The sequence below is a fragment of the Mycobacterium bourgelatii genome (assembly GCF_010723575.1).
Lineage (GTDB): Bacteria > Actinomycetota > Actinomycetes > Mycobacteriales > Mycobacteriaceae > Mycobacterium > Mycobacterium bourgelatii.
In genome coordinates this window covers 3,048,453-3,279,138 of the sequence record NZ_BLKZ01000001.1, presented here as the reverse complement: position 1 = coordinate 3,279,138, position 230,686 = coordinate 3,048,453, and the positions used below count along the sequence as shown (strand labels likewise).

Here is a 230,686-nt window from a genome sequence, read left to right as displayed (position 1 = left end):
TGGGAAGCGCGCATCAAGTTTGAGTGCCTGACGGCAGGCGCCTGGCCGGCCTGGTGGTTGTCCAGTGACGCGCAGGGTGAGATCGACATCATCGAGTGGTACGGAAACGGCAAGTGGCCCTCGGCGACCACCGTGCACGCCCGCGCGAACGGCTCCGAATGGAAGACGCACAACATCGGGGTGGACAGCGGGTGGCACACCTGGCGGGTCCAATGGGACGAAGCCGGGATGCGGTTCTGGCTGGACTACAGCGACGGCGCGCAGCCCTACTTCACGGTGCCGGCCAACTCCCTGGCGGACTGGCCCTTCAACAACCCGGGCTACCAGGTGTTCCCGATCCTGAATCTGGCGGTTGCCGGCTCCGGCGGCGGTGACCCGGGCCCCGGAACCTATCCCGCCCAGATGCTGGTGGACTACGTCCGAGTCTGGTGACGCCTACCCGGCCGTGCAAACCGTAGTCAGCACGGAGTCAGATCGCGGGTGGCGGGCCCTTCCAGCACCGTGCCGTCGGGCGCGAATCGCGAGCCGTGCAGCGGGCACTCCCAAGCCTGGTCCGCGTCGTTCCAGTTCACGATGCCGCCAAGATGTGGACATACCGGCGAGACCTGCTTTTCGGTCCCGCTGATTCGGCTTCGGGCTTCCAGGTGCCACGGCGGTCCGCTGACCACGCCGCCCTCGTCCTGTTCGGGACTGCGTCGGGCAGTGCGCGTCGCCGGGGTGATCCATCCCCTCGGCAGATAGAAACCGACCTCGAGGTTGGCTTGCAGGGCAGTCGGCAGGCCGGTGATCTCATGGCGGCTCCAGCTGGCGAACGCGTCGGCCCAGTCCATGCGCCCGCCCAGGATCCGGCTGGACAACGCCAACGCGGCGGCGGGCCCGTTGGTCATCCCCCACTTGTTGAATCCCGTTGCGATGTAAATGCTTTCGCTGTTCGGCAAGATGGGGCCGACGTAGGGCAGGCTGTCGATCGGGGTGTAATCCTGCGCCGACCAGAAATGCGTCTGCTCCGCGCCTGGGTAGTGCTTACGGGTCCAGGAGGTCAGTTCCTCGAGTGCTTGCGACGGGCTTTTCTTCCGCCCGACCGTGTGTCCGGCGCCGCCGACGATCAACAATTCGCCGTCCGGGGTCGGCGCGTAGCGCACCGAACGCGTCGGCGAATCGGTGGAAAGCATCATCGGCCGGGTGATGGAGCCCGGCACTTTGAAGGCCAGGCAGTAGGACCGCGATGGCTTGACCCGGGCGAAGTACCCGCCGCGGTCCAGAATCGGAGTTCCCGTTGCGAGCACGAGCTTGTCGGCTTGAAGTTCGATCTCGCGTTGGGTCGCATCGGTGACGTACACGCGTGGGCCCTTGCCCAGCAGGGACACCCGGCGTACCCGGGTGCGCTCGACCAGGCGTCCGCCCCGCTCGAGTAATTCTGCCGCCAACGAGTCCAGAAACGGCATCGGGTCGAACTGCGCCTGATTGGCCAGCCGCACACCGCCGTGGTACGGGAACGGCACGTCGGCATCGTCGGCCCATTCGACGGGCAGTCCCGCCGCCTCGCAGGCCTTGAGTTCGATGCGTGCCGACGGAACTCCCCGTTGCGATTGGGCGTAGGTGTACGCGTCCTCGCGTTGCACGGGGATCTTGTTCGTCTCGCAGTAGTTGAGCACCCACTCCATGCCCTCGCGATTGCCTTCGACGTAAGCGCGAGCGACCTTCTTGCTGTGCTTGGCCTGGACGCTTGTCAGCTGGGTGCCCTGCAGCAGGCTCAGCTTGGCGGTGGTGTTGCCGGAGGCGCAGGCGCCGACCTTACGCGCTTCCACCACCAACACGTCTTTGCCGGCGCGCGCCAACAAGACGGCGGTCGTCAGTCCGGTGATACCGGCGCCGACGACGATGACGTCGGCCGAATGGCCGTCGTCCAGCGTGCTTGCGGTCCAGGAGGGTTCGGCCCGATTGGCCATCCACAGAGAAGTCACGTGTGGCTTGATACCCGGCACAGGCCAGCTGAAACACCGCACACCTGGTTACAGTGCGGTGCGTGGACGTCGGCGCGCTCGTTGTCAGATATGCCAGGAATTTCCGCCGCCTGCACACCGAAGCGCACTCGGTATCCTCGCCGCTCGGTGCGTGGTTGATACTGGCGCTGACTGCACCAGTAGCGCGCGGGGAGATCCGAGACGAGCTCGAAGAGGCGCTCGGAACCAATGTGAAGCGCGCCCGACGGGCGCTCGATGATCTGCTTGCCGACCCGCCCGAGGCGGTTCGGGTCGCGCTGGCGATGTGGGGCCTGGACGATTGGCCGGAGCAGTTGCCCGCCGCTGTCCAAACGGGCCCCATCCCCACCCAGGCGCAGGCGGATGCGTGGGCCCGCGACCACACCGACGGCCTGATCGATCGCTTCCCGGTCGGGGTGTCGGGCATGGCGGCGGTGTTGGCCAGCGCGTTGGCGACCCGTATCACCTGGCTGCGCCCGTACGACGTTGTCGACGCCGCCGAACTGGGCTCGCCGTGGAGTGCACAGGTTGCCGACGCCTTGACGCTGCGCGACGCCCACGGCTACCTCACCGAAGTCGCGGATCTGGGCCTCGTGGCGGTGCACACCGCCTTCAGCGGCGACTCCCTCCAAGTGACGTCGGTCATCGCGCGCGCGGACGCGCCGTCCGAGGCGGTGCTGGCCGCGGCGCACGACATCGCACGTCGGGAAGCGAACGGAAGCCCCGTACGCCGCCGGGAACTGTCCAAAATGCCTCTGGGACAGGGGGATTTCTGGACGATCACCGAGGAACGCCGGCCTGGTGGTGACCAGGTCCGGGTGGTGTTGCCGGCCTGGACGGCATCATCGGACCATGACCTGAGCGCTGATCCGCGCCTTGGTTTCGGTGCGGCGGCCCGAGCGCTCGGCGCGGCCGTGTCGCTGCCGCCCAACGTGGATGCGCGGCAATCCGCGGTGGCCCGTTACGGCCGGTTTGGCTTCGAGGCGGCGGCCGTGACCGCGGTCGCGCTGCGCGGTGCGATGCTGCCGTCGGGGCTATCGCGAACGGCCACACTGCGTTTCGGTCATCCCTACGCGGTGGTCGCCGTGGCCGGTGGGCGTCGCAGGCGCGACCCGTGGGCCGGTGTCCCCGTCTTTGCCGCGTGGGTTGGTGAGCCGGCCGAAGTGAGCGCCGTTGCGACGGGTTAGCCGTTGCGGGGCTGGCGCCATTCGTTGATCTTGCGGCCCAACGTATCTGCGGCGGTGGTGGCGGCGCGCCCCACGCCGTCGACGACGCCGCCGAGGCCGTCCCGGATGCCCCTGATCAACGGGTCGTCCGATTGGTCGAAGCCGTCCTTGTAATGGCGGGCTGCTTCGCCGAAATCATCTGTGACAGAGAACTTTCCGTCGTCCTCGCGGCGCGGGTAATCCCCCGACATGATGCGGCCGTAACCTCCGGTGTCCACCCAGCGGGTCAGCGCGGCGGCGCGCAGCACCGAGAACGGATGCGTCTGCAGCTCCAGATTGAGCAGTTTCAGCACCCCATCGACCATGTCACCGGATTTTTCGTACTCCCGCGCCTGGGCCAAGAAAGCCTCGGAGTCCAGCTTGTCGAGCCGGTTGCCGCCGGCCAGCTTCATCTCAACGCGGATCGCGGTGTCCAAGTCCTGGCTGCACAGCAGCCCGGCGCGGTCGCCGGAAAGTTCCGATTTGCGTTGCCATTCGAGTAGCGCGGCCACAATCGCGCGCAGCGCCCAACCGCCGACGGGCATGAAGCCGAATGAGCGCGCCAACCGCATCAGATGCATCATCATCGTGCGGTACACGGCGTGACCGGATAGGGCGTGACCGAGTTCGTGACCGACGACGAACCGCAGCTCGTCGTGGGTCATCAGGTCGTACAACCCGGAGGTCAGCACGATGAACGGCTGATCCATCCCGATCGTGTATGCGTTGGCGACGGGCGACTGGCTGATGAAGATCTCGGGCTTCTCCGGGGCATCCAGAACGTCAGCGCATTCGTCGAGCAGCGCGTTGATGTCGGCGAACTGCCGCGGCCCCACGCGGGCCGCGCTGGCCAGGTAAAGCAACCGATGCTGCCGTTCCTGCAACATGCCCGACAACAACTTGAGGATCTGGTCGAATCCCTTGAGTCGGCGTAGCGCCGACAACGCGGTGCGATCCGCGGGATGCTCCCAAGCACGCGAACTTATGCCGGGAAATGTGGTCCGGGTGGTGGCGGGCGGCTGAGACATGTAAACGAGTCCCCTCGATGGTCCGGTTTTCAGGATATCGGGGGATAGCCGGGCGGCCCGGCCGGTGCTCAGGCGGGGGTGTCCGCGCTCGGGCGACGCCCGCCGATGCGTGCGGCGGCACGTTGCCGACCGAGGTAGGAGGGGTGGCGCCGCATGGCCTCAAGGCGCTGCCAATCGTGTCGATGTGCCGCGATCCACTTCGGGTGTGATTGCAGATCGATCACCGTAGAGTTCGATGACTTTGCCACGATTTCAGCTCCTTCCCCCTGTGCAACGTCCGCGGACGAAACTTGACTGTCTTGACGCGTCTTCACGCTTGTCACAAAGGATGCCCAGCAAACCTGTGACCAAACCGTGTCCGAAGTTGAGAATTTGCCGTGAATTTCTCAGGGTAGGGGCGGCCAGGTTGTCGGTCATGAGGTCACAACTACGTCGCGCTCCGCCAGGTACATCAACAGGCCCTCGGTCAGCACAAGCGCCTTGTTGGCCCCGTCCAGCGCCTCGTCGAAGAAGGCGCTGCGGGCCTGCGGGTCGGCCAGGTCGACGGCGCTGCGGATCAGCTTGCAGCGCGGCGTGGCGTCGGCGAGCAGCTGCGTCTTATCCGCGAGCAACGGTGGCAGGTCCGCCTCCACCCAGGTGAAATCGGCCGGCAGATCCAGCCGGTAAGGGCGGGTGTCGAGGCCGGCCGCGAGGTTCAGCACCCGGTCGCAGCCCTGGGCGATCGCCTCGAGGATGGCGTCGTCAATAAGTTTGGTACGCGCGATCAGCCACCAGCCGTTACGAGTGGATCGCGGAACCCGGGCGACGATGGCGTGGCCCTGTTGACCCGCGAGACGTTCGGCGAACGGGTCGTTGAACAACGCGTCGGGACGTGCAGATTCGGTGGCTCGGTGCAATGCCGTCCACCGGGCCGTATCGGAAACATGCGTAATGACGTGCGCCGAATCGGACATAGCTGCGTTATAGCACCCACCTCCGACAGCGCCAGCGGTCTTCTTACGCCTGCTCGGCGTGTGTACGGTGCGGTTATGCCTGATCGAAACCGCCAGTTCCTGCTCCGTGAGCGCCCCAAGGGACGCATCGGCCCCAACACTTTCGAGCTGCACGAGGAACCGATTCCCGAGATCGGCGAGGGCGAGGCCCTGGTCCGTATCGACTGGATCTCGCTCGACCCGACCAACCGCATGTGGATCAATGACACCCCGACGTACTTACCTCCGGTGGGCATCGGCGAAGTGATGCGCGCCGGCGGAATCGGTGAGGTGATCGCTTCGAAGAACCCGCACTATTCGGTCGGCCAGATCGTGCAGGGACTGGTCGGCTGGCAGGAGTACGTGGTCGCCTCGGCCACGAACCCACTGCTGCCGGTCGAAGTCGCCGAGGGCGTCTCACCGAGTGCCTACATGGGAGCGCTCGGCATGACCGGGCTCACCGCGTGGATCGGGATGCGGGACATTGCCACGCCCAAGCCGGGCGAGACCGTGGTGGTCTCGGCGGCGGCCGGCGCGGTCGGCTCGGTCGCCGGGCAGTTGGCCAAGGCCGATGGCGCGCGCGTGGTCGGGATCGCCGGTGGCCCCGACAAGTGCGCGTTGCTCACCGAACAACTCGGCTTCGACGCCGCCGTCGACTACAAGGCCGACGACTGGCGGGCTCAACTGGCCAAGGCCACGCCCGACGGCATTGACGTCGACTTCGAGAACGTCGGCGGCGACATCATGGACGCCGTCTTCGCGCGCATCAACATCGGCGCGCGCATCGCCCTCTGCGGCCTGATCTCGGGCTACAACGCCGCCGATCCCCCGCCCGGGCCGCGTGCGTTCGGCAACCTGCTCATTCAGCGGGCTGAGCTGAAAGGCTTCATCGTGCTCGACCACTTCGGCAGGGCGCCGGAGGCGATCAGCGAGATCGCCGGCTTGATCACCGCAGGAAAGCTGACGCCGCTCGAGACGGTTGTCGAGGGCTTCGAGCAGCTGCCGACGGCGATCAACATGCTCTTCGACGGCAAGAACGTCGGCAAGCTCATGGTGAAGGTGACCTAGCCGGCGGGCGCGACGACGAGGACCACGGACCAATCCCGGGGGTCGACGCGCACCGGCACCTGAGCACCCACGGTGATCTGCGGAGCGGTCGCCAGCTCGAGCGCGACGCGCCGCGTCGCCCGATACGGGTCCTGGTCTGGCAGCTGCACATCCAGGTGTAGTTCATGCCACGGGCCCAGCGTGGTGGTTGCGACATCCTCGCGGATGCCGATAATCGTTGCGACACCCGGCAGGCCTTCGCGGGTCAGCCGCTCCCGCTCGGCGTTGAGGGCGCTGAGCTCGGCGAGGCCGTCCTTCGCCTGCCGCTTATCGGCTCGGGTAACACGTTGTCCCGCACTGGCATTACGTGCCCGCTTGAACCAACCCACGTCGACTCCTGTGCCTAGGCCGTTCACAGATCGTGAACAGTGTGGCATCTCGCGGGACAGCGGGACGGCTAGTACCGTTTCCCAGCATGTTTCGCATGACGGTGCAAGACGTGTTTGTCATTCGTGGGCGCGGGGCGGTGGCAACCGGCCAGGTCGAATACGGGGAACTCCGCGTCGGTGAAGAGGTGACGATCAACGATGGCCGCCGGGTGAAAGTCGATGCCATCGAGGCATTTCGCAAGAAGTTGGACAAGGCGGTCCCCGGCGAAACCGTCGGCCTGCTGTTCAAGAAGCTGTCGAAGGACGACATTGCGGCCGGCGATGTGCTCACCACCTCCGGCTATTTCCTGGCCTGAGGGATCAAAAGTCATGGCGAGTGATCTTGTCGGCGACGTGCCCGAAGCCACGGAACCCACCCAAGCCACCCAAGCCTCGCCGCATCTGCATCGCGCCCTCTCCAATCGCCAGATACAGCTGATAGCCATCGGCGGTGCGATCGGCACCGGTCTGTTCATGGGGTCTGGGCGCACGATCTCGCTGGCTGGCCCGGCGGTGTTGATGGTTTACGGGATCATCGGCATCTTCGTTTTCTTCGTGCTGCGCGCCATGGGCGAGCTGCTGCTGTCGAACCTGAACTACAAGTCCTTCGTCGACTGCGCCGCCGACCTGCTGGGACCCGCCGCGGGCTTCTTCGTGGGGTGGTCGTACTGGTTCGCCTGGGTCGTCACCGGCATCGCGGAAGTCGTTGCGATCACTGGGTATTCGAAATTCTGGTGGCCCGGCCTGCCGCCCTGGGTGCCAGTGGTGGTGACGGTCGCCCTAGTGCTCGCCTTCAACTTGTTCAGCGTCCGCAACTTCGGCGAGATCGAGTTCTGGTTCGCCTTGATCAAGATCGTGGCAATCCTGGGGCTGATCGTCGTGGGTGGATTCCTGGTGGCGACCAGCTTCGTTTCTCCGGATGGTGACCGCGCGACGGTCGCCAACCTCTGGAATGACAACGGTTTCTTTCCAACGGGATTCATGGGCGTGGTCAGTGGGTTTCAGATCGCGTTCTTCGCGTTCGTCGGTGTGGAGCTCGTGGGCACCGCGGCAGCCGAAACCGCCAATCCGCGCCGCACCCTCCCCCGCGCGATCAACGCGGTCCCGGTGCGGGTGGCGATCTTCTACATCGGAGCGCTGCTGGCAATCCTTGCCGTGGTGCCGTGGCGGCGGTTCACCAGCGGGCACTCTCCCTTCGTCACCATGTTCTCCCTCGTCGGGTTCGCAGCGGCGGCGTCGATCGTGAACTTCGTGGTGATCACCTCTGCCGCATCGTCGGCGAACTCGGGCGTATTCTCTACCGGCCGAATGCTTTTCGGCTTGGCCGACGAAGGTAGCGCACCGTCGATCTTCCGCAGGCTCAACCGCGGCGGCGTGCCGGCCCCGGCCCTGTTGGTGACGGCTCCCCTGTTGCTCATCGCGATACCGCTACTTTATGCGGGTGGTTCGGTGATCGGCGCCTTCACCATCATCACGACCGTCTCGTCGCTGCTGTTCATGTTCGTGTGGACGATGATCGTGGTCAGCTACTTCGCTTACCGCCGTCGCCACCCACAGCGTCATGCCGAGTCGGCGTACAAGATGCCCGGCGGCGTGGCGACGTGCTGGGCGGTGCTGGTCTTCTTCGTCTTTGTGCTCTGGACCCTGTTGACCGAACCGGAAACCGCGGTTGCGCTGGCGTGGTTTCCGCTGTGGTTCGCAGCCTTGGGCATCGGGTGGCTGATCGTCCGCCGCCGTCCCGGCCGTGCGGAACGGTACCGCCAATTCCAGGCGGAGATGAACCAGAGTTGGGATCGGTAGCCGCCCGCCCCGGCTGTACTTCTCGCAACGACGTCGCCAACGAGGCGGCGTCACACGCGAAAGGAAGACAATGAACATCGTCCCAGCCGCTGTCGAGCAGCAGATCAACCGCGTCGACCGCCAGTACAGCCTGTGGATCGGGATCAGCCTCGCCGCGACTGCGGCCTGGTCGTTTTTCCGCATCATCTGGACGCTCATCTGGTCTATGAGCTACGGCTGGTTCGTGGGTTCGCTGGCCATCAGCTTCGTGGTGTGGGGTGTGATCGGGACCGTCGCGGCGATCGGGGCCGTCGGCTTCCTCAACCGCTACTTCAAGGGGCCTGGCTCCGAGCGCGTTTGACACCTTGCAAAGCGGGAATCGGTCCGGACCTCAGTGGTCCGGACCGATTCCTTTTGCGGTTCCGCGACAAGAGACAATCGGGTGTTCTCGACGCTCACAAGGAGGTGAGTCCGCGATGCCGATGATCGATGTCACGTACGTGCGTGGTTCATTGGATGACCAGGCGATCGGCACATTGGCCGACGAGTTGGTGACGGCATTGCTGCGGGCCGAACGGGCCCCGGACACCCCCTTCATGCGGGACAACACGCTGGTCAATCTGCATGCCCTGGAGCCCGGCGCGCAGCTGGTCGGCGGCCGCGAAGCCGGACAACCGCGGTTTCGGGTCGACCTGACGGTATTCGCGGGCGCCCTGTCCAAAGAGCGCAAGGAGCAGTTGGCCGACGAGGTGCATGCCGCGGTATGCGCGGCGGCGAACATCGACCCTGTCGGTCCGCGCGCCTATCACGTGTGGACGTTGATTCACGAGGTGCCCGAGGGCAATTGGGCGGGGGCGGGCAAAGTCATCTACTACCAGCAGGTGCAAGGTTTGGTTTCCGACGATTCACCAATGAAGGGAGCAACAGATTGACCGGGGCGCAGAACCGCGTAGCGGTGGTGACGGGTGGGGCGTCGGGCATCGGTGCAGCCACCTGCCGCGAACTTGCCGAGCGCGGCCACAAAGTGGGAGTCCTGGATATCGATGGCGAGGCCGCGCGGCGGGTCACCGCAGAGTTGGAGTCGGGCGGCGCCGCCGCGCTGGGCGTCGAAGTCGACGTCACCGACCGGGCGGCCGTGGAAGCCGCGTTCGCGGAGGTGCGAATGGTGTTGGGGCCGATCGCGGTGTTGGTGACCAGCGCCGGCAAGGCGAGCTTTTGTCGGTTCACCGAGATCACCGTCGAGTCCTGGCTGAGAATCGTCGACATCAATCTGCACGGCACCTTTCACTGCTGCCAGGTGGCGCTGCCGGACATGATCGAGGCGGGCTGGGGACGCATTGTGACCATCTCGTCCTCCAGCGCGCAACGCGGATCGCCGCGGATGGCGCACTACGCGGCCTCGAAGGGGGCGGTCATCACGTTGACGAAATCGCTAGCCAGCGAGTACGCGTCGCACGGAATCACGGTCAACAGCGTGCCACCCTCCAGCATCGACACACCCATGTCGCGCCAGTCGCAGGCGGAGGGCAAGTTGGGTTCGCCCGAGCAGTTGGCCAAGCTAATCCCGATGGGCCACATGGGTTCTCCCGAAGACATCGCCGCGGCGGTCGGTTTCCTGTGTTCGGAGGAGGCCGGCTTCATCACTGGACAGGTGCTCGGGGTCAACGGTGGAGCGGTGATGTGACCAGCCGGCATCTGGCGTAATGTCACGAAGCCATGGCCGATGAGATCAAATTCGTCGACGCAAACGGGTTGAGGTTCGCCTACCTCGAAGAAGGCTCCGGGCCACTCGTGCTACTGCTGCACGGCTTTCCGGACACCGCCCACTCCTGGGACGACCTCCGGCCGCGGATCGCCGCCAAGGGATACCGGGCGGTGAGCCCGTTCATGCGGGGATACCACCCGAGCGAGGTGCCCGACCGGGATCCCGACCAGGAGACCCTAACCCGCGACCCCCTTGCGCTCATCGAAGCGCTCGGCGCCCAGGACGCCGTCGTTGTCGGGCACGACTGGGGAGCGTCCGCCGCATACGGCGCGGCCGCGCTGGAGCCGCGGCGGGTGACGAAGCTCTTCGTCATCGGCATCCCGCACCCGGCGGCGCTCAAACCGTCGCCGAAGAAGCTGTGGGGCGTGCGGCATTTCGCGGCCTATAAGCTGCCTGGTGCGCCGCAACGGTTCGCGCGCAACGACTTTGCGGCGCTTCCGGCGATCTACCAGCGATGGTCGCCGACGTGGCACCCGGACCCGAGCGAGTTCGATGCCGTTCGACAGAGTTTCGCCAATCCGGCGAGCTTGAATGCCGCGTTTGGCTACTACCGCAAGCTCTCCCCCAATCCTTCGCCGTCACTGAAGGCGCGAATCACCGTGCCGACGGTCGTCTTCGCAGGCCTCGACGACCCGATCGTCACACCCGACGATTACCGCGGCGCCGCCCGCATGTTCGAGAACGAATACACCGTCGAAGAGGTCCCGGGCGGTCACTTCATGCACCGGGAACACCCGGAGGTCTTCGCCAAACGCCTGTTGCCCTATCTCTGACGCACCAACTCGGGATGGAACTTGGCCACCATCCGCCGGATCCCGTCCCGCCAGTCGACAGTACTTGTGGGACCGACGATCTCGTGTAGCCGCGTCACATCGACCGGATTCCCGCGCAGCGCCTGCTCGCTTTCGTCGAATGTCGGCACGTGCCCGATCAGCGTGCCGATATAGGCGCACCATTCCTGGATGCTGACAATCTGGTCCCCCGCCCAGTTGACGGTAATCGCCGGAACCGACGCCGCCTCCAGCAGCTTCGGGAGGGAGGCGATGATGTCGTCCTCGTGGATCGGGTTGTAGCGGGCAGGTCCGCCGGGCGGGACGGGGATCGGGATGCCGCCCAGCATCATCTCCATGTGAAAAAACGGCCAGCCGCCGTTGTCGCCGTAGGGAACGTTGAGGCGCGCGATGGTGGTCGGCACTCCGAGGACCCGGGCCATCGTTCGGGCAACGGTCTCCCCCGCAATCTTGGAAATGGAATAGGTGGGGAACAGAAACTTGTGGTTGTCGCCCAACGCGGCGCGCTCGGTGCGCAGCTCGTCGTCCGGCGGATCGTAGACCGCCGCAGATGAGCAGTGCAGGAACGCTTTTACGCCACGGCAGTGCGCCATGAGTAGGCCAACCGACTCCGCGTTCGCACCGAGGTCCTTGTCCCACCTGCCGCTCTTGGCCACCGCGAGATTGAGCACGTAGTCGAAGTCGGACGGCAGCGCGGTGAAATCACCGGCGGCCAAGTTGACCACTTCGCACCGCACGCCGGCGCTCTCGAGATCCGCCCGGGCTTCGGGGTTGGTGAAGCGGGCGATGCCCCAAACCTCGTTGTCGGCCGCTAACGCTTTGGCGATGGGAGCGGCGACCTGTCCGGTCGCACCGGTGATCAGGATCCTCGACTCACGCATCGGCCGATGGTATGCCGCGGACTTCTGCTCATTTTGCCTACCCGCGTGATATGACCTTCGCATGGCCTCAAGCCCCGCCTTCTGGGTTTGCTGTACGGCACCACAGGAAGGCCCGCGCAGGAGGGTGATTGCCAACGTCGGCAACAACATCTCGGGCCTGTTCTTCCAGGGCACAACCTGACCCTGCCCGGCCGCCCGCCGCTCGGGGCGTCTCCTACGCTTGCGCTGGAGCCCCGTGAAGGAGGGATGTGTGCGGTGGATTGTTGACGCCATGAACGTCATCGGGAGCCGTCCGGACGGATGGTGGAAGGACCGCCACGGCGCGATGGTCGATCTGGTGGATCGGCTCGAGCGTTGGGCATCGGCTGAAGGCGACCCGAAGCACGTCACCGTCGTGCTCGAGCGGCCACCGTCCAAGGCAATCCGCTCGTCTGTGATCGAGATCGCCCATGCCCCTAAAGCCGCCGCCAACTCGGCCGACGATGAGATCGTCCGGTTGGTGCGGCAACTGGTAGAGAACGAAGCGCAACCCGACATTCGCGTCGTGACGTCGGACAAGACGTTGGCCGATCGAGTGCACGCCATGGGTGCATCCGTCTACCGCGCGGAACGCTTCCGCAACCTCATCGATCCGCCCGACACCACCGCGGGAGCGATTGATGGCGATTGACCAGACCGCCCAGACGGCGCCCAACCGGGTCTGCCAACTCGCGGGGATAGGCATCCCCATCATCCAGGCGCCGATGACCTACATCGCCGGAGCGCAACTGGCCGCGGCCGTATCCAACTCCGGCGCACTGGGCATCATCGAGACCACCTCCCAGCAAGGTCGGGCCGACCTGCAACGAGTGCGTGATCTCACCGACCGCCCCGTCGGCGCCAATATCGCGCTACTGTTCAACCGCGACCCAGGCGTCATAGACCTGTTGGTGGCCAACGGCATTCGCTTCGTCACCACTTCGGCCGGCGATCCCAGGCTGTTCACCGCGCGGCTGCACGACGCGGGCATCACCGTTTTTCATGTCGTGGGAACCCTGGCCGCAGCCAAGAAGGCCGTCGATGCCGGGGTGGATGGCCTGGTGGTCGAGGGCGTCGAAGGGGGCGGCTTCAAGAATCGGTTCGGCGCTTCAACCATGGTGCTGCTGCCGTTGGTGGCGGCCCACGTCGACGTTCCGATCGTGTCCGCCGGAGGGATCTGTGATGCCCGGTCCATGGCGGCCGCGTTGGTGCTCGGCGCGGAAGGTGTCCAGATGGGCACCCGACTGCTCGCCTCGGCGGACTCGCCGGTACACGGGAACCTGAAGCAAGCGGTAGTGCGCGCCGACGAGACCTCCACCGTCATGCTTCCGCTCGACGGCAAGCGAATGATGCGGGTGATCCGGACGCCCGCCGCCGACAAGCTCGATGAGTCAGCGTCTTTCGAGGAAGGCGGCGCGGCGTTGCAGCGTGTGCAGCGGCTCTATTTCGACGGCGACATGGACGCCAGCGTCGCGAACACCGGCCAGGTGGCCGGCCGCATCGAAGACCTGCCGCCGGCCGCCGACATCATCCAGCAGATGTGGGCCGGGTGCCGCGAAGTGCTCGGTGACACACTGGCCCGCTTCGAAGGGACACACCCTCCGGCTTAGTGGCTCGGCTCGGTCCTGATGTCGTACTCGATCGATGTGCCCGCCACCTTGGTGATGCGCCGTGTTCACTGGGGCGGGATGCCCGGGGGTGGATACACGCCGCGCAGGATCCACGGGAACCAGTCCACCGCATATTCGACCTCGTCAGTGGCGTCGTAGTGGGGGCTGGGATCGATCGGCACGTTGTCTTGCAGGGCCACCACGGGTGGTGGCCCGGACGTCCCCGGGCGTGGCTCAGGGGGCCGGTCGGATTGACCGTAAACGGCCACCACGACGGTGCGGTCCACGCTGTTTTCCGACCACACCCCGATTTGGTTGTTGGCGCAGTTGGACATGATCGCCATGTACGCGGGGTTGTAATACCACTGGTTGAGGACCTCGATCCCGCTGATCGCCACCGCTGGATTGATCGCCACGGTTTCGGCGACGTTCCCGCGGAAGCCGGCGGCATTGGCGCGGGCTTGCGGCGTGGAGCCGTCAGAACCGACGTCCCCGTCCAGGTTTCGGTTGTTCAGCACGTCCACGGCATGCCATTGCGCGGCCAGTTGCAGCTGCGGGTTGATCTTGATGTCGTTGGTGCAGCCGGCTTGATGCTGAATGGTGAAGACGTTGGCGACGACGCCGTCGTTGAGTCGCTTGTTGTCTGCCTGCGCCGTGGGCGCGGCGAGCGTCACTGTGGCCCCCGTGGCACCCGCGGCGAGGAACGCAGTCAGGGCCAGCGGTCGAGGATGCATGGCGGTCTCCCTTCTATCGACGTGCGGCAGAGTTACGCAATTGCCAGATCAGCGCCGGGCATAGTTCGTTGACGGCTTGGCTGAGCAGATAGGAGGCCTGATATTCGTCGCCGGTATTGAAGTCGGCCTTGATTTCGTCGATCAGCTGGGCATACGTGCGGCCCCGAGACAGGCTGTCGCAGAGGCTATGTCCGTAATCCAGGGCTGCATCGGCATTGGCAAAGTTGTAGCCGGGACGCATGGTGACATTGACCAGGTAGGCCACCACGTCGGCATCCGCACGTGGCATCGCCGTCATCGGCACCACACCGACCAACAGCGCAGCCGCCGCAATGGCCCCGTGAATCATTCTGCACCGCAGCGTCATTGGATCACACCGGGTCGAAATGCGATATCAGCCAACGCCCATCGACCTTGTCGAGGGTGACCCGGACGCTGGAGGCGGTGTTGGTCGGCGGGTCCTGGCCAACGGTGATCGTCTGGTTGACGAAGAGCAGCACAACCGCGTGGCTAGGCGTGGCCGATACCGGCGCGGCGCCCGGCACGGTCGCCACCGCGGAGATCTGCTTCTGTTGCGCGCCGGGTATGACCACGTCGTGTGTCAGTTGCATGTAGGCATTCAGGAAGGTGCCGGTGAGCCTGCCGCGCGCGGACTCGAGGTCCTTCACCACGGTCTCGGGGCGGTAGGACAGCAGGGCGATGGTGCCTTCGGTGGCCGCCCGCATGGCTTCGGTCCCTACGACTTCGGTTTCGCGGACGGAGGTGTCCTGCCATTTCAAGACTCCGGCAGCAGCGGCCGCGAACAGGGCCAGCGCCGGCAGCAGCCCATAGACAATCACCCTCTTCATTGCACGAACCCCACGTGGGACATCTTGACCTGGTCGCCGACCCTCTCGACGGTGATCCGCATGCGCCAGACCCGCGGAATCGGGTCGTCTTCACCGTCATTCGACGTCCGCACGGATACGGCCACCAGGGCTTGGGCTGTGTCACCGGTCTGCGACTCGAGTCCGGATTCGGAGATCGCGCCGACAGTCGTGGCCTTGGCCTGCTGCAGCACTTCGATGAATGGCGTTGACCGAGCAGCGAATTCGTTGTAGAAGTCGCCCGTCGCGCCGTCCAGAACGCGGCGGACGTCGGCGTCGGCATGTCGCCAGTCGATGGTGGTCAGGTTGAGCGCGCCCTGCCGGGCGGCCTGCAGAAACTCACTGCGCTGGGCCTGCGCCTGGTGGGCCTGCTCAACCCGAAAGCCCAGCCAACCCAACAACATCGCCATCACGATCACGACGGCGAGACCGAATGGAAGCGCCCGCCGCGGCGGCGCGGTGGTCAGCTGCCCGGGGGCAGCAGCATCGTTTGCCATGTCTTGTCCTTCGGGGCGGGTTGGGCCAGGTCGGCCTGGGTATACCGGTGGCCGTCGGGCCCGACGTAGGTGCCGGTGGCGGGGTCGTACGGGGTGACGGCGATGGGCGGCGGTGATCCGGGCGGCAAATGCGGGACATCCTGACCGGTCAGGGTGGCGTTGGGATCGCCCTTCCAATTGAAGCCGTCGTTGAGCGGCACAAAATTTTCATCGCTCTCGCACAACTTGACCGTGGGTGCCCGCTTGCCCGGTACCGTTTCGCACGGAATATTGCGTGCACCACGGACATTCAGCATCGAGTCCTGCGGCACCCGACAATACAGATCGCCGGGCGGGCGGGCCGGCGCGTCCTCGAACGTGGCCGTGCGCTGCTGCTGTGCCGGCAGGAATCCGGTGGAGCAGGGTGGCGGCAAGTTGAGATTCAGGTTGAAGCTCAGGTACTGACCCCGATACGGCTGCTTGGTGTTCAGGTTGGCCACGATGCCGGCTTGGTCGGCCGCGACGGCCATCGGAAACACCACGAGTATCTGCTCGATGTCGTTCTGATAGGTGAGGGCGACCTGTCCGACGCTGACAAGGTTGGCCAGCAGGATCGGCAAGGTGGGTTGCAGTCGTTCGATCAGTTGGGTCGTCTCACCTAACGCCGGCGGGCCATTGACGATGACGCCGGCGAGGGCATCGTCGTGGGTTTGCAACTCCCGGGTCACCGTGGCCAATTGCGCCGCCCACGCCCTGATCGCATCCGAGGTGTGATTCTGCGTATCGAGTACCGCCGGTGTGCGGTCGATCAGTGCCAGCAGTGGGTCGAGGTTCGTCCGCGCGTCGATCGCCAGGGTCGAGGTACCCGTGACCAGTCGCGACAGCTCCGGGCCGAGTCCGCCTACCGCGGTGTAGGCCTCGTCGACCACGGTCTGCAGGTTGTCGTGCGGAATCGCTTCTAGCGCCGTGTTCGTCGCGCTGAGCAACTCGTTGATGTCCGGCGGAACGGATGTGTCGGCCACCCTGATCGTGTCGCCGTCCTTCAGGGGTGGCGATGTGGCGTTGCGGGGCAACAACTCTATGTAGGTTTCCCCGATCGCGGTCTGACTGTGCACCTCTGCCTTGAGGTCCGAGGGGATGTCGATACCCGACTTGAGCGAAAGGACCGCCTCGACGCCGGTTCGGGTGAGCCGCACCGAATCCACCCGACCCACTTCGAAGCCGCGGTAGGTGACGTTGCTGGTGTCATAGAGCCCACCGCTTTCCGGCAACTCCACCGTCACCGTGTATCGGCCGACGCCGAACAGCATGGCCGGCAGCTTGACGAAGTGCAGGAAGGTGACGGCCAGCACGCCCACGGCGATGACGGTAAAGACGGTCAGCTGCAGCATGACTCGACGGGGTAGGTGCAGCATCAGGGTCCCTGGTCGAAGTGGTAGACGGAGGTCAACGGGTTGCCGGGTGTGCCTCGATAGCCTGCGGTGCAAGGGCTGGGGAACTGGCCGATGGTGCGACCCCACTGCAGCTCGAGCTGGGTCAGATGACATTCCCACCGAGTCCCGGTGAACAGGCCCTGGTCGATGCGGCTGAGTGTGAGATCGACGATCGCGGTCAGGTTGGCGTAGTCGCCGCGCTGGAAGTTCTGGAACGTCTCGTTCGGGAAGGGGAACGTGAGCAGGAGCGACAACGCTCGGGTCATGGCGGGCCCGGCATTGGCCAGTGACTCCAGCACCGGCCCGAGTTGGGTCAACTCCTGGACCAGGTTCGTCTTGCTCTTGTTGACCGAATCCACCGTCAGCGCAGTGAATTTGCTCAGCTGATCCGCCGCTTCGACCAGCTTGTCCCGCTCGTCGTTAAGCACCCCGAGTGCATCCGGGATGGTCGCGAGGGCCTGATCCAGGACCGGCTGTTGCGCGGCGAACTTGCCGACCAGACGGTTCAGGCTGTCCGCGGCGGCGATGATGTCTTCGGACTGGTCGTTGAGGTATGCGGTGAAGGTGTCCAATTGCCCGATCAGGCCGCGCAGGTCCTGCTCCCGACCACGAAACGCGGTGCTCAACGCTTCGGTGATGTCCTGCATCTGGCCCAGTCCCCCGCCATTGAGCACCAACGACAGCGCCGCCAGGGTCTGCTCGGTACTCGGGTAGGCGCTCCCGCGGGACAGCGGAATCACCGAGCCGTCACGCAACTTCCCCTGCGGCTCTTCGCCTTTAGGAGGCAAACCCAGTTCGATGTGGTAAGAGCCGAGCAGACTCGTCGTGCCGATCTTGGCGGTCGCGTTCGCGGGCAGGTCGACCTCACCGTTGAGTCGCATGCTCACCAGCGCGTGCCAACCCTGACGTTCGATCTTCGTCACATGGCCCACCGTCACGTCGGCGTATCGGACTCGCGAATTCTGTTGAATGTTGTTGACATCGGGCATCTGCGCCTGGATCACGTAGGACCCCGGACCGTTACCCTCCGTGCCCGGCAGTGGTAGTGAATTCAGGCCGCGCCAGCCACAACTGGACGTTGCGGATACCACCACGACGAGCATGAGGCCCGCCGCCGCGCGGCGCCACGGGATGCGCATCAGCCACCTCCCGGCGGAAGCATCAGGCCCTCTAGTCCGGCTGCGGGGTCGGTTTGGACGGGTGGTACGAAATCGGGCCGCATCCACTCTTCGCTGTAGGTGATCTCGTTGGGCCGGGCCTGCGCCCCGACGAAGAGGTTCTCCCCCAGCGGCGGGAAGTTGTACTGGCGGTTCTTCACGATCGGCGCCATGTACTGCACGCATAGTTTCGCGGCTTCCTCGCCGCCCAACCGGGAGGCGGCCTGAATCGCGCCGCACAGGAAAGCCAGCGGGTTGGCCATGTTGTTGCCCGCCAGCGCACCGGTAAGCGAACCGTTGGCAGGCTCGTAGATGTTGTTGAAGTTCTGCAAGACCGTCGGGCTGATGTGCAGCGTCTGTTTGATGTCGTCCAGGCTTCCGACCAGTGTGTTGGTGATCGAGGTGAGCTTGTCCGTTGCGGTGCCGATCGTTTCGCGGTTGTCGGCGACGAAGCTCTGCACATCGGCCACCACCGCGTTGAGGTCCTCGGCCGCGCGAGCGACCTTGTCCGGATCGTCGGCCAGTAACGATGACACCGAGGCCAGGTTGTGGTTCAGCTGCTCGAGCAGGTCGGCGCTGTCGTGCAGCGCTGTGACCAACGTAGACAGATTTTTCACGGTGGCGAAAATGTCGTCGCTGTGGTCACCAAGCGCCGAAACCGCCTGCGACAGTTTGATGATGGTGTCACGGATGGTGGCACCCTGCCCGCGCAAGTTGGCCGCGGCGGTGTTGACCAGTGCGCCCAGCGTGCTGACGCCACCAGGCTGGGTGGGCTTGAGTAATTCGGTCAGGCGCTGCAATTGAGTCCGCAAATCGTCCCACTCGACCGGAACCGCGGTGCGCTCCAGCGGGATGACCGCGCCGTCGGCCATGGTGGGCCCGCCGCTGTACGGCGGCGTCAGCTGGATTGCCCGGCCCGTCACCAGTTGCGGGGACAGGATCGCGGCCTTGACGTCGGCGGGCACCTTGTATCGGTGATCGACCGAGAAGGAAATCTTGGAACGCAGCGGTTCCGGTTCGATCTTGAGGATCTTGCCCACCGGCACACCGCGGATGCGAACGTCATCTCCGGCGAAAACCCCGGTGCTCCTTTCGAAGTAGGCGACCACGACAATGCGGTCCGATTCCCCCGCTGTCCGCATGGCGACAATCACCCCCGCAACGAACACCAGGGCGAGCGTTGTCGCCAGTACCGAGCGGAGACGCCGCAACTTCTGAGACATCCGGGTCACGACGGACCTCCGGGCAGCTGCGCGGGCTGTTGCGCGGGCGGCCCGGGCGGGGGGCCACCCGGCGGTGGGGCCGGCGGCTCTTGCCGATACGGATAACGCGGATCGTCCGGATTGCCGGTAATGGCATCCGGCAGGTTCAATCGCGGCTGACCGCCCTGCCCGGTCCGGGGGTAGGGAATCGGAAGCGGCGGGGTACCGGGTTGGCCGGTCGGCGGGTCCGACAGCTGCGACGGTAGCAAAGTGGCCGGATCCAAGCCGAGGTCGGAGAAGGCGGCGCTGATGAACGGCTGCACGAACTGACCCGGCAACAGGTTCACCACGTATGCCTTGAAGAAGGGACCGGAGGACAGCGATTCGCCCAGCGACATGACGTACCCGTTGAGCAGCGGGATGGCCTGCTGGATACGGTCTTTGCGGCTTTCGACGATGGCCAGCACACTGTTGAGCTTGTCCAGCGTGGGCCGCAGCTGCTCTCGGTTCTCGGCGACGAAGCCCTGTAACTGGCGGGACGCCGCCGAGATGTTGTGCCAGATCTGGTCCAGTGCGGCGCTCTGCGTTCGCAATTGCGCCAGCAGCGCGTTGGTGTCGCGCACCAGGCTGATGATCTCGTCGGTGCGCTTGGACAACACCCCGGTCGCTTTGGCCGCGTTGTCGAGCAGGTGCCGCAGTTGGCTGTCGCGTTCGTCGAGGGTCTGTGCGAGCCGGGCGACGCCCTTCATCGCATTCTGGAAGTTCGCGGGTGTATCGGCGAACGTCTGCGCCAGGGTGCCCAGCGATTCCGACAGCCGGTCGGTGTTCAATCCGCTGATCGTGGTGGCCAAATCGCCCAGCGCGTCAGGCAGTTGATACGGAGATGTGGTTCGCTCGATCGGTATGGGGCCGGCCAGTTCGCCCTCTCCCCTGGGCAGGACGTCGAGAAATTTGCTGCCCAGCAGGCCTTTGGTCTTGATCGCCACCTCGGTGCGGTCGCCCAACCGAATGTCCTTGGCAACGTTGAACCTAACCAGGACGCCGGGTCCGTCGAGTTCGATGCTGGACACCTTTCCGACCGGATAGCCCGAGACTTCGACGGTGTTGTCGGTGCGCAGGCCTCCGGCGTCGGCGAAGTAGGCGGAGACGGTCTTGCCGCGATGCAGGAAGGGCAGGTTCTGGTATTGCAGTGCGCCCGCCACCGCGGCGCCGACCAGCACGATGCCGACGGCGCCGACGACCAGTCGGTTGCGTTCGGCGAACGATTTCATTTGGGCGCACACCGCCCCGTGGCCTGCCCGGCCACCTTGATGTACACCGGCTGGCCCCCCTTGCCGTTGACCTTGAGCACGACATCGCACAGATAGAAGGCGAAGAAGTCGCCATACATGCCCTGGCGGTACAGGGCTTGGTACTTCTCGGGCAGCGTGTTGAGGAGGTTGTCCAGGTACTCGTGATCGGCCGCCGCGATCTCCGCCACCCGATCGGTCTCGCGAACCACCGTCGACAACGGTGCCCGGGCCTGCGACATCAGGTCGGCCATGGAGCCCGCGGCCGCGTTCGTGTAGGCCACCGCGTTGGAGATGTCGGCCTTGCGCTCGGCGAGTCCGTGCACAAGTTGCGCCAGGTTGGTCACCGCCTTGTCCAGCCGATCGCTTTGGCTGCCAAGCGAACCCAGCACGACGTTGAGGTTGTCGACCACCTGTCCGATCAGCTGATCCCGATCGGCCAAGGTGTGGGTCACGGCGGCGGCCTGTTGCAAGAACGACGCGATCGTCGGTCCCTGGCCCTGAAACGCCTGCAGCAGTTGCTCGCTCAGCGCATTGACCTGAACTGGGTCCAGCGCACGGAACAGCGGTTTGAAGCCGCCGATCAACGCGTCCAGGTCCAACGCCGGCTTGGTGCGCGCCAACGGAATCGTCTGGCCGGGGTTCAGGCGGGTGAGGCCGCCCGCGCCTTCCTCCAGCGCCAGATAGCGGTCGCCGAACAGGTTGTCGTACCGGATCACCGCCTGGGTGCCCTGCGTGAGAACAACCGAGTCGTCGGCGGTGAACTCCACCCGGACCGTCGCGTCCCGGTTGATCGTGATCTTCTTGACCTTGCCCACCTCGACGCCGGCGATGCGAACCAGCTTGCCCTCCCTGAGATTGGACACGTTGGTGAATTCGGCGTAGTAGGTGTTGCCTTCGCCGAACCGGACCTCCCCGAACACGGCGACCAACATGAAAGCGGTTAGCACGCATACCGTCAGGAAGATGCCGAGGCGCAAGACCACGCCCCGCAGGTTCTCCCTCATGGGTGCTCTCCTATTTGCGCGTCGGGTTCCGCGGGGGTTACCCCGGGCCACAGTGGTATCCCGCCCGGGCCGTAGAGCGGCGCTCCGTACGGCGGGCCTCCGGGATTGGGGCCGACCGCCGGCCCGGGGATGCACTGACGGATGCTGGGCGGCTTGGGTATGGCCCGGGTCACCGGGAAGTAGTCAGCCCAGCACGGATGACCCAGCCCGGGGTTGGGTCGGATGTCGAGTCCGGTCCCCCAGCCGGTGTTGGTGACGAGCTGGCGCACCGGAAAGTTTCTGCTGGCGTCGGGAAGTGAGCCGCAACTCGGCTTTCCGCCGGGACCACCCTTGGCCGCCACGATCGGCAGGTTGTCGGGAAAGACGTAGGGGTCGTTGCCCAACAACAACGCGACATCGAGTTGAAGGGTCCGGCCGTCGGCACCACCCCACGCCGAATAGCCGCCGTTGTCGAGATACCACTTCGCGCCCTGCAGAAAGCAGGTGTACTCAGGAGCGTACTTGTGCAGCAGGTTTGTCGTCGGCTCAAGGATGTTGACGGTTGCGACGAGATTGTCTCGGCTTTGCCCGAGCAGGGTGGTTCCGGAGTTGGCCAGGCCGATCACGTTGAGCAGCAGGGAATCCAGCTCTGTCGCATGGTTCACGACGGTGGTGCTGGTCGTGCTGGCGGCGTTGAGAATCGTCAGGATGTCCTCGGCGGCAGCGTCATACGTATCGCCGAACGTTTGCAACGATTGCCAGTTGTGCCGCATCGTCTCGGTGCGGGCGTTGAGGGCCTGCAGCACCTGATTGAGGTCGGTGGTCGCCTCGCCGATTCGTTCGCCCTGCCCGCGGACGGCGTCGGCCAAGGCGGTCAGCACCGCGTTGAGCTTGAGTGGGTCGATCTTGCCCAGCAGGTCGACGACGTTTTCGAAGACGGTGTTGATCTCGGTGCTGACGTTCTTGGAATGCAGGACGGTACCGGCCGAAAGCCTTGCGGCGCTTGGATCGTGCGGCATCACCAGGTCGACGAACTTGGCGCCGAAGGCGGTGGTGGCGCTGATCCGTGCCTCGACGTTGGCCGGAATGTAGGGGATCTGATCGGGGTCGATCTCCAATTGCAAACGGGCCGTGTTCTTGTCGTTGCCGATTTGGCTGACCCGGCCGACCTGCACCCCGCGCATCATCACCTTGGCGCCGGTGTCCATCACCAGACCGGAGCGGTCCGCGGTCAGCGTCACCGGCACATAGGACCGCAGGGTGCCGTTGAACGAGACCGCCGTTACCAGCACAACCGCGCCGATCACGCCGAGCAGGATCAGCGTCCACCATGCGTCGTGCAGACGGTGTCGTCCCGGCCCGCGTCTCATGTCTCAGCTCGCCAGGTGGAAGTTCGGGGACTGGCCGTAGATCGCCAGCGTCATGATGACGATCGCGATCGATGCGACGACCATCGAGGCCCGCACCGCGCGGCCGACAGCCTCGCCGACACCGGCCGGCCCACCGTGCGCGGTGTACCCGTAGTAGGTACACACCAGCATGATCATGAGCGCGACGATGACGACTTCCAGTGAAGACCAGAGCACATCCGACGGCCGTAGGAAGGTGTTGAAGTAGTGGTCATACACGCCGGATCCCTGGCCATAGATGGCGGTGGTTCCGATGCGTGCTGCCAGATACGCCGTCATGAGTCCGACGCAGAACAGTGGAACGGCAACGATGATTCCGGCCAGCACTCGGGTGCTCGCCAGATAACTGACGCTGCGAATGCCGATCACCTCGAGGGCGTCGATCTCTTCGTTGATCCGCATCGCGCCCAGCTGGGCGGTGGCGCCCGCGCCGACGGTGGCCGCCAGCGCGACCATCACCGTGCCCGGCTGAATTTCGCGGGTATTGAAAAATGCGGAGGCGAAGCCGGTGAGAGCCTCCACGCCCACCGACGCGAACTGGTTGTAGCCCTGCACCGCAACTATTGCACCGGTGGTCATGGCCAAGAAACCGACGATGACGACCGTTCCGCCGATGACCGCCAGAACCCCGGTGCCCAAACCCATTTGCGCGATAACCCGCAGCAGCTCGGTGCGGTAATTCATGACTGCGTCCGGGATGCCGGTCAGGGTGGTGACGTAGAAGCGCATCTGGGAGCCGAGCCGGTTCCATTCGCCGGTAATCGATTTCGTGATCGTCATGACTTCACCTCACGACCCCGCCTCACTGCACCATGAATGGCATGCCGACGGCGGTTACGATGATGTTGATTACGAACAACACGATGAAGGCGAACACCACGGTCTCGTTGACCGCTCTGCCGACGCCGGCCGGACCACCGCCCACCGACATGCCCTTGTAGCAGGCGATCAGCCCGGCCATCAGCCCGAACAGTGTTGCCTTGATCATCGAGATGAAGACGTCGATGGTGTGCGTGAGCGTGGTGAGACCGGTCACCCACGCACCCGCCGAGACATGCATGAGAAAGACGGAGCAGAAGAACGCGCCGATCAGTCCGGTCGCCGTGACGATCGAACTCAAGGCCAATGACACCGTCGTCGCCGCCAGCACCCGGGGGACCGCCAGCGCCTGAATTGGGTTGATACCCATGACCCGTAACGCGTCGAGCTCTTCCCGGATGGTCCGCGCGCCCAGGTCGGCACACATGGCGGTGGCGCCTGCCCCGGCGACCACCAGCACCGTCACGATGGGGGCGCTTTGGTCCACGGTGAAGATCGCGCAGCCCGTGCCGGAGAAATCCGCGGCGCCGATATCGGTGAGCAGGACATTGAACAAGAAGCCCGAAATCACCGCCCACGGGATCGTCATCAATATGCCGGGCAACGTCGACACCCGAGCCACAAACCAGCACTGAAGCAGGTATTCGCGCCACGCGAAGGGCCGCTTGAACATGCACGCGAAGGTGTCCAACGACATTGCGAAGAAGTCGCCCATCGCGCGGACGGGCTTGGCGGCTTGATCGACCACCATCACCATGACGTCGTAGACCTCACGCGGTCCCCCCGGACAGGTCGAAGCGGGCGAGTGACATCCGAGAGGGTACGCGTCGCAAGCCCAACATGTCCATAGACAATACGCCATTTCTGTGCGAACTGATCAGTAAATATCCAAGCTAATGACTACTTGGTGCCGATGATGTACCTTGCTAGTACTGCAGTACGGAGCGTGACCGGCCCCCTCACTCCGGCACCAGCTGAAGCGCCCCCGACGGGCACAGCTTGACCGCGTTGTGCACCCTGCGCTCCAGCTCGGACTGGGGATCGGCCGGCACGTCTTGAGAAGCGAGTACGACGATGCCGTTCTCGTCCTGGTCGAAGAACGCGTCGGCCGTTATCACGCACAGACCGGCCGACATGCAGATGTCGCGATCCGCCTTGACCCTCAGCGAGCGCTTCACCGGTTGAACACCTCCAGGGCGAGTGCGGAATTCGCGAAGTCTCGGAAGTGCAGCCAACGCCCGTCGCGCAGCGAAATGATGTGCGCGAACTCGGATTCCCACTCGTGTCCGGTGGCCAATCGTCGGAACTTCTGCCGACCCCAGGTGGCCAGGTCGTCACCCTGCGCGATGAACTTCCATGGCTCCATTTCGAGGACCTCGACCGTCTGCCCGACCGTCGCGAGAAACTGCAGTGCTTGGTCGATGCCGCGGTAGTCGCCGGCGTAGGGGATCCTCTCGGTGCCGTAGTAGGTGATCCGCACCTCCGGGTCGAGGTGTTGCAGCACGGTGTCGACATCACCGGCCGGCACGGCGGCGTAGATCGCTTTGGTCGCTTCGATGTTGCGCGAAACTAATTGGCTGGTCATGAGAAGTGCAGGGGCAGGCGGACATACGCGTGGGTCAACAGGCTCGCGGTCTGCTTGGTGCCGGGGTCGTCGGTCAACGTGACCGTCTGGTACCGGTCGAGCACCGCGTTGAGCACCGCCATGACCTCGAGGCGGGCCAGCGATGCGCCCAGGCAGAAATGCAGGCCGTGCCCCAGCGAGAGTTGCTGGCGGATGTTGGGCCGGTCGATGTCGAGGCGGCCAGGGTTGGGAAACACTGCGGGATCGCGATTGGCGGCTCCGAAGAAGAGGGCCACCCACTCCCCCTGGCGAATCAACTTTCCGTCGATCTCCACGTCGCGGGTGGCGATGCGGAACAGGCGCTGCGGCGGCCCGTCGAGCCGAAGTGTCTCTTCGACAAAGATATTCAGCAGTGTTCGGTCGGCGCGGACCCGCCGCTGGACTTCCGGTTCCCGGGCCAGCGCGTGCAGCAGGTTGCCGATCAAGAACGTCGTTGTTTCGCTTCCGGCGACCACCAACGTCACGCAGAATCGGACGATTTCTTCGGGGGTGAGCCGCTGCCCGTCGACCTCGGCGCGCAACAGGGCCGAGATGAGATCCTCGGCGTCTTCGATCTCTTCGCTGGTCCCGTCGGTCGCCGTGCGCTCGGCCAGGCGAGCGGTGTGCTCGGCGAGGCGCGTGGCGAAGGCCGTCACCATTTCCTCGTTGCTGGCCATGCGCTCTTCGGGCGTCAACGACGAGGAAAGCATGAACGCGTTGGCCCACCGGCGGAAGCGCACATGGTCACCGTCAGGCAAGCCGAGCAACCGGACCATGGCCCGGGTGGGGATCTCGGCGGCGAATTCCATGACTTCGATGTCGCCGTCCCCCAGGTTGGCGAGAAGCTGCGGGACGAGGTCGTTGAGCCAACCCTCGAGCCGCTTGACCCGGCGCGGAGAGAACGCCTGGCTTACCAGTTTCCGTTCCACCTCGTGGGTGGGCGGGTCGGTGTTGACCAGCATGAGGCTGGGTGCCGAAGAGGCTTCCTGAAGCGGGTCGCGCGATGAGAAGGTGGTGCTGTCCTTGGCTGCCGCCAGCACTTGGTCGTAGCGGAACAGCGCCCACGCGGTGACGGGTTCGTCGGCGCCCGGTACCGTCCCGGGCGGCCAATCCCGGTATCCCGCAACGGGAGAGATTTTGCGGAGTTCGTCGTACAACGGATACGGATTGGCGATGCCCTGGGGGGTGGTCAGAAGTTCGATCGCAGAGGCCGCGGGGAGCGCTGTGGAAGACATGTCGACCAGCCTCTTCCTGCGGCGCCGACAAAGCGATCCCCCGATGGGGAGGACTCCTGCCCCCGTACGAGAGTAATTTCGTTTTTTGGTCGCACCGCGGCCCTTGTGGGAGGACAGTGAGCATCGTGATCAATTCCGTTTCGCTGGGCACGTTGGCAGAGGGAGATCACCCAGGGTGGGCATCGAGTCCAGCCCGGGAAACCGAGGCGGCACGCCGCTACCGTGAAGCGTTCCGCGACTGCGGGGTGGACCCCACCGACGATCCGTTGGCCGTCGTCGCGGAAGCCATCGATTCCAAGGCGACTGCGGTGCGCGGCGCGTTAGAGGCACAGGGTAACGAGGATGCGCTGCTAGCGCTCGACTCGCTGCTGGACCTGTGCTCGCTGGAACGGGAGCTGATCGAAGACGACGCCAAGCGACGCACCTCCGCGCTATTGGCCGTGCAGGAGGGCTTGAGCAAGCTGCGCGCCGTCGACGATGTCGCCACGATCGTCGACCGCGCTCCGCGCGAGATGGTGGAATCGTGTGGCTTCGATCGCGCCGTGCTGTTTCGCGTGCATGAGGGTCGGATGGTCATGGAGTCCGCGTATTTCGGCGACGATGTTGAGGGCGCGGAGAAGATGGTGGCGTTCGCGCAGTCGGTTGCCCCGCCGTTAGACCACATGTTGATCGAGACGCAGATGATCCGCCGGCACGCGCCGGCGATCGTCCGCGACGCGCGCAATGATCCGCGGGTCAACCGGCCCATCGTCGATTTCTCGCTGACCCATTCCTATGTGGCGGCGCCGATCATGCCGACGGGCAAGGTGATTGGGTTTCTGCACGCGGACCGGCTCTATTCGGGGCGCATGGTCGACGAAATCGATCGCGACACGGTATGGGCATTCGCCGAAGGTTTCGGTTACGCCTACGAGCGCACGGTGCTGCTGGAGCGGATGCGCCGCCAGCACGCGGAGGTGCTTCGGGCCCTGGCGTCAGCGGACGAGGCGGCCCGCGCCCTGCAGGATGCGGATCTTGATCTGCGCAAGATCGAGCCCGTCGAGCGCAGTCCCGCGGCACGCTCGCTGGCCGAGGTGCAGACGCGAGTGATGACCATGCTGACCCGGCGCGAGGTCGAGGTGCTGCGGCTGATGGCGGCCGGCCGCACGAATCAGCAGATCGCCGACGAGCTGGTCATTTCGGCGGGGACGGTGAAATCTCACGTCAAGCGGGTGCTGCGCAAGCTGAATGCGACGAATCGCGCCGAGGCCGCCTCGGCGTATGTGCGGCTCGCCAGTGTGCCTGAAATTAGTTGAGGAATTGGGCTTTTGAGTGGGTCGGCGAAGTTTAGGTACTGCGGTGGGGGCTTAGCTCTCGTGCTCATGGCCGGCGGGCTGGTGGCGTTTGCGCCGCCGGCCAGTGCGGGCTGTCAGTACGGCGGCATCTTCATCAGCAAGTGCGACGGACCCATCGAGCCCGACGGGACTTGGCAGCGTTGCGTGGTGTACAGCGGGGTCAGCACCGTCCCCAACTACCGGCCACATGAGACGCACTGCGAACAGATGGGGCCCGACCTACATCCTTGGGGCCTTGCGTTCAACGACCCACCGACGCGCATCGACGACTGACCCGAGCATATGTCCATCGGCGCTACGAAGGCTCGTACCCTGTTAACTTGACAAACAGCACGTAATGGTGCATTTGTGCTGATTGATGTATCTTGAGACTCCGACGATAGTTCAGGAGGGGTCCTTCGCATGACCGATACCAAGGAAGCCAGCGAGAAGCTCGTCCGCGATTTCCTCGGGTCGTGGGAGGGGCGCAACCTGGAAACCATCTGCGGTGGTTTCGCCGACGATGCGGTCTACCACAACGTGCCAGTAGAGCCGATCAAAGGCATCGACGGTATCCGGGCGGTCTTCCGGGGCTTCCTGGAAGCGTTCTCCGACGCCAAGCTAGACATCGTCAGGCTGGCCGCCGAACCGGGCTTGGTGCTCGCCGAGCGCATCGACTACTTCACCATGAACGACGGGCGCAAGGTCGAGCTCCCGGTGACCGGCGTATTTGAAGTCGAGAACGGCAAGATCACCCGCTTCAGCGACTACTTCGACCTCGCCGACTTCGAGAGTCAAAGCGGACTCAAGCTGTAGGGTGCGAGGTCGATGGAGACCATGGAAACCACCGTTCAGCCCGTCCGCCGCCGGCCCAAGGATCGCAAGCAGCAGATTCTCGATCAGGCCGTGAAGTTGTTCATCGAACGCGGCTTTCACTCGGTCAAGTTGGAGGACATCGCCGAGGCGGCAGGGGTCACCGCACGTGCGCTGTATCGGCACTACGACAACAAGCAGGCTTTGCTCGCCGAGTCGATCCGCACCGGCCAGGAGCAGTATCAGAGTGCGCGTCGTCTTGACGAGGGCCAGGCGGAGCCGGCGCCGCGGCCGCTGAGTCTTGATTTGCCGGACCACATCACGGCGGCCATCGCATCACGTTCCTTGACGGTGTTGTGGCAGCGTGAGGCCCGTTACCTCAACGAGGCGGACCGCGCGGAAGTCCGGCGCCGAATCAACACGATCGTCGCGGGCATGCGCGCCAACGTTTTGTTGGAGGTGCCTGATCTGACTCCCCCGCAGTCGGAACTGCGGGCGTGGGCGGTGGCCAGCACGCTGACCGGCCTGGGTAGGCATAACCTGACCCTTCCCGCCGAAGAACTCAAAGATGTGCTGTACCAAGCGTGTATGGCCGCCGCGAGGACGGCACCGGTCGCAGAGTTGGAACCGCTCGAAGCAACGCCGGACGACGAAGCTGTGCTTTATTCCCGCTATGAAACTCTGCTGGCCGCGGGCGCGCGGCTGTTCCGGGCGCAGGGTTATCCGGCCGTCAGCACCAGCGAAATTGGCAGGGGAGCCGGAATAGCCGGCCCCGGCCTTTATCGGTCATTCCCGTCTAAGCAGGCCATCCTCGATGCGCTGATTCGCCGCCTCGACGAGTGGCGCAGCCTTGAGTGCATCCGCGCGGTGCGAGCGAATCCCGACGCCGCACAACGTCTTCAGCAGCTGGTGCACGGGCATGTCCGGCTGAGCCTGGACGCCCCGGATCTTGTCGCGGTGTCGATTACCGAACTTTCGCATGCGTCGAGCGAGGTCCGCGACGCATATCTGCGGAATCAGGCGGATCGCGACACCGTGTGGATTGAACTGATTGCCAAGTTGGTCCCGGAAACCACTGTGGCACAAGGACGGCTGCTTGTTTCGGCGGCAACCAGCTTTATCGAAGATGTCGCGCGCACATGGCATCTCACGCGCTTTACCGGAGTCGCGGATGAGATCACCGCGCTCGCACTGGCCATCCTGACCAGTCGGTCCGCAGCCGCTTCTTGACTAAAACGGCGGTGGTTTATTGCGTTCGGCGACGTGGGCGTCGTTGAGGGAGCGCTCGTAATTGATGCGTTGGGCGCGTTCGGCGGCTCGGGTGTGTCGTCGTTTGGGCATCATTACGCCGCGATCGTCGAAATCGTCCGTGGGAACGACTATCTCGGGCAATTCGGTGGTAGTGGTGTTCCACCTTGGGAAGAAGATACGACTACCGGGGTGAGTGGTGTATGTGCGTCCGTTTGGAGCGGTCCAGATCACCGTGCCATCGGGCCGTTGCGCATCATTCCAGCCCGTCCAAAAAGTTTTGAGAAGGTGGTGTTTTCTGCAGGCACATTTCAGGTTCGACGGATGCGTCGGCCCGAACGGCCAGGGCGCCGTATGGTCGATATCGCAACGAGCGGCGGGCACATCGCAGCCGGGAAAACGGCACGTCAAGTCCCGGACCCGAACGAACTCCGCCAACTTGGCCGACGGTCGGTAATGCGGCTCGGCAACGAAGTTCCCCGCGGGGCGCACCCGGCTCACTTTCGCGCCGCCGCGGATCAACTCGGCCAGCAACGGCGCGGGCACCAAACCGCCGCTGGTGATCAGCGCCGGCGCTGACCGCCGTGCCGGCACATCGGGTTGGGGATCCGGGGCCAACGCCTCGGCCAGAGTCATCTCCGGGGTGATCGGCCGCGACGGCGGTCCCTCGCCCGACATGTGCCGATCGGGTACCGCCTCGAGCGTGGACTCCTCGGCCACCACATGAACAACGACCGCGCTGGCGCGCTGGTCCTCGCCGCGGTTGGCCGCGCACTCCGCACTGCCGCAGTCGCAGGCCAGGTGTTGGGCACCGGCGGCCAGCGCACCCAGCGCGTCGGCACGGCGCTGGGCTAGCGTGCGCGAATCGCCATCGCACACGCCATGAGCCATCTTGTTCAGGCGCTCATCCAGGGCCGCGGCATCGGTGGCATAGAGCCGTCCCCACAACGCGGTGGTGTCGGCTTCGTCATTACGTTCACCGATGCAGAGATCACGACTACGGGCGCGAGCGCGGGTGTGCCGCAATGCGCCAGGGTCATGCTTGTCGATCGAGTTGTCGATGGCTTGTTCGAGTTTGGCCACCGACAATGGTCCCCAGGTGGCGGCCATCTTGGCGATGTCGGCATCGATACGTTTCAACGCCTCGAGGTCACGGACCAGGAAGCTCCGCCAGGCGATGGCTGACATCAACCGCTCGCCGATCTGCCCGGCCAAGAACAGTGCGGCCACGTTGGGCAGCCGTTTCAGTGACAGGCTCAGGTGCATCTGTCCGGAGGCCCGGCGGTGGGTCACTCCGAGAGCGGCGGCCACTTCTGCTGCCGCGCAATCCCATTCGTCGCAGGCCCAGTTGGCGTGCTCCTCGCTGGCGGTACGCCGGCGAGTCAGCTCGGCAATTGCGGACAACCGCCGGGCGGCCGCTGCTGCCTCCGCGCGGGCGCAGTCCTCGATCGCTGCGATCACCGCGGCGTCATCGAGTTGACCCAGCTCGGCCGGATCGGGCAGCGGTCTATCGAACATATGTTCGAGTATGCCACGAGGGTATGACACGATGCTGCGATCGTCCAGCCGCCTTCACCACAACGCGGCGATGGTTCCCCCGTCGGCAATCTGCGTGGTGCCGTTGATCATTGACGCGTCGTCGGACAACAGGAAAGCCACGATGCTGGCCATCTCCTCGGGCGCTGCCATGCGGCCTTGCAAACGGGCGATCAACTGACGTGCGCCGCCCTCACCGAGACTTTCGTCGAACATCGTCATCGCCGTCTGCTGCATGGGAGTGTCGACGAACGCGGGTAGCAGCGCATTGGAGCGCACACCGGAGGCGCGCAGTTCCGCCGCGGTGACCCGGCTCAGGTGGCTGATTCCCGCCTTGGACATCCCGTATGCCGAACTGCCCGCCACCCCGATATGGCCGGCCAGCGAGGACATGTTGACGATCGCTCCCCCACCGCGCTCGATCATCCTGGGGGCCGCGTGCTTGGTGCACAGCCACGCGCCCCGCAGGTTGATCGCGATGATGCGATCGAAGTCTTCGACCGTCGTGTCGGTCAGCGAAGCGAAATGGACCACACCGGCATTGGCGACGAGCTTGTCCACGCCGCCGAACTCCGCGACGCAGGCCTCGACCATGGCGATCACCTGCGCCTCGTCGCTGACATCGACCCTATGACCCACGGCGCCGGAACCGATCTTCAGTGCGGCCGCGTCGGCAGCGGCACCGTCGATGTCAGCGCAGAGGACGTTGCACCCCTCGGCGACGAGTCGCTCGGCCACGGCGAAGCCGATGCCCGCGCCGGCCCCGGTCACGATGGCGGCCTTTCCGGCTAGGTCGCGATGCGTCATCCTGCTGCCGCCAAGGTCGAAATGCCCTGCTCGCGAATGCCTCCGAACATCACCAGACCGAATCCCGGCGCGTCTTCAGACAACTTGATCGCATACACGCCGAGGTCACGCAGAATCCAGGCCACGGTCTCCGACATCGTGTCGGCGGGGGCATCGTTGGATGTCAACAGGCCGCAGGCGCGGGGTGGACCGGACGGACGCAAGTAGACCACCACGCCGCTGCCCTGGGCCGACATCCTGGCCAATGCGCCATTGAGTTCGCCGCCGCAACGGCATGCCTTGGAGCCGAACACATCCCCCGTCAGACACTCCACGTGCACATGCAGCGGCACGGGTACTCCGGCATCGACCGTGCCAACTATCGCGACCAAATGTTCGCCGCCGTCGTGCACATCGCGGAAGCCGATGACCCGGGAGTCGCCGGCCCAGGTCGGCAGGATGGCCTCGGCCAACCGAACCACCTGTGGCTCGGTCCGGCGCCGGTACGCCACCAGCTCACCGATCGACACCACGGGCAGTCCGTGTTCGACGGCGAACTCGACGAGTTCGGTGCCGCGGGCTATCTGCGTGGGTCTGCGCCGCGAGACGATCTCGGCCAGCGCGGCGGCCTGCCCGCGTCCGGCCATGCGCGCGAGGTCGATTGCCGCCTCGGCCGGTTCCTGGCACGCGAGCACACCCTCGCCGTCGGCGCGCACTGGCAGGACATGCCCCGGCCGGTGAAAGTCGGTAGCGACGCTGTCGGCCGAGGCGAGCGCAGCGATCGTGCGGGCCCGGTCGCGTGCCGAGATCCCGGTGCCGGTCCCGCGGACGTCGACCGAGACGCAGTGCGCGGTGTCGCGGTGACTCATGGGGGGGAGGTTCAGCCGTTCGCATTCCGAAACCGGCAGCGCGGCACGGACATACCCCGAGGAGTGACGGACCATGAAAGCCAGCAGCCCTGGGGTCGCGGCGTCGGCCGCACAGACGAGATAACCGTCCCCTTCGGATCCGTTGCTGAGTACGACGGGTTGACCGTTAGCGACGGCCGTGATCGCCCGGCACACCCGCACATCCGTCGTTTTCATCTGGGATCTCCGGCATCGACGAGCCGACGGAATCGGCTGTTGTGGAAGACGAGTGGCGGTGTGTCCGGACTTGCCTCCAGGGCGCAGATCTCGAGTAGCGCGATCAGGTGATCGCCCGCAGGCACCTCGGCGTGCAGCCGGCATTGCAACCAGGCGCTCGCCTCCTGGATGACCACGCCGCCGCCCGGCAGCTCCGTCCAGGACACGCCGGCGAACCGGTCGCCGCGCTTGCGTGACAAGCTCATGCAGGCGTGATGGTGTCCTTCGGCGAGCACGCTGAGGCCCAGTCGCGAGCTGAGCCGCAATTGCGGCCAGGTCGTCGAGATGTTCTGGATACAGACCGATACCAACGGCGGGTCAAGCGAGACCGGTATGAACGAGCTCGCCGCCATTCCAACGGGTTCGCTGTCGGCCACTGCGCAGATCGCGATCACCCCGGACGGGAAACAGCCGAACGCCCTTCGTAATTGGGCCTCATCAAACCGGTGGTCAAGGCGGTTGTCGACGGACGAAGTCACTTGCGCAACCCGTCAAGGAATTCGAGCAACACCGCGTTGGTCTCCTCGGGCGCCTCCTGCTGAATCCAGTGTCCGACGTCGGCGACCATGTGCGTGCCGCGGTAGTCCGTCATGACCTCGTCCGCACGCTCGACGGCCTCCGCGCCCCAGGTGGTTCCGACGTCGTACTGGCCGCCGATGAACAGCGCCGGCGGAGTGAGCGGCTTGCCTTCCTGGTCGGCCAGGTCGTGCCAGTCGTTGTCGATGTTGTGGTAGAAGCTCAACGGACCGCCGAACCCGGAACGCTCGAATTCGTTTGTGTAGAAGTCGAGGTCGTCGTCGGTGAACCAGGACGGCATCGTCTCGGGATAGACGAAGGCGTCCTTGAGTCGCGCGCCTTCGGCCATGCAGAGTGGGCCCGCGCGGATCACGTCGATGGGGTCCATGGCGGCCAGATCGACCCCCGCATCGACGGCCGCCTTGGTGGCCGCCATCATTCCCTCACCCGCGACCGTGTACGTCAGCCCGAGCAGCCAGCCGCGGACGTCTTCTTCGATCTCGGCGATGATGCCGTCCTGCGCGGAGAAGTAGTCCTGATACCAGACTCGGCCCTCGCCGGCGAGTTCCAAGTGGTAGTCGTTGGGCCGGTGTTCACCGAACGGGCAGCCCGGCAAGCCGATTACGCCGCGGGCGGCGAACGGAACGCTGATGCCGACCACGCCGGCACAACGGTCCGGGTGCAGCCAGGCGAAGGTCCACGCCACCGGCGCACCCCAGTCGTGACCGACGACAAAGGCCTTGTCCGCGCCGTAGGCGTCTAGGACGCCGACCACATCACCCACCAGTTCCTTGATGCGGTAGGCGGTTTGAACGCGGTACTTCGATGACCGACCGTAGCCGCGTTGGTCGATGGCCACCACCCGGTAACCGGCCTCGGCCAGTGCGGGAATCTGGTGGCGCCACGAATACCAGGACTCCGGAAAACCGTGCAGCAGCACCACCAGCGGCGCCTCGGGTCCCGAGGGACCGTCCTCCACCGCGTGGATGCGGGTACCCCGGCAGTTCAGCATTCGATGAGTCTGTGCCATCTTTCGGTTTCTCCTAAGCGTCGACAAGTTGATTGGCCGGCGGGGCGGGGACCTCACGGTTCGCGTAGTTGCGGGCGATCAATGTCTTCTCACCCGACATCCTGGTGCGCGCCCACTTGCCCAGTACGCGGCTGGCGATGCCGGGTTTCATCAGCGCCAGAGGGGATTTGACCAGATGGACCACCGCGAGGAACTCACGATAGGCGTCAACATCGTCGTGCACCAACTCCAGCAGGCGGTCCATGTACCAGGTGAGCACCCGAAAGTAGAAGGGCCGCTTCTTGTCGACGTCCTTCATCCAGTCGAACCGCAGGTTCTGCTCGCGGATGACGAACCAGGCGGTGTCGGCCATCTTCGAGATGGTGCGGTAGTACCGCCGCGGCAGATTCGGATGCCCGGGACCGTACTTGGCCAGCAGTAGCTGCATTTCGCGAACTTCCTTGAGCGCCAGACTCATTCCCAGTCCTGACACCGGGTCGGCGCTGGTGTAGGCGTCGCCCACGGCCAGCAGCGCGCGCGGCAGATTGCGCTTCTTTTCGTAGTGCAACCGAAGCATGTTGGGATACCGGAAGTTGTAGATCGGCGACGCCGGCTCCAGTCCGTCGATGTTCTCTCCGATCACCGGTGACGGCATCAGATTGGCGAACTCGCGGAACTCCTTTGCCGTTCGGGGCGGCGAATAGCAGTTGTAGGCAACCAACGAGGTGGACAGGACGGTGCGTGAGCTGTCGGTGTAGTACTGCGCGGCATAGGTGTCCTCGAAGGGACGGTAGGCGTAACAGATCACCATCACCTTGTCCTGCCACTGCCGTTCCGGCGGAACCCGGTGCTGCATGGTGGAGTAGAAGCAGTTGATGATGTCCTGTTCGACTTCGGGAGCCCCGACCCCGATGCGCTCCAAAAACTCTGGAACACGGGTGTTCTTGCCCGAGGCGTCGACGACGAACTCGGCGGGAATCACTTCTGGCTCGTCGCCGCCCCGGTCGACGGCGACGCCGACGACGGTGTTGTTGTTGCGGTCGAAGATCAGGTCGGTGACCTCGGACTCGTAGCGGAAATCGATGCGCGGCTCGTCATCCAACCGACGGCGCACACACCACTCGAGCAATGGCCGTCCCGCGCAGATGATCTCGATATCACTGGTGCCAGGCTTCTTCCAGGTCCCGCCAAGACGAATCCGGTACTGAGCGGCCATGTCAACCTTGAAGGCGCCCTCGCGCACCATGTCGTCGACGATGCCCGGAAAGAATCGCTCCAACTCGATCTGTCCCGCGATGAGCAGGTGATGCAGGTGCCAGCCCTGCGCCGCGCCCGGCCTGCCTTCCCGCCGGCGGTGGGGGTCGTCCTTCTCCAGCACGATGACCCGTTCGAACGTTTCACTGCAGACCTTGGCCGCGGCGATGCCGGCAATGCTGCCCCCGATGACCACCGCGGTGCCGCGCCCGCGGCGACGCACTTCGGCGATTTCGGGTTCGGTGTACTCCTTGTGGACGGGCTTGGTCCGTCGCGTCGCGCCGCTGGCGACGAACTTCTCGTAGTACAGACCGACCCGATGGAAGCCGTTGTTTTCTAACCAGGTTCGGGTGGCTTCGACCATGGCGGCGGGTCCGCACAGGTAAACGTCGGCGTCACCGCCGGCCAGCATCCGTTCGTCGAGCAGGTCGGTGACCAGACCCGTGCGGCCATCCCAGTCCGGCGCCGGATTCGCGACGATGACGTGGACCTCCAGCTGGGGAATGCGACGCCGCAGTGCCTTGAGTTCGTCGAGCTTGCAGAGGTCGTCGGGCGAGGTCACTCCGTAGAGCAGGTAGACGGGTTGACGGGCATCAGCATCCAGGCTTTCGGCCATCGCCAAAATCGCCGACAAGCCGGTACCACCCGCGACCAGGATCACCGGCCGCACCACGGGACGCAGATAGAAGTTGCCCTTGCTGCATCGCAGCGCGATGTGGTCACCGGGCTTTGCGCGATCGCGGAGGTAATTGGACATCACCCCGTCGGGCAGCAGTCGAACAATGAACTCCAACTCGGAGCGTCCGTCGGCAGGATGTGCGTAGGAGTAGTTGCGCCAGGTGGTGGTGCCGGGCACCTGCAGCTGGGCGAACTGGCCCGCCTTGTAGTTCAGAGTGCCCGCCATGCCTGAGATATCCACCCGCAGCAGCGCTGTCGTGGGCGACACCAGATCGACCCCGCTCACCACGCCGTCGCCGGTGATTAACAGCGCGGCGTTGTCGTCGGCCGGATATTGAAGTTCGATCCGGCAATCGCTGTCGGCGAATGTCTGGCAGGTCAGGATTTTTCGTGCCGCGCGCTCCACGTCGGACAGGCCCTCGGTGCGGCCCATCGTGTACTTGCCGCTGGTGCAGGTGGCCACACAGGTGCCGCATATCCCGCTTTGGCATTCGTTGACGATGGCGACGCCGTGCTCCTCGGCGGCGTCCAGGACTGTCTGGTCCGGCCGCACCGGCATCGCTTTGTGCGTGCCGTCCGAGTAGCCGACAGTGACTTGACGATCCATTTTCGCTGCCCCTAAACGGCCACGGTGACGGGCTTCTTGGCGATCCGGGCATTGAGTCTGGGCATGACCTCCTCGGCCAACAGCCGCAGTGACTCCTTCCATGGTCCCGGGTTGTCGGAGTAGTCGAACCCGAGGATCAGTAGATGGCCGAATCCGCCGACCTGATCGTAGGTCGCTTCGAGCTTGTCGACCACCGTCTCCACCGAGCCCACCACAAAGGTGTTCTCGGCGAGGTATTCCGCCGTCACGTCCTCGTCGGGCACCGTCGGATTGTGCTTGTAGAACTTCGTCATGCCGAACATCCGGAACGTCGGCAGCACGTACTCACGCATGGCGCGGCCCATCGTTCCGTCGACGGCATAGCGGAATGCCTGTTCGTCGGTCTCGGCTACGAATACCTCACGTACCAAACGCCAATCGTTGCGGTCCGGCGTGCGGCCGCTGCGTTCGGCGCCTTCCAGTACCGCATCCCAGTGCGTGGCAACGTATTCGGCGTTGAGGTCCAAACTCATTGGGATATAACCCCGTTCGCCGGCCAGCTTCAGCGTGTCCGAGCCGGCGCTGAAACCGGTGACGCCGATGGGTGGGTGGGGCTTCTGGAACGGCTTGATGTGGCGTTTCATCAGCCCTTCGAACATCGGCGCAATTCCGTTGGCGTTCCAGTACTTCCCGCGATGCTCCCAGGGCTCGTCCTCGGTCCAGATGCGCAGCATGATCTCGAGCGCTTCCCGGGTCATGTCCCGATGCTCGCCGTTCTTGCCGTCCACGTCGTAGAGCGCCCAGTCCCCCGGGATGCCGCTGGCGCCCACTCCGAGCATGAAGCGGCCCTGGGCCAGATGGTCGAAATAGGCCACCCGATGGGCCAATTCGACCGGGTGGTGGTAGGGCAACAAGTGGGCACCCGGCGCGAGCTTGATGTTTTTCGTGCGAAGCAGCGCCTGCGCCAACAACAGGTCGGGGGCGCAGATCGGTTCCCAGGGCACGGTGAAGTGTTCGCCCACCCATGCTTCGACGTAACCGAGCTGGTCGGCCAGTTCGATCATGTCCAGGTCCCACTGTGTCGCGTCATAGAGGGTGCGCTCCGGCGGATGTGCCGGCATGAGGAATATTCCGATCTCCATCGTTCACCCTTCGTGGTTGGGGCCGCGGCGTCTTCGGTAGGTACATGACAGTACTAGCAAGATACTTTACTGCACACAAGACCCTTTTTGCATGGGTTTTTGCGTGAATGTTCGAGAACAAGTCGCGTATCGGCTATGGACATGTTGGTCATCCGCCGCGTAATCTCGCACAGGTCACTTGTTCTGCGCGCAGTGAGCACCGACAAGGAGCTGCCATGAACGTCGCCCTGCCGACTCCAAACGGGAGTCCGCTCGATCGCCGGTCGGACGGGGAGCGCTCCTTGCCGCGCTTCGACTTCATCGGATACGAGACGATCGACGACGGCCGCATCGCCGCGATCACCCTCAACAGGCCCAAGCAACGCAACGCCCAGACCCGCGGAATGCTGGTGGAACTTGGCACGGCCTTCGAGCTCGCCGAGGCCGACGACGTCGTCCGGGTGGTGATCCTGCGGGCGGCCGGCCCCGCCTTCTCGGCCGGCCACGACCTCGGGTCCGCCGACGACGTCCGGGAGCGTTCGCCCGGCCCCGGACAGCACCCGACTTACCAGTGCAATGGGGGGACCTATGGCGGAGTCGAGTCGCGCAACCGCCAGGAGTGGCACTACTACTTCGAGAACACGAAGAGGTGGCGCGACCTGCGCAAGATCACCATCGCCCAGGTGCACGGGACGGTGCTTTCGGCAGGCCTGATGCTGGCCTGGTGCTGCGATCTGATCGTGGCCAGCGAGGACGCCGTCTTCGCCGACGTCGTCGGAACACGGCTCGGCATGTGCGGCGTCGAGTACTTCGGCCACCCCTGGGAGTTCGGTCCGCGCAAATCCAAAGAACTGCTGCTCACCGGCGACTGCATAGGCGCCGACGAGGCACACGCGCTGGGCATGGTGAGCAAGGTGTTTCCGCTTGACGAACTATCCAACAGCACAATCGAATTCGCCCGCCGCATCGCCAAGGTGCCTACCATGGCCGCCCTGCTGATCAAGGAATCGGTGAACCAGACGGTCGACGCGATGGGATTCAATACCGCGTTGGACGGTTGCTTCAAGATTCACCAGCTCAACCACGCGCATTGGGCCGAGGTCACCGGCGGGAAGCTGTCGTACGGAACGGTCGAGTACGGCCTCGACGACTGGCGCGCAGCACCGGAGATCCTGCCGGCGAACAAGCATCGGCCCTGACCCTGGGGGCGCGGCGTGGATATCACCTACCCCCCCGAAGCGGAGTCGTTCCGCGACCGGATCCGCGCGTTTCTGGCCGAGCACCTGCCGCCCGGCTGGTCGGGTCCCGGCGCACTGGCGCCAGCCGACCGGGAAGCGTTCGCGGCGCAGTGGCGGCAATCGCTGGTGGCGGCCGGATTGGTCGCCGTGTCTTGGCCGAAGGAATACGGCGGCGGTGGTCTCTCCCCTATCGAGCAGGTGGTACTGGCCGAGGAGTTCGCCCGGGCCGGCGCGCCGGAGCGGGAGGAAAACGACCTGCTGGGCATAGACCTGTTGGGCAACGCCTTGATCGCGCTTGGGACCGAGGAGCAGAAGCGGCATTTCCTGCCACGCATCCTCAGCGGTGAAGATCGTTGGTGTCAAGGCTTTTCCGAGCCCGAGGCGGGTTCGGATCTGGCCTCCGTGCGTACCCGGGCGGTCTTGGACGAGGACGAGTGGGTGATCAACGGCCAGAAGATCTGGACATCGGCGGGGGCGACGGCGAACTGGATCTTTCTGCTGGTGCGAACGGATCCGAGCGCGCCCAAACATCAGGGCCTGTCGTTTCTACTGGTGCCCATGGACCAGCCCGGAGTGGTGGTTCGGCCGATCGTCAACGCCGCCGGGCACTCGCTGTTCTGCGAGGTGTTCCTGACCGATGCGCGGACCAAGACCGACCACATCATCGGCGAGCCCGGTGACGGCTGGTCCACCGCGATGACGGTGCTCGGCTTCGAACGCGCCTCACAGCTCACCACCGCGGCCATCGATTTCGGCCGCGACCTGGACCGGTTGTGCGAACTGGCCCGCAGGCGCGGGTTGAACACCGACCCGCTCATTCGAGATCGGTTGGCGTGGTGCTATTCCCGGGTTCAGATCATGCGATACCGGGGCTACCGCGGCCTCACCCTGTCCCTGAACGGACAGCTGCCCGGCGCCGAGGCGGCGATCACCAAGGTCATCTGGAGCGAATACTTCCGCCGCTATACCGAGCTCGCGGCGGAGATCCTGGGCCTCGAGGCGATCTGCCCGTCGGGACCGGGAAACGGCGGAGCGCGGGTGGCTCCGGAGGCGGGTACCGCGAACTCCCCCGCTTGCTGGATCGACGAACTGCTCTACGCGCGCGCCGCGACGATCTATGCCGGTAGCTCGCAGATACAGCGCAACGTGATAGGCGAACGACTGCTGGGGTTGCCGAAGGAGCCGTCCTTGGCCGGGAAGCGATGACATGGACTTCCAATACAGCGCCGAACAAGATGCTCTCCGGGCTTCATTGCGCGGCTTCTTGCATAGCGGGGACGGTCAGGAAAACAGGCTGTGGCGGCGGCTGTGCTACGAGCTCGAGTTGCCCGGATTGCATGTGCCCCCGGAGTACGGCGGAGTGGGGGCGACCCTCGTCGAAACCGCCATCGCGTTCGAGGAGTTCGGCCGGGTGCTGTCGCCGGTTCCGTTCGCGGCCACGATGTTTGCCATAGAGGCGATCCTGCGCACGGGCGATGAGGAGCAGTGCAAGACACTGCTGGCCGGCCTGCTCAGCGGGGAGCAAATCGGAACGCTCGCGTGGTGTGGCGGTGACTTCTCGACAACGAATGTGCGCGCCGAACGCCGCGATGGCCGCACGGTGCTGACCGGCCACTGCACCCCGGTGCTGCACGGTCACGTTGCCGACGTCTTCGTGGTGCCCGCAGCGGCGGATGGCGCGGTGCGCCTGCATGTCGTGGCGGCCGCCGCGGCGGGAGTCACGGTGACGCCGTTGAACTCGTTCGACGCCACCCGTCCGGTCGCCGCGCTGCAACTGCTTCAGACTCCGGCCGAGGTATTAGCCGCGGGCTCCGCTGACGACATCGAACGCGTCCTCGACGCGGCCCGAGTGCTGCTGGCCGCCGAGATGCTCGGCGGAGCGGAGGCGTGTCTGGACATGGCCGTGGAATATGCCCGCAGCCGACGGCAATTCGACCGTCCGATCGGTTCGTTCCAGGCGGTCAAACACGCCTGCGCCGACATGCTGATCGAGGTGGACGCGACCCGGGCCACCGTCATGTACGCAGCCATGAACGCCGTCGACGACCGCGAACTCGCTGTCACCGCGCCCCTGGCGAAGGCCCAGGCGGCGGACACCTTCGCCTTATGCGCCGGCTCGGCCATTCAGGTGCACGGTGGTATCGCGTTCACCTGGGAGCACGACCTGCATCGCTACTTCCGCCGGGCCAAGAGCGCCGAAGCGATGTTCGGCAGTAGCGCCCAGCACCGCGCCCTACTGGCCGACCGCGTCGGTCTTTGACCGCGAGCGGTCGGAACGTCAGGCGTTCGCCGCGGCCAGGGCGGCGTCGTAGTCCGGCTCTTGTGCGATCTCCGGCACGAGCTCGGTGTAGGCGACGTTCCCGTCGGCGCCGATCACCACGATCGCCCGCGCCAATAGCCCGGCCATCGGTCCGTCGGCGATGGTGACCCCGTAGGCCTCGCCAAAGCTGTCCCGGAACGCCGACGCGGTGGTCACGTTTTCGATGCCCTCCGCGCCGCAGAAGCGCTTCTGGGCGAACGGCAGATCCTTCGATACACACAGCACGGTGCCACCACTGGCGGCGGCGCGCTCATTGAAGGTGCGCACGCTCGTCGCACACACTGGCGTGTCGACGGACGGGAAGATGTTCAGCAGCAAGGGCTTTCCCTGGAACTGATCGCTGCTCACCGACCCGAGATCCGCTCCGGTCAGGGTGAAACTCGGGGCCGGAGAGCCGACCTCGGGTAGCTCGCCGACGGTGTTGATCGGGTTCCCACGCAGGGTTATCTGTGCCATGGGCACAGTCTGCCAAGGCCGCTGAGGCGGCGTTTACCCGGGCTAAGCCGGGCCAGGGCGCCGCTGTGTCCTGATTTGTGGGGTACATGTCATAGACGCCACGATCTGCGGTGGCCAAGATGGGATGTATGCCCCGCAAAGTGGTCATCGTCGGCTTCCCGGGCGTGCAGTCGCTCGACATCGTGGGGCCCTATGACGTGTTCACCGGCGCATCGATGCTGACGAACAGCGGATACGACGTGCTGGTGGGCTCCCTGGACGGTCAGCCCATCACGACCCCAACCGGCCTGGCGTTCGTGTCGACGCCGTTGCCCGATCCGAGTGACGTCACAGACTGCATTGACACCGTCATCGTGCCGGGCGGCGCCGGGGTCGACGCCGCGCGGACCGATGCGGAGCTCCTGGCCTGGATCAAGGCTGTTGCCGACACCGCGCGACGCGTCGTGACGGTCTGCACGGGCGCATTCCTGGCGGCGGAGGCGGGGCTGCTGGACGGCTGCCGGGTAACCACGCACTGGGCATTCGCCGATCGGTTGGCTCGTGAGTTTCCGGGCGTCGACGTCAATCCGGACCCGATCTTCATGCGCAGTTCCGAGAAGGTCTGGACCGCCGCCGGCGTCACCTCGGGTATCGATCTCGCGCTGTCACTGATCGAAGACGACCATGGCACCGAAGTCGCGCAAACGGTCGCCCGTTGGCTCGTCCTGTACCTGCGCCGCCCCGGCGGCCAGACGCAGTTCGCCGCGCCGGTGTGGATGCCCCGGGCCAAGCGCCCGTCGATCCGCGAGGTTCAGGAAGCGATCGAGGCGCAACCGGGTGGATCACACAGCATCGAGGAACTGGCTCAGCGGGCGGCCATGAGTCCGCGGCACTTCACCCGGGTGTTCACCGAAGAGGTCGGTGAGGCGCCGGGCCAATACGTCGAGCGCATCCGCACCGAGGCCGCGCGCCGGCAGTTGGAGGAGACCGACGACACCGTGGTGGCGATCGCCGCTCGGTGTGGCTTCGGCACCGCAGAAACCATGCGGCGCAATTTCATTCGCCGGGTCGGCATCTCGCCGGACCAGTACCGCAAAGCTTTTGCTTGACAACTAAGGAGATGACATGACCCAGATCGCGTTTGTGGCATACCCGGGCTTTACCGCGTTGGACATGATCGGCCCCTACGAGGTGTTGCGGAATCTGCCGCAGACCGAGGTGCGTTTCGTCTGGCACGAGGCCGGACCGGTCACCGCCGACTCCGGCGTTCTGGTCATTGGCGCCACGCACTCGCTGGCCGAAACTCCCTCGCCCGACGTGATTGTCGTGCCGGGCGGACCGGGAACGCCGGTGGCCGCGCGGGACGAGAAGTTGCTGGAATGGCTGCGCCAGGCCCACAAGACCGCCACCTGGACGGCCTCGGTGTGCTCTGGCTCGTTGATCCTGGCGTCCGCGGGCCTGCTGCAGGACCGCCGTGCGACGTCGCACTGGATCAGTCTTCCCGCGCTGAAGGCGTTCGGCGTCACGCCCGTAGGCGACGAACGAATTGTGCACCAGGACAATGTCATTACCAGCGCGGGCGTGTCCGCGGGGATTGACCTCGGGCTGTGGTTGGCCGGCCGGCTCGGTGGTGAAGGCCGCGCCAAGGCCATTCAGCTGATGCTCGAGTACGACCCACAGCCACCGTTCGACTCTGGCCACATGTCGAAGGCTTCCGCCACCACCAAAGCGGCGGCGACCGCGTTGCTGTCCAAGGACAATGCGACACCGGCCGCGCTCAAGGCAGGAACGTTGTTGGCCTGGGAACGGGCGCTGCACGCGGTGCGGTCTCGTCGGCGCAGGCGGGTTTTGGAGCGCGTCTGATCAGGCGCGTCTGATCACCCTTTCGGTTCGAGAAACTTCGTCGAGGCCAGTCGGCCACCGGCTTCCAGCCAGGCGCCGACAACACCCGGCGCATCGCGGTTCGGGTTGTAAATGTCCTCCTCGCTGGAGAACAAGCCGTCCCCGGCGTAGACCAGCCTGGTCCAGTTCGGAAACCAGAACGGCTCTCCGTTGGGGTCGGTCGGGTGGTCGAGCAAGTTCTTGATCATCATCACCACGGCGTCGTTGTCTTCGTCGTAGGCGATCCATTCGGACGGAAATCGCATGTGCGGGAAGGGGGCCATCACCGCCACGATCCACTCACGGACCGCCTCGCGCCCGTGGAAGACCCCGTAGTGGTGTTCGGTGTAGACGACATCCTCGGTGAACAAATCCGCAAAGGGACTCCAGTCGCCGGAGGCTGAGCACCCCTCGGCGACGGCGGTGTAGTGCCTGACGGCTTCCTCGATCTCTGCCTTGGTGAACTTGCCCATAGCGGACACACTAGAACGCGTGGGCGTATTGAAGCTGTTCGACTTGCATGGCAAAACGGCGCTGATCACCGGAGCGTCCACCGGGATCGGCAAGCGGGTGGCGCTGGCGTACGCGGAGGCTGGGGCGCAAGTTGCCATTGCGGCAAGGCATTTCGATGTCTTGCAGAAGGTCGCCGACGAGATCGCCGCGGCCGGCGGCACCGCCTTGCCCATCGCTTGCGATGTGACTGATCCGGACCAGGTGACCGGCATGGTGGACAAGGTCATCGCCGAGTTGGGAGGAATTGACATCGCCGTCGCCAACGCCGGCATCCTCGAACTCGCACCGCTGTTGGACATGTCGCTCGAGGATTTCCAACGCATTCAGGACACCAACGTCACCGGGGTGTTCCTCACCGCGCAGGCGGCGGCCAGGGCGATGGTCGCGCAGGGTCGGGGTGGATCCATCATCACCACGGCCTCCATGTCCGGACACATCATCAACGTCTCCCAACCGATGGGCCACTACTGCGCGTCCAAGGCCGCGGTGATTCAGCTGACCAAGGCTTTGGCACTGGAAATGGCTCCGCACAACATCCGGGTGAACAGCGTCAGCCCGGGCTACATCCTCACCGAGTTGGTCGAGCCGCTGTCCGAGCTTCATGCGCTGTGGAAACCCAAGATTCCGCTCGGCCGCATCGGTCGCCCCGAAGAACTCACCGGCCTATACCTCTATTTGGCGAGCGAGGCCTCCAGTTACATGACGGGTTCCGACATTGTGATCGACGGTGGATACACCGTTCCCTGAGCCGGGCGAGGCCCGATTCAGTTGCGCGGCCTGCGGCGGGCTAGCGGGTCGCGTCAAGTTCCTCACCCCCGCCGATGAGGTGGCCGAGGATGCGGGGCCCGCTCTGCAGGCTTTGGCCGAGCTCGATGTGATGTATCGGCCGATGCGGCAGGCCGCGCTGCTGGTGGAGACTTTCTTCGGAGTCGCCACCAATCCCGTCTCGAGCGAGCGCGTGGAGTGGATAACGTACGCGATCGCAGACGGGGACGCAGCGGCGCTATACCGAATGGGCTACGCGTACGCGCCTTTTCACTGTCCGGAGTGTGCGGCGTGTTACTGCGGCGAGCATTGGGATTGGCGGGAATTCGACGACGGGCCGTTCAGTGGCGTTGAAGGCAGTTGCCCCGACGGGCACTTTCACGTGCTCTCCTATTGAACGATGCAGGGGCGTCCGAACTGGGTGCGGACGCCGGGCGAGAAGAGGGCACGCAGCCGGTCGCCGGCGGGCCGTACTCCGGCCGCCTGGACCAGTTCGTCGTGCAGTTCGACGATTTCGGTGGCCTGCAGCGGCCATTCGTCGTGCACGTTCGGGAGCCACCAGGTGCGGCCGCCCTTGCGGGTGTGCGCGCCCCAGCGTGCGGTGAGCCAAACTTCAAGCGGGGTGGGTTCGATCACGTCGCCGACGGCGACCGTCACCCGGTTGCGCAGTCCGCGCTGGGGCCAGCGTCGCACGCTGTGATACGTAATTTGGTTGCCGGAGCGTGTTATTCGCATTTTCGCCCAGGTGTAGGGAACGCCGAGCCCGATCCGGGTTACCGGCACCACCGCCAGGCGAGCGGTTTCCAGCGATCGGAACAGCACCCCGTGCCGTCCGGCGTCGTCGATCGAGTACAGCCGCACGTTGGTTTCATGGAATGACCCGAGATAGGGAAGCGGCAGCGCCGCACCCAGTTTGGTGGTCATGGTGAACGGCACCAGTCCCACGTAGGTCAGCCCGTCGGCGAAGACATCGGGACGGGTCCCCGGCGGGTATAGGTGCGCGATGCTGTCCGGCGTTACCGGCCAATGGATGAAGGTCAGGTCGCGCCAGAATTGGTCGAAGGTGACCGGCCGAACCAACGGTGGCGGTGTGATCGGGTAACCCGCCAACTCGTGGATCTGGTGGGGTTCGTCAGGAGACGGTGTGGCAGTCACCGGACCATGGTGACAGTCGCCCGCCGAACGTGGGGGCGATGTCCCGAATTTCGACGATTTTGGTGCACGAGACCCGACCCGCGCTCGCCGACCGCGTCGAGCGTGCGGCGTATGGCCCGAGTTTCGAAGTTGTCGGTGCACAGGCGACACGCTCGGCGTGCACGACACCTGACCCGCGAACCCGAGACCTGGCCCGCGACTAGTGCACCCCGAGAGTGCCGCTCAGGTATTCGGCGCGGCAGGCCACCCGGGCCAGCTTGCCGCTGGTGGTGCGAGGGATGCCGCCGGCGGGCAGGAAGCGGACGTCGGCGACCGGCAGTCCATGGCGATTCGACACTGCCGCGCGGATCGCGTCGATAGCGGGCGCGGGATCGGCGCGGCTGGTGCCCGTGGCCCGTTCGGCGATCACCACCAGGCCTTCCGGCGCCGCGAACGCCGTCACGTATCCACGTCGCACCATCGGCGATGCCTCCGCAACGGTGGCCTCGATGTCTTGCGGGTAGTGGTTCTTGCCGTCGATGGTGATGAGGTCGGCGATCCGGCCAGTGACATACAGCTCGCCGTCGAGATATACGGCGAGATCGCCGGTCCGCAGCCAATTCCCGTCGATCTTGGCGCCATCGACGTGGCTGCCCTCGGGCAGCGTCGAGGTCAGTTTCGCGCCGAACGTCAGCTGCGTCTCGTCGGGCCGTCCCCAGTAACCTCTTCCGACGTTGTCGCCCTGCAACCAGGGTTCGCCGACCCGACCGTCCGGCAACTCGGCACCGGTCTCGGGATCCACGATCACCGCCGAAAGACTGCGGGCTACCTGGCCACATGACACCTGCCCAACGGCATTCGGGTGGTCGGCCGCAACCTGCACCGCCTCCCCCGCGCCCAGCCGCTCCCGGTCCAGATAGATGACCGACGTCTCGGCGTCAGGGGCAATGGTGGCGATCATCAGCGTCGCCTCGGCGATGCCGTACGACGGCTTGAATGCCGTGCGCGGTAATCCGTACGGCGCGAACGCCTTGTTGAACATGTTGACCGCGTTGATGCTGACCGGTTCGGAGCCGATGATCAGCACCACGTTGTTCAGGTTGATGTCATCACCGTCGGCAGGCAGTCCACGCTGAGCCGCCCACTCGTAGGCGAAGTTCGGGGCCGCGGTGACGACGCGTCCGGTCCGGCATTCGTCAGACAACGCCTGGATCCACCGCTGCGGCCGGCGCACAAATGCGGTGGGTGACATCAGCGTGGTGTGGCCGCCGTAGACCGTCGGAAAGCCGATCATCGACAGACCCATGTCGTGGTAGAGGGGTAACCAACTGACGCCGTGGGTGTTTCGGTTCATCAGGTCGATCGACAGGATCATCTGCGCCAGATTCGTCGCGACCGCTCGGTGGGTGATCTCCACGCCGATAGGGGGTCGCGTTGCGCCGGAGGTGTACTGCAGGTACGCAACGGCGTCGACGTCCAGATGGACCGGATTGAACCGCTCTTCGGCCGAATCCGGGACGTCGTCGATGAGGAGGACGCGCGGCGTCGGCAGGCCGGTGAGAGTACTCAGGAAGTTTTCGATGGAGGCCTTGGCAGCCGTGGTGGTGAGAACGGCGGTCGGTCGCGAGTCGCGCAGCGCCGTTTCGAGACGTTCGGCGTGGCCGGGAAGTTCCGGGGCGAACAGCGGCACCGCGACGGTGCCCGCTTTGATCGCGGCGTAGTGGCCGACAACCCAGTCGATGCTCTGCGGCGCCAGGATCGCAACGCGGTCTCCTGGGCCGGCGATCTGCTGCACGTGCGCTGTGACGGCGCGCAGGCGGACGCCGAACTGGGCCCAGGTGACGTCGAGAGCACGTGCGTCGCCCGCGCCGGTGTGGTCCAGGAAGCGGTACGCGATCTCGTTCCCGACGTGCCTGATGTTGCGGTCGATCAGCGAGATCAGCGTGGTCTCCGGGGGCAACACGATGTTGCCGTCGGCGTCTAAACAATCCTCGATGCGCAGCAGGCCGTCATACACCACCGACCTCGACTCGGCACCGCCTTCCATAACCGCAGTCTATAAATGACCGATCCCCCGTCGGCGCAAGCGTGGTGTGGTGCCAGCCACGCTTGCGGTCTTTCCCAAGGAGCAAGCGTGAACGCAGGCGAGCATCCGGTCACGACCCGCGAGGCCGCGCTGGCCCGGGTGTTCGCCTACCGTCAACGCGGACGTAGCAGGCCGGTGCCGGTTCGTGCCTTGGTGGTCGTCCTCGGCGGTGTGTTGCTGGCCGCGTCCTTCCCGCTGATCGTGCTGCTGCCGGAACTAGGCGTCCCAATGGTCCTGGTCGCGTTTCGTCTGCTGGCGGTCGAGGCGGATTGGGCGGCGCGTGCGTACGCATGGACCGACTGGCGCTTCAGCCAATTGCTGGCTTGGTTTCATCGCCAAACGCGGGCGACCCGGTGGGCAATCATGGCGGTGCTGGTGCTGCTGGTCGTCGCGCTGGTGTGGGTGCTGATCTACGAGCTGTAGCGAGACGGGTCCAACGACGGCTACGACGCGGGCTCGTGCTGGGCAGCTTCGCTATAGGAGGCACCGAGGTGTGGCACCTCCAGCGGCCCTTCCCGGCGAGCGGTCGCGATGGCGCTGCTCAGCAGCGGAGCGAGCCCGGCGAACGAACCCATGTCGAGCAACATCAGCGTCAGCAGGCGGTTGTGCACGTACGCGATCGAGCTGCCGGTGCCCGGATCGGCCCAGCCGAGAGTCCCGCCGAGCCCGATGTGACCGTACCCGGGCAACAGCCCCGGCACCGGTGACGACTGGTAACCCTGGTGGTAGGTGAATGGGATCCCCAGGTTCAGATCGGGGGTGAGGTCGGGTTCTCCCTTGAGCTCGCGCACCAGATCCGACGACAGCAGCCGCGTTCCCTCAATGGAGCCGTCGTTGGCGATGGCGCCGTACAGCTTGGCCAGGCCGCGTGCGGTCACGACACCGTTCACGGCCGGAACCTCTCCGTCGAGGAACGGCATTTCCCCCTGCAGCATCGACATGATGCCCGGGAAGTACATGGATGCCAGCAGGCCGGTGGACGTCAGCCCGATCACCTTGGGTGCGACGAAGTCCAGCAGCGGGGTCGGGATATTCGCTTGCGGCATAAGCGTTTGCGCCGCCGTGGTGGGCACGTCAGCCGGCGGACGGCCCAGGTGCAGGCCGCCGGTGTCCAGCGGCTGCGCGAGCTCTTCGCGGAACAGCTGCCGCATGCCTTTGCCGGTCACCGCCCGGGCCAGCCCCGACAGCAGCCAGCCGTAGGTGATGGCGTGGTAGGCGGTCTTTCCGTGCGAACTGTCCAGGGGCAGCTGGGCCAACCGTTCCTCCATCTGAAGGTGGTCCAGCACATTGTTTTTCCGCACCCCCTTGAGGTGCGATAGCCCACTGCGGTGCCGCAGGACGTCGCTGATGGTGATCTCGGACTTGCCGTTGGCGCCGAATTCAGGCCAATAGTCGGCGACCGGTGCGTCGTAGGACAGCAATCCGCGATCGACCAGCCGATGGATTACGGTCGCGGCCAGCCCTTTGGTCGCGGAAAACACCATGGCGCCGGTGTCTGCGGTCCAGGGCACCTTGCCGCGTCGGTCCGCATAGCCCGTCCACACGTCGACAACCTGCACGCCGTCGATATAGACCGACAGCGCGCCGCCGCCCAACTTGCGGGTGGGGAACAACGCGACGAGCGCGCGGACCACATTCGCGAAGCGTGAATCGCAGGCACCCTGCGCGCCGGAGGGGAGGCCGTTATCGGGAGTGAGGACGGAAGCCTTCGCCATACCGTGCATGATTGCAGGCCGAGGTGCGCCCAGCCTAGGAGAACCCGCGATTTCTATGTCTGAACGCGACCAATTGCCTCGCTCACGGCTCCGGGATCCTGTTTGTCGACGTTGCAGCTGACGGTGACCGAGGTGCGCCGGTCGCTGCTGACTCGAATGTCGGTGACGAACCCGGCCCAGGGACCGTCGTGCTTGAGCACGCCGTGGCCACCCGAATATCCCAGCGCCATAGCGGTCGGCGACCAGCAGAGTTAGGTTTCGACCGAGCCTGCCAAGTGGTGCATTGAGAAACTGCGGTCCGCCCACGTTGCCGGTCCGGTAGTTGTCGCCCCACCGCAACAGCTGCGTGGGGGTGGTTTGGATGCCGCCGTCACCATCCTGCGCTCGCGGCACCGGCGGCAATGGCGGCAACGGCGGGACGGGCGGAGAAGGTACCGGTACCGGCGGGCTGGGCGGCCAGGTGTGGGTAATCGGTGCGTATGGCCGGAACGGCTTGCCTCGCTAGCAGTCCGCGCTAGTAGTCGGCACGGGCCGCACGAATTGCTTTAGGGCTCAGCGGTAATCCGCTGATCGATCGTCCGAACGCAATAGTTGACCCTGTCGCCGAACGGTTCGGGTCGGCCTGGGGTTCGGCGAGCATAAGTCCGGTACCGCCGCGTTCAACCGCAGGCGACACCGAACGGCTTTCATTGGCCCGCCGCGTTGGCGGTAGGGTACGCGGCAGGACAAATCCAGGCAGTTCAAGCCAGTCAGATCGGGAGTCGGGCATGTCGGGTCGGAAATACACGTTCGAGGTCAACAAGACCAGTACTGCGCCTGCGTCAACGCTGTTCCGGCTTGTCGCAGACGGCGGTAACTGGGCTTCCTGGGCTAAGCCGATCGTCGCTCAGTCGAGTTGGGTGCGCCAGGGTGATCCAGCCCCCGGCGGTGTCGGGGCCATCCGGAAATTGGGAATGTGGCCGGTGTTCGTGCAGGAAGAGACCATCGAGTACGAGCAGGACCGTCGTCACGTCTACAAGCTGGTTGGTCCGAGAACGCCCGTCAACGATTACGTCGGCGAGGTAGTCCTCACGCCAAATGCCTCCGGGGGCACCGACATTCGCTGGAGTGGCTCGTTCACCGAGAAAATTCGTGGGACGGGAAAGGCCGCGCGGGCGGCGATGGGTGGTTCGGTGAAGTTCTTCGCGGGTCAGCTGGTGAAGGAGGCTGAGCGCCAGGCGGGCGCCCAGTCGGGCGGCTGAAGCTAGATTCACCTTCCTGTGCAACGGTTTTCGTGGGTGTTGGCCCAAACGGAGCGGCTACCGGGAATTGACCTCGTCCTGATACTTCTTGGTCATATGCTCGATGGCCTGCAACTGCGTCTGGGCGAGGTCGTCGCGAACCTGGCCAGCCCGCGCGGCGGCGTCGATAGTGGGCTGTGCCAGACCCTGGAAATGCGGAATCACCTCTACGGCAAATAGTTCGGCGGATCGACGGGTGGCTGCGGGATTCGCCCATTCATGGCCCATCTGCAGCATGCAGCCGAAGCCCCCGGACTGGTCCCACAGTCGTTGCACCTGCTCGCGCGCCCGCTCCGGTGTGCCGATGACCCCAGTTCCGTTTTCGTTGATGATGTCGATCATCTCGTCGAGTTGGTCACCCGGCATGGTCATCTGCGGGAAGGCCGCGACTTTCTGGAAGTAGCGGAACCAGGGTTCGATGCCGAATTTGACGTCCGCGCGGGCCTGTTCGTCGGTCTCGGCGATGTGGAAGGGCGCGACCAAGCTCCAGTTCCTTCGGTCGACCGTCGTGCCGTGGGCCGCGGCGCGTTCCTCGACGATCCCCCAGTGATACGCCAACGCGTCGAATCCCTCGATAAGCAGCGTCGCCCCGATGGACAGCAGGCCGATGCCGTGTTTACCGGCCAGTCGCGCGCCGGTCGGTGAGGCCACCGCGGCGACCGCCAGCGGGATCCCGTCCTCGGAATATGGAGCGAGTTGCAGTTGCGCGTCGATGAGTTGGTGCGTCGCGGTTTTCGCCGTGACCGTCTCGCCGGCGAGGAGACGCACGACGATGTCGAGGTTGGTCTCCAACAACTCGCGGGTGTCGGTGGGGGTCAGTCCGATCATCGCCGAATCGGTGGGCAATGAACCGGGGCCCACGCCGCCGATGATGCGACCGTGCGTGAGGTGATCGAGCAACATCAATCGGTCCGCCACCCACAACGGGTTGTGGTAGGCCAGCGAGATAACCCCGGTGCCGAATTTGATCCGCTTGGCCCGCTCGGCGGCGGCAGCGATGAAAACCTCTGGCGAGCTGATGATTTCGCTGCCCGCCGAGTGATGCTCGCCGATCCACGCTTCATCGAAACCAAGGGCGTCGAGATGTTCGATGAACTCCAGATCGCGCTGTAGGGCCAGCGTCGGATTGGTGCCTGCGCGATGGAATGGGGCGATGAAGTACCCGAACCTGAGCTTGGCCATATGGGGCTCCTTCCGGCCGCGTGATGGGCTTGACCGAACGATAGTCCCCGTATTCAGAGCCGACGGGGCCAGGACGGCGGTAACACCGTCCTGACCCCGTCGGCCGTCAGAATCTAACGAGCGCTAGATCACGGGAAGCCGCCGCAGAGGTTGCCGACGCAACCGCCGCCGCCACCCGGTCCGCCACCGCCACCGCCGACGCCGGGAATGGTGCCGCCTCCGCCGCCCGGTCCGCCGCCACCGGTGGGACCGCCCGGAACGCCGCCGCCCCCACCGTCTGGGCCACCGCCGCCGGTGGGACCGCCGGGCACGCCGCCGCCGCCTCCGCCGGGTCCGCCGCCACCGGTTGGGCCTCCCGGTGATGTTTCGGTGCCGGGCGCGCCGGGGGGCGCGGTGGTCGTCACGGCGGAGCTGGGTGTCGTTGTCGATGGCGTCGTGCTGCTGCTCGGTGACTTGTCGTCGCCACCGCCACAAGCGACGGCCATGACCAGCATTGCGCCGCCACCGAAGACTGCAAACGCCCTCCTGGCTTCGGATCTCATCAGACTTCCCTACTCTCTAACTCTTCTCTCACGGCCACATCGGTCTCGAGCACTGGTCCGCATACCCCGTTTTGGGGGGTGGAAACCGGGCGGGACTTGGTGCGAGCAGCGTTATGCGGCAAATTGTTTGTTTATTTCGTCGGGCAAGCTCAACTTATTCGCATAGCGGCAAAAAGGAAAAATTGTTTTTGGCCGGAACTGCTGCACTTTCGCCAGGCTCAGAACGGGTGATGGATGCTCTTTTCGCCACAGAAGAGTTCTGCAGCACCGCCTACCGTCAGTCGCAGACTGACACCCAAAGACACTGGTAGAGGCTAGCCTTGAGGTGACTGGCCGCTGTATCTGCAATTGACAAGCATCACCGAATCGGCGTCCTAACGCGCGAATGTAAAGCAAGTTGGCATTGGCGCGATTTATTATCACAAGTTGATAACATCCGACATTTTTTCCAATAAATTGTCGATTTATGCGGATGTCTCCTTGTACGTTGTCCGCAACGAGATCAGCTTAGCGGCGACCGATGGCCATTGCCTTCTCCGGTGTCGTTATGTCAGTGGCGTGAGCACCAGAGAGAGGTGTAGGCCGATGAACTTTGCAGTGTTGCCCCCGGAGATCAACTCGGCGCTGATTCTTGCGGGAGCGGGATCGGAGCCGATGCTCGCCGCCGCGGCGGCCTGGGACGGGCTCAACACCGAACTGGCCTCGGCCGCTTCATCTTTCGGATCTGTCATATCCGGTGTCGTCGGCAGTTCGTGGCAGGGCGCTTCGTCGGCCGCGATGACGGCAGCCGCCACCCCCTACCTGCAGTGGCTTACCGCCGCAGCGGCGCAGGCGGCCGAGGCAGCCGCGCGGGCGGGGGCCATGGCGGCAGAGTTCGACGCTGTGCGGTTGGCGATGGTGCAGCCGGCGTTGGTGGCGGCTAACCGGTCCGACCTGCTGTCGCTGGTGTTCTCGAACATCTTCGGTCAGAACACTCCGGCGATCGCTGCGATGGAGGCCGCCTATGAAGAGATGTGGGCTATCGACGTGTCGGCGATGGCCGCTTACCACGCCGGGGCTTCGTCGATCGCGGCGGCGCTGACGCCTTTCGCTCAGCCGCTGCAAGGTCTAGCCGGACTGGCGGGGCAGGTGGCGGCCGCGCCGGCGGCGGCCGTCGCCGCCGTTACGACGGCGGCCGGCGAAGTCCCGCTCGTGGCAGGCGAGGTCACGACCAACATCAACTTGGGCCTGGCAAACGCTGGATTAGGAAATCTAGGCAACGGAAACGTTGGCAATCTCAATCTGGCCAGTGGGAATCTCGGCAGCTACAACCTTGGGCCTGGAAACCTCGGCAGCTACAACGTTGGCTTTGGAAACCTGGGTAGCAACAACTTCGGATTCGGCAACCTCGGCGGCAACAACATCGGCTTCGCCAACGTAGGTCCTGGACTGACGGCAGCGCTCAACAACTTTGGCTTCGGCAACACCGGCAGCAACAACATCGGCATTGGAAACTCGGGCAACGGCAACATTGGGTTCGGCAACACGGGCGACGGGAACGTCGGCTTCGGGCTCACCGGCAATGGTTTGCAAGGTTTCGGCGGCTGGAACTCGGGAACCGGCAACATTGGCTTGTTCAACTCGGGTACCGGCAATGTCGGCATCGGCAACTCGGGCACCGGAAACTTCGGCTTGTTCAACTCCGGCACCAGCTACAACACCGGCATCGGCAACGCCGGCGAAGCCAACACCGGATTCTTCAACACCGGCATCGCGAACACCGGCATCGGAAACATCGGTAACTTCAACACCGGCAGCTTCAACCTGGGTAGCTTCAACACCGGTAGCGCCAACATCGGAAACTCCAACACCGGCGGCTTCAACCCTGGCGATCTCAACACGGGCTGGGGCAACACCGGAAACGTGAACACTGGTGCGTTCAACACCGGCAACTACAACAATGGCATGTTCTGGCGAGGTGAGTACCAGGGCCTGGTCGGCTTCTCCGGCACCCTGACCATTCCTGCGGCCGGTTTGGACCTCAACGGCATGGGCACCGTTGGTCCTATCAACATCCCACCGCTTCATGTCCCTGAGATAGGGCTGGGCATTAACAGCAATGGTGCCCTAGCCTCGATTTTTCGTCGAGGGTGATTTCGGTCGGACTTGGCGATGGGGTGCGTGGTGTCTGGGGTTTGTGTGGTTTAGGGCGTGTTGGGGTTGTCCCGTGTCGCCGGGTTGGCGGGCTTTCCCAGGGCCGGTGGTCTTTCGTGCTCGGTTGGTCAGCTGGGTTGTCGGTCAACCGAAGGCGGTGCGGATGTGTTGCCATGCGGTGGCGATGGCTGCGGCCCATCGCCAGGTGGCGTCGATGCGTAGTCGGGTTCGGCGGGCGCCGCGGGTGATGCGGGCTGCGACGTGCAGGACTCGGTAGCGGAAGGTAGCGATCTCGGCACGGGTCAGGCCGGGGTGGCCGGTGAATCCGATGAGCTGGCACCAGGTGACCAGATCGGCTGCGGCCAAGACGATTTCCAGCCAGGCGGCGTTGGCGTCGAATGCCTGACACGGCAGGTTGCGCAGGCCGGTGGCTTTGAGTTCGCGGATGCGGTCTTCGACGCGGGCGTGTTGGCGGTGGCGTAGTTCCAGACCTGCCACCTGGCCGGCGACCACACCGGGCGGTGTGTCGGTGATGAACGCGGTGACCCGCATCCCGTCGGCGTCGGTGAACCGCAACTGCGCACCCGGATGGGGCCTTTCCTTGCGCAGGATCAGCCGGGTCCCCGCCGCCACGATGACAGGTTGACCAGGTTGGTGGCCTCGGCGACCCAGGCGCCCTCGCGGATACCACCGTCGGTGTCGATCGCCGGATACCAGCACTGCCCGATGTTGAGAGTGTCCACAGCGTCCTGCACCCGCCAATCCACGGGTAGCCGAAGGAGAACCCCACGCCGCGGCGCGGCAGGCGTCGGCGAAGTCGTGGGTGGCCCCGGCGGTGTCGCAGCGCACCAGCACCGCCGGCTTGTCGGGGTCGTCGCGATGATCGGGGTCCGGCCGCCATCGCGCCGGCAGGCCGCCAGTGCCTGCGCTAGACACTGACGTGGTCAGCTGCGGTGTTGGAGCCCGCGCCACCGGGGCGCAGTAGGCCGCCAGCGCTTCCCCGCCGGCGATCTCGGGGCGGTCCACGAAGGCCAGCAGCGGGTGGTGACCGTAGGTCTTTCCAGGTCGCCCTGCCTTCTCCTTGTTATCGGAATGATCGAGGACCAGGGTGGCGTCGATGTCGATGTGCAACCAGCCACCCGGTGCGGGGCGGCGCCGGCGGCCCAGGGCTGCGCGGGCCGCAGCCCGGGCGGCACGCACCCGCGGTAGGTGCGAAGCATCGATGCGCTCATCGATTAGCCGCCACATCGTGGTCGTGGAGGCTTTGGCACCCAGGACATGCTCACGGTCGCCGCACAGTTGTCCGACCGCGTCGATGCAGTCCGCCCCATCGGCGACCGCGGCAGCCAGATCAGCGAACACCTCCCCGGGCGCATACACCCACGGGCCCCGGTAGGTATCTGCCAACGCGGCGGTGACCTGCGCCGATAACCCGCTGCGGTCCGCGAGCTCACGCACCATGGCCATCCCGGCATGCGACACGACACCATAACCGTCGGCGGAAACTTTCACCCGCGACCCGACCGCGATATTCTTCACCTGCGAGGTGCCTTCCCGCTGGAACGACTGAACCCTAGAGAAGTCCAATTATTCCTTGCAGGACAGGCACTTTCGCATATCTACACCCCGAAACTCACAACGTTTCACGAAAAATCCGGGCTAGTCGGCGCGATCAGTATCCCGCCGATCACGTTGCCCGAGATCGGTCTGGGCATCAGCAGTTCCGGTGCGGTCGTCGGACCCATCACCATCCCGTCGATCAACGTGCCTCAGATCGGCTTGGGTATCAACAGTTCCGGCGCCCTGGTCGGCGAGATCACCATCCCGTCGATCAACGTGCCCCAGATCGGTCTGGGTATCAACAGTTCCGGCGCCCTAGTCGGCGAGATCACCATCCCGTCGATCAACGTGCCCCAGATCAACTTGGGTATCAACAGCGCTGGCGCTCTGGTCGGGCCCATCGCCGTGCCGCCGATCACTATTCCTCAGTTCGGCCTGCAGCTATCCGGCAATCAGGCCGAATTCGTGATTCCCCTCAACACAATTCCGGTAGACACACTCGGCCTCCCCGGCTACATCGGCCCCCTCAACATCGAGGCGTATATCACGCCCACCGTGACCGGAAACCTCGGCGGTGTCACGGTGTTCCCGAATGGATACTCGATCGCGCCGATCCCGCTGAGCATCAACCTCAGCGGCGGCCTCGGGCCCTTCACGGTCTTCCCGAACAATTACTCGCTGAATCCGATCCCGTTGGGCATCAACGTGGGTGGCAGCCTCGGCCCCGTCACCATCTTCCCGAACAACTACTCGTTGGGTCCCATCCCATTGGGTATCAATGTGGGCGGCAGTCTTGGCCCGTTAACAGTGTTCCCGAATGGTTACTCACTCGGGCCGATTTCGCTGGGTATCAACGTCGGCGGCGGCCTGGGGCCGGTCACCCTCTTCCCGAACGGCTATTCGCTTGGTCCGATTCCCCTGGGAATCAACGTGGGTGGCAGTCTCGGACCCCTCACCCTCTTTCCGGATGGTTTCAGCCTCCCGCCAATCCCGTTAGGTCTGCACGCCTTCGGCGGAGTCGGCCCCATCAATATTCCGATCGACATTGCGCCGGGCACCCCGGGGTTCGGAAACTCGACAACTACGCCGTCTTCGGGCTTCTTCAACAGCGGTACGGGCGGCTCGTCGGGCTTCGGAAACTTCGGCGCGGGCAGCTCGGGATTCTGGAATGTTGCCGAGAATCTGGGCAACTCGGGCTACTTCAACGTCGGTTCGCTGGTATCGGGCATGTCGAACTTCGGCAATACGGTCTCGGGCCTTTACAACACCAGCACACTGGGCGTGGCGACAGCGGCGTTCAATTCCGGGATCAGTAACACCGGCGACCACCTCGCAGGCTTCCTGCGCAATGCTGCCGGCGACACAGCTCTCAACCTCGGCTTTGCGAACGACGGCAACATGAACCTGGGCGCTGCGAACGTCGGCGACTTCAACTTCGGCTTCGGGAACGTCGGCAACACCAACTTCGGCGGCGGCAATATCGGCTTCGGCGGTATCGGTTTCGGTAACTTCGGCGACAACAACGTCGGCTTCGGCAACCTGGGCAGCAACAACTTTGGCTTCGGCAACACCGGTCCGGGGATGACAGCGGGGCTGCAGAACATCGGTCTCGGGAACATCGGCAACGGAAACATCGGCTTCGGCAACACGGGTAATGGAAATATCGGGATCGGCCTGACCGGCGACAACCAAGTCGGTTTCGGCGGCCTCAACTCTGGCGTCGGCAACATCGGCTTCGGCAACTCCGGTGATGGCAACATCGGCTTTTTCAACTCGGGCACCGGAAACTTCGGCATCGGCAACTCCGGCAACTACAACCACGGCTTAGGCAACGTGGGCGACGCCAATACCGGCTGGTTCAATCTCGGTAGCGTCAACACGGGCATGGCCAATGTGGGCAGCCACAACACCGGAAACTTCAATGTCGGCAACGTCAACACGGGGGACTTCAATCCAGGTGATACAAACACCGGCTTCCTGAACCCCGGTGACATCAATACCGGGTTCGCCAACACCGGCGACGTCAACACTGGCGCCCTGAACACGGGCAACTTCAGCAACGGCATGTTCTGGCGAGGCGATTATCAGGGGCTGATGGGCTTCTCGGGCACCCTGACCATCCCCGAAATCCCGCTGGGCCTGCACGTGCACGGCGGTCTCGGCGCGATTACCGTGCCCGACATCACTATTCCGGCGATTCCGTTGAATCTGTTGGCGGCCGGTGGTCTTGGCCCGATTGTCGTGCCCGACATCACTATTCCGGCGATTCCGTTGAACTTGTTGGCGGCCGGTGGTCTTGGCCCGATTGTCGTGCCCGACATCACTATTCCGGCGATTCCGTTGAACTTGTTGGCGGCCGGTGGCATTGGCCCCATTAATGTGCCGAACGTTCCCATTCCGGCGATTCCGCTGAACTTGGTGGCCGCGGGCGGGATCGGCCCCATCAACGTTCCGAATGTCCCGATCCCCGCTATCCCGGTCAATCTGACCGCGGCCGGTGGTCTCGGTCCCATCAGGTTCCCGACCGTCAATGTTCCGGCCATCCCGGTCGACGTGGCCTTTAGTGCGCCGATCAGAATTCATATCGACGAATTCCCCTACTCGCTCACGCTGATCATCGCTGGCACCATCGGCCCGGTCAATTCCGTTGTGTCAACTTTGTCTCTCGGATTGTCGGGCGGCACGCGCGCGTTCAACATTCCGGGCTTCAACATCGGGAGTGTCGGTTTGGACATCCCGTTGAGCGGTACTACCAATCCGTTCACCATCGGTGGTTTCAATGTTGGTGAGATCGGTTTAAACATCCCGTTGAGCGGTAGCACGAATCCGTTCACCATCGGTGGTTTCAATGTTGGTGAGATCGGTTTGAACATCCCGTTGAGCGGTAGCACGAATCCGTTCACCATCGGTGGCTTCAACATTCCCGAGATCGGTCTGAGCATCCCGTTGAGCGGTAGCACGAATCCGTTCACCATCGGTGGCTTCAGCGTCCCCGAGATCGGTCTGAACATCCCGTTGAGCGGTAGCACGAATCCGGTCACGATCCCTGGCTTCAGCATCGACCTGTTCCCACTCGACATCGACCTCGACGGTGGCTTGGGCCCGATCAATATTCCGATCACCATCGCGGGTGCTCCGGGCTTCGGAAATGCCACTGCCGCACCGTCTTCGGGCTTCTTCAACAGCGGCGCGGGCGGCACTTCGGGCTACGGAAACGTTGGCGCGGCCATTTCTGGCTTCTACAACCAGGTGCCGGAGAATTTGTTCGGTGCGGTATCGGGCTACTACAACGTCGGCCAATTCGTTTCGGGCATGCAGAACTTCGGCAACGCCATCTCGGGCCTGGCCAATACGACCTCGGTTGGGCTCATGGCGTCGGCGTTGAACTCGGGTGTCCGCAATATCGGGTCAAAGCTCTCCGGCTTCTTCACCAGCGGCACTGGGCTGTAACGAGCTCGAGCCTGCTCGAGCTGCCCGCGCAACCTGCAATGCGTCTTCGCCAGATCGCCGCCCTCAGAACACGTCGGGCCAGTCAGTGCCTCTCGAATGGCTGCCGGCGCTAGGCGTCGAGGCCGGTCAGTCGCTGCGGATAGGCGCAACGCGATTCCCGCAACTGTGGGCCCGGGTCTGTGGGCGGCGGTGCGTTTACCCTGCTTTGCCGGCAGAGCCAACGACACCGTTCGCGCCATTGAACCCGGTGGCGCCGGCAGCGCCCGTCGCGCCACTGACGCCGACTGGGCTGCCGAAATAAACGCCTGGGGCCCCGCCATTTCCACCGGCGCCGCCGCTACCGCCAAAGCCGCCGAGACCGGCTTCGCCGCCAGCTCCGGCAGCACCGCCGCCGCCGGCAATTCCGCCGTTGGGGCCCAAGCCGCCGTCGCCACCGGCGCCGCCGTTGCCGCCGGTGCCGCCAGTGCCGCCCATCCCGCCATTACCGCCATTGCCGCCGTTACCGCCTGTCGTGCCGCCGCCGTTGCCGCCGTTGCCGCCGTTGCCGCCTGCCGCCCCGAACCCGCCGGAACCGCCGGCACCACCTGCGCCGGCGTCGCCGCCGACAGCACTACCGCCGCCATTTCCGGCATTACCGCCGGCGCCGCCGGTACCGCCGTCCCCTCCGGCGCCGGCACCATAGCCCTGACCGTCACTGAGCGAAGCTCCCTTACCGCCAGCACCGCCGTGACCGCCGTGGCCTCCGGCCAGAACCCCAGATTCGTTGAACGGGGGAACGGCCGCGTTGCCGCCGTTGCCGCCCGTGCCGCCGTTGCCTCCGCCGGCTCCGCCGGCACCGCCGTTGCCGCCGTTTGCGACGACATTGGTCCCTGTGCTCAGCCCCTTCGCATTGGGTGCCGCGTTGTGCCCGCCGTTGCCGCCGTTGCCGCCGTTGCCGCCGTACCCGCCGACACCGCCGTGGCCGCCGTGGCCGGCTTTGGCGTATTCGCCGTTTGAGGCATTCCCGCCCCAGCCGCCGTTCCCGCCAGGTGCTCGGAACCCGCCGTTGCCGCCGTTGCCACCGTTTCCTGCCCTCGCGTCGGTGCCCACTTCGCCGAAGGTGGACCATCCGCCGTTGCCGCCGTTGCCCCCGGCCTGGCCGGTAGTACCGCCGTTAGTGCCATTTCCACCGTTTCCGGCCAATCCCCTGGGGTCGCCGAAGGGGCCCAGGAAGTGGACAGTTTGCCCATCGCCGCCGTTCGAGGCCTGTGAGCTGAATATCTGACCTGGGTTGGATCCGTTGCCGCCGTTGCCGCCGTTGCCGGCGTTGCCGCCAGCCCCACCGCTGCCTGCGTCGCCAACGCTGCCGACCTTGGCTCCGTCGCCCCCGGCGGCGCCACCAGCACCGCCGTTACCGCCGTTTCCGCCGGCGCCGCCGTTGCCTCCCTTTCCGCCCGTCGCGGCGTTGCCGACGCCGTTGACGCCGGTGCCCCCATTTCCGCCGGTGCCGCCATTGCCGGCGGCTCCGCCCTGCCCGCCGTCACCGCCACCGGTGCCGCCCAGAACGGCTGGCGCACCGCCCGCACCGCCGGTGCCACCATCGCCGCCACGACCTCCGTTGCTGCCACTAACCCCCGTGCCAGCGGCGCCGTTGACACCAGTGCCGCCGTTGCCACCGGTGCCGCCACTCCCGCCGGCGCCGCCGGCACCGACCGCGCCCGACTGGCCGCCGACCGAAAGGGCGGTGCCGCCGAGGCCGGCTTTGCCGCCCGCGCCGCCGGTACCGCCGGTGCCGCCATTGGCGCTGGCGCCGCCCTTGCCGCCGGTACCCCCTTCGCCGCCGTCTCCGCCGGAGCCGCCGTTACCGGCGATGAACCCACCTTGACCGCCGGTACCCCCGTCCCCGCCCTTGCCGCCAGCGCCGGCGACGGTGCCGGCAACACCGCTTCCGGCGCCGTCCGTTCCGACGCCACCTTTGCCGCCGGTGCCGCCATTCCCACCATTTCCGCCTGCGCCCATCGAGCCGGACTTGCCGCCAACCGCTTGGGCGGCGCCGCCGAGGCCCCCTGAGCCGCCGACTCCGCCAGCCCCGCCGTCTCCGCCGGTTGCGCTGGCAGGACCACCGGCTCCGCCCTTGCCGCCATTACCTGCGCGACCACCGCTGCCGCCGTCACCGCCGTCACCAGAGCTCGTGCCGCCAAGCCCGCCCGCGCCGCCGTTGCCACCAGCGCCCCCGATACCGCCTGCGGTGCCGTTTTGGCCGTTCAGCGTCCCGCTGGTGCCTGCTACGCCCGCGGCGCCGTTTCCGCCGTTCCCGCCGGTGCCGCCGTTGCCGTACTCACCGCCGTTTCCGCCCGTGCCGCCGTCGCCGCCAGCTTGGCCGGCAATAACGGCATTGGCACCGTTGCCGCCGGTGCCGCCGTTGCCGCCGGTGCCCCTGGCGCCTTGTGTGCCGTTCGCGCCGTTCGCGGCGCCGCTGTTGCCTAGACCGCCCGTGCCGCCGGTTCCGCCGTTGCCGGGTGTCGCGCCCTTGCCGCCTGCGCCGCCCTTGCCGGAGCCGCCGCCGTCGAAGGTGCCTACGCCGCCGGTCCCTCCGTTACCGGCGACGCCGCCGCTGCCGCCGTTGCCTGCGGCACCGCCAACACCCCCAGCGCCGTTGCCCGATATGCCGGTGCCGGGGGCGCCGCCTGCTCCGCCGTTGCCGCCGGTGCCGCCGGCGCCACCGTTACTGCCGTCGCCGCCGGCCAAGCCCAAGCCGCCGGTGTCGCCCTTTGCGCCGGCACCGCCGATGCCGCCGGCGCCGCCCGTGCCGCCGGCCCCGCCATTGCCCCCAAAGCCCGAGAGTGACCCGCCTTTGCCGCCGGTGCCACCTTCTCCGCCGGCGCCGCCGGTGCCGCCGGTGCCTCCGACCTGGCTGGCGTCGGGAGCATTCGCTCCTTGTTGACCCGTACCGCCTGCGCCGCCCGTGCCGCCGTTGCCGCCGTTGCCAACCGGCCCGGCGTCGCCTCCGTTGCCGCCTTTGCCCCCAGTACCACCTGCGGTGGTGGCGGCGGCGCCGTTGCCGCCGTTGCCGCCGTTGCCGCCGCTGCCCATGGCGCCCTGTTTGCCGTCCGCACCGGGCGCTCCGGAGCCGTTGCCTGCACCGCCGGTGCCGCCACTTCCACCGGCGCCGGGTGTTCCACCTTTGCCGCCGGTGCCTCCAGTTCCCGATCCCCCGCCGTCGAAGGTGCCTACGCCACCGGTTCCACCGGTGCCCGCGTTCCCACCGGTGCCGCCGTTGCCGGCGGCACCGCCGGCGCCGCCGGCGCCGAAGCCTGAGGCGCCATTGCCGGCGGCGCCACCCACACCGCCGTTACCGCCGGCGCCGCCAGCGCCGCCGTTGCTTCCGTCGCCGCCGGCCAGGCCCAAGCCGCCCGTGATGCCTTTGGCGCCTGCGCCCCCGAAGCCGCCGAGGCCGCCGAGGCCGCCGGCCCCGCCGTTGCCCCCCACGCCGGAAATCCAGCCGCCTTGACCGCCGTTGCCGCCGGTTCCGCCGGTTCCGCCGGTTCCACCCGTGCCGCCGTTTTGGCTGGGGTCGGGTGCGTTGGCGCCCTGACTGCCGGTGCCACCGGTGCCACCGGTGCCACCGGTGCCGCCGTTGCCAACTGGACCGGCGTTGCCGCCGTTGCCGCCGGTGCCTCCCTTGCCGCCGAAGGTGATCGCCGCGGCACCGGCCCCGCCGGTGCCACCATTGCCGCCCGTTCCTTGCGCACCGGTCGCGCCGTCCGCGCCCTGCGCGCCTCCAGTGCCGCCACCGGCACCGCCCTGCCCGCCGGCTCCGCCGGAGCCGACCACCCCGCCCTGCCCGCCATCGCCGCCGGTGCCGGTGCCCCCGCCAGCAAAGGTGCCCAGGCCGCCGGCCCCGCCATTGCCAGCACTCCCACCAAACCCGCCGTTCCCCCCGGCTCCACCCGCGCCGTGGGTTCCGTTGCCCGACGCGCCGGTTCCTGCGGCGCCGCCCTTGCCGCCAGCGCCGCCCGCACCGCCGGCTCCGCCATTGCTGCCGGTTCCGCCGTTCAGACCAAGGCCACCGTCGGTTCCGTTGGCACCGTTACCGCCGAAACCACCGAGGCCGCCTTTGCCGCCGTCTCCGCCGCTTCCACCGAAACCGAAGGTCGCGCCACCGTTTCCGCCGGCGCCGCCTGCTCCGCCAGTACCGCCGACCCCGCCCGCAGTGCCGTTCTGGCTTGGGTTGGCCGCGTTGGTACCTTGCGCGCCGACGAACCCGTTACCTCCCGCGCCGCCGTGACCGCCATTGCCTACCGACCCGCCATTGCCGCCCTTGCCGCCGTTACCGCCGGCGCCGCCGGCAACTGTTGCGGATGCCCCTGTGCCGCCCACCCCGCCATGGCCGCCGGCTTGGACGGTGCTGCCTGCCGCACCGTTGGCACCATCCGCCCCGGCCTGGCTGCCAGTCCCGCCACCCGCGCCGCCGGCGCCGAAGGCACCGCCGATGCCGCGGGCGCCGCCGTTCCCTCCGTCGCCACCGTCGCCGGCGACTCCGCCGCTCACAACGCCGTTGCCGCCGGCTCCGCCGTCGCCGGGCGCGCCACCCACGCCGCCGTTGCCACCGGCACCGCCTTTGCCACCTTTGCCCGTTCCGAGAGGATCGCCGCCGACGCCACCGGCTCCGCCCGCGCCGCCGTGTCCGCCGCTACCACCGTCCTGACCGGTGAGGCCTGCCCCTCCGGCAGCGCCAGTGACGCCGGCGGTACCCGCGCCGCCGTGGCCGCCGGCTCCGCCGGCCCCGCCGTCGCCAGAGGTCGTCCCGCCAGTGCCGCCAGCTCCACCAGCCCCGCCGGCCCCGCCCGCGTTGCCGTTAGCGCCTGGGGCACCGACGGCGGCCCCGGCCTGGCCGTTACCGCCCGCGCCGCCGGCACCGCCGTTGCCGACGGACCCGCCTGCACCGCCGTTGCCACCTTTACCGCCGGCGCCCCCGGCAGTGGTTGCATGGGCGCCGGCACCGCCAGCACCGCCGTTGCCCCCGCTACCAGGTGTAATGCCCGCTGTGCCGTTGGCGCCTGCGTTGGGACCGACACCGCCGCCCGAACCTGCTGCGCCGCCGGCACCGGCGTTGCCTCCAGCACCGCCCGCACCGCCGTCGCCCGCGACACCGCCGACCACCACGCCGTTTCCGCCAGCTCCGCCGTCGCCAGGTGCACCGCCTGCACCGCCGTTGCCGCCTGTCCCACCGATACCCTTGCCGAGCGCGACACCACCTGACCCGCCGGCTCCACCGTCACCGCCGTGTCCGCCGAAACCGCCGACCAAACCGGCTGCCCCCATCACACCGGAGCTGCCGCTCGCACCGGCACCGCCCACCCCGCCGGCGCCTCCGTCCCCGGAGATCGCGCCGCCATTGCCGCCGGTGCCACCTGCGCCGCCGTTGCCGCCTGTGTTGCCGTTTGCTCCTGGGGCGCTGACCGTGGCGCCGGCCATGCCGTTGCCACCGGCGCCACCGGCGCCGCCTGTGCCGACCGAGCCGGCATCACCACCGTGACCCCCGGCACCGCCGTGACCACCGGCGGTTGTCGCGTGGGCGCCCGCGCCACCGGCGCCGCCATTGCCGCCGGTGGTGGGCGTGAAGCCTGTCGCGCCAGCGGGAGCACCGGCGCCGCCGCCCGCACCACCGGCACCACCGATGCCGGCGTTACCACCCTTGCCGCCATCGCCGCCGTTGCCTGCGATTCCCCCGACGACCACGCCCTGCCCTCCGGCGCCGCCGGTACCCGCTGCCCCGCCGGCCCCGCCGGCGCCGCCGGCACCCGCGGTTCCTGCCTGACTGAACAGGGCACCACCTGCGCCGGGCGCCCCGCCCACGCCGCCGGTTCCGCCGTTCGCGCCGTCGCCGCCAGCGCCCCCGGTCAGGCCAGGGTTACCGAAGGCGCCGTGGCCGCCCGAGCCGCCAGCACCACCGAGTCCGCCGGCCCCGCCGTCACCGCCGTTGCCGAACACAATTCCGCCCCGACCCCCGGCTCCGCCGTTGCCGGCGACACCTCCGGCGGTGCCATTGGTGCCGTCTGCGCCCGGAGCCGCGCCGTCCACGCCGTCGATACCGGACATGCCCGTACCGCCGATGCCACCGGTGCCGCCGGCTCCGACGAAGCCCGCGTCCCCACCGGCGCCTCCAGCGCCACCTTGGACGCCACCGGTGCCACCAATGCCGCCCACCCCGCCGTTGCCGTATAAGAGTCCGCCGTTGCCGCCGGCCCCGCCGGTACCTCCAATGCCCGTCGCTGAGAATCCACCCGCGCCACCGGGCCCACCCGTGCCAAGCAGCGGTGAGACGCCACCAGCGCCGCCGGCACCGCCGGTGCCCGAAACTGAGGATCCACCAGCCCCGCCTGAGCCGCCGAAGCCAAACAGTCCGCCGGGGCCACCGGCGCCACCTGCGCCTCCCGTTCCGGTTGTTGCGGCGCCACCTGCCCCGCCGGCCCCGCCAACGCCGAACAACCCGGCTGCCCCGCCGTTGCCACCGGTTTGTCCGGCAGCGCCGGATCCCCCAGCGCCGCCATTGCCGAACAGGATGCCGCCGGCGCCGCCATTGGCGCCGGTGCCGGGCGCCCCGTCGGCGCCATTACCAATCAGAGGACGCCCCAACAACGCCTGGGTGGGCGCATTGATCACGTCGAGCACCTGCTCGGTCAGCGCGACGTTGATGGATTCGGCGGTTGAGTACTGGCTCGCCGTAGTTGTCAGGGACCGTACGAACTGGGAGTGATACGCCGCTGCCTCGGCGGCGAAACTCTGGTAGCTCTGGGCGTGCGCCCCGAATACCGCCGCGATCGCTGCCGAGACCTCGTCGGCGGCCGCCGACACCACTTGTGTCGTGGACAGCGCCGCAGCACTGTTGGCTGCCCTGATCGCCGAACCGATGTTCCCCAGATCCGAAGCCACAGTTGCCAGGGTCTCCGGTGCAGCGATCACAAACGACATGGCACTCAACCCTGCTTTCTGGCGAGCGAAGGGACATCCGACGCTATTTGCTGTCGGCAGGGATTATTGCGCATTAATGGCACATTGAGTTCTCTGTTATAAAACTGTTATCTCCCGAAAGAGTTATGCACACCATTTTTACAAAAGGAATGTAATGGTGTCTGAAATATTGTCATGTCCAATCTTTTTGCATGCGGACCGGCAAGCCGCCGTGAGGCGCCCGTTGTCGGTTGTGATTCGTGGGACGCGGCGTCCAGGAGTCGGCAGGGTTTGTGCTCGTGTCGCCAGGTGCTACCCATGAATCGTTGGAGCATGAGGACGAAACCGGTGGTCAAAGCGGGGTGTCTGATGACTGCCCGCTTTGGCGGCTGGCTATTGACTACAGGCGCACGGCCCGGTCGACAGTAACTCGCGATAGCAAAGAAGTGATGCGGACGCACTCCGACGGGACAGTGGCCGTGCGGGGAGTCCGCAGCGGGCGGACCGAAATGCCGCTGCCAGAGTGCGCGTGTCAATGCCAATCAAATCAAAATGTGGCGGTGCGGTCTATAGGTAGCGCAGAGCGACCAGGCAAGGTCTTAAATGAGGCGAACGTCAATTTCCTCTACTGGATCGGCTAATTCGCTGATCGTGCTATCCAATTTTGGAATGTGACTGGTGGACTGGGAGACGGTGGCGGTGGCGGTTGCGGCGGCACGGGCCGCGCGTGCCGGGCACAGCCGGTGAAGCCGCGAATGGAAGCGGCGGCGCCCAAGAAGACGGTGCGGCGCCTAGGAGCCGTCGGTGTGCCGAGCCCTAGGCGCCGCGCAGCCTGCCTACCCCTCCTTGGTGATCAACTTGCGCAGTGCCACCCGATCCGGCTTGAGCAGTTCCTCGATCCGCGGCTGGTTGACCTCCGCGACGATGATCTCGCCGACCTCCTGGTAGACCTCGCTGAAGATGCCGTGCGACTTCATCTTCTCGGTCTGGTACTGGTTGTCTTCGGTCGGTGTCACGTAGATGACCGCGTCGGCCTTGAACCGGTTTACCAGCCACAGGTGGATCAAGGTCATCAGTCGCTTCTGCCGCAGCTTCTCGGCGAAGGTGTTCTGGTCGCGCACCTGAAGGATGCTGCGGCCATGCCGGTCCTTGATGGGATCGACCACGACATTGGCCAGCTGCTCGTCGCCGTCGCCGTAGATGCCCAGTTCCAGCACGTCCGAGCCGGCGCGCCGAGGCCGCAGGGTCACCCGCAGCTTCTCGCCGAGCTGGTAGTGCTCGCTCCACAGCGCCAGCCACTCCTCCAGCAGCTTCTTGGGCACCTCGGTCTGCACCAGGTGTTGATGCTGGGTGGACCCCTTGCCCATGGCCTTGGTGGTCGCAGTCCGTCCCGAGGACGCGGCCAGTGCGGCGTCGCTGCGCGGCCCGCCGACCAGGGTCTGCGGGGTGCGGTACGGCGATTCGACCAGCCGCATCTTGCGCTGCAGCCGGGCCAGCGCCAGCATGCCGTCCTGCCGCAGGTTGGTCGCGAACTCCTCGGCGGCGACGCCGTCGATCTGGTGTCCGCCGTAGGTGATGAAGTTGAAGACGAAGCCCATCTTGCCGAGCTCGATGGGGAACTGCTTCATCTCCTCATCGGTCATGCCGGTGGTGTCCCAGTTGAACGACGGCGAAAGGTTGTAGGCCAGCATCTGGTCCGGGTACACGGCGTGAATCGCGTCGGCGAACTGTTTCGCGTCGGCCAGATCGGCCGTCTTGGTCTCCATCCAGAGGATGTCGGCGAACGGCGCCGCAGCCAGCGACTTCGCGATCGCGTACGGGATGCCGCCGCGGACCTGGTAGTAGCCCTCGGGGGTTTTCGCCAGCTCGCAATCCCAACCCGGGTCCACGCCCAATTCCTTGGCCTTCGCCCGCGCATCGTAGAGCGAAGCCCGTTGAGCGAAAGCGCGCCACTCGTCGGGGCTCATGGTCGCGGGTTCGTCTTCGCGCTCACCGAATTCGAGTACTTCCGCAACTGCCTCGCCATACGTCATGACGCCGGCGTCGTCTTCCCAGGCGGCCACGAACCGCGACTCAACCTGGTCGTAGAGGTCGTCGACCGACTGCGCCCCGCCCTCGCGCCACGTGTTGACCGCGTCGGCGATCAAGCCTGCGATGCCCTGGCGTTCCAGCCACGCGTTGGCGGTCGCGTACTCGCCCTCGCTGAGTGCGTAGAGCAGATGACCGTTGAGTTCCTTGATGCCCGACTCGTAGAAGCGCCGCATCATCGCCAGGAAGCAAGCCTTGTAGGACGGGACCTTCAGGTTGGTGGCACCCAGCAGGAACGGCTGGTCGCGTTCGTCGGCACGACTGTCGATCAGGTTGGCAGCCTCGGCATCGGTACGCGCGACGATGATGCCGGGCACCCGCATGACGTCAAGCTGGAACCGGGCGGCGTTGAGGCGCTTGATCTGTTCGTCGGACGGCACCAGCACCTTGCCGCCCTGGTGGCCACACTTCTTGGTACCCGGGCGCTGGTCCTCGATGTGGTAGCCCGGAACCCCGACCTCGACGAAGCGGCGAATCAGGTTGCGCACGTGCGGATCACCGCCGTGGCCGGTGTCGGCGTCGGCGATGATGAACGGCCGAAAGTCGTACTTCGTCGCGGTGGCGCGCTGCTTTTCGCTCATCTGCAGGCGTAGGTACTCCTGGTTGCGGTCGGCGGTCAGCAGGGCACGCACCAGTACCGCGGCGTCGTCGGGAACCTGGCTCAGGGGGTAGCTGGCGAGGTCGGGTCCCGGGTCTTCAGTGGTGGAACCCTTGGCGGAGGTCGCCCAACCGCCGAGGTAGATCGCCTCGATGCCCATCCGCTTCATGCTCACGGCCTGCCCGGGCGAATAAGGCCCGAACGTCGTGATGCTCTTCTTCTCGGCGAAGAGTTCACGCAGCCGCTCGTAGAAGGCCTTGGCGGCCTCTCGTGCCACGGTGTAGTCGGTGGGGATGGTGCCCCGCTGCTCTACGACCTGACGAGCTGTGTAGAGCCGGGTGATCCCGGAAAAGCGTTCGCTTTCCATGTATCGCTGCGTGGCAGCGACTTCGTCCTCGAACGGTGAATGGACTTCAATGTCCGTTTCCGCGATGGCCATTGCCTTGCGCTCCTGTTCCAGCTCTGCAGCCCCGATTTCCCCTGACGGACCGAGTGTATCCCCAACGGAGTGATCTAAATCACCCGCCGACGCCGGGGCCTGTCCGACGCCGGCGTCCGCGGCTGAGCCGTTGTCGCCTACCGCGTTGAATTCGCCTCAAAAGAGTGCCCGCGCAGGGCGAGTAATCTCACTCACGTGCAAGCCCAGATCCGCTTCGACCGCTGGTATCTCGCCATAGCCGCGCCGCTCGGCATCGGCCCGAGGAACAGCGAACTGCGAATCGAGTCGGGGCGTCTGCACGTCAAAATGGGCTGGGCCTTCACCGCCGACATCCCGTTGAGCTCGATCAAGCGCGCCGTGAAGTCGGACACCCGGGTGTTCGAAGCGGGGGTGCACGGTCGGAAATCCCGTTGGCTCGTCAACGGGTCGCGGAAAGGCTTGGTGGAATTGACGATCGAGCCGCCCGCCCCGGCCAAAGTGCTGCGCAGGTCGGTGACGGTAGGCACCCTGATCCTCAGTGTCACCGATCCCGACGAGTTCGTTGCCGCATGTGCCGCTGCCAGTGCCAGTGACGTGTAACTAACAGGCTGCGCGTTCTCTCAACCACTCTCGCTGGCGACGGATGAAGGCTGCGTCGACCACTTGGCCGTGTCCGGGCACGTAGACGGCGTCGGGACCGCCGATCTGCAGCAGTCGGTCCAGGGTCGCGGGCCAGGCCATCAGGTCGGAGTCGTCGTCGAGGTAGGGATCTGCGGACTCCTCAACCAGGTCTCCGGTGAACAACACGACTTGGTCGCCCGCCCGAATGGGCGGTACGGCAACCACCAGGTCCGACCGAGTGTGTCCGTGGCCGGGATGGGCGACCGTGACGGCCCTGTCGCCGAGGTCGATGACGGCATCGGAAACCGCATGCTGAGGGCGTCGCAACGCCGCAATCGCGCGATCGATCTCCGCCGCATCCGCCCCGTAGCTGAGCGCGTGCTGACGCAGGTGATCGGTCGCCGACGTCAGATAGTCGACAACCTCCGGTGCGCAGTAGATCTCGGCGTGGCGAAACCTGCCGGAACCCAAGACGTGATCAAAGTGCTTGTGTGTCAACACGACATGTGTCACAGCACAATCAGCGATCTCGCGCACGTCCGCCTCGATGGCCGCCGTCTCGATGAGGGTGGTGCCGCTGTCTACCAGCAGCGCCCCGGCGCGGCCGCACACCAGTCCGACGGTCACGTCGCAGAACGCCAGCCGGCAGCGATAGACGCTGTCAGCCAATCGTTCCCAATCGAAGTGCACCAAGTAACGCTAACTCAATTTCGTCGCAGCACTGCGGCGCCGTACCACTGGCAGGCAAGCAGTGCGAGTTCGACATCAAGCCGGTCGTCGAGCGGTCGGCCGCGTCGCGAGACCGCCTGTTCCACAAGGCGGTTGAACGCGGTGAAGCTCAGTCCGAGATCCCGCGCGGCGGCGGGATAACCCGAGTCCGCGCGCAGAAATATGTGCAGTACTCGGCGCAGGCGGGCGTCATCGTCAGTTTCGGACGCCAGTGGCCCCAGAACATCGGCGACCCATTCGCGGATCTCCTGCACATTGCTGCCGAGCAGCGCCGAGGCCAACAGGCCGGAATCCGTTGCCGCGACCACCGCTGGCGGTGCGAGGTTGCGCGCTCGTGCGGCCGCCCGCACCCGTTGCGCCTGCCGATGCGACCGGCGGAATCCCTCCATCCCGGAGCCCACCGCCCCCATCGCGACTCCCGGCGCATCTGGGCGCGCACCGGCGTAGTCGCGGACCTTCGTCACGACGTCGCCCGGGGCGTCGCGGTACGGCAACCACACCCAAGCACTCGTCCGGTCCGCGGCGACGCATAGCGGAGTGTCCGACGCCCCGACCGCGGCGGCCAGATCGGCGGTGAACCGCCGGAGTCGGGCGAACTCGTCGGACCGGGCATCGGTCTCGGCTCGCCAGATGATCAGGGCGAGATGGTGCCATCGCAGCGGATAGCGGATTGCCTCGGCAGCGACGTCGGTATCAACGGGTGGATGGTCGTCGAGTATGCCGCGAACCCACGCCGTTCGGACGTTGCTTTGCTGCACCAGCCGATGTTGGTGTTCCTCGGCGTAGGCGGCGACGAATTGTTCGGCTGCCCAGTCGACGTACTCGAGCAGCACCGTGGTGAGCCGCTCAATGACGGCAACCCTGGTCTCCGGCTCCATGGAGATGTTGTGGAGTTCGCCGAAGATCACCTCGGTCAATTGGCGTTGCCCGAGCCGGTACGCGCGCACCAAGGCGGTGACCGGAACATCGTGTTGCGCAAGGAGTCTGCCGAATTCGAGTGTGACGAGGGGCAAATCGGCTGCTGTGGCAGGCGTTCCGGCGAGCAGCACGGCCGCGATGGTCTCAAGATTCCCTGCGATGCTGGCCGCCATGGATTCGGCAACGTCGGCGTCAGCGGGGAGTTCGGTGATCGCCTCTTCGATCGCGGCGCGGAGGGTGTCGCCTATCGTGTCCACCCGCTGGTGGAGTCGTTGGGCAACGACGGCGACGTATTTATCGACATCGTGCTTCGGTGCCACGTGTAGAAGGTAAATGTCCGGGGGCCAGTCGGGTAGGGCTGGGTACACAGTGCCCGGTTTTCATGCGATCCTGGCTGCCAGCAAGCCATGCCTCAAAGGAGAAGCAATGCGCGCAGTAGTTATCACCAAGCATGGCGGCCCCTCGGTCTTACAGGTGCAGCAGCGGCCCGATCCTCCGCCGCCCGGTCCCGGTCAACTACGGATCGCCGTGCGCGCCGCGGGTGTGAATTTCGCCGACCACCTGGCCCGGGTCGGCCTTTATCCCGATGCGCCGAAGCTTCCGGCTGTGGTCGGCTACGAAGTCGCGGGCACCGTCGAAGCCGTAGGCGATGGCGTGGACGCCAGTCGGGTGGGCGAACGGGTCCTGGCCGGAACACGATTCGGGGGTTATTCGGAGATCGTCAACGTCACCGCCGGCGACGCGGTGAAATTGCCCGACGCGATGAGTTTCGAGCAGGGTGCCGCCGTCCCGGTCAATTACGCGACGGCATGGGCGGCGTTGCATGGCTACGGGTCTCTGCGCGCGGGCGAGCGGGTACTGATTCACGCCGCGGCCGGTGGAGTCGGCATCGCGGCTATTCAGTTCGCGAAGGCAGCGGGTGCCGTCATACATGGGACCGCTTCGCCCGGAAAGCATTCGAAGCTGGCCGAGTTCGGCGTCGACCGCGCGATCGACTACCGCCGTGACGGTTGGTGGAAGGGCCTCGAACCGTACGACCTGGTGCTCGACGCGCTGGGCGGCACCTCGCTGCGCCGGTCCTACGATCTGCTGCGGCCGGGCGGACGCCTTGTCGGCTACGGGATCTCGAATTTACAGGAGGGTGAGAAGCGCTCATTGCGCCGCGCGGCGCCTCACGCGCTGGCGATGCTGCGTGGATTCAACCTGATTGACCAACTCTCGGAATCGAAAACGGTCATCGGCCTGAACATGCTGAGATTGTGGGACGACCGAGGCACGCTGGAGCCGTGGATCACGCCACTGGCCAAGGCGCTCAATGACGGCACGCTGACGCCGATTATCCATGCGGCGGTTCCGTTCGCCGAAGCCCCCGAGGCCCATCGGATCCTCGCCGCCCGGGAAAACATCGGCAAGGTCGTGCTGGTCCCCTGAGCAGGCCCGCGCGGGGTTTATTGACGGCGGCATTGGCTATCTATCCGGGCATGGCCGTCACCGAATCCCGCGACATTGTCATCGAGGCAACTCCCGAAGAAATCCTGGATGTGTTGTTCGACCTCGAGTCGTTGCCTGAGTGGTCATCGACGCATCGCAAAATCGAGATACTCGAGCGTGACGAGGACGGGCGTCCCACCAAGTCTCGGCAGGTCGTCAAGGTCGCGGGGGTCAGTGACGAGCAGGTGCTGGCTTACTCGGTTCACGAGGACGGGGTGAGTTGGGAGCTTGTCAGCGCCAAACAGCAGCGCGCCCAGACTGCCCGATACACACTGACCCCAGACGGCGACTCCACTCGGGTCCACTTCACGCTAACTGTCGACCTCAGCGTGCCGCTGCCCGGATTCCTGATCAAAAGGGGCGCCAAAGGGCTGATGGATACCGCCACCAACGCCTTGCGCAAGAGGGTGCTCGAAGTCAAGAAATCGGCCGGCTGAGGCTCAGCTCAGCTCTGGTCAGCTCTGGTCAGCTCTGGTCAGCTCTGGTCAGCTCTGGTCGTCGAGAACCTGGTAGGCGGCGTTATAGCCGGGTGTGAACGTGATGCCCGGACCACCATGACATCCCGCGCCGCCAAGGTAGAGGCCGTCGATCGGAATCGGCATGTCGAGAAATCCTTTGGGTCCAGGGCGGTTGGGGCCCATGAGATCCGGATGCAGTAGCCCGTGGCAGAAGTCACCGCCGGGTGCGGCGAACATGGACTGCATGTGATAGGGCGCAAACGTGATGTGGCGGATGAGAATGTCTTTGAAGTTCGGTGCCAGCCGGGTGATCTTGTCGATAACGCGTTGTGCCATATCCTTTTTGAGCTGGCCGTGTTGGTCGCGGCTGGCTTCGACCGGAAAGGCGTAGGCGTACGCGCTGGCGGCGTGTTTCCCGGGCGGCGCCATGCCGGGGTCGTGCACCGACGGGATTTGCATGCCCATCGAGGGGTTCTCCGGTATCAGTCCCCGACGGGCCGTTTCCCATTGCAGTTGTTGTTCTTCCGGAGAACCGAAGAGCCGATCGACTGTTGCATGCCCGCCTCGTTAAGGAATTCATATGGCGGGGCGAACTCGGGCAGCCCGTCGAGGGCAAAGTGGATCTGCACGAACGAAGCACGGTGATCGCGACCCGAAATTCGCGAAACCAGTTCGGCTGGAACGTGATCGGGCGCAATGAGCTCGGTCAGGGTGAGATCGGGTGACAGGTTGGACACCACGATCGGTGCGCTGATGGTCGACCCGTCACGCAGCCTTACCCCGGTTACCGCGCCGTGGTCCACCAAGATTTGCTCGACTTTGGCGCGGAACCGAATCTCGCCGCCGTGCGAGACGAACAACTCGCGTAGGTGCTCGGTGAGTGCCCCGATTCCTCCCTTGAGCTTGGTCATCATCGCGGTGTGGTCATCCGGAACCGCCAGCGCGAAGGCGAGGCAGGTGGCGCTACCGGGCGTATAAGGTCCGCGGTAGGTGGAGTTGACGGCCAGGAAGGCGAGCATCCCGCGCATTACGGCGTGCTTTTCCTTATCTGGAAGGTATCGGTCGATCACGTCCATCGCCGAACCGAACAGCATCTCGTGAATCGCCCGGCGTTCGGCGTCATTGGCGGCACAGGCATACATCTCGTCTAGCGTCTTGGGTGGCTTGCGTACATCGAAGCGGCCCAGGGCTTTTGCCGGTCCCTGACTCCAGGCGATCAGTTCGGCCATGCCGGTGACGGCCTCGAACCCGTGCTTCTCGCCGAGGTGGGTCATCAGCCGCAGCGGATCGCGATAGAAGATCATTGCTTCTTCGTCGTGTTCGCCGATGTTGGTCGACATCACGTCGGGTTCCACGGTGGGCAACGTGTCCAGACCGAGGTCTTTGGTGATTTGGCTGGCCGTCGGGAATTGCACCGAGCCCGCAATCTCATACCGGTAGCCGTCGATCAATTCGACGGTCGCCGCCATGCCGCCCGCGTAGCTGTTGGCCTCCAGGCACAACGTGCGCAGGCCGGCACGCTGCAAGATTGCCGCCGCGGTCAGCCCGTTGTGCCCGGCTCCCACGACGATCGCGTCATAGTCCGTCATCCGTCCCACGATATGTCAGTACTGACATGATTGGAAGGCGTGCGTGTGCCGCGCGGTCGGCGGCGGCGTCGAAAATTCCGTCTGGAGCAGAAATTGGCTAGTCGTGATTCGCAAGCGGAAAAGGTAAATGTGAAATTTTTGATGCAAATACGGGTTTCTGGGTGGAGTATTTCCTGATGGATCACCAAGACCCGGAGCAACGCATCGCCGAACTCGAACAGCTGGCCGAGCGGCCGCGGTATGCGCCACCGCCGCAGGCGGGCTCGGGACACCCGATAGTGCTGCGCCGATTTGAGGCGTCGCTCCCATTTTGGGGTTCTAAATGGAACGGCCAAAAGGCCATGTGGCTTGGGTACGCGGGGCTGGCGCTGTTCTTTGTGCCCATGTTCATCATCAGCGCGCAAGCGGCGCAGTCGGACTCGCAGATTTACGAGATAGTCGGCGCTACCGTCCGCCCCCTGTTCTTATTGCTCGCGCTGCTTGTCTCGGGTGGCATGGCGTACTCGTACTGGAAGCGTCAACGATCGAAGATCATCATCGATGTCACGAGCGACGGTCTGCTGGTTAGTAGCAGGCCGGGAGAGGTCTTCTTGTTCCGCCATGCGCAGCTGGGCCCGTGGTCGTTCTGGCAGTCGATGGGTAGCGCGCTTCACCTGCAGTGTGGGCCCAACCGCTTTGTCCTTGGCGGACGGGACCACCGCCTTTCGGGCGGAAGCACGGTAGCCCCTACGAAGGACGTTGACGCGTGGATATGGGCGACCGAGTTCGACGAGCTCCTCGCCACCGCCGGCCTCCGCGAAGAGTCCGGAACAGCGGAATTTGCGTCGGACCAGCAGGGGGTCAATGCTCCGGAATCGGGCGGACGGACTCGTTGTGCGTTGTTTCCAAACCCCGAGATGGTATCCGTGCAGCCCTTCTGGGCCCCCTGGCGAGTGTCGCGGATGGCAAAGTCTTTCATGTCACCCAACCAACCGAGCCTGGCTGTTGACTTGGGGCCAAACGAGATGCGCGTGGTTGACCTGACCACGAATGAAGTTCAAGCCTCAGCCTGGCTGACGCAGGTAACCGTGGTGCCGGAGTTCTATCTACTGTTGCGCCCGTTCATCTTCATGTGGTTCTACCGGTTCTTTCCGTACGCCTACCTGAAAAACCTGCAGTGGACCTCACCGGTACTGGTGGTGTACCTGCCCGGGTTGGCGCCGTTGAGCATCGGTTGTCGCGACTATTCCGGCAAAGATCACTTATTCCTGCTTACCGATGTCATCGTGAATCGGTTTTCGTGACGCGACAAGGTGCCGATGCGCATCAATCGGCCTGCGGATTGGTCGGTTTCGGGGGCGGATTGGCTGCTTCTCGTCGAGACGTTCGGCTTGCGACAGTACCTGGAAGACACGACGGAACAAGGGTGGCGCTGAGCGCTGTACCACCCCCGTCAAGAGCCAGTACTGACACCACAGCTGGGATAGCATCAGTGCGTCATGACCGCACCCAAGCCGACCAACCGGCATGAACTGCGTCGCCGATCCACCCATGAGGCGCTTCGCCAGGCGGCGCTGAAATGCTTTGCCGCCAAGGGATTTGTCAACGTGACCGTCACGGAGTTGGCGCAGCAGGCCGGTGTCACCGAGCGGACCTTCTTTCGGCATTTCCCGACCAAAGAGGCGGTGCTCTTTCAGGACTACGAAACGCAGTTGGAGTGGTTAGCCGAGGCCCTTGCCCAGCGGCCGGCATCCGAGCCATTGTTTGATGCCGTCTTGGCCAGCGTCGCCGCGTTCCCGCACGACATCGAGGTGGTGCGTCAGGCGGCGACTGCCCGATCGGAGTTGATCACGGCCGAGCGCATTGCCGGCCACCTGCGCGTGGTGCAGGCCTCGTTCGCGGAGGTGCTGACGGAGTTCGTCCGGAAGCGGCATTCGGATCTGCCGAATATCGCCCTGGCCGCCGAAGTCGCGGGGTCCACCCTCGCCGCGGCTCTCGTTGTGGCGGTTGAGCATTGGGGCCGCAACGGATGCACCGACGACCTCGGCGAGCTTGTCGCCGTGAGCCTCGATCTGGTGCGGTCCGGTTTGGCGCCGCTGGCCGTCGCTCCGGTGCGGGAATAACTTCGGGCCTTCCACCGATATCAGCGGACATAGGTATGACCGCTCCGAAGGAACTCATATGAAGACCCGGCTCACCGAAACTCTCGGGATTGAACTTCCGGTGCTGCTTGCCCCGATGGCGATGATTTCCGGGGGTCGGCTCGCCGCAGAGGTGACCCGAGCCGGCGGCTTGGGATTGATCGGCGCCGGCTACGGCGACGCGAAATGGCTGCAGCGGGAGGTCGACCTGGCCGAGGGCGCCCGCGTGGGAGTCGGGTTCATCACCTGGAGCCTGGCGCAAAATCCCGGGCTGCTCGACACGGCATTGGCGCGGCGACCTGCCGCGGTCATGCTGTCCTTTGGCGATCTCGAACCCTTCGCCTCTCCCATCCGCGCTGCTGGTGTGCCGCTGATCGCTCAGGTGCAGACCCTTGACCAAGCGGGCCGCGCCCTGGACGCCGGGGCGGACATTCTGGTGGCTCAGGGCGGTGAAGCCGGGGGCCACGGTATGGGTGGCCGCTCGACCTTCACGTTCGTGCCCGACCTGGCCGACTACGTCGCCGCACGGTCGGCAGAGACGCCGGTGGTGGCTGCCGGCGGGGTCGCCGACGGCCGCGGCGTGGCGGCCGCACTGGTGCTGGGCGCGGACGGCGTCCTCGTCGGCACGCGGTTGTGGGCCAGCTCGGAAGCGTTGGTGTCGCCGGTAGCCCAGCGACGCGGCATTGCTGCCAGCGGCGACGATACGCTCCGCACTCGTGTCTATGACGTTGCCCGCCAGCTGGATTGGCCAGACGAATATGACGTGCGTGCGCTGCGCAACTCGTTCCTCGAGACATGGCATGGCCACGATGCCGAACTGGCGGCGCAGCGACAAGAGGTGATCGGCCGCTATGAAAAGGCCGTCGCCGCAGAGGACTTCAACGTCGCAGCGGTCTTGGTGGGCGAGGCGGTAGGACTCGTCCACGACGTTCGTCCCGCAGCCGAGCTCGTCCGTGAGATGGTTCGGGACGCCCGACGCATCCTCAACCGATAGGGGCTAAGCGTTGTTGGTGATCAGTGCCGCGATCCGAAGACGGTTGACCTTGCCGGTCTCGCTATAGGGAATGGCGTCGACGATCGCCAATCGCTCGGGTGCCTTGAAATAGGCGATCCGTTGCCTGCAATGGGATCGCAACTCCTCCAAAGTCACTGGTGCATTGGCCACTACCGCCGCTCCCACCCGCTGGCCCATCTCCTCGTCGGCGATGCCCGCTACCGCGACATCACTGACCGCCGGATGGGAACGCAACGCCTCTTCCACCTCGATCGGGCCGAACTTCTCTCCCCCGCGGTTGATGGTGTCTTTCAATCGGCCGCTCGGATAGATGTAGCCGTCCGCGTCGCGGCGGCCGAGGTCGCCCGTCTGCAACCAGTCCCCGTTCTGGGCAATGCGCACCCACAATTCGCCCACCTGGTCCACCCCGACGTCTCGGCCGGTGGCCGGATCGACCACCCGCACCTCCACGCCGGCTAATGGCCGTCCCACCGATCCGGCCCGGGCCGGATCGTGATGATCTTCGGGTAGCAGCGTGGTGTATGCACCGAGCGTCTCGGTCTGGCCGAATACGTTGGCAAAAGCGACATTTGGCAGCGCCGCCATCGCCCGTTGCACCAGCGTGGTGGGCGCGGCGGCGGCGCCGTAGGCTATGGCCCTCAGCGACGAGAGATCTGTGCGGGCAAAATCGGGGTGGTCCAGGATCCGTTGCAGCATGGTCGGCACCAAGAACATCCCCATCACCCGATGCTCGGACACCAGCCGCAACCACTCCCCTGCGTCAAATCGCTTCTGTACCACCGTCGTATTGCCCGAGTACAAGCTGCCCAGCATGCCGAGAGCGCCGCCGACATGGAAGTACGGGACACACATCATGCCTACCGATGGCGGCGTGTTCACGTGGAATGGCAGCGACATTCGCCCCATCCGCGTGCTGAGCTGTCCGCTGGTCATGGCGACCGTCTTGGGCAGGCCGGTCGTGCCGCTGGTGAACAAGATGAGCGCATCTCGATCGGCGGCGTCGGCGACGGGGTCCACGGCGTCGTTCGCGGCCGAAATCCGCTGGTCACTCAGGAGGTCTGCGGCCGACACGACGGTAGCTGCGCCCGCGTCGCGGACTCGGTCGATAGACGTCTCTCCCGCCACCGCGACGTCGACGCATCCGGCGTTGGCCAGCAACGCTCGCAACTCCGGCGGGGTCAGCGCGGGGTTCATCAGCGCCGCAACGGCGCCGATACGTGCCGCGGCCAATGTGGCGGCGATCGACAGGACGCTGCCGCCGTCGACAACCGCGACGCGGGCTCCGGGCGCAACCCCGCACCCGGCCAACCCCGCTGCGCACTGTCGGACCGCGGCGCCCAGTTCGCCGTAACTGACGGACGCCCCGTCGACGATCAGTGCGATGCGGTCGGGATCGTCGGCAGCGGCGTTGTCGATGATCGTGCCGATATTCATAAGGGACTTAATAACAGGCCCAACTGCGACCCGAACGCAGGCCTAGTACAAGGGTGACCATGCGGAGGTCCGCAACAGCCGACTGGTCCACTGGTCACGCAGGTCCAGGGCATCATGCAGCCACGTGCCGGGCGCCCGGTATTCGGGTGCGATATGGGTGCGGAGCAATTCGAGCAGCGCCTCCGGTCGGTGAATGCGCTGCATCAGGCTCACTTCGCGACGCTGGTGACTGCCCAGGGCCGGCTGAAATGCGGCCTGCATGGTCAGCATGGACTTCGGCCGTTCTAGGCTTCGCGCGTAGACCTCGCCGCAGCGGTCGATGTACTCCTCGAACTTGTCCTGGTAGGGCCACATGGTGTCTTCCATGTACAGGCTCAGTTCGTGTTCCCGTCCGTCGACCGGCACCTCGTCGAACGAAATCTCCTGCAACGGCGACCACGGCAGCGGAATCAGAAGCTTGGCCTCGACCTCGTGCCGATACTCGTCGACACGGCGAGTCCACTTGTGTAGATCACCGTTTTGAACTCGCCGCACAAGGCGCTCCCACGCGGCGCCGTTCTGGATGGCCGTGATGGTGACGACCGTATAAGCCGGGCCACTGCCCTGGGCGTGGTCGGCGTACCAGAGCAACCGCGCGTCGTTGTCTTCGGCTAGTTTGGGCATCCAGCCCTCGCGGAAGGCGGCCTCGAAGTCATCCTCGGCGCGTCCACGCACCTTGTGTACTTCGTGCATGAAGAACACGCCGAGAAACCTCCCCCACAGGGCCCACACAGAACGTTGCGCCGATGCATGCCGTATGCACTAGACGAGCATCATAACATTCCCGTTGTACACGTGTAAGACAGAAATGCTACCAAAGGTACGATTTTAGGGCATGTCAAATAACCCTGGACGGGGCAGTTGAGGTTTGATTTCCGCAATCGCGGCTTTCTAAACCTGGCGACAGGACTGACGCAGCGGGTGCTGGCGCGGTCCCGTGCTACAAGCGCTACAGAAGTCCGGCCAGCAATGCCAGCGCGCCGGCGCCCACGGTCAAAAGGCCAGCGAGAACTGTTAATGACCCGAACGCCGCTCTCCGTTCAGATTGCTTTGCATCGTCATCGACGGCGATCACGGTGAGACTGCTCGGGATACGGCGAAAGACATCCGACCACTTCACTCGGGCGGCAGCGCGCTTAACCCCGGTCCTGTCATCTGGCGTCTGACGCTCCGGCGCGACTCCGGTGGCATTGGCGTAGAGCACAAACCCGATCGCGAACACCACCACGCCCACCACGACGAGCAGCGCACCTAGAATCAGCAGCTTCATGTTGCATCCTCCCCTGCCAGTGCCCACTCTTGGTCGGGGCGTTGGCCTGGCGTTTTATCTGGATTCCCCGTTGAGTTGACCCAGAAACGACTACCAGCGTCGGCGGTGCCAATCGTTAGCGCGAGTAAACTGCTGGTCATGCGCTTTGAGGCCAACAGGTATTTGGTGCCGCGGTGTGCCACCGCAGTGCTGCTGGTTGCCGGATGGGTCGCTTCAGCCGGCGTCGCCGCCGCGGATCCCACCCCATCGCCGGCCCCCTCTCCTGCGCCCGCGCCGAAGACCACCATCGACCACGACGGCACTTTCCTGGTCGGCACCGATATCGCGCCCGGCGTCTACAGCTCGGCTGGTCCCGTCGGCAACGGCACCTGCTACTGGAAGCGACTCGCCAACCCCGATGGCGCGCTCATCGACAATGCTCTGACCAAGAAGCCGCAGGTGGTGCGTATCGAGCCCACCGACAAGGCGTTCAAGACGGACGGTTGCCAGCCCTGGCAGAGCACCCCTGACGCCGAGGTACCGAACGCACTTCCGGGGCCGGTGGCCGGTGGTCAACTGCAGATCAACCTCGGCACCCTCAACGGGTTGCTCGGCCCTAATGGAATGCAGGTACCGCAGCCCTAACGGTGGCTAGTCCCTAATTGTGGGCAGCACAGTGCACCCGATCGTCGTCATCGGCGCCGGAGTCAGCGGGCTGACGTCGGCCCTGTGTCTGGCCGAGGAGGGTTGGCCGGTACGGGTATGGACGGCCGCCTTGCCGTTGCAGACCACTTCGGTGGTGGCAGGGGCGGTTTGGCGCCCACGTGCGCTCGAACCCGTCGACAAGACATTGGCGTGGGGGTTGGAGTCACTGCGCGAATTCCGCGAGCTGGCCCGCGATCCCACCTCTGGTGTGCGCATGGCACCGGCTCTGAGCGTCTATGACCCGACCGACGACCTCCCCGAGTCCCGGGGCGACGAGCTGATCCCCGACTTGCGGCCCGCTACCATTTCCGAGCTGCCATCGGGCTTCGGTGCCGGTGCTCATGCCACGCTGCCGATGATCGACATGCCGCGGTATCTCGACTACTTGACGAGACGGCTGACCGCGTCGGGGTGCGATATCGAGATCCAACCGGTGCGCTCACTAGCGCAGGCAGTCGAGGTCGCGCCGATTGTGGTCAACTGTGCTGGGCTAGGTGCCCGGGAATTGGTGGGCGACAAGACAATTCAGCCAGCCTTCGGCCAACACATAGTCCTCGCCAATCCCGGTTTGACGCAATTGTTCGTGGAACTCACCAGCCGTCCGGCGTGGACTTGCTACTTTCCGCACCCGAGCCGGGTGGTTTGTGGGGGTATCAGTATTCCGGGGCGTTGGGACACCACTGCAATTCCCGAGGTATCCGAGCGGATCCTGCGCGACTGTTACCGGATCGAACCCCGTCTGGCCCAAGCGACGGTGATCGAAACGATCACCGGGCTGCGACCCGATCGGCCGTCGGTGCGGGTTGAGCGTGAAGACATCGGGTCGGCGCGCTGCATTCACAACTATGGGCACGGCGGCGACGGCGTGACCCTGTCATGGGGATGTGCGCGAGAGGTGGTGCGACTCGTCAGCGCTGACAGCTGAGCGTGTGGAGGCTCAGTGCCCGTGGGGGGCGACGGACAATGCGTTCTCGACCGAGGAGTACAGGGGCAGGATGCGACGCAGCCCGCACGCGGCAATCGTGCGCGCCACGATCGGCTGGCCGGCGACCAGGCGCAGACTCACCCCGCGACGGCGACAGCGGACCGCCTCCTGGGCGAGCACGGCGTAAGCACACGAACCCATGAATTCGAGTTCACGAAGGTCGATGATGAACGGGCCCGGCGCGATGGCAATGGCGGCACTTCTGCTGACCAGTCGCCGCCAGACGTTCTCATTGCTGGCATCGATGTCGCCGCCGACCTGAACAACCACCGCTGAGCCTGTGCACTCGGTGACCGCACGCAGCCCGCTGTGCGGCTCGCTGACGTGCGAACTCAGCCGCGCGCTCGCAGGACCGGGCAATGATCCAACAGCGACATTGTTCATTCTGCAGTGTCCCGTCGTCGTGTTCAGTTGGGCAATGCCGCCGGCGTCGGATGCGTAAAGTGATCGTCGTCATACCGAAAGAACTGCCTGTCTTGACGGCTGTAGCAGGCAGTCGTAGTAAGCATATGTGCAACACGCCTGACAACATAGGATGTCGCAAACGAAAATTTTTGCTGGAATCCACGAGGCATTTTTGGGCTGAGCGGCGCTACTGCGGCGCTAGGACTCCCAAAGTCCGACGACGGCGGAGAGTAGAACGGCCTAGCGTCTGGTGAGTATCGACTACACGCGGCAAGACCACATCGTCACGATCAATATCAAACGGCCAGAAACTCGCAATTCACTTAATATGCAACATTTCCGGGATCTGGCTCAGGCGTGGGTGACTAACGCACTTCGCGCTTGACGCGGCGCGTCACCAGCGACAGCAGCCAACTCACCAGCGACAACAGGATCGCGGCCCAGATCGCGGTCCACCAGAAGTGGTCGATCTCGAGGCCCCAATGGGTGGTCTTCTCGGTGATCTGCGCCGTGATCCAGAGCATGAACGCATTGACGACGACGTGGAACAGTCCGAGAGTCAGGATGTACAGCGGGATTGACAGGAACTGCACGATCGGCTTGATGATCGCGTTGACCAGACCAAAGAGCACCGCAACGACGAAGATGATCCCGACCCGCTGCAACGTCGTCTCGCCCCCGACAAAGCGGAGGCCCGACACGAACTGCGTGACTACCCATAGCGCAAACCCGGTTAATGCCGCACGCACCAAGAAACCCGTCATGCGCAGATCCTGCCACGCGCGCCGATTCAATTCAGCTTGTAGAACTGCTGTGCATTGCGGCCACCGATCTTTTCGCGCGCCTCTTCGCTGATGTCTGGCCGCGTGCGCAAATGCCTGGTGCTCTCCGGCCACTCGCCATCCCAGTGCGGGTAATCACTGGCGAACATGATGAATTCGGCCCCGAGCACGTCGATCACGCCCGGCAGGATCGGTTCCTCGGGCTCGCACGTCACGTAGATGTTGCCGTCCCGCAAGTATTCGTGCGGGTCGCGGCGCCAGCCGCGCTCAATCCAGTCGCCGCGCTTCTCGTAGTGCTCGTGCAGTCGGTCGATGAAGAACGGGACCCAGCCCGCGCCCGCTTCGAGGAAGGCCACCCGCAATTGGGGGTGGCGCTCAAAGACGCCACCGGATACCAGTGCCGTCATCGCCGTCATCTGGTCGAAGGGAAAGCTGATGCAATGCACCTGGATGTAGTTGGTGAAGCGATCGACCCCGATCTTCGGCAGGTGGATGCCGGGGGCGCCGTGGATGCCCAGCGGCATGTCGAGTTCCACCGCCGCGGAATAGAAGGGATCGAGATCGGGGTGGTCGAGGTTGCGGGTCTTGAGCGCCGGCGGGACCAGAATTGCCACGAGGCCGAGTTCCTTGGCCTCGGTCATGATGTCGATTGCCGATTGGCCATGTTCGATCGGGGTCACGCCGACGCCACGTAACCGGCCGTTCGTGGGTGCGCAGAAGTCCGCGATCCACTCGTTGTAGAGGCGTGCGAATCCCGCGGCGACCTCCGGGGTCTCGATGCTGGGTACGCACAACCCGAGGCTGGGATAGAGCACCATTGTGTCGATGTGATCGCGGTCCGCGTCGGCGAGTACCCCCTCGGCGGTAGCGCAATTGAGCCCTTGTGCCTTGGTCAAACCATGCTCGGGCGGGCAGCCGGCACCGGGACCTCGATCCTCCGGATAGCTGCGTCCTTCGATGATCAACCGGGGCCGTTGGCCGTTACTCAGTCTGACGTGATCCGGCCAGCGTTTCAGCGCTTCCATGGCGAACGTGGGGTTTTCGGCGACATGTCCATCGGCGTCGATGATGCGCATATCTTCGGAACTTACTCTTGGGGGCGCGCCGGACTCGCGATCCAGCGCTCAGTACTGCACGATGCTCACGTGACACGACAGAAGCTGACCAGCGACCAGCGCAACTCGTTCCTCGCGGCGTTCCTGGGCTGGTCGATGGACGCCTTCGACTTCTTCATCGTGGTGCTCGTCTATGCCGATATCGCAGAGACTTTCCACCGCAGCAGGACTGAGGTCGCCTTCTTGACGACGGCCACCTTGGCGATGCGACCGGTGGGTGCGTTGCTGTTCGGGCTGTGGGCCGACCGGGTGGGACGCCGACTCCCGCTGATGGTCGACGTGATGTTCTATTCGGTGGTCGGGTTCCTGTGTGCGTTCGCGCCCAACTTCACCGTGCTGGTGATCTTGCGCTTGCTGTATGGCATTGGTATGGGCGGAGAGTGGGGTTTGGGCGCCGCACTGGCCATGGAAAAAGTGCCCGTCGAGCGGCGCGGCTTTTTCTCCGGCCTGCTGCAGGAGGGCTATTCGTTCGGCTATCTGCTGGCCACCGTCGCATCGTTGGTGGTGATGGATTGGCTGGGGCTGTCGTGGCGGTGGCTGTTCGGTCTGTCCATCATTCCGGCGTTCGTGAGTCTGATCATCCGTTACCGGGTGGAGGAGTCGGAAGTCTGGGAAGCCGCGCAGGACCGAATGCGACTGACCAAGACCAGAATCCGCGACGTGTTGCGCGAGGGCGCGATCATCCGCAGGTTCATCTACCTGGTCTTGTTGATGACGGCGTTCAACTGGATGAGCCACGGCACCCAGGACGTCTACCCGACGTTCCTGAAAGCCACCACCGAGCAAGGTGCCGGGCTGTCCAGCACGACCGCGCGGTGGATCGTGGTGATTTACAACGTCGGTGCCATCATCGGCGGATTGGTATTCGGGTCGCTGTCGCAGCGATACAGCCGGCGCTACACCATCATTTTCTGCGCGTTGTTGGCACTGCCGATCGTGCCGCTGTTTGCCTTTTCACGTACCGCGGCGATGTTGTGCCTGGGCTCGTTCCTGATGCAGGTGTGCGTGCAGGGGGCTTGGGGTGTGATCCCCGCGCATCTGACCGAGATGTCGCCGGATGCGATACGTGGGTTGTATCCGGGCGTGACTTACCAACTCGGCAACTTGTTGGCGGCGTTCAATTTACCGATTCAGGAATACCTGGCCGAGACGCACGGTTACCCCTTCGCGTTGGCGGCGACGATTGTGCCCACGTTGCTCGTCGTTGCGTTCTTGACCCTTATTGGCAAAGACGCCACCGGAATTCGCTTCGGCACTGCCGAAAGTTCTTTCCTCGCAGAGAAAGTGGTGTGAGGACGGGCTATCCGCTATCGCCGGCGAGGGTGCGACGCAGCAGATGCATCGCCACCGTTGTGGAGCGCTCGCGGATGTCGGACCGGTTCCCGGGCAACCGCAGGGTGCGGGTGACGGTAGTGCCGTCACCCAACTTCACGGTGAAACAGACTGTGCCGACCGGCTTTTCCTCGGTTCCGCCGCCGGGTCCGGCGATTCCGGTGATCGCTACGGCGGTGTCGGCGCCGAAGCGCTGCAGGGCGCCGGCGGCCATGGCTTCCGCTACCGTCTCCGACACGGCACCGTGTGTCTCGATGAGGGCGGGGTCGACACCGAGTAGCTCCTGTTTCGCTTGGTTGGAGTAGCTCACCACGCCGCCCATCACGTAGTCGGATGACCCGGGGCGGTCGGTCAGCCGCGCCGCCAGCAGGCCCGCGGTGCAGGATTCCGCCGTTGCGATTTTTCGGTCGGTGAGCAGCTGGGCGACGATGTCGTCCACCTGTGCACCGTCTTCCGAGAAGACCTGATCTCCGTGCTTGTCGCGCAGCAGTTGCGTCAGTTGGGCGTAGACGTCGGCGGCGTCGGGCTCGTAGCGCGTCACCATTTCGATCTCGGCGCGCCGCAGACAGGTGGTGATTTCCAGTGCCTCAAAACCCGGTATGGAAGCCTCTGCGCCGCGCAATGTCTCGGCGAGCCCGGACTCGGGCAGCCCGAACATCCGGATGGTGTCCTGTCGGTAGACCGTTCGGCCGGCAATCGCTTCCTGGGCCGCAGGTGTTTGAATAGCCTTGTGCCACATGGGTTGTAGCTCGCGCGGTGGGCCGGGTAGCACCATGACGGCGGGCTTGCCGGGCACGACCACGCCCGGCGCGGTGCCGACCGGATCGATGACCTGCGAGCCCGCGGGGATGACGGCCTGCTTGCGGTTGGCGGCGCGGATCGACTCGAAGTTCCCCGGGTCGAAGGCTGGATTGCGTCCCATCAACTTCTTGAGGATGTTGGCGATCCTGAGCTCGAGCTCCTCATCCAGTACCAGGTCGCGCCCGCAGAAGCGGGCCACCACCTCGACGGTCATGTCGTCGGCCGTCGGCCCCAGGCCGCCGCTGGTGATGATCAGGTCCACGCCCTGGTCGGCCATGAACCGCAACTGCGCTTCGATGTCGGCGGGCCGGTCGCCGCAGATGGTGATGTGGGCCAGTTCGATGCCGAGTTCGAGGAGCCTGTCGGCGATCCAAGGGCCATTGCGGTCCTGAACTCGTCCGGTCAGGACTTCGGTTCCGGTCACCACGATGCCTGCGCGTGCGCTCACCGGCACGAGCCTAACTACTGGGGTTGGTGGGTGTGGGGTCGGGACCTGGCACCTCGCGCCGTCAGCCCGGCGGCGTCAACAACCACAGGAGTCACATGCGTACCGTGAGCGGGTTACCAGGCTATTGCGGAATTTAATAGCGCGGGCGCTAGCACGGGCGCGCTGTCACCAGGGCCACAGTGGGATGTCGAATTCGGCGATCTTGGTGCTCGGCAGGTAGATGCTGGGGATGGTCAGCGCGGGTGTGGTGAAGCCGCCCACCCCGACCGCGGGGATCGTAAACGGTGGAGTGGTGATCGCTGGGACGCCGATCTGCGGAAGGGTGAAGCTCCCCAGTTCGATCGGCGGGATGGTAAGCGATGGCGTAGTGATGGGCGGGATGCCGATCTGCGGAAGGCCGAAGCTCCCCAGTCCGATTGAGGGCATCGTGAAGGACGGCGTAGTGATGGCCGGGGTGGTGATCTGCGGGAGGGTGAACCCACCGAACCCGATCGACGGAAGGGTGAACGGCGACGACGTGGTTCCTGGGATGTTGATCTGCGGAAGGGCAAACCCGCCGAATCCGATCGGGTCGATCGTGAATGGCGGAATCGTGATCGGCGGCGTGCTGATCGCCGGAAGGGTGACGCCGCTCGCGCCGATTGGATCGATCGTGATCGGCGGCGTGGTGATCGGCGGGGTGCTGATCTGCGGAAGAGTAAAGCCGCTCAGGGCGATCGGGTCGATTGTGATCGGCGGCGTGGTGATCGCCGGCGTGGTGATCTCGGGAAGGGTAAAGCCCGCGGCGCCGATGGCGGGGATGGTGACGGCGGGAGTGGTCAAACCGGGGAGGCTGAACCCATTGACGGTGAAAGATGGGATGTTCACGCCGATGCCGGCGATGGTGCCGGGGCCGACAAGTGCGTACGCGGGAGGTCCGCCGGTGGCGGAGTCTTGTTGGTAGCCCCCGCCGATTTGGGGGTATAGGCCGATAATGGTCGTTTGGAAATTAACGAGGTTATTGGGAATACGAATGATGAGGTCCGGCGAGTAAATCTGAGGCAGCGTCACTGTGACATTGCCAATGCTTATTGGGGGTGTCGCAAACGCGCCGGTAGATATATTTCCGATCGTCAGTGACGGAATGGTCAGCTGGGGCAAGTGGAAACCACCCAGCGTGGTACCTGGGGGGATCGTCAGCGACGGAATCCCGATCGGCGGGATGGTCAGCCGCGGCAACTCAAACGAATCTAGCGTGATTCCGCCGGGGATTGTCAGCGACGCAATTTCGATCGGCGGGATGCTCAGTCGCGGCAGTTCGAATGAACCCAGGGTGGTACCGGCGGGAATGCTCAGCGACGGAATGGCGATCGGTGGAGTGCTGAGCCGCGGCAGGTCGAACGCGCCCACGGTGATGCCGGCCGGCGTGGTCGTGGCTGGAATCGATAGTGCTGGCAACGTGATCGGTGGGAGGCCGAACGCACCAACCGTGATGCCCGCCGGCGTGGTCGCCGCCGGAATCGTCAACCCCGACACCGTGATCGCGCCCAGGCCGAACTCGCCTACCGTAATGCCCGCGGGTGTCGTTGCCGCCGGAATCGTCAACCCCGGCAACGTGATCGGCCCAAGGCCGAACCCGCCCACGGTGATATCCGCGGGTGTCGTCGCGGCCGGAATCGTCAGCCCCGGCAGGGTGATTGGACCAAGGGCGAACTCAGGCACCGTGATTGCGGGGATGTGTAACGGCGGCAGCGTCAGATCCGGGGTGATGATCGCAATGTGCAGGCTGCCTTGGCTGAACACGCTGCCGGTGTTGAGGATCCCGGTGTTGCCTATTCCGACATCGAACAGACCGGTGTTGGCTTGTCCGGAGTTGGCGATGCCGAAATTTCCGGAACCGGAGTTGAAGATGCCGACGTTGTTGGTGCCGGAGTTGAACAGGCCGATGTTGCCGCTGCCGGAGTTCAGTGCGCCGAGGCCGAATTCCTCGATACCACTGGGGCCGAGAACGATGTAGGACTCGCCGAAGCCGATGCGGTTGTCGCCGGTCAGGCCGAAACCGATATTGCCATTGCCGGTATTGGCGAACCCGAGGTTGAAGTCGCCGAGGTTGGCGGCGCCGACGTTGTTGGTGCCCCAGTTGCCGAGGCCGAGGTTGCCGGTGCCGAGGTTGCCGGCGCCGATGTTGATGGCGTTGAGGCTCAGGCCGCTGGTCAGTGCTGCCGGTGAGAGGGCGATGTTGGCCAGGCCCGAGACGGCGTTGCCGAGGTTGGCGAAGCCGGAGAATTGTCCGCCGGCGTTGTTGGATCCTGAGCCGCCGAACAGGCCGGTGATGTTGGTGTTGAACCATCCGGATAGTCCGGTGCCGTAGTTGCCGAATCCGGAGTTTCCGCCGGGGCCGGAGTTGAAGAAGCCCGAGGATGGGGTGTCGCTGGTGTTGAGGTAGCCCGGTCCGCCGGGCAGGGCGAAGCCGGCGATGGTGGTGCTGGGCAAGAAGATGCTCGGTACCGCCAACGGCGGAGTGTTGAAGGTGCCCAATCCAATTGGGGGCACCGTGAATTCCGGTGTGGTGATCGCCGGGATGCCGATCTGGGGCAGGGTGAACGCACCCAATCCGACCGAGGGGATGGTGAATGCCGGGGTGGTGATCTCCGGGATGCCGATCTGCGGCAACGTGAACGCACCCAACCCGATCGAAGGGATGGTCAACGCTGAAGTGGTGATCTCGGGGTAACTGATCTGGGGCAGCGTGAACCCACCCACCTCAATCGAGGGGATGGTCAGCGGCGGCGTCGTGATTGCGGGGACGCTGACTTGCGGCAGGCTGAACCCGGCCGCGCCGATCGGGTCGATGGGGATTGATGGTGTCGTGATCGGCGGGGTGGTGATCTGGGGCAGGCTGAACCCGGCCAGCTCGATCGGGTCAATGGTGATTGACGGTGTTGTGATCGGCGGGGTGGTGATCTGGGGCAGGCTGAACCCGGCCAACCCGATCGGGTCGATGGTGATCGGCGGCGTCGTGATCGCCGGCGTGGTGATCTGGGGCAGTGCAAACCCGGCGACGCCGATGGAGGGAAGGGTGATGGCGGGGGTGGTGAGCCCCGGGAGGCTGAACCCACCAATCGTGAAGGGCGCGATACTGACACCGAGGCCACTAATCGTCATCGGACGCAATTGGATGAAGGCGTCGGGACCGCCAGAGTTCGGCGCACCGTGATCGCCGGCTGGGGCGGTGCTACTGATGACTCCCCCACCGATTTGCGGGTAGTGCGGCACACCTGTTTGCAAATTCGGAATGTTGTTCGGGAGGAATGCAACAAATGGTGCGTAAATTTGGGGCGTAGTTATAGTCAGGCTGGGAATATTTATGGCGGGCGTGGTAAAGGCACCGGTGGTGATATTCCCGATTGTCAGTGACGGGATGGTGATTTGGGGCAGGTTGAAGGCGCCGATGGTGGTGCCGGCGGGGATGGTGATCGGTGGGATGGCGATCGGTGGGATGGTCAGCCGGGGCAGGTCGAATGACCCCAGGGTGATGCCGGCCGGAATCGTCAGGGACGGGATTTCGATCGACGGAATCGTCAACCGCGGCAGGTCAAACGCGCCCAGGTTGATCCCGGCGGGGATGGTCAGCGACGGAATCTGCAGCGACGGAATCGTCAACCGCGGCAAGTCGAACGCACCCAAGGTGATGCCGGCCGGTGTGGTGGACGCCGGAATCGACAAGGACGGCAACGTGATTGGCGGCAATCCGAACGCACCAACCGTGACGCCGGCTGGTGTGGTTCCGGCTGGGATGGTCAGTGCTGGCAGGGTGAGTGGTGGTAAGCCGAATTCGTTGATGGTGATGCCGGCGGGGGTGGTGGTGGCGGGGATGGTCAGTGGGGGCAGTGTCAGTGCTGGTAGGGCGAAGCCGTCGATGGTGATGCCGGCGGGGGTGGTGGTGGCTGGGATGGTCAGGGAGGGCAGGGTCAGGGTGGGCAGGGTGAACCCGGGCACTGTGATGGAGGGGATTTCCAGCGGTGGCAGGGTGAGATCTGGTGTGGTGAGGGCGAAGTGCAGGTTGCCTTGGCCTACGCCGCTGTGCAGGATGCCGTTGTTGAGGTCGCCGGTGTTGAACAGGCCGTTGTTCATGTCGCCGGCGTTGAACAGTCCGGTGTTGATGTTGCCGGTGTTGAAGTAGCCGGTGTTGGTGTTGCCGCTGTTGAAGCTGCCGGTGTTGGACGAGCCGGGGTTGAAGCTGCCCATGTTGAAGTTGCCGGTGTTGAGGATTCCGGTGTTGGCGGTGCCGACGTCGAAGGCGCCGGTGTTGAGGGATCCGGCGTTGAACAGGCCGGTGTTGGCTTGTCCGGAGTTGGCGATGCCGAAGTTTCCCGTTCCGGAGTTGAAAAAGCCGACGTTGTTGGTGCCGGAGTTGAACAGGCCGATGTTGCCGCTGCCGGAGTTCAGTGCGCCGAGGCCGTATTCCTCGACGCCGTTGGGGCCCAGAACGATGTAGGTTTCGCCGAAGCCGATGCGGTTGTCGCCGGTGAGGCCGAAGCCGATGTTGGCGTTGCCGGTGTTGGCCAGTCCCAGGTTGTGGTTTCCGGCGTTGCCCAGGCCGAGGTTGAAGTCGCCGAGGTTGGCGGCGCCGATGTTGTTGGTGCCCCAGTTGCCGAGGCCGAGGTTGCCGGTGCCGAGGTTGCCGGCGCCGATGTTGATGGCGTTGAGGCTTAGGCCGCTGGTCAGTGCTGCCGGTGAGAGGGCGATGTTGGCCAGGCCCGAGACGGCGTTGCCGAGGTTGGCGAAGCCGGAGAATTGTCCGCCGGCGTTGTTGGATCCTGAGCCGCCGAACAGGCCGGTGATGTTGGTGTTGAACCATCCGGATAGTCCGGTGCCGTAGTTGCCGAATCCGGAGTTTCCGCCGGGGCCGGAGTTGAAGAAGCCCGAGGATGGGGTGTCGCTGGTGTTGAGGTAGCCCGGTCCGCCGGGCAGGGCGAAGCCGGCGATGGTGGTGCTGGGCAAGAAGATGCTCGGTACCGCCAACGGCGGAGTGTTGAAGGTGCCCAATCCAATTGGGGGCACCGTGAATTCCGGTGTGGTGATCGCCGGGATGCCGATCTGGGGCAGGGTGAACGCGCCCAATCCGACCGAGGGGATGGTGAATGCCGGGGTGGTGATCTCCGGGATGCCGATCTGCGGCAACGTGAACGCACCCAACCCGATCGAAGGGATGGTCAACGCTGAAGTGGTGATCTCGGGGTAACTGATCTGGGGAAGCGTGAACCCGGCCGCCCCGATCGGGTCGATGGTGATCGGCGGCGTCGTGATCGCCGGGGTGGCGATAGGCGGCAGGCTAAACCCGGCCAGCGCGATCGGGTCGATGGTGATTGATGGTGTGGTGATCGGCGGGGTGGTGATCTGGGGCAGGCTGAACCCGGCCAGCTCGATCGGGTCGATGGTGATCGGCGGCGTTGTGATCGGCGGGGTGGTGATCTGGGGCAGCGCGAAACTAGCCGCACCAATCGGATCGATCGTGATCGGCGGCGTCGTAATCGCAGCAAGGCTGAGTTCCGGCAACGCAAAACCGGGCACCGCGATCGACGGAATGGTAATCGCAGGAGTAGTCAACGCCGGAAGGCTAAACCCACCGACCGGGAATGGTGGGACATAGAAGCCCAGTCCACTGATGGTCAGCGGGCCAAAGTCGAGGTAGGCGGGAGGACCGCCGGCGCCAGGTGTGTTCTTCCCAGGGTCGCCGTTAATGACTCCACCGCCGATTTGTGGCCATACGCCGGCGGCCTGCGATTGCAGTAAGGAGAAGTTATTGGGCAGGAACGCAACAAATTCCGCATGAATCTTGGGCAGCGATACGGTCAGGTTCCCCGGGCCTATTGCGGGTGTTGTGAAGGTGCCGGTGGTGATATTCCCGATTGTCAGTGAGGGGATGGTGATTTGGGGCAGGTTGAAGGCGCCGATGGTGGTGCCGGCGGGGATGGTGATCGGTGGGATGGCGATCGGTGGGATGGTCAGCCGGGGCAGGTCGAATGACCCCAGGGTGATGCCGGCCGGAATCGTCAGGGACGGGATTTCGATCGACGGAATCGTCAACCGCGGCAGGTCAAACGCGCCCAGGTTGATCCCGGCGGGGATGGTCAGCGACGGAATCTGCAGCGACGGAATCGTCAACCGCGGCAAGTCGAACGCACCCAGGTTGATCCCGGCCGGAATAGTCAGCGGCGGAATTTCAATCGACGGAATGCTCAACCGGGGCAAATCAAAGGCACCGAGACCGAGGCCGGCTGGTGTGGTTCCGGCTGGGATGGTCAGTGCTGGCAGGGTGAGTGGTGGTAAGCCGAATTCGTTGATGGTGATGCCGGCGGGGGTGGTGGTGGCGGGGATGGTCAGTGGGGGCAGTGTCAGTGCTGGTAGGGCGAAGCCGTCGATGGTGATGCCGGCGGGGGTGGTGGTGGCTGGGATGGTCAGGGAGGGCAGGGTCAGGGTGGGCAGGGTGAACCCGGGCACTGTGATGGAGGGGATTTCCAGCGGTGGCAGGGTGAGATCTGGTGTGGTGAGGGCGAAGTGCAGGTTGCCTTGGCCTACGCCGCTGTGCAGGATGCCGTTGTTGAGGTCGCCGGTGTTGAACAGGCCGTTGTTCATGTCGCCGGCGTTGAACAGTCCGGTGTTGATGTTGCCGGTGTTGAAGTAGCCGGTGTTGGTGTTGCCGCTGTTGAAGCTGCCGGTGTTGGACGAGCCGGGGTTGAAGCTGCCCATGTTGAAGTTGCCGGTGTTGAGGATTCCGGTGTTGGCGGTGCCGACGTCGAAGGCGCCGGTGTTGAGGGATCCGGCGTTGAACAGGCCGGTGTTGGCTTGTCCGGAGTTGGCGATGCCGAAGTTTCCCGTTCCGGAGTTGAAGATGCCGACGTTGTTGGTGCCGGAGTTGAACAGGCCGATGTTGCCGCTGCCGGAGTTCAGTGCGCCGAGGCCGTATTCCTCGATGCCGTTGGGGCCCAAAACGATGTAGGTTTCGCCGAAGCCGATGCGGTTGTCGCCGGTGAGGCCGAAGCCGATGTTGGCGTTGCCGGTGTTGGCCAGTCCCAGGTTGTGGTTTCCGGCGTTGCCCAGGCCGAGGTTGAAGTCGCCGAGGTTGGCGGCGCCGATGTTGTTGGTGCCCCAGTTGCCGAGGCCGAGGTTGCCGGTGCCGAGGTTGCCGGCGCCGATGTTGATGGCGTTGAGGCTTAGGCCGCTGGTCAGTGCTGCCGGTGAGAGGGCGATGTTGGCCAGGCCCGAGACGGCGTTGCCGAGGTTGGCGAAGCCGGAGAATTGTCCGCCGGCGTTGTTGGATCCTGAGCCGCCGAACAGGCCGGTGATGTTGGTGTTGAACCATCCGGATAGTCCGGTGCCGTAGTTGCCGAATCCGGAGTTTCCGCCGGGGCCGGAGTTGAAGAAGCCCGAGGATGGGGTGTCGCTGGTGTTGAGGTAGCCCGGTCCGCCGGGCAGGGCGAAGCCGGCGATGGTGGTGCTGGGCAAGAAGATGCTCGGTACCGCCAACGGCGGAGTGTTGAAGGTGCCCAATCCAATTGGGGGCACCGTGAATTCCGGTGTGGTGATCGCCGGGATGCCGATCTGGGGCAGGGTGAACGCGCCCAATCCGACCGAGGGGATGGTGAATGCCGGGGTGGTGATCTCCGGGATGCCGATCTGCGGCAACGTGAACGCACCCAACCCGATCGAAGGGATGGTCAACGCTGAAGTGGTGATCTCGGGGTAACTGATCTGGGGAAGCGTGAACCCGGCCGCCCCGATCGGGTCGATGGTGATCGGCGGCGTCGTGATCGCCGGGGTGGCGATAGGCGGCAGGCTAAACCCGGCCAGCGCGATCGGGTCGATGGTGATTGATGGTGTGGTGATCGGCGGGGTGGTGATCTGGGGCAGGCTGAACCCGGCCAGCTCGATCGGGTCGATGGTGATCGGCGGCGTTGTGATCGGCGGGGTGGTGATCTGGGGCAGCGCGAAACTAGCCGCACCAATCGGATCGATCGTGATCGGCGGCGTCGTAATCGCAGCAAGGCTGAGTTCCGGCAACGCAAAACCGGGCACCGCGATCGACGGAATGGTAATCGCAGGAGTAGTCAACGCCGGAAGACCAAACCCACCAATCGGCATCGATGGGAGGTCCAAGCCGATACCACTAATGGTCAGCGGGCCCAATTGGAGGTAGGCGGGAGGACCGCCGGCCGGACGCCCCTGATTTGTTTGTGGATTGACGACCCCCCCTCCAATTTGGGGGTATACACCAGCATTGCCTGTTGATGCGAAAGTCACGTTCGAGGGAAGAAATGCTACGAATTCTACCTTTATGCTGGGTAGAGTTATGCTCAAATCCCCGGTATTAATGTGGGGAGTTGTAAACGAACCGGTGGTGATATTCCCGATTGTCAGTGACGGGATGGTGATTTGGGGCAGGTTGAAGGCGCCGATGGTGGTGCCGGCGGGGATGGTGATCGGTGGGATGGCGATCGGTGGGATGGTCAGCCGGGGCAGGTCGAATGACCCCAGGGTGATGCCGGCCGGAATCGTCAGGGACGGGATTTCGATCGACGGAATCGTCAACCGCGGCAGGTCAAACGCGCCCAGGTTGATCCCGGCGGGGATGGTCAGCGACGGAATCTGCAGCGACGGAATCGTCAACCGCGGCAAGTCGAACGCACCCAGGTTGATCCCGGCCGGAATAGTCAGCGGCGGAATTTCAATCGACGGAATGCTCAACCGGGGCAAATCAAAGGCACCGAGACCGAGGCCGGCTGGTGTGGTTCCGGCTGGGATGGTCAGTGCTGGCAGGGTGAGTGGTGGTAAGCCGAATTCGTTGATGGTGATGCCGGCGGGTGTGGTGGTGGCGGGGATGGTCAGTGGGGGCAGTGTCAGTGCTGGTAGGGCGAAGCCGTCGATGGTGATGCCGGCGGGGGTGGTGGTGGCTGGGATGGTCAGGGAGGGCAGGGTCAGGGTGGGCAGGGTGAACCCGGGCACTGTGATGGAGGGGATTTCCAGCGGTGGCAGGGTGAGATCTGGTGTGGTGAGGGCGAAGTGCAGGTTGCCTTGGCCTACGCCGTTGTGCAGGATGCCGTTGTTGAGGTCGCCGGTGTTGAACAGGCCGTTGTTCATGTCGCCGGCGTTGAACAGTCCGGTGTTGATGTTGCCGGTGTTGAAGTAGCCGGTGTTGGTGTTGCCGCTGTTGAAGCTGCCGGTGTTGGACGAGCCGGGGTTGAAGCTGCCCATGTTGAAGTTGCCGGTGTTGAGGATTCCGGTGTTGGCGGTGCCGACGTCGAAGGCGCCGGTGTTGAGGGATCCGGCGTTGAACAGGCCGGTGTTGGCTTGTCCGGAGTTGGCGATGCCGAAGTTTCCCGTTCCGGAGTTGAAGATGCCGACGTTGTTGGTGCCGGAGTTGAACAGGCCGATGTTGCCGCTGCCGGAGTTCAGTGCGCCGAGGCCGTATTCCTCGACGCCGTTGGGGCCCAGAACGATGTAGGTTTCGCCGAAGCCGATGCGGTTGTCGCCGGTGAGGCCGAAGCCGATGTTGGCGTTGCCGGTGTTGGCCAGTCCCAGGTTGTGGTTTCCGGCGTTGCCCAGGCCGAGGTTGAAGTCGCCGAGGTTGGCGGCGCCGATGTTGTTGGTGCCCCAGTTGCCGAGGCCGAGGTTGCCGGTGCCGAGGTTGCCGGCGCCGATGTTGATGGCGTTGAGGCTCAGGCCGCTGGTCAGTGCTGCCGGTGAGAGGGCGATGTTGGCCAGGCCCGAGACGGCGTTGCCGAGGTTGGCGAAGCCGGAGAATTGTCCGCCGGCGTTGTTGGATCCTGAGCCGCCGAACAGGCCGGTGATGTTGGTGTTGAACCATCCGGATAGTCCGGTGCCGTAGTTGCCGAATCCGGAGTTTCCGCCGGGGCCGGAGTTGAAGAAGCCCGAGGATGGGGTGTCGCTGGTGTTGAGGTAGCCCGGTCCGCCGGGCAGGGCGAAGCCGGCGATGGTGGTGCTGGGCAAGAAGATGCTCGGTACCGCCAACGGCGGAGTGTTGAAGGTGCCCAATCCAATTGGGGGCACCGTGAATTCCGGTGTGGTGATCGCCGGGATGCCGATCTGGGGCAGGGTGAACGCACCCAATCCGACCGAGGGGATGGTGAATGCCGGGGTGGTGATCTCCGGGATGCCGATCTGCGGCAACGTGAACGCACCCAACCCGACCGTCGGAAGGGCGAACGCCGGAACGGTGATAGCGGGCGTCCTAATTTCCGGAAGCGCAAAAGCATCCAATCCGATGGGGTCGATGGTGATCGGCGGCGTCGTGATCGCCGGGGTGGCGATAGGCGGCAGGCTGAACCCGGCCAGCGCGATCGGGTCGATGGTGATGGATGGCGTGGTGATCGGCGGGGTGGTGATCTGGGGCAGGCTGAACCCGGCCGCACTGATCGGGTCGATCGTGATCGGAGGCGTCGTGATCGGCGGGGTGGTGATCTGCGGCAGCGCGAAACTAACCGCGCCAATCGGATCGATCGTGATCGGTGGCGTCGTAATCGCAGGAATGTCGAGTTGTGGCAAGACAAAACCGGGCACCGCGATCGACGGAATGGTAATCGCAGGAGTAGTCAACGCCGGAAGACCAAACCCACCAATCGGCATCGATGGGAGGTCCAAGCCGATACCACTAATGGTCAGCGGGCCCAATTGGAGGTAGGCGGGAGGACCGCCGGCCGGACGCCCCTGATTTGTTTGTGGATTGACGACCCCCCCTCCAATTTGGGGGTATACACCAGCATTGCCTGTTGATGCGAAAGTCACGTTCGAGGGAAGAAATGCTACGAATTCTACCTTTATGCTGGGTAGAGTTATGCTCAAATCCCCGGTATTAATGTGGGGAGTTGTAAACGAACCGGTGGTGATATTCCCGATTGTCAGTGACGGGATGGTGATTTGGGGCAGGTTGAAGGCGCCGATGGTGGTGCCGGCGGGGATGGTGATTGGTGGGATGGCGATGGGTGGGATGGTTAGCCGGGGCAGGTCGAACGACCCCAGGGTGATGCCGGCCGGAATCGTCAGGGACGGAATTTCGATCGACGGAATCGTCAACCGCGGCAGGTCGAACGCGCCCAGGTTGATCCCGGCGGGGATGGTCAGCGACGGAATCTGCAGCGACGGAATCGTCAACCGCGGCAGATCGAACGCACCCAGGTTGATCCCGGCCGGAATAGTCAGCGGCGGAATTTCAATCGACGGAATGCCCAACCGCGGCAAATCGAAGGCGCCCAGGTTGATACCGGCGGGGATCGTGAGTGACGGAATTGACAACGACGGCGTGGTAATGGGACCCAGGCCGAACCCGCTTACCGCGATGTCGGCGGGTGTGGTGGTGGCGGGGATGGTCAGTGGGGGCAGTGTCAGTGCTGGTAGGGCGAAGCCGTCGATGGTGATGCCGGCGGGGGTGGTGGTGGCTGGGATGGTCAGGGAGGGCAGGGTCAGGGTGGGCAGGGTGAACCCGGGCACTGTGATGGAGGGGATTTCCAGCGGTGGCAGGGTGAGATCTGGTGTGGTGAGGGCGAAGTGCAGGTTGCCTTGGCCTACGCCGTTGTGCAGGATGCCGTTGTTGAGGTCGCCGGTGTTGAACAGGCCGTTGTTCATGTCGCCGGCGTTGAACAGTCCGGTGTTGATGTTGCCGGTGTTGAAGTAGCCGGTGTTGGTGTTGCCGCTGTTGAAGCTGCCGGTGTTGGACGAGCCGGGGTTGAAGCTGCCCATGTTGAAGTTGCCGGTGTTGAGGATTCCGGTGTTGGCGGTGCCGACGTCGAAGGCGCCGGTGTTGAGGGATCCGGCGTTGAACAGGCCGGTGTTGGCTTGTCCGGAGTTGGCGATGCCGAAGTTTCCCGTTCCGGAGTTGAAGATGCCGACGTTGTTGGTGCCGGAGTTGAACAGGCCGATGTTGCCGCTGCCGGAGTTCAGTGCGCCGAGGCCGTATTCCTCGATGCCGTTGGGGCCCAGAACGATGTAGGTTTCGCCGAAGCCGATGCGGTTGCTGCCGGTGAGGCCGAAGCCGATGTTGGCGTTGCCGGTGTTGGCCAGTCCCAGGTTGTGGTTTCCGGCGTTGCCCAGGCCGAGGTTGAAGTCGCCGAGGTTGGCGGCGCCGATGTTGTTGGTGCCCCAGTTGCCCCAGCCGACGTTGGCGTTACCTAGATTGCCGCCACCGAAGTTCATCGACCCCACATTCGCGTTGCCGATGTTGCCGCCACCCAAATTGGCCAGTCCCAGGCTTAGCTGGCTCAACGAGGCGGGTGACAATGCGGTGCTGACCAGGCCCGATACCGCAGTGCCCAGGCTGACAACAGCGGGAGGCGGACCGCCGGTGGTTGGCGCGTCCGGCCCCGGAATGTTCGAGTTGTACCAACCCGACAGGCCAGTCCCGTAGTTCGCGAACCCGGAATTGCCCCCGCCTCCGGCATTGAAGAATCCGGAGGACGGCGCGCCGCTGGTATTGAAGAAGCCTGGACCCCCGGGCAAGGCAAAGCCGGCGATTGTAGTGCTCGGCAGGAAGATGCTCGGTACCACCAACGGCGGAGTATTGAAGGTGCCCAATCCAATTGGGGGCACCGTGAATTCCGGTGTGGTGATCGCCGGAATGCCGATCTGCGGCAGGGTGAACGCACCCAAACCGATTCCAGGGATGGTGAGTGGCGGCGTTGTAATTGCCGGAATGCCGATCTGCGGCAGGGTAAACCCACCCAGTCCGATCGACGAGATCGCCAACGGTGGTGTGGTGATCGCCGGCGTCACAATCTCGGGCAGGCTGAACCCACCCAACCCGATCGGACCGACTGTGATCGGCGGCGTCGTAATCGGCGGGATGGTGATCTGCGGAAGGACGAAGCCGTTGGCACCGATCGCGTCGATGGTGATCGGCGGTGTTGTGATCGGCGGGGTGGTGATCTGCGGGAGGCTGAACCCGCCCAATGCGATTGGGTCGATGGTGATGGGAGGCGTGGTGACCGCAGGTGTCGTGATCTGCGGCAACGCGAACCCGGCCGCACCAATCGGGTCGATGGCGATCGGCGGTGTCGTGATAGCCGGCGTGCTGATTTGGGGCAAGTCGAAGCCCGCGACCTGAATCGGAGGAACGGTGATGGTGGGCGTCGTCAAGGCGGGAAGGCCGAACCCCGAGATCGTCAGCGGGGGGACGTTCAGACCTATACCGCTGATGGTGGCGGGCCCGATGATCAGGTACGCGGGAGGCCCGCCGGAGTTCGGACCGCTGCCCGGGGTGGTAACCCCGCCACCGAACTGAGGCCAGACTCCCGGTATGCCGGTCGTCAACCAAAATGCACTGTTGGGGATGAACAACACCAACGGTATGGGCGCCGACGCCGGCAGTGTTACCGAGATATTGGAGAGGTTTAGTGGTGGAGTAGTAAATGAGCCGGTAGAAATGCTGGGGATATGTATGGGCGGAATGGTAATTTGCGGCAGGCTGAACGCGCCTAGTTTTATCCCGGCGGGTATCGTAAGCGACGGAATGCTGAACGCCGGAATGCTCAGTCGGGGTAGGTCGAATGAATTTAGCGCGATACCAGCGGGAATCGTCAGTGAAGGAATATCGATCGACGGAATCGTCAATCGTGGCAGCTCAAAGGCGCCCAGGTTGACACCCGCGGGAATTGTCAGCGATGGAATGGTGATCGGCGGGATACTCAACCGAGGCAAATCGAACGCGCCCACGCTGATGCCCGCGGGCGACATGAGTGCCGGTGTCGACATCGACGGCAACGTGATAGGCGGCAGATCGAATGCGCCAATATTGATGCCGGAAGGGATCGTAAGCGGCGGAATGGTGAACGACGGCACCGTAATCGCCGGCAGATCGAATCCGCTGACCGTGATGCCAGCGGGTGTGGTCGCACCGGGGATGGTTAACGAGGGCAACGTGATTGGCGGCAGGCTGAATCCGCTGACCGTGATGCCAGCGGGTGTGGTCGCAGCGGGAATTGTCAACGAGGGCAGCGTGATCGGGGGCAGGCTGAACCCGGGTACCTCGATCGGCGGGATGTGTAGGGGCGGCAGCGTGAGATCCGGCGTGGTGACCGCAAAGTGCAGGTTGCCTTGGCCCACTCCCCCGTAGAACAACCCATTGTTCAGACTGCCGGTGTTGAACAATCCATTGTTCATGTCACCGAAGTTGAAAGCGCCGGTGTTGATATTGCCGGCGTTAAACCAGCCAGTGTTGGTGTTGCCGGAGTTGAAGCCGCCGGTGTTGAACCAGCCCGGGTTGAGGTTGCCGACGTTGAAGCTTCCGGCGTTGAACAAGCCGGTGTTACCCAGACCCGAGTTCCCGATGCCGAAGTTTCCGGATCCGGAGTTGAAGAACCCGACGTTGTTGGTGCCCGAGTTGAACAGGCCGATATTGCCCTGGCCGGAGTTCAGCCCGCCCAAACCGAATTGGCCGATACCCGAACCGTTGAGGACGAGATAGGCGTCGCCGAAACCGATTCGATTGGTGCCGGTGAGTCCGATGCCGATGTTGCCACTGCCGGTGTTACCCAACCCCACGTTGTTGGCACCCGCATTCCCGATGCCGACATTGAAGTCGCCCAGGTTGGCCAAACCGACGTTACCGCTACCTAAATTGCCGACACCCAGGTTGATGGCGCCTGGGCTGGGGACAGCTGCGTTCGCGGGGCTCGCGCTACCCGCTAGGGCCGCCAGATGCTGTAACGGCTGGGTAAACGGTGTCAATGCCGAAACAATCTGCGACATCCCGCCGTGATAGCCGAACATCGCCGCCACGTCCTGCGCCCACATCAGCTCATACGCGGCCTCGGTGGCCGCGATCGCATGGACGTTCTGCCCGAACAGGTTTGAGATGACCAGCGATTGCAGCTGACCGCGGTTTGCCGCAATAATTGCCGGATTCACCGTCGCGGCGAGCGTCGCCTCGAAGACTGCCGCTGCCATCCGAGCCTGGCCGGCCGCCAGTTCGGCCTGAGCACCCGCTGTACCCAGCCACCCCGCGTATTCGACCGCTGCCGCGGTCATTGCCGCCGCGGCCGGGCCCTGCCACGAACTGCCAGCCAGTCCAGAGGTTACTGACCCGAAAGACGTTGCTGCAGAGGCTAATTCGGTGGCCAGCGCGTCCCAGGCCGCCGCGGCCGCGAGCATTGGCGCCGACCCCGCACCGGAGAGAATCCGGAGCGAGTTGATCTCGGGTGGTAGTACCAGGAAATTCATCTGGCGATAGCCCTAGCCTCGACCGATCTCAAAATATGGAGGTCATGCCGTCGGCGCCCGGAGCTCCGGGAGCGCCGGAACCACCCTTGGTGCCGTCAGGGTCTCCCTTGCCGGGGTTACCACCCGTACTGGCAGAGCCGGCCGCGCCGCCGCTGCCGCCGGCGCTCCCGCCGTCGTTGCCGTTGCCGCCGTTGCCGCCGTTGCCGCCGTTGCCGCCGGTGCCGCCGTTGCCGCCGCTGCCGCCGCCGATCGCGTCGCCGGCGTTACCGCCCTCGTTGCCTTGGCCGCCGTTGCCACCGTTACCGCCCCGCGCGTAGCCGCTGCCGCCGACGCCTCCGTCTCCGCCGCTGCCCCCGGTGCCACCGTCACCGCCGTTGCCACCGCCTGTGGCGGTACCGCCTGTACCGGCGCGGTTACCTAGACCGCCGTTACCGCCGTTACCGCCATCACGAGTGCTGCTGCCGCCGCCGGCGCCGCCGGTGCCGCCCTTTCCGCCGGTACCACTGGCGCCGCCGTTGCCGCCGTCCGTCGCGTGCCCGCCACCGCCGGAGCCTCCACCGACGCCGCCATTACCGCCGTGAGCGCCGTCCTGCCCCAACGCGCCGAAGCCACCCGCCCCGCCGGTGCCGCCGGTGCCGCCGTTGCCGCCGGTGCCCGCGTTCCCGCCGCCCGAGGCGTTACCGCCGACGCCGCCGTTTCCGCCCATACCGCCGGTACCACCATTGGTAGGCGCTGAGCCGAAGTCTTTGCCATTGATGCCAGCGCCGCCTGTGCCGCCCATTCCTCCGGCGCCCCCGGTGCCGCCGTTGCCGCCATCTACCGCGTCGCCGCCCTTACCGCCGATGCCACCTGTCCCGCCCGGTCCGGAGGTCTGATTCGTGGCATCGCCGCCGGTCCCGCCCATGCCGCCGGCACCGCCCGTCCCGCCGTTGCCGCCGCCGACGCCGCCGATACCGGCGCCGCCCGCACCGCCAGACCCGCCGTCGCCACCGGTGCCAGCGGGGGCGATCGTGGCGTTGTGCAACGCGTCAGCCCCCTTGCCGCCGGCGCCGCCCGTGCCGCCCGTGCCGCCGGTCCCGTTGCCGCCGACGATGCCGGTGCCGCCCACGCCGATGCCGGCGTTGCCCCCGACGCCTGCAGCGCCGCCGGCACCGCCATCGCCGCCGTTACCACCGGCGAAATAGGTGATGGTTTGGCCCTCGACTTTCAATAGGTAGCCGTCGCCGCCAGCACCTCCGGCGCCGCCAGAACCACCGTTGCCGCCGACGCCGCCATCGCCGTTAGTGCCGTCGATAGCGAAGTTGCTGCCGCCGGTGCCGCCAGTACCACCGGTGCCGCCCTGACCGCCGTTGACCCCATTGCCTCCAGGTCCGGGGTCTTGGGTGGGCGTGCCTCCAGGAGCGCCCGAGCCGCCGGTACCACCGGTGCCCCCGGCGCCACCGTTGCCAGCTTTGCCGCCAAAACCTGCGACGTTATTGCCGCCGTCGCCGCCGGTACCACCGGCGCCGCCGGCGAGGCCCCTGATCGTGTCGCCTTCGCCACCGCTACCGCCAGTGCCGCCGTTTCCGCCGACGCCGTTGGTGCCGTTCTTGCCAGCGGCGCCCGCACCTTGACCGGCGAGACCATTGACGCCGGAGTCACCGCCGTTTCCTCCCTTGGCGCCGGCAATGCCGATGCCGTCGAATCCGTCCACGAAGGAGCCGGCGCCGCCGTTTCCGCCTTGGCCGCCGGTGCCGCCGGTGCCGCCGGTTCCGCCGTTGCCGTTGGTTCCGCCAGCAATGCTGTCGCCGCCGTAGCCGCCGGAGCCGCCTGCTCCGGCGTTGCCGCCCAAGCCGCCCGCCTTATTAACGGCGCCGTGTCCGCCGGCACCGCCATCTCCGCCAGTACCACCAGTGCCACCGGTGCCCGCCGACCCGCTGAGCAGGCCGTTGTTACCGCCGTTGCCGCCGGCGCCACCGACACCACCTTGGCCACCGTGCCCGCCTGGGTCGTAAATCCCGCCCGCAAGGCCAGCGCCACCGTTGCCGCCTTTGCCGCCGGCACCGCCGTTGCCGGCCGTGCCGCCGGCGTAGCCACCGAGGTTGTTACCGCCGTTGCCGCCGTTGCCGCCCAAGCCGCCGCTCTTACCACCCGCGGCACTCGCCAAGCCGGTAGCGCCGTTGCCGCCCTTCCCGCCGTTGCCGCCAATGCCGTTGAGCCCGTTGCCTCCGGTGCCGGGAAGCCCGCCGGTGCCGCCGGCACCACCGACCCCAGCGTCGCCTCCGTTGCCGCCAGCGCCGCCGTTAGCTGCGATCCCGTCGTTGCCAACGACGCCATCGCCACCGACAGCACCGTCACCGCCATTACCGCCGGTGCCACCGAAACCGTTGGCTCCGCTGGCAATGCTGTTGCCCGCATTACCCCCAGTGCCACCGGTGCCGCCCTGGCCACCGGTTCCGCCATGAGGGGTTTCGCCGGACTTCGTCGTGCCAATCGCACCGGGGCCGCCCGCGCCGCCGGTGCCTCCAACTCCCCCATTACCGGCCGCGCCACCGAGGCCTTCGCGGACGCCGTCACCGAGATTATTGCCGCCGTCACCGCCCCTGCCGCCGGCGCCGCCGGCGTTGCCCCTGAGCGTGTCGCCCACGCCGCCATTGCCGCCCTTGCCCCCGTCGCCGGCGAGGCCGTTAAGGCCGTCGCTAGACACGACGCCGCCTGCACCGGCGAGACCTCCGACGCCTGAGTCGCCACCGTTCCCGCCGCGGCCGCCAGGAAGGCCGTCTTGTATCGAGCCGTCGCCGCCGTTACCGCCGGCGCCGCCATGACCGCCGTTGCCGCCTGTGCCCCCCGCGCCGTTCACGCCATTGACAGCGGCGTTAGCGCCGCCGTTGCCGCCAGCGCCGCCGGCCCCGCCGTTGCCACCGTCGGTGGCCGCTTGATTGACCACGCCGCTGCCGCCGTTGCCGCCCGCGCCGCCCTTGCCTCCGGAGCCGCCCGCGCCGCCCGAACCCCCGCCGAAGCCCCCGGAATTTTCGCCGCCGTTCCCGCCAGCGCCTCCGACGCCGCCGTTTGTCCCGTTGCTCTTGGCACTCGCAACCCCAGCAACGCCGTCGCCGCCCTTCCCGCCATTGCCTCCGGTGCCGCCGATGCCGTTGAACCCATTGGCGCCAGCGCCGCCGGAGCCGCTACCGGCGGCACCGCCGTGGCCGGAGGCGCCGCCGTTGCCGCCTGCACCGCCACTCGCGCCGTTGCCCCCTGCCGTGGGGCCGGCGTCGCCGCCGTCGCCGCCCGTGCCGCCGTTACCGCCGACGCCGCCGTTGCCATTCCTGCCATCAATGGCGAAGTTGGCCCCTCCGGCGCCACCCATGCCGCCTTTACCGCCGTTGCCGCCGGCTTGGCCCGCCACGTTGGGATTGATGCCATTAAGGCCATCACCACCCCGGCCACCGCCGCCACCGGCACCGCCGGCACCACCAGTGCCGGCCGAGCCCCCCACGCCGCCGATGTTTGCGCCGCCGGCACCCCCGTTGCCCCCGGTACCGCCGTCCATGCCTCTGAGCGTGTCGCCCAATCCGCCGGTCCCGCCAGCCCCGCCAGCACCGCCGTTACCGTTGCTACCGACGGATCCAGCCTTCCCGGCGCCACTGCCTGCATTGCCACCCACGCCGGAGACGCCGCCGACGCCGCCATTACCCCCGCTCAACGCCTCTATCACGGAGGCGTTGCCGGCATCGCCCCCGCGACCCCCGGCGCCGCCGGTGCCACCTGTGCCTCCGCTGCCGTTGGTCCCCCATGCTTCGCTGCCGCCGCCGCTGCCGCCAACGCCGCCGGCGCCGCCGGTCCCGCCGTTGCCGCCAGCTTGGTTGAGGTCGCCGTCGACACCGGCGCCGCCGAGACCGCCGCTGCCGCCGTTGCCGCCCCGGCCGCCCGCGCCGCCGCTGAAGCCGCCGAGGTTGGCGCCGCCGTTGCCGCCTGCACCACCTTGTCCACCGGTCGTTCCGCCGGAGATCATCGTGGCGCCCTGCCCGCCGGTGCCGCCGTTGCCTCCCGTGCCGCCGGTGCCGTTATCGCCGTTGCTGCCACCGGTGCCACCCGAGCCTGCGATGCCACCAGTGCCGGCGGCACCACCGTCGCCGCCGTTGCCGCCGGCTCGGCCATTTTGGCCAGCCGTCGCATTGCCAGCATTGCCGCCCGCACCCCCCGCACCGCCGTTGCCGCCGGTGCCGCCGTTGCCGTTGAATCCGCCCTGAGCGTCACCACCTTTGCCGCCGGTTCCGCCGCCACCGCCACGACCGCCAGCGCCGCCGGCTTGGTTAGCGGCCCCTTCGGCGCCGGCCCCGCCGACGCCACCCGCGCCACCGGTGCCACCGTCGCCGCCTATCCCGACGTTCCCCGTCTTCGGGGTGCCGACAGTGCCGCCCGATCCGGCGGCCCCGCCCACGCCTGCGGCTCCACCGTTACCGCCGTTACCCCCGGTCCCGCCATCAAAACCGGTAGATCCGGCGCCTCCAGTGCCGCCTTGCCCACCCTTACCGCCTCGGCCACCGCTGCCGCCGTCGCCGCTCGTGCCACCCGCGAAACTGTTGCCGCCTTGCCCGCCCGCACCGCCTTGCCCGCCGGCACCGCCCTGCCCCCCGCTCCCACCGTTTTGGAACGGATCACCGTTCTTGCCTGAAATACCTACGCTGCCGTTACCCCCATTGCCGCCGGCGCCTCCGGCACCACCGGTACCCGCAACTCCAACCTCACCGCCCTGTCCGCCGGTCCCAGCCGACCCGCCAGCTCCTGCGTGACCACCGGCACCGCCGGTGCCGCCCTGGCCGCCGTTGCTGCCGAAGCCCACGCCGTTACCGCCGTCACCACCGGTGCCGCCCCTGCCGCCGGTGCCGCCGGTGCCGCCGTCGCCGTTCTTGCCGCTACCGCCGCTGTTGCCGCCCTGACCGCCCTGGCCACCGGCGCCGCCCGCATGGCCTTGGTTGCCCTGGTTGCCGGGGCTGCCGGTGGTGCCGATGCCGCCGTCGCCGCCGGTCCCACCCTTGCCGCCTCGGCCGCCATCGCCGAAGCCGCCGTCGCCTCCGCCGGTGCCGAACTGACCGCTTGCGCCCCCCGCCCCGGCGTCGCCGCCAGCGCCGCCGAGGCCACCGGCACCTCCGTCGACGCCTAGGCCGGCGCCGGAACCGCCATTGCCGCCCTGCCCGCCCGTGCCGCCGTTACCGCCCAGGCCGCCCTTGCCGTTGGTGCCGCCGACGCCGCTGTTACCGCCGGCGCCGCCCTGACCGCCGGCGCCGCCCGACCGTCCTATGCCGCCTTCTTTGCCCGCGCTGCCGGTGGTACCGATGCCGCCGGCGCCGCCGGTCCCACCGGTTCCGCCGTCGCCTCCGTCGCCGAAGACGCCACTGACGCCGCCGCTGCCGCCTGTGCCGGCGGCACCGCCGGCCCCGGCGTTGCCACCGGCGCCGCCATTACCGCCCTGGCCGCCATCAGCGCCATAACCGACTCCGGTACCGCCGTCGCCGCCCCTGCCGCCGGCGCCGCCGCTGCCGCCCTGGCCGCCGTCGCCATTTATGCCGCCGGCAACCGTGCTGCCGCCGGCGCCGCCCTTTCCACCTGCGCCCCCCGCAAAGCCCGTCTTGCCGGCGAAGCCGCCGTTGGCGCCGTTGGCACCCGCATCACCGTTGCCGCCGTTGCCGCCGGCACCGCCGGCGCCACCGTTCCCCGCATTCCCGGCGACGCCGCCGGTGCCGCCGGTCCCGGCCAGGCCGACGTTGCCGGCGTTGCCGCCCGCGCCGCCATCGCCGCCAGCACCCCCGGCCACACCAAAGCCGACGCCATTGCCCCCGGCTCCGCCGGCGCCACCGGCACCGCCACTACCTGCGTTTCCGCCGTCGCCGTTGGTTCCGCCGTTGCCGCTGCCGCCAGCGCCGCCGTTGCCGCCGGCACCGCCCGCATAGCCGTTGGTCCCCTTGCTTCCCGCGAAGCCGGAAGCCCCCTTGTCTCCATGGCCGCCGTCGCCGCCGTGACCACCATGTCCGCCGGCGCCGGACTGAGCGGTCACGGTGCCGCCGCCGCCAAGTCCGTTGGTGCCGTCTACGCCGCCCTTGCCAGCGGCGCCGCCGACGCCACCGTCGCCGCCGGCCCCGCCCGCCACGCTGAAGCCGACACCGGAACCACCGGCGCCGCCCTTACCCCCGGCACCGCCATTGCCGCCGGCGCCGCCGGTGCCGAAGTTGCCGCCGGCGCTGCTTCCGCCGGCGCCGCCCTGCCCGCCGGCGCCGCCCGCATGGCCGGTACCGCCCTTGCCTCCGACGACGCCGGCGGAGCCGACATCACCGGCACCTCCGTTGCCGCCTTGGCCACCATTGCCGCCGTCACCGGCCGCACCGGCGCTGCCACCGACGCTGCCGCCGGTGCCAGCTAGACCGCCCACGCCGGCGTTGCCGCCACTGCCACCGGTGCCGCCGGCGCCGCCCGATTTGCCCAGGCCGACCCCGGATGCGCCGCTGCCACCCGTGCCGCCATTGCCGCCGTGACCGCCGGCACCTCCGGACCCACTAGTGCCACCAGCACCGCTATTACCCCCAGCGCCCCCGGTGCCACCCTGCCCGCCGGCACGACCCGTGCCACCCTGTCCTCCGGCTACCCCCGTCGCGCCGGTGTCGCCGTCGCCACCGTTGCCGCCCTGACCCCCGTTGCCGCCCGTGCCGAACACACCGGTGGTCCCGCCGGAGCCCCCAGTGCCAGCGTTTCCACCGGCGCCCGCGTTGCCGCCCTGACCCCCGCTGCCACCTTGGCCGCCATCGACGCCGAAGCCGACGCCGCTACCACCGTTACCGCCTTGGCCACCGGCGCCGCCCTTACCACCGGCGCCACCGCTGCCGTTGGTTCCACCAAGGCCGCTGTTGCCACCGGCGCCGCCCTGCCCGCCGGCGCCGCCGGCGAATCCGGTCGCACCTTTGCCGCCGGGCGCCGCGACAGCGCCGTTGGCGCCACTGTCGCCGCCGTTGCCGCCCTGACCACCGGTGCCACCGGTGCCCGCGACCCCCGCGGCACCACCACTGCCTCCGGTACCGGCCTGTCCGCCTACCCCTGCTTGGCCCCCGCCGGTGCCGCCCTGACCACCGGCCACCCCTAGGCCGACGCCGGAGCCACCGTTGCCGCCGGTTCCTCCGGTACCGCCCTTACCGCCCGCACCGCCGGCGCCGTTGGTTCCGCCAAGACCACTGTTTCCCCCGGCGCCACCAGCGCCGCCCTGGCCACCCGCGTGGCCGGTGCCGCCGGTGTTGGTGCCCGCGCTCGCGTGGGCGCCGACGTCGCCGGCGCCGCCCGTGCCGCCCTGACCGCCGGTGCCGCCGATGCCCGCGGCCCCCGCCGCGCCACCGCTGCCGCCGGTGCCGGCCTGACCGCCTACCCCTGCTTGGCCCCCGGTACCGCCGGTGCCGCCCTGCCCGCCGGCCACACCCAGGCCGAAGCCGGACCCGCCGGTGCCGCCGCTGCCGCCGGTCCCGCCTTGACCACCTGCGCCGCCGATGCCGTTGATGCCGCCGGCGCCCTTGCCGCCCGCGCCACCGGTGCCGCCTTGGCCGCCCGCGTAGCCGGTGCCGCCGATATTGGTGCCGGGTGCGGCGTCGGCGCCGTTGTCGCCGGCGCCGCCCACGCCGCCCACGCCGCCGGTACCGCCGACGCCCGCGGTCCCAGCACTGCCACCCGTGCCGCCGGTACCGGCTTGTCCGGCGGTGCCGGCCTGGCCGCCAGCGCCGCCGGTGCCGCCCTGACCCCCAGCCACACCCAGACCCAGACCAGATCCGCCGGCCCCGCCCTTGCCGCCGGTACCGCCCTGCCCCCCGGCGCCGCCGTTGCCGTTGACACCGCCCGCGCTGTTACCGCCGGCGCCACCGGTCCCACCCTGGCCGCCCGCGTAGCCGGTGCCGCCGATGTTGTTGCCAGGCGCGGCGTCGCTGCCGACGTCACCTGCGCCGCCTATGCCGCCCGTGCCGCCATTCCCGCCGACGCCCGCTGCCCCAGTAGTGCTACCGGCGCCACCGAGACCAGCCTGGCCGCCGGCCCCGCCCTTGCCGCCCTGACCGCCGGCAGCGGCATGACCAACGCCGGACGCCCCGGCGCCGCCCGTCCCACCGGTCCCACCTTGGCCGCCTTGGCCGCCGGCGCCGGTGACGACGCCGGCCCCGCCAGCGCCGCCCATACCGCCAGCGCCACCCGCGAAGCCGGTGCCGCCGATGCCGCCGTCGACACCGAAGATGCCGGCCGCGCCGTTGTCACCGGCGCCGCCCGTGCCGCCGATGCCGCCAGCGCCGCCGACGCCTGCACTGCCCGCCGGGCCCACCGGCGCCAACGGTCCGCCCGCGCCACCGGCACCACCGGCGCCGCCTTGGCCACCGACGCCACCAGTGCCGCCCTGGCCACCGGCGATACCCAAACCGACACCCGAACCGCCGTCACCGCCCTGACCGCCGATGCCCCCGGCGCCGCCGGCGCCGCCCGCGCCGGCCTGTCCGAACAACGAGGTGTTGGCGCCGCCGGCGCCGCCGGCTCCACCGTTGCCGCCCGCGGCGCCCGTTACGCCCTGGCCCCCATTGATGCCAGCCGCCCCAATTCCCCCGGCCCCGCCGACCCCACCCGCACCGCCAGGTCCAGCGGTGCCGAATAGGCCGTTGCTACCGCCGACCCCACCGGCACCCCCGTCACCACCGGCGAGGCCGGGCGCGCCGGCGCCGCCGGTTCCACCTACACCGCCCGCGCCACCGAATCCGGTGATCCATCCACCGGCCCCACCCGCCCCGCCGGTGCCACCGGCTTGTCCCGCCGCGCCGACACCGCCGGCCCCACCCGCACCGCCATTGCCGAACAGCCCCGCGGCACCGCCCGCCCCACCGGGCCCGGCGGGGGTCGTAGCGGTACCCGCCACGCCCGATCCACCGTTGCCGCCGTTCCCCCACAACAAGCCACCGGCCCCGCCGTTCTGCCCCGTGCCCGGAGCGCCGTTCACACCGTCGCCGATCAGCGGGCGGCCCAGCAGGAGTTGAGTAGGTGCATTCACGACACCAAGCACGCTCTGTTGCAACACCTGGAAGGCGTCCGCCTCGGCGGCCGCATACGAACCCGCCGCTCCGGTCAAGGCCTGGGCGAACCGTTCGTGGTATGCGATGGCCTGCGCGGAGATCCGCTGATATTCGCTGGCTTGGCCACCGAACAATGCCGCGATCGCCGCCGACACCTCGTCCGCTGCCGCGGGCAGCAGCTGCGTCGTAGCGGCTGCCGCTGCCGCGTTGGCGGCTTTGATCGTCGAACCGAGGCTGGTCAGGTCTCCGGCCGCCGAAGCTGTCAGGTCGGGAGCTATGACCAAATACGACATGAGCCTGCTTCCTTTACCTCGGGCGATTTTCGTCCGTCATAACGGCTCGGCGAACGTATCGGGTCGACAGAGTACGGGCACTCTACAACAATTTTGGCCGGATGTTTACGTAGACGAAAATAACTTATTCAGATTCCGCAATAAGGTTGAGAGGCGACATCGTTTGCGCGAACACTTGTTCACGCGGCTCCACCAGTTGGCTTGACACTTCCTGGCGTCCCAGCGTCACTTCAGCAAGACGGGCCGTGACGTGAATCGAATTAGACTCGGTTGCAAGAGGTTTCAATGTATGCACATGGGGGGTGTCAAATTTTCGAGAACGCGCTAGTTAAGGCAGACATGATCGATTGAATCCAAACCAAAGACAAATGACCACTGGTCATTAACTGAGACTCTCGATGTAAAGTAAATATACAGAGGCCGGTTATGGTCTCGCGATTATTGGAACTGAGTTATGTCGGGTTGCCCAATTGAGATAGCTACGGCGCACGTCGTGAGACCAGAAACCCGGTGTCCGTCCGGAACAATATTGTTGCTTCGTGTGTGGTCGATGTGAACTACCGTTGGCGGCGCCGCAGTCTTCCACTGTTGTCGTGACCTGACACGTTGTTGTCAGACGGCGAGCCGGCTGATGGGTGGTTTTCCGCCGAGAGCGGAGTGGCCTCGTCGAGTGTTGTAGTGGTGTAGGAATTGGTCAAGACCTCGTGTGCGCAGGCTGTTGGATGACCAGGCGCTGGCGTAGGCCCATTCGGTGAGCAGGGTTCGGTTAAAGCGCTCTACTTTGCCGTTGGTCCAGGGGCGGCCGGGTCTGATGAATCGGCGTTTGAGCTGCCAGGCTGAGCACACCCAGCCCCAGTTTGTGCCGCACCGGTAAACCAGGGCGTTGTCGGTAAGAAGGCGCCGCACGCGCACACCGTGAGCGGCGAACCAGGCCAGTGCCCGGTGCAGGAATCCGGCGCAGGTCAGGTCCTTTTCGTCGGGCAACACTTCGCTGTAAGCCAACCGTGTGTAGTCATCGATGGCGGTGTGGACGTAGTCATAGCCGATCTTGGTTTTCTTGTTGCGGTTGGTAACCGAGACTGCGGCATCACGCCCGTGCAGGCGCCACCCGCCACCGACAGGGATGCGGCCAAGCTTTTTGACGTCGACATGGATCAAGGATCCGGGTGTGCGGTGTTCGTAGCGGTTGGCGCTGCGCCGCGAGGATCGCACCGCTTCACCCGTGATCGGGTCGATGGCAGAAAGGTGGGGCACCTGATGGCGTGCCAGGATCCGTCCGACCGTTGATGGATTGAGACCTAGTTCGGCGGCCAGCACCACAGCCCCGCGCTTGTGGCGGCGCCGGGCTGCAAGCACGTTCTGCTCGACTTGCGCGCTGGTGCGCTGGGGCATCCGGATCGGGCGCGAGGACCGGTCGGCCAACGCCGCGTCGCCGCCCTCGGCGTACCGGCGCAACCACTTGTACACCGTTGACCGCGAAATACCCAGCTGTTCAGCCACATGCGCGGGCGGCCAACCAGCAGCGACACGCTCGACGATCAGCCGACGAGCGAACAGGTTGGTACGGGCGTTAGCGTGAGACACGAGGACCTCCTATGGGTGAATGCAGACACATCCACTCCGTCAGGAGGTCCTCCCCATTTCAAGCAGGCACGCCGTCAACAACCTCCCGGGTCACGCCAACAGTCGCTGCGCCAGCGGCGGCAATAGCGATCGGGCCTTAAGTGCTGGGACTACCCTCTTGGCCCGGTATGCCCGGGTCGGTAAGTCCTCCGCGCTGGCCTGGGCTACCGGGCTGGCCTGGTTGCCCGGGTTGGCCTGGTTGCCCGGGTTGGCCTGGCTGACCGGGCTGACCGGGCTGTCCTGGTTGCCCCGGCTGGCCGCCGGGGCCGCCCTCGCCGCCACGGCCCGGCTCTCCGCCGGCGCCACCGGGGCCACCCGCTCCCCCGTCGCCACCACGGCCGCCGTCACCACCGCGACCGCCTGCGCCGCCTCTACCGCCTGCGCCGCCGGCACCACCCGCGCCTCCGGCGCCACCTCGACCGCCGGCACCGCCTTGGCCGCCTTGCCCGCCCGGTGCGCCCGCGCCGCCGTTGGAAGCTGGGTCGTCTGTTTGCGCCATCGGTCTGCCTCCTAGTGAGCCGCGGCTTTGCGCGCTTGACGCCAAGCTACCCCATGCTACGACGAGCCCGGCAGCCGGCCGCTGGAGGCGACCAGCAGACCGATCAGTGCGGGTGACAATGAGTCGATGATCGCTTTGGAAGTCCTGCAGGCAGACGTCACCAAACTTGAGGTCGATGCCGTCGCCAACGCCGCGAACACCCAACTTCGGCACGGCGGCGGAGTCGCTGCGGCAATCTCCCGGGCCGGTGGGCCGGCCGTGCAACGGGAGTCGCACGAGAAGGCTCCGATCGAGCTCGGCGAAGCGGTGGAGACCACCGCCGGTGACATGCCGGCACGCTACGTAATCCACGCGGCGACGATGGAGCTGGGCGGGCCTACCTCGGCCGAGATCATCACCCGGGCAACCTGCTCGACGCTCCGCAAGGCAGATGACCTCGGTTGCCGGTCGCTCGCGCTGGTGGCGTTCGGGACGGGGGTGGGCGGCTTCCCGTTGCAGGACGCGGCGCGACTCATGGTCGACGCGGTCCGCCAGCACCAGCCGACATCCCTCGAGCGTGTCGTCTTCGCGGTCCACGGCGACGCCGCCGAAGAAGCTTTTGCGGCCGCCGTGCGGGCCTAATCGTCGTCGGGCCGGCCATGCGGCGGGTGCCTCGAACCCCGGCCGTGGGCCGCTGTGATGACTCGCTCGAGCACGTTGCCAGGGAGCCGTTCGAGAACGCGTCAACCAACTCACCCGCTGCGCGAATGCCAGATGGGGGACAAAAAAGTACGGTCGATAAGCCTTACCGTCTATTCCTCAAGTCCCAAACGGCGGCTCGCCCTGCGCCAAGACTGCTTGCCGTGCCAGGGTGATTTCGCCTAGACGATGTTGCCGGGGGCGCCAGGACTGCCTGGGTTAGCACCGCCGGACCCCGCGGGGCCTCCGCCGCCAGGCGTCGGAATGCCTGATGGAGCGTGAGCGTTGCCGCCGTTGCCGCCGCTTCCTCCGTTATTAGTGTTGCCAGTGCCGCCGCCGCCGTTGCCGCCGGTGGCATTACCACTAGAGGCGGACGCGGAGCCCCCGCCGCCGCCGTTGCCCCCGTCGGTGTTGCCGTTGCCGCCATTGCCTCCGCTGCTGCCGAATGCGCTTCCGGTTCCAAAGTTTTGTGCCTGGCCGCCGTTGCCTCCGTTGCCCCCTATGTTGCCGTCTCTCCCCGGCGTCGCCATGCCGCCAAAGGCGTCTCCGGTTCCGTAGGTGATAGCGGTACCGCCATTGCCGCCGCGGCCCCCGTTGCCGATCGTGGCGGGTCCGGCGGCGAGCCCCCCAGTGCCGCCGACCACGTTAGCCGTGTACGTCGCGATCTGGACTTCCACCGTGCCACCGCCTCCGCCGTCCCCACCGTTGAAGCCGGTGCCGCCGTTGCCGCCGCTGGCGCCGACCGGCACGAATTTCGAGGTGCTGGCGCTGCCGATGGTTAGCTGGCCGCCATTGCCGCCGTTGCCGCCGCGGAAGCTGCCGCCCACGCCGCCGTCGCCCCCGTTACCGGCCATGATCGCCCCAGTGCCGTCGGTGAATGCGGCACCTCCGGTGCCGCCATTCCCGCCCTGGACGGTACCGCTCCCGCCACTCCCGCCCCTACCGGCGGTGACGGTACCCGATGATGCGGTGTTGTGGATCGATGCGGCGCCACCGTTGCCGCCGGTTCCTCCGTTATTGCCGCCGGCGGCGCCGTCGGCTCCATGGCTGCCGGTGGCGTTTCCGGTTCCCCAGTTCTGTGCTTCCCCACCGTGGCCGCCGTTTCCGGCAGTGCCGCCCCCGGTCCCGCCGACCCCCGGTGCGCCGCCAAACGCGTCTCCCGTTCCGAACGTCCTCCCCAGGCCTCCGGCTCCCCCGTTCCCGCCGTTACCAGTCGTGCCGACCCCGCCCAGTCCCCCTTTGCCGCCGGTAGCGTTGACGCCAGACGCGTTGGCTGCGTTGGTACCGATATTCACCTCGCCTCCGTTTCCGCCAAACCCTCCGTTGACGCCGTTCCCGCCGTCGCCGCCGGCGGCGCCAACCGGAACGAAGGTCGATGCGCTATTGGTGATCGTTAGATTCCCGCCCCAGCCGCCATTGCCACCGCGGTTGCCGCCGTCGCCGCCCCTACCGCCGGCGCCGGCGGTGATGGGGCCGGTCCCAGTGGTAGTGGCGTTCCCGCCGTTGCCGCCGTCACCGCTGTTGCCGGTGCCGCTGCCGCTGCCTCCGGCGCCGCCGGCGCCGCCGTTGCCGCCTTGGGAACCGCCGTCGCCGCCCCTGCCGCCATTGCCGCCACTTCCGTTGCCAGCGACCGAGCCGTTGCCGCCATGCCCACCGAGGCCGCCATTTCCGTACAGACCGCCACCGCCGCCGTTGCCACCGTTGCCGCCGTTGCCGGAGCCGTCAGTGCTGGCGTCGTAGCCGGCGCCACCGGTGCCTCCGGTGCCGCCCTGCGATATTGCGCCCGCAACACCGCTCGGGGCACCGGAGTTGCCGTTGCCTCCCGCGCCCACCGCACCCGGATTGCCGGCATTGCCGCCGGCGCCGCCGTTGCGATTCATGGCGTCGCCAGCGGCGCCGGCGCCACCGTCGCCGCCCGGCCCGGCGTCGCCACCAGTGCCACCGGCGCCACCGGCGCCATTGGTGCCTGCTTGGCCGAATAACAGGCCACCTTTGCCGCCGGGCCCGCCCGCGCCGCCGTCGCCGCCAGCGCCGCCGTTGCCCCCGGTGCCGCCGACGTTGCCCGCTGCGCCCGCGGATACTCCGGCGGCGCCGGTGCCACCGGTTCCGCCGATGCCGCCGACGCCTCCAACACCTCCGGCACCACCGGGTCCACCCGATCCGAAAAGCAGCCCACCGTTACCGCCGGCCCCACCATTTCCACCTTGGCCGCCGGTCCCGCCGGGCCCGCCAGCACCGCCTCCGAGAGCGCCCGTATTGCCAGCCGTTCCAGTCAGTCCGGCCCCGCCGGCCCCTCCCGCACCACCGTTGCCCCACAGCCCGGCGTCACCGCCGCGGCCGCCGGGCTGACCGGCCGCACCCGATCCGCCGTTGCCGCCGTTGCCCCACAAGATCCCACCCGCACCGCCGTTTTGGCCCGTGCCTGGTGCGCCGTTGGTGCCGTCACCTATCAGTGGGCGTCCCAGCAGCAGGTTGGTGGGTGCGTTGATTACGCCCAGCACGGCATCGACGAGCGCCTGCAGCGGGTTGGCGCTGGCCGCCTCGGCGGCGACATAGGCGGCTCCGCCGGCGCTCAACGCCTGGACAAACTCGGCTTGAAAGGTCGCCGCCTGCGCGCTCAATGCCTGGAACTGCTGACCGTGGCGGGAGAAAAGTGCCGCAATCGCCGCCGACACCTCATCCGCAGCCGCGACGGCCACGGTGGTGGTGGAGTTTGCGGCCGCGGAGTTGGCCGCACTCAACGACCTGCAAATGCCTGCTACATCCGCGGCTGCCGCCGACAACAGGTCTGGTGTTGCGATTACGTACGACATGGCTGTCCTCCCAGGGTGGGCGCCCGATCGCCCGTCGAGATTCTGAGATGGTCGAGCACAGCGTATGCACATTCCGGGCAAAAGATATGCATATTCAGAAACCTTTACGCTGACGCTAATTTACGCCTCTGACGTGGGCAAACAGTAAATTGACAAATCCACGCCGCGAATTACCAATGTGCAAATTTTTCGAATCAGACAGGGTCGCGGCAACGCCGCCGACACCGCCATGCAGACGCGGGCCTAATCGCCAGACAGGTACCGCTCGACGGACGCGACCTTCTGGGTCATCGCGTCGGTGACCCCCGTTCGCCAGTCCGCCTTGATGACGGTGCTGACCCGCGGCGCCCGCGCGGCCACGGCTTCCACCGCGCGCTGCACGACGGCCATCACTTCATCCCAGGTGTCACCTTCGATCGTGGTGAACATCGAGTCCGTCTTGTTGGGTAGGCCAGACTCGCGAACCACCCGGACGGCCTCGGCGACGATTTCGCCGACACCCTCCCCCACCCCCAGCGGAGTCACCGAAAACGCAACCAGCACCGACATGCATCTACTGTGGCATGGCAGCATCGAGGGCCATGCGGGTTCTGGTGCAACGGGTCTCATCGGCGGCGGTGACCGTGGACGGTCAGATGGTAGGCAGCATTCGGCCGGACGGGCAGGGTTTGCTGGCGTTGGTCGGCGTAACCCATAGTGACGGGACCGAGAAGGCGCAGCGCCTTGCCGAAAAGCTTTGGAATTTGCGGATTCTCACCGACGAGAAATCCGCTGCCGACGTCGACGCGCCGATTCTGGTGGTCAGTCAGTTCACCTTGTATGCCGATACCGTCAAGGGCCGTCGTCCGTCCTGGAATGCCGCGGCGCCGGCCGCGGTCGCCGAGCCGTTGGTGACGGCATTCGCGGAGGCACTGCGCGGCCTGGGCGCGCACGTGGAGACCGGGGTCTTCGGCGCGCACATGCATGTCGAACTGGTCAACGACGGGCCGGTGACCATCATGCTGGAACTCTGAGCCGGGCCGACAAGCGAAACCGCGACGGGTACTTTCGCCGGTATGACGGCATCTGAATTTGGTTCACTGCGTTCCGACGACGACCAGTGGGACATTGTCAGCAGTGTGGGGTACACGGCGCTGCTGGTGGCGGGATGGCGCGCAGTGCACGCCCTGAGCCGGCAACCCCTGGTCGTCGACGAATACGCGGAGACCTTCATCAGGGCATCCGGGGACCCGTATCTGACGGGACTGCTGGACAATCCCGGACAATCTGAGGACGAGACCACCTTCCCAAAGCTGTACGGGGTGCAAACCCGCTTCTTCGACGACTTCTTCATCTCGGCGGGTGAAGCCGGCATCCGGCAAGCCGTGATCGTCGCGGCCGGTCTGGACTCCCGGGCCTATCGCCTTGATTGGTCTTCGGACACAGTGGTTTTCGAAGTTGACCTGCCGAAAGTTCTGGAGTTCAAGACACGGGTACTCGACGAACATGGCGCCCGCCCGAAGGCTCACCGCACTGAGGTGGCGGCGGATCTACGCACCGATTGGCCAACGCCGTTGCGGCAGGCCGGTTTCGACCCGCAAGCGCCGAGCGCCTGGTCGGTCGAGGGGATATTGCCGTATCTGAACGACGAGGCGCAGACCGCTCTGTTCACCCGCATCAGCGACCTGTCGGCGCCGGCTAGCCGACTCGCCATTGGTGCGTTGGGATCGCGGCTGGACCACGAGCAGCTTTCGGCTCTCGAAGCCAATCACCCCGGTGTCGATATGTCCGGCGACGTGGACTTCTCGGCCTTGACCTACGAGACCAAGACCGACCCGGCCGAGTGGCTGGCCGGGCACGGATGGACGGTCGATCCGGTTCGCACCAATCCAGAGCTGCAGCTTGGCTATGGGTTGACGCCCTCCGACGTCGACCGCAAGCTCGATGACTTCATGCGCTCGCAGTACGTCAACGCATCTCGGTGAACGCCGGGTTGACGTGTCGGCGGTAGTAGCGTCGCCCGTGCAAACGCTGGTAGTGCCACACCGCCGCGGGCAGGGCACCGCGCGGGTGTAGCCAGAAACCCTTGGGAACATTGGCGATTGGCGGTTGGCGCCCGGTCTCCACATCGGCGACGACGACGCCTTCCCCGGTGGTGTGATCGCGGGAGGCCAGCACGGCGCCGTCGGCGGCGACGATCATCGCCCCGCCCTCGAATCGGCCGTCGTACCCCAGTGGCAGCCACGGCATGCGGCAGCGCAATGGCCCCGAGTGCGCAGCGTGCAGGACGGGTGCCCCAACGTAGGTGGCGAACGATGCGGCGGCCCGCCATGCGGTTGCCGCATTGCGCGTCTCCAACCGCTCGAAGACGGGGCCAGGCCACCAGCGCGGAATCGACCACCAGCCCGAACCGGTCATTGCGAGGTCGATGCGCCCGCGCAGGCGGCGCACCGTTTGGGTGCGCATCAATTCCCAGCACACGGCCGCACCCACGGTGAGTTCGCCGGCATTGATCACCCCGTCGTCGTGTCCGCCCACGTAGAAAGCGTTCTCCCACATCGTGGGGAGGTCTTTGTCGTGACGGCCGACGACGCCGTCCGCGGTGACGAGCAGGTAGGCGTTGCGGACGTCGCAATCGGCGTCCCGGATCAGCAACGAGCCGCCGATCATGACGCCGTGGCGCTGGGCCAGATTCTGCAACAGCTCGGTGGCCTTGCCATCCGGCGGGAGCGCGGCATGGGCGAGCTCGGGCCAGAAGCCGACGCCGGTGGTGAAGAACTCCGGCAATGCGATCGTCTGCGCACCTTCGGCCACGGCATGCTCAACCAGCCGCTCGGCAATGGCCAGGTTGGCATCCACGTCCGCGGGCACGGCTTCGAGCTGAATTGCGGCACAACGCATGGAAACCATGCTGCCACGCTCAGGGTGTCAGCAGAACCTTCACGTCGTCACCGGACCTCGCATTTGCGGTGGCGTAGCCTTTGGGCGCGTCATCCAAAGACATTGTCGCGGTGAAGATTCCGTCCACATTGAGCCGACCCGACTGCAGCAGCGGGATCAACTCCGGCCACGTCCGTTGCACCGGCGCTGTGGTCATGCGCAGTGTAATGCTGCGCATCAGGCACGACAGGGCGGGCAGCGGAAAGGGCTGCAAGTCGTGGACACCGACAACAGAGACCGTACCGCCGGGGCGCACCGCGTTGAGCGCGTCGTTCAGTGAGGCGTCCGTTGCAACGGCATCGATCACCGAGTCGGCACCCCGGCCGCCGGTGGCCGCCAGGATGGCCTCGGCCGCTGGTGCCTTGATCGGTGTGGCGCCCCAGTCGGCCGCACGCTGCAAGCGTCCCTCGACCCGGTCCACCGCGAAAACCGTTGCGGCGCCCTGCATGAACGCACTCCGCAGCGAGCACAGGCCCACAGCTCCCAGGCCCACCACCGCCACCGTGCCGCCGTACGGGATGTCGGCGCGCTGGGCGGCGGCCCATCCGGTGGCAAGGTTGTCGGTCAAGAGCAGTGCCTGCTCGGTGTTGATGCCCTCGGGGATCTTGCGGAGCAGAAAGTCGGCGGCCGGTACGGCAAGCAGATCCGCCTGGGCCCCGCCGAGCGCGCCGGAGCCGAAAATCTGCAGACCCGAATAGCACATGACCGGGTCGTCGGTCGCGCAGCCCGGACAGGCCCCGCAGCCGGCCACCGAGGAAACCAGCACCGAGTCGCCCACCGAGACGCTTTGCACCTGCGCTCCGACCTCGACCACCGTCCCGACGGCCTCATGACCGAGTGCCACCGATTCGGCGAACGGATACTCGCCTTCGTAGAAGTGGAGATCGGATCCGCAAATGCCGGCCGCGGTCACCTCGATGATCGCTCCGCCCGGGCCGGGCAGCACCGGATCCGGGCGTGTCTCGACCTGAATGTTGCCGGGTCCGTCGATGACTACCGCGCGCATGTCGGCAAACTCACTTTCGTTGTCGCAGAATGAAGTTGGACCAATCGGGGGTACGCACCGCCGACCAGTAATCGGGCAGGCGCCAGGGGCTTACGGTGTGGATCTCGCCGTCGGGGTTCTTGAAATACGAATGTTTGACTGCGGGATGCGACCACACCATCTGCTTGATCTCGGCCTGCGTCCGTTGGTGCCACTCTTCGGCGGCATCGGAGGTCGGTTCCAGAGAATGCATGCCCTCCCCCGCCAAGCGCTCCAAACACAGATTTATATAACGCATCTGCAGCTCGGACTGGAAGATCAGGCTGCCGCCATGGGCAAGGTGAGTTCCAGGCCCGTAGAGCAGGAATAGGTTGGGGAACTCGGGAACCGTGACACCCAGGTAGGCATACGGACGCCGTCCCCACTTGTCACGCAGATCAATTCCGTTGCGGCCGGTGATCTTCAGCGGCCACAAGACATCGGTGTGCCGAAAGCCGGTGGCGTAGACGATGACGTCGACGTCGTGGGCCGAGCCGTCTTCGGTGACAACGCCGTGCGGGGTGATCCGCTGAATCGGGGTGCGCACCAACTCGACGTTGTCGCGTTGCAGCGTCTGCAACCAGCTGCCGTTGTCTTGTAGTGTTCGTTTGCCGGTAGCCGGGTAGTCGGGCATGACCTTGCCCAACAATTCGTCGTCGTTGACCTGGCTGGTGATCCACTGGCTGAACATCATGCGGGCCACGGCATTGATGTCACTGACCGCGTAGTCCGGGTCGGCGTAGTTCGGGTCGGCCCGCGCGGCGTCGAGCCCTTTGTCGGCGCCCGGCCACAGCAGTAGGAACCGGTACCACCGCCCGTAGAACGGCAGGTGCGGCATCGCCCAACGCACGCCGTCTCCGACCCGGTCGTGGTACATCGGATTCGGGAACATCCACTGAGCGGTGCGCTGGAACACGGTGAGGTGCTCGACGTGCGGCGCGATCGCGGGTGCGATCTGAAAGCCGCTGGCGCCGGCCCCGATCAGTGCTACGCGCTTGCCGGTCAGGTCGACGCTGTGATCCCAGGCTGCAGAGTGAAATGCGGGCCCGGAAAAGGTGTCCGCGCCGTCGAATTCGGGGATGTGCGGCCGATTCAACTGACCGACGGCCGTGACGACAGCCCGGGCAAGCACGGTGCTCACCTGGCCGTCGGCCGAGCGCAACGAAACCCGCCAGACACCGTTGTCGTCGTCCCATGCCGCGGCGAGGACCTCGGTGTTCCACCGCACTCGCTCGGCCAGGCCGTGCTTGTCCATGACGCGGGTGAAGTAGTCCTGCAGCTCGGGTTGTTCGGCGAAGAAGTGCGTCCAGTCGTTGTTGGGTTCGAAGCTGTAGCAGTAGAAATGATTGGCCACATCGACGCGGGCACCGGGATAGCGGTTCTCCCACCAGGTTCCGCCGGGCCCGGCATTCTTCTCCACGATGGTGAAGGGAATGTTGGCTTGTTTCAACCGGATTCCGGCCAGAATCCCGGACTCACCGCAGCCGATCACCAGTACCGGGAACTCCGCCGCTTTCTCGGCGGGCAGTGCCGCCGGACGTCGCGGGTCGGCCCCCTCGAGATCCATCTCTTCCAGAAGCAGCGACAGGTATTCGTCAGGCACGTGTTCGCAGGCGGCCCAATCCATCATCTCCCGGATGAGCTCGATGCTCAGCGGCGCAGGCTCGGGGCAGCCTCGGTCCCGGTAGTCGGCGATGACCTTGAGCGCCTCTGCCCGGGCGCGGGCCTTGTCCTCCTCTGACATGAAGCCTTGGACTTCGTTGAGGAACAGCCCCATCGGTTTGAAGTCCTGGATGAATCGGCGGTCGCCGGTGATGTGTACCAGTGACAGAAGCAGCGTCGGGACACTGACGTCTTCCAGGGCTGCGGCGATCTCGGAGTCGGGCGTGGTGAACGGCAGACCGGAGTAAGGGCTGCGCATCGGGCCGATCCTTTCCACCCACTGTCCAATTACGCTACCGACGGTTCGGTAATTGACCGCGGCGCTCACGCTACCCCTGGCGACCTCACGACGTCTAGTCCCGACGCTAGAACCTGTTCTAACTTCAGCCACATCTGCGCTTTTCGGCGGAAGTATGGCCAAAAATGGGCTTCGTGGCCGCACTACTCACCGCCTGCAGTGGCTTCCTGCTTGCCGTTTTATGGATGGACCTCATGTTCGACGTCCAGGCATTGCGCCGTCGCAATAGGGCGCAGGAACTCCCCGAGTCCGTGCTGGCCTCTATCGCCGGCTATTACCACCGTGCAACCACAACCTCGCAACCGATGGGCAGGTTGATCGCGGTAGTGATGCTGATCTTGTTGGGCGCGCTCGGGTTTCAAGCCTTTCGCGGGCACGAACCCGCGTGGGTGCTATGGACGTCGGTCGTGCTGGCGTGCCTGCCCATCGGCTTGGCGCTCACGCGCACCGTCCCCCGTGCGGTCCGGCTCGGCCACCGCGCCGACACCGCTGCCGATCAAAGCCGCCTGGCGCGCGCCGTCGGCCGCGACCACCTCATCTGCGCGTGTTGCATGCTGGCGTTGCTGGTCCTGTGGACGGCCCGCAGCCTGGCAGTATGACCTGTCTGTGATAGTCCTTAGTTGCACGACGGTCGACCTTGCTGGCCAAGTCGCCGACGGCCGTACTAAACTAGAACAGGTTTCAGTTTTCGTGGCTGGTTAAGGTTTCCCAGGAGCAGACATGCACACCGCGCTATGCGACAAACTCGGCATCGAGTTTCCCATTTTCGCTTTCACCCACTGCCGTGACGTGGTCGTGGCGGTGAGCAAAGCCGGTGGTTTCGGCGTGCTCGGCGCCGTCGGGTTCACTCCCGAGCAACTGGAGATCGAACTCAAGTGGATCGACGAGAACATCGGCGACCACCCCTACGGCGTCGACATAGTCATCCCGAACAAGTACGAGGGGATGGACTCGCACCAGTCGGCTGAGGAACTTGCCAACACCTTGCGGTCGATGGTGCCGCAGGAACACCTGGACTTCGCGAAGAAGATCCTCGCCGACCATGGCGTTCCGGTCGAGGACAGCGACTCCGACAGCCTGCAGTTGCTGGGCTGGACCGAAGCGACGGCCACCCCGCAGGTGGAAGTGGCGCTCCAGCACCCGAAGGTGACGATGATCGCCAACGCGCTGGGCACTCCCCCGGCGGACATGATCAAGCACATTCACGATGAGGGCCGAATCGTGGCCGCGTTGTGTGGTTCTCCTCGTCAGGCACGCAAGCACGCCGACGCCGGGGTCGACATCATCATCGCCCAGGGTGGCGAGGCCGGCGGGCACTGCGGTGAAGTGGGCTCGATCGTGTTGTGGCCCCAGGTCGTCAAGGAGGTGGCCCCCATTCCGGTCCTGGGTGCAGGCGGGATTGGCAGCGGCCAGCAGATCGCCGCTGCGCTGGCGCTTGGCTGCCAGGGCGCCTGGACCGGCTCCCAGTGGCTGATGGTCGAGGAGTCTTCGAACACCCCTGTTCAGCAGGCCGCGTACATAAAGGCCGACAGCCGCGACACCGTCCGCAGCCGCTCGTTCACCGGCAAGCCGGCCCGGATGCTGCGTAACGACTGGACCGAGGCGTGGGAGCAGCCCGACAACCCGAAGCCGCTCGGCATGCCGCTGCAATACATGGTTTCCGGCATGGCAGTGCGCGCCACCAACCGCTACCCGAACGAATCCGTCGACGTGGCGTTCAACCCGGTCGGCCAGGTGGTCGGTCAGTTCCAGAAGGTGGAAAAGTCTGCCGCCGTGATCGAGCGCTGGGTGCAGGAGTACCTGGAGGCGACCGGCCGGTTGAACGAGCTCAATGAGGCGGCCGGCGTTTAACGACCGCGTTCTCTAGTCGGCGCCTAAGTCGTCGATGTCGTCATCGCGGCCGGTGACGGCCTCTTTGACCCGTTCGACGGCGTAGGTGCCGATCTCGATGGAGTTCTGGACGATGCCGCTGGCGCCTCCGGCGATGTCGCCGCGGATGATGTGGCTGGCGTTTTCGACGATGTCGGAAGCCTTTTCGACCGTGTTGGTAGCGATGTCGCGGAGCGCGTCGACGGCGTCCTTGGGTTCAAAACCCATCAGGTTCTCCTGTTCGTTGGCGAATTCTGGATAAGACTCTAGACGCAGCGAATGCGCCCGACAGGAGTCGCGCTCAGTAGTTGACCAGGGTTCGCCAGTAGTCTTCCGGGATTTCGCTGCCCGACCGCAATACCCGCGCCAGTCCGGCGGCCATTGCGATTCCGAGCAGGCCGAGCCAAAGCCCCGCCAGGCCGATGAGCCACCACAGCACAGTGGTGACGGTTGGCCACGGCGACAACACGGCAAGTACCGGGGCGAAGAAGAACCCGAGTCCGATATACCAGGCCGAGCCGGCCCGGTCAGACACCAGCACGAAGCGCAGCCACCGTGGGATCGGTGATTCGACGGACTGGCCTTGGCGCTTCATCCGATGCTGCTCCTACGGTTCAGGCGGGAAGAATCCTGCGCCGGTGAACCACCCTTCCTGCCAGCCCTGAGCTCCCAGGCAGAGCATGGGCAGGCCGGCCGGTGATTGCGCCGCAGATTGCGGCCCCGGGCAGGGCGCGCCGATCTGCTGGACGCCGTACAGCGGGTAGGAAATCACCCAGTAACCGGTTGTGGCGGGCGGGAACTGGTTCGGCGGCGGGAAGTGGCACGCTTCGGCCTGGCCGCTGGGACCGCGACCGAAAATGAACCGCTCGTAGTTATCGCATGGGGCGCCCAGCGAGGCGTCGTAGTTCATCCCCGGTACGTCGCCGGGCCAGCGCCCGTTGTCGGCTCCGGCGACCGGCGCTACACCGAGCGCCGCGCCCGTGAGCGCAGCGGCTGCGAGCAATTCGCGAATCATGCACACCCCTTCATCACCGGTCAGTTCGGTAAAAGCATATCCATTGTGACCGGGCCCACAACACCGGTAGCAGCAAGCCGGACCGGGCCGAAAAGCGCAGCTGACGACGCACGTCGCCGGGGTCGGTAGCCGGGATCCGTGGTCGAGCGGCTGCGGCCAGGCTGTCGAACTCCTCGGTTGAACACGTTGCAGTCCAGGTAGAGCGATCTTGGTGGGAACCTTCCCAACCGTGGTGTAGCAATGGTTTATTGGCTCTAGATCCCCACTAACGGAACTCGCATCGAGGAGGGGCCGTGTCGATCGTGAACTCAGGTGCCGAGCAGACGACCAAGCCAGGTCCGAACCTGCCTCCGGGCTTCGACTTCACCGACCCGGACATCCACGCCGAGCGCCTGCCCGTCGAAGAGCTTGCCGAGTTGCGCCGAACCGCTCCCATCTGGTGGAACGAGCAGCCAATCGGGGTCGGCGGTTTCGACGACGGCGGGTTCTGGGTGGTCACCAAGCACAAGGACGTCAAAGAGATATCGCGGCGCAGCGACGTCTTCTCCAGTCTGGAGAAGACCGCCCTGCCGCGCTACAAGGACGGCACGGTCGGCGAGCAGATCGAGCGGGGCAAGTTCGTTCTGCTCAACCAGGACGCGCCACACCACACCCGACTGCGCAAGATCATCTCCCGCGGCTTCACACCGCGAGCCGTCGAGCGCCTCCGCGACGAGCTGGCGCAGCGGGCTCGCCGCATCGTCGAGGGCGCCGCGGCACAAGGGTCGGGCGACTTCGTCGAGCAGGTGTCCTGCGAACTTCCCCTACAGGCAATCGCGGGGCTACTGGGCGTGCCGCAGGAAGACCGGATGAAGCTGTTCCACTGGTCCAACCAGATGGTGGGCGACCAGGATCCGGAATTCGCCAGCAACGACGCCATGACCGCTTCGGTCGAACTCATCATGTACGCCATGCAGATGGCAGCCGATCGGGCGCAGAACCCGGGCGAAGACATCGTCACCAAACTGGTCCAAGCCGACGTCGACGGACACAAACTCTCCGACGACGAGTTCGGCTTCTTCGTCATCCTGCTGGCGGTCGCGGGCAACGAGACCACCCGCAACTCCATCACGCAAGGCATGATGGCCTTCACCGACTTCCCCGACCAGTGGGAGCTGTACAAGAAGGAACGGCCCGCGACCACCGCCGACGAGATCGTGCGATGGGCGACACCGGTCACGTCGTTCCAACGCACCGCCCTCGAGGATTACGAATTGTCAGGGGTGCGAATCAAGAAGGGCCAGCGCGTCGTGATGGTCTACCGCTCGGCCAACTTCGACGAAGAGGTGTTCGAGGATCCCTTCCGCTTCAACATCCTGCGTGATCCCAACCCGCACGTCGGATTTGGCGGTACCGGTGCGCACTACTGCATCGGTGCCAATCTGGCCCGGATGACGATCGACCTGATGTTCAACGCCATCGCCGACGTCATGCCGGACCTGGAACCGATCGGCAAACCCGAGCGCCTGCGGTCGGGCTGGCTCAACGGAATCAAGCACTGGCAGGTCAACTACCACGCTGACGGAGCGAAATGCCCTGTCGCCCATTAAGCTTTGGCGATGGCCACTCATCGAGCATTCCACGTACCGTCCGCCGGCGCCCCGTTGGAGCCGGCTGAGGTCGACACGACGCCACCGGGTCGCGACGAGGTGCGCATAGCGGTAACGGCGTGCGGCGTCTGCGGCACCGACAATCACCTTGCCAACGGCGGGTTCCCGAACATGTCGTGGCCAGTGACGCTGGGACACGAAATTGCCGGAACCGTAGCCGAACTCGGCGAGGGTGTCGAGGATTTCGCGGTCGGTGACCGGGTCGCATTGGGGTGGTTCGGCGGGCACTGTAACAGTTGCGACCAATGCCGCAAGGGGGTCTTCATCCACTGCGCGAACATGAAGGTCCCGAGCTGGCAGTACCCGGGCGGCTACGCCGAATCCGTTGTCGCACCGGCCAATGCGCTGGCACGGATACCGGCTGAGCTTTCCGACGTCGAGGCGGCCCCGATGGGGTGTGCGGGCGTCACCACGTACAACGCGTTGCGCCACACCCGGGCGTTGCCTGGCGACCGGGTCGCTGTTCTCGGGGTTGGCGGTCTGGGTCACCTCGGGGTGCAGTTCTCCCGAGCCATGGGCTTCGAGACCATCGCGATCGCGCGCGGTGCCGCCAAGGCCGAGGATGCCCGCAAGCTGGGCGCCCACCATTACATCGACTCGACCAGTGGCGACGTCTCCGCAGCGCTGAGTGCCCTGGGCGGTGTCAGCGTCGTGCTGGCCACCGCCGGAAACTCGGCGGCCATGGGCGACACGGTGGGAGGCATACTGCCGCAAGGCGAACTCGTCGTCATCGGTGTCAGCCCGGACCCGCTTCCGATCAGTCCGGCCCAGCTGATCATGGGCGGTCTGACCGTCACCGGGCACCCCTCCGGTACGGCGAAAGATGTTGAAGACACAATGCAATTCGCCGTCTTGTCGGGCGTTAGGGCGTGGATCGAAGAGCTGCCGTTGTCGCAGGCGCCCGACGGTTATGCGGCGATGCAGCAGGGACGGGCACACTACCGGACCGTCCTCACGGTCTGAAGTAACGTCGACGCGTGACCGACCTGTGGACCCTGGACGCCTCTGATGGCGAGTTAACCGTTCGGACGGGGGTGACCGGACCGGCCGCACGAATGGGCCATCGGCTCACCATCCTGATGACCCGCTGGCAAGCGACGGCGACATGGGTGGACGGCACTCCCACCGCTGCGGAGCTTGCGGTAGAGGTGGATTCGATGGAGGTCCAGAGTGGCGAGGGTGGCGTCAAAGTGCTGTCCGGACCCGAGAAGTCGCTAGTGCGCTCGAATGCGCTGCGGTCGCTGAACGCCGGACGGTTTCCCGAAATCCGCTTTGTCGCGGATGCCGTCGACGAGACAGAGGGCGGCTACCGATTGACCGGCGTCCTGAGCATCCGGGGCAAGTCGCGTGAACACGTAATCGACTTGCGCACAGAGGATTTGGGCGAATCGTGGCGCATGTCGGCGGCGTCCACCGTCCGTCAGTCCGACTACGGCATCAAGCCCTATTCGATGATGATGGGCGCCATGCAAGTGGCCGACGAGGTGACTGTGTCCTTTGAAGCGGTACGGGCCAAGACCGCCGACTACTCGGGAGGGCTCTCGGTCAAGTCGCCCTGAGTCCCCGGGATGTGGTCGAGCACCCTGGTCAACTGGAGCGGGTTGTTTGGATCCGTTTGCGACAACACGCCGCTCGGCTGTTCGTCCGGAGCCGGCTCCTCGGCCTGCTCATCGGCGGCGAGGCGGATCGGTTCCTGCGTTACCGGGGGCTGGGACACAGCTGCTGGAACCGGCGACGGCTCGGCATGCTGGGGCGCCGGAGGCGGTGTGGACGCCACGGCCTCCGCGACGGGAGGCTTGGGCTCGTGCGCCCGGTGGTCAGCGGGCCCGCTATCTCTCTCGGGGAACAGCTGCAAGCCGATCGCCAGCGACACCGACGCCACGAAGGTCACCGCGGCGGCGGCCAGCGTCGTCGCGGCGCCGGCGTAGGTCAGCGAACGGGACCGCGCGGGCTCGACCACGGGCTCGACGGTGTTGGCCGCCAGGCCCTCGTCGGTGAACTCGGTGCTCTGAGCCGCGGCCAATGCGGCGCCCCGGGCGATCGTCACTTGGGCCATGGTTTGCGCAAAGACGGGAACCGGCAGCGCCTTTTCCAATTGCCAGGAGAATTCGGCGACGTCGTCATCGGAACCCACCACCACGACGCCCGCCGGGCGCCATGCGCTTCGGTCGAACATCCCAGTGAGCCAGGAGCTCAAACCGTCGAATCCCCCGCGCACATGCTTAACCGCCGTCTGGACAGCTCCGTCATGGGTGTCGACCATTGCCACGGTCGCCCAATCCTGTTCGAGAATGCACACCGCGGTGCGCTCGTAGCCGATGACGGGAGCTATGGCCTGGGCCAGGGTCTCGACGGCATCGAGCATCCGAACCGGCACGACGTTGTCGAAACCGGCGTCGGTCAATGCCTCAAGTAGTAGCGCGGCCTGGGCTGCTGCTTCGTCGTTCCACGTCACGCCGACGACACGGAGCCGGTGGCCGGACTCGGCGGCCACCGCGCTGGCCCGCAAGACCTCCGCCGCGACCTGCTCTGCGGTGCTTACGGCCCGAACGCCGCCGCCTGCGTCGAGTGCTATCTCCTGATGGTCAACGATGGTGCCGTCCGCGCCATGTCCTTCAGCGAGAACCCACCCGAGGGCCGTCGGCGTTACTGATAGCCCTAGTACCGTATCCAAATTTCGCACCTCTATCGGTCCCAGACCTCCGACGCCCTCCTGCTAGCGCCAACGCACACCAAAGACTCTGGGTGCGGTGGTGCATGCGCGCGGGAACGGCTCAGATCGTCCTGGATGGTCCGGGATGAGTTTCGTGTCCACCGGCTTGCTTCGTGCAGAGCCTACGCGTCGGCGCGAGCTCAAACTAGACCGGTGTACAAAATCACAGGACGCCGATTCGCCGTCCTGCCCGCTGTCCTTCCCATGCCTTCCCTGCAGCCGCCCGCCTAAAGTCCCGGACCGGGCGGGCGTAAAGTCGCGACCGAATGGCCGGCGTTGGTTGAGAAAAGTTGCTGTCGGAACGACGACTTTGATTAGTTGCACTTACAAATTGCCGGCGGTGCGCTTGGCCGCACTCTGCTTTCAAGTACATAACGCGTGCATAACACCGGCGTGTGTGTCGTTTCTCCGCTGACGTGGGGGGATATAAACGAATCCGGTATTACCGGCACGGTCCGCATAGCACAGTTGCGGTACCCGTGGCGGTAACCGATACAAAACCGAAATGGGTTTGCGTCCACATCGACATATGGCCTACTCACACGGTAAGTTCTGCCGAGAGCACGACCACTTAAGGATAAAAGGGGCACTTGTATGACAGACGTGAGCGGGAAGATACGGGCTTGGGGACGCCGGCTTCTAGTCGGCGCGGCTGCGGCCGCCACCCTTCCTGGCCTGGTCGGACTCGCCGGCGGAACGGCGACCTCGGGAGCATTTTCCCGGCCAGGATTGCCGGTTGAGTACCTGCAGGTGCCGTCGGCGTCAATGGGCCGCAGTATTAAGGTCCAATTCCAGAGCGGCGGCGACAATTCACCGGCCGTTTACCTACTCGACGGATTGCGCGCTCAGGAGGACTACAACGGCTGGGACATTAATACTCCCGCCTTCGAGTGGTACTACCAGTCCGGGCTGTCGGTCGTCATGCCTGTCGGCGGGCAATCCAGCTTCTACAGCGACTGGTACAGCCCGGCTTGCGGTAAGGCCGGCTGCAGCACGTACAAGTGGGAGACCTTCCTGACCAGCGAGCTGCCCGCCTATCTGGCGAGCAATAGGAGCGTCAAGCCGACCGGCAGCGCCGCGGTGGGTATTTCCATGGCCGGTTCGTCTGCGCTGATCCTGGCTGTCTACCACCCCGCCCAGTTCGTCTACGCCGGGTCGCTGTCGGCCCTGTTGGACCCGTCGCAGGGCATGGGCCCGTCGTTGATCGGTCTGGCCATGGGTGACGCCGGTGGCTACAAGGCCTCCGACATGTGGGGACCGTCGAGTGACCCCGCGTGGCAGCGCAACGACCCGTCGCTGCACATTCCGGAGCTGGTCGGCAACAACACCCGCCTGTGGGTGTACTGCGGCAACGGCAAGCCCTCGGAGCTGGGTGGCGCCAACCTGCCCGCCGAGTTCCTGGAGAACTTCGTGCGTAGCAGCAACATCAAGTTCCAGGACGCCTACAACGCGGCCGGCGGCCACAACGCCGTGTTCAACTTCCAGAACGACGGCACGCACAGCTGGGAGTACTGGGGCGCACAGCTCAACGCCATGAAGGGTGACCTGCAGGGCGCGCTCGGAGCTCGCGCCTGACGGCACCTCTACTACTAGCGCTACTGCGCTTGACGGCCCTGCCGTCAAGCGCAGTAGCCGTTTAGGGGGTGAGCGCGCGTATTCGCGTCGCTTGTTTGGCGTTGAGACTGCGCTGAGGGCGGGGTGTTCTCGTACTTCGTCGCCCTACGCGCAGTCTCAACGCGGGGCCTGGGCGTATTCGTGTTGAGTCTGCGCTTTGGGCGGGGTGTTCTCGTACTTCGTCGCCCTACGCGCAATGTCAACGCTCAAGGGGGTGGGGGCGCGTCAGCCCAGCTGGCCGGTGATGTTGATCCAGGTGGTGGCGTCGTTGCGGTGATCGTTGACGTTGCGGCACTGACCGTAGAGGCGCAGGACGCCCATACTCGTGTCGTCGCGATCGGTTTGCAGGATCGCCGTGACGGAGTCCTTGGTCAACTTCGCCAGTCGGTCGTCGTCGGCTGCCATGCCTTCGGTCCAGCCGTGGGCGACCAGCGCGGTCTTCACCTTCGGGAAGTAGTCTTCCGCCCGTACGCCGGTCGGCAGCGCGAAGGTCAGATAGATCGCCCCTTGGTACGGCGGTTCGTCACGGTTCTTGCACGACATCAACTGGTAGCCGGCGTTCGTCGTCTGCAGGCCCGCTGCCGCGACGATCTGCCTGGCCGGTTCGACGACTTCGGTCCGGCTCTGCTCGTCGGAGACCGGGTTGAGGGGATGGTCGAGCCGGTCATCCTGCGAACGAACTTCGTCAGCCCAGAGGAAAGCCCCGCCGAACACCAGCGAGACGCCGAGAGCAATGGCGATCAACGGCCGGGTCCACGGCGACCGCCGCCAGTCGGCCCGTTCGCGCTCGGTTGCCGTTCCGTCAGACGGTACTGAAGCCATTGTGGGCCAACGGCTTTCACTGCGTCGTCCAGGCCGCGGTTGACTTTCATGCACAGTGCACGTAACTTTCGTACTGAGTGTTTGTAAGTTCTAGTCGAAGGATAGCTGACATGCCGCAGGTCGCCTTGAAGCAAGCAACCATCGCCTACCGAGAGGTCGGACCCGCGGATTCAGCGTACCCGCCGGTGCTGTTCGTTCACGGCATTCTCGTCGACGAACGTTTGTGGACTAAAGTCGCGGAACAGCTTGGCCGACAAGGATTTCGCTGCATCCTGCCGACCTGGCCGCTGGGCTCGCACACCATTCCCGTCGACCAGGACGCCGACCTGTCTCCGCGCGGCGTCGCCGACATGATCCATGAGTTCATGGTCGCCCTCGACCTTTCCGACGTGACGCTGGTGGGCAACGACACGGGTGGCGGCCTGTGCCAGTTCGTCATCGACGCCCACCCCGAGCGCGTTGGCCGGTTGGTGCTGACCAACTGCGACGCATTCGACAAGTTTCCACCGTTCCCCTTCATGGTCGTCTTCGCGACGCTCCGGAGCCCGAAATCCATCGGCGCCTTATTCACGCTCATGCGGTCACAAGCGTTGCGCCACTCCCCTCTGGGCTTCGGTCTGTTGGTCAGCCGTCCGGATCCTGAACTCACGGCGTCGTGGGTCGAGCCTTGCGCCAAAGACGTTCGCATCCGGCGCAATCTCGCAAAGCTGCTACGGCATGTGGCGGCCACCGATCTGACTGATGTGTCGACGCGCTTCCCGCAGTTCGACAAGCCGGTCACCCTGGTGTGGGGCATGCGTGACCGTTGCTTCAAGCCGGCGTTGGGTAAGCGGATGGCCGCGTTGTTCCCGAACTCGACGATGATCGAAGTTCCGTCAGCGAAGACGTTCGTGGCTCTGGACGAGCCGTCCGCGGTCGTCGACGCCATCGCGAGGGTCGGCGCGAACCGCCGCTGACCACTACCATTGCCGCCATCTGCAGTCCACTCTCTGCCTTCGTCGCCGGCGCCGTGATGGCTTCCTTGGCGGTCGGCACGGTCGCCACCGGGGTCGCGACGCCCGCGCGAGCCGACAGCCCGCTGCGCGCGTTGGTCGACGCCGCCGCGGAGCGGTTGGAGGTCGCGGACCCGGTAGCCGCCTTCAAGTGGAGCACGCAGGGCGCCATCGAGGATCCAGCCCGCGTCGAGCAGGAACTCAGCGAACTGGGCCAGCGTGCGGCCGCCGAGCAGCTCGACCCGGACTACGTCACCCGGGTCTTCCGCGACCAGATCAGCGCCACCGAAGCAATCGAGTACAGCCGGTTCGCGGAATGGAAGCTCGATGCGGGCGCGACGGCGCCCGCGGCGCCCCCGGATCTGACGGCATCCCGGGCCGCGATCGACACCTTGAACACTAAGATTTTGTCTCAGATTGCGGCCAACTGGAGTTTGCTGGACTCGCCGTCCTGCGCCACGGAGCTTCAGCACGCGAGCGCCGAGATCATCCGTGCCCGTCACTTCGACAACCTCTATCAACGTGCTCTGACCACCGCGACCAGGTCGTACTGCAGGAACCTGCCGGGCGCCTGAATCCCCCGAACTACCGCGGTTTGCGCATATCTCGGCACGGTAGATAATCAATTTCATAATTTTCTCTAGCGGGTAACGCTTTGGCTACAGCCGGCGAAATGTCCGGCATGACACACATCGCAAAGCCCCTCATCAAGATCGCCACAGCCGCCGGTTTCGTCGCCGCGGGATTGACTCTCTCCACCGGCGTCTCACACGCTCACGGAGGCATGAACTGGGAAGCCGTCGCGCAGTGCGAGTCCGGCGGCAACTGGCAAGCCAACACCGGCAACGGGCACTACGGCGGCCTGCAGTTCAAGCAGTCGACATGGGAAGCGCACGGCGGCGTCGGCAACCCCGCGCACGCCTCTAAGCAGCAACAAATCGCCGTCGCCAACCGAGTGCTGGCCACTCAGGGGCCGGGCGCATGGCCGAAATGCGGCAAGGCCGGCGGCCTGGCACCGACGGCCGGGCAACCGCAGAAACCGCTGGTTCAGCTCGAGCAGGCCGTCGTCGGCATCATCAACTTATTCACGCCCAAACAATAAATATCGTTCCAGAGGCTGGTTTCGTTACAGTGAGCATGTTTGGATCCTCTTATGGAGGGTTCAGCAACAGTTCATATGGCGGCACCAGCGGACAAGATCTGGGAATTAATCGCCGATATTCGAAATACCGGAAAGTTCTCACCGGAAACGTTCGAGGCCGAGTGGCTCGGCGATGCGACCGGCCCTGAGCTCGGCGCCCGCTTTCGCGGGCACGTGCGACGCAACGAGATCGGACCGGTCTACTGGACCACCTGCGAGGTGACGGCGTGCGAACCGGGACGTGAGTTCGGGTTTGCTGTGCTGCTAGGCGACCGGACGGTCAACAACTGGCACTACCGGTTGGAGCCGTCCGGTGACGGCACCGATGTGACCGAGTCATTTCGGCTCACACCGTCGCCGTTGAACAAGGTCTACTACGTGCTGGGAGGTTTCCTCAGGAAACGACGCAACATACGTGACATGACGAAGACGTTGCACCGCATCAAAGCCGTGGTCGAAGCAGGCTGAGGGGCGGCTCGGTCACACGATGAAAACGATATTCATCACAGGTGCGGGCAGCGGGATGGGCCGTGAGGGCGCCAAGCTCTTTCACGGTAAGGGTTGGCGAGTCGGCGCCGTCGACCGTAATGAGGCCAGTCTGGAGTCGCTGAGAACCGAACTCGGCGTCCGGCTGTGGACCCGTGCGGTCGACGTCACGGACAAGGTGGCGCTGGACGCCGCGCTCGCCGACTTCTGCGCCGACAACCCCGGCGGCGGGCTCGACATGATGTGGAACAACGCCGGCATCGGTCAAGGCGGCTGGTTCGAGGACGTTCCGTACGAGGACGCGATGCGTGTGGTCGACGTGAACTTCAAGGCGGTACTCAACGGGGCTTACGCCGCGCTGCCCTACCTAAAGAAGGCACCCGGCAGCTTGATGTTCTCGACGTCGTCATCCTCGGGCACCTATGGCATGCCGCGGATTGCCGTCTACTCGGCGACCAAGCATGCCGTCAAAGGGCTGACCGAAGCGCTCAGCGTGGAATGGGATCGCCACGGGATACGCGTCGCCGACGTGCTGCCCGGCCTGATCGACACCGCGATCCTGACGTCGACGCCTCAGCACTCCGCGGAGGGTGTCGCGAAGCTGACCCCCGACCAGTTGCGCGCCGCCGCGCCCAAAAAGGGGATGTTTCGGCTGATGCCTGCAAGCAGCGTTGCCGAGGCCGCATGGCAGGCCTACCAGCACCCGAAGCGGTTGCACTGGTACGTGCCCAAGAGCATTCGGTGGATCGACAGGCTCAAGGGCATCAGCCCGGAGTTCGTTCGCAGCCGAATTCTCACATCAATTCCCGACATCGGCGCCAAACGGCAGTAATGTTTCGGGCACGACGCGCACGACACTCACGACACTCACGACATACACGCCGGTAATGGAGGTGGCTGGTGCGGAACCGGTTGGTCACGGTGGCAGGGACTGCTCTGTTGGTGGTCGTGGGAGTTTCGGCCTGCGGGTCCGAGATGACGGTGCCCCGCAATGCCGCACGGGTCACCGTCGACGGCGTCACTCACACCGCTCGTCCGCCCGCATGCAGCCAAATCACGTCCTATCGGACCATCGACATCCGTGACCACGACGGCGACATCCAAGCGGTGGTGCTGATCAGCGGTCAGCGGGTTATTCCGCAGTTCGTCAAGCTCCGCAACGTCGACGGGTTCAACGGCAGTGCCTGGGAGGGCGGCGTGGGCGAGATGGAGGCCAAGTACGCCAACGGCGAGTACACGATCAGCGGGAGTGCCTACGGCATCAACAGCAAGAACAATCCCAACAAGGTCGTGAATACGGACTTCAAAATCGTCGCTGAGTGCTGAACCGGCGTCGTCGCCGCGCCGTACCTAGTCTGGGTATCACTAGTCCGTATAGGGGTCCGTCTTGCGGGCACATCGATGGAGGCGCGGTGAGAGAAAGACTGCACTGGTTTTCCATGCATGGCGTGGTCCGCGGCATGGCGGCGATCGGCAGGCGCCGCGGTGACCTACAGGCGCGGTTGATCACCGACCCGAAGATCGCCGCAGATCCGGTCCCCTTCTACGACGAGGTGCGTCGGCATGGCCCGCTCGTGCGCGCGCGGGTGAACTACCTAACCGCCGATCATCGGTTGGCGCATGAAGTTCTGCGATCGGACGACTTCATGGTCATTTCGCAGGGCCAGAATCTGCCGGCACCAATGCGGTGGCTGGAGCGAGTCACCCGAAAGGATCAACTGCACCCTTTACAGGCACCGTCGCTGCTGGCCGTCGAACCGCCCGACCACACGCGTTATCGCAGGACGGTGTCGGCGGTATTCACCTCGCGGGCGGTTGCGGCGCTGCGCGACCGGGTCGAGGAGACCGCGATCAGTCTGTTGGACCGGCTCAGTGAGGAGTCGGGGGTGGTCGACGTCGTCGGACGGTATTGCTCGCAGCTGCCGGTCACGGTGATCAGCGACATCCTCGGCGTTCCGAACTATGACCGTCGCCGCGTCCTGGAATTCGGCGAACTGGGCGCACCGAGTTTGGATATTGGTGTGCCCTATCGCCAGTACCAGCGTGTGCAACTGGGGGTCACCGGGTTCAACGACTGGTTGAAAGCTCACCTGGAGCAACTGCGACGAAACCCGGGCGACGACCTGATGAGTCAGTTGATCCACGCGGCCGAAAGTGGGGATCCGGAGACGCATCTCGACGACGAAGAACTGCGGGCGATTGCCGGACTGGTGCTGGCCGCCGGCTTTGAAACGACAGTTAACTTGCTGGGCAACGGAATTCGGATGTTACTGGACGCGCCGGAGCATCTCGAGACGCTGCGACAGCGTCCGGAGCTCTGGCCCAATGCGGTCGAGGAAATCCTGCGGTTGGACTCGCCCGTTCAGATCAGCGCCCGGGTGGCCCGCAAAGACCTTGAGCTGGCGGGCATGCCGGTGAAACGCGGCGAACTCATCGTGATCTATCTGGCGGCAGCCAACCGCGATCCCGCGGTGTTCCCCGATCCGCACCGCTTCGATATCGAACGGCCCAATGCCGGAAGGCATCTGGCATTCTCCACTGGGCGCCACTTCTGTCTGGGGGCGGCGCTCGCCCGCGCCGAGGGCGAGGTCGGGCTGCGCACCTTCTTCGAACGGTTCCCCGACGTGCGGCAGGCCGGCGCGGGAAGCAGGCGCGACACCCGGGTGCTGCGCGGCTGGTCGTCACTGCCGGTGATCCTGGGCCCGGCACGCTCGCTCGCCACCCAATAGCGTCGCCGAGTGCGGCGAGCAGACGCAAAATTGGCCAAAAATGCTGCAAAATAGGCAATTTTGCGTCTGCTCGCGGGCGCTCGGGGTTAGACCTCGACCCGCGAGCCCATGACCACCGTGCGATTCAACGGTAGCCGAAAGTATTCGGCGGCGTCGGCGGTGATGTATGAGGTGGCAATGAACAGCCGCTTGCGCCAGGCCGCCATCGTCGGCTCCGACCCGGTGGTCAGTTCGAGCTTCGACAGGTAGTAGGACGCGCCGTCGATGGCGATCTTGCCCTCTGTCTCGTCCGGTTCGAGCAGACGCAGCGTCGCCGGGACGTTCGGCGTCTCCATGTAGCCGAAATACGCGGTCAGATGGATGATTCCATCCCGCACGTAGCCCAGCGCATCGACTTCGGTTCGTTCGGCGTCGGGTACCCGCGGCACCGGTAGCGTTTGAATCGCCATTATGACCACGTGGTCGTGCAACACGTGGTTGTGCTCGACGTTGGCGCGCATCGCCAGCGGCGCGGTTTCCTTACCGCGATCAAGGAATACCGCCGTGCCGGGAACCCGTGCGTAGGGTGGCTCATGATCCGCGAGGCTGTCGACGAATTCGCGTAGCGGACCTTCGGCTTCTTTCCGTGCGTGGGTGACGATTTCGCGTCCACGCTGCCAGGTGGTCATGACCGTGAACGCGGCGAGCCCGATGAGCAGAGGCAGCCACGCGCCGTGTACCAGTTTCGTCAGGTTGGCCGCGAAGAACATCAGATCGACCGACAAGAGCAGGATGGCGCCCGGCACGATCAACCACAGCGGTGCGTGCCAGCAGGTGCGCGCGTAGAAGAGGAACAGCGACGTGGTGATCGTGATCGTGCCCGTGACCGCCATGCCGAAAGCGAATGCCAGCGCCGCCGAGCTGCGGAAGGCGAACACCAAGGTGAGTACCGCTACCGCCAACATGCCGTTGATCCACGGCACATAGATCTGGCCAATCCGCGATGCTGAAGTGTGGGCGATCCGCAATCGCGGCAGATAGCCGAGCTGAGCCGCTTGGGACGCCACCGAGAATGCCCCGGTGATGACGGCCTGCGACGCGATGACGGTGGCGGCGGTGGCCAGCAGGACCATGGGCAGGCGCGCCCATCCAGGGGTGAGCAGGAAGAACGGCGCATTGACCGCGCTGGCATTGCTCAGCACCAGCGCTCCCTGGCCGAAGTAACTGAGGACGCACCCGGGCAACACCAGTGCCAGCCAACCGATGGCGATCGCGCGATGACCGAAGTGGCCCATGTCGGCGTACAGCGCCTCGGCGCCGGTGATTGCGAGCACGATGGCGGCGAGGGAAAAGAACGCGTAATGGAAGTGGCCGATCAGGAATTCCCCCGCATACAGCGGCGATAGCGCCTTGAGGATGGCCGGATTATCAGCGATCGCCTTCACCCCGAGGGCGCCGAGCACGGTGAACCAGGCGATCATGACCGGCCCGAAGAAACGCCCAACGGTGGCCGTGCCCCGCCGTTGCACCGAAAAGAGGGTGACGATGATGACCGCGGTGATCGGCACGATCCACGTCTCCATATGCGGCTGGATCACCTTGACGCCCTCGACCGCCGAGAGCACCGAGATCGCCGGGGTGATCATGCTGTCGCCGAAAAACAAAGCAGCGCCGAAGATCCCTAACACGCTCAGTGCTTTGGCGGTACGCCGTTTGGCTGCGCCGCGTTCCTTCGCCCAGCGTCCAACAAGGGTGATCAACGCCATGATGCCGCCCTCGCCGTGGTTGTCGGCGCGCATCACCAGGCTTACGTAGGTCAGGGTTACGACGAGCATCACCGACCAGAAGATCAACGAAACCACGCCGTAGACGTTTTCCGTGCTGATCGGAACTGGATGCGGGTCCTTGGGGTTGAACACCGTCTGGATGGTGTAGATCGGGCTGGTGCCGATGTCGCCGAATACGACACCTAGCCCAGATTTTTCGTGAAATGCCTCGAGAAACGGGGTGTAGATAAGCGAAAGTGCCTGTCCTGCAAGGGATAATTGGACTTGTCTACGGTTCAATCGGTCCCAAGGGAAGGCACTTCGCGAGTGAAGAATATCGCGCTAGCATCGCGGGTGAAAGTGTCTGCTGACGGGCATGGTGTCGTGTCGCACGCCGGGATGGGCATGCTGCGCGAGCTCGCGGACCGCACGGGTTGTCGGCGCAGGTCACCGCCGCGTTGGCCGACACGTACCGGGGCCCGTGGGTGTATGCGCCCGGGGACGTGTTCGCCGATCTGGCGGCCGCGGTCGCCGACGGCGCGGACTGCATCGACGCAGTTGGTCAACTGTGCGGCGATCGTGAGCATGTGTTCGGCGCGAAGGCGTCGACGACCACTATGTGGCGGTTGATCGATCAGCGCATCGATGCCGCACACCTGCCGGGGGTGCGCACAGCGCGGGCTCGGGCGCGGGCGGCGGCCTGGGCGGCCGGAGCCGCCCCCACCCAGGGGTGGCTGCACATCGACATCGACGCCACCCTGGTGATCGATCACTCCGACAACAAGACCGGCGCTGCGGCGACCTGGAAGAAAACCTATGGTCATCACCCGCTGCTGGCGTTTCTGGACCGCCCGGACATCGCCGGCGGGGAGGCCCTGGCCGGGCTGCTGCGCAACGGTAACGCCGGCTCCAACACCGCCTCCGATCACGTCATCGTCCTCGAGCAGGCGCTGGCCGCCCTGCCGCGGCGATACCAGCCCGACCCCGCCCATCCCGAGGATCCCGACAACCCGAAGCTGCTGGTGCGCTGCGACACCGCCGGGTCCACCCACCGCTTCGCCCAGGCGTGCCGCAGGCTGGGGGTGGGGTTCTCCTTCGGCTACCCCGTCGATTGGCGGGTCCAAGACGCCGTGGACACCCTGACCCTCGCCGATGTCTGGGACCCGGCCATCGACACCGACGGCGGTATCCGCGAGGGCGCCTGGGTCGCCGAGGCCACCGGTCTGGTCAACCTGTCCTCATGGCCGGCCGGAACCCGGCTGATCCTGCGCAAAGAACGCCCCCACCCCGGGGCCCAGCTGCGGTTCACCGACGCCGACGGCATGCGCGTGACCGCGTTCATCACCGACACCGCACCCGGGGTCATCCCTGGTCAAGTCGCCGGATTGGAGTTGCGGCACCGCCAGCACGCCCGCATCGAGGACCGCATCCGCGAACTAAAGGCCACCGGGCTGCGCAACTTTCCGTGCCACTCGTTTTGGTCCAACGCCGCCTGGCTGGAAATCATCCTGGCCGCCACCGATCTGGTCACCTGGGCCCGGCTGATCGGCTTTCACGACCACCCCGGCCTGGCCCGCATCGAGATCACCACATTCCGCTACCGGATCCTGCACATCGCCGCCCGCATCACCCACGGCGCACGCCAACAACGGCTACGCCTCGATGCCACCTGGCGATGGGCCGCAGCCATCGCGACCGCCTGGCAACACATCCGCACCGCCTTCGGATAACACCCCGGCGACCACCACCCAACCGACCACGAAAGACCACCGGCCCCAGGAAAGCCCGCCCCGCCCGGCGACACGGGACAACTCTCCACGCCACCACACCGAAAATGCCTACCCAACAACACCATTCAGCGCCAGAACGGCTCAATCATCAATTCGATGCAAAATCGAGGCTAGTGCCCCGATCACGATCGCGGGGCGTAGCTTCTGGGGACTTGTCTGCACGGCGGCTGCCCTCGATTCGTGACGCGGCGGTCTCTTCGTACTGTGCCACGGGGTAGGCGACTGGTTGACACCCGCGCCGCAACGGGGTGTCATTGCGCGGTGACGGAAGATTCGACGCGCTCGGCTCGGGATACGGTACTTGGCCTCTGGCAGGCACTTTCGCGACGGGATTGGGACGCACTCAAGACGTTCCTGTCCGATGACTGCCTCTACGTCGACATGCCGGTGCCGGCGGTGGCGGCACGCGGACCGGAAGACATCGTCAAGCGGCTCAAGATCGGACTCGCACCGCTGGCCGGTTACGAGAACCACAGCGGTCTGCTGATCGCCGACGGCGAAGACGTCATGTACGAGCACTCCGAGACGTGGACGTTCGAAACGGGCGAGCAGGGCGTGTTGAGGTTCGTCACGGTGCACAAGGTCGCCGACGGCAAGGTGACGCTGTGGAAGGACTATTGGGACATGAACAGCCTGGTCGCCTTCGCGCCGCCGGGCCATTTCGAGGCCTTGGCCAACGCGGACACCAGTTGGATCTTCGACGCGACGGGCCTGGTCTGAAAACTCGCGCTCGGGACGCGCCGCCAAGGCCCGGATCCATAACCGGTCCATAACCTTTGGGGCTCAGCCGTAATCGGTGCGATTCATCCTTCGATCATGGCCTTGAGGCCCTTGAGGGTTTCGGACAGCGTTCGGCCCACCTGGCGCACGGCGATCCGGTCGGCGATATACCCGAAGATGCCCCCCGGCGCCTGGTACGACAGCCGGAACGTGACCTTCGTCTGGCCTTCGGCGCCGTCACGCAGCCGGATTCGGCCCCGCAGGTTGATTCCGGTTAGGCCCACCCAGGCCAGGTCGCGGCGCTCGTCGAACTCGACGACCTCGATCAGACCACCGACGGGCACCGAGCCGATCTTCCAATGGACGGTGTAGCGGCCGCCGAGGCCGCTTTCCTCGTTGGCGGATTCCCAGCGCGCCAGGTTGGCCATGAACGACGGGTAGTTGTCGGGGTCGCTGACGATCTTCCACACCGCGTCGCGGTCGGCGTCGATGATGCACCGGCGTTGGACGCGCATCAGCCCAGCACCGGAAAGCGTCGTTCGGCGGCGAGGCGGTCGACACCGCCTTGCAGGCTGGCCATCACCTTGTCGTGCACGGCCTGATCATCACCGTCGGGGTCGATTGGCTCCTGCACCTCGATCACGATCTTGGTCGGCAGCGGTATGTGCCCGGCCAGGTCGCTGATGTTCAGGCCCCACGGGAGCGCCAGCGATATCGGTACACTCTTGAGCCGCAACAACTTATCCGCCATCAGCAGCTTGGCCAGCCATTGCCCGCGGTTGAGGAACAACGCGCTTTCCTGACCGCCGACGGCGGCGACGGGAACGATCGGCACGCCGGCTTCGCGGGCCAGTTTCACATAACCCATGCGCCCACCGAAATCGACCTTGTGACGTTCCCACGAGGGCCGAAAGACTTCGTAGTCACCGCCGGGGTACACCAGCAGCGCCGCCCCGGACTCCAGCGCCAATTGGGCATTTTCGTGATTGGCCGCGACGGTGCCGAATTTGCGCAGCCAGCCCAGCGGCGGTGCCGAGACGACCAGGTTGTGGGCCAGCTGGTAGAAGGGTCGCTCCACGCCGAAGTAGGAACAGAACGCAAGGGTGAACACGAAGGTGTCGGGCGGCACGTTGCCGCCGCTGTGGTTGCCGACAAGTAGCACGGGTCCCTCGGGGGGGGATCCGGTCGAGGCCACGCACGTCGGCCCGGAAGTACAGCGACGCAATCAGCCAGGTGAACGGCAGCTGGTCGCGGATGTAGTCAGGATCCCGCTGGTCGAGGTCCGCCTTGGGGACCCGCGACACCACCTGTTTGCGGGTCCAGTCCATTACATTCCCCAAGGCCCCCATCGTGTGTCCTGTCTTGTCCTGTCCCCCGCAGCCGTTCGCCAAGCTGGTAGACGCGGGCGGAGTTGCCGTACGCAATAAGGTCGACTACCCGGATTGCGTCGCTTTCACACCAATCGCCGTTGTCCACGAATTCGCGCAGCACGCGGTACATTCCGTGACGCCACAGGGCCGCCCCCAGGAAGTGCAGCTCCGCCGGCCCGAACCCGTCGGACGAGTACAGGATCTTGCGGAAGGGTGCCAGCTCCAGCAGTCGGCCGATGAACGCCGGTGATCGAGCGCCTAGGTGGTTCACGCTCAAGCCGCCGTCGACGTAGACGTTGTTGAAAGCCTGTGCGAGATAACCGGCTTCGCGTTCATAGGGGTAGCAGTGCAGCAACACGACGGGGGTGTCGCCGGACTGCCGAAGAAAGTCGAGCAGGTACAGCGGATTGGCCTTGTGCAGATCGCAGTCGCGGTCACCGAAGCCGACGTGAAACTGCAGCGGTTTGTCCAGCCGCAACGCCCGATGCAGGCCGAAGCGAAGCAGTACCCGGTCGTCCAACCGTTTACCGCCCCGGTCGCGCCACCGCGCGGCGGCCTCGGCCACTTGAGCCGGTGAGGGGTCGGACAGATCACCGTCGAAGCCACCCCGGTAGGCCAGAATCGACTTGGTGCCGACGGCGGTCGCGGCGCGCCGATGCAGGATTTCCTCGAATGCGGAGGCGTAGTCGCCGGGAGCCTCGGCGGCTTGTTCGGCGACCTGTTCGAGCCGCACCACCTCGTGCGTCCGGTTCCCGGACAGCGCGGAGAGCTCATCCAGGTCGGTCATGGCGGTGTCGTCACAGATTCCGGTGTCCACCAGCCAGTCGCTCACCCCTGCCGCCGTCAGGAACAGCTGGGCCAACTTGGCCTCGCTGTACTGACTGCGCCGCTCCCAATAGGCCTGCGGCTCGACGTGTCTGGGCAGCCCGAGGATTGGCGCGCAGTAGGCGCGCACGGCGAAGCCGAGCTGGGAGTCGAACCCGGAATCGAAGTCGGCCAGCGGTTGGGTGTTGGCCTCGTTGAGGGCGTTCTCGAACTGGCGCCGATCCCCTGCGGCGAGCCGACAGCCGTGGACGTGCTGATCGACCAACGCCACGTCATGGAGGTGCTGGGCTAAATCCGGCAACGCAGCCAACGGTCAAAGGCTCCAGGCCATGCGGAATTTGTCGGCCAGCTGCTCGGGAGAAAGGTCGGCGTAGCGGTCGTGCTCCATACGCCGAACCGACACGACGAGGTCGACCACCGCATCGCCCAGGATTTCCCGCATCAGCGCGGAATCATCCAGTGCTGCAATCACGTCGGCTTGAGCCTCGGGGAGCAGCGTGGTCCCGGCATTGGCGCGATCAGCGTCGGACAGCTTCGCCGGATCGATCGTGGTCTCCGGAGGCAGCACCGCCCGGCGCCGGATTCCCTCCAGCGCCAGCCCGAGGATCGCCGCCGATGCCAGGTACGGGTTGGCCGACGGGTCGATCACCTTGACTTCGATGTTGCCGCCATACTGGGAACCCGTGCCGCCTCTGATGAAACGCACTGCGGCCTCTCGGTTTTCGGTGCCCCAGCAGACATAGGCCCCGGCCCAATTGCCCGGGAGCATGCGCAACCCGGACACTATTGACCCGCAGAGGATGCCCTGGGCCTGGTGCAGTCCGCTCAGCACGCCCGCCACCGCCGCCTCCCCGACCGTCGTCATGCCGCCGGCGTCGTCGGAAAACAACCGCTCCTCCGGGGTGGTCAGCGAGAAGTGCTGGTGGGCTCCGGATCCGACGCCGTCGGCGAAGGGCGCCGGCGACAGGCTCACGCGCATTCCATGGCGACGGGCGGCGCGGCTGATGATGATCTTGGTGAGCACCAGCTGGTCGGCCGCAGCTAGCGGGGGCAGCGGCGCCAGGGAGATTTCGAACTGGTTGACCCCGTATTCCGGGTGGAATTGCTCGATCGTGACCCCGGCCGTGGTGGCCGTCGAGATGACGTCCCGCACGAAGGCTTCGTGCTCGAGGACACCGGCGAGTCCGTACTGTGCCCACATTATCGAGGGCAAACGGGATCCGTCCGGCGCGACGAGTAGAAACTCGAGCTCATGGCCGATGACGGCATCGATGCCGGCCTCGGTGAGCGCGGTTTCGACGCGGCGCAGCGTGCCGCGGCTGCACGCGGGCACGGGTGTGCCGTCCTGATAGAAGAATGACGCCGGGGCCCACGCCAGGCCCTCTCCGACGATGCGCAGTGCGGACAGATCGATGCGCAGACGCTGGTCGCCGACCACCCCGACGTCGTCGGTGAAAGCGATACCGCTCTGATCGATGGCGAAGGCATGCCAAGAAGGGCTGGCCCCCAGGCCCGGTTTGGCGAAGGTGTTGGTGCGCCGGATGGGCACCGTCTTGGCCTGGGTGAGTCCGGCCGGATTCACGACGGTGCCGATGACAGTGTCGACGCCCTCGGCTTCCAGTTGCGCTATCGCCGCGGCCGCAAGCGGTGTGGCTGGCATGGCAGCGATTCTCCCTGAGGCTCGATCGCTGGCCCGGCCGCTATGCGCGGCTGGGCAGGGTCAGCTTGCAGGCCTGACCGATGTCGAGGGTCCGCAGGACGCGGCCCATGCCCACCCACAGCGCGCAGGACAGCGCCAGGTCGGCGAGCAACTCCTCGGAGAAGTGTTCGTTGATGCGCGTCCAGAAGTCTTCGTCGTCGCGCAGCCCCTTGTGGTCGGTGGCGAACCGGTACGCGAATTCGGCGGCCAGCCGCTCTTGGTCGCTGTAGCCGGACCAGGTGCGCCACTCGGTTGCGTGGTCGTACAGCTCCTCGTCCACGCCCGCGGCGGGCCCGTCGGCGTCGCGGGTGTTGACGCAGACGATGCATTCGTTCTCGTTGGCGATCACCGCGCGGGCGAGTTCACGCGTGCGCAGCGGCAGCCGGTTTTCGCTGTACACCGCCCGGCTGAAATTGGCGAGCGCGCCGCCGAGTTGAGGGGATTTCAAGACCCAGCTGGCGACATCGTCGTCAGCAAACGCTCCGATTCGGCTCATGGGCGAGATGCTACGCCCGCCCCGAAGACGCCGACGAGCTAAGTCCGCAAAGTTTCCGTCGCAACGGCCTTCGGTAGGACTTTCGTCGGAGTGTCGTCGCCCCAATCACGTTGCGTCAGAACACGGTAGGCGACGCGCTGCAGCGCGGCTTCGACGTCGCGCCGATCGGGGCGGCCGGCGAACTCCGGTGATCTGGCCAGCTTGTCGATGATCCAGTTCAGCAGCAGCGAGTAGACGTAATCGACCTGCGCCTTCCCGGCCGGGGTCAGCCACATCCGGTCCCCGTCGCGGCGCACGTAGCCGGACGCGACCAGCCGGGCGAAGGTGGGTTCGAGCACCTCGAACGGCACCCGCAGGTGTTCGCTGATGTCGGTGAGCCGGGCGGTTCCAAAGAACTGGCCGTAGCGATTGACGCGCAGCACTCCCCAGAGCCCGGCGACGTCCAGCCGGCAGTCGGGCCGCATCGCGATGCTGCGCAGGCGAACTCCGGGATCGCCGCGCAGCATGCGCGCGATCGCGTTCTCCAGCAACCGTTCCGGAGTCTCGGAGGACGGCATGCCGAACCCGTCACCCAGATCTATTGCGCTGTTGTGGATTTCCCGCAGCGGCACCTCGCGCAGGAGCAGTGCCAGCACGAAACCCAGCACGGCGACCGGAGCCGCCCAGAGAAAGACCTGGGAGAGCGATTCGGCGTAGGCCGCAACGATCGGGCCGGAGACCGAGTCGGGCTGGCGGTGCAACGCTCCCGGAGAACTGACCGCGTCGGCGGAGACACCGGTGGCCGCTATCGCGCGGTCGAGCCTGCTGTCGAGAAAGTTCACGAACAGCGAGCCGAAGATGGCCGCGCCGAACGAACTGCCGATCGTGCGGAAGAACGTCACCCCCGAGGTGGCCACGCCCAGATCTTCGAAGTTCGACGTGTTCTGCACGATCAGGACCAGCACCTGCATGGACAGGCCGATGCCGGCACCCAGGATGAACAGGTAGAGCGACTGCAGCACCGCCGAGGTCGAGGCGTCCATCCGTGACATCAGCAGAAATGCGAACGCCATCAACGCCGTTCCGGTGACCGGAAAGATCTTGTACCGGCCGGTCCGGCCCACCAGGGTGCCGCTACCGGTCGACGTGATCAGCATGCCGACCACCATCGGAAGGGTGCGCAAGCCCGACGTCGTGGCCGAGACACCGTTGACGTACTGCATGTACGTCGGCAGGAAGGTCATGGCGCCCAGCATCGCGAAGCCCACGACGAAGGAGAGCACGCAGCACACGGTGAAAACCGGGCTGCCGAACAGCCGGGTCGGCAAGATCGGTTGGCTGACGCGAGTTTCCACCCATGCGAACAGGCCCAGCGTGAGAGCCGAGCCGACGAACAGTCCGATGATCGTCGGCGAACTCCACGCGTATCGGGTGCCGCCCCAGCTGGTGGCCAGGGTCAGCGCGGAAGCGCCGAGGCCGATGAGCACGATCCCGACGTAGTCGATGACCGGCTTGGTGGTCGCGGTCAGCGCCGGGATGGCCGCCGCGGCAACGCATATGACGATCACCGAAACCGGCACGTTGATCCAGAAGGCCCAACGCCAGGTCAGGTAGTCGGTGAAGTAGCCGCCGAGCAGCGGGCCGACGACCGTGGTCACGCCGAACACGCCGCCGAGAATTCCCTGGTAGCGGCCCCGTTCGCGGAGCGGGACGACTTCACCGATCAGCGCGCTCGCCGTGACGGTGATCCCGCCCCCGCCGACGCCCTGCAGGGCACGCGACGCCACCAGCATGGTCATCGAATGCGCAAGCCCGCACAGCACCGATCCCGCAATGAAAAACAGGACCGCGGCCTGAAATACGCGCTTGCGGCCGAATACGTCGCCGAGTTTGCCGGCGAGCGCGGTAGTGACCGTTGACGCCAGCAGGTAGCTGGTGACCACCCAGGATTGGTGACCGGCGTCGCCGAGATCGGCGACGATGGTCGGCAGCGCCGTCGCAACGATCGTCTGATCCAACGCCGCGAGCAGCATTCCGAGCACGATCGCCAGGAAGATGAAATTCCGCCGCTGCGGGCTGATCAGCGCGCTGGGAGCCAGGTCTGCGTCTGGGGTAGCAAGGGTCACGTCGGGTTAGCAGTCTAGACGGGACGCACGCCGTCGCCGGCGTGCGCCGTCAACGGGCTCGCGCTGAGGCGGGTCCATCTCGTGATGAGGCTGCGCTTTGGGCGGTCGCTACTCGGTCTTTGTCGCCCTAGGCGCAGTCTCAACGCCGCGGTGGTGGGGCGGCGATCAGGATGGCGGCCGCGAAACGCACTGGGCCGAGTAGAGCTCCTCGCCCAGCTTGTCCATCAGCTCCAGCTGAGTCTCCAGGTAGTCGATGTGCGATTCCTCGTCGGCCACGATTCCCTCAAGCAGGGTGGCGCTGGTGCTGTCCTGCTTTTCGCGGCACATGATGATGCCGGGTTTCAGGCGGTCGAGTACCTCGTATTCGATGGCCAGATCCGCTTCGAACTGTTCCCGCAGCGTCTGTCCGATGCGTACCGAGAAGAGCCGCTGGTAGTTGGGCAATCCATCGAGCAACAAAATCCGATCGGTGATCGCCTCGGCATGCCGCATCTCGTCGAAAGACTCCTCGCGGGTCTTCTTGGCAAGCTCGGTGAAACCCCAGTTGTCCTGCATCTTCGAGTGCAGAAAATACTGGTTGATAGCGGTGAGCTCGCTGGTCAGCTGTTCGTTAAGTAGCCGCAAAACATCCGGATCACCTTGCATGATCCCTCCTACGGTGTGAAGTTGTCTGACCGCAGCAGGTGAGCCGGGCTGGAGCGCACCATGCTGGGTTACCGCGGCACTGTTGCGTGCCGAATCCAAATTTAGTGCAGTAATGGCGGGACAGCCCAGCCTTACTTGCTGGTCGGCGCGCCATCCATACGGAAATTGGCGCCGCGCTGTGACGAACTTAGGTTAGCGTCCACTAACCTACTTAGGTTAGACTCCGCTAATATGCGGCCTATGAGCGTGCGTCCGGCGGGGAGTCCCTGATGTACGTCTGCCTGTGCGTCGGTGCCACAAGCCAGACGGTTTGTGACGCTGTCGCTCGTGGCGCGTCGACCTCCAAAGAAATTGCCGCCGCGTGCGGCGCGGGTTCGGACTGCGGCCGTTGTCGACGGACGCTGCGGGCGATCATCGCTGCCGCCGCCAACCAACTTGATGCCGCTTCGGCGCACTAGATCCTTCCGACTGGCCTCGATTCAGCGGTTCAGCGCTGCCGGTTACTGAATTCCGATAGCGCCGCGGCGTTGGCCTGCGCGCCCATCAACTCGGCGAAGTGGGCGTTTTCTCGCTCGGTGGCGGCGGCGATACCAGGACGAATGGGTTCCATCATCGTGTGCTTGACTGCCATCAGGCTCGAGATAGGTTGTGCGGCAATAATTTCAGCGTGGCGGCGGGCCTCGGGCAGTAGCTCCTCGGGAGCGCAGACTCGCCATACCAGGCCCATGCGCAACGCCTCCTGCGCGTCGATCCACTCCGAGGACAGCAACATCCAGGCGGCGTTCTGCCGTCCGACCAGCCGCGGTAGGAGATACGACGACGCCGCTTCGGGCGCCACCCCGAGGCTGGTGAACGGGCATTTCAGCCGGGCCGTCGACGACATGAACGCAAGGTCGGCGTAGCCCAGGATGGTGGCGCCGATCCCCAGGCCCACACCGTTGACGGCGCAGATGAACGGCTTGGGGAACCTGGCGAGCGCGTCGACGAGGCCGCGGAACCCGTATTTGCCTTCGGCGAAGTTCGGGTCGGTGATGCGGGCCTGCATCTCGGTCAGGTCGGTACCGGCGCTGAACCCGCGACCGCTGCCGGTCAACAGCACCACCGCGACGTCCGGATCGTCGGCGGCGTCCAACAGCGCCTGTGTGGTGGCGTCGTACAGGGCTTCGTTGAAGGCGTTGAGCGCCTCGGGCCGGTTCAGCGTCAGGGTGCGCACGCGGTTTTCGTCATCGATGAGCAGCGTCACAGCATGCAACCTACCGTTGCGTCTGCGGGCCGCGGTCAGCCGTTGCTGTACGCCCGGGTGGGCGCGATCAGCACCACGGCACGACGCTCGGCGGACATGACCCGGTCGTACTCGTCCCAGTCGTCGTGGGTGCCGCCGGCCGCGGTGAAGACCTCGCGCAGTAGCAGCCGCAACTGGTCGGGGTCGGACAGCCACGGCTGGGCGTCGTCGGGCCCGACCAGTTCGGCGCGGCCTTCGACGGTCGCCCACTGCCAGCCCTTGCGAAACGTGACGGCGAGTTGCGGGCGTGCGCGCAGATTGGCGAGCTTGACCTTGCCGTAAGTGGTGAATCCCAGCACCGGTTGGCCGCCGTCGGGATGCGGCACCAGCCCGACGTTGACCAGCGAAGCCTGCACGGTGCCGTCGGCGCGCACGGTGGACACGACGGCTAGTCCGTTCTCGCCCGAGGCCAGCGCCACGGCTTCGTCGAGTGTTGTCATTAGGGGTCCTCGCTCAGCTGAATGGGTGCTTGAACACGTAACGGCTGGTCGGCACGGTGTCGATGTTCTCGTTCGCGCCGAATGCAGTTGTGCTGGCGACCATCCGGCCGATCCGGTCTTGCAGGTCGCCGTCGTCAGCGGCCCCGAAGAAGGCCTTGATGTCGGAGACCGCCTCGATGGGGAACAACTCCTCGACAATGCCGGCGATTCCCGGTGCATCCGGGGTGAGGGCTCGTACCACCCAATTCTGGGTATAGCCGAACGTCGACTGCGTATCGATGGCCACCTGCGTGTGGTTGAGCTGCCAACGGTCCAGCCAGGTCGCCTGGTCCAGTTCCGCGGGCCGGCGCAGCAACGCGATGTTCGCTAAGCCGGTTGTGCGCGAGCCAATTTCAAGCGGTGCGGGCAGGGGTACCGACTCGGTCACCAGATACGCGGCGAACCGCTCGCATTCGCCGGCGAGCAGGCGCAGCGCGGCGGCCGTCTGTTCGCCGTAGCACTGCTGTGTCCACAGGCTGACCACGGCTGCCACCGGCGGATCGAGCGTCGTCAGTGTCATCAGCGAGTGGCGCACCGCGCTGTCGCGGACGTTCACCGTCAGCCCGGGCACGCCCGCCGCCAACAGCGCCTCGGCGACCGGCCCCCGCTGCCGGGCGCACCACTCGTCGTCGGCATCTGCCCGCCGGAGCACGGCGATCACCTTTTCCATAGGGCTGAACCTACCGCCGCCGGAAAACGGCACCGTTATGTGACGAGGTACCGCTACGTGACGAGCCGTACCTGCTGTTCGCTGCTGATCAGTTCCCCGATGATCTCGGCGAGCCGCCGGTAGGCCTCCTCGCGGCCACTGGAAGACCGAAACACCAGCCCGATTCGGCGGCCCGGACGAGGTGGCGCGAAATGGGCCAGTCCGACACCGCTACGTGCGGTTTCCACCGCCACCGCGCTTTCGGGTATCAGCGTGACGCCCAACCCGCCGCTCACGCACTGGACGGCGGTCGCCAGCGAAGCCGCGCGGGTGTCGGCGAGTTCGGCCCGCACGCCGGCCTTCTGGCACACCTCCAAGGCCTGATCGCGTAGGCAATGACCCTCGTCGAGCAACAGCAGTGGCAGCTCGGACAACACCGCCGACGGCACCCGACGCTTCCCCGCCAGCGGATGCCCGGGCGGCAGGGTCAGCACGAAATCCTCTTCATAGATCGGCACTTCCCTTATCCCGGGGGTATCGGCCGGCAATGCGATCAAGGCCGCGTCCAGCGCCCCGTCCCGCAGGAACGCGAGCAGACGTTCGGTCTGGTCTTCGATCACGCGCACCGTCAGCTCGGGGAGGCGCCGCCGCAGGCCGGCCAACACCGTCGGCAGCACGTAAGGCGCCACGGTGGGGATGAGGCCCAACCGGACGGTCCCCTGCAGCGGGTCGGACACCCCTGCGGCGGCGGCGGTGAATGACTCGGCGGCATCGAGCACCGCACGGGCGAGGGGCAGCAGTTGCGTCCCTTCGGCGGTCGCCTGGACACGGCGGGTAGATCGCTCCACGAGCTGGGTCCCGAGGCCCGATTCCAGCGTCGCCAATGCCTGCGACAGGGTCGACTGGCTTACCCCGAGACTTGTTGCCGCACCGCCGAAATGCTGCTTCTCCGCGACTGCGACGAAGGCGCGCAGTCCGGCCAGGGTGGGTTGAAAAGTCTTATCGGTCATACCTATCAGTGTAGTGCCATAAATCACCTTTACTTCTCGGCAAATTAACGGCACTATGGGTGGTACAAACCTAATCTTGAATGAATCCAGTAAAGGAGAGCCATGTCACTGTTGACCATCGGCGACCAGTTCCCCGCCTACAACCTGACCGCACTGATCGGTGGTGACCTGTCCAAGGTCGACGCCAAGGAGCCGGGCGACTACTTCACCACCATCTCCAGCGACGACTACGAGGGTAAGTGGCGGGTCATCTTCTTCTGGCCGAAGGACTTCACCTTCGTTTGCCCGACGGAGATTGCGGCTTTCGGCAAGCTTAATGACGAATTCGAAGACCGCGACACCCAGGTTCTCGGTGTCTCGATCGACAGTGAGTTCGTCCACTTCCAGTGGCGAGTGCAGCACGAGGACCTGAAAAGGCTGCCGTTCCCGATGCTTTCGGACATCAAGCGCGAGCTTGTTACCGCGACCGGCGTGCTCAACAAGGACGGCGTGGCGGACCGAGTGACGTTTATCGTCGACCCGAACAACGAGATTCAATTCGTTTCGGCGACCGCGGGTTCCGTGGGCCGCAACGTGGACGAGGTGCTGCGCGTGCTGGACGCACTGCAGTCCGACGAGTTGTGCGCGTGCAACTGGCGCAAGGGTGACCCGACGCTGAACGCCGGCGAACTGCTCAAGGCTTCGGCGTAGCTGTCGCTAGTGCCGGAGCCGTCGTTAGGACTGGAGAAGACATGAGTGTAGAAAATCTCAAGACAGCATTGCCGGAGTACGCGAAGGACCTCAAGCTCAACTTGGGGTCCATCACCCGCAGCACTGTCCTCAACGAGGAGCAACTGTGGGGCACCCTGCTCGCCAGTGCCGCGGCAACTCGAAACGCCCAGGTGCTCAGCGAAATCGGTGCCGAAGCGGCGGACAACCTGTCCGCCGAGGCGTATCAGGCGGCGCTGGCGGCGGCCTCCATCATGGCGATGAACAACGTGTTCTACCGCGGTCGCGGCTTCCTCGAGGGCAAATACGACGACCTCCGGCCCGGTTTGCGGATGAACGTCATCGCCAATCCGGGTGTGAACAAGGCCAATTTCGAGCTCTGGTCCTTCGCCGTGTCCTCGATCAACGGCTGTTCGCACTGCATGGTGGCCCACGAGCACGCGTTGCGTGAAGCGGGCGTCGAACGCGAGGCCGTGCTGGAAGCGTTGAAGGCCGCGGCCATCGTTTCTGGCGTGGCGCAAGCGATCACTGCTGCAGAGATCCTGGCGCCCGTAGGCTAACGTTCGCTTGGTGAACCGCGTCGTGGCCGGGGTCGGTCCGTCCTGGGTAGAGCACGCGATCTGGTGGCAGGTGTATCCACTGGGTTTCGTCGGTGTTTTTCCCTCGGATGAACCACCCGATCCCGGCCAACACCGGCTCCGTCGGATCGTCGACTGGTTTGACCACGCGATCGAGCTCGGGGTCTCGGGCATTGCGCTCGGCCCGATCTTTGCCTCGCGCACACACGGTTACGACACCACCGACCATTACCGCATCGACCCACGCCTCGGTGATGCCGCCGACTTCGACCACTTGGTCGAGGAGGCGCATCGCCGGGGCTTACGGGTATTGCTGGACGGTGTGTTCAACCACGTCGGCCTGGACTTCGAACGGCGGGAAGGCTGGTTGAGTGGGGGCACATTCGAGGGCCACGGCGAGCTCCTCACCCTCAACCACGACAACCCCGAGGTGGCCGACTACGTTGTCGACGTCATGTCGCACTGGCTGGGGCGCGGTGCAGATGGTTGGCGCCTGGACGCGGCCTACGCCGTCCCGCAACACTTCTGGGCCACCGTTCTGCCCCGGGTGCGGCAGCGGCATCCGGACGCCTGGTTCGTCGGCGAGCTGATTCACGGCGACTACGCGGTCATCGTGGAGGCCACCCGGTTCGACTCGGCCACCCAATACGAGTTGTGGAAAGCGATCTGGAGCAGCCTCAACGACGGGAACTTCTTCGAGCTGGACTGGGCGCTGCAGCGGCACAACGACTTTCTGCGCTCCTTTGCGCCGCTGACCTTCGTCGGAAACCACGACGTCACCCGGATCGCGAGCCGGCTCGACCATCCCGCGCACCTGGCGCACGCGCTGGTGCTGTTACTGACAGTGGGCGGCGTTCCCAGCGTGTACGCGGGCGACGAGTTCGGGTTTCGCGGTGTCAAGGAAGAGCGGTACGGCGGCGACGACGCGGTGCGTCCGGAATTCGGGTCTCCCCCACTACCTTTAGATGACCGCGGCGCGGATATTTTGGAGCTGCATCGGTACCTCATCGGCCTTCGTCGCCGGCACCCGTGGCTGCACGGTGCGTCAACCCGCGCGCTCAAGTTGGAAAACCGCAGTTACGTCTACCAGAGCCAATCAGGGACCGACTCCTTGGTGGTGGCGCTGAACATCGATGACAAGCCGTTGCATTTGACCGGCGCTGATCTGGGCACGACCCAGGTCGAGGTAATCGCCGGATCGACCGCGCCGCCGCAAGAGGTGGTGGACGAGGTGGTGGTCGAGTCTCAGGGCTGGCGAATATTGCGTCCTATCTGAGCGCCTATCTGAACGTGAGCCGGGCCACGGTGCGTCGGTCTTCTCCCCCGCCGTAGTACTTGGCGAGGACCGCGCGAAAGTCCTCGTTGTCGTCGGTGGCGCGGGAGAACAGGGTCATCGAGGATGCGAGCTTGAGGTCGTCGGGCGCGCCCATGATTTCGACGATCGAGCGGCCCTGTACCTGGTTGACCAGCCGCGCGCATTCGTGCAGCCGCGGTCCGAGCACCTCGTGCTCGAGATACGCGCGAGCCTCCTCGAGCGAGGAGATGCCGTAGTGCTCCGCCATCGTGCTACTACCCAGCCCGCGCAGCTGCGGGAAGACGAACCACATCCAGTGCGTGCGCTTTCGTCCGGCGCGCAACTCATCCAACACCTGGTGGTAAACCCGCGATTGCGCGTCCACGAATCGCTTCAGGTTGAAGGGGTCATCCGTCGATTCCATATCACCTCCATCTCACCACAGGTCCGCACTGGTTAGATCAGCTGATGGCGGTCGAACGACGGATACCCCGGGTCCGCGACCTGGCGCCACTGGTGCGGTTGAAGCGGCCCGAATTCAATCGAACCAAGCGGCGTCTGGATGCCGCGCTGACCATCGAGGATCTGCGTCGCATCGCCCAACGCCGCACCCCCAAGGCGGCCTTCGACTACACCGACGGTGCCGCCGAGGACGAGCTGTCGCTGCAACGCGCCCGACAAGCGTTCCGCGACATCGAGTTTCACCCCACGATCCTGCGCGACGTCACCAATATCACTGCGGGGTGGAATGTCCTGGGCCAGCCCGTGGTGATGCCGTTCGGCATCGCGCCGACGGGGTTCACCCGCTTGATGCACACCGAAGGTGAGATCGCCGGAGCGCGGGCGGCCGCGGCCGCCGGGATTCCGTTCTCCTTGTCCACCCTGGCGACCAGCTCGATCGAAGATGTCGTCGCGGCGGCTCCGCAGGGCCGCAAATGGTTCCAGCTCTACATGTGGCGCGATCGGGAACGCTCGATGGAGCTGGTGCAGCGTGCGGCCGACGCCGGTTTCGACACGCTTCTGGTGACCGTCGACGTCCCCGTGGCCGGTGCGCGGTTGCGCGATGTCCGCAACGGGATGACGATTCCGCCGGCGCTGACCCTGCGTACCGTGCTCGACGCGGTGCCGCATCCGCACTGGTGGTTCGATCTGCTGACCACCGAACCGCTGTCGTTCGCCTCGCTCGATCGCTGGTCGGGCACCGTCGGCGAATACCTGAACACGGTGTTCGATCCCAGCGTCACCTTCGACGACCTGGTGTGGATCAAGTCGCGCTGGCCGGGCAAGCTCGTCGTCAAGGGAATCCAGACGCTGGACGACGCTCGCGCGGTGGTGGATCGCGGTGTCGAGGGCATCGTCTTGTCGAATCACGGTGGCCGACAACTCGATCGAGCCCCGGTGCCCTTTCACCTGCTGCCATTGGTAGCGCGGGAACTCGGCAAGGACACCGAGATCCTCATCGACACCGGCATCATGTCCGGCGCCGACATCGTCGCGGCCATCGCGCTGGGAGCGCGCTGCACCCTGATTGGGCGCGCCTACCTGTACGGGTTGATGGCCGGCGGCGAAGCCGGGGTCAGGCGCGCGATCGCGATCCTCGAGAGCGGCATCACCCGCACGATGGCACTGCTCGGCGTCACCTGTCTGCAGGAGTTGTCGCCCAAGCACGTCACGCAATTGCGTCGGCTGGGACCCGTCGAGACGTAATCACCAGCGGCGGAAAGACTTCGGCGCAGTTCCAACGCTCTTGGTGAACATTGTCGAAAAGGCCGCGGGAGTGTCATAGCCCAGTGTGGCGGCTACCTGCGTGACGGTGCTTCCCGTGGCGAGCAGGCGAATGGCGTGCCGGACACAGGCCCGCTGCCGCCACTGTTGGAAGGTCAGGCCCGTTTCGGCTCGGAAGATTCGGTTGAAGGTCCGGGTGCTGACGCCGAGCGCCTTCGCCCACTGCGTTGGTATCTCCTGGATGCTGGGCGCCGACGCGAACCGCTGGCATTGGCCCCGTAGATCGTCTCGATGGGGCATCGGTAGTTCGAACGGCAGCGCCGTCAGGGATTGAATCTCGTGCAGGATCAGCTCGACCAATGCGCCGTCGCGGCCATGGCGGTCGTACTCGGCCGGCAGTTCCACCGCGGCGAGAAGCAGCGCCCGCAGCAGCGGCGCTACGTCGACCACTTGGCACCTGTTCGGAAACCACGGCACAGCCAAGGGTTCGATATAGAGGCTGCGCGTGCTGACGTCGTCCATCAGCACTTGGTGGTCGACGCCCGGGGGGATCAACACCGCCCGGTGCGTCGGCACCGTCCAGCTCGCCCCTGCAGTGTCGACCAGCATGATCCCGGTCGCGGCGTAGAGGAACTGCGCGCGGCGATGCCGGTGAAATTTCAACAGGTAATGCGGCGGATAGTCCGTCCCGATCGCCAGCACCGGACGATCGACGGCGTCGACATCGGCCAGCGCAACGTTCCGCACTGCTAAACGATAGCGATCAGTGGCGCAAAATCAATGCTTTATGACGGAATAAAGATTGTGCGCCACATGGGTGGAAACCTACCGTGACCAGCGTGGCCGGTTTCGTTGTCATGCTTGTCGCCGTCGGATTTGTTACCGGGCTCACTACGGTGCTTTTCGGTTTCGGCGGCGGCTTTGTCACGGTGCCCGCGGTGTACGCCGCGGTGGGCGGGTCCGCAGGCGGTGTCGACGCAATGCACGTTGCCGTTGCCACTTCTACCGCGATCATGGTGGTCAATGCGTCATCGGCGACCGTCGCCAGCGCCCGGCAGGGGCGTCTTCGCAGCGAATACCTCTGGCCCATAGTGGCTTTCATCGCACTAGGTGCGGCGCTGGGTGCGGTCGCGGCCAACTGGGCGCCCGAGAAACTGCTGCGCATTTTGTTCGTCGTTTACATTGCCGCGACCCTTATCGACAGCATTGTCCGGAAGGGATTTCTCGGCACGCGGGATGGCACCCAGGATGAAAAGCCGCTCCCGGCAGCAACGTCAACTTTCGGTGGCATCGGAATCGGCGCTGTGGCAGGAGTTCTCGGTGTCGGCGGGAGTGTTATCACGGTTCCGCTGTTGCGGCGAAGGGGCGTTGCCATGGCCGACGCCACCGCAATGGCAAATCCGATGAGCGTGCCCGTCGCTGTCACCGCGACGGTCGTCTACGCCATTGCGAATCCGGAGATGTCCCAGGCGGGCCAGATCGGCTATGTCAGCGTGGTCGCCGCGGCGGCCCTTCTGGCTGGGTCGGTGCCGACCATCGCGCTCACCAAGCGAGTTCTCGCCGGATGCATGTCGGATCGAGTCCACGCCATTGCCTATCTGGTCCTGCTGGCAGTGGTCTTGATTGCGATGTTGGTCACCTAGACACCCGCGAGCAGGCACAAAAGTCCCCGATTCCGCCGGTATCCAGCGGTTTTGCGGCTGCTCGGCGGGTCGGGTGGGGTGCGGGAACAAATGCGGGCGATCCAGGGTTGAGCCGAACAGACTTAACTTTTGGAGGATCAAATGGCTGATGCCATATCAGTGCCCGTGCTGTTCGTCACCGACACCATCGTGCTGCCCGGAATGGTCGTGCCGATCGAGCTCGACGACGCAGCACAGGCGGCGATCGACGCCGCTCGGGCCAGCGATTCGGGGCAATTGCTGATCGCGCCCCGGCTCGAGGACCGCTACCCCACCTACGGTGTGCTGGCAAAGATCGTGCAGGTCGGTCGGATCGCCGGCGGTGGCATGGCCGCCGTCGTGCGAGGCGAGCGGCGTGCGCACATCGGTTCCGGGGCAACCGGACCGGGCGCCGCGTTGTGGGTCGAGGTGACCGAAGTCCCGCAAGCCGAAATCACCGACGAGGTCAAGTCGCTGGCCGCCGAATACAAGAAGCTGCTGCTGGCGATGCTGCAGCGCCGTGAGGCCTGGCAGATCATCGACTACGTCAACAGCCTGACCGACCCGTCGGCGCTGGCCGACACGTCGGGATACGCGTCGTACCTGAGCGGTGTGCAGAAGCGGCAGCTGCTGGAAACCGCCGATGTCGCCGAACGGCTGCGCATCCTGATCAAGTGGACCGGCGATCACCTGGCCGAAGTCGAGGTCAACGACAAGATCGCCGAAGAGGTGCGCGAGGGCATGGAGAAGACGCAGAAGGAGTTCCTGCTGCGTCAACAGCTGGCCGCCATCCGCAAGGAGTTGGGCGAGGGCGAACCCGACGGGTCTGACGACTACCGGGCCCGCGTGGAGGCCGCCGACCTTCCCGAAAAGGTGCGCGAGGCCGCCCTGCGTGAGGTGAGCAAGCTGGAACGGGCCAGCGACCAGAGTCCGGAGAGCGGCTGGATCCGCACCTGGCTGGACACGGTGCTGGACCTGCCGTGGAACACCAAGACCGAGGATTCGACGGACCTGGCGGCGGCGCGGGCCATCCTCGACGCCGACCACCACGGGCTGCAGGACGTCAAGGACCGCATCGTCGAGTACCTTGCCGTGCGCGCCCGGCGGGCACAGCGCGGGCTGCAGATCGTCGGCGGTCGTGGGTCGGGTGCGGTGATGGTGCTGGCCGGTCCCCCAGGCGTCGGTAAGACATCGCTGGGTGAGAGTGTCGCCCGGGCGCTGGGCCGCAAGTTCGTGCGCGTCGCGTTGGGCGGGGTGCGCGACGAGGCCGAGATCCGCGGGCACCGGCGCACCTACGTCGGCGCGCTACCGGGCCGCATCGTGCGCGCCATCGGCGAAGCGGGATCGATGAATCCCGTTGTGCTGCTTGACGAAATCGACAAGGTCGGTTCGGACTACCGGGGTGACCCGAGCGCCGCGCTGCTCGAGGTGCTCGACCCGGCGCAGAACCACACGTTCCGCGACCACTACCTGGATCTGGACCTCGACCTGTCCGACGTGGTGTTCCTGGCCACCGCCAACGTGGTCGAGAACATTCCGTCCGCCCTGCTGGACCGCATGGAGTTGGTGGAGATCGACGGCTACACCGAGGACGACAAGGTGGCCATCGCACGTGACTACCTGCTGCCGCGGCAACGGGAGCGGGCGGCGTTGACCGAAGAGGACGTCACCGTCACCGAGGCGGCGCTGCGCAAGATCGCCGCCGACTACACCCGCGAGCCGGGTGTGCGGCAGTTCGAGCGGTTGCTGGCGAAGGCGTTACGCAAAGTCACCACCAAGCTGGCCGAGAACAGCGAGCCGGTGACGATCGACGAGCCCGACCTGGTCAGCTACCTGGGCCGGCCACGGTTCACGCCCGAGTCTGCCGAGCGCACGGCGGTGCCCGGTGTGGCCACGGGCCTGGCCGTCACCGGAATGGGCGGGGACGTCCTCTACATCGAGGCCAACGCCACCGACGGTGAGTCAGGGCTGCAACTAACCGGTCAGCTCGGTGACGTGATGAAGGAGTCGGCGCAGATCGCGCTGTCCTACGTGCGCTCGCACGCCGCGCAGTTGGGCGTCGATCCCGTGGCGTTGGACCGGCGAATCCACCTACACGTGCCGGCCGGCGCGGTGCCCAAGGACGGCCCGTCCGCCGGTGTCACGATGGTGACGGCCCTGGTGTCCATGGCGACCGGACGGCGGGTCCGTGCGGACGTCGGCATGACCGGTGAGGTCACGCTGAACGGCCGGGTGCTGCCCATCGGCGGCGTCAAGCAGAAGCTGCTGGCGGCCCAGCGGGCCGGATTGACCACGGTGTTCATTCCGGCGCGCAACGAGCCGGACCTGGATGACGTGCCCGCCGAGGTGCTGGACGCCTTGGACGTCAAGCCGATGACCGATGTGGCCGACATCGTCACCCAGGCGCTGGAGCCGGTGTCGGAAGGCGCGACGGTCGCCGCATAGTTCCTGCTCAGAATGTCGCGGACACGGCTCGGCGGCGCGGCGGTCTAAAACGACGCGCGGTCGGTTGTTTTCGGCTCGCGCCGACCGGGTAACCAAGGCGTGTCAGGGGGTCATCGCGCTCGATGAGGGCGTATTCGGGCAACAAGTCAATGGGACTGGTCAACCGGTCTGTGCGACAAGGAGTTCAAGGATGACACTGAAGAAATTTGCGGCAGGAGCGGCGATGGCCGGCGGTTTCGCGCTCGGCGCGTTCGGGCTGGGTGCCGGTGTGGCACAAGCAGATCCGAACATACCGGGTATTCCCGGACCGGTTTGTCCCGGTGGGCCGGGTGTGAACTGCAATGGGCCAGGCACCCCACTTCCGCCCGGCCAACACGGGTTCCCACCGCCTGGGCATTACAACGACCCGGTTAGCTACGGACTGCCCGCCACCTGGGTCGCGCCCAACACCAACGTTGCGTTGCCCGTCGTCTTCAACCCCTCCGTAGGGGCCTGGGGCGTCTTCACGCCCGACGGTGTTTTCGTCGCCATCACGACGTAGCGATAGGACCGTAGCGGTAACAAGGACAGCCGCCTCCACACCGGGGGCGGCTGTCCTTTGATCTTCAGCTATGCCGTGATAATCCGCAGGATGCTGGGGATCGGCAAGTTCCCCGCCGACCTGCGTGCCGAGCTCCAACCCGAGGGCGTGATCCACCTCGCCGACTTCGTTCCGGTCACCTTCCGGTTCAGCGGTTCGGTGCCGGGCAAGGTGTCCACCGCGGGAATGGGTGTTGCGCATTGTGGGCGTCCCGGTCCCGCGGCCCGCGTAAGCCGAACCGCATAACCCTGGCCGATACGGCACAATCGGGTGATGGCCGAATTCAAGGATTTGAAAAGACGTTTCGTTCATCGCGTCCAGCGCAACGTGGTCAACCCGCTTGGCCGGCGCGGGCCGGGCGTCCTGCTCGAAACCATTGGGCGCAAGTCGGGTCTGCCCCGCCGTACCGCCGTCGGGGGCAAGGTGATCGACGGCCAGTTTTGGATGGTTTCCGAGCACGGCGAGCACTCGGACTACGTCTACAACATCAAGGCCAACCCGAGGGTTCGGGTACGTATCGGCGGCCAATGGCGCACCGGAACCGCGCATCTGTTGCCCGACGACGACCCGTGGCAGCGGATGCGGAGTCTGCCTCGCTTCAACAACCTGGGCGTGCGGACCATGGGCACCGATCTACTGACCATCCGGGTCGATCTGGACTGACATAGCGGCATGGCCTACGACACCGATCTCGCCAACCGCATTCGTGAACTGCTCGCCCAGGAATCGGGCGTCGAAGAGAAGCAGATGTTCGGCGGGTTGGCGTTTCTCATCGGTGGCCACATGGCCGTTGTCGTCAGCGGTCAGGGCGGGCTGATGGTGCGGGTGCCACCGGCCGACGCCGACAAGCTGCTCGCCCGCGCTCATGTCAGCCCGATGGTGATGAGGGGTCGGGAAATGCGCGGCTGGCTGCGCGTCACGGCCGAGGGGGTACGCACCAAACGTCAGCTGCAAAGCTGGGTCTCGCGCGGCGTCACCTTCGTACACGGCCTGCCGCCCAAGTAAGGCATGTGGTTTGTCCCGGCACGGCACGGGTACGCGGCGCAGTATGGACAAGCCCGATCCGGTGCAGCTTTCGACCGTGGTGCGGATTTCGTCGGACGGCGGCCTGCTCCGGCAGGTAACCGGGTAATCCGGCGGTGACCATCCGGATCGGCACCTCAGGCTGGTCGTACAACCACTGGACCGACGTGCTCTACCGGTCGGGTACACCGGCGTCGCGCCGCTTGCTCCGCTACGCAGAAGTCTTCGACACTGTGGAACTGAACGCCAGCTTCTACCGATGGCCCAAAGATGCCACGTTCGCGGGTTGGCGCGACAAGGTGCCGGACGGGTTCACCATGTCGGTCAAAGCCCACCGCGGACTGACGCACTACCGGCGGTTGGCGTCGCCGGAGCCCTGGATCGAGCGATTCCAACGGTGCTGGCAGGTGCTGGGCAATCGGGCCGGGGTGTTGTTGGTCCAACTGCATCCCGAGCATGCCCGCGACGACGAGCGACTCGACTCGTTCCTGGCCACCGTGCCGGCGCCGATCCGGGTGGCGGTCGAACTGCGCCACCCGTCCTGGGATGACCCCGCGGTGTACGAGGTCCTGGAGAAACATCGGGCCGCTTACGTCGTGATGAGTGGTGCCAACCTTGCCTGCGTGCTGCGGGCTACCACCGATCTGGTGTACGTGCGGATGCACGGCCCGGAGCCGGCCTCCATGTATACGGGCTCATACACTCTCGACGACTTGCGTTGGTGGGTGGAGCGGATCACCGAGTGGGACCACCAGGGTCGGGATGTGTGGATGTATTTCAACAACGACCTGGGTGGGCACGCGGTCCGTAATGCGTTGACGTTGCGGGAAATTCTGGGTATGCCTGGGCGAGAGTAGGCTCGCGAATATGACCAGTTCGACAACGTTTGTCGTAGTCGGTGGTGGTCTCGCGGGGGCGAAAGCGGTAGAAGCGCTGCGGGACAACGACTTCGACGGTCAGATAATCCTGTTCGCCGACGAGAAGCACCCGCCGTACGAACGTCCTCCGCTGTCCAAGGAATACCTGGCCGGCAAGAAGGCGCTCAGCGATTTCACCGTGCACGAGTCGGCCTGGTACGTCGAGCATCGCGTGGATTTGCGGCTCAACACACGAGTGACAGCGCTGGATCCGGCCGCCCACTCGGTGCGCCTGGCCGATGACACCGCCGTGCACTACGACAAGCTGCTGCTGGCGACGGGCTCGGCCTCCCGCCGTCCGCCGATCCCGGGTTCCGACGCCGCCGGCGTCTACTACCTGCGCACCTACGACGACGCCGAAGCGCTCGATTCCGCTCTGGTGCCCGGATCTTCGTTGGCGGTGGTGGGCGCCGGATGGATCGGACTGGAGGTGGCCGCCGGCGCTCGTCAGCGAGGTCTCGATGTGACAGTCGTCGAAGCCGCCAAACAGCCGCTGCTGGCCGCACTCGGCGAAACGGTCGGTGCGGTGTTCGCCGACCTGCACCGTGAACACGGAGTTGACTTGCGACTGCAGGCGCAAGTCGAGGAGATCACGATCACGGATGGCAAGGCGACCGGGCTGCGTTTGGCCGACGGGTCAACCGTGGACGCTGATGCCGTCCTGGTGGCCGTTGGCGCCAAACCCAACATCGACCTGACCGAGCGGGCAGGGTTGTCCACCGGGGACGGCGGCGTGCTGGTCGACGCCTCGCTGCGGACCAGTGATCCCGACATCTACGCCGTCGGCGACATCGCGGCCGCCGAGCATCCTTTGTACGAGACCAGAATTCGCACCGAGCACTGGGCCAATGCGCTCAAGCAGCCCGCCGTCGCGGTGGCCGGAATGCTGGGCGAACCAGGAGAATACGGCGAACTGCCCTACTTCTTCACCGACCAGTACGACCTCGGGATGGAATACGCCGGCCACGCGCCGAGTTTCGAGCGCGTGGTGTTTCGCGGCGACGTGGCCGGCCGCGAGTTCGTCGCGTTCTGGCTTGATGGCGGCAACCGCGTGCTGGCCGGGATGAACGTCAATGTGTGGGATGTGCTCGACGAGATCAAGGACCTTATCCGGTCGAAGCGCCCGCTCGATGGAGCCTAGATGCCCCCGCGAGCAGACGCAAACTCGTACGCGCAAAGCAACTTTCATGCAACTTTGCGTCTGCTCGCGGGGTTAGGCGGTCGCGCCGCCGGCGGGGCTCCAGCTGGTGTGAATGATGTCCGGTGGGCCCTGTGCCTGTAGGCGCTCCCGCTCGGCCCGACGGCGCTTGATGCGCAGCCGGGCATCGGCCGGCATCGTCACCAGCTCATCGCAAGTCAAGTAGTACACGTCGTCGACAACATCGATCAGATCGGCATCGACACGGCGAGAACCCAGTTCCCGCAAAGCAATTCGAAATTCATGGGTAAACCGCAGGGTGGTGTCGTGGGCCAGTTCGCGGGAGTTGCGGGCACTGGCGGCCAGCCGTTGGCTCAAGGTAGGCGGCTGTGCTGGCTCGGCCGGTGCCTCGGCAGCCTCGGCGGCGACCACCAACAACGCCGACGGGTCGTCGCCGAACGTCGGATTGGCCAGCTCGGCTTCCCCGCGGCCGCGATGGGCGAGCGCACCGAGGGCGGTGTCGAGGGCGGCTGCCGCGGTCGGTGACAGGGCACGGACGCTTGCCACGTTTCCTGTGGCGGCCAGCGCGCGCAGTGGCGGGTCGCTGCGCAGCGCCGCGGCCAACGCGGCGATCTCGGACTCGACGCGGTGACTGTCCATGATCACGTCAATGCCTGACACGCCGGCGGCGGCGCGAGTGTGCTCCAGCGTCGCGGCGGTGACGCCGGTGTCGATGACCCATAGCCCGGTGAGCATCCAGCCCTGGTGAATTCGGTCCCGCAGCAAGCGAATTCGAACCTCGAGGCTACTGTCCGGCAGCGCGGCCACCTGTTGGGCGTCGAGGTGTTCGGCCGCGGCGGCGGCGACATAGGTTTCGGTGTCTGCGCGCAAGTGGCGCAGCAGGGCCAGCGACCGCGCCGTCACCACCGCCTTGGCGACCGACCCGATCGGTTTACCCGCACGTTGCGGGGAGCCGAACGGCAGCAGGTCACCGACGGGCGGCTGACCGGCAAAGGCGCGTTCTGTGACGGCATGTTCGTCCCAGCCGGGCAGCTGACTGGCCGCGACGATGTTGGCCGACACCCCGACGTAGGGCCGGTGACCGAACACCGCGATGGCTCTGTTCGCCCACTCGTCTGCGACTACGTCCCCGAGGGCTAGCACTCGCCCCATCTCGCGCCCGGCGGCGCGCAATCCGTTGAGCTGAACGTCCAACGTGATCGGGGTCAGCGGTCCGGGAAGCGCCGCCGAGAGGCTGGTCGCACTGAACACCGGGAATCGTGGGTCGATTCGGTCGTCGAATTCGCCCTCCAGGCCATCCGGCGCCGCGCTGTTCAACGGCGCGCCGTCGGCGGGTTCCCCCCGCGGGACGGGCTCGACCGGAATCGCCAGTTCGCGCGAGGCGCTGACCGCGCCCGCGGGATCGAGCTTGCGCCCGATCAGTCCGCGACCAGTGTCGACAATCGCGTCGACTGCCTGCCACCCATATTCGAATCCCCAATCCTCTTGGGCGGCAGTGATATTCATCGTCGGTATCAGCTGATCCCAGCTGCGCACATGATGGGTGCGCAGCCGCGGGTCCGCCGATCGGAGGATCCGCCATGCGGTGACGATGTTGGTCGTGTCCGGGGTCGCCAGCTCAACGACACCGGTGCGGTCACTTCCGAGCGCGAACACCAGGAAGCGCACCAGGTCGTCGAGGTGCAGCACCCGCATCGGCGCCGCCGAGACTTTGCTATGCATCAGCGTTGCCACCGTCCGGCAGACCATCCAGTCGAGCTGGCGACCGACCGGCGGTGCCACCCGAACGACCAGGCTCGGTGCCCAACTGGTCGACACCAACCCTTCGGCCTGGCGGTACAGGTCGGACTGTCCCGCGGCCTGGGACACGAACAGCAGGCGGGCGCCCGCCCGTGCGGCCGCGTTGGCCACGTGCGCGACCCCGTTGATGCCTGCGCCCCCCGGCGCCGTCGCGTCGACCGGGGCGAGGTGGATCACCGCGTCGGCGTCGGCGGAGATTTCGTACAGCACGGGGTGGTGCAGCGGAGCGCAAACGAAATCAACGTCGGGAGGCAGGCTGTCGTGGGGGTACTCCCCTATCCCGCTGACGCTGTGCCCGGAAGCAAGCAACTGGCGCGAGACCATTCGCCCCACTGTCCCCGCAGCGTCGGTAACCAGGATGTGCACCCGGCGCCACCTCTCCCAACGTCTTACTTCCGACAATAGGCACGTCGGCGGGGCTGCGCGACCGTTGGGTGTAGAACGTGTCCCGAACTGTAACCGTTATGCGGCCAGTTTGCCTGCTCAGGCGCGTACGCGGGCTACTGCAGGACCGCGCTGCCGTCGGCGGCTACGGCGACCTTGGCCCCGGCAATGTCTTCGCGGACCGTCGCGGCGGCGGCCTCGGGATCGGTGATCACGGCCAGGGCGCGGGAGTCGTCGGCCGTGCGGACAGCCAGGAAGGCCTTTTCCGGGTTGCCATCCCGATCGAAGGGTGTGGTCCACGATTCGACGGTGCCGACACCCTCCCAGTCGACCAATCCCTTCCGGGTGGGCTCCCGGTCCACCTCGGGCTGGACGTCTTCCCAGCGGAACTGCGACGGGGGCTCGGTGCTGTAGACGCCGAAGCTGTGCTTGGTCAGGAAGCCGCCGTTCGCGGTGATCAGGCCACGTCGTCCGGGATTGGCAACCAGCAACTCGGCCATGGTGGCGATCGAATGCGTGACGTAGTTGCTCCACGGGCCGCCGGCGAAGGTCAGGCCGCCGGTGACGGTGAGCGGCCGAACGGGATCGTCGAGGGCCAGGCCGAGTTCGGCCGCGGCAACCTGAACCGCGGACGGAAAGCATGAGTACAGGTCGACGTAGTCGACGTCGTCTATGCCCAGGCCGGCCAGCTCCAACGCGCGTGCGCCCCCGATCCGGATAGCCGTCGAGCGATGCAGTTCGTCGCGCTCCGCGATGGCCGAGGTGTCGTGGGCGTCGGTGCCGGTCTGCGGGTAAACCCAGTGTTCCTCGGGAACCTGCAGCCGCCTCGCCTCTCCAACCGAAGTCAGGATCAACGCGGCACCTTGGTCAACCATGTTGTTCGAGTTCATCAACTTGGTGTAGGGCCAACTGATCATCCGGTTCTGCGCACTGGGCTGCCGGATCTCCTCAGCGGTGACCGGCTGGCGAATCCACGCGTTCGGATTGTCGGCCGCCACGGCGCTGAACCGCGCCCACAGCTCGGCGACCCGCTTGCTGTGGCTCTCGACGGACTCACCGTTCGCGATGCGCAACGACTGCTCGAACAACGGGTAGACGAAGGCCGGCCGATCCAGCTTGATCTTGATCTCGGCGTCGCCGGCCATCGGGACGTCCGTGTCGGCGATTTCGGGCATCGGGACCGAGTTGTCCTGCTGCGTCCACTCCAGCCTGGCGCCGAGTTTCTTCAGTCCGGTCCGGGTGCGCCACGTTTCTGCGCCGGCTATCAGCACCACACCGGCTCGTCCCTGTTGAATGTCCAGGCATGCCTTGTTGACCAGCGTCTGCGGGGTGTTGCCGCCGACGCTGCTGTAGCTCGCCTTGAATTCGCTGAGGTTGAGCCGCTCGCCGAGCAGCTGTCCGGGGTTGCGGTAGTGCGCCGACAGGATGTTCACCACGCGGATGTCGTTGACGGCCTCGAGCACGCGAGCACCGGCCGATTCGACGGCCTTCTGTGTCGCGGCGACCATGAGGTCGACGGGCTCGACCGATCGGCTTTCGGGGTCTATCGCGTCGCGGTGATTGACCTGGCCGTAGGCGATCAATACGGGTGTTCTGGGGTCTACGGTCATGTATCAAACATAGCGTGTCTATGAATACCGGTGGGCGGACGGGTCGTGCCGGGGCCTGACTGGGACTCAGGCCGGCCCTACGCGGTAGATCGACTTCAGCGTCCGGTAGGCCTCCAGGCCCTCCGGCCCCAGCTCGCGACCTATTCCGCTGCCCTTGACCCCACCGAACGGTGCCCGCATGTCTAGTTGGTAGTCGTTGACGCCGATGGTCCCCGTCCGCACGGCCCGCGCGACGTTCGTGGCGCGCTCGGTGTCGGAGGACCAGACGGTGCCGGCCAGACCGAAATCACTGTCGTTGGCCAGGGCGATCGCCTCGTCGTCGGTGTCGTAGGGGCTGACAGTGAGCACCGGCCCGAAGATCTCCTCCCGCGCCAGGCGGTCGGAGTTGGCGACATCGGCGAACACCGTCGGGGCGACGAACCAGCCTTTGGGCCGGTCCTTGGGCACCGACCCACCCGCGACCAGTCGCGCGCCACTGTTCTTGCCGATGTCGATGTAGCCCAGCACCCGCTCGCGCTGCCGCGAACTGACCAGCGGACCGATCTCGGTCGACGGGTCCAGCGGGTCACCGACCGCCATGCCGTCGGCCAATGCCGCCACCGCGTCGACGACTTCGTCGTAGCGGGATCTGGGCGCCAACACCCGCGAACTCAGGTGGCAGGTCTGCCCGTTGTTGACGAACGACGCGGCCCGCAACCCTCGCAGCGTCGCCTCCAGGTCCGCGTCGTCGAGAATGATCGCCGCCGATTTGCCGCCCAGCTCCAGGGTGACCGGGCGCATCAACCGGCCGCAGATCTCGGCGACGATCCGGCCGGTCGCCGTCGAGCCGGTGAAGGCGACCTTGTCGACGCCGGGATGGGCCACCAGGTACGCGCCGACGGCCGGGCCGCCGGACACCACGTTCAGCACTCCGGGCGGCAGCCCCGCCTCGACGGCAGCCTCGGCGAAAATCAAGGCGTCCAAAGCGGTTTCGGGTGAGGACTTGAGAACCACGGTGCAACCGGCGGCCAGCGCGGGTGCGACTTTCATGGCGGCCAGTGCCTGCGGATAGTTCCACGGGATGATCGCGGCCACCACCCCGATGGCCTCGCGGCGCACGATCGTGTGCCCGGTCATGCTCGGCCGGATCTCCTCGGTCGGGAGCTCGGTGACCAGTTGGGCGTAGTAGCGGAACAGCGCCGGCGGGAACGAGCCGTTGGCGCCGCGGGACAGCGAGATCGGCATGCCGTTCTCCCGGCTCACCAGCTCACTGGTCGGCCGGGCGCGCGACTTGAGCGCGTCGGCCATCGCCGTCAGGAGCCCGGCGCGGTGCTCCGGCGAACTGGACTGCCAGTCGAGCAGGGCGGACCGGGCCGCGGCGACGGCGTGGTCGATGTCGGTTTCGCTGACGACGGCGCCAGATCCGAGCGGCTCACCGGTCGCCGCCTCCACAACGGGTTCGGCGCTGTCGGTGGTGTGGAACTGGCCATCGACGAAAAACCGTGCCGGCGAAGACGTCATTCGAAAATGCTAGGCGCTGTCCGTCGGCGCGAACAGTGCGCCGCAGCTGCCGGACTACGCTCGTGACAGCCTCAATTCAGCGGCAAGAATTCAGCGGCAAATGATCGGGGGGATCCAACGTGACCACGGTGCAGAAGGTTACGACCTTTCTGATGTTCGAGGGCAAAGCCGAAGAGGCGATGCGGTTCTACACGTCGTTGTTCGCGGACTCGGAGATCCGGTCGATCGCGCGATACGGCCCGGGTGACGCGGGACCCGAGGGGACGGTCCAGCACGCGACGTTCGTGTTGGCCGGCCAGGAGTTCATGTGCATCGACAGCCCGGCCGCGCACGGTTTCACCTTCACCCCGTCGATGTCGCTGTATGTGCAGTGCGATTCGGACGCCGAGATTGAGCGGTTGTTCGACGCGCTGGGTGCCGGCGGGGAGGTCTTGATGCCGCTGGATGCCTACCCCTTCAGCGCCAAGTTCGGCTGGGTCAACGACGCGTTCGGGGTCTCTTGGCAGCTGAACTTCGGTGACCTCAGCCTCGCCGACGGGCAGGGCAAGCAATAGCATCCTGGGTTCGGCGGCGCCGAAGTTGTACCCGGCGGCAAAGGCATCAGGGTTGTCCACCAACGCTCGGGCAGCTTGTCGTCGCGATCGTGCCACCGCCTAATCTCTGGTGGGGCTTGTCGAAGTGGAAGGCGGATCAATGGCGGACACGGAATCCATCGGCGTCAAGGTGCGGGGCAAGGTCGTCGTCATCACCGGTGGCGCGAGGGGAATCGGATTGGCCACCGCGACCGCTCTGCACAAGCTGGGAGCCAAGGTGGCCATCGGTGACGTCGACGAGGCGACGGTCAAGGAGGCCGGCGCCGACCTCGGTCTCGACGTCTACGGCAAGCTCGATGTCACCGACCGCGACTCGTTCTCGGATTTCCTCGACCAGGTCGAGCGCCAACTCGGACCGATCGACGTGCTGGTCAACAACGCCGGCATCATGCCCGTCGGCCGCATCGTCGACGAACCGGACGCGGTCACCCGGCGCATCCTCGACATCAACGTCTACGGGGTGATCCTCGGCAGCAAGCTGGCGGCTCAGCGGATGGTCCCGCGGAGGCGGGGCCACGTCATCAACATCGCCTCGCTCGCCGGTGAGATGCACATCGTCGGGCTGGCCACCTACTGCGCCAGTAAGCACGCCGTGCTCGGGTTCACCGATTCGGCGCGGCTCGAGTACCGCTCGGCCGGTGTGCACTTCTCGTCGGTGTTGCCCACGTTCGTCAACACCGAGCTCACCGCGGGCACCGCCGGCATCAAGGGATTCAAGAACGCCGAACCCGAGGACATCGCCAACGCGGTCATCGGCCTCATTGCCGAGCCTAAACCGCGCGTGCGGGTGACCAAAGCGGCAGGCGTGGCGGTGGTCATGCAGAAGTTCATGCCGCGCATCGTCCGAGAAGCCCTCAACCGCTCGGCCGGCGGCGATCACGTCTTCACCGACGACGTCGACGTGGAGAAGCGCAGGGCGTACGAAGCCCGGGCCCGCGGCGAAGAATAAGCGTGGCGTAAGCCCGGTTGAGCACGCCGTTAACCGGCGACAAGCACAATCGGCTAGATGCGCCCAACATCTGAGCCACCCACCATCCTCTCCGACGACGAACTGGCCCTGATCGACGCGTATTGGCGCGCCGCCAACTATCTGTCGGTCGGGCAGATCTACCTGTTGGACAACCCCCTGCTGACCGAACCGCTGGCGCCCGAGCACGTCAAACCCAGGCTGTTGGGACACTGGGGCACCACCCCGGGGCTCAATCTCCTCTACGCCCACCTCAACCGGATCATCCGCAACCGCGACGCCAACGTCATCTACATCACCGGACCCGGCCACGGTGGCCCCGGTCTGGTCGCCAACGCCTACCTCGAGGGCACCTACAGCGAGATCTACACCGGCGTCGGTGAAAACACCGACGGGCTGCGCAAACTGTTTCGCCAGTTCTCCTTCCCGGGCGGAATTCCCAGCCACGTCGCCGCGCAGACTCCGGGTTCCATCCACGAGGGCGGTGAGCTGGGGTACGCGCTGGTGCACGCCTTTGGTGCGGCTTTCGACAACCCCGACCTGGTGGTGGCCTGCGTGATCGGCGACGGCGAGGCCGAGACCGGACCGTTGGCGGCCAGCTGGCACTCCAACAAATTCCTCAACCCCGCCGTCGACGGCGCCGTATTGCCAATCCTGCACCTCAACGGCTACAAGATCGCCAATCCGACGGTGCTGGCGCGGATCCCGGAAACCGAGCTCGAGTCGTTGCTGCGCGGCTACGGGTACCGTCCGATCACCGTGGCCGGCGAGGACCCGACCAGCGTGCACCAGCAGCTGGCCGCGGCCCTCGACGACGCGTTCGACGACATCGCCGCGATTCAACAAGCCGCCCGCTCCGGCGAGCAGACCGACCGGCCGGTGTGGCCGATGATCGTGTTACGCACCCCCAAGGGCTGGACCGGCCCCAAGACGGTCGACGGCGAGCGGGTCGAAGGCAACTGGCGCTCACACCAGGTTCCCCTGGCCGGGACGCGCGACAACAAAGAGCATCGTGCCCAGCTCGAGGAGTGGCTGCGCAGCTACCGGCCCGAGGAGTTGTTCGACGAGAACGGCGCACTGCGCGCCGAACTTAAAGCCGCTGCACCCCAAGGTGATCGGCGGATGAGCGCCAATCCGCACGCCAATGGCGGAGTGTTGCTGCGCGAACTGGACCTGCCCGACTTCCGTGACTACGCGGTCCCGGTGGAGCGCCCGGCCGCGGAGACCCACGAAGCCACCCGCGTCCTGGGCACCTATCTGCGCGACGTGATCATCCGCAACCCCGACCGCTTTCGGCTGATGGGCCCGGACGAGACCGCCTCCAACCGGCTGAGCCCGGTCTTCGAAAAGACCGACAAGGTGTGGCTCTCTGAAACCGGGCCCGACGACGACCATCTGGCACCGGACGGCCGCGTGATGGAGGTGCTGTCCGAGCACCTGTGCCAGGGCTGGTTGGAGGGCTATTTGCTGACCGGGCGGCACGGCCTGTTCAACTGCTACGAGGCGTTCGTGCACATCGTCGACTCGATGTTCAACCAGCACGCGAAATGGTTGTCCACGAGCCGCGAATTGCCCTGGCGACTGCCCATCGCCTCACTCAACTATCTGCTGAGCTCTCACGTGTGGCGCCAGGACCACAATGGCGCCTCGCATCAGGACCCGGGCTTCATCGATCTGGTGGCCAACAAGCGTGCCGAGGTGGTGCGCGTCTACCTCCCGCCGGACGGCAACACGCTGCTGTCGGTGACGGACCATTGCCTGCGCAGCCGCGACTACGTCAACGTCATCGTCGCCGGCAAGCAGCCCGCGCTGTCCTACCTGTCGATGGACGACGCTATCCTGCATTGCACACGCGGCTTGGGCATCTGGCCGTGGGCCAGCACCGCTGGGGCGGTAGGCGATCCCGACGTGGTGTTGGCCTGCGCCGGCGACATTCCGACCCTGGAGACGCTGGCTGCCGCCGGCATCCTGCGGCGCGAACTGCCGGACCTCAAGGTACGGGTGATCAACATCGTCGACCTGATGCGGCTGCAGCCGCCCTCCGAACATCCACATGGCTTGCCGGACAGCGAATTCGACGCGTTGTTCACCCGCGACAAGCCGGTCATCTTCGCCTACCACGGCTATCCGTGGCTCATCCACCGGCTGACCTATCGACGCACCAATCACGCCCAGCTGCATGTGCGCGGCTTCAAGGAGCGCGGGACGACGACAACACCCTTCGACATGGTGATGCTCAACGACCTGGATCGCTTCCATCTCGTCATCGACGTCATCGACCGTGTCGACGGCCTCGTCGGCCGCGCCGCGGGATTGCGTCAGCGGATGGTCGACGCGCGCTTGTCGGCTCGTCAGTACACCCGTGAGCACGGCGAGGACGACCCGGCGATTTCCGGTTGGGCCTGGGAGGGCTCGGGCTCGGACGGGTGAGGGCTAGCTCCCGTCGTCGGCGCTAGCCTGTGCCAGTGACGAAAGTGTTGTCGGTCAACGTGGCTGCCGGCCGGTCGAATCCCGATCCGCGCGCCAAGTCGAAGCTGACCGGCATCGACAAGGTCCCGGTAACCGAGCCCGTCCTGGTGCGCGCCCCCGGGTCCATGCGCGGGGGCCTGGGCAGCGGGCTCGTCGGCGACACGATTGGTAACCGGAAACTGCACGGCGGCGACGACCAGGCGGTCTACGCATACGCGCGGGAAGATCTCGATGCGTGGGAAGCTCGCCTGCAGCGCACCCTCACCAACGGAATGTTCGGCGAAAACCTGACCACCGTCGGCATCGATGTGACGAACGCGCGCATCGGAGAGCGCTGGCGCGTCGGCACCGACGGACTATTGCTGGAAGTCTCCGCCCCCAGGACCCCGTGCCGGACGTTCGCGGCGTTCCTGGATCTGAGTCACTGGATCAAGACCTTCACCCAGGCCGAAGAACCCGGTGCCTACCTTCGCGTCATCTCGCCAGGTACGCTCCGCGCCGGCGACGCGATCACCGTCGAGTACCGCCCGGACCATGACGTGACCAGTCGGCTGGCTTTTCGCGCCCGGATGACGCAACCGGACTTGCTGCCCGAGTTGCTCGTCGCCGACGCGCTCTCCGCCGAACTCCAGGCCTACGCGCGCCGTCGGCTCACAACGAAGTAAGAATGCCGCCCGCCGACCGCCGGTAGAATCGCCACGATGTCTGTCGAAGCCTTGGAAACTGCCCCACCGCCGCTGCGCCTGGAACGGTACCGGCTTTATGTCGACATCGCCGTCGTCGTGGCGGTGCTGGTGTTGACCAACCTGGTGGCGCACTTCACCACCCCGTGGGCGAACATCGCCACCGTTCCTGCGGCCGCCGTGGGTCTGGTGATTTTGCTCCGCTACCGCGGTCTGGACTGGGCCGAACTGGGCTTGGGCCGGGAACACTGGAAAGCCGGGGTGGGCTATGCCCTGGCCGCCGTGGGTGTCGTGATGTCGGTGATCGCGATCGGGGTACTCCTGCCGATCACCCGCCCGATGTTCCTCAACAACCACTACGCCACGGTGTCGGGCGCGCTGATCGCCTCGATGGTGATCATCCCGCTGCAGACCGTCATCCCCGAAGAGTTGGCGTTTCGTGGAGTGCTTCATGGCGCGCTGGAGCGCGCCTGGGGATTTCGCGGCGTCGCGATGGCGGGCTCGCTCTTGTTCGGCCTCTGGCACATCGCGACGTCGTTGGGCCTGACGAGCAACAACATCGGCTTCACCCGGCTGTTCGGTGGCGGCGTCGTGGGAATGATCTCGGGAGTGGCGCTGGCCGTGGTGGCCACCGGTGCCGCGGGGTTCATCTTCAGCTGGCTGCGCCGCCGCAGTGGCAGCATCATCGCCCCGATCGCCCTGCACTGGTCGCTGAATGGAATGGGCGCGCTGGCCGCCGCGCTGGTGTGGCAGCTGTCGACCTGAGCCTTACACCAGCAGTACCGCGGCCCCGGCGACCCGGCCGGAACTGAGATCGGTCAGCGCGCGATCGGCTTCCGCCAGCGGATATTCCGGCGTGGTGACTTCTACGTGGTGCTCGGCAACGAAGTCGAGAAAGGCGCGCGCGTCTGCCCGGGTGTTCGACGTGACCGACCGAACCTGGCGCTCCTGGAAGAGGTGCCGCTGGTAGTTGAGCGTCGGTATGTCGGTGAGATGAATCCCTGCGATCGACAGAGTGCCGCCGCGGTCGAGGGCTTCGAGCGCGGGCAACACGAGATCGCCGACCGGGGCGAACAGGATCGCGGCGTCCAACGGCACCGGCGGCGGGTCGGTGGCCCCTTGCGCCGACGCCGCGCCGAGCTGCAGCGCCAACTCCCGGGCCCGGGCTCCGCGCGTCATGACGTGCACCTCCGCGCCCTGCGCCAGTGCGACCTGGGCGGTCAGGTGGGCACTGCCGCCGAATCCATATATGCCTAACCGACCGCCGGGGGGTAACTCGGCGCGCAGCAGGGAGCGGTAACCGATGATCCCCGCGCACAACAGCGGAGCCAACTCGCTGTCGGTGTAGCCGCTGGGCAGACGATGTGCGAAAGCCGCAGGGACCGTGGCGAACTCGGCGTATCCGCCGTCGGCGTCCCAGCCGGTATAGCGGGACTCCGGGCACAGGTTCTCGTCGCCCCGACGGCAGTACTTGCATACCCCGCAGGTGTGGCGAAGCCAGGCGATGCCGACGCGGTCGCCGACGTTGAACTCGCCGTTCACGTCGGCGCCCACCTCGAGGACTTCGCCGACCACCTCATGCCCAGGAATCACTCGCGCCCGGTGCACGGGGAGGTCGCCCTCGGTCACGTGCAGGTCGGTGCGGCAAACGCCGCAGGCGCGCACGGCGACCAATAGCTCGGACGGCTCAGGCTGTGGAACCTCGACGGTGACGCGCTCCAGCGGGTGGGTGTGTACCGGTCCCGGCTGGCGCACCTGCCACGCCGTCATCGTCGTGGGAATCGCCTCACCGGCCATCACCACATAATGCCGCGATGACCGGTGAGGGATCTACAGGATTAGGCCTTTCGCACCTTGCCGACGATCCACAGCAGGATCACCGAGCCCAGGATCGCGGTGAACAAGGTGAACCACCAACCGCCCGACGCGGTGTCGACGAAGAAGCTGAGCAAAAAGCCGCCGATCAACGCACCGACGATCCCGATCACGATGTTCATCACCAGGCCGGATCCGCCGCCCTTGACGATCTTGCCGGCGATCCAGCCCGCGATCGCACCGATGATGATGTACCCGATCCATCCGACGCTGGTCAACGTAGTTGAGCGGGCGAGGAATTCGGTAGCTGCCATGACGTACACCGGTGTCTCCTTACAAATCACTGGCAAAGCCCAGCCCAAATAAGCCAGGCCGTGATTTTGGTATACGCCCGTTGGGTAACGAATTGGGTGACGAATTGGCGGCGTTAGCGAATGACCGTCACCACCAACGTGTCAGGCCGGTTGGGTCCCCTGTGGCACCTGCGCCGGGGCGGGGGCTACTCCCCCGGCCGGAGCCTGGCCCGGGACCGGAGCGGGTGCCGGCGCGGCCGGCGCGCCCGGCTCAGCTGGTGCGACCTGGCCCGGTGCTGGCGCCTGGCCCGGTGCTGGCGCCGGTGCCGGTGCTGGGGCCGGCGCCGGTGGGGGTACCTGCCCGGGCACCGGCTCACCCGGCGCCGGCGCGGCCGCCGGAGGCGCCCAGGGACGGATCGACTCGGCCAGAATCTTGGCCGCGTTCTTGTCGATCGGGTTGTTGGCCGTCCCGAGCCACACCACAAACCAGCGCTGCGGAGGCTGGCCGTTCGGAGTGTCCGGAGAGCCGATGACACCGGTCCAGATCTGGCCGTTTGGCTTTGACGGGTCGCTGAACTTGACCTCGTAGTACGACGCGCTGCCGGTCAACCCGTTCGCGTTGAGCGGGACCGTTTCCTGGTTGACCCGGGTGCCGGGATAGGGCATGAAGAACTCACCCATGTCCGAGCCCAACCGGACTGCTGCCTTCGGGTTGGTGGATTCGGCGCTGGCGTACAGCTTGGCGTCCAACCGGCCGAGCACGATGCGCGTGTCGTTGGCGACGGGCGCCGGCTGTCCGGGCGCCGGCGGTTCGCCCAGCGACTTGCTGAGCAGCGCCGACCCGTAGTCCAGGTGCGATGCGTCCGACTCGACCCAACCCGGGGGTAGCACGAAGCTGAACCCGCCGACGGGGTTGTCAATGCGCCCGAGGTTGGGATCGACGGGCGGTGGTGCATTCGGGTCGGCCGGCGGCGGTACCGCATTCGGATCAGCCGGCGGAGCGGGGGGCGCAGGGTTGCCGGGCGCCGGTGGGGCCGGATTGTTCGCGGGCGCCGGGGCCGGCGCTGCCGGCGCTCCTGGTGCGGGTGGTGCTGGCGCTGCTGGTGCGGGTGATGCCGGATTGGGCGGCGGCACCGGCTCCGGGTCCGCGCTGGACGTCGCCGGCAACGCGATGGTGACGGCACTGGCACTGCTCACCGCGGCCAGGGCCAGCGTTGCCCAGAAGCCCTTGCGGCGCGTCGCTTCGTACCGTGTTGAAGTCGAGTCCACCTCATGCATGGCGACGAACCTACCGTGTTACAGCCGTGAAGCAAGGAAGCCCTGCCTGAACTTAGGGCGAGTTTTTCAGCGCGGCGCCGGATGCAGTGTCACTTCGTGCGCCTTGACGCTCAACCAGACGTTGGTCCCGGGCGTCAGCCGTAGCTCTGTCGCGGCGTCCACCGTCACCGTCGCCGCAACGCCCGGCGCGCCGCCGGGCTGTTCCGGGCCGCGAATCCGGACGTCGGGACCGCGGGAATCCAGCTCGGCGATCGTCACCTCGACCGTGTTGCGCGGGCTCCCGTGCGGTCTTTCGCGATAGACCGCCACCGCGGCCGGCGCAAACACCGCGACCGCGCGTTGGCCGGGCGTGAGCTCGTGGGTCGTGGTCCCGTGCCAAGCCTGCCCATCCTCGGTTCGCAGTGTGCCGTCCGGACCTATTGTTCCGCTGACGAGGTTGACACCCGCGATGCGGGCGCCGAAATGACTGCGCGGAGCGGCGAGCACGTCGGCCGCCGCGCCGATCTCGACGATTTTCCCGGATTCCATCACCATGACCCGATCGGCCAGGGCGAACACATCCAGCAGATCGTGCGTGATCAGCACCGCCGCGCAGCCGCTCTTGGTGACAACGCCGCGCAGCACGCCGCGGATGCCCGCGGCCGCCGCCACGTCCAACCCGGTCAGCGGCTCGTCCAGCAGCAACACCTCGGGTTCGGCCGCTAACGCTCGCGCGATGGCGACCCGTTGGGCCTGACCGCCGGAAAGCTGCCGCGGCTTACGCTCGGCCAACTGGTCCGCATTCATCTCGCGCAGCCAGCGCAGTGCCGTGGCCTTGTTCGCGGCGCGGCTGGAGCGCAACTCGCGGAACGGCTTTCGGCGGCTGCGTGGCCCGAAGGCGACGTTGGCGGCCGCGGTCAGGTGCGGAAACAGCAGCGGGTTCTGTAACAGCAGCCCGACGCGGCGGTCGTGTGTCGGGACGTGTACGCCGGTCGCGGTGTCAGTCAGTGTTCGGTCATCCAGCCGCACCATGCCCGTGTCGGGACGGACCAAGCCGGCGATGACATGCAGGGCCGTCGACTTGCCTGCGCCGTTGGGTCCGAGGACGGCGAGCACCTCGCCCGGCGACACCGAGAACTCCACATCGACGTTTCGGTCTGCGACGACCGCGCGCAGCTGCAACTCCCCCATGGCCGACTACCTCGTGTCGCTTCCGGTCAGCCTGCGGGCACCCAGCCCGAGCACCACCACCGCCGCTACCACGACGAGCAGCAGTGACAACGCCACCGCCGCGTTCGGGTCGTTGACCCGTTGCACGTAGATCTCCAGCGGAAGGGTCTGGGTCACCCCCTTCCGAGAGCCTGCGAACGTCAACGTGGCACCGAATTCGCCCAGGGAGCGGGCGAAGGCAAGCACCGCGCCGGAGATCAACCCGGGCAACAACAGACGCAGCGTGACCCGCCACCAGATCGTGCTGGGACGGGCCCCGAGGGTGGCGGCCACTACCTCGTAGTCGGCTCCCGCGGTGCGGGCGGCTCCCTCGAGTGAGATCACCAGGAAGGGTAACGACACGAATGTCTGGGCCAACACGACGGCCGTCGTGCTGAAGGCGATGGTGAAACCGGCGGCTTCCAAGTACTGCCCGACCAATCCGAACCGCCCGAACGCGTAGAGCAGCGCGATGCCGCCGACCACCGGCGGAAGCACGAGAGGCAACAGGATCAGCGGGCGCAGCAGCCGAATTGTCCGAGCCCGGCTGCGCGCCAAGACCAGGGCCATGGGCACACCGAGCACGATGCACAGCGCGGTGCTCGCGGACGCCGTTTGAACGCTGAGCAGCAGCGCCGCCTTCGAATCGTCACTGGTGATCAGTGACCAGAAATGCGGCCAATCGACCTTGACCGCGATCGCGACCAGCGGCAGCGCCACGAAGACCAACCCGACCAAGGCCGGCAGGTAAACCCAGCGGGGCAGATCGGTAGGCCGGTGCACGGACGGGGCGTCAGGGCTTGCCGAAGCCGAACTGGTCCAGGATCTGCCGGCCTGTCTCGTTGGTGACGGTGGTCAGGAACCTGTGCGCCAACTCGGCTTCGGGCGCGTTCTTCAGCACTGCGATGGGATAGACATTCACGGCGTCGGCCGCTTCGGGGAACTTCACCGTCGTCACCTTGTCGCCGGCGCTGAGCGCGTCGGTCACGTAGACCAGCCCCGCGTCGGCCTGACCGGTCGTGACCTTGTTCAGCACGTCGATCACGCTGTGTTCCTCGCTCACCGGGTTGAGGTGGACGCCGGTGGCGGCCTCGATGCGCCGGGTGGCCGATCCGCATGGCACCTTCGGCTGGCACACCACCACGGTCAGCCCCGGCTGCGCGAGATCGGCGAACGAACCGACCGGCTTGGGGATTCCCGGCGCAGTGACGATGACGAGCGTGTTGGAGGCGAACTTGGTCGGATCGTCGGCGAGCAACCCGGCCTTCGCGACGGTGTCCATCTGGGCGGTGTCGGCCGAGGCGAAGACGTCCGCGGTCGCGCCTTGGGTCAGTTGAGTCGCCAGCTCAGACGAGCCCGCGAAGCTGAACTCGACGCTGACGCCGGGATTGTCCGTCTGAAACAGGTCGCCGATTTTGGTGAACGCGGCCTTAAGGGAAGCGGCCGCGAACACCACGATGTGATGGCCCCCGGCCGGGGGATCCGAATCGCATGCGGCCACGGCCGCTAGCAGGCTTGCGGCCAGCACATTCGCTAGGAAACGGGTTCCGTGCCCCGTGCGACGCATGGGTAGAACTTAGCCCGATGGCGATGTCGTGGTCTGCAAAGCGGCTGTCTACTTGCCGTCGCGCCCATTACCGCGCGGGTCAACACATGCCAGTCGAATAGTTACGGAAATCATCCGCGCGTCGCGGTGCACGGAGTTTCGTTGTCTAGCTACTGTCCAGTAACATGTACCGGGAGTCGACGCCCATTCCACGTACGCAGTGGTGAACGCCGGTCTGGGTTCAACGTTGAAATCGAGGAGGTCATGGCCATGGAGGTGCTGGTCACCGGTGCGGACACCGATCTGGGCCGCACAGTAGCCGAAGGCTTCCGCGACGCCGGTCACAAGGTGACCCTCGTGGGTGCACGTCGTGGCGATCTCGAGATCGTCGCCAAAGAACTCGACGCGGACGCGATCGTCTGCGACACCACCGACCCTGCCAGCCTCAAAGAGGTCCGTGGTCTGTTTCCCCACCACCTAGACACCATCGTCCATGTGCCGGCCCCGGTGTGGGACGCCGGCGATCCGCGCACCCATTCCCTTGCCGACACCGCCAAGGCTTGGCGCCAAGCGCTGGACACCACGCTGCTGTCGGCGGTGCTGACCGTGCAGAGCGTCGGTGACCACTTGCGCTCCGGCGGGTCGATCATCACCGTGGTGCCGGAGAATCCGGCCCCGGGCAGCGCAGACGCCGCCGTCAAGGCCGCCCTGTCCAACTGGATCAGCGGGCAGGCCGAGGTTTACGGCACCCGCGGCATCACCGTCAACGCGGTCGCTTGCGGGCGCAGTGCACAGCCCGGGTACGAAGGCCTTTCCCGCACACCGGCTTCCGTCGCGGCGGAGATCGCGCGCCTGTCGTTGTTCCTCACCACTTCCGCGGCTCGCCACATCACCGGGCAGACGATGCACGTCAGTCACGGCGCGCTGGCCCAGTTCGCCTGATCCGCTAGCGCAGTCACGGGATAGCAAGCTGTAGGGGCCACCGTTACGGTGGATCCGTGGCTATCAAGCTCGGATTCCAGATTCCCAAGTTCTCCTACGGAACCGGCGTGGAAAAGATGTTCCCGTCGGTGGTCGCTCAGGCGAAAGAGGCCGAAGAGGCCGGGTACGACGCGCTTTTCGTGATGGACCACTTCTACCAACTGCCGATGCTGGGACCGCCGGAAGACCCGATGCTCGAGGCGTACACCGCCCTCGGCGCGCTCGCGACCGCGACCGAGCGGCTGCAGTTGGGCACGTTGGTGACCGGCAACACCTACCGCAACCCGGCGCTGCTCGCCAAGGTCGTCACCACCCTGGATGTGGTCAGCGCCGGTCGCGCGATCCTGGGCATCGGGGCCGGGTGGTACGAACTCGAACACCGCCAATTGGGTTTCGAATTCGGGACTTTCACCGACCGGTTCAACCGGCTCGAGGAGGCGTTGCAGATCTTGCAGCCCATGATCCGGGGCGAGCGCGTCACCTTCTCCGGTGACTGGTACACCACCGAATCGGCCATGGCCGAGCCGCGCTACCGCGACCACATCCCCATCTTGATCGGCGGCGGCGGCGAGAAGAAGACGTTCGCCATCGCGGCTCGCTGCGCCGACCATCTCAATATCGTTGCGGCGCTGGACGAACTGCCGCGAAAGGTGGATGCGTTGGCCGCCCGGCTCGACGAGGCCGGTCGGGAGCGCTCGACGCTGGAGACCAGCCTGATGCTGACGGTGATGATCGACGAAAAGCTCAATCCGGACCACCTGCCCGAGCGGGTGAGCGGCCGAATGGTGGCCGGCAGTCCCGAACGCGTGGCCGACCAGGTCAAAGCGAAGATCATCGACGCCGGCGTGGACGGCGTGATCCTGAACCTGTCGCCGCACGGCTTCGTTCCCGGGCTCATCACAACTGCCGCCGAGGCGCTGCGACCGGTACTAGCGGCGTAGATCACACCTGCTCACCAGGGAAAACGCTGTGGGTGTGGCTGAATACACACGCTGTCAGCTGGGTTTGGCCGATTGTGTTGACTAGCGTTGTAGCTAACAACAGTTCCGCTTCAAGGAGACCTCGTCAGGAGCAGCCGACCCATGAACCCGCAGCCAGAAAGCACAGCTGAACCGCGTCGTCGGCATCAGGTTGTCATTATCGGCTCGGGCTTTGGCGGGCTGAACGCGGCAAAGAAACTCAAGCGGGCCGACGTTGACATCAAGTTGATCGCCCGCACCACACATCACCTGTTCCAGCCGCTGCTGTACCAGGTAGCGACCGGCATCATCTCCGAAGGCGAGATTGCCCCGCCGACCCGCGTCGTGCTGCGCAAGCAACGCAACGTTCAGGTCCTGCTGGGCAACGTCACCCACATCAATCTGGCCAATAAGACCGTCGTGTCGGAACTGCTTGGCCACACCTACGAAACTCCCTACGACACACTGATTGTCGCCGCCGGCGCCGGGCAGTCCTACTTCGGCAACGACCATTTCGCCGAGTTCGCGCCGGGCATGAAGTCCATTGACGACGCGCTGGAACTGCGGGGCCGCATCCTGAGCGCATTCGAGCAGGCCGAAAGGTCCAGCGATCCCGAACGGCGAGCCAAACTGTTGACCTTCACAGTGGTCGGAGCCGGCCCCACCGGCGTCGAAATGGCCGGGCAGATAGCGGAATTGGCCGAACACACCTTGAAGGGCGCATTCCGGCACATCGACTCGACCAAGGCGCGGGTGATCCTGCTCGACGCTGCTCCCGCCGTGCTGCCGCCGATGGGTGAGAAGCTCGGCGAGCGCGCTGCCGCACGGCTGAAGAAGCTCGGCGTGGAGATCCAGCTGAACGCGATGGTGGTTGACGTGGACCGCAACGGCCTCACCGTCAAAGACCCGGACGGCACCATCCGTCGCATCGAATCGGCCTGCAAGGTCTGGTCCGCGGGGGTCCAGGCCAGCCGGCTGGGCCGGGACCTGGCCGAGCAGTGCGACGTCGAACTCGACCGCGCGGGTCGGGTCCGGGTGCTGCCCGACCTGTCGCTACCGGGTCATCCGAACGTCTATGTGGTCGGCGACATGGCTGCCGTCGACGGTGTGCCGGGCGTGGCGCAGGGAGCCATCCAAGGTGCCAAGTACGTGGCCAACAACATCAAGGCCGAACTTGCCGGCGCTGACCCGGCCGAACGCGAGCCGTTCCAGTACTTCGACAAGGGCTCGATGGCCACCGTGTCGCGGTTCTCTGCCGTCGCCAAGATCGGTCCGCTGGAATTCAGCGGATTCATCGCCTGGCTGATCTGGCTGGTGCTGCACCTGGTCTACCTGATCGGGTTCAAGACGAAGATCACCACGCTGCTGTCGTGGACCGTCACCTTCCTGAGCACCAGGCGCGGGCAGCTGACCATCACCGACCAGCAGGCATTCGCACGAACGCGACTAGAACAGCTGGCCGAACTGGCGGCCGAGGCACGCGGCCAGGCCGCTGTCGAGAAAGTGGCCAGTTAGCCGGATCGCGGCTCGAGGTTCTGCAGCCTGACCTGCCCCCGCGCGACCAACCTGTCGTTGTCGTTGGTGATCGTGACCAACCAGAGCTGTTGGCGTCGACCCCGGTGTATCGGCTCGGCCTTGCCGTAGATCGTGCCGGACCGAACGGACCGTAAGAAGTCGGTGTTGTTGTTGACGCCGACCACGTCACCCGCACCGTAGGTCGCGTTGTACCAGGTAAAGGCGGCCACACTGGCCATGCTTTCCACCATCGAGCAGTAGACCCCGCCGTGCAGCAGGCCCATCGGTTGATGCAGTTGCGGCTTGACCTCGATTTGCGCGCGGGCCAAATCCGGGCTCAGCTCGGTGAACTGCAGGCCAACTAGCGAATCGAAGGACGCAACGTATGCCGGGTCGATCGGCTGGGGGAACTCGGGCGGCTGTGACACGCCCTTGTGTCTACACCAATCGAGTAGGGGGCCGGGTTGACCGGCCCCCTCTCACACCACCGGACGTGCGGGCCTCGCATCCGGCGGTTCGCTAGGTCGTGTGGAATCTGGCCCAGGCGTGGTGAAACGTGATGAGGCCCTGCCGGTCCCAGTATCGGTTGGGCAGTGCCCGCGTCAGGACGGGTGAGCCCGCGATTCGCCAGTAGCCGCGGCTGCTCATGCCCCATTGCCAGGCCAGGTCGGCCCGGATCCCGAGTGCACGCAGGTTCGCGACCTTGGTGCGGACGCGTTTCCATTCCTTCCAGCGGATTTGGCGCAGTCGACGGCGGAACCACTCATCCAGATCCCGGAACTTGCGGGGTGTGTCCGCTAGGCGGAAGTACCCCATCCAGCCCCGGACGTATTGGTTCAGCCGCATGATGCGGTACTCCATGGCCACACTCCACCGCCGCGACGTCAACGACCGGATGCGGGCTTTGGCCCGCTGCCACGCCTTGGGCGCGACCCGGATCTTGACCCCGGAGGTAGTGAAGAAGAACCCGAACCCCAGCAACACAGCTGTCGTCGCCGGGGCGATCGAGGACTTGGCCTGGTTCACCCTCAACTTCAACCGCTGCTCCAGCAGCCGAGTGCCCTGTTCGAGCACCCGCTCGGCCGCCCGCTTCGATTTCACAAAGACCCGGATATCGTCGGCGTAGCGGACAAACCGGTGCCCACGCGCCCAGAACTCCTGATCGAAATCGTCGAGCATGATGTTCGACAACAGCGGCGATAACGGCGACCCCTGTGGGTCCCCTGGCTCACCGCCTGCCGCACCCCATCGGCCATGATCCCCGCCTCCAAATAGCGGCGGATCAGCTTCAGCAACCGTTTGTCGTTCACTTTCCGCGCAACCCGGGCCATCAGCACGTCGTGGTTGACCCGATCGAAGAACGCATCCAGGTCCACCTCGACCACCCACCGATACCCCTGCTCGATCACCAACCTGGCGACCTTCACAGCGTCGTGGGCGCTTTTGCCCGGCCGGAACCCATACGAGACCGGCACAAACCCCGGATCAAAGACCGGGGTCAGCACTGCGCGATCGCCTGCTGGATCAACCGATCCAGCACCGTCGGCACCCCCAACTTCCGTTGCCCGCCATCAGGTTTGGGAATCATCACCTGACGCACCGGCATCGGACGGTACGTGCCCGCATCCAACGCCTCCCGCACTCCGGCCCAGTTGTCCCGGCACCAGTTACGCAACTCCTGCGCGCTGACACCATCGACACCGGCCGCACCGCGATTGCGTTCGACACGTCCCAACGCGACAGCCAGATTCGCGGGCGCGAACACCTGCTCCCACAAATCCTGGCCACCCCTGACACCCTCGGCAGCACCCGCCGAGACACCGCTACGCACAGACAAGGGCACTTCCGGATTCACCAGTCCCTCCACATCATCTGCCCCACCGCCGGTGGGTTGGCTGCGATCACCGCGACATCCACGAGAAGCACCACTTCGAAACATCAATTCCCAACGTTCAGCCCTTCCCGGCACATCTGATTCCCGCCGGTACTACGGCCTCTGCTGACTTCTGCCCCGTCAGCGCCGCCCTCACGAACGACGCCGCTCCGGCGCACAGCACCGACGCACCAGGACAGATCTCCCCAGATAAGAACATCCACTTTCACCCTGCCGCCGCCGCATTTACACACCGGCCGCTTCGGTGGAACGGGCTTCACCATCTGTTGCTGGCTCACCCCAACCGGCATGCCTTCTATACGGTTCGTGTCCCTCGGTGCAGGGCTTCGTCTCCGGCTTCCTTCCCACCCCACCTCACGGTGACGCAGTTGCCATCGACTCGGAGTTAAACCACCTTCTCCTCCAGAGGACTCACACCTCCTAGCGAATGCCCATGCTGGGCGTACAACAGGCGAGCCCCGTGCACACTGCACGGGGCTCGCCGATCGAGTAGACCGGGGGTCACTGCAGCCCTCAGGACGCTCCGGCGGTCATGTTCGCTCGACCGAGTTCAGCATAGGCAAGGCTGCCCTAATTTAGCAAGGGTCTTGAGGGTAGGGTTATCTCGTGTCACGCCTGGCGGCACAGGGGGAACCTTGCTATGACGACCGTCACAAGGCCGCCTCGCAACGCTCTTACCTGCATTTCGGGGAACTGGGACGCGCTTGCTTACGACAGTAAGTAGTAAGCGGGAGTACGCTGGACTCAATGCTATTGAGCAGATGGAGTTGAAAGAGCTATGGCCAAACTGACGCGCCTGGGGGATCTGGAACGCGCCGTGATGGACCACCTGTGGTCCACCCCGGAACCTCAGACCGTCCGCCAGGTACACGAAGCGTTGTCGGCGCAACGCGACCTCGCATACACGACCGTGATGACCGTCCTGCAACGGTTGGCCAAGAAGAACCTGGTCTCCCAGATCCGGGACGACCGCGCCCACCGCTACGCCCCCGTGCATGGGCGCGACGAACTCGTTGCCGGCCTGATGGTCGACGCGCTGGCGCAGGCCGAGGACCCCGGCGGTAGGCAGGCCGCCTTGGTGCATTTTGTCGAGCGAGTTGGCGCCGACGAGGCTGATGCGCTAAGACGAGCACTTGCTGAACTAGAAGCAACCAACCGCAATTCATCATCTGCTGGACCTCCAGCGGAGGACTAAGGGAGACTAAGCAGCGTGTCCGCGCTGGCCTTCACCATCCTCGCGGTGCTGCTGGCCGGTCCGGCTCCGGCCTTGTTAGCACGAGCGACGTGGCCGTTGCGCGCGCCGCGGGCCGCGATGGTGCTGTGGCAGGCCATCGCCTTGGCCGCCGCCCTCTCGACATTCAGTGCCGGTATCGCACTGGCCAGTCGGCTGCTGATGCCCGGCCCGGACGGGCACCACACGGCCGGAATCGTCGGTGACGCGGGACGGCTCGGCTGGCCCCTATGGGTCGCTTACATCGCGGTCTTCGCGCTCACGGTGCTGGTGGGTGTCCGACTCGCGGTGGCGCTGGTGCGGGTCGCCATTGCCACGCGGCGGCGGCGCGCCCATCACCGCATGGTGGTCGACCTCGTCGGCGTCGGGCACGAAGTGCCCCTCCTTCATCCCTGCTGCAACAGCCGTGACCTGCGGGTCCTGGAGGTGCCGCAACCTCTTGCCTATTGTCTGCCCGGCGTACGTAGCCGGGTGGTGGTCAGCGAAGGCACGCTGACGACGCTGTCCGATGCCGAGGTTACGGCCATCCTCACCCACGAGCGCGCGCACCTGCGCGCCCGCCACGACCTCGTCTTGGAGGCTTTCACCGCACTGCATGCCGCCTTCCCTCGCCTGGTACGCAGCGCCAATGCGCTGGGCGCGGTGCAGCTCCTCGTGGAACTCCTGGCCGACGACGCCGCCGTCCGCGCGACCGGGCGCACTCCACTGGCCCGCGCCCTGGTCGCCTGCGCGTCCGGTCGAGCGCCCTCGGGCGCCCTGGCCGCGGGCGGAACCAGCACGGTGCTGCGGGTGCGGCGGCTGTCCGGCAAGGGCAACAGCCTGCTGCTGTCGGTAATGGCGTATCTGGCCGCGGCCGCGGTACTGGTAGTGCCCACGATCGCGTTGGCCGTACCGTGGCTGACGGAACTGCAGCGGCTGTTCAGCCTCTGATCGGGAAGCAACTCCGTTGGAGCGCGCTCACGCCCTGTGCCACAGTGTTCTCGTTGTCCCCGTAGATCCCGTCAACCCCGCTGTTGAAGTCAGCGTTGAGATGCCCAACTGAGAGGCAGGACATGAGTTCGTCGGATTCGAAGACTGCGACCGCCCAGATCGGCGTCACCGGCCTGGCCGTGATGGGTTCCAACCTCGCCCGAAACTTCGCCCGGCACGGCTACACCGTCGCGTTGCACAACCGGTCCGTCGCCAGGACCGACGCGCTGCTCAACGAGCACGGCTCCGAGGGCAACTTCGTACGCAGCGAGACGATTCCGGAATTCCTTGCGGCACTGGAAAAGCCGCGCCGGGTCATCATCATGGTCAAGGCCGGCGATCCCACCGACGCCGTCATCAACGAACTCGCCGATGCCATGGAAGAGGGCGACATCATCATCGACGGCGGCAACGCCCTCTACACCGACACCATCCGACGCGAGAAGGCGATGCGCGAGCGTGGCCTGCACTTCGTCGGCGCCGGAATTTCCGGCGGCGAGGAAGGCGCCCTCAACGGCCCGTCGATCATGCCGGGCGGGCCGGCCGAGTCCTACAAGTCGCTCGGCCCGCTGCTCGAGGAGATCTCCGCCCACGTCGACGGCGTGCCGTGCTGCACGCACATCGGGCCGGACGGCTCGGGGCACTTCGTCAAGATGGTCCACAACGGCATCGAGTACTCCGACATGCAGCTCATCGGCGAGGCGTACCAATTGCTGCGTGATGGCCTGGGCATGAGCGCACCGGAAATCGCCGACGTTTTTGCCGAATGGAACAAGGGCGACCTGGACAGCTACCTGGTCGAAATCACTGCCGAAGTGCTCCGCCAGACCGACGCCAAGACCGGCAAGCCCCTGGTCGACGTCATCCTGGACGAAGCCGAACAAAAGGGAACGGGCCGTTGGACCGTCAAGTCGGCCCTGGATCTGGGCGTGCCGGTCACCGGTATCGCCGAGGCAGTGTTCGCGCGGGCGCTGTCCGGCTCCGTCGCGCAGCGCAAGGCGACCATCGGCCTGGCCTCGGGCAAGTTGGGCGACAAACCGACCGACCGCAAGACGTTTACCGAGGACGTCCGTCAGGCGTTGTACGCCTCCAAGATCGTCGCCTACGCGCAGGGCTTCAACCACATTCAGGCGGGTAGCGCCGAATTCAACTGGGACATCACCCCGGGCGATCTCGCGACCATCTGGCGCGGCGGGTGCATCATCCGGGCCAAATTCCTCAACCGCATCAAGGAAGCATTCGACGCCGAACCCGATTTGGCCAGCCTGATCGCGGCGCCGTACTTCCGCAGCGCCGTCGAAGCGGCGATCGACAGTTGGCGTCGCGTGGTGTCCACGGGAGCGCAACTGGGTATCCCCACCCCTGGCTTTTCTTCCGCCTTGTCCTACTACGACGCGCTGCGAACCGAACGGTTGCCGGCGGCCCTCACTCAGGCCCAGCGTGACTTCTTCGGGGCGCACACCTACGGGCGGATCGACGAGCCGGGCAAGTTCCACACGTTATGGAGCGGCGACCGAAGCGAGGTCTCGGCCTGACAAGCCTGACAATGGGTGGGAGACGACCCTGATATCCCCCGACAACAGTGTGAGCGTGCAGCGCAGATGAGGTTTCTGGACGGGCATCGGCCCGGGTTCGACCTGACGTACAACGACGTGTTCATCGTGCCGAACCGATCCGAGGTCGCGTCGCGCTTCGACGTCGACCTGTCCACGGCCGACGGGTCCGGCACCACCATTCCGGTGGTGGTCGCGAACATGACGGCAGTGGCGGGGCGGCGGATGGCCGAGACGGTTGCCCGCCGCGGCGGCATCGTGATCCTGCCGCAGGATCTGCCCATCCCGGCGGTGCAGCAGACCGTGGAGTTCGTCAAGAGCCGCGACCTGGTGCTCGACACCCCGGTCATGCTGGCCCCCGACGACTCGGTATCCGACGCGATCGCGCTGATCCACAAGCGGGCCCACGGCGCCGCGGTGGTGGTGTTCGAAGGTCGCCCGATCGGGTTGGTGCGGGAATCGGCCTGCGTCGGCGTCGACCGCTTCAGCCGGGTGCGCGATATCGCCATGACGGACTTCGTGACCGCGCCGGTAGGCACCGAACCCCGCAAGATCTTCGACCTGCTCGAGCATGCGCCCATCGACGTCGCGGTGGTCACCGCCGCCGACGGCACACTGGCCGGGGTGCTCACTCGAACCGGGGCGGTTCGCACCGGGATATACACGCCCGCCACCGACAGCAAGGGTCGGCTGCGGATCGGCGCGGCCGTCGGCATCACCGGCGACGTGGGCGCCAGGGCGCAGGCGCTGGTCGAAGCCGGAGTTGACGTGTTGGTCATCGACACCGCGCACGGACACCAGGTGCGCACTCTGGAGGCGATCCAGACCGTCGCATCGCTCGGCCTGGGTGTGCCACTGGCCGCGGGCAATGTGGTGTCGGCTGAGGGGACGAGGGATCTCATCGAAGCCGGGGCGAACATCGTGAAGGTCGGGGTGGGCCCCGGCGCGATGTGCACGACCCGGATGATGACCGGCGTCGGCCGCCCGCAGTTTTCCTCTGTACTCGAATGTGCTTCGGCCGCACGCGAACTCGGTGGCCATGTGTGGGCGGACGGCGGCATCCGGCATCCCCGTGATGTCGCCTTGGCGCTGGCGGCGGGCGCGTCGAACGTGATGATCGGCTCGTGGTTCGCCGGCACCTACGAGTCGCCCGGTGACCTGATGCGCGATCGCAACGACCAGCCGTTCAAGGAGAGCTACGGCATGGCCTCCAAGCGTGCCGTGGTGGCGCGAACCACCGCCGACAGCCCCTTCGACCGGGCCCGCAAGGCGTTGTTCGAAGAAGGGATCTCCAGTTCGCGGATGGACCTCGATCCGGACCGCGGCGGGGTCGAGGACCTGATCGACCACATCTGCTCCGGCGTGCGCAGCACATGCACCTACGTCGGCGCCTCGAATCTGGCGGAGCTACACGAGCGCGCCGTCGTCGGGGTGCAGACGACGGCCGGATTCGCCGAAGGTCATCCCCTGCCTGCTGGCTGGTGACGAAGTCGTCGCAAACCCCTTCGGTAGCATGAAACCTTCCAAATCCCGCGGTAACGCGCGCGCGGGCTTTAGAGAAAGGGATGACGTGCCGCAGGCACCCGCCGAGGCCCTGAGTTTGCGGGGGGCTTCCGGGGTGGACCCCCACGGTGAGCAGCCATCCGCACCAGTCCCCCACAGATCGCGATATCCGCACGCATGAACCACTCCAGCACCGTGGTCAGCGTGCTGGCCATCTTGGCCCTCACCTTTGGCACCGCGGTGTTCGTCGCGGCGGAATTCTCGCTGACCGCCCTGGACCGCAGCACGGTCGAGGCCAATGCACGAGAAGGCTCGGGTCGGGACCGCTTCATCCGACGTGCCCACCGCAGGTTGTCGTTTCAACTTTCCGGTGCTCAGGTAGGCATCTCGGTCACCACGCTGGCTACCGGCTACCTGACCGAACCGTTGGTGGCCGCAGTACCGCACCTAGGGCTGAGTGCAATTGGAATATCGGATCGGCTCGCCGAAGCGATCACGACGTTCCTCACGCTGGCGATCGTGACCTCGCTGTCGATGGTGTTCGGTGAGCTCGTTCCCAAGTACCTCGCGGTCGCGCGCCCATTGCCGACCGCCCGCGCCGTCGTGCTGCCGCAGTGGATGTTCTCCCTGCTCTTCACGCCGGTTATTCATATGACGAACGGTACGGCGAACTGGATCTTGCGGCGGTTGGGCACCGAGCCGGCCGAGCAATTGCGATCGGCGCGTAGCCCACAAGAGTTGGTGTCGCTGGTGCGCCGATCCGCCCGTAGCGGTTCCCTGGATGACGCGACGGCGTCGCTGATGCACCGGTCGCTGCAATTCGGCGCTCGCACGGCTGAGGAACTGATGACGCCGCGCTCCAAGATCGTCGCGCTGCAGACTGACGACACCGTCGCCGACCTGGTCGCAGCGGTTGCCGCCACCGGGCATTCACGGTTCCCGCTCGTGCGTGGTGACCTCGACGAGACGGTCGGCATGGTGCACGTCAAACAGGCCCTCAAAGTTCCGCCTGCCGAGCGCGAGCGCATGCCGTTGACACGCCTCGCAACGAAGGCGACGGTCGTGCCGTCCACGCTCGACGGTGACGCGGTCCTGGCGGAGATCCGGTCCGACCAACTCCAGATCGCGATGGTGGTCGATGAATACGGCGGGACCGCGGGCCTGGTCACCCTCGAGGACTTGGTGGAGGAAATCGTCGGCGACGTCCGAGACGAGCACGACGATGCGACGCCGGACGTGGTGGTGGCTGGCGGCGGATGGCGGGTTTCGGGGCTGCTGCGCATCGACGAGGTAGCCAACGCAACCGGGTACCGCGCCCCCGAGGGCCCTTACGAAACGATCGGCGGGCTGGTGCTGCGCGAACTCGGCCACATCCCCGTCCCCGGCGAACAGGTAATGCTGCCCACTTTCGACCCGGACAGCCTGCCCGACGAGTCGGTGCGCTGGCAGGCCACCGTGGTGCAGATGGACGGCCACCGCATCGACTTGCTTGAGCTCACCCAGCAGCAGGATGAGGAGGAACCGGCCGATGGGTGACTGGTTGGCGGTAATTCTGGCGGTGGTGTTGATCGGGGCCAACGCGTTTCTGGTCGGCGCGGAGTTCTCACTCATCGCGGCGCGCCGTGACCGACTCGAGGCGCTGGCCGAGCAGGGCAAGGCGCGCGCTCGCACGGTTATCCGGGCGGGCGAGCGTCTTTCCCTCATGCTCACCGGTGCTCAGTTGGGGATCACGGTCGCCTCGATCCTGCTCGGGCGCGTCGGCGAGCCGGCGATCGCCCACCTGCTCGATCCGGTGTTGGACCTGGTCGGCATTCCTCCGGCACTGTTGCATCCGCTGTCGTTTGTGGTGGCGCTCGGGATTGTGGTGATCCTGCACGTGCTGCTGGGCGAGATGGTGCCGAAGAATATCGCCATCGCCGGCCCGGAGAAGGCGGCAATGCTGCTGATCCCGCCCTATCTGGTCTACATGCGCGCGGCCGGCCCGTTCATCGCGCTGTATGACAACTCCGCAAAGCTGATCCTCCGGGTTTGTGGGGTAGAGCCCAAAGACGAGCTCGACAGCGCCGTTTCCACGGCCGAACTCTCCGAGATGATTGCCGAATCGGTGTCCGAGGGCTTGCTCGACAGCGAGGAGCACACACGGTTGACGCGGGCCCTGCGGGTTCGTACCCGGCTGGTCGCGGATGTCGCCGTGCCGCTGACCAACATCCGGTCCATCCCGGTAAGTGCGCCCGGCGCCGGTCCGACGATCGGCGCCGTGGAAGAGGCCCTGGCGCAGACCAACTTCTCTCGGTTCCCCGTGGTGGACATCGACGGCGCTTATCTCGGGTATCTGCACATCAAGGACATGTTGGCCCTCGGTGATGATCCAAACGCGGTGATCGACCTGTCCGTGGTGCGGCCACTGCCGCGACTTCCGAGGTCACTGGGACTCGTCGACGCACTTTCGCGCATGCGACGCACCAACAGTCATCTAGCCCTGGTGACGGAGGACGCGCCAGCCGGGGCCGATACCACCTCCAAGACCCCTGGGACCGCCACCGGAAATGTCGTGGCCATGGTCGCGTTGGAGGACCTGGTAGAGGACTTGGTCGGCGCAATGCACGACGGGCAGTCCCCAGCCTGAACTCGGCAGCCCGTATGATCTTCTGGGCCGTTTTCATGGCCGACAGCCCCATGGCATCGCAACGAGTTGCCAGCGGCCTTACGGCGGTGTCCCCAGCCGCGTCGCGGCGACCCCTGGGCGCGCCGTGACCTGCTGTTGCAGGTCGGCCGGATAGGCTCGTCACGCTGCCGTCGGTAGGCTGAGGACGTAGCCAGTGGGGGCAGCAGCGGAGGCCGTACCAGGCCATAAACGGAGGAGAACCATGACTGAACGGGTTGCGACGGGCAACTTGCGCGTCGCGCGGGTGCTGTACGACTTTGTCAACAACGAGGCGCTGCCGGGCACCAACATCGACCCGGACAGCTTCTGGGCCGGCGTCGACAAGGTAGTCACCGACTTAACTCCGCAGAACCAGGCGCTGCTGAACATCCGCGACGAACTCCAGGCCCAAATCGACAAGTGGCACCGGCACCATGTGCTCGACACCTTCGACCCGGACGCCTACCGTCAACTCCTCACCGACATCGGCTACCTGCAACCTGAGCCCGACGACTTCACCATCACCACGTCGGGCGTGGACGACGAAATCACCACGACCGCGGGTCCGCAGCTGGTGGTGCCGATACTGAACGCGCGGTTCGCGCTGAATGCGGCCAACGCACGCTGGGGCTCCCTCTACGACGCCCTCTACGGCACCGACGTCATTCCCGAGGATGACGGCGCCGAGAAGGGCTCGAGCTACAACAAGGTCCGCGGCGACAAGGTGATCGCCTACGCCCGCAACTTCCTCGACCAGAGCGTGCCGTTGGCGTCCGGTTCCTGGGCGGATGCGACGGGTCTGAGCATCGTTGACGGCCAACTGCAGATCGCACTCGATGCCGAATCCACGGGACTGGCCAGCCCGGAGAAGTTCGTCGGGTACACCGGTGAGCTCGGCGCCTCCTCGTGGTCGGTGCTGCTGGTCAACCACGGGCTGCACATCGAGATCCTCATCGATCCGCAGTCCGAGGTTGGTGCCACCGACCGCGCCGGCATCAAGGACGTGATCCTGGAATCGGCGATCACCACGATCATGGACTTCGAGGACTCGGTCACCGCCGTCGACGCCGACGACAAGGTTCTCGGCTACCGCAACTGGCTCGGACTCAACAAGGGCGACCTGTCCGAGGAAGTCCTGAAGAACGGCAAGACCTTCATCCGGGTGCTCAACGCCGACCGCACCTACACCAAGCCGGACGGCGGCGAGCTGACCCTGCCCGGCCGCAGCCTGCTGTTCGTCCGCAACGTGGGTCACCTGATGACCAACGACGCGATCGTCGTCGCCGGCGGCGACGGCGAGGAGACAGAGGTGTTCGAAGGCATCATGGATGCCCTCTTCACCAGCCTGATCGCCATCCACGGCCTGCGCGGCGGCTCGGACAACGACGGGGCGAACGGGCCCTACGTCAACAGCCGCACCGGATCCATCTACATCGTCAAGCCCAAGATGCACGGGCCCGCCGAGGTGGCCTTCACCTGCGAGCTGTTCAGCCGGGTCGAGGACGTCCTCGGGTTGCCGCAGGGCACCCTCAAGGTCGGGATCATGGACGAGGAGCGCCGCACCACGGTCAACCTCAAGGCCTGCATCAAGGCCGCCGCGGACCGCGTCGTGTTCATCAACACCGGCTTCCTGGACCGCACCGGCGACGAGATGCACACCTCCATGGAGGCCGGTCCGATGATCCGCAAGGGTGCGATGAAGAACACCACGTGGATCAAGGCATACGAGGACGCCAACGTCGACGTCGGGCTGGCCGCCGGCTTCTCCGGCAAAGCGCAGATCGGCAAGGGCATGTGGGCCATGACCGAATTGATGGCCGACATGGTCGAGCAGAAGATCGGCCAGCCAAAGGCCGGCGCCACCACGGCGTGGGTGCCCTCGCCTACCGCGGCCACCCTGCACGCGATGCACTACCACCAGGTCGACGTGTTCGCCGTGCAGCGGGAGCTCGAAGGCAAGAAGCGCACCACCATCGACGAGTTGCTGACGATCCCGCTGGCCAAGGATCTGGCCTGGGCGCCCGAAGAGATCCGCGAGGAGGTCGACAACAACTGTCAGTCGATCTTGGGCTACGTGGTGCGCTGGGTGGAACAGGGCATCGGCTGTTCGAAGGTGCCCGACATCCACAACGTCGCGCTCATGGAAGACCGCGCCACCTTGCGCATCTCCAGCCAGTTGCTGGCCAACTGGCTGCGGCACGGCGTGATCACCAGTGAGGACGTTCGGGCCAGCCTGGAGCGGATGGCGCCGCTGGTGGACAAGCAGAACGAGGGTGACCCCAACTACCGCCCGATGGCGCCCAACTTCGACGACAGCATCGCGTTCCTGGCCGCGCAGGAGTTGATCCTTTCCGGCGGCCAGCAGCCCAACGGATACACCGAGCCGATCCTGCACCGCCGCCGTCGTGAATTTAAGGCACGCGCCCGTGCGTGATCTGCCCTTGACGGGCGGCAGCCCCGACAGGATCCCGAGGAGAGGACGCATCCGCCGGTATGGGTAGGCACAGCAAGCCCGACCCTGACGACGATCCGGTTGACGAGGAATCTGCGGAACCTGCGGAGCCGGGCTCCGACTTCGCCGACGATCCGGGCGGCGGCAGGCACGAGACTGGCGACGGGGACGGTGGCTACCGCTGGGAATTCCCGTCGGCTTCGTCGGCTCCGTCGGACGAAGCGCCGAGCGATTATGCGCGCGCCGACGATGCCGGATACGGGGATTACTCCAGCGACTATCCGAGTGACTATTCCAGCGATTACGCGAGCGACGAACCGCGATACTCGGATTCCGAGACCGACGACTACCCCGACTTCGGAACGCAGCCGGAGAGCCCGGAGGCGACAGGCGCCGAGCCGCCACCACCGCCCCCGCCCCTCTACCAGGCCGCTGGCCAACGCGAACCCGGCGGCTGGCAGGGCGGTCACCGCAGCGCCGGCGGACGACGGGGAGTAAGCATCGGCGTCATCGTCGCCCTCGTCCTGGTCGTGGTGGTGGTGGGCACCGTGATCGTGTGGCGCTTCGTCGGTGACGCCTTGTCTCATCGGTCCAGCAACCCGGCCGCGCACTGCGTGGGCGGCAAGGACAGCGTGGCCGTGATCGCCGACCCGTCCATCGTCGAGCAGGTGAAGAATCTCGCCGACGGCTACAACGCCACCGCGGGCCCGGTCGGCGACAAATGTGTGTCGGTGACGGTCAAGTCGGCCGACTCCGACGCCGTGTTGAGCGGCTTCGCCGGCCAATGGCCCTCCGAGCTGGGCAACCAACCCGGATTGTGGATCCCCGGCAGCTCGATCTCTGCCGCACGGCTCAGCGCAGCGGCCGGTCAGAAGACCATCAGCGACAGCCGTTCCCTGGTGACGTCGCCGGTGGTGTTGGCGATCCGCCCAGAGTTGCAGCAGGCCTTGTCCAAACAGAACTGGGCCGCGCTGCCCGGCCTGCAAACGAAACCGGATTCGCTGGCCGGGTTGAACCTCGGCCCCTGGGGGTCGCTGCGACTGGCGGTGCCGCTGGCCGGCAACGGCGACGCCGCGTTCCTGGCCGGCGAGGCCATCGCGGCCGCCTCAGCGCCCGACGGCGCGCCACCGACCGCTGGCAGCGGCGCGGTGCGCAGCTTGGTGAGCGGGCAACCCAAGCTCGCCAACGACTCCCTCGACGAAGCGATGAACGCGCTGCTCAAGCCCGGCAAAGACGATGCCGCAGCCGGCCCCGTGCACGCGGTGATCACCACCGAGCAGCAGCTCTTCCAGCGCGGCCAGGCAGTGCCCGATGCCAAGACCAAGCTGGCGTCGTGGCTTCCGCCGGGACCCGTCGCGCTGGCCGACTATCCGACCGTCCTGCTCAGCGGTTCGTGGTTGTCCCAAGAGCAGGCGACCGCGGCCAGCGCGTTCTCCAGGTACCTGCGCAAGCCCGATCAGCTCGCGAACCTGGCCAAAGCCGGCTTCCGCGTGAGCGGGGTGAAGCCGCCGAGCAGCTCAGTCGTCAATTTCCCGGACCTGCCCAAGACGCTGTCGGTCGGTGACGACGAAACCCGCGCCACCCTCGCCGACACCATCGCCACGCCGTCAAAGGGAGTGGCCGCAACCATCATGCTCGACCAGTCGATGCCCACCGATGAAGGCGGCAAGAGCCGGTTGGCCAATGTCATTGCGGCGCTTGTCAATCAGATCAAGGCGGCGCCGCCCGATGCGATCATCGGGCTGTGGACGTTCGACGGCCATGAGGGGCGGTCCGAGGTCGCGGCCGGGCCGCTTCCGGATCAGGTCAACGGCCAGCCGCGGTCGGCGGCCCTGCTGGCGGCGCTGGACAAACAGTATTCGTCCGACGGGGGCGCGGTGTCGTTCACCACGCTGCGGCTGATCTACCAGGAAGCGCTGGCCAATTACCGTGCCGGAAAAGACAATTCGATCCTGGTGATCACCGCCGGGCCGCATACCGACCGGACCCTGGATGGGCCGGGGTTGCAGGAGTTCATCCGCAGCAGCCAGGACCCGGCGAAGCCGGTCGCGGTCAACGTGATCGACTTCGGCGCCGACCCGGACCGCGCGACCTGGGAGGCGGTGGCCAAGCTCAGCGGCGGCAGGTACCAGAACCTGGCCACGTCGGCGTCCCCTGAGCTCGCCTCGGCGGTCAGCAGCTTCTTGAGCTGATCGGCTGGCTCCGATGGCAAACAGCGGCTCGGATGCGGCCTGGTACGCCACGTCGGACTCCGGACGCGCATCCTTGCGACGTCGCGGTATGCGTTATTCGTCGTGCTATGTGACGATGCGCGACGGGGTCCGGATCGCCATCGACGTCTACCTGCCCGCGGATCTGGCAAGCGGACAGCGGCTGCCCGCGATCCTGCACCAGACCCGCTACTACCGGTCCATGCAGTGGCGCCAGCCGATGCGAAAGCTCCTCGGTGGCAAGCCATTCCAACACATCACGGCGGACAGGCGGCGCCGGCGGCGGTTCGTGGCCGCGGGCTACGCCTGGGTCGACGTCGACGTGCGCGGGTCGGGTGCGTCGTTCGGGGCGCGGGAGTCCGAATGGTCCCCGGACGAAATTCGGGACGGCGCCGAAGTCGTCGACTGGATCGTGCGCCAGCCATGGTGCGACGGAAGGGTCGCTGGGCTGGGGAACTCCTACGACGGCACGGCAGCGGAGTTCCTGATGGTCAACCAGCATCCCGCGGTGAAGGTGATCGCCCCCTGTTTTGCGCTCTTCGACGTCTACACCGACATCGCGTTTCCCGGCGGCATCCACGCCACCTGGTTCACCGAAACGTGGGGCCGCTACAACGAGGCCATGGACCGCGACGCCCTGCACGAGGTGGTCGGGTGGTGGGCGAAAATTCCGGTGACCGGTGTGCAGCCGGTGCACGACGATCGTGACCGCTCCCTGCGGGCACAAGCCATCGCCGCCCATCGCGGCAACTACGACGTCCACAAGTTCGCGACGTCGCTCACCTTCCGTGACGACGCCGCCGCCACGGGGCACACCATCGATTTGATCAGTCCGCACCACTATTGGCGCGACATCGCGGCGACGGGCGCACCCATCTACAACTACAGCGGCTGGTTCGACGGCGGGTACGGGCATGCCGCGATAAAGCGGTTTCTCACCGTCCCCACCCCGGGCAGCCGCCTGATCCTGGGGCCGTGGAACCACACCGGCGGCTGGCACGTCGATCCGGTGCGCGGGCTGCGTAAGCCCGCCTTCGATCACGACGGCGAACTCCTGCGGTTCTTCGACCATCACCTCAAAGGCGTCGACACCGGCATCGGTTCCGAACCCCCCGTGCACTACTTCACCATGGTCGAGGACCGCTGGAAGTCGGCCGACACCTGGCCGCCGCCGGCCACCACGCGGACCTACTACCTGGCCGAGGCGCAGCAACTCGTGCTGGAACCACCCGAATCCCAGGGCGACGAAGCCGCCGACGAATACTCGGTCGATCCGACCGCGTCCACGGGTCAGCACTCCCGCTGGCAATCGCAGGTGGGCATCGGTGGGCACGTGCGCTATCCCGACCGCGACGTCCAGGACGCCAAGCTGCTGACCTACACCTCCGCGCCGCTCAACGGTCCCCTCGAAGTGACCGGGCATCCGCTGATCACGCTGTTCTTGAGGTCCACGGCGAGTGACGGCACGTTCTTCGTCTATCTGGAAGACGTCGACCCACGCAGCCGGGTCACCTATATCACCGAAGGGCAGCTGCGCGCGGTGCATCGTCGGCTCAGCGACGCGCCGCCGCCGTATCGCCAGCCGGTCCCCTACCGAACATTCACGCGCGGCGACGCGCGGCCGCTCGTTGACGGCGAGATCGCCGAGCTGACGTTCGATCTGCTGCCGACGTCGTACCTATTCCGCGCTGGGCACCGAATCCGCGTCGCGATCGCCGGCACCGACGCCCACCATTTCGCGATCCTTCCGGGAGGACCGCCGACCGTGCGTGTCTACCGCAGCGCGCTGCATGCCTCCCGGATCGATCTTCCGGTGATCGAGGTCTGAGACCCGCGTCGGTCGGGGTCAGGCGAATGCCTCCACCGGCGGGCACGAGCAGACCAGATTGCGGTCACCGTAAGCCCCGTCGATGCGCCGCACCGGCGGCCAGACCTTGGGCCGGAAGGTCTTGCCCAGCGGATAGGCGGCCTCTTCCCGGGTGTAGGGGTGGTTCCACTCGGCCACCAGCAGGCACTCCGCGGTGTGGGGGGCGTTGCGCAGCGGGTTGTCGTCGGCGGGCCAAACGCCGGCCCCAACCTTGTCGATTTCGGCGCGGATGCCGATCATCGCTTCGCAGAATGCGTCGACCTCGGCCAGGCTTTCGCTTTCGGTCGGTTCCACCATCAGTGTGCCGGCCACCGGAAAGCTCATGGTCGGTGCGTGAAACCCGTAGTCCGCCAACCTCTTTGCGACGTCGTCGACGGTCACGCCGGTCGACTTGGTGATGCCGCGCAGGTCCAGGATGCACTCGTGGGCCACCATCCCGTTTTCCCCGGTGTAGAGCACGGGGAAGTACTCGTCGAGGCGGCGCGCGATGTAGTTGGCCGACGCGATCGCCGTCAGGGAGGCCGCCCGCAGGCCGTCTCCCCCCATCATCCTGATGTAGGCCCAGCTGATCGGCAGGATCGAGGCCGAGCCGTACGGCGCCGCCGACACCGGACGCCCGTTCGGCAACTCGGGAGCGTGGGGGTGACCCGGCAGGAACGGGGCCAGGTGTGATCGCACCGCGACCGGTCCGACGCCGGGCCCGCCGCCGCCGTGCGGGATGCAGAACGTCTTGTGCAGGTTCAGGTGGCTCACGTCGCCGCCGAACTTGCCCGGTCGGGCCAGGCCGACCAGCGCGTTGAGGTTGGCGCCGTCGACATAGACCTGCCCGCCGGCGTCGTGCACGGCCGCGCAGATGTCGGCGATGTCGTGCTCGTACACACCGTGGGTGGACGGGTAGGTGATCATCAGCGCCGACAACCGCTCGGCATGTTCGCTGACCTTGGCGCGCAGATCGTCAAGGTTCACGTCACCGTTGTCGTGGCAGGCCACGACGACAACCCGCATTCCGGCCAGCGCGGCCGAGGCGGCGTTGGTCCCGTGCGCACTCGACGGGATCAGGCAGATGTCGCGGTGCGGCTCTCCCCTGCTGGCGTGGTATTCGTGGATCGCCAACAGGCCCGCGTACTCCCCCTGCGAGCCGGCGTTGGGCTGCAGCGAGACGGCGTCGTATCCGGTGATGTGCACCAGCCAGGACTCCAAGTCGGCGATGAGACGGCGCAATCCGGGCGTGTCCGCGGCGGGCGCGAAGGGATGCTGGCGCCCGAACTCCGGCCAGGTGATGGCCTCCATCTCGGCGGCGGCGTTGAGTTTCATCGTGCACGAGCCCAGCGGGATCATGCTGCGGTCCAACGCGATGTCCTTGTCGGACAACTCGCGCAGGTACCGCATCATCGACGTCTCGCTGTGGTAGCGGGTGAACGCGGGATGGGTCAGGAATTCCGACGTCCGCGTCGCAATGTCGACGGGCGTGGGATCGGTGGCGGTGACGCCGAACGCGTCCAGAACCGCCGCCACATGGGCGTCGGTGGTGGCTTCGTCACAGGCGACCGACACGTGATCGGCATCGACGCGCCATAGGTTGATGCCCTGCGCCTTGGCGGCGGCCAGCACCTCGTCGGCGCGGCCCGGCACCCGGGCCAGGACGGTGTCGAAGTACTTGTCGTGCACCAACTCTGTGTTGGGCGCGGAGGCCAGGGCGGCACCGATGGTTTCGGCATGAGAATGCACGCGCCGCGCGATGGCCTTCAGTCCGTCGGCGCCGTGGTAGCTGGCGTACATCGCCGCCATCACCGCCAGCAAGACCTGCGCGGTGCAGATGTTGCTGGTCGCCTTGTCCCGGCGGATGTGCTGTTCGCGGGTCTGCAGGGCCAGCCGATACGCCGGTGTCCCGTCGGCGTCCAGGGAAACGCCGACCAGCCGACCCGGCAGCTGGCGGGCGTGCTTGGCGTGCACGGCCAGGTATCCGGCATGGGGGCCACCGAAACCCGTTGGCACGCCGAACCGTTGCGTGGTGCCGAACACGACGTCAGCGCCGATCTCGCCCGGCGGTGTGATCAGCGTCAGCGCCAACAGGTCGGCGCCGATGGCCACCAGGGCACCGCGCTCGTGGGCCTGCTGCACCAGGGCCGACCAGTCCGTGATCCGGCCGCTGGCGCCGGGCAGCTGGGCGATCACGCCGAAGAATTCTCCGTCGGGCAACCCGTCACGAAGGTCCGCGGTGACGATCTCGATGCCCAACGGCTTGGCCCGGGTCTCCAAAATCGCGGCGGTCTGGGTGAATACGTCGACATCCACGGCCAGTCGGCGGGTCGAGCCGCGCACGGCGCGGTGCATCAGGGTCATGGCCTCGGCAGCCGCGGTGCCCTCGTCCAGCATCGACGCGTTGGCGATCTCGAGGCCGGTGAGGTCGGTGATCATGGTCTGGAAGTTCAGCAGCGCTTCCAGCCGGCCCTGGCTGATCTCGGGCTGGTACGGGGTGTAAGCGGTGTACCAGGCCGGATTTTCCATGATGTTGCGCACCAGCACGGGCGGGGTGAGGGTGTCGTAGTAGCCCTGACCGATCATCGACACGGCCACCGTGTTGGACTCGGCCAAGGCGCGCAACTCGGCGAGCGCCTCGGCCTCACTGGCGGCCGGCGGCAGCTGGTCCAGGCCTGGGGCCGCTCCGGCGTCGGTCAGCTTGTCGAGGATGCCCGTTGGGACCGCCTTGCCGGCGAGCTCGTCGAGCGAGTCAACTCCGATGACCGCGAGCATGGTTTCGATGGCCTGGCCGTCCAGGCCGATGTGGCGCTCCGCGAACTGTTTCGACAACGTGTACTCCTGACACAGGAAGAGGGATCAGCGGCCCTCCCCCTCTGTCTTCACCCGAGCACCGGGCGCCTGAGAGATTCGGCGCCCCGAGTCACGCGGGTGCCTTTCCCCATCGGCGGGCGGGACCCGTATCGGGTCGCCGCCGCTTTCCAGAGGCATCGTTGTCCAGCGCGGTCCGGGTGCCTGAGAGGTTGACGGAGAGGTATTGCTCCTTCGGCGTCCGTGGCTGGCGGCCACGAAACTCTCCCGCGCAAGTGCGATGCGTTGTCTAGTTTACTCGGCCGCGAGCTCTCGGCGCGCGCCGTAGCAGGCTGAGCCGGTCTACTAGCCGATCTTGCGGTCGCGGTGCTTGCGACGCGAAGCCAGTTCGTCCTCCGGGGCGGCTATCGACTCCCCGCCGTCGGCCCGCTCACCGGGGAAGTCGGCGATCACGCCGGTCAGCTCGCGCATCGCGCCCGAGACGGCGATGCCGAACACACCCTGGCCGCCCTGCAACAGGTCGACGACCTCTTCGGCGGAGGTGCACTCGTACACGCTGGTGCCGTCGGAGAACAAGGTGATGTTGGCCAGGTCTTGTACGCCCCGCTGCCGCAGGTGGTCGACCGCAACCCGGATGTTGTGCAACGAGATCCCGGTGTCCAGCAACCGCTTGACGATCTTGAGGACCAGGATGTCCTTGAACGAATAAAGACGTTGGCTGCCGGAGCCGGCCGCGCTGCGAATCGACGGGACAACCAGCGAAGTCCGCGCCCAGTAGTCCAACTGGCGGTAGGTGATGCCGGCGATCTGGCAGGCGCTGGGCCCGCGGTAACCCACCAACTCGTCGGGCACGGAATCGTCGGGGAACAGTCCGGGCTGCACTGCGTCGGTCACCCTGCTGGGTGTGCCGCTGCCACCACCGGGGGCGGCGGCCGCGTCGTCAGCAAGGTCAAGCTGTCCTTGACGTGGCTGCTCGCTCACGGTGCTTCCTCTCGCCGATCGCGCTCTCGTCTAGCTGCGTCACTGGCCGTCCCAACGACCTCGCTTCTCAGGCCCGAGTGCTTGAGAGCATACGCCGTTAGGTTGCCGCCGTAATCCCGGTGATCATCCAACCGTCATCAAAGTATGGCCGCCGCGACCGAAAGCGGGCGCTAAGCGCAAGGCGTGTCGAGGGTCCAGCCTGTGAGATGAGACTCATCCGTAACTTGAGGGTCACTGGACCCATCCGCAACCGTTCGCCGGGTTCGGTGGCTCGCCGGCTAACTAGGTGGCCTTGAAGTCGTCGGGCGAGACGCTGTCGAGAAATTCCTTGAATTTCTCCACCTCGTCCTCCCGCACGGCGCTGCTCTCTTGTTCGTCGGCCTCGTCGGGGATGAGCAGACCGGCCTGGGCCAGTACGGCTTCCTCGACGTAAATCGGCACCCCGACGCGCAGCGCGATCGCCACGGAGTCGGATGGACGTGCGGACACCTTGATGTTGCGGTCGAAGATCAGATCCGCGTAGAAGGTGCCCTCCTGCAGGTCCACGATGCGCACCTCCTTGAGCGAATGCCCAAGGGCTGCAATGACATCCCTGATCAGGTCGTGCGTCAGTGGCCGGGGTGGCTCCACGCCCTGTTGCTCCAGGGCGATCGCTGCGGCCTCCGACTGTCCGATCCAGATCGGTAGGTACCGGTCACCGTTTGTCTCGCGCAGCAACAGCACCGGCTGGTTCTGGGGCTGCTCGACACGAATGCCGACAACACGTACTTCGCCCATCTGCGCCTGCCCTCCGCACATGCCGCCATGTCCGATTTTCACTCAGCACGGCGGCGCGGTGTACCCCAAATCTTCACCGCGTCGCCGACACCAAGCTGTCGATCGAAGTCTAGTCCTCAGCGCTGCAGAAGGTCGCGAACGGCCGATTTGATCAAGGAAGTGTGCAATGTGATAGCGAGCGCGGCAACTTCGCGAGCCAAGTCATCAGCACGGTCACGGGCGCCGGCCTTGTCGGCCTTGACCATCGGGCCGGCGATTTGGGCGATCAGGTCCGACTGACGGTCGGCAGCCGACCGGAAGGCGCGCAGATGCCTGGGCTCGACACCGTATTCCGAGAGCGCGCGGGCACATTGGAGGATCACGACCGTGTGTTCGTCGAAGAAGCCGCCCGGCCCCGTGGTGATCACCCCGGCTCGGAGCAACGCTGTCAGCAGGTCGTCGTCCACCTGGGCGCGTTCCAGCAGGTCTTCGCGACTGAGCCGGATGGCAGTGGACGAGACGGCACCCGCGTCCGCCCCGGCGCTGTCCGCGTCGTCGGTTATCGGCACCAATCTTGGTACGCCGTAAGGAGACGCAGACGGTGGCAACTCGCCGTCCGGCTGGGCGTCAAGCTGGGCCCGGATCACCTTGAGCGGCAGGTAATGATCCCGCTGCGCGGTGAGAATGAAGCGCAGCCGGGCGCAGTCGTATGCGGTGAACCGGCGGTAGCCCGATGCGGCACGCTGTGGCGTGACCAGCCCCTCAGCCTCCAAGAATCGAATCTTGGAGATTGTGACGTCGGGAAAATCCGGTCGCAGCAGTTCCAAGACCGCCCCGATCGACATCCCGGCGACTGCGGGACTATCGGGTGCGCTCACTGGCCTGCGGTGCCCCCGTCGTCGTCGCCCTTGGGCCCGGTCAAGAACACCAGGCGGAACTTGCCGATCTGGACCTCGTCGCCGTTGGCCAGCACGGCCGAATCCACCGGCTCGCGGTTGGCGTAGGTGCCGTTGAGGCTGCCGACGTCCACAACGCTGAACTCGCCGCTCTCCAGCCGGAATTCGGCGTGCCGACGGCTCACGGTGACATCGTCGAGGAAGATGTCGCTGTCGGGATGGCGGCCGGCCGAGGTGACGGCTTGGTCGAGCAGGAATCGGGACCCGGCGTTCGGCCCGCGTTTGACGACCAACAGGGCCGAGCCCGCGGGAAGTCCCTCCACTCCCGAAACGGCACTCTCGGTACCCGCCTGCGCAGGAGCGTCCAGTTCATTGAGGAAGTCGGCGCGGAAGACGGACGTCGTCTCCACAGTGACTTCGTCAGAGGTCTGGTCGTTGTCTGTCACCCGCTGCTCCTCACTGGCCGCTGTGGCGTTCGCTCACCGGGCCATTCGGCCGACTTGCTGACTTCTCGTACTTCCACGTGCTTGTGACGCTAGACCGTACCGGGCACAGCCTGCGACGTGCTCACCACTTGCAGGATCGTAAGCCCGATAGCCTAGCTTCTCCTACCCGCGCTTCCTTCGGTGCTTCGCGATACTTTCGGACCTTAGCAATCGTCATTCGGTCAGCGTTCCGCGGTAGGCCTCCGCGTCGAGCAGCTCCGCGATGGCGGACTCCAGTCCGGCCGCTTCCGGGCCGTCGACCTGTACGTCTACCAGCCAGCCGGCGCTGTACGGGTCGGAGTTCACCAGTTGCGGGTTACCTTCCAGGTCGCCGTTGACCGCAGCGATCGTTCCCGATAGCGGCGCAAAGAGATCCGACACCGACTTGGTCGACTCCACCTCGCCGAAGGCTTCCCCTGCGGTCACCTTGGTGCCCACATCGGGCAACTGCACGAACACCACGTCACCCAGGGCCGACTGCGCGAAATCAGTGATCCCGATCCGCACCGTGTCTTCTGAGGTGCGCCGAACCCACTCGTGTTCGGCGGTGTAGTGCAGATCCGGCGGGATATCGCTCACGGTGCTCCTCAGGCTGATCGGTTCACTTGACGGGCTGAGCGTATTGGTGCGGTTTTGGTTGCCGCAAGGTGGTGACGTCGACACGGTCGGCTTGCTGCACCGACATCCGCCCACCGACGCGTTTGATGCTGTCCTCGGCGCCACCGGGTATGTGCATTGCCGCGGCCAGGGTCGGCGGATCACCAATGGCCAGAATCGAATACGGCGGGGACAGCGACTTGGAGTCGATGATCAGTGCCCCCGGCGACCCGACCACCCAGGTGTCGACTCCCACCCGCACCGACTGCTGTCCGTCATTGATTTCGATGGCTTCGGCGCCGGCGGCCCGCAGTTCGTTGATCACATCCAGCATCGCTTCGGCCGACACCCCGGGGCCTGGGTCGTCGATTTTCACCGTGACGCCCGGCCCAGTGGCGCCCACTGCGCCCACCAGAATGGACAGAGCCGCGAGTTTGGCCTGCGCCCGTTCGATTGCGGCTTGGTCGTTGTTGCCGGATGTCTGAAGCTCGTTGAGGGTGTTTTGCAGTTCGGCGACTTCCGCATTCAGCGTCGCCTCGCGCTGCCGCAATGAATCCAGCAGCACCAACAGATCTGCGGGACGGGCCGTTTCCAGCGAGTCACCGGAGTCGTTCTGACGGACCTGGGTGACGATCGCGACGCCCAAAACCAGACACAGCAACACCGCCAGCGCTCCGAACACCAGGCGTGAGCGACCACCCCGTGACGGTTCCGTCCGCCCGGTGCCTTTGGCGCGGCGGAACGGATTGATTCTGGGACGGGCCCGCTCGGCGGGCAGTTCGTGACGGCCATGGCGCCCGCCGCGGTGAGCCGCGGGCTCGGCAGCCGGCTGGTTCTGTTGTGCCGCGGTGCGATCGGGTTCGTTGGCGCCGCCCGCGTGCCCGTCAACGTCCTGGCTCACGCTGGTCTCACCTCCCTCATGGGTGAAAGGGCGCCCCTCCTCTTCATCGTCCTCACTGCGTCACGCTCCGAACAACCGGCGCCGCAACGCGGCGGCGTTGCCGAAGATGCGGATGCCCAGGACGACGACGATCGCGGTGGACAACTGGGTGCCCACCCCCAATTGGTCGCCGACGTAGACGATCAGCGCCGCCACGAAGACGTTGAAAACGAACGAGACCACGAACACCTTTGGATCGAAGATCTTCTCCAGGTAGGCCCGCAGTCCGCCGAACACCGCGTCGAGCGCGGCGACCACCGCAATCGGCAGGTAGGGCTGGATTACCTCGGGCACGCTGGGGTGGAACACCAGGCCCAGCACGATGCCAATGGCAAGCGCCGCGATTCCGATCATGCCGGTCGGATCTCTCTCACCAGGATTTCCTCCACTAGGAACCAATCTTCTTCGCGAACTTGACATCCCGCACCGTTGCGGCCGGCAGCGTCAGTGCATCACTGGTGGTCACGCTGACCCCCACGCCGTAGGAGACTTCCAGCAGCCGCAGTCGCCGCAGCCCCGGGCTGTCGTCGAAGACGTCCTTCATCGCATTCGGCGGGCCAATCGCGACGATCGTGTATGGGCTGCTGGCCGGATTGTTGTCCACCAGGATCGATCCCCCGGCCTGCCGAATCGTCACGTTCGGCCCGATCCGGGCGCCGTCGACTGCGATCGCTTCGGCCCCGCTGGCCCACAACGAATTGACGACGAGTTGCAAGTCGCGGTCGAGGATGATCTGACGGCTGCCGCTCACCCGCTGTTTGGATGCGTCGGACAGATTGGGTCCAACGCCCGGGTCGGTCACCGTCACCGTCAAGCCGGGGCCGATGATGCGGCTGCTGGCCGCGGCTCGGCTCATCCCGTCCAGCTGCCGGAGCAAACGTTGGCCCTCGATGTCGTCGGCCAGCGCGATTCGTTGCACATCATCGACCTTCGCCGAAAGGACGCTGCGTTGCTGCGCCAGCTTGGCGGCGGCGGCATTGGTCGACCGCACGCTCGCCGCGAGCAGGTGCTGGGCATTGCGCACGCCGGGAGCAACTGAACGGGCTTGCGCCACGGCGGCGGCGAATACCGCGGCGACCAGGGTCGCGGCCAGCGCCTGCCACAGCCAGCCGGTCACGCGGCTGCCCGGAGTCTGGGGTGTGTCCGACTCTTGCCGTTTGGCGGCCGCCGCGGCGTACCCGGGATCGAGGTGCTCCGACAGCAGGGCGCGCAGCAGCGACGGCACCGGGATGTGTTTCGGCCTGGCCGTGACGCGGGCGCTGTAGCCGGCGTTGGGGTCGTAGCCGCCGAGCAGCCGATCCGGTTCAGCCATGCTCACCCGCGTTGGGGGCCGACGGCGGGGTTCGCGGCTTTGTCCGCTTGACGTTGGGCATCTCGCGCATCACCAGTGCCATCTGCACCAGGTAGAGCACGAACGCCCACAGGTACATGTAGAGGCCCCAGATCAGGAATGCCCAGCCGAACCACCCCACGATCCGGCTCCACAGCGCGTCCCCCTGCCCCAGCAGCACCAATGGAAAGCCGGCCATGAGGGCGAACGTCGCGGCCTTGCCTATGTAGGTGACAGGTAGGGCGGTCAGCCCGCGCGTCCATAGCAGCGGCAGGGTCAGCGCCAGCAGGCCGTCGCGGGCCAGCAAGGTGATGATGAACCACCAGGGCGCGATGCCGCTGATCCCGAACACGATGGGGACGGTGACCATGTACAGACGGTCGACCGCAGGATCCAGCAGCGTGCCCAACTTTGACGACTGGTTCAGCAGCCTGGCGATCTTGCCGTCCGCATAATCCGATACCCCGCTGAACATCAGAATCGCCACCGCCCAACCCGTGGCGTGCTCGACGAGCATCAGGTAGATGAACACCGGGATCAGCACGAGGCGCGCGATGCTCAGCACATTGGGCACCGTCAGCACCCGGTTCTGTGCGAGCACAGGCTCCATGAGCGGTGACATTAGCCCGACGACGATGCGGTCCGCACAGCGGACTGTTGAGGAGTTGGGCAATCTGGCCGAGCCCGACGACGATGCGGTCCGCACAGCGGACTGAGGTGGAGCCGGGCAATACTCAGCGACTCAGCGGAATACGCCGGGCAGGCTCAACGTCGAAAGTGTGTCGTCGGCCAGCGGGTTGTCGTTGACCATGTAGGTCCACGTCGAGGTCGGCCGGGCCAGCTTGGAAAGATCCAGGCCAGGTTCCTCTTCGAGGATGTTGGCCGTCTCGAAGGTTTGTTGGGCCGCCTCGATGGCGTCCGCGGCCAGCGATGCGAACGCGTCGACCGCCAGCCGGTGGAATTCGTCGAGCGGGTTCTGTCGACCCAACGCACGCAGATGGATGCTCTCGCGGATGTCGGCCAGGTAGGCCAAGTGGTCGGCCCAGCCCCGGTCGAGGTGGTAGAGCATGATCAGCCGGCAGATCTTTTCCAGGCGCTTCTCCGCTGCGGCCTCGTCCTCTTCCTTCGACAGGACCTCGAGGAGCTTCTTGTACCGCTTGGGCGCCAGGTCTTCGAGCTCTTCGCGGGCCGTTGGGGTACGCAGCAGCGTGTTTCGGCGATCGACGATGATGGCGCGCTGCTGGGCGATCAACTGGTTGTAGCGCCACGTGTTGGCGTGTACGTCCAGCAACCGGCCCTCGGCGACGCGCTGCGCATGGTCGAGCAGGCCGCTGGTCTTGGGGCTGATGATCCGCCCGTCCTCGTCGGTTTCGGTGGGGAGCTTGTTGGGGTCGAGGTTGGCCGCGACGACGTCGTCTTCCCAGCTGGAGAAGAACACCGACGATCCGGGGTCGCCCTGGCGTCCGGCCCGGCCACGCAACTGGTTGTCCAACCGCTCGGTGTTATGCCGGCCGGTGCCCACCACGTGCAGTCCACCCAGTTCGGCGACCCGGTCGTGATCGGCCTCGTCCGAACCGCCCAGCCGGATGTCGGTGCCCCGACCGGCCATCTGCGTGGACACCGTGACCGCCCCGTACTTACCGGCCTCGGCGATGACCTGCGCCTCTTCGGCGTCGTTCTTCGCGTTGAGCACCACCGCCGGCACTCCGCGCCGCAGCAAGCGCTCGTGCAGCTCTTCGGATTCGGCGACGTCGCGGGTGCCGACCAGCACCGGTTGCCCGGTCTCGTGGACCTCGACGATGTGATCCACGATCGCGTCGTTCTTGGCGGCTGCGGTGATGTAGACCCGGTCGGACTCGTCCTCACGGATGTTGGGGGTGTTCGGCGGTATCGGTGAGACACCCAGCTTGTAGAACTGGCGCAGCTGTTCACCGGCGGCCAACGCGGTGCCGGTCATCCCGCACACCGTCGCGTAGCGGTTGATCAGCGCCTGCACCGTGATCGTGTCGAGCACCTCGCCGGTCTCGGTAGTTTCGATGCCCTCCTTTGCCTCGACCGCGGCCTGCAAACCGTCCGGCCAGCGCTGCAGCTGGGCGATGCGGCCCCGCGAGGCGTTGATCAGTTGCACCGCACCGTCGCGGACGATGTAATGCACGTCGCGCTGCAGCAGCACATGGGCATGCAACGCGACATTGACCTCTGTCAGCGTGGTGCCGACGTGTTCCTCGGAGTACAGATCGATGCCGCCCAGCGCCTTTTCGACCTTGCGGGCGCCGGCTTCGGTCAGGTGGACATTGCGGTTGTCGGAGTCCGTGTCGAAATCCTCCCCTGGGGTCAACTGACCGACCAGCTTGATGATCTCGAGCCGCGGCGTCTCCCGGTGCGTGGTCCCGGCCAGCACCAGCGGCACCAGCGCCTCGTCGACCAAGACGGAGTCCGCTTCGTCGATGAGCGCGACGTCCGGTTTGGGTGACACCAGGTCGTCGACGTCTGTGACGAGCTGATCACGCAGGACGTCGAACCCGATCTCGTTCACCGAGGCGTAGGTGACGTTGCAGTTGTACGCCGCCTTGCGGTCCTCACTCGTCGACTCCGCGGTGATCCAGCCGACCGTCAGTCCCAGCGCCTCGATCAGCGGGCCCATCCACTCCGCGTCGCGGCGGGCCAGGTAGTCGTTGATGGTGACGACGTGCACGTGCCGACCCGCCAGCGCATAGCCCGCGGCTGCGATCGCCCCGGCAAGGGTCTTGCCCTCGCCGGTGGCCATTTCGATGACGTCGCCGGCCAGCATGCGCAGGGCGCCGAGTAGCTGCACGTCGAACGGCCGCAGCCCGGTTGTCCGCTCGGCCGCCTCTCGGGCGATGGCGAGGAACTGGGGAATGTCGGAGGAGTTCGCGAGATCGTCGAGGTTGAGCAGTCCCGCCGCCTTGCGCAGCTTCTCGTCGCTGAGGTCGGCGGCCTCTTTGTCGTACTCGGCCGAGGCGGTGACCTCGGCCATCGAGCGGTTCCGGTTCTTTTCCGTGCTGGCGCCGAGGAGTCGCCAGAATCGACTACTCAGGCGGCCGGTTTGAGCGCGAGTGGTCTTAGAAGGCACAGCCCAACGGTACGCGAACCGAAACGGGCGCGAGCGTGCGCGTTTGTCCGCGACACGCCGAACGGCGGGGTACCAACACGCACGCTCGCGGGACAGATCGGCGCGGACCGGCGCGGAACTCAGGCCAAGTTGGATCGGCGCGGATAAGCGACGCTGGGATCGGTGAGCACGTTGACGACGGACGGTATGCCGCTGGCGAAGGCGCGTTCCAGCGCGGGCCGCAACTCGGCCGGGGCCGACACCAACTCGCCGTGCCCACCCAGGGCGCGCACCACCTCGTCGTAGCGGGTCCCCGGGCGCAGTTCGGCCACCACGGAGTAGCCGTACAGCGCCTCCATGGGGTGTTTCTCCAAGCCCCAGATGCCGTTGTTGCCGATCACCGACACGACGGGCACGCCGTGTCGTATCAGCGTGTCCCATTCCATGCCGCTGAACCCGAAGGCGCCGTCGCCCTGCAGCAACACCACTTGGCGGTCGGGTCGCGCCAGCTTGGCGGCCAGGGCGTAGCCGGGACCGGAGCCGAGACAACCGAACGGTCCGCTGTCCAGCCAGCAGCCCGGCTGATAGCTGTCGATCACACGGCCGGCGTAGGACCCGAAATCCCCCGCGTCGATGACGACAACCGCGTCGCGGTCCAGCATCGGCGCCAGTTCGGCGTACACGCGCATCGGGTGCAGCGGGATCCGATCCTCGGCGAGCTCGGCCTTCTCCAGGTCGCGTGCCGCGCGCTCGGCCGTCCGAAGCTCTGCGATCCAGTTCTCATGGTCGGTGGGGCGGGTGCCGGCCAGCGTCGACAGCACGGCGCTCAGGTCCCCGTAGAGGCCAGCCGCTATCGGGCGCGGATGTTGGCGTTCAGGTTGGACGCGGTCCGCCACCACCAGCTGCGTGTCCGGTCCGAAAACCCCGCCGAAGCCGAGGCGGAAATCCATTGGCACACCGACGATCAGCGCGACATCGGCTTCCTTCAACGCCTTGGACCGGGCCCGGGAAAAGGCCAGCGGGTGGTCGGCGGGGACGACGCCGCGCGCCATGCCGTTCATCAGCACCGGGATCCGAAGCTCCTCGGCAAGCCGCAGCAGCGCGGCCTCGGCATGCCCCCACCAAACGTTGGTACCGGCCATGATCACCGGCCGTTGAGCCGACGCCAGCAACTCGGCGGCCTGGTCCAGCGCGGCGCCGTCCGGCGTGGGTGAGGCGGGCGCCTCGCTCAGGGCGCCGGGCTGGCCGTCGTCTTGGGCCATGGAGAACACGTGGTCCATCGGGAAATCGACGAAGGCGACGCCCGACGGCGCTCCAACCGCCGCCCGCAAAGCCTCGTCGACCAGCCGGCCGGCGTCCTCGCCCGACTGTGCCGTGGCGGCAAAGCGAGCCAGCGGTGCCACGAATGGCACGTGATCGATCTCCTGCAGCGAACCCATGCCCCAGCGCTGGGCCGGGGCCCGGCCGCCCAGCACCACCAGCGGCGACTGGTTCTGCTGCGCCGCTGCCATCGCGCTCATTCCGTTGGTGACGCCGGGACCCGCCGTCAGCGCGGCCACGCCCGGCACCCTGGTCACCTTCGACCAGCCCTCGGCGGCAAAGGCTGCGGTCTGTTCGTGACGGGTATCGATCAGCCGGATGTGCTCGTCCCGGCAGCCGTCGTACAGGGAGAACAAGTGCCCGCCCGAAAGCGTGAAAACCGTGTCGATGCCGCTCGCCTTGAGCCGACGGGCGATGAGCCGGCCGGCGTGAATGGTCGTCGGAGCGTCGATGCTCATGGTGGGCAGCTTAATCACACCGCCGTTGCCCGCCGCACCGCCGAGCCGCTGACCCGGTCGGTGCCTTCAGCGAATTGCGTTGCACTGCAGAGGGTTAAGCCGATCAGCTGAGCTATCCGCGGTTGCTCGCGACACAGAGTTGGACCCTTAGCCACGCTTGCGGCCGATGCGCGGGGTACCTTGCCGGAATGAATCCGGACATGTTCATCTCCACGCGGGACTGGGGCAGCGAACTCTGGAATTCGCTGGAGTGGCTCGCTCAGGCGTGGGCTATCGCGGCGGTGAGCACCATGGTCATCCTGGTGCTGATCCACCGATTCACCACTTGGGGCAAACAGTTCTGGCGTGTCACCAGTGGCTACTTCCTGGGCCGCGAGAGCATTCCGGTCTGGATCTGGCTTGGGGTGCTGCTGCTGTCGGTGGTCGCGGGAGTTCGCATCGATGTGCTGCTCTCCTACCAGGGCCGCGACATGATGAACAGCTTTCAAGCGGTTGCAGCGGGCCTGGGCAACCACGACGAGGCCGTCCGAAATTCCGGGAAAGTCGGCTTCTGGTTCTCCATCGGCATTTTCAGCATCCTGGCCACCATCCATGTCGCACGCATCATGCTCGATCTGTTCCTGATGCAGCGGTTCATGCTGAGGTGGCGCGCCTGGTTGACCGATCGGCTCACCGACGACTGGCTCGACGGCAAGGCTTACTACCGGGCCCGCTTCATCGACGACACGATCGACAACCCTGACCAGCGCATCCAGACCGACGTCGACATCTTCACCACCGGCGTCGGTCCATTGCCGAATACCCCGGGCAACTACACCAAGACCACACTGCTGTTCGGCGGGATCGAAGCCATCACCTCGATGATTTCGTTTACCGGGATTCTGTGGGGCCTATCCGGCACGCTCACCCTGCCCGTCATCGGCCTCTCACTACCGCGGGCAATGTTCTGGATCTTGTTGACCTACGTGCTGCTCGCCACCATTTTTGCGTTCTGGATCGGCCGACCAATCATCTGGCTGGCCTTCAACAACGAAAAATTCAACGCCGCATTCCGGTATGCGCTGGTGCGGCTGCGTGATGCCTCAGAGGCCGTCGCGTTCTACCGCGGCGAACTGGCTGAGCGCACCGGGTTGCGGCGGCTGTTCGAGCCGGTCGTTTCCAACTACAAGCGCTACATCAACCGGATGATCGGGTTCTACGGCTGGAACGTCTCGGTGAGCCAGATCATCACGGTGGTGCCGTTCATCCTCCAGTTCCCGCGGTTTCTGGCCGGCGAGATCAAACTTGGCGCCATGTCGCAGTCCGCGTCGGCGTTCGGCAGTATCCAGGCCGGGCTGTCGTTCTTCCGGAACGCCTACGACTCGTTCGCCGGCTACCGGGCCGCAATCATCCGTCTGCACGGCCTCGTCGTCGCCAACGAAGAAGGCAGAGCGCTGCCCGAAGTCACCACGAACCCGGGTATCGATGGAGCTGTCGTGCTCGACGATGTCGAGGTCCGCACCCCGGACGGACGGCAGCTCATCAGACCGCTGGACATGCGCCTCGAGGTCGGTGACACCCTGGTGGTCACCGGTCCGTCCGGTAGCGGCAAGACCACCCTGCTGCGCAGCCTGGCCGAGCTGTGGCCGTTCTGCTCCGGGACGCTGACCCGCCCGTGCGGCCCCAACGAGACGATGTTCCTCTCCCAGATGCCGTACGTGCCGCTCGGCGATCTGCGTGCGGTGGTGTCGTACCCGGCGAAAGAAAACACGATCGACGACGACACCTTGAGAAGCACACTGCGAAAGGTCGCGCTCCCCCATCTGGTCGACCGGTTGGACGATGTGCTCGACTGGGCGAAGGTCCTCTCCCCCGGCGAGCAACAGCGGATCGCGTTCGCGCGCATACTCTTAACGCGCCCCAAGGTCATCTTCTTCGACGAGTCGACCTCCGCGCTCGACGAGGGTCTCGAGTTCATGCTTTATTCACTCGTCCGCACGGAGCTGCCGGACACCATCCTGGTCAGTGTGAGCCACCGCAGCACCGTCGAGCAGCACCACACTCACGAACTCCACCTGCTCGGAGACGGCGAGTGGCGGCTGGGCAGGCTGGAGAAAGAACCCGCGCAGGTCTAGGTCGCTTTGGCCGCAGCCTTGGCCGCCGCGTGCGATCCGGCGCGGCGGCCGAAGAACGACCCCTCCCCCAACTGCGTGCCGCTGGCGTACCCCTTGCCGTCCTGAGCGAGGTTGGAAGCACATGCCCCGGCGGCGTACAGTCCCGGCACCACCGACCCGTCCTCGCGCAGCACTTCGCCATCCAGCGACACCCTCAGGCCGCCAAGGGTGAATCCCGAGTACATTGCCCGCCCCAGCGAGAGGTCGAACACCGCCCATGGCCCTTTGTCCTGTGCCGCAACGTATTCCGGCTGTTTGTGAAAGTCGGGGTCCTCGCCTCTGGCGGCGAACTCGTTGTAGCGGTCCAACGTGGCCGCGACGTTTCCGGCGGGAATGTCCAGTGCGGTTTCCAATTCGGCGATCGTCTCGTAGCCATCGAGGAAGCGGATGAGTGGCATCTCAGGCATCTGCATGTGTGCTTCGTCGACGATCAGGTAAGCCGTTTGGTCCGGCTGCTCCAACACGAAAGCCGAAGTGCGCGAATGGTAGGAGTCTTCGGCGACGAAGCGCTTGCCTTCCTTGTTGACGATCACCCCGGTCAGCAGGATTTCTGGTGGATAGGCCGCCGCGGTGATGAACAACTCGTCCATGTTTTCGGTGGCCCCACCCGCCGATAGCCCCAGTCGGATGCCCAGCCCGTCGTCGTTGGGGTTCCCCAAGATGTAGGGGGCCACCAGACCGTGGTGTTTGGTGCGTCGCGGTTGACCCAATGCGGGGGTGTGCTCGGCGACCATTTCGGGGTTCATCGCGAAGCCCCCCGCCGCGATGACGACCGACTTCGCCTTGACCGCTCCGGTCTCGGAGAAGTGTTTCCAGGACGCACCGGCCACCGCCCCGGCGTCGTCCAGGATGAGGTTGGTTACGCCCGTCTCGTAGCGGATCGCTACCCCGAGTTCATCGGCGCGTTTGACCAGCAGATCGATGACCATCGCCGCTCCGCCCAGTTCGCCTGGTACGGGGACGGAGTGCCCGCGGGGAGCCGGCTTCGCCTGCTCACAAAAGGGCCACACCTTTTCGTTGCCGGTGTAGCTCAACCCCTCGGTGCCGGGCGGCACGACCACCTTGCCGGGGTAGAAGCTGCGCTCGAACTGAAAGCCCAGTGCCTCAAGCCAATTGAAGTGCTCGACGCTGCCTTCACAGTAGGCGCGAATCTTGGCGTGGTCGGGTTGTCGGGAAACCGCGACGAGGTACTTGTACATCTCTTCCGGCGTGTCGTCGTGACCCGTCGCCTGCTGGACCGCCGTTCCGCCACCGAGGTAAAAGTGCCCGCCGGCAAGCGAAGTCGTGCCGCCCGCCGCGCCGCCGCGTTCCAAGACCAGCACCCGCGCACCCGCCGCGGCGGCGCTGACCGCGGCGCAGCCGCCGCCGATGCCGAATCCCACCACCAGCACGTCGACCTCGTCCGACCAGGACGTCACCGTGTCGGCATGGATTGTGGCTGGGATTTCGGTGCTCACCGTTGCTCCTGTTTGATGTAGTCGTAAAAAGTCCGCATTTGTGGTGACACGTAAGCGAATTCGAGGTATGGCACCCCGGCTGCTGGGGCGGCCACGTAGCCGAAGTGCATCCCGCCCGGCATCACGCCCTGCTGGACGACGGGGGCGCCGTTAGCAGCCACTTCGGCCAGGGCCGCGTCGAAGCCATTGAGGCTGTCCGCCTCGACGCAGATGTGGTGCAGCCCGGATCCGTGGTCGCGCAGAAAGTCACTATAGATATTCTCGCCGCGAATCGGCTCGATCAGCTCCAACTGCGTGTCCCCGAGGTAGCTCAGCGAGATGTGGGCAAAGAAATCTGCGGGCTCGCCGTGGTAGCTGCAGGTGTCGGGAGCGAAATGCACATCGGGTATCCGCACCCACTTTCGGACGCCTAGCAGGGCGGTAAGCGTTTTTTCGGTGGCATCGAGGTCGGGCGTCACCCAGGCGATCTGCGTTGGCGACTGAACGGGAAGGTTCATCGTCTCGCAGAATAGCCGAGCCGAGAACTTTGCCGCCAGGGAGCGTCGGAGCTGCTAAACATCCGGCTGAACACGTTCTAATTTCGGTTTTGCCGCAGCGTTATCGCACCGGAGACGGGTCGTCAGCGCTCCCCAGCATGTCGATTAGGAACCGCACCTGGGTATCGAACACAGCCGCCGGGTTGGTGAGGGTGTCGGCACCGTATTGGCCGAAAACCTCGAGGCTGACCGCACCCAGCACACCCGCCCAGAGTGTGAAGCACTTGGCCATCACCCGATCGTCGCCTGGGAATCCGAACTCCTTGCGAATCCGTTCGAAGTCCGACGACATCGGTTGTGGCGCAATGTCGTCGGTCAACATGATCTCTCCGGTGGTAATCCCGGCCGCGACCGCGTCGAGAAGCGCCGCCACGACGCGGGTGCCAACGCCGACGGTGCGCTCCGGCGGAGCGTGATACCCGGGCACCGGGCTGCCGTAGAGCAAAGCCCACCGAGCCGGGTGCGCGACCGCCCATTGACGGACCGCGTGTGCGATCGCGAGGACGTCGTCGCCCCACCAACCCACGGCCGTGGCGTCGCGGGCCCGGTCCACCGCATCGGCCAGCTCGGAGTAGGCGTCGACCAACAGTAAGGTCAGCAACTCGTCCCTACTGGACACGTAGCGGTACACCGCCGATGACACCATGCCCAGATCACGGGCGATCGCCCGCAGCGACAGGCCGGCGGCGCCGTGCTCGACCAGTTGCTGTCGACCGAGTTCGATGATTCTCGCCTCGACCTGCTCTCGCGAGTCCTGGCGCTTGCCCATCCGGGAAGTCTGGCACAACCGAGAACGCTGCTCTTGACTATCGGCCAACCCCGTGGGAGCGTGTCTGTAGAACCGAGAGCACTGCTCTCTGAACGCTGACTGGGATGAGGACACAATGGCCACGCGCTACGAGAAGCCGAACGGGATGGCACGGGCAGCGAACACGGTGATCCGCTACCTCGCCGAACGCGGAATCAGCGTGGCGGGTACGCGAGCGCTGCGGGTGCGGGGCCGCAAGACGGGGCAGATGCGCGCGGTGGTGATCAACCTGTTGACCGTCGACGGCGTGGACTATGTCGTCTCACCGAGAGGCGAGACGCAATGGGCACGCAACGTCAGGGCCGCGGGTGTCGTCGAGCTGGGTCCCCGCCGCCCCGCCTTCCGTAGCGACACACCGTCTACTCCCACCGCGATCCACGAAGTCGCCGATGACGACAAACCCGAACTCCTGAAGCGCTACCTGGCCAGGTGGTATTGGCAGGTCAAGGGCTACGTGTTGGGTTTGACACCGGCGTCCACCGATGACGAGTTGCGTGCCGCGGCGCCCCTGATCCCGGTCTTCGCGCTGGCGGGCTAGCCCCGGCTAGCCCCGGACCGAAATTCCGAGATCCTCGCGCATCTGCTCGGAGGCGGCCTGCCACGAAACGGCGGCGGGCAGGTCCCCCCAGACGCTGTTGAAGATCCCGATGAGCTCTGCGGGGCCCCCGCCCGCGAGATACACCGGCCCGCCGGAGTCACCTTTCTGACTCGCCACGCCGCCGGTCATGGTGAACCACCCGTTGTTGGCGCTCACGACCGTTCCGCAGGTTTCACCGGTGCTGATGCCGAAATGGCAAACCGGCTGACCGGGTGCCGGCACCAGACCCGGCCTCGATACCACGGGACGCCCACCCGGCAAGATGTTGTTCACCGCCACGTTGTCGGCCAGTGCGATCGCCTCATAGTCATCGATCGCTTCGTCGGTTGCCACGGTCGAGCCGCTGGGAGTGCTATCCCGGAAAGCCGCCAGGTGCCCTATCACGTTGCCGTCCCGGTCGGTGACGGGTCCGTCGCCACGGCAATGCCCCGCGGTAAACGCCATCCGCAGCCCGGGGTCCACGTAGGCCAACGTGCAGACGTGGGTGTCCTGATGGATCTCCATGCCCGGGAACACCAGGGCAGGATCGGCACGGGCGATCGTCGGGGAAACTCCGGCTACCAGTGCCGCGGCGCCAATCACGGCGGCACCTGCGCGCATTGCCAAGCGGCGCACTCTGAACTCCGATCGTCGAGGTCGGTTCGGCGCCGACCACACGTCTTGGTTTTTCGCGCCGAGAACGCTTGACGTTACCCCGAGGTGACCAGTGGGGTCTTATCGTCGGTTGCGGCGGTGACGCGCGGTTGCCAGCCCGGCGGCCCGAAGACGTAGCCCAGCCGATCCCGCAGCCGCTTCGCGCGCCGGAAGTCGCGGGCAATAGCCACGTATTCGTACGTCTGCAACTTCCAGATGTTGAAGGTGTCGACCTGTTTGGTCAGCCCGTAGTGCGGCCGGAAGACCTCCGGCTGGAAGCTGCCGAACAGCCGGTCCCAGATGATCACGATGCCGCCGTAGTTCTTGTCCAGGTAGATCTTGTCCATCCCGTGGTGCACCCGGTGGTGGGACGGCGTGTTGAAGACGAACTCGAACCAGCGCGGCAGCTTGTCGATCCGTTCGGTGTGGATCCAGAACTGATAGATCAGGTTCAGCGACCAGCTGAAGAAGATCATCCAGGGCGGCAGGCCCAAGAGCGGCAGCGGAAGCCACATCAGGATTTTGACGCTGTCGTTCCACTTCTGCCGCAACGCGGTGGCGAAGTTGAAGTATTGGCTCGAGTGGTGCGCTTGGTGGGTGGCCCACAGCAACCGAATGCGGTGGGCGCCGCGGTGGTAGGCGTAGTAGATCAGGTCGACACCCAAGATCGCGATGACCCACGTGTACCACTGGCCGGCCGAGAGGTGCCAGGGCGCGACATAGACGTACAACGCGGCGTAGCCGAGTAGGGCCAACGTCTTCCACACAGCGGTGGTGAATATCGAAACGAACCCCATGGAGACGCTCGTGATGGAGTCACGGGCCCAGTGCGCCCCGGCGGCCGGCCGTGGGGCGCCGGTCTCTGGTTCTTCGATGCTTTCGAGCTTGCGTGCCGCTAGCCATTCAAGGGTCAACAGGAGCAGAAAAAACGGGATGGCGAAGAACACCGGGTCCCGCATGGGTTCGGGCAGCATGGCTAAGAAGCCTGGATAAACGACATCCACAACAGACAGATTACGACTCGCCGTACCCCTCCGGTGACCATCGGTCGCATTTGGGGGTCTGGGCGGTACAGACTGAGGAGCGCTATGGACCGCAGAATGTTCCGCCTCGGTGTCAGCCATAAACTCCTGCGCTCGACCGGCATGCGCAACCGGCTTTTTCCGGCCGCCAAGCTGGAGCTGTGGGCCGCACAACCGCGATTGCCCTATTGCGGCCAGCCGTCGGCCCGGGTCCGGAAGAAGGTCGAAGTAACCCGCGGGGACGTCAACGGGCGGCCCGTTTACCAGGTTCGGCCCCGTCTTCTCAACGGCGACCGGCCCAACGGACACCTGCTCTACCTGCACGGCGGGGCCTATGTGCTGGACCTGATGCCGCACTTCCATTGGCCGGCCATCGCCAAGCTGGCCATCATCACCGGTCGCACGATGACCGTGCCGATCTATCCGATCGCCCCCGAGCACACCTATCGCGAAGTTTTCCCGTTCCTGCTGCAGGTGTATCGCGAGCTGCTCGAGACGCACGATCCGGAGTCCATGGCCGTCATCGGTGACTCTGCGGGGGGCGGGATGGCCTTTGCGCTTTGCCACGCGCTGCGCGACGCGGGCCTCCCGCAACCGTCCGACGCCGTCCTGCTTTCGCCCTGGATGCACGTCGGCCTGCCCGATCCGGACGTGCCCGCCGTCGCCAAGATCGATCCGTTCCTCAACCTCGACGACTTGCGCGCGGCGGGCCTCCGGTACGCCGGCGGCGACCCCCTGGACACCCCGTTGGTCAGCCCGAGCATGGGGCCACTGGAAGGTCTGCCCCGGCTGACGATATTCACCGGCACCCATGACGTGCTCAACCCCGACACCCGGGCCTTCCGCAAGCGGGCGCTGGACGAAGGGCTCGACATCGGCTGGTATGAGCGCGAAGGCGCTCTGCACGTGTGGATGTACCTGCCCACGCGCAGCGCCGGAGAAGCCCTCACGCAGATTCGCGAGGTTCTGCATTGACCCAAGTGGTCGTGATCGGTTCCGGTTTCGCGGGGCTGTGGGCGGCACTGGGCGCCGCGCGACGGCTCGACGAGCTCGCGGTGCCGGCGGGCACGGTCGATATCACGGTGCTGAGCGCCAAGCCGTTCCACGACATCCGCGTTCGCAATTACGAGGCCGACTTGAGCGTCTGTCGCATCCCGCTGTCCGACCTGCTCGACCCCGTCGGCGTGCGGCACGTCACCGCAGAGGTGACCGCCATCGACGTCGACGGACGACGCGTCACCACCTCCGCCGGTACGACATGCGGCTACGACCGGCTGGTGCTCGCCTCGGGCAGCCGAGTCGTCAAACCCGACCTGCCGGGACTGCGGGAGTTCGGCTTCGACGTCGACACCTACGAGGGTGCGGAGCGATTGCGCCAGCATCTGCAGGGTTTGGCCCAGGGGGCGTCGGTGGCCACCGTGGTGGTGGTGGGCGCGGGTCTGACCGGGATCGAGACGGCCTGCGAGTTGCCGGAGCGATTGCGCGAGTTGGGGCTCACTCCACGAGTGGTGCTGGTTGACCACCATCCGTGGGTCGGTTCCGATATGGGCGCCTCGGCCCGGCCCGTCATCGAAGAAGCCCTGTCCGACAACGGTGTTGAAGTCAGGACCGGAGTGAGTGTTACCGGGTTGGGACGCGACTTTGTGACGCTGTCGTCGGGCGAGCAACTCGAAGCGGCGACCGTGGTGTGGTGCGCGGGCATGCGGGCCAGCCCCTTGACCGAGCAGCTGCCGGTGACCCGCGACCGGCTCGGCCGGGTTGCGGTGGACGACGAGTTGCGCGTCGTCGGTGTGCCCGCGATGTTCGCCGCCGGCGACGTGGCCGCCGCCCGCATGGACGACGAACACCTTTCGGTGATGTCGTGCCAGCACGGCAGGCCGATGGGCCGCTACGCCGGCTACAACGTCATCAGTGACCTGTTCGGCGAGCCGCTGTTGTCGCTTCGGATCCCCTGGTATGTAACGGTTCTCGATCTGGGACCGGCCGGTGCGGTGTACACCGAAGGGTGGGACCGAACCGTTGTGTCGCGCGGCGCGACGGCCAAAGCCACCAAGCGGACCATCAACACTGCGCGGATCTACCCGCCGCTGACCAAAGACCGCGCGGATCTGCTGGCCGCGGCCGCCCCCGACCTGCAAGACCGGCCCTGAGTCCCGGTGCCGTCACTCCACTTGCGCCTGTTCACCCGCGTACCAGTGGACCGCGAAAATCCCCGGCTGCAAAGATAATTCGGCGACCAGCCGCTCCAGTTTGGCCGGCGTGTGGCCGTCCATCAGCAGGTGGGCGGTCAACGTGACCTCGTCGCCCTCGTCATCCCGGCTGGTATGGATGCCGCGCAGGATGATGTCGTTGTTGCTGGTGTGCTGAACAACTTGCGCGCGTGCGTATTTCGCGGACTTCCGGCGGCACACCACCTGGACCCGATAGGGCTGCAGCCCTTCGTCCTCGTCGGCGCTGTTATCGCGATCGATGAGCCGGCCCAAGGGTCGCCCGAACAGGTGGATGATGACGACGACGGCGGTGCCGATCGCGGTGAACACCAAATGCCCCGATGCCGCCAACACGCCAACCGCCGCCGAACACCACAGGGTGGCAGCGGTGTTGAGACCGCGGACGTTTGCTCCCTCGCGCAGGATCACCCCGCCTCCCAGGAAGCCGACCCCGGACACCACATACGACGCGACCCTGGTTGGGCTGCTGTCCTCGGTGGACACCGCGTAGAGCACGAACAACGTCGCGCCGGCGGCGACCAGGGCGTTGGTGCGCAGCCCGGCCATCCGGGCCCGCCACTGCCGCTCGATGCCAATGAGCGCGCCGCAGCCCACGCCGACACCGAGTCGGAGCGCGAAATCGGCGACGCTCAGCGTAGACACCGGCCCACCCGCTCTCTCGATCGACAAACCAACACGTCAGCCAATCAGATCAGGGTGAACACCGGATAGAGCGCAGGCGACCGGGATCCGCTAGAAGTAGCCGCCCTCCGGCTGGCCCAGATGCTCGGGGCAGTAGGTGTTCGACGCGATGGCCGTGAACAGCGCCGCGCCGTCCAACGTCAGCGCGGGATTCTGCTTCTTCACGTCGGTCAGCACCTGCAAGCCGGTTTCGCCGTTGCGCATCAACCCGCACACCGCCTGGGCGGAGACGACGGCTGCTGCGGGGTCGGGAACCGTGATGCCGGCGTTGGCAAGCGCGTTGATGAACGCCGAGTCCTGGGCGGGGTCGGCGTGCGCCGGTGCCGCGCAACCGATGAACGCGACGGCGGCAGCAAGGGCAAGCGGCAGTCTCATGTCCCGCCCAGTTGCGCGTCGGGCAAGGTCACCTTGGGCTTGTCCTTGTTGGATACGTGCACGGCGTGAATGCCCGGCTCCTTGGACAATTTTTCGAGCAGTGCGTCCAGGCCCGCCTTGTCGACGTTCCAGTGTTTGACCGAGTCGGGTTCCTTCTGCAGCTTTGCGATGACTTCGTCCAACTTGACCGGTTCGACGGGACCTTTCCCGCCGTTGGCGCGGGCGCGTGCACCGCTACCGCTGAGTATCTGCGCGGCGGCGCCGCCGATGGCACCCCCGGTCATGCTGCCCATCGCCATCTGGTTGACCAGGTCGGCGGAGACCCCCGCCGAGGGCGCCGCGGCCAGACTGGTGGCCGGCAACGCGGTGGAGGCCATCCTGATCGCGGGCGTTGCCGTGGCCCAGCTAGGCGGCACGGACAACTTTCCCACCACGTTGGCCGCGCCCACGCTCGCCGTCGTCGCGCTGCCCAGGCCTTGTACGTGCGACGCCATCCCCAAGCCCGCTCCCAGCGCCGACTTCGGGATGTCCTCGAGCGGCGGCTTCCAGAACAGCTTGAATTCGGTCATGGCGAGGTTGGGGATGCTCATGATGTCGTTGGCGACGGTGCTGAACCGGCCGATGTCGGCGAAGATCCCGAAGAAGTTTTCCCACGTCTGAGCGGCCAACGGTGTCCCGGTGAGGGCATTGAGCAGTTGGCCCATGGCTTGCATGTAGGCGGTGCCGCCGCTGCCGAGCGCCTCGAAGACCGCCAGGACGATGTCGAACGGGAACACCGGCGCCGCCGTCGGAGCGGCCGTCGCGGCCGCTGTTGCCGCCGTCGTGGCCGCGGTGCCGGCGGACAGGCCGCTGGCCTGCCCGATCGCGGCCTGCTGGGCGGCGACTCCGGACTCGTTCGTGATTTGCGGCGGTTCCGTGTACGGCGTCAGCCTGGCCGCGGCGGCCGACGAGCCGGTGTAAGTGAGCATCGCCGACGTGTCCTGGGCCCACATTTCCCCGTACTGCGCCTCCAGGGCGGCGATCGCGGCAGTATTCTGACCGAACAGGTTGGTTGCCACCAGCGACGCCAACTCGCTGCGATTGATAGCGATTGCCTGCGGTGGCACCACCGCGGCGAAAGCGGCCTCGTAGGCGCTCACCGCGGCCTGAGCCTGCTCCGCTGCCGCCTTGGCCTGCGCCGCGGTCGCGGACATCCACGCCACATACGGCACGACGGCCGCCGCCATCGCCGCCGACGAAGGACCTATCCACTCTTCATTGGCCAACCCGTCGACGATCAGCCCGTACGAGGCGGCCGTCGATTGCAGTTCGGCGGCCAGGGCGTCCCACGCCGTCGCCGCCGCGATCATCGGGCCCGCGCCCGGCCCCATGTACATCAGCCCGGAGGTGATCTCCGGGGGCCGCAAAGCAAAAATCATAATTCCGGCCTTCCTGCCGCGTCTGCTGTAAAGGCCACCGGTCAGTCCGCCGGTATCACGATGATGGTCGCCGTCGCGGCCTCCTCGCCAGCTGCCGCCGCCGCGCCTCCCACAACGCCGGCCGACCCGTTGCTGACGGTGCGCACGCTGGCCCCAGCCAGCGCTTGTCCGGCGAGACTGGCCATGGCCATTTCGCCGAACATGCCGCCTTCGGCTGCTGCAGGCATGGCCGCGAGCGCCTCTGGTGTCGCACTCGGCAGCACGGATGTCATCGTCCTTAGCACCGGAGCGGCCTGCACCCAGCCCTGCGGCACCGACAGCGATCCGACCAGCGTGGAATTCCCCATGGCCCCGGCGGCCCCCGCAGCTCCCGGCGTTATGGCTGCCACGTAACCTCCGCGCAGCGGCGACAGGCCGGCAACGGGCTTCCCGCCGGTGCTGAGCAGGGTAGCCACCCCCGGCGCGTTCTGCGACAGGCCGAGGATCTGCCCGGCGAACAGCCACCACCCGCCGAACAGCACGAACGGGATGATCGGCGCGTACGCGCCGGTGATGGCGGCGAAGAAGGGACGAATGCCGACGATAAAGGGGTTGAGAGCCTCGATCGCATTGCCGATCGGCGTCGTTGCCGCGGGTGCCGCGGCCGCCGCGGGTCCCACATTGGCCAGCGCATTGGGGATAGCGGTCATCACCTGGCTGAGCTGCGACTGAATCTCCGAGGCGCCGACGGCCTCGGCAACCGTCGCGGATTGCCCGCCTATGCCGGCCGGGTCGGTGGTCTCCGGGGGCTGCTCGAACGGCGTCAGCTCGGTGGCGGCCGCCGACGAGCCCGCGTAGCCGTACATGGCCGCGGCGTCTTGGGCCCACATCTCCGCGTACTCCGCTTCGGTGGCGGCGATCGCCGCGGTGTTCTGCCCGAAAATATTGGTGGCAACGAGCGCCATGAGCAGGGCGCGGTTGGCCGCGACGGCCGGCGGCGGCACCGTCGCCGCGAATGCGGTCTCGTACGCGGCAGCGGCGAGTTTGGCCTGCGCGGCGGCCTGCTCCGCCCGTGCCGCGGTCTCGGTCATCCACGCCACATACGGCGTAGCCGCGGTCGCCATCGCTGTCGCCGCCGGCCCGTGCCACGTGCCGACAGTGACGCCCTGAATCGTCGCGCCATACGAGGCCGCATTCGAGTGCAGTTCTGCGGCCAACGCGTCCCAGGCAGCCGCCGCCGCCAACATCGGCCCAGATCCCGCCCCCGTATACATCCGTCCAGAATTTATTTCCGGCGGTAATGCCCCGAAGTCCATCCAATACCTCCGGTCCCCTTGGTGCCAGCCATGGTAGCCATGCGGTTACCCATCTAGCCGCAGGTCTGGCCGACCTCATACAAAACTCACGAGGTCTGCTAATGGTTCTCCGCATAGCTCCACGTATTCTGCGCAACCGGTTCCGCGCATCGCCTCGCAGCCAATTGCTATCGCAGGCTCTTTCCTGGAATGCGCAGACTCGCCGGGCTGCCAGGGCGAAATATTGGGGCCGAAATACTCGTGTTGGGGCTAAGCGATGGCGATAGCTGGCGTCCCGGGGGGGTTACCAAAGCGCGAGGAATGCTGCCGCAAGGGGTCACACAGCAAATTGCCGCGCCGAGTAGCGACTTCTGTTGTCAGAAACAGACCGCGTGGCGGCTATTTTGAATTCGATTATGTCGCCGGAGCTGCGACTCGGGGTCTAATGGGCAGCCTTCGACAGCGACTGACCCCAGGTAGCATCCGGGGTCTAGGTCGACGGGGCGACCCGTCGCGCCAGCTTGGGTCAGTTTTTCGAAAGATGTTGCGGGCAGTAGTATTTCGACGAAAGAACGGCGAATTCGGCGGCGGCGTCCATGTTGAAGGCGGGGTTGTGAGTCTGCACGTCGTGGACCAACTCCAGCCCGGATTCGCCGCTGTTCAAACAGGTGCACACTGCTTTCGCCGACCCGATCGCTTGCGCGGGGTTGCGGTAGCCGATGTCGGCGTGCTGCAGCGCGGCGAGGAAGCCCGCG

Annotated in this window: 193 protein-coding genes, 7 pseudogenes and 2 riboswitches (2 of these 202 only partly in view); of the genes and pseudogenes, 88 read left to right on the top strand and 112 right to left on the bottom strand. The window is 65.9% G+C overall.

All coding sequences use genetic code 11. The features are described from left to right. Positions 1 to 432, top strand: the 3' portion of a protein-coding gene (locus G6N68_RS14225) for a glycoside hydrolase family 16 protein (protein ID WP_163713260.1). The gene continues 411 nt to the left of window position 1, outside the view; only the last 432 of its 843 coding nucleotides appear in the window; its start codon lies off the left edge, out of view; its stop codon occupies positions 430 to 432. 26 nt (positions 433 to 458) lie between these two features. Here G6N68_RS14225 and G6N68_RS14220 read toward each other — a convergent pair whose 3' ends face one another. Then, positions 459 to 1,964: an FAD-dependent oxidoreductase gene (locus G6N68_RS14220; RefSeq protein WP_371871580.1), complete on the bottom strand. Its 1,506-nt coding sequence runs from the start codon at positions 1,962 to 1,964 to the stop codon at positions 459 to 461. A 62-nt stretch (positions 1,965 to 2,026) separates the two neighbouring features. On the opposite strand from G6N68_RS14220, the gene G6N68_RS14215 reads away from it, so the two are divergent. Continuing rightward, the gene (locus G6N68_RS14215; protein ID WP_163713257.1) at positions 2,027 to 3,169 is read left to right on the top strand and encodes a serpin family protein; all 1,143 of its coding nucleotides are present in this window, start codon (positions 2,027 to 2,029) and stop codon (positions 3,167 to 3,169) included. On the opposite strand, the gene G6N68_RS14210 is transcribed toward G6N68_RS14215, so the two are convergent. The 3 genes and pseudogenes from G6N68_RS14210 to G6N68_RS14200 all read right to left on the bottom strand — a co-directional run. Continuing rightward, entirely contained in the window at positions 3,166 to 4,215 is a 1,050-nt protein-coding gene (locus G6N68_RS14210) for a M48 family metallopeptidase (RefSeq protein ID WP_163713253.1), read from the bottom strand. The genes G6N68_RS14215 and G6N68_RS14210 overlap by 4 nt on opposite strands. A gap of 68 nt (positions 4,216 to 4,283) precedes the next feature. Further along, entirely contained in the window at positions 4,284 to 4,463 is a 180-nt protein-coding gene (locus G6N68_RS14205) for a hypothetical protein (RefSeq protein WP_163713249.1), read from the bottom strand. A gap of 168 nt (positions 4,464 to 4,631) precedes the next feature. Continuing rightward, positions 4,632 to 5,168, bottom strand: a pseudogene (locus G6N68_RS14200) (class I SAM-dependent methyltransferase); the annotation flags it as partial. Positions 5,169 to 5,243: 75 nt separating this feature from the next. Here G6N68_RS14200 and G6N68_RS14195 point away from each other — a divergent pair. Then, positions 5,244 to 6,254 (top strand): NADP-dependent oxidoreductase, encoded by a 1,011-nt coding sequence (locus tag G6N68_RS14195; RefSeq protein WP_163713246.1) that lies wholly within the window; start codon positions 5,244 to 5,246, stop codon positions 6,252 to 6,254. Here the strand turns inward: G6N68_RS14195 and G6N68_RS14190 are convergent. Further along, positions 6,251 to 6,622, bottom strand: a complete 372-nt coding sequence (locus G6N68_RS14190) for a hypothetical protein (protein WP_163713243.1) — start codon at positions 6,620 to 6,622, stop codon at positions 6,251 to 6,253. The two genes, G6N68_RS14195 and G6N68_RS14190, sit on opposite strands and share 4 nt — an antisense overlap. Positions 6,623 to 6,708: 86 nt before the next feature. On the opposite strand from G6N68_RS14190, the gene G6N68_RS14185 reads away from it, so the two are divergent. From G6N68_RS14185 to G6N68_RS14160, 6 genes are all read left to right on the top strand, one after another. Continuing rightward, on the top strand, positions 6,709 to 6,978 hold the full coding sequence (locus G6N68_RS14185; protein ID WP_163713240.1) for an EF-Tu/IF-2/RF-3 family GTPase: 270 nt from the start codon (positions 6,709 to 6,711) through the stop codon (positions 6,976 to 6,978). Positions 6,979 to 6,991: 13 nt separating this feature from the next. Further along, complete coding sequence (locus tag G6N68_RS14180; RefSeq protein ID WP_163713236.1) at positions 6,992 to 8,461, top strand: amino acid permease; 1,470 nt, start codon at positions 6,992 to 6,994, stop codon at positions 8,459 to 8,461. Positions 8,462 to 8,531: 70 nt separating this feature from the next. Then, the gene (locus G6N68_RS14175) at positions 8,532 to 8,801 is read left to right on the top strand and encodes a hypothetical protein (RefSeq protein ID WP_163713234.1); all 270 of its coding nucleotides are present in this window, start codon (positions 8,532 to 8,534) and stop codon (positions 8,799 to 8,801) included. A gap of 115 nt (positions 8,802 to 8,916) precedes the next feature. Beyond that, positions 8,917 to 9,372, top strand: a complete 456-nt coding sequence (locus tag G6N68_RS30820) for a tautomerase family protein (protein WP_163713229.1) — start codon at positions 8,917 to 8,919, stop codon at positions 9,370 to 9,372. After that, positions 9,369 to 10,124 (top strand): SDR family NAD(P)-dependent oxidoreductase, encoded by a 756-nt coding sequence (locus tag G6N68_RS14165; RefSeq protein ID WP_163713227.1) that lies wholly within the window; start codon positions 9,369 to 9,371, stop codon positions 10,122 to 10,124. Before G6N68_RS30820 ends, G6N68_RS14165 begins: the two co-directional genes overlap by 4 nt. A gap of 32 nt (positions 10,125 to 10,156) precedes the next feature. Next, complete coding sequence (locus G6N68_RS14160; protein ID WP_163713225.1) at positions 10,157 to 10,978, top strand: alpha/beta fold hydrolase; 822 nt, start codon at positions 10,157 to 10,159, stop codon at positions 10,976 to 10,978. Here G6N68_RS14160 and G6N68_RS14155 read toward each other — a convergent pair. After that, a complete protein-coding gene (locus tag G6N68_RS14155; protein WP_163713222.1) occupies positions 10,969 to 11,877 on the bottom strand; it encodes an NAD-dependent epimerase/dehydratase family protein in 909 nt (302 codons plus the stop codon). The genes G6N68_RS14160 and G6N68_RS14155 overlap by 10 nt on opposite strands. A 250-nt stretch (positions 11,878 to 12,127) precedes the next feature. Between G6N68_RS14155 and G6N68_RS14150 the strand changes: the two genes are divergently transcribed. Together G6N68_RS14150 and G6N68_RS14145 are read left to right on the top strand one after the other, a co-directional pair. After that, the gene (locus tag G6N68_RS14150) at positions 12,128 to 12,547 is read left to right on the top strand and encodes an NYN domain-containing protein (protein WP_163713220.1); all 420 of its coding nucleotides are present in this window, start codon (positions 12,128 to 12,130) and stop codon (positions 12,545 to 12,547) included. After that, entirely contained in the window at positions 12,537 to 13,505 is a 969-nt protein-coding gene (locus G6N68_RS14145) for an NAD(P)H-dependent flavin oxidoreductase (protein ID WP_163713216.1), read from the top strand. The genes G6N68_RS14150 and G6N68_RS14145 overlap by 11 nt, the downstream gene beginning before the upstream one ends. A 65-nt stretch (positions 13,506 to 13,570) precedes the next feature. On the opposite strand, the gene G6N68_RS14140 is transcribed toward G6N68_RS14145, so the two are convergent. The 15 genes from G6N68_RS14140 to G6N68_RS14070 all read right to left on the bottom strand — a co-directional run bounded on the left by G6N68_RS14140 (position 13,571) and on the right by G6N68_RS14070 (position 26,714). Continuing rightward, positions 13,571 to 14,239, bottom strand: coding sequence for a CAP domain-containing protein (locus tag G6N68_RS14140; RefSeq protein WP_240355465.1), 669 nt, complete (start codon positions 14,237 to 14,239; stop codon positions 13,571 to 13,573). A 13-nt stretch (positions 14,240 to 14,252) separates the two neighbouring features. Continuing rightward, a complete protein-coding gene (locus tag G6N68_RS14135) occupies positions 14,253 to 14,588 on the bottom strand; it encodes a DUF732 domain-containing protein (RefSeq protein WP_371871578.1) in 336 nt (111 codons plus the stop codon). 22 nt (positions 14,589 to 14,610) lie between these two features. Further along, complete coding sequence (locus G6N68_RS14130; protein ID WP_163713208.1) at positions 14,611 to 15,087, bottom strand: hypothetical protein; 477 nt, start codon at positions 15,085 to 15,087, stop codon at positions 14,611 to 14,613. After that, positions 15,084 to 15,602 carry an Rv1363c family protein gene (locus tag G6N68_RS14125; RefSeq protein WP_240355464.1) on the bottom strand — a complete coding sequence of 173 codons (519 nt, stop codon included), beginning with the start codon at positions 15,600 to 15,602 and terminating at the stop codon, positions 15,084 to 15,086. The genes G6N68_RS14130 and G6N68_RS14125 overlap by 4 nt, the downstream gene beginning before the upstream one ends. Next, positions 15,569 to 16,996 (bottom strand): MCE family protein, encoded by a 1,428-nt coding sequence (locus G6N68_RS14120; RefSeq protein WP_163713206.1) that lies wholly within the window; start codon positions 16,994 to 16,996, stop codon positions 15,569 to 15,571. The genes G6N68_RS14125 and G6N68_RS14120 overlap by 34 nt, the downstream gene beginning before the upstream one ends. Beyond that, on the bottom strand, positions 16,996 to 18,153 hold the full coding sequence (locus tag G6N68_RS14115; protein WP_163713203.1) for a virulence factor Mce family protein: 1,158 nt from the start codon (positions 18,151 to 18,153) through the stop codon (positions 16,996 to 16,998). The genes G6N68_RS14120 and G6N68_RS14115 overlap by 1 nt, the downstream gene beginning before the upstream one ends. Beyond that, a complete protein-coding gene (locus G6N68_RS14110) occupies positions 18,153 to 19,394 on the bottom strand; it encodes a virulence factor Mce family protein (RefSeq protein ID WP_163718577.1) in 1,242 nt (413 codons plus the stop codon). The genes G6N68_RS14115 and G6N68_RS14110 overlap by 1 nt, the downstream gene beginning before the upstream one ends. A gap of 5 nt (positions 19,395 to 19,399) precedes the next feature. Continuing rightward, the gene (locus tag G6N68_RS14105; RefSeq protein WP_163713200.1) at positions 19,400 to 20,644 is read right to left on the bottom strand and encodes a virulence factor Mce family protein; all 1,245 of its coding nucleotides are present in this window, start codon (positions 20,642 to 20,644) and stop codon (positions 19,400 to 19,402) included. After that, positions 20,641 to 21,669 carry a virulence factor Mce family protein gene (locus G6N68_RS14100; protein WP_163713197.1) on the bottom strand — a complete coding sequence of 343 codons (1,029 nt, stop codon included), beginning with the start codon at positions 21,667 to 21,669 and terminating at the stop codon, positions 20,641 to 20,643. Before G6N68_RS14100 ends, G6N68_RS14105 begins: the two co-directional genes overlap by 4 nt. Next, positions 21,666 to 23,018: an MCE family protein gene (locus G6N68_RS14095; RefSeq protein WP_163713194.1), complete on the bottom strand. Its 1,353-nt coding sequence runs from the start codon at positions 23,016 to 23,018 to the stop codon at positions 21,666 to 21,668. The genes G6N68_RS14100 and G6N68_RS14095 overlap by 4 nt, the downstream gene beginning before the upstream one ends. 3 nt (positions 23,019 to 23,021) lie before the next feature. Beyond that, entirely contained in the window at positions 23,022 to 23,837 is an 816-nt protein-coding gene (locus G6N68_RS14090) for an ABC transporter permease (RefSeq protein ID WP_163713191.1), read from the bottom strand. Positions 23,838 to 23,859: 22 nt separating this feature from the next. Next, positions 23,860 to 24,633 carry an MlaE family ABC transporter permease gene (locus tag G6N68_RS14085; RefSeq protein ID WP_163713188.1) on the bottom strand — a complete coding sequence of 258 codons (774 nt, stop codon included), beginning with the start codon at positions 24,631 to 24,633 and terminating at the stop codon, positions 23,860 to 23,862. A 202-nt stretch (positions 24,634 to 24,835) separates the two neighbouring features. After that, positions 24,836 to 25,042 carry a ferredoxin gene (locus tag G6N68_RS14080; RefSeq protein ID WP_163718575.1) on the bottom strand — a complete coding sequence of 69 codons (207 nt, stop codon included), beginning with the start codon at positions 25,040 to 25,042 and terminating at the stop codon, positions 24,836 to 24,838. An 8-nt stretch (positions 25,043 to 25,050) separates the two neighbouring features. After that, positions 25,051 to 25,461, bottom strand: coding sequence for a nuclear transport factor 2 family protein (locus G6N68_RS14075; protein WP_163713184.1), 411 nt, complete (start codon positions 25,459 to 25,461; stop codon positions 25,051 to 25,053). Then, the gene (locus G6N68_RS14070; RefSeq protein ID WP_163713181.1) at positions 25,458 to 26,714 is read right to left on the bottom strand and encodes a cytochrome P450; all 1,257 of its coding nucleotides are present in this window, start codon (positions 26,712 to 26,714) and stop codon (positions 25,458 to 25,460) included. The genes G6N68_RS14075 and G6N68_RS14070 overlap by 4 nt, the downstream gene beginning before the upstream one ends. A gap of 116 nt (positions 26,715 to 26,830) precedes the next feature. Between G6N68_RS14070 and G6N68_RS14065 the strand changes: the two genes are divergently transcribed. From G6N68_RS14065 to G6N68_RS14050, 4 genes are all read left to right on the top strand, one after another. Then, positions 26,831 to 28,009: a LuxR C-terminal-related transcriptional regulator gene (locus tag G6N68_RS14065; RefSeq protein ID WP_163713178.1), complete on the top strand. Its 1,179-nt coding sequence runs from the start codon at positions 26,831 to 26,833 to the stop codon at positions 28,007 to 28,009. A 66-nt stretch (positions 28,010 to 28,075) separates the two neighbouring features. Next, positions 28,076 to 28,321 (top strand): CDGP domain-containing protein, encoded by a 246-nt coding sequence (locus G6N68_RS14060; protein ID WP_163713175.1) that lies wholly within the window; start codon positions 28,076 to 28,078, stop codon positions 28,319 to 28,321. A gap of 129 nt (positions 28,322 to 28,450) precedes the next feature. Next, positions 28,451 to 28,843 carry a limonene-1,2-epoxide hydrolase family protein gene (locus G6N68_RS14055; RefSeq protein WP_163713172.1) on the top strand — a complete coding sequence of 131 codons (393 nt, stop codon included), beginning with the start codon at positions 28,451 to 28,453 and terminating at the stop codon, positions 28,841 to 28,843. Positions 28,844 to 28,864: 21 nt separating this feature from the next. Next, the gene (locus tag G6N68_RS14050) at positions 28,865 to 30,070 is read left to right on the top strand and encodes a TetR/AcrR family transcriptional regulator (protein WP_163718573.1); all 1,206 of its coding nucleotides are present in this window, start codon (positions 28,865 to 28,867) and stop codon (positions 30,068 to 30,070) included. Here G6N68_RS14050 and G6N68_RS14045 read toward each other — a convergent pair whose 3' ends face one another. Genes G6N68_RS14045 through G6N68_RS14015 form a run of 7 tightly spaced genes read right to left on the bottom strand, consistent with a single transcriptional unit; the run spans position 30,071 to position 38,719 of the window. After that, positions 30,071 to 31,606 (bottom strand): HNH endonuclease signature motif containing protein, encoded by a 1,536-nt coding sequence (locus tag G6N68_RS14045; RefSeq protein WP_163713169.1) that lies wholly within the window; start codon positions 31,604 to 31,606, stop codon positions 30,071 to 30,073. It abuts the gene before it with no gap. Positions 31,607 to 31,660: 54 nt separating this feature from the next. After that, entirely contained in the window at positions 31,661 to 32,431 is a 771-nt protein-coding gene (locus G6N68_RS14040; protein WP_163713166.1) for an SDR family oxidoreductase, read from the bottom strand. After that, a complete protein-coding gene (locus tag G6N68_RS14035) occupies positions 32,428 to 33,495 on the bottom strand; it encodes a 3,4-dihydroxy-2-butanone-4-phosphate synthase (protein ID WP_163713162.1) in 1,068 nt (355 codons plus the stop codon). The genes G6N68_RS14040 and G6N68_RS14035 overlap by 4 nt, the downstream gene beginning before the upstream one ends. Next, on the bottom strand, positions 33,492 to 34,013 hold the full coding sequence (locus tag G6N68_RS14030; RefSeq protein WP_163713159.1) for a flavin reductase family protein: 522 nt from the start codon (positions 34,011 to 34,013) through the stop codon (positions 33,492 to 33,494). Before G6N68_RS14030 ends, G6N68_RS14035 begins: the two co-directional genes overlap by 4 nt. After that, entirely contained in the window at positions 34,010 to 35,080 is a 1,071-nt protein-coding gene (locus G6N68_RS14025) for an alpha/beta fold hydrolase (protein WP_163713156.1), read from the bottom strand. Before G6N68_RS14025 ends, G6N68_RS14030 begins: the two co-directional genes overlap by 4 nt. A 13-nt stretch (positions 35,081 to 35,093) precedes the next feature. Further along, positions 35,094 to 37,598, bottom strand: coding sequence for an FAD-binding oxidoreductase (locus G6N68_RS14020; protein ID WP_163713153.1), 2,505 nt, complete (start codon positions 37,596 to 37,598; stop codon positions 35,094 to 35,096). Positions 37,599 to 37,609: 11 nt separating this feature from the next. Then, positions 37,610 to 38,719 (bottom strand): LLM class flavin-dependent oxidoreductase, encoded by a 1,110-nt coding sequence (locus G6N68_RS14015; protein WP_163713150.1) that lies wholly within the window; start codon positions 38,717 to 38,719, stop codon positions 37,610 to 37,612. 215 nt (positions 38,720 to 38,934) lie between these two features. Between G6N68_RS14015 and G6N68_RS14010 the strand changes: the two genes are divergently transcribed. From G6N68_RS14010 to G6N68_RS14000, 3 genes are read left to right on the top strand one after another with little or no spacing between them, the layout of a single operon-like run. Beyond that, on the top strand, positions 38,935 to 39,897 hold the full coding sequence (locus G6N68_RS14010) for an enoyl-CoA hydratase (protein WP_163713147.1): 963 nt from the start codon (positions 38,935 to 38,937) through the stop codon (positions 39,895 to 39,897). A 15-nt stretch (positions 39,898 to 39,912) separates the two neighbouring features. After that, positions 39,913 to 41,142, top strand: coding sequence for an acyl-CoA dehydrogenase (locus tag G6N68_RS14005; protein ID WP_163713144.1), 1,230 nt, complete (start codon positions 39,913 to 39,915; stop codon positions 41,140 to 41,142). Between the two features lies 1 nt (position 41,143). Next, the gene (locus G6N68_RS14000; protein WP_163713139.1) at positions 41,144 to 42,196 is read left to right on the top strand and encodes an acyl-CoA dehydrogenase family protein; all 1,053 of its coding nucleotides are present in this window, start codon (positions 41,144 to 41,146) and stop codon (positions 42,194 to 42,196) included. Positions 42,197 to 42,214: 18 nt separating this feature from the next. Here G6N68_RS14000 and tpx read toward each other — a convergent pair whose 3' ends face one another. Further along, positions 42,215 to 42,712 carry a thiol peroxidase gene (tpx, locus tag G6N68_RS13995; protein WP_163713136.1) on the bottom strand — a complete coding sequence of 166 codons (498 nt, stop codon included), beginning with the start codon at positions 42,710 to 42,712 and terminating at the stop codon, positions 42,215 to 42,217. A gap of 128 nt (positions 42,713 to 42,840) precedes the next feature. On the opposite strand from tpx, the gene G6N68_RS13990 reads away from it, so the two are divergent. Then, positions 42,841 to 43,800 (top strand): GlxA family transcriptional regulator, encoded by a 960-nt coding sequence (locus G6N68_RS13990; protein WP_163713112.1) that lies wholly within the window; start codon positions 42,841 to 42,843, stop codon positions 43,798 to 43,800. Between the two features lie 16 nt (positions 43,801 to 43,816). After that, complete coding sequence (locus G6N68_RS13985) at positions 43,817 to 44,554, top strand: DJ-1/PfpI family protein (RefSeq protein ID WP_163713110.1); 738 nt, start codon at positions 43,817 to 43,819, stop codon at positions 44,552 to 44,554. A gap of 14 nt (positions 44,555 to 44,568) precedes the next feature. Here the strand turns inward: G6N68_RS13985 and G6N68_RS13980 are convergent, their stop codons facing one another. Then, complete coding sequence (locus G6N68_RS13980) at positions 44,569 to 45,045, bottom strand: nuclear transport factor 2 family protein (RefSeq protein ID WP_163713107.1); 477 nt, start codon at positions 45,043 to 45,045, stop codon at positions 44,569 to 44,571. A gap of 19 nt (positions 45,046 to 45,064) precedes the next feature. On the opposite strand from G6N68_RS13980, the gene G6N68_RS13975 reads away from it, so the two are divergent. Both G6N68_RS13975 and G6N68_RS13970 read left to right on the top strand, forming a co-directional pair. Then, entirely contained in the window at positions 45,065 to 45,832 is a 768-nt protein-coding gene (locus tag G6N68_RS13975; protein ID WP_163713105.1) for an SDR family oxidoreductase, read from the top strand. After that, positions 45,813 to 46,247, top strand: a complete 435-nt coding sequence (locus G6N68_RS13970) for a hypothetical protein (RefSeq protein WP_163713102.1) — start codon at positions 45,813 to 45,815, stop codon at positions 46,245 to 46,247. Before G6N68_RS13975 ends, G6N68_RS13970 begins: the two co-directional genes overlap by 20 nt. Here the strand turns inward: G6N68_RS13970 and G6N68_RS13965 are convergent. After that, on the bottom strand, positions 46,241 to 47,005 hold the full coding sequence (locus tag G6N68_RS13965) for a YqjF family protein (protein WP_240355463.1): 765 nt from the start codon (positions 47,003 to 47,005) through the stop codon (positions 46,241 to 46,243). The genes G6N68_RS13970 and G6N68_RS13965 overlap by 7 nt on opposite strands. 199 nt (positions 47,006 to 47,204) lie before the next feature. Beyond that, positions 47,205 to 49,031: a fatty acyl-AMP ligase gene (locus G6N68_RS13960; RefSeq protein WP_163713099.1), complete on the bottom strand. Its 1,827-nt coding sequence runs from the start codon at positions 49,029 to 49,031 to the stop codon at positions 47,205 to 47,207. Positions 49,032 to 49,118: 87 nt separating this feature from the next. Here G6N68_RS13960 and G6N68_RS13955 point away from each other — a divergent pair, with 87 nt between their 5' ends. Beyond that, positions 49,119 to 49,493 carry a hypothetical protein gene (locus G6N68_RS13955; protein WP_163713097.1) on the top strand — a complete coding sequence of 125 codons (375 nt, stop codon included), beginning with the start codon at positions 49,119 to 49,121 and terminating at the stop codon, positions 49,491 to 49,493. A gap of 20 nt (positions 49,494 to 49,513) precedes the next feature. Here the strand turns inward: G6N68_RS13955 and lipL are convergent, their stop codons facing one another. Both lipL and G6N68_RS13945 read right to left on the bottom strand, forming a co-directional pair. Then, positions 49,514 to 50,785 carry an esterase/beta-lactamase LipL gene (gene lipL / locus G6N68_RS13950; protein WP_205351333.1) on the bottom strand — a complete coding sequence of 424 codons (1,272 nt, stop codon included), beginning with the start codon at positions 50,783 to 50,785 and terminating at the stop codon, positions 49,514 to 49,516. A gap of 53 nt (positions 50,786 to 50,838) precedes the next feature. Further along, a complete protein-coding gene (locus tag G6N68_RS13945; protein WP_163706418.1) occupies positions 50,839 to 51,015 on the bottom strand; it encodes a hypothetical protein in 177 nt (58 codons plus the stop codon). Positions 51,016 to 51,146: 131 nt separating this feature from the next. Here G6N68_RS13945 and G6N68_RS13940 point away from each other — a divergent pair, with 131 nt between their 5' ends. Both G6N68_RS13940 and G6N68_RS13935 read left to right on the top strand, forming a co-directional pair. Then, complete coding sequence (locus G6N68_RS13940; RefSeq protein WP_163706416.1) at positions 51,147 to 51,290, top strand: hypothetical protein; 144 nt, start codon at positions 51,147 to 51,149, stop codon at positions 51,288 to 51,290. Between the two features lie 262 nt (positions 51,291 to 51,552). Then, the gene (locus G6N68_RS13935) at positions 51,553 to 52,026 is read left to right on the top strand and encodes an SRPBCC family protein (RefSeq protein ID WP_163713094.1); all 474 of its coding nucleotides are present in this window, start codon (positions 51,553 to 51,555) and stop codon (positions 52,024 to 52,026) included. A 57-nt stretch (positions 52,027 to 52,083) separates the two neighbouring features. Here G6N68_RS13935 and G6N68_RS13930 read toward each other — a convergent pair whose 3' ends face one another. Continuing rightward, positions 52,084 to 53,247 carry an LLM class flavin-dependent oxidoreductase gene (locus G6N68_RS13930; protein WP_163713091.1) on the bottom strand — a complete coding sequence of 388 codons (1,164 nt, stop codon included), beginning with the start codon at positions 53,245 to 53,247 and terminating at the stop codon, positions 52,084 to 52,086. A 128-nt stretch (positions 53,248 to 53,375) separates the two neighbouring features. Beyond that, positions 53,376 to 53,789 (bottom strand): hypothetical protein, encoded by a 414-nt coding sequence (locus G6N68_RS13925; protein ID WP_163713089.1) that lies wholly within the window; start codon positions 53,787 to 53,789, stop codon positions 53,376 to 53,378. Positions 53,790 to 54,374: 585 nt separating this feature from the next. On the opposite strand from G6N68_RS13925, the pseudogene G6N68_RS13920 reads away from it, so the two are divergent. Then, a pseudogene (locus G6N68_RS13920) lies at positions 54,375 to 55,898 on the top strand (PPE family protein); the annotation flags it as partial. A gap of 168 nt (positions 55,899 to 56,066) precedes the next feature. Here G6N68_RS13920 and G6N68_RS13915 read toward each other — a convergent pair. Further along, a complete protein-coding gene (locus tag G6N68_RS13915; RefSeq protein WP_240355462.1) occupies positions 56,067 to 57,461 on the bottom strand; it encodes an IS1380 family transposase in 1,395 nt (464 codons plus the stop codon). A 120-nt stretch (positions 57,462 to 57,581) separates the two neighbouring features. Between G6N68_RS13915 and G6N68_RS13910 the strand changes: the two are divergent. Continuing rightward, a pseudogene (locus tag G6N68_RS13910) lies at positions 57,582 to 60,932 on the top strand (PPE family protein); the annotation flags it as partial. A gap of 195 nt (positions 60,933 to 61,127) precedes the next feature. Here the strand turns inward: G6N68_RS13910 and G6N68_RS13905 are convergent. Together G6N68_RS13905 and aceA are read right to left on the bottom strand one after the other, a co-directional pair. After that, positions 61,128 to 67,886, bottom strand: a complete 6,759-nt coding sequence (locus G6N68_RS13905; protein WP_163713083.1) for a PE family protein — start codon at positions 67,884 to 67,886, stop codon at positions 61,128 to 61,130. 815 nt (positions 67,887 to 68,701) lie between these two features. Beyond that, a complete protein-coding gene (gene aceA / locus G6N68_RS13900) occupies positions 68,702 to 70,990 on the bottom strand; it encodes an isocitrate lyase ICL2 (RefSeq protein WP_163713079.1) in 2,289 nt (762 codons plus the stop codon). Between the two features lie 195 nt (positions 70,991 to 71,185). On the opposite strand from aceA, the gene G6N68_RS13895 reads away from it, so the two are divergent. Then, positions 71,186 to 71,569: a hypothetical protein gene (locus G6N68_RS13895; RefSeq protein ID WP_163713076.1), complete on the top strand. Its 384-nt coding sequence runs from the start codon at positions 71,186 to 71,188 to the stop codon at positions 71,567 to 71,569. On the opposite strand, the gene G6N68_RS13890 is transcribed toward G6N68_RS13895, so the two are convergent. Both G6N68_RS13890 and G6N68_RS13885 read right to left on the bottom strand, forming a co-directional pair. Next, positions 71,570 to 72,280, bottom strand: a complete 711-nt coding sequence (locus G6N68_RS13890) for an MBL fold metallo-hydrolase (protein WP_163713071.1) — start codon at positions 72,278 to 72,280, stop codon at positions 71,570 to 71,572. A 14-nt stretch (positions 72,281 to 72,294) separates the two neighbouring features. Next, positions 72,295 to 73,557 (bottom strand): RsbRD N-terminal domain-containing protein, encoded by a 1,263-nt coding sequence (locus G6N68_RS13885; protein ID WP_163713068.1) that lies wholly within the window; start codon positions 73,555 to 73,557, stop codon positions 72,295 to 72,297. 106 nt (positions 73,558 to 73,663) lie between these two features. Between G6N68_RS13885 and G6N68_RS13880 the strand changes: the two genes are divergently transcribed. Continuing rightward, entirely contained in the window at positions 73,664 to 74,668 is a 1,005-nt protein-coding gene (locus tag G6N68_RS13880) for a synaptic vesicle VAT-1 family membrane protein (RefSeq protein WP_163713065.1), read from the top strand. Positions 74,669 to 74,718: 50 nt separating this feature from the next. Beyond that, the gene (locus G6N68_RS13875; protein ID WP_163713062.1) at positions 74,719 to 75,165 is read left to right on the top strand and encodes an SRPBCC family protein; all 447 of its coding nucleotides are present in this window, start codon (positions 74,719 to 74,721) and stop codon (positions 75,163 to 75,165) included. 48 nt (positions 75,166 to 75,213) lie between these two features. Here the strand turns inward: G6N68_RS13875 and G6N68_RS13870 are convergent. Further along, positions 75,214 to 76,775, bottom strand: a pseudogene (locus G6N68_RS13870) (phytoene desaturase family protein). Between the two features lie 176 nt (positions 76,776 to 76,951). On the opposite strand from G6N68_RS13870, the gene G6N68_RS13865 reads away from it, so the two are divergent. The 3 genes from G6N68_RS13865 (at position 76,952) to G6N68_RS13855 (ending at position 79,889) form a co-directional block, all read left to right on the top strand. Then, positions 76,952 to 78,058, top strand: coding sequence for a hypothetical protein (locus G6N68_RS13865; RefSeq protein ID WP_163713059.1), 1,107 nt, complete (start codon positions 76,952 to 76,954; stop codon positions 78,056 to 78,058). A gap of 195 nt (positions 78,059 to 78,253) precedes the next feature. Continuing rightward, positions 78,254 to 78,877 carry a TetR/AcrR family transcriptional regulator gene (locus G6N68_RS13860; protein ID WP_163713056.1) on the top strand — a complete coding sequence of 208 codons (624 nt, stop codon included), beginning with the start codon at positions 78,254 to 78,256 and terminating at the stop codon, positions 78,875 to 78,877. Positions 78,878 to 78,935: 58 nt separating this feature from the next. Next, positions 78,936 to 79,889 (top strand): NAD(P)H-dependent flavin oxidoreductase, encoded by a 954-nt coding sequence (locus tag G6N68_RS13855; RefSeq protein ID WP_163713053.1) that lies wholly within the window; start codon positions 78,936 to 78,938, stop codon positions 79,887 to 79,889. A gap of 3 nt (positions 79,890 to 79,892) precedes the next feature. Here the strand turns inward: G6N68_RS13855 and G6N68_RS13850 are convergent, their stop codons facing one another. The 3 genes from G6N68_RS13850 to G6N68_RS13840 form a co-directional block, all read right to left on the bottom strand. Next, positions 79,893 to 81,344: a class I adenylate-forming enzyme family protein gene (locus G6N68_RS13850; protein WP_163713051.1), complete on the bottom strand. Its 1,452-nt coding sequence runs from the start codon at positions 81,342 to 81,344 to the stop codon at positions 79,893 to 79,895. Positions 81,345 to 81,386: 42 nt separating this feature from the next. Further along, positions 81,387 to 82,076, bottom strand: a complete 690-nt coding sequence (locus G6N68_RS13845) for a hypothetical protein (protein ID WP_240355745.1) — start codon at positions 82,074 to 82,076, stop codon at positions 81,387 to 81,389. Positions 82,077 to 82,332: 256 nt separating this feature from the next. Then, positions 82,333 to 82,653 carry a hypothetical protein gene (locus G6N68_RS13840; RefSeq protein WP_163713044.1) on the bottom strand — a complete coding sequence of 107 codons (321 nt, stop codon included), beginning with the start codon at positions 82,651 to 82,653 and terminating at the stop codon, positions 82,333 to 82,335. A 138-nt stretch (positions 82,654 to 82,791) separates the two neighbouring features. On the opposite strand from G6N68_RS13840, the gene G6N68_RS13835 reads away from it, so the two are divergent. After that, positions 82,792 to 83,277 carry an Rv1352/Rv1906c domain-containing protein gene (locus G6N68_RS13835; RefSeq protein ID WP_163713042.1) on the top strand — a complete coding sequence of 162 codons (486 nt, stop codon included), beginning with the start codon at positions 82,792 to 82,794 and terminating at the stop codon, positions 83,275 to 83,277. Between the two features lie 19 nt (positions 83,278 to 83,296). After that, positions 83,297 to 84,262 carry an FAD-dependent oxidoreductase gene (locus G6N68_RS13830; RefSeq protein WP_163713038.1) on the top strand — a complete coding sequence of 322 codons (966 nt, stop codon included), beginning with the start codon at positions 83,297 to 83,299 and terminating at the stop codon, positions 84,260 to 84,262. A 12-nt stretch (positions 84,263 to 84,274) separates the two neighbouring features. Here the strand turns inward: G6N68_RS13830 and G6N68_RS13825 are convergent, their stop codons facing one another. The 3 genes from G6N68_RS13825 to G6N68_RS13815 all read right to left on the bottom strand — a co-directional run bounded on the left by G6N68_RS13825 (position 84,275) and on the right by G6N68_RS13815 (position 86,585). Then, the gene (locus tag G6N68_RS13825; protein ID WP_163713035.1) at positions 84,275 to 84,706 is read right to left on the bottom strand and encodes an anti-sigma factor antagonist; all 432 of its coding nucleotides are present in this window, start codon (positions 84,704 to 84,706) and stop codon (positions 84,275 to 84,277) included. A 386-nt stretch (positions 84,707 to 85,092) separates the two neighbouring features. Beyond that, entirely contained in the window at positions 85,093 to 85,491 is a 399-nt protein-coding gene (locus tag G6N68_RS13820) for a phage holin family protein (RefSeq protein ID WP_163713031.1), read from the bottom strand. Between the two features lie 26 nt (positions 85,492 to 85,517). After that, complete coding sequence (locus G6N68_RS13815; protein ID WP_163713028.1) at positions 85,518 to 86,585, bottom strand: amidohydrolase family protein; 1,068 nt, start codon at positions 86,583 to 86,585, stop codon at positions 85,518 to 85,520. A 135-nt stretch (positions 86,586 to 86,720) separates the two neighbouring features. Between G6N68_RS13815 and G6N68_RS13810 the strand changes: the two genes are divergently transcribed. Further along, a complete protein-coding gene (locus G6N68_RS13810) occupies positions 86,721 to 87,917 on the top strand; it encodes an MFS transporter (protein ID WP_371871697.1) in 1,197 nt (398 codons plus the stop codon). A gap of 7 nt (positions 87,918 to 87,924) precedes the next feature. On the opposite strand, the gene G6N68_RS13805 is transcribed toward G6N68_RS13810, so the two are convergent. The 5 genes from G6N68_RS13805 to G6N68_RS31505 all read right to left on the bottom strand — a co-directional run bounded on the left by G6N68_RS13805 (position 87,925) and on the right by G6N68_RS31505 (position 115,816). After that, entirely contained in the window at positions 87,925 to 89,205 is a 1,281-nt protein-coding gene (locus G6N68_RS13805; protein ID WP_460688071.1) for a competence/damage-inducible protein A, read from the bottom strand. Between the two features lie 165 nt (positions 89,206 to 89,370). After that, entirely contained in the window at positions 89,371 to 104,415 is a 15,045-nt protein-coding gene (locus G6N68_RS30815; protein WP_240355461.1) for a PPE domain-containing protein, read from the bottom strand. A gap of 28 nt (positions 104,416 to 104,443) precedes the next feature. Then, a complete protein-coding gene (locus G6N68_RS13775) occupies positions 104,444 to 113,764 on the bottom strand; it encodes a PE family protein (RefSeq protein WP_163713021.1) in 9,321 nt (3,106 codons plus the stop codon). A gap of 612 nt (positions 113,765 to 114,376) precedes the next feature. After that, a complete protein-coding gene (locus G6N68_RS13770) occupies positions 114,377 to 115,348 on the bottom strand; it encodes an IS481 family transposase (protein WP_163713018.1) in 972 nt (323 codons plus the stop codon). 90 nt (positions 115,349 to 115,438) lie between these two features. Further along, positions 115,439 to 115,816 (bottom strand): hypothetical protein, encoded by a 378-nt coding sequence (locus G6N68_RS31505; protein ID WP_205351331.1) that lies wholly within the window; start codon positions 115,814 to 115,816, stop codon positions 115,439 to 115,441. Between the two features lie 196 nt (positions 115,817 to 116,012). On the opposite strand from G6N68_RS31505, the gene G6N68_RS13760 reads away from it, so the two are divergent. Continuing rightward, entirely contained in the window at positions 116,013 to 116,507 is a 495-nt protein-coding gene (locus G6N68_RS13760) for a macro domain-containing protein (protein WP_205351330.1), read from the top strand. Between the two features lie 239 nt (positions 116,508 to 116,746). On the opposite strand, the gene G6N68_RS30805 is transcribed toward G6N68_RS13760, so the two are convergent. After that, positions 116,747 to 119,377, bottom strand: coding sequence for a PE family protein (locus tag G6N68_RS30805; RefSeq protein ID WP_240355460.1), 2,631 nt, complete (start codon positions 119,375 to 119,377; stop codon positions 116,747 to 116,749). 243 nt (positions 119,378 to 119,620) lie between these two features. Next, the gene (locus G6N68_RS13750; RefSeq protein WP_163713015.1) at positions 119,621 to 119,926 is read right to left on the bottom strand and encodes an MTH1187 family thiamine-binding protein; all 306 of its coding nucleotides are present in this window, start codon (positions 119,924 to 119,926) and stop codon (positions 119,621 to 119,623) included. Between the two features lie 32 nt (positions 119,927 to 119,958). Here G6N68_RS13750 and dtd point away from each other — a divergent pair, with 32 nt between their 5' ends. Both dtd and G6N68_RS13740 read left to right on the top strand, forming a co-directional pair. Further along, entirely contained in the window at positions 119,959 to 120,390 is a 432-nt protein-coding gene (dtd, locus tag G6N68_RS13745; RefSeq protein ID WP_163718564.1) for a D-aminoacyl-tRNA deacylase, read from the top strand. Between the two features lie 42 nt (positions 120,391 to 120,432). Further along, complete coding sequence (locus G6N68_RS13740) at positions 120,433 to 121,341, top strand: class I SAM-dependent methyltransferase (protein WP_163713012.1); 909 nt, start codon at positions 120,433 to 120,435, stop codon at positions 121,339 to 121,341. Here the strand turns inward: G6N68_RS13740 and G6N68_RS13735 are convergent. From G6N68_RS13735 to G6N68_RS13725, 3 genes are read right to left on the bottom strand one after another with little or no spacing between them, the layout of a single operon-like run. After that, positions 121,325 to 122,257, bottom strand: a complete 933-nt coding sequence (locus tag G6N68_RS13735; RefSeq protein ID WP_371871577.1) for a carbon-nitrogen hydrolase family protein — start codon at positions 122,255 to 122,257, stop codon at positions 121,325 to 121,327. The two genes, G6N68_RS13740 and G6N68_RS13735, sit on opposite strands and share 17 nt — an antisense overlap. Positions 122,258 to 122,276: 19 nt before the next feature. After that, positions 122,277 to 123,302, bottom strand: a complete 1,026-nt coding sequence (locus tag G6N68_RS13730) for an alcohol dehydrogenase catalytic domain-containing protein (protein WP_163713006.1) — start codon at positions 123,300 to 123,302, stop codon at positions 122,277 to 122,279. A 10-nt stretch (positions 123,303 to 123,312) separates the two neighbouring features. After that, complete coding sequence (locus G6N68_RS13725) at positions 123,313 to 125,241, bottom strand: flavin-containing monooxygenase (protein WP_163713001.1); 1,929 nt, start codon at positions 125,239 to 125,241, stop codon at positions 123,313 to 123,315. Positions 125,242 to 125,414: 173 nt separating this feature from the next. On the opposite strand from G6N68_RS13725, the gene G6N68_RS13720 reads away from it, so the two are divergent. After that, positions 125,415 to 125,879, top strand: coding sequence for a hypothetical protein (locus G6N68_RS13720; RefSeq protein ID WP_163718563.1), 465 nt, complete (start codon positions 125,415 to 125,417; stop codon positions 125,877 to 125,879). Positions 125,880 to 126,000: 121 nt separating this feature from the next. After that, positions 126,001 to 127,131: a nitronate monooxygenase gene (locus G6N68_RS13715; protein WP_163712998.1), complete on the top strand. Its 1,131-nt coding sequence runs from the start codon at positions 126,001 to 126,003 to the stop codon at positions 127,129 to 127,131. A 12-nt stretch (positions 127,132 to 127,143) separates the two neighbouring features. On the opposite strand, the gene G6N68_RS13710 is transcribed toward G6N68_RS13715, so the two are convergent. The 3 genes from G6N68_RS13710 to G6N68_RS13700 form a co-directional block, all read right to left on the bottom strand. After that, a complete protein-coding gene (locus G6N68_RS13710) occupies positions 127,144 to 127,377 on the bottom strand; it encodes an Rv1893 family protein (RefSeq protein WP_163712996.1) in 234 nt (77 codons plus the stop codon). A 73-nt stretch (positions 127,378 to 127,450) separates the two neighbouring features. Beyond that, on the bottom strand, positions 127,451 to 127,744 hold the full coding sequence (locus tag G6N68_RS13705) for a hypothetical protein (protein WP_163712993.1): 294 nt from the start codon (positions 127,742 to 127,744) through the stop codon (positions 127,451 to 127,453). Between the two features lie 12 nt (positions 127,745 to 127,756). Further along, positions 127,757 to 128,164: a hypothetical protein gene (locus tag G6N68_RS13700; RefSeq protein ID WP_163712991.1), complete on the bottom strand. Its 408-nt coding sequence runs from the start codon at positions 128,162 to 128,164 to the stop codon at positions 127,757 to 127,759. 302 nt (positions 128,165 to 128,466) lie between these two features. On the opposite strand from G6N68_RS13700, the gene G6N68_RS13695 reads away from it, so the two are divergent. From G6N68_RS13695 to G6N68_RS13685, 3 genes are read left to right on the top strand one after another with little or no spacing between them, the layout of a single operon-like run. Next, positions 128,467 to 129,753: a cytochrome P450 gene (locus G6N68_RS13695; protein ID WP_205351478.1), complete on the top strand. Its 1,287-nt coding sequence runs from the start codon at positions 128,467 to 128,469 to the stop codon at positions 129,751 to 129,753. A 9-nt stretch (positions 129,754 to 129,762) separates the two neighbouring features. After that, positions 129,763 to 130,776 carry an alcohol dehydrogenase catalytic domain-containing protein gene (locus G6N68_RS13690; protein ID WP_163712982.1) on the top strand — a complete coding sequence of 338 codons (1,014 nt, stop codon included), beginning with the start codon at positions 129,763 to 129,765 and terminating at the stop codon, positions 130,774 to 130,776. Positions 130,777 to 130,799: 23 nt separating this feature from the next. Next, positions 130,800 to 131,372 (top strand): YceI family protein, encoded by a 573-nt coding sequence (locus G6N68_RS13685; RefSeq protein ID WP_276068855.1) that lies wholly within the window; start codon positions 130,800 to 130,802, stop codon positions 131,370 to 131,372. On the opposite strand, the gene G6N68_RS13680 is transcribed toward G6N68_RS13685, so the two are convergent. Continuing rightward, complete coding sequence (locus G6N68_RS13680) at positions 131,339 to 132,487, bottom strand: DUF7159 family protein (protein ID WP_163712976.1); 1,149 nt, start codon at positions 132,485 to 132,487, stop codon at positions 131,339 to 131,341. The genes G6N68_RS13685 and G6N68_RS13680 overlap by 34 nt on opposite strands. 633 nt (positions 132,488 to 133,120) lie before the next feature. On the opposite strand from G6N68_RS13680, the gene ag85B reads away from it, so the two are divergent. Continuing rightward, positions 133,121 to 134,101: a diacylglycerol acyltransferase/mycolyltransferase Ag85B gene (gene ag85B, locus G6N68_RS13675; RefSeq protein WP_163712972.1), complete on the top strand. Its 981-nt coding sequence runs from the start codon at positions 133,121 to 133,123 to the stop codon at positions 134,099 to 134,101. 264 nt (positions 134,102 to 134,365) lie between these two features. Here the strand turns inward: ag85B and G6N68_RS13670 are convergent, their stop codons facing one another. Continuing rightward, positions 134,366 to 134,962, bottom strand: a complete 597-nt coding sequence (locus G6N68_RS13670) for a lipoprotein LppJ family protein (protein ID WP_205351329.1) — start codon at positions 134,960 to 134,962, stop codon at positions 134,366 to 134,368. Between the two features lie 110 nt (positions 134,963 to 135,072). Here G6N68_RS13670 and G6N68_RS13665 point away from each other — a divergent pair, with 110 nt between their 5' ends. The 7 genes from G6N68_RS13665 to G6N68_RS13635 all read left to right on the top strand — a co-directional run bounded on the left by G6N68_RS13665 (position 135,073) and on the right by G6N68_RS13635 (position 140,310). After that, complete coding sequence (locus G6N68_RS13665) at positions 135,073 to 135,918, top strand: alpha/beta fold hydrolase (RefSeq protein WP_163712969.1); 846 nt, start codon at positions 135,073 to 135,075, stop codon at positions 135,916 to 135,918. A 56-nt stretch (positions 135,919 to 135,974) separates the two neighbouring features. Beyond that, positions 135,975 to 136,529, top strand: a complete 555-nt coding sequence (locus G6N68_RS13660) for a chorismate mutase (protein WP_163712965.1) — start codon at positions 135,975 to 135,977, stop codon at positions 136,527 to 136,529. A gap of 98 nt (positions 136,530 to 136,627) precedes the next feature. Next, positions 136,628 to 137,056: a transglycosylase family protein gene (locus G6N68_RS13655; protein ID WP_240355459.1), complete on the top strand. Its 429-nt coding sequence runs from the start codon at positions 136,628 to 136,630 to the stop codon at positions 137,054 to 137,056. Between the two features lie 51 nt (positions 137,057 to 137,107). Further along, positions 137,108 to 137,563, top strand: coding sequence for an SRPBCC family protein (locus G6N68_RS13650; RefSeq protein WP_163712959.1), 456 nt, complete (start codon positions 137,108 to 137,110; stop codon positions 137,561 to 137,563). A 19-nt stretch (positions 137,564 to 137,582) separates the two neighbouring features. Further along, positions 137,583 to 138,413, top strand: coding sequence for an SDR family oxidoreductase (locus tag G6N68_RS13645; RefSeq protein ID WP_163712956.1), 831 nt, complete (start codon positions 137,583 to 137,585; stop codon positions 138,411 to 138,413). 68 nt (positions 138,414 to 138,481) lie between these two features. Further along, entirely contained in the window at positions 138,482 to 138,907 is a 426-nt protein-coding gene (locus G6N68_RS13640; RefSeq protein WP_163712953.1) for a lipoprotein LpqH, read from the top strand. Between the two features lie 86 nt (positions 138,908 to 138,993). Further along, entirely contained in the window at positions 138,994 to 140,310 is a 1,317-nt protein-coding gene (locus tag G6N68_RS13635; RefSeq protein ID WP_163712950.1) for a cytochrome P450, read from the top strand. 86 nt (positions 140,311 to 140,396) lie between these two features. Here the strand turns inward: G6N68_RS13635 and G6N68_RS13630 are convergent, their stop codons facing one another. After that, positions 140,397 to 142,304, bottom strand: coding sequence for a potassium transporter Kup (locus G6N68_RS13630; RefSeq protein WP_205351477.1), 1,908 nt, complete (start codon positions 142,302 to 142,304; stop codon positions 140,397 to 140,399). A 78-nt stretch (positions 142,305 to 142,382) separates the two neighbouring features. On the opposite strand from G6N68_RS13630, the pseudogene G6N68_RS13625 reads away from it, so the two are divergent. Together G6N68_RS13625 and G6N68_RS13620 are read left to right on the top strand one after the other, a co-directional pair. After that, positions 142,383 to 143,785: pseudogene (locus G6N68_RS13625) on the top strand (IS1380 family transposase). A gap of 321 nt (positions 143,786 to 144,106) precedes the next feature. After that, on the top strand, positions 144,107 to 144,565 hold the full coding sequence (locus G6N68_RS13620) for a nuclear transport factor 2 family protein (RefSeq protein ID WP_163712943.1): 459 nt from the start codon (positions 144,107 to 144,109) through the stop codon (positions 144,563 to 144,565). An 83-nt stretch (positions 144,566 to 144,648) separates the two neighbouring features. Here the strand turns inward: G6N68_RS13620 and G6N68_RS13615 are convergent, their stop codons facing one another. From G6N68_RS13615 to bfr, 7 genes and pseudogenes are all read right to left on the bottom strand, one after another. Then, complete coding sequence (locus G6N68_RS13615) at positions 144,649 to 145,080, bottom strand: SRPBCC family protein (protein WP_163712938.1); 432 nt, start codon at positions 145,078 to 145,080, stop codon at positions 144,649 to 144,651. Continuing rightward, positions 145,080 to 145,914, bottom strand: a pseudogene (locus G6N68_RS13610) (lysophospholipid acyltransferase family protein). The gene G6N68_RS13615 and the pseudogene G6N68_RS13610 overlap by 1 nt, the downstream one beginning before the upstream one ends. A gap of 31 nt (positions 145,915 to 145,945) precedes the next feature. Further along, a pseudogene (locus G6N68_RS13605) lies at positions 145,946 to 147,070 on the bottom strand (amidohydrolase family protein); the annotation flags it as partial. A gap of 3 nt (positions 147,071 to 147,073) precedes the next feature. Beyond that, a complete protein-coding gene (locus G6N68_RS13600) occupies positions 147,074 to 148,420 on the bottom strand; it encodes a type I glutamate--ammonia ligase (RefSeq protein WP_163712932.1) in 1,347 nt (448 codons plus the stop codon). Positions 148,421 to 148,460: 40 nt separating this feature from the next. Then, entirely contained in the window at positions 148,461 to 148,955 is a 495-nt protein-coding gene (locus G6N68_RS13595; RefSeq protein ID WP_163712930.1) for a carboxymuconolactone decarboxylase family protein, read from the bottom strand. A 38-nt stretch (positions 148,956 to 148,993) separates the two neighbouring features. Further along, complete coding sequence (locus G6N68_RS13590) at positions 148,994 to 151,060, bottom strand: MDR family MFS transporter (protein ID WP_163712927.1); 2,067 nt, start codon at positions 151,058 to 151,060, stop codon at positions 148,994 to 148,996. A 165-nt stretch (positions 151,061 to 151,225) separates the two neighbouring features. Next, positions 151,226 to 151,705, bottom strand: coding sequence for a bacterioferritin (gene bfr, locus G6N68_RS13585; protein WP_163712924.1), 480 nt, complete (start codon positions 151,703 to 151,705; stop codon positions 151,226 to 151,228). 269 nt (positions 151,706 to 151,974) lie between these two features. Here bfr and G6N68_RS13580 point away from each other — a divergent pair, with 269 nt between their 5' ends. After that, positions 151,975 to 152,163: a (2Fe-2S)-binding protein gene (locus G6N68_RS13580; RefSeq protein WP_163712898.1), complete on the top strand. Its 189-nt coding sequence runs from the start codon at positions 151,975 to 151,977 to the stop codon at positions 152,161 to 152,163. Between the two features lie 29 nt (positions 152,164 to 152,192). Here G6N68_RS13580 and G6N68_RS13575 read toward each other — a convergent pair whose 3' ends face one another. From G6N68_RS13575 to G6N68_RS13560, 4 genes are read right to left on the bottom strand one after another with little or no spacing between them, the layout of a single operon-like run. Next, positions 152,193 to 152,948: an enoyl-CoA hydratase/isomerase family protein gene (locus G6N68_RS13575; protein WP_163712894.1), complete on the bottom strand. Its 756-nt coding sequence runs from the start codon at positions 152,946 to 152,948 to the stop codon at positions 152,193 to 152,195. Between the two features lie 35 nt (positions 152,949 to 152,983). Then, positions 152,984 to 153,427: a TIGR03618 family F420-dependent PPOX class oxidoreductase gene (locus tag G6N68_RS13570; protein WP_163712890.1), complete on the bottom strand. Its 444-nt coding sequence runs from the start codon at positions 153,425 to 153,427 to the stop codon at positions 152,984 to 152,986. Between the two features lie 13 nt (positions 153,428 to 153,440). Further along, the gene (locus G6N68_RS13565; RefSeq protein WP_163712887.1) at positions 153,441 to 154,136 is read right to left on the bottom strand and encodes an EthD domain-containing protein; all 696 of its coding nucleotides are present in this window, start codon (positions 154,134 to 154,136) and stop codon (positions 153,441 to 153,443) included. Positions 154,137 to 154,189: 53 nt separating this feature from the next. Beyond that, entirely contained in the window at positions 154,190 to 155,125 is a 936-nt protein-coding gene (locus G6N68_RS13560) for a hydrogen peroxide-inducible genes activator (RefSeq protein WP_163712884.1), read from the bottom strand. Between the two features lie 102 nt (positions 155,126 to 155,227). On the opposite strand from G6N68_RS13560, the gene G6N68_RS13555 reads away from it, so the two are divergent. Genes G6N68_RS13555 through G6N68_RS13545 form a run of 3 tightly spaced genes read left to right on the top strand, consistent with a single transcriptional unit; the run spans position 155,228 to position 157,687 of the window. Further along, positions 155,228 to 155,815: a peroxiredoxin gene (locus G6N68_RS13555; protein ID WP_163712881.1), complete on the top strand. Its 588-nt coding sequence runs from the start codon at positions 155,228 to 155,230 to the stop codon at positions 155,813 to 155,815. Between the two features lie 41 nt (positions 155,816 to 155,856). Beyond that, positions 155,857 to 156,393 carry an alkyl hydroperoxide reductase gene (locus G6N68_RS13550; RefSeq protein ID WP_163712878.1) on the top strand — a complete coding sequence of 179 codons (537 nt, stop codon included), beginning with the start codon at positions 155,857 to 155,859 and terminating at the stop codon, positions 156,391 to 156,393. A 10-nt stretch (positions 156,394 to 156,403) separates the two neighbouring features. Further along, entirely contained in the window at positions 156,404 to 157,687 is a 1,284-nt protein-coding gene (locus G6N68_RS13545) for an alpha-amylase family glycosyl hydrolase (protein WP_371871575.1), read from the top strand. Positions 157,688 to 157,691: 4 nt separating this feature from the next. On the opposite strand, the gene G6N68_RS13540 is transcribed toward G6N68_RS13545, so the two are convergent. Further along, complete coding sequence (locus tag G6N68_RS13540; protein WP_163712874.1) at positions 157,692 to 158,129, bottom strand: DUF1810 domain-containing protein; 438 nt, start codon at positions 158,127 to 158,129, stop codon at positions 157,692 to 157,694. Between the two features lie 44 nt (positions 158,130 to 158,173). Between G6N68_RS13540 and G6N68_RS13535 the strand changes: the two genes are divergently transcribed. Further along, positions 158,174 to 159,412 (top strand): alpha-hydroxy acid oxidase, encoded by a 1,239-nt coding sequence (locus G6N68_RS13535; RefSeq protein ID WP_163712871.1) that lies wholly within the window; start codon positions 158,174 to 158,176, stop codon positions 159,410 to 159,412. Here the strand turns inward: G6N68_RS13535 and G6N68_RS13530 are convergent, their stop codons facing one another. After that, positions 159,413 to 160,177 carry an AraC family transcriptional regulator gene (locus tag G6N68_RS13530; RefSeq protein WP_163712868.1) on the bottom strand — a complete coding sequence of 255 codons (765 nt, stop codon included), beginning with the start codon at positions 160,175 to 160,177 and terminating at the stop codon, positions 159,413 to 159,415. It lies immediately after the preceding gene. Positions 160,178 to 160,269: 92 nt separating this feature from the next. Between G6N68_RS13530 and G6N68_RS13525 the strand changes: the two genes are divergently transcribed. The 8 genes from G6N68_RS13525 to G6N68_RS13490 all read left to right on the top strand — a co-directional run bounded on the left by G6N68_RS13525 (position 160,270) and on the right by G6N68_RS13490 (position 167,197). Further along, the gene (locus G6N68_RS13525) at positions 160,270 to 161,073 is read left to right on the top strand and encodes a sulfite exporter TauE/SafE family protein (RefSeq protein WP_240355458.1); all 804 of its coding nucleotides are present in this window, start codon (positions 160,270 to 160,272) and stop codon (positions 161,071 to 161,073) included. Between the two features lie 141 nt (positions 161,074 to 161,214). Beyond that, on the top strand, positions 161,215 to 163,536 hold the full coding sequence (lon, locus tag G6N68_RS13520; RefSeq protein ID WP_163712865.1) for an endopeptidase La: 2,322 nt from the start codon (positions 161,215 to 161,217) through the stop codon (positions 163,534 to 163,536). A 190-nt stretch (positions 163,537 to 163,726) separates the two neighbouring features. Next, positions 163,727 to 164,077: a hypothetical protein gene (locus tag G6N68_RS13515; protein WP_163712862.1), complete on the top strand. Its 351-nt coding sequence runs from the start codon at positions 163,727 to 163,729 to the stop codon at positions 164,075 to 164,077. A 90-nt stretch (positions 164,078 to 164,167) separates the two neighbouring features. Continuing rightward, entirely contained in the window at positions 164,168 to 164,362 is a 195-nt protein-coding gene (locus tag G6N68_RS13510) for a hypothetical protein (protein WP_163712860.1), read from the top strand. Between the two features lie 27 nt (positions 164,363 to 164,389). After that, complete coding sequence (locus G6N68_RS13505) at positions 164,390 to 164,779, top strand: nitroreductase family deazaflavin-dependent oxidoreductase (RefSeq protein WP_163712857.1); 390 nt, start codon at positions 164,390 to 164,392, stop codon at positions 164,777 to 164,779. Positions 164,780 to 164,788: 9 nt separating this feature from the next. Further along, entirely contained in the window at positions 164,789 to 165,121 is a 333-nt protein-coding gene (locus G6N68_RS13500) for a TfoX/Sxy family protein (protein WP_163712854.1), read from the top strand. Between the two features lie 134 nt (positions 165,122 to 165,255). Next, positions 165,256 to 165,996, top strand: a complete 741-nt coding sequence (locus G6N68_RS13495; RefSeq protein ID WP_163712851.1) for a DUF72 domain-containing protein — start codon at positions 165,256 to 165,258, stop codon at positions 165,994 to 165,996. A 10-nt stretch (positions 165,997 to 166,006) separates the two neighbouring features. Further along, a complete protein-coding gene (locus G6N68_RS13490; RefSeq protein ID WP_163712848.1) occupies positions 166,007 to 167,197 on the top strand; it encodes an NAD(P)/FAD-dependent oxidoreductase in 1,191 nt (396 codons plus the stop codon). Between the two features lie 72 nt (positions 167,198 to 167,269). Here the strand turns inward: G6N68_RS13490 and G6N68_RS13485 are convergent, their stop codons facing one another. From G6N68_RS13485 to G6N68_RS13475, 3 genes are all read right to left on the bottom strand, one after another. After that, positions 167,270 to 169,381: a Rossmann-fold NAD(P)-binding domain-containing protein gene (locus tag G6N68_RS13485; protein WP_163712846.1), complete on the bottom strand. Its 2,112-nt coding sequence runs from the start codon at positions 169,379 to 169,381 to the stop codon at positions 167,270 to 167,272. Between the two features lie 134 nt (positions 169,382 to 169,515). After that, positions 169,516 to 171,009 carry an acetyl-CoA acetyltransferase gene (locus G6N68_RS13480; RefSeq protein ID WP_163712844.1) on the bottom strand — a complete coding sequence of 498 codons (1,494 nt, stop codon included), beginning with the start codon at positions 171,007 to 171,009 and terminating at the stop codon, positions 169,516 to 169,518. Positions 171,010 to 171,075: 66 nt separating this feature from the next. Further along, a complete protein-coding gene (locus G6N68_RS13475) occupies positions 171,076 to 172,509 on the bottom strand; it encodes an aldehyde dehydrogenase (RefSeq protein ID WP_163712841.1) in 1,434 nt (477 codons plus the stop codon). Positions 172,510 to 172,628: 119 nt separating this feature from the next. On the opposite strand from G6N68_RS13475, the gene G6N68_RS13470 reads away from it, so the two are divergent. The 5 genes from G6N68_RS13470 (at position 172,629) to G6N68_RS13450 (ending at position 177,986) form a co-directional block, all read left to right on the top strand. Next, a complete protein-coding gene (locus tag G6N68_RS13470; protein ID WP_240355457.1) occupies positions 172,629 to 173,063 on the top strand; it encodes a VOC family protein in 435 nt (144 codons plus the stop codon). A 139-nt stretch (positions 173,064 to 173,202) separates the two neighbouring features. Further along, positions 173,203 to 174,051, top strand: a complete 849-nt coding sequence (locus G6N68_RS13465; protein WP_163712838.1) for an SDR family oxidoreductase — start codon at positions 173,203 to 173,205, stop codon at positions 174,049 to 174,051. A gap of 57 nt (positions 174,052 to 174,108) precedes the next feature. Continuing rightward, the gene (locus tag G6N68_RS13460) at positions 174,109 to 176,499 is read left to right on the top strand and encodes a phosphoketolase family protein (RefSeq protein ID WP_163712835.1); all 2,391 of its coding nucleotides are present in this window, start codon (positions 174,109 to 174,111) and stop codon (positions 176,497 to 176,499) included. 44 nt (positions 176,500 to 176,543) lie between these two features. Next, the gene (locus G6N68_RS13455; protein ID WP_163718552.1) at positions 176,544 to 177,203 is read left to right on the top strand and encodes an MOSC domain-containing protein; all 660 of its coding nucleotides are present in this window, start codon (positions 176,544 to 176,546) and stop codon (positions 177,201 to 177,203) included. 36 nt (positions 177,204 to 177,239) lie between these two features. Next, positions 177,240 to 177,986, top strand: coding sequence for a CPBP family intramembrane glutamic endopeptidase (locus tag G6N68_RS13450; protein WP_163712832.1), 747 nt, complete (start codon positions 177,240 to 177,242; stop codon positions 177,984 to 177,986). Between the two features lie 3 nt (positions 177,987 to 177,989). Here G6N68_RS13450 and G6N68_RS13445 read toward each other — a convergent pair whose 3' ends face one another. From G6N68_RS13445 to modA, 6 genes are all read right to left on the bottom strand, one after another. After that, complete coding sequence (locus G6N68_RS13445; RefSeq protein ID WP_205351328.1) at positions 177,990 to 179,018, bottom strand: zinc-binding alcohol dehydrogenase family protein; 1,029 nt, start codon at positions 179,016 to 179,018, stop codon at positions 177,990 to 177,992. Between the two features lie 41 nt (positions 179,019 to 179,059). Continuing rightward, positions 179,060 to 179,359, bottom strand: a complete 300-nt coding sequence (locus G6N68_RS13440) for a GlsB/YeaQ/YmgE family stress response membrane protein (RefSeq protein ID WP_163712830.1) — start codon at positions 179,357 to 179,359, stop codon at positions 179,060 to 179,062. Positions 179,360 to 179,491: 132 nt separating this feature from the next. Beyond that, positions 179,492 to 180,607 carry an alanine and proline-rich secreted protein Apa gene (locus G6N68_RS13435; RefSeq protein WP_163712826.1) on the bottom strand — a complete coding sequence of 372 codons (1,116 nt, stop codon included), beginning with the start codon at positions 180,605 to 180,607 and terminating at the stop codon, positions 179,492 to 179,494. Positions 180,608 to 180,673: 66 nt separating this feature from the next. Further along, positions 180,674 to 181,777 carry a sulfate/molybdate ABC transporter ATP-binding protein gene (locus G6N68_RS13430; protein ID WP_163712822.1) on the bottom strand — a complete coding sequence of 368 codons (1,104 nt, stop codon included), beginning with the start codon at positions 181,775 to 181,777 and terminating at the stop codon, positions 180,674 to 180,676. 6 nt (positions 181,778 to 181,783) lie between these two features. After that, positions 181,784 to 182,578: an ABC transporter permease gene (locus G6N68_RS13425; RefSeq protein ID WP_163712820.1), complete on the bottom strand. Its 795-nt coding sequence runs from the start codon at positions 182,576 to 182,578 to the stop codon at positions 181,784 to 181,786. A 10-nt stretch (positions 182,579 to 182,588) separates the two neighbouring features. Then, positions 182,589 to 183,362, bottom strand: a complete 774-nt coding sequence (gene modA, locus G6N68_RS13420) for a molybdate ABC transporter substrate-binding protein (RefSeq protein ID WP_163712817.1) — start codon at positions 183,360 to 183,362, stop codon at positions 182,589 to 182,591. Between the two features lie 243 nt (positions 183,363 to 183,605). Here modA and G6N68_RS13415 point away from each other — a divergent pair, with 243 nt between their 5' ends. The 3 genes from G6N68_RS13415 to G6N68_RS13405 all read left to right on the top strand — a co-directional run bounded on the left by G6N68_RS13415 (position 183,606) and on the right by G6N68_RS13405 (position 186,796). Next, positions 183,606 to 184,283: an SDR family oxidoreductase gene (locus G6N68_RS13415; protein WP_163712814.1), complete on the top strand. Its 678-nt coding sequence runs from the start codon at positions 183,606 to 183,608 to the stop codon at positions 184,281 to 184,283. Positions 184,284 to 184,339: 56 nt separating this feature from the next. After that, complete coding sequence (locus tag G6N68_RS13410; RefSeq protein ID WP_163712813.1) at positions 184,340 to 185,263, top strand: LLM class F420-dependent oxidoreductase; 924 nt, start codon at positions 184,340 to 184,342, stop codon at positions 185,261 to 185,263. Between the two features lie 141 nt (positions 185,264 to 185,404). Then, the gene (locus G6N68_RS13405) at positions 185,405 to 186,796 is read left to right on the top strand and encodes an NAD(P)/FAD-dependent oxidoreductase (RefSeq protein WP_163712810.1); all 1,392 of its coding nucleotides are present in this window, start codon (positions 185,405 to 185,407) and stop codon (positions 186,794 to 186,796) included. Here the strand turns inward: G6N68_RS13405 and G6N68_RS13400 are convergent. The 4 genes from G6N68_RS13400 to G6N68_RS30150 form a co-directional block, all read right to left on the bottom strand. Then, positions 186,793 to 187,224, bottom strand: coding sequence for a PaaI family thioesterase (locus G6N68_RS13400; RefSeq protein ID WP_163712807.1), 432 nt, complete (start codon positions 187,222 to 187,224; stop codon positions 186,793 to 186,795). The two genes, G6N68_RS13405 and G6N68_RS13400, sit on opposite strands and share 4 nt — an antisense overlap. Positions 187,225 to 187,315: 91 nt before the next feature. Further along, the gene (locus tag G6N68_RS31500) at positions 187,316 to 187,975 is read right to left on the bottom strand and encodes a group II intron maturase-specific domain-containing protein (RefSeq protein WP_275899973.1); all 660 of its coding nucleotides are present in this window, start codon (positions 187,973 to 187,975) and stop codon (positions 187,316 to 187,318) included. Next, positions 187,894 to 188,301 carry a reverse transcriptase domain-containing protein gene (locus G6N68_RS30155; RefSeq protein WP_205351326.1) on the bottom strand — a complete coding sequence of 136 codons (408 nt, stop codon included), beginning with the start codon at positions 188,299 to 188,301 and terminating at the stop codon, positions 187,894 to 187,896. The genes G6N68_RS31500 and G6N68_RS30155 overlap by 82 nt, the downstream gene beginning before the upstream one ends. Continuing rightward, positions 188,295 to 188,651, bottom strand: a complete 357-nt coding sequence (locus tag G6N68_RS30150) for a reverse transcriptase family protein (protein WP_205351325.1) — start codon at positions 188,649 to 188,651, stop codon at positions 188,295 to 188,297. Before G6N68_RS30150 ends, G6N68_RS30155 begins: the two co-directional genes overlap by 7 nt. A gap of 817 nt (positions 188,652 to 189,468) precedes the next feature. On the opposite strand from G6N68_RS30150, the gene G6N68_RS13390 reads away from it, so the two are divergent. From G6N68_RS13390 to G6N68_RS13350, 9 genes are all read left to right on the top strand, one after another. After that, a complete protein-coding gene (locus tag G6N68_RS13390) occupies positions 189,469 to 189,885 on the top strand; it encodes a BlaI/MecI/CopY family transcriptional regulator (RefSeq protein WP_069418385.1) in 417 nt (138 codons plus the stop codon). A 15-nt stretch (positions 189,886 to 189,900) separates the two neighbouring features. Beyond that, positions 189,901 to 190,851, top strand: coding sequence for a M56 family metallopeptidase (locus tag G6N68_RS13385; RefSeq protein ID WP_163712805.1), 951 nt, complete (start codon positions 189,901 to 189,903; stop codon positions 190,849 to 190,851). 122 nt (positions 190,852 to 190,973) lie between these two features. Continuing rightward, a complete protein-coding gene (gnd, locus tag G6N68_RS13380; RefSeq protein ID WP_163712802.1) occupies positions 190,974 to 192,425 on the top strand; it encodes an NADP-dependent phosphogluconate dehydrogenase in 1,452 nt (483 codons plus the stop codon). Positions 192,426 to 192,491: 66 nt separating this feature from the next. Further along, a complete protein-coding gene (locus G6N68_RS13375) occupies positions 192,492 to 193,928 on the top strand; it encodes a GuaB1 family IMP dehydrogenase-related protein (protein ID WP_163712799.1) in 1,437 nt (478 codons plus the stop codon). Between the two features lie 195 nt (positions 193,929 to 194,123). Further along, positions 194,124 to 195,482 (top strand): hemolysin family protein, encoded by a 1,359-nt coding sequence (locus G6N68_RS13370; protein WP_163712797.1) that lies wholly within the window; start codon positions 194,124 to 194,126, stop codon positions 195,480 to 195,482. Then, a complete protein-coding gene (locus G6N68_RS13365) occupies positions 195,475 to 196,572 on the top strand; it encodes a hemolysin family protein (protein ID WP_163712794.1) in 1,098 nt (365 codons plus the stop codon). Before G6N68_RS13370 ends, G6N68_RS13365 begins: the two co-directional genes overlap by 8 nt. Positions 196,573 to 196,813: 241 nt before the next feature. Beyond that, positions 196,814 to 199,024: a malate synthase G gene (locus G6N68_RS13360; RefSeq protein WP_163712790.1), complete on the top strand. Its 2,211-nt coding sequence runs from the start codon at positions 196,814 to 196,816 to the stop codon at positions 199,022 to 199,024. A 59-nt stretch (positions 199,025 to 199,083) separates the two neighbouring features. Next, positions 199,084 to 201,234, top strand: coding sequence for a substrate-binding domain-containing protein (locus G6N68_RS13355; protein WP_163712787.1), 2,151 nt, complete (start codon positions 199,084 to 199,086; stop codon positions 201,232 to 201,234). A gap of 13 nt (positions 201,235 to 201,247) precedes the next feature. Continuing rightward, positions 201,248 to 203,080 (top strand): CocE/NonD family hydrolase, encoded by a 1,833-nt coding sequence (locus G6N68_RS13350; RefSeq protein WP_240355456.1) that lies wholly within the window; start codon positions 201,248 to 201,250, stop codon positions 203,078 to 203,080. Positions 203,081 to 203,098: 18 nt separating this feature from the next. Here the strand turns inward: G6N68_RS13350 and gcvP are convergent, their stop codons facing one another. The 12 genes from gcvP to G6N68_RS13290 form a co-directional block, all read right to left on the bottom strand. Beyond that, complete coding sequence (gene gcvP / locus G6N68_RS13345; RefSeq protein ID WP_163712784.1) at positions 203,099 to 205,930, bottom strand: aminomethyl-transferring glycine dehydrogenase; 2,832 nt, start codon at positions 205,928 to 205,930, stop codon at positions 203,099 to 203,101. 34 nt (positions 205,931 to 205,964) lie between these two features. Next, a riboswitch (glycine riboswitch) is annotated at positions 205,965 to 206,089 on the bottom strand. Between the two features lie 2 nt (positions 206,090 to 206,091). Continuing rightward, positions 206,092 to 206,189, bottom strand: a riboswitch (glycine riboswitch). Positions 206,190 to 206,254: 65 nt separating this feature from the next. Continuing rightward, positions 206,255 to 206,890 (bottom strand): MerR family transcriptional regulator, encoded by a 636-nt coding sequence (locus G6N68_RS13340; RefSeq protein ID WP_163712781.1) that lies wholly within the window; start codon positions 206,888 to 206,890, stop codon positions 206,255 to 206,257. 282 nt (positions 206,891 to 207,172) lie between these two features. Beyond that, positions 207,173 to 207,667: a bifunctional nuclease family protein gene (locus G6N68_RS13335; protein WP_163712778.1), complete on the bottom strand. Its 495-nt coding sequence runs from the start codon at positions 207,665 to 207,667 to the stop codon at positions 207,173 to 207,175. 116 nt (positions 207,668 to 207,783) lie between these two features. Further along, positions 207,784 to 208,524: a transcriptional regulator FtsR gene (gene ftsR, locus G6N68_RS13330; RefSeq protein ID WP_163712775.1), complete on the bottom strand. Its 741-nt coding sequence runs from the start codon at positions 208,522 to 208,524 to the stop codon at positions 207,784 to 207,786. Then, positions 208,521 to 208,988 (bottom strand): glycogen accumulation regulator GarA, encoded by a 468-nt coding sequence (gene garA / locus G6N68_RS13325; protein WP_163712772.1) that lies wholly within the window; start codon positions 208,986 to 208,988, stop codon positions 208,521 to 208,523. Before garA ends, ftsR begins: the two co-directional genes overlap by 4 nt. Before the next feature lie 213 nt (positions 208,989 to 209,201). Then, a complete protein-coding gene (gcvH, locus tag G6N68_RS13320; protein WP_163712769.1) occupies positions 209,202 to 209,606 on the bottom strand; it encodes a glycine cleavage system protein GcvH in 405 nt (134 codons plus the stop codon). A gap of 22 nt (positions 209,607 to 209,628) precedes the next feature. Then, positions 209,629 to 210,525 carry a DUF881 domain-containing protein gene (locus G6N68_RS13315; protein WP_163712766.1) on the bottom strand — a complete coding sequence of 299 codons (897 nt, stop codon included), beginning with the start codon at positions 210,523 to 210,525 and terminating at the stop codon, positions 209,629 to 209,631. A gap of 60 nt (positions 210,526 to 210,585) precedes the next feature. Beyond that, positions 210,586 to 210,918, bottom strand: a complete 333-nt coding sequence (locus G6N68_RS13310) for a small basic family protein (RefSeq protein ID WP_163712763.1) — start codon at positions 210,916 to 210,918, stop codon at positions 210,586 to 210,588. A gap of 34 nt (positions 210,919 to 210,952) precedes the next feature. Beyond that, complete coding sequence (locus G6N68_RS13305) at positions 210,953 to 211,876, bottom strand: DUF881 domain-containing protein (protein WP_163712760.1); 924 nt, start codon at positions 211,874 to 211,876, stop codon at positions 210,953 to 210,955. Then, positions 211,869 to 212,504, bottom strand: coding sequence for a CDP-alcohol phosphatidyltransferase family protein (locus tag G6N68_RS13300; RefSeq protein ID WP_163712757.1), 636 nt, complete (start codon positions 212,502 to 212,504; stop codon positions 211,869 to 211,871). Before G6N68_RS13300 ends, G6N68_RS13305 begins: the two co-directional genes overlap by 8 nt. A gap of 132 nt (positions 212,505 to 212,636) precedes the next feature. Beyond that, on the bottom strand, positions 212,637 to 214,988 hold the full coding sequence (gene secA2 / locus G6N68_RS13295) for an accessory Sec system translocase SecA2 (protein ID WP_163712754.1): 2,352 nt from the start codon (positions 214,986 to 214,988) through the stop codon (positions 212,637 to 212,639). 119 nt (positions 214,989 to 215,107) lie between these two features. Then, positions 215,108 to 216,745 carry an acetolactate synthase gene (locus tag G6N68_RS13290; protein WP_163712751.1) on the bottom strand — a complete coding sequence of 546 codons (1,638 nt, stop codon included), beginning with the start codon at positions 216,743 to 216,745 and terminating at the stop codon, positions 215,108 to 215,110. Positions 216,746 to 216,933: 188 nt separating this feature from the next. On the opposite strand from G6N68_RS13290, the gene G6N68_RS13285 reads away from it, so the two are divergent. Then, positions 216,934 to 218,859: an ABC transporter ATP-binding protein/permease gene (locus tag G6N68_RS13285; protein ID WP_163712749.1), complete on the top strand. Its 1,926-nt coding sequence runs from the start codon at positions 216,934 to 216,936 to the stop codon at positions 218,857 to 218,859. Here G6N68_RS13285 and G6N68_RS13280 read toward each other — a convergent pair. From G6N68_RS13280 to G6N68_RS13270, 3 genes are all read right to left on the bottom strand, one after another. After that, on the bottom strand, positions 218,856 to 220,355 hold the full coding sequence (locus tag G6N68_RS13280; protein ID WP_163712746.1) for an FAD-binding protein: 1,500 nt from the start codon (positions 220,353 to 220,355) through the stop codon (positions 218,856 to 218,858). The genes G6N68_RS13285 and G6N68_RS13280 overlap by 4 nt on opposite strands. After that, entirely contained in the window at positions 220,352 to 220,852 is a 501-nt protein-coding gene (locus G6N68_RS13275) for a VOC family protein (RefSeq protein WP_163712743.1), read from the bottom strand. The genes G6N68_RS13280 and G6N68_RS13275 overlap by 4 nt, the downstream gene beginning before the upstream one ends. A 100-nt stretch (positions 220,853 to 220,952) precedes the next feature. After that, positions 220,953 to 221,660 carry a TetR/AcrR family transcriptional regulator gene (locus tag G6N68_RS13270; protein WP_205351324.1) on the bottom strand — a complete coding sequence of 236 codons (708 nt, stop codon included), beginning with the start codon at positions 221,658 to 221,660 and terminating at the stop codon, positions 220,953 to 220,955. Between the two features lie 115 nt (positions 221,661 to 221,775). On the opposite strand from G6N68_RS13270, the gene G6N68_RS13265 reads away from it, so the two are divergent. Continuing rightward, entirely contained in the window at positions 221,776 to 222,237 is a 462-nt protein-coding gene (locus tag G6N68_RS13265; RefSeq protein WP_163712737.1) for a nitroreductase family deazaflavin-dependent oxidoreductase, read from the top strand. Positions 222,238 to 222,243: 6 nt separating this feature from the next. On the opposite strand, the gene G6N68_RS13260 is transcribed toward G6N68_RS13265, so the two are convergent. Beyond that, positions 222,244 to 222,897, bottom strand: coding sequence for an Rv1815 family serine proteinase (locus G6N68_RS13260; RefSeq protein WP_205351476.1), 654 nt, complete (start codon positions 222,895 to 222,897; stop codon positions 222,244 to 222,246). An 89-nt stretch (positions 222,898 to 222,986) separates the two neighbouring features. Continuing rightward, positions 222,987 to 223,934 carry a sterol desaturase family protein gene (locus G6N68_RS13255; RefSeq protein ID WP_240355455.1) on the bottom strand — a complete coding sequence of 316 codons (948 nt, stop codon included), beginning with the start codon at positions 223,932 to 223,934 and terminating at the stop codon, positions 222,987 to 222,989. A gap of 84 nt (positions 223,935 to 224,018) precedes the next feature. Here G6N68_RS13255 and G6N68_RS13250 point away from each other — a divergent pair, with 84 nt between their 5' ends. Together G6N68_RS13250 and G6N68_RS13245 are read left to right on the top strand one after the other, a co-directional pair. Then, positions 224,019 to 224,927 carry an alpha/beta hydrolase fold domain-containing protein gene (locus G6N68_RS13250; protein WP_163712731.1) on the top strand — a complete coding sequence of 303 codons (909 nt, stop codon included), beginning with the start codon at positions 224,019 to 224,021 and terminating at the stop codon, positions 224,925 to 224,927. Next, positions 224,924 to 226,102, top strand: coding sequence for an NAD(P)/FAD-dependent oxidoreductase (locus tag G6N68_RS13245; protein WP_163712728.1), 1,179 nt, complete (start codon positions 224,924 to 224,926; stop codon positions 226,100 to 226,102). The genes G6N68_RS13250 and G6N68_RS13245 overlap by 4 nt, the downstream gene beginning before the upstream one ends. A 12-nt stretch (positions 226,103 to 226,114) precedes the next feature. Here G6N68_RS13245 and G6N68_RS13240 read toward each other — a convergent pair whose 3' ends face one another. The 5 genes from G6N68_RS13240 to G6N68_RS13220 all read right to left on the bottom strand — a co-directional run. After that, positions 226,115 to 226,825: an MgtC/SapB family protein gene (locus tag G6N68_RS13240; protein ID WP_163712725.1), complete on the bottom strand. Its 711-nt coding sequence runs from the start codon at positions 226,823 to 226,825 to the stop codon at positions 226,115 to 226,117. A gap of 90 nt (positions 226,826 to 226,915) precedes the next feature. Next, positions 226,916 to 227,239, bottom strand: a complete 324-nt coding sequence (locus G6N68_RS13235) for a DUF732 domain-containing protein (protein WP_163712722.1) — start codon at positions 227,237 to 227,239, stop codon at positions 226,916 to 226,918. Beyond that, positions 227,236 to 228,657: a PPE family protein gene (locus G6N68_RS13230; protein WP_163712719.1), complete on the bottom strand. Its 1,422-nt coding sequence runs from the start codon at positions 228,655 to 228,657 to the stop codon at positions 227,236 to 227,238. The genes G6N68_RS13235 and G6N68_RS13230 overlap by 4 nt, the downstream gene beginning before the upstream one ends. Positions 228,658 to 228,698: 41 nt before the next feature. Then, positions 228,699 to 229,952 carry a PPE family protein gene (locus G6N68_RS13225; protein WP_163712717.1) on the bottom strand — a complete coding sequence of 418 codons (1,254 nt, stop codon included), beginning with the start codon at positions 229,950 to 229,952 and terminating at the stop codon, positions 228,699 to 228,701. A 505-nt stretch (positions 229,953 to 230,457) separates the two neighbouring features. Next, positions 230,458 to 230,686, bottom strand: partial view of a DUF732 domain-containing protein gene (locus tag G6N68_RS13220; protein ID WP_163712714.1) — the 3' portion only. 95 nt of this gene lie beyond the right edge of the window; the window shows 229 of its 324 coding nt (coding positions 96–324); the start codon falls outside the window, past its right edge — the gene reads right to left on this strand; the stop codon is at positions 230,458 to 230,460.

Excerpts from the sequence above, each read along its gene's own strand:
- G6N68_RS14040 (WP_163713166.1), bottom strand. The coding sequence starts at position 32,431 with ATGACGCATCGCGACCTAGCCGGAAAGGCCGCCATCGTGACCGGGGCC.
- G6N68_RS13475 (WP_163712841.1), bottom strand. The coding sequence starts at position 172,509 with ATGACGTCTTCGCCGGCACGGTTTTTCGTCGATGGCCAGTTCCACACC.
- G6N68_RS14125 (WP_240355464.1), bottom strand. The coding sequence starts at position 15,602 with ATGGCAAACGATGCTGCTGCCCCCGGGCAGCTGACCACCGCGCCGCCG.
- G6N68_RS13415 (WP_163712814.1), top strand. The coding sequence starts at position 183,606 with ATGGCCATGGAGGTGCTGGTCACCGGTGCGGACACCGATCTGGGCCGC.
- G6N68_RS13705 (WP_163712993.1), bottom strand. The coding sequence starts at position 127,744 with ATGAAGCGCCAAGGCCAGTCCGTCGAATCACCGATCCCACGGTGGCTG.
- G6N68_RS30820 (WP_163713229.1), top strand. The coding sequence starts at position 8,917 with ATGCCGATGATCGATGTCACGTACGTGCGTGGTTCATTGGATGACCAG.
- G6N68_RS13845 (WP_240355745.1), bottom strand. The coding sequence starts at position 82,076 with ATGCACGAAGTACACAAGGTGCGTGGACGCGCCGAGGATGACTTCGAG.
- lipL (WP_205351333.1), bottom strand. The coding sequence starts at position 50,785 with ATGGCGAAGGCTTCCGTCCTCACTCCCGATAACGGCCTCCCCTCCGGC.
- G6N68_RS14090 (WP_163713191.1), bottom strand. The coding sequence starts at position 23,837 with ATGACGATCACGAAATCGATTACCGGCGAATGGAACCGGCTCGGCTCC.
- G6N68_RS13480 (WP_163712844.1), bottom strand. The coding sequence starts at position 171,009 with ATGACCGTAGACCCCAGAACACCCGTATTGATCGCCTACGGCCAGGTC.
- G6N68_RS13860 (WP_163713056.1), top strand. The coding sequence starts at position 78,254 with ATGACCGCACCCAAGCCGACCAACCGGCATGAACTGCGTCGCCGATCC.
- G6N68_RS14180 (WP_163713236.1), top strand. The coding sequence starts at position 6,992 with ATGGCGAGTGATCTTGTCGGCGACGTGCCCGAAGCCACGGAACCCACC.
- G6N68_RS14185 (WP_163713240.1), top strand. The coding sequence starts at position 6,709 with ATGTTTCGCATGACGGTGCAAGACGTGTTTGTCATTCGTGGGCGCGGG.
- G6N68_RS13600 (WP_163712932.1), bottom strand. The coding sequence starts at position 148,420 with ATGCCAGCCACACCGCTTGCGGCCGCGGCGATAGCGCAACTGGAAGCC.
- G6N68_RS13555 (WP_163712881.1), top strand. The coding sequence starts at position 155,228 with ATGTCACTGTTGACCATCGGCGACCAGTTCCCCGCCTACAACCTGACC.
- G6N68_RS14135 (WP_371871578.1), bottom strand. The coding sequence starts at position 14,588 with ATGATTCACGGGGCCATTGCGGCGGCTGCGCTGTTGGTCGGTGTGGTG.
- aceA (WP_163713079.1), bottom strand. The coding sequence starts at position 70,990 with ATGGCCATCGCGGAAACGGACATTGAAGTCCATTCACCGTTCGAGGAC.
- G6N68_RS14115 (WP_163713203.1), bottom strand. The coding sequence starts at position 18,153 with ATGCGCATCCCGTGGCGCCGCGCGGCGGCGGGCCTCATGCTCGTCGTG.
- bfr (WP_163712924.1), bottom strand. The coding sequence starts at position 151,705 with ATGCAAGGTGATCCGGATGTTTTGCGGCTACTTAACGAACAGCTGACC.
- G6N68_RS13375 (WP_163712799.1), top strand. The coding sequence starts at position 192,492 with ATGAGGTTTCTGGACGGGCATCGGCCCGGGTTCGACCTGACGTACAAC.
- G6N68_RS14035 (WP_163713162.1), bottom strand. The coding sequence starts at position 33,495 with ATGAAAACGACGGATGTGCGGGTGTGCCGGGCGATCACGGCCGTCGCT.
- G6N68_RS13540 (WP_163712874.1), bottom strand. The coding sequence starts at position 158,129 with ATGGAATCGACGGATGACCCCTTCAACCTGAAGCGATTCGTGGACGCG.
- G6N68_RS13450 (WP_163712832.1), top strand. The coding sequence starts at position 177,240 with ATGTCTGTCGAAGCCTTGGAAACTGCCCCACCGCCGCTGCGCCTGGAA.
- G6N68_RS14105 (WP_163713200.1), bottom strand. The coding sequence starts at position 20,644 with ATGAAATCGTTCGCCGAACGCAACCGACTGGTCGTCGGCGCCGTCGGC.
- G6N68_RS13855 (WP_163713053.1), top strand. The coding sequence starts at position 78,936 with ATGAAGACCCGGCTCACCGAAACTCTCGGGATTGAACTTCCGGTGCTG.
- G6N68_RS13370 (WP_163712797.1), top strand. The coding sequence starts at position 194,124 with ATGAACCACTCCAGCACCGTGGTCAGCGTGCTGGCCATCTTGGCCCTC.
- G6N68_RS13465 (WP_163712838.1), top strand. The coding sequence starts at position 173,203 with ATGGCGGACACGGAATCCATCGGCGTCAAGGTGCGGGGCAAGGTCGTC.
- G6N68_RS13535 (WP_163712871.1), top strand. The coding sequence starts at position 158,174 with ATGGCGGTCGAACGACGGATACCCCGGGTCCGCGACCTGGCGCCACTG.
- G6N68_RS13690 (WP_163712982.1), top strand. The coding sequence starts at position 129,763 with ATGGCCACTCATCGAGCATTCCACGTACCGTCCGCCGGCGCCCCGTTG.
- G6N68_RS13310 (WP_163712763.1), bottom strand. The coding sequence starts at position 210,918 with ATGATCGGAATCGCGGCGCTTGCCATTGGCATCGTGCTGGGCCTGGTG.
- G6N68_RS14015 (WP_163713150.1), bottom strand. The coding sequence starts at position 38,719 with ATGGAGATCGGAATATTCCTCATGCCGGCACATCCGCCGGAGCGCACC.
- G6N68_RS13285 (WP_163712749.1), top strand. The coding sequence starts at position 216,934 with ATGAATCCGGACATGTTCATCTCCACGCGGGACTGGGGCAGCGAACTC.
- G6N68_RS13265 (WP_163712737.1), top strand. The coding sequence starts at position 221,776 with ATGGCCACGCGCTACGAGAAGCCGAACGGGATGGCACGGGCAGCGAAC.
- G6N68_RS13335 (WP_163712778.1), bottom strand. The coding sequence starts at position 207,667 with ATGGGCGAAGTACGTGTTGTCGGCATTCGTGTCGAGCAGCCCCAGAAC.
- G6N68_RS13445 (WP_205351328.1), bottom strand. The coding sequence starts at position 179,018 with ATGGCCGGTGAGGCGATTCCCACGACGATGACGGCGTGGCAGGTGCGC.
- G6N68_RS13930 (WP_163713091.1), bottom strand. The coding sequence starts at position 53,247 with ATGGCCAAGCTCAGGTTCGGGTACTTCATCGCCCCATTCCATCGCGCA.
- G6N68_RS14095 (WP_163713194.1), bottom strand. The coding sequence starts at position 23,018 with ATGAGACGCGGGCCGGGACGACACCGTCTGCACGACGCATGGTGGACG.
- G6N68_RS13990 (WP_163713112.1), top strand. The coding sequence starts at position 42,841 with ATGCCCCGCAAAGTGGTCATCGTCGGCTTCCCGGGCGTGCAGTCGCTC.
- G6N68_RS13730 (WP_163713006.1), bottom strand. The coding sequence starts at position 123,302 with ATGCGCGCGGTAGTCATCGACGGACCCGGCAACATTCAGGTCGAGACA.
- G6N68_RS13670 (WP_205351329.1), bottom strand. The coding sequence starts at position 134,962 with ATGGCTTCAGTACCGTCTGACGGAACGGCAACCGAGCGCGAACGGGCC.
- G6N68_RS30805 (WP_240355460.1), bottom strand. The coding sequence starts at position 119,377 with ATGTCGTACGTAATCGCAACACCAGACCTGTTGTCGGCGGCAGCCGCG.
- G6N68_RS13880 (WP_163713065.1), top strand. The coding sequence starts at position 73,664 with ATGCGCGCAGTAGTTATCACCAAGCATGGCGGCCCCTCGGTCTTACAG.
- G6N68_RS13615 (WP_163712938.1), bottom strand. The coding sequence starts at position 145,080 with ATGCGCGTCCAACGCCGGTGCATCATCGACGCCGACCGCGACGCGGTG.
- G6N68_RS13940 (WP_163706416.1), top strand. The coding sequence starts at position 51,147 with ATGCCGCCGTCACCATCCTGCGCTCGCGGCACCGGCGGCAATGGCGGC.
- G6N68_RS14140 (WP_240355465.1), bottom strand. The coding sequence starts at position 14,239 with ATGCATCCTCGACCGCTGGCCCTGACTGCGTTCCTCGCCGCGGGTGCC.
- G6N68_RS13550 (WP_163712878.1), top strand. The coding sequence starts at position 155,857 with ATGAGTGTAGAAAATCTCAAGACAGCATTGCCGGAGTACGCGAAGGAC.
- G6N68_RS13840 (WP_163713044.1), bottom strand. The coding sequence starts at position 82,653 with ATGAAGCTGCTGATTCTAGGTGCGCTGCTCGTCGTGGTGGGCGTGGTG.
- G6N68_RS13655 (WP_240355459.1), top strand. The coding sequence starts at position 136,628 with ATGTCCGGCATGACACACATCGCAAAGCCCCTCATCAAGATCGCCACA.
- G6N68_RS13250 (WP_163712731.1), top strand. The coding sequence starts at position 224,019 with ATGGACCGCAGAATGTTCCGCCTCGGTGTCAGCCATAAACTCCTGCGC.
- G6N68_RS13390 (WP_069418385.1), top strand. The coding sequence starts at position 189,469 with ATGGCCAAACTGACGCGCCTGGGGGATCTGGAACGCGCCGTGATGGAC.
- G6N68_RS13660 (WP_163712965.1), top strand. The coding sequence starts at position 135,975 with ATGGCTTCCTTGGCGGTCGGCACGGTCGCCACCGGGGTCGCGACGCCC.
- G6N68_RS14020 (WP_163713153.1), bottom strand. The coding sequence starts at position 37,598 with ATGGATCGTCAAGTCACTGTCGGCTACTCGGACGGCACGCACAAAGCG.
- G6N68_RS13875 (WP_163713062.1), top strand. The coding sequence starts at position 74,719 with ATGGCCGTCACCGAATCCCGCGACATTGTCATCGAGGCAACTCCCGAA.
- G6N68_RS13980 (WP_163713107.1), bottom strand. The coding sequence starts at position 45,045 with ATGGGCAAGTTCACCAAGGCAGAGATCGAGGAAGCCGTCAGGCACTAC.
- G6N68_RS14155 (WP_163713222.1), bottom strand. The coding sequence starts at position 11,877 with ATGCGTGAGTCGAGGATCCTGATCACCGGTGCGACCGGACAGGTCGCC.
- G6N68_RS13305 (WP_163712760.1), bottom strand. The coding sequence starts at position 211,876 with ATGGCTGAACCGGATCGGCTGCTCGGCGGCTACGACCCCAACGCCGGC.
- G6N68_RS13500 (WP_163712854.1), top strand. The coding sequence starts at position 164,789 with ATGGCCTACGACACCGATCTCGCCAACCGCATTCGTGAACTGCTCGCC.
- modA (WP_163712817.1), bottom strand. The coding sequence starts at position 183,362 with ATGCGTCGCACGGGGCACGGAACCCGTTTCCTAGCGAATGTGCTGGCC.
- G6N68_RS13650 (WP_163712959.1), top strand. The coding sequence starts at position 137,108 with ATGGAGGGTTCAGCAACAGTTCATATGGCGGCACCAGCGGACAAGATC.
- G6N68_RS13275 (WP_163712743.1), bottom strand. The coding sequence starts at position 220,852 with ATGAACCTTCCCGTTCAGTCGCCAACGCAGATCGCCTGGGTGACGCCC.
- G6N68_RS13365 (WP_163712794.1), top strand. The coding sequence starts at position 195,475 with ATGGGTGACTGGTTGGCGGTAATTCTGGCGGTGGTGTTGATCGGGGCC.
- G6N68_RS13725 (WP_163713001.1), bottom strand. The coding sequence starts at position 125,241 with ATGCGCAGCCCTTACTCCGGTCTGCCGTTCACCACGCCCGACTCCGAG.
- G6N68_RS13820 (WP_163713031.1), bottom strand. The coding sequence starts at position 85,491 with ATGACGGGTTTCTTGGTGCGTGCGGCATTAACCGGGTTTGCGCTATGG.
- ag85B (WP_163712972.1), top strand. The coding sequence starts at position 133,121 with ATGACAGACGTGAGCGGGAAGATACGGGCTTGGGGACGCCGGCTTCTA.
- G6N68_RS13645 (WP_163712956.1), top strand. The coding sequence starts at position 137,583 with ATGAAAACGATATTCATCACAGGTGCGGGCAGCGGGATGGGCCGTGAG.
- G6N68_RS14055 (WP_163713172.1), top strand. The coding sequence starts at position 28,451 with ATGACCGATACCAAGGAAGCCAGCGAGAAGCTCGTCCGCGATTTCCTC.
- G6N68_RS14010 (WP_163713147.1), top strand. The coding sequence starts at position 38,935 with ATGAACGTCGCCCTGCCGACTCCAAACGGGAGTCCGCTCGATCGCCGG.
- G6N68_RS13580 (WP_163712898.1), top strand. The coding sequence starts at position 151,975 with ATGTACGTCTGCCTGTGCGTCGGTGCCACAAGCCAGACGGTTTGTGAC.
- G6N68_RS14110 (WP_163718577.1), bottom strand. The coding sequence starts at position 19,394 with ATGTCTCAGAAGTTGCGGCGTCTCCGCTCGGTACTGGCGACAACGCTC.
- G6N68_RS14160 (WP_163713225.1), top strand. The coding sequence starts at position 10,157 with ATGGCCGATGAGATCAAATTCGTCGACGCAAACGGGTTGAGGTTCGCC.
- G6N68_RS14130 (WP_163713208.1), bottom strand. The coding sequence starts at position 15,087 with ATGAAGAGGGTGATTGTCTATGGGCTGCTGCCGGCGCTGGCCCTGTTC.
- G6N68_RS13435 (WP_163712826.1), bottom strand. The coding sequence starts at position 180,607 with ATGCATGAGGTGGACTCGACTTCAACACGGTACGAAGCGACGCGCCGC.
- G6N68_RS13290 (WP_163712751.1), bottom strand. The coding sequence starts at position 216,745 with ATGAGCATCGACGCTCCGACGACCATTCACGCCGGCCGGCTCATCGCC.
- G6N68_RS13960 (WP_163713099.1), bottom strand. The coding sequence starts at position 49,031 with ATGGAAGGCGGTGCCGAGTCGAGGTCGGTGGTGTATGACGGCCTGCTG.
- G6N68_RS14175 (WP_163713234.1), top strand. The coding sequence starts at position 8,532 with ATGAACATCGTCCCAGCCGCTGTCGAGCAGCAGATCAACCGCGTCGAC.
- gnd (WP_163712802.1), top strand. The coding sequence starts at position 190,974 with ATGAGTTCGTCGGATTCGAAGACTGCGACCGCCCAGATCGGCGTCACC.
- G6N68_RS14100 (WP_163713197.1), bottom strand. The coding sequence starts at position 21,669 with ATGAGGGAGAACCTGCGGGGCGTGGTCTTGCGCCTCGGCATCTTCCTG.
- G6N68_RS31500 (WP_275899973.1), bottom strand. The coding sequence starts at position 187,975 with ATGCTCGACGATTTCGATCAGGAGTTCTGGGCGCGTGGGCACCGGTTT.
- G6N68_RS14045 (WP_163713169.1), bottom strand. The coding sequence starts at position 31,606 with ATGTTCGATAGACCGCTGCCCGATCCGGCCGAGCTGGGTCAACTCGAT.
- G6N68_RS13825 (WP_163713035.1), bottom strand. The coding sequence starts at position 84,706 with ATGAACAATGTCGCTGTTGGATCATTGCCCGGTCCTGCGAGCGCGCGG.
- G6N68_RS13945 (WP_163706418.1), bottom strand. The coding sequence starts at position 51,015 with ATGGCGCTGGGATATTCGGGTGGCCACGGCGTGCTCAAGCACGACGGT.
- G6N68_RS13300 (WP_163712757.1), bottom strand. The coding sequence starts at position 212,504 with ATGGAGCCTGTGCTCGCACAGAACCGGGTGCTGACGGTGCCCAATGTG.
- G6N68_RS13715 (WP_163712998.1), top strand. The coding sequence starts at position 126,001 with ATGCACACCGCGCTATGCGACAAACTCGGCATCGAGTTTCCCATTTTC.
- G6N68_RS13350 (WP_240355456.1), top strand. The coding sequence starts at position 201,248 with ATGGCAAACAGCGGCTCGGATGCGGCCTGGTACGCCACGTCGGACTCC.
- G6N68_RS13740 (WP_163713012.1), top strand. The coding sequence starts at position 120,433 with ATGACGGCATCTGAATTTGGTTCACTGCGTTCCGACGACGACCAGTGG.
- G6N68_RS13665 (WP_163712969.1), top strand. The coding sequence starts at position 135,073 with ATGCCGCAGGTCGCCTTGAAGCAAGCAACCATCGCCTACCGAGAGGTC.
- G6N68_RS13260 (WP_205351476.1), bottom strand. The coding sequence starts at position 222,897 with ATGCGCGCAGGTGCCGCCGTGATTGGCGCCGCGGCACTGGTAGCCGGA.
- G6N68_RS13505 (WP_163712857.1), top strand. The coding sequence starts at position 164,390 with ATGGCCGAATTCAAGGATTTGAAAAGACGTTTCGTTCATCGCGTCCAG.
- G6N68_RS14210 (WP_163713253.1), bottom strand. The coding sequence starts at position 4,215 with ATGTCTCAGCCGCCCGCCACCACCCGGACCACATTTCCCGGCATAAGT.
- G6N68_RS14025 (WP_163713156.1), bottom strand. The coding sequence starts at position 35,080 with ATGGCACAGACTCATCGAATGCTGAACTGCCGGGGTACCCGCATCCAC.
- G6N68_RS14145 (WP_163713216.1), top strand. The coding sequence starts at position 12,537 with ATGGCGATTGACCAGACCGCCCAGACGGCGCCCAACCGGGTCTGCCAA.
- G6N68_RS13510 (WP_163712860.1), top strand. The coding sequence starts at position 164,168 with ATGCTGGGGATCGGCAAGTTCCCCGCCGACCTGCGTGCCGAGCTCCAA.
- G6N68_RS14060 (WP_163713175.1), top strand. The coding sequence starts at position 28,076 with ATGGCCGGCGGGCTGGTGGCGTTTGCGCCGCCGGCCAGTGCGGGCTGT.
- G6N68_RS13355 (WP_163712787.1), top strand. The coding sequence starts at position 199,084 with ATGGGTAGGCACAGCAAGCCCGACCCTGACGACGATCCGGTTGACGAG.
- G6N68_RS13270 (WP_205351324.1), bottom strand. The coding sequence starts at position 221,660 with ATGGGCAAGCGCCAGGACTCGCGAGAGCAGGTCGAGGCGAGAATCATC.
- G6N68_RS13515 (WP_163712862.1), top strand. The coding sequence starts at position 163,727 with ATGACACTGAAGAAATTTGCGGCAGGAGCGGCGATGGCCGGCGGTTTC.
- G6N68_RS13925 (WP_163713089.1), bottom strand. The coding sequence starts at position 53,789 with ATGAGATCCGAAGCCAGGAGGGCGTTTGCAGTCTTCGGTGGCGGCGCA.
- G6N68_RS13235 (WP_163712722.1), bottom strand. The coding sequence starts at position 227,239 with ATGAGACTGCCGCTTGCCCTTGCTGCCGCCGTCGCGTTCATCGGTTGC.
- G6N68_RS13230 (WP_163712719.1), bottom strand. The coding sequence starts at position 228,657 with ATGATTTTTGCTTTGCGGCCCCCGGAGATCACCTCCGGGCTGATGTAC.
- G6N68_RS13700 (WP_163712991.1), bottom strand. The coding sequence starts at position 128,164 with ATGATTCGCGAATTGCTCGCAGCCGCTGCGCTCACGGGCGCGGCGCTC.
- G6N68_RS13850 (WP_163713051.1), bottom strand. The coding sequence starts at position 81,344 with ATGAATATCGGCACGATCATCGACAACGCCGCTGCCGACGATCCCGAC.
- G6N68_RS14120 (WP_163713206.1), bottom strand. The coding sequence starts at position 16,996 with ATGCTGCACCTACCCCGTCGAGTCATGCTGCAGCTGACCGTCTTTACC.
- G6N68_RS14195 (WP_163713246.1), top strand. The coding sequence starts at position 5,244 with ATGCCTGATCGAAACCGCCAGTTCCTGCTCCGTGAGCGCCCCAAGGGA.
- G6N68_RS13565 (WP_163712887.1), bottom strand. The coding sequence starts at position 154,136 with ATGGAAAAGGTGATCGCCGTGCTCCGGCGGGCAGATGCCGACGACGAG.
- G6N68_RS13595 (WP_163712930.1), bottom strand. The coding sequence starts at position 148,955 with ATGAGCCGAATCGGAGCGTTTGCTGACGACGATGTCGCCAGCTGGGTC.
- G6N68_RS13750 (WP_163713015.1), bottom strand. The coding sequence starts at position 119,926 with ATGTCGGTGCTGGTTGCGTTTTCGGTGACTCCGCTGGGGGTGGGGGAG.
- G6N68_RS13570 (WP_163712890.1), bottom strand. The coding sequence starts at position 153,427 with ATGACAACACTCGACGAAGCCGTGGCGCTGGCCTCGGGCGAGAACGGA.
- dtd (WP_163718564.1), top strand. The coding sequence starts at position 119,959 with ATGCGGGTTCTGGTGCAACGGGTCTCATCGGCGGCGGTGACCGTGGAC.
- G6N68_RS13405 (WP_163712810.1), top strand. The coding sequence starts at position 185,405 with ATGAACCCGCAGCCAGAAAGCACAGCTGAACCGCGTCGTCGGCATCAG.
- G6N68_RS13490 (WP_163712848.1), top strand. The coding sequence starts at position 166,007 with ATGACCAGTTCGACAACGTTTGTCGTAGTCGGTGGTGGTCTCGCGGGG.
- G6N68_RS13760 (WP_205351330.1), top strand. The coding sequence starts at position 116,013 with ATGATCGCTTTGGAAGTCCTGCAGGCAGACGTCACCAAACTTGAGGTC.
- lon (WP_163712865.1), top strand. The coding sequence starts at position 161,215 with ATGGCTGATGCCATATCAGTGCCCGTGCTGTTCGTCACCGACACCATC.
- G6N68_RS13905 (WP_163713083.1), bottom strand. The coding sequence starts at position 67,886 with ATGTCGTTTGTGATCGCTGCACCGGAGACCCTGGCAACTGTGGCTTCG.
- G6N68_RS13225 (WP_163712717.1), bottom strand. The coding sequence starts at position 229,952 with ATGGACTTCGGGGCATTACCGCCGGAAATAAATTCTGGACGGATGTAT.
- G6N68_RS13430 (WP_163712822.1), bottom strand. The coding sequence starts at position 181,777 with ATGGGGGAGTTGCAGCTGCGCGCGGTCGTCGCAGACCGAAACGTCGAT.
- G6N68_RS30815 (WP_240355461.1), bottom strand. The coding sequence starts at position 104,415 with ATGAATTTCCTGGTACTACCACCCGAGATCAACTCGCTCCGGATTCTC.
- G6N68_RS14000 (WP_163713139.1), top strand. The coding sequence starts at position 41,144 with ATGGACTTCCAATACAGCGCCGAACAAGATGCTCTCCGGGCTTCATTG.
- G6N68_RS13835 (WP_163713042.1), top strand. The coding sequence starts at position 82,792 with ATGCGCTTTGAGGCCAACAGGTATTTGGTGCCGCGGTGTGCCACCGCA.
- tpx (WP_163713136.1), bottom strand. The coding sequence starts at position 42,712 with ATGGCACAGATAACCCTGCGTGGGAACCCGATCAACACCGTCGGCGAG.
- G6N68_RS14075 (WP_163713184.1), bottom strand. The coding sequence starts at position 25,461 with ATGACCAGCCAATTAGTTTCGCGCAACATCGAAGCGACCAAAGCGATC.
- G6N68_RS13810 (WP_371871697.1), top strand. The coding sequence starts at position 86,721 with ATGGACGCCTTCGACTTCTTCATCGTGGTGCTCGTCTATGCCGATATC.
- G6N68_RS13865 (WP_163713059.1), top strand. The coding sequence starts at position 76,952 with ATGGATCACCAAGACCCGGAGCAACGCATCGCCGAACTCGAACAGCTG.
- G6N68_RS14050 (WP_163718573.1), top strand. The coding sequence starts at position 28,865 with ATGGAAACCACCGTTCAGCCCGTCCGCCGCCGGCCCAAGGATCGCAAG.
- G6N68_RS13460 (WP_163712835.1), top strand. The coding sequence starts at position 174,109 with ATGCGCCCAACATCTGAGCCACCCACCATCCTCTCCGACGACGAACTG.
- G6N68_RS13560 (WP_163712884.1), bottom strand. The coding sequence starts at position 155,125 with ATGACCGATAAGACTTTTCAACCCACCCTGGCCGGACTGCGCGCCTTC.
- G6N68_RS14070 (WP_163713181.1), bottom strand. The coding sequence starts at position 26,714 with ATGTCTTCCACAGCGCTCCCCGCGGCCTCTGCGATCGAACTTCTGACC.
- G6N68_RS13985 (WP_163713110.1), top strand. The coding sequence starts at position 43,817 with ATGACCCAGATCGCGTTTGTGGCATACCCGGGCTTTACCGCGTTGGAC.
- G6N68_RS13735 (WP_371871577.1), bottom strand. The coding sequence starts at position 122,257 with ATGCGTTGTGCCGCAATTCAGCTCGAAGCCGTGCCCGCGGACGTGGAT.
- G6N68_RS13775 (WP_163713021.1), bottom strand. The coding sequence starts at position 113,764 with ATGTCGTATTTGGTCATAGCTCCCGACCTGACAGCTTCGGCGGCCGGA.
- G6N68_RS13815 (WP_163713028.1), bottom strand. The coding sequence starts at position 86,585 with ATGCGCATCATCGACGCCGATGGACATGTCGCCGAAAACCCCACGTTC.
- G6N68_RS13710 (WP_163712996.1), bottom strand. The coding sequence starts at position 127,377 with ATGGGTTTTGAACCCAAGGACGCCGTCGACGCGCTCCGCGACATCGCT.
- G6N68_RS13360 (WP_163712790.1), top strand. The coding sequence starts at position 196,814 with ATGACTGAACGGGTTGCGACGGGCAACTTGCGCGTCGCGCGGGTGCTG.
- G6N68_RS13935 (WP_163713094.1), top strand. The coding sequence starts at position 51,553 with ATGTCGGGTCGGAAATACACGTTCGAGGTCAACAAGACCAGTACTGCG.
- G6N68_RS14085 (WP_163713188.1), bottom strand. The coding sequence starts at position 24,633 with ATGGTGATGGTGGTCGATCAAGCCGCCAAGCCCGTCCGCGCGATGGGC.